Source organism: Burkholderia sp. PvR073, assembly GCF_054055695.1.
The window spans coordinates 1,319,969-1,549,077 of record NZ_JBSRXO010000001.1 but is presented as its reverse complement, the minus strand read 5'-3'; the positions used below and the strand labels follow the sequence as shown (position 1 = coordinate 1,549,077).

Annotated in this window: 200 protein-coding genes (1 of these 200 cut by a window edge); 98 read left to right on the top strand and 102 right to left on the bottom strand. The window is 66.9% G+C overall.

From position 1 onward, the window contains the following. Positions 1-87 precede the first annotated feature (87 nt). From opcM to ACVK00_RS06855, 4 genes are read right to left on the bottom strand one after another with little or no spacing between them, the layout of a single operon-like run. Positions 88-1,629: a multidrug efflux transporter outer membrane subunit OpcM gene (gene opcM, locus ACVK00_RS06870; RefSeq protein ID WP_284894245.1), complete on the bottom strand. Its 1,542-nt coding sequence runs from the start codon at positions 1,627-1,629 to the stop codon at positions 88-90. A gap of 10 nt (positions 1,630-1,639) precedes the next feature. Then, positions 1,640-4,870 (bottom strand): multidrug efflux RND transporter permease subunit CeoB, encoded by a 3,231-nt coding sequence (gene ceoB / locus ACVK00_RS06865; protein ID WP_228908461.1) that lies wholly within the window; start codon positions 4,868-4,870, stop codon positions 1,640-1,642. 45 nt (positions 4,871-4,915) lie between these two features. After that, entirely contained in the window at positions 4,916-6,133 is a 1,218-nt protein-coding gene (ceoA, locus tag ACVK00_RS06860) for a multidrug efflux RND transporter periplasmic adaptor subunit CeoA (RefSeq protein WP_006750354.1), read from the bottom strand. A gap of 31 nt (positions 6,134-6,164) precedes the next feature. Beyond that, the gene (locus tag ACVK00_RS06855) at positions 6,165-7,025 is read right to left on the bottom strand and encodes an alpha/beta hydrolase (protein ID WP_166721242.1); all 861 of its coding nucleotides are present in this window, start codon (positions 7,023-7,025) and stop codon (positions 6,165-6,167) included. A 174-nt stretch (positions 7,026-7,199) separates the two neighbouring features. Here ACVK00_RS06855 and ceoR point away from each other — a divergent pair, with 174 nt between their 5' ends. Beyond that, entirely contained in the window at positions 7,200-8,204 is a 1,005-nt protein-coding gene (ceoR, locus tag ACVK00_RS06850) for a putative multidrug efflux transcriptional regulator CeoR (protein ID WP_284894243.1), read from the top strand. Between the two features lie 41 nt (positions 8,205-8,245). On the opposite strand, the gene ACVK00_RS06845 is transcribed toward ceoR, so the two are convergent. Further along, positions 8,246-9,202: a hypothetical protein gene (locus ACVK00_RS06845; RefSeq protein ID WP_284894242.1), complete on the bottom strand. Its 957-nt coding sequence runs from the start codon at positions 9,200-9,202 to the stop codon at positions 8,246-8,248. After that, positions 9,174-9,491 carry an H-NS histone family protein gene (locus ACVK00_RS06840; RefSeq protein WP_228908464.1) on the bottom strand — a complete coding sequence of 106 codons (318 nt, stop codon included), beginning with the start codon at positions 9,489-9,491 and terminating at the stop codon, positions 9,174-9,176. Before ACVK00_RS06840 ends, ACVK00_RS06845 begins: the two co-directional genes overlap by 29 nt. 133 nt (positions 9,492-9,624) lie before the next feature. On the opposite strand from ACVK00_RS06840, the gene ACVK00_RS06835 reads away from it, so the two are divergent. Both ACVK00_RS06835 and ACVK00_RS06830 read left to right on the top strand, forming a co-directional pair. Beyond that, positions 9,625-10,431, top strand: a complete 807-nt coding sequence (locus tag ACVK00_RS06835) for a response regulator transcription factor (protein ID WP_456826944.1) — start codon at positions 9,625-9,627, stop codon at positions 10,429-10,431. 321 nt (positions 10,432-10,752) lie between these two features. Beyond that, on the top strand, positions 10,753-11,049 hold the full coding sequence (locus ACVK00_RS06830; RefSeq protein WP_166721244.1) for a DUF4148 domain-containing protein: 297 nt from the start codon (positions 10,753-10,755) through the stop codon (positions 11,047-11,049). Positions 11,050-11,281: 232 nt separating this feature from the next. Here ACVK00_RS06830 and ACVK00_RS06825 read toward each other — a convergent pair whose 3' ends face one another. Both ACVK00_RS06825 and selD read right to left on the bottom strand, forming a co-directional pair. After that, the gene (locus ACVK00_RS06825; RefSeq protein ID WP_228908466.1) at positions 11,282-12,361 is read right to left on the bottom strand and encodes a purine-nucleoside phosphorylase; all 1,080 of its coding nucleotides are present in this window, start codon (positions 12,359-12,361) and stop codon (positions 11,282-11,284) included. Between the two features lie 397 nt (positions 12,362-12,758). Then, on the bottom strand, positions 12,759-13,823 hold the full coding sequence (selD, locus tag ACVK00_RS06820; RefSeq protein WP_012366916.1) for a selenide, water dikinase SelD: 1,065 nt from the start codon (positions 13,821-13,823) through the stop codon (positions 12,759-12,761). A 108-nt stretch (positions 13,824-13,931) separates the two neighbouring features. Here selD and ACVK00_RS06815 point away from each other — a divergent pair, with 108 nt between their 5' ends. Further along, entirely contained in the window at positions 13,932-14,768 is an 837-nt protein-coding gene (locus ACVK00_RS06815; RefSeq protein WP_284894238.1) for a DMT family transporter, read from the top strand. 88 nt (positions 14,769-14,856) lie between these two features. Here the strand turns inward: ACVK00_RS06815 and pdxR are convergent, their stop codons facing one another. Next, positions 14,857-16,365 (bottom strand): MocR-like pyridoxine biosynthesis transcription factor PdxR, encoded by a 1,509-nt coding sequence (pdxR, locus tag ACVK00_RS06810; protein WP_284894237.1) that lies wholly within the window; start codon positions 16,363-16,365, stop codon positions 14,857-14,859. Positions 16,366-16,484: 119 nt separating this feature from the next. On the opposite strand from pdxR, the gene ACVK00_RS06805 reads away from it, so the two are divergent. The 3 genes from ACVK00_RS06805 to ACVK00_RS06795 all read left to right on the top strand — a co-directional run bounded on the left by ACVK00_RS06805 (position 16,485) and on the right by ACVK00_RS06795 (position 20,621). Further along, entirely contained in the window at positions 16,485-17,774 is a 1,290-nt protein-coding gene (locus ACVK00_RS06805) for a 4-aminobutyrate--2-oxoglutarate transaminase (RefSeq protein WP_284894236.1), read from the top strand. Between the two features lie 90 nt (positions 17,775-17,864). Further along, positions 17,865-19,334 carry an NADP-dependent succinate-semialdehyde dehydrogenase gene (gene gabD / locus ACVK00_RS06800; protein WP_166721251.1) on the top strand — a complete coding sequence of 490 codons (1,470 nt, stop codon included), beginning with the start codon at positions 17,865-17,867 and terminating at the stop codon, positions 19,332-19,334. A gap of 354 nt (positions 19,335-19,688) precedes the next feature. Next, positions 19,689-20,621: a hypothetical protein gene (locus tag ACVK00_RS06795; RefSeq protein ID WP_284894235.1), complete on the top strand. Its 933-nt coding sequence runs from the start codon at positions 19,689-19,691 to the stop codon at positions 20,619-20,621. 60 nt (positions 20,622-20,681) lie between these two features. Here the strand turns inward: ACVK00_RS06795 and ACVK00_RS06790 are convergent, their stop codons facing one another. Continuing rightward, positions 20,682-22,226: a methyl-accepting chemotaxis protein gene (locus ACVK00_RS06790; protein WP_284894233.1), complete on the bottom strand. Its 1,545-nt coding sequence runs from the start codon at positions 22,224-22,226 to the stop codon at positions 20,682-20,684. Positions 22,227-22,499: 273 nt separating this feature from the next. Continuing rightward, a complete protein-coding gene (locus ACVK00_RS06785; protein ID WP_284894232.1) occupies positions 22,500-24,044 on the bottom strand; it encodes a methyl-accepting chemotaxis protein in 1,545 nt (514 codons plus the stop codon). A gap of 428 nt (positions 24,045-24,472) precedes the next feature. Here ACVK00_RS06785 and ACVK00_RS06780 point away from each other — a divergent pair, with 428 nt between their 5' ends. After that, positions 24,473-24,952 (top strand): DUF523 domain-containing protein, encoded by a 480-nt coding sequence (locus ACVK00_RS06780; RefSeq protein ID WP_435521283.1) that lies wholly within the window; start codon positions 24,473-24,475, stop codon positions 24,950-24,952. 99 nt (positions 24,953-25,051) lie between these two features. On the opposite strand, the gene pcaF is transcribed toward ACVK00_RS06780, so the two are convergent. Continuing rightward, complete coding sequence (pcaF, locus tag ACVK00_RS06775; protein ID WP_284894230.1) at positions 25,052-26,254, bottom strand: 3-oxoadipyl-CoA thiolase; 1,203 nt, start codon at positions 26,252-26,254, stop codon at positions 25,052-25,054. Positions 26,255-26,481: 227 nt separating this feature from the next. Here pcaF and ACVK00_RS06770 point away from each other — a divergent pair, with 227 nt between their 5' ends. Further along, complete coding sequence (locus ACVK00_RS06770) at positions 26,482-27,270, top strand: IclR family transcriptional regulator (protein WP_006750374.1); 789 nt, start codon at positions 26,482-26,484, stop codon at positions 27,268-27,270. 279 nt (positions 27,271-27,549) lie between these two features. Here the strand turns inward: ACVK00_RS06770 and ACVK00_RS06765 are convergent, their stop codons facing one another. The 5 genes from ACVK00_RS06765 to ACVK00_RS06745 form a co-directional block, all read right to left on the bottom strand. Next, positions 27,550-28,665: a succinylglutamate desuccinylase/aspartoacylase family protein gene (locus ACVK00_RS06765; RefSeq protein WP_284894229.1), complete on the bottom strand. Its 1,116-nt coding sequence runs from the start codon at positions 28,663-28,665 to the stop codon at positions 27,550-27,552. Between the two features lie 185 nt (positions 28,666-28,850). Continuing rightward, the gene (locus ACVK00_RS06760; RefSeq protein WP_284894227.1) at positions 28,851-30,182 is read right to left on the bottom strand and encodes an MFS transporter; all 1,332 of its coding nucleotides are present in this window, start codon (positions 30,180-30,182) and stop codon (positions 28,851-28,853) included. Between the two features lie 56 nt (positions 30,183-30,238). Further along, entirely contained in the window at positions 30,239-31,429 is a 1,191-nt protein-coding gene (locus ACVK00_RS06755) for a M20 aminoacylase family protein (RefSeq protein WP_284894226.1), read from the bottom strand. A gap of 557 nt (positions 31,430-31,986) precedes the next feature. After that, positions 31,987-34,323 carry a WD40/YVTN/BNR-like repeat-containing protein gene (locus ACVK00_RS06750; RefSeq protein WP_284894225.1) on the bottom strand — a complete coding sequence of 779 codons (2,337 nt, stop codon included), beginning with the start codon at positions 34,321-34,323 and terminating at the stop codon, positions 31,987-31,989. A 59-nt stretch (positions 34,324-34,382) separates the two neighbouring features. After that, entirely contained in the window at positions 34,383-36,656 is a 2,274-nt protein-coding gene (locus ACVK00_RS06745) for a LamG-like jellyroll fold domain-containing protein (protein WP_284894224.1), read from the bottom strand. 1,530 nt (positions 36,657-38,186) lie between these two features. Here ACVK00_RS06745 and ACVK00_RS06740 point away from each other — a divergent pair. The 4 genes from ACVK00_RS06740 to ACVK00_RS06725 are packed head-to-tail and all read left to right on the top strand — an operon-like array spanning position 38,187 to position 43,770. Further along, complete coding sequence (locus ACVK00_RS06740; protein ID WP_284894223.1) at positions 38,187-39,803, top strand: tryptophan halogenase family protein; 1,617 nt, start codon at positions 38,187-38,189, stop codon at positions 39,801-39,803. Next, positions 39,803-40,888, top strand: a complete 1,086-nt coding sequence (locus ACVK00_RS06735; protein WP_354123239.1) for a monodechloroaminopyrrolnitrin synthase PrnB family protein — start codon at positions 39,803-39,805, stop codon at positions 40,886-40,888. The genes ACVK00_RS06740 and ACVK00_RS06735 overlap by 1 nt, the downstream gene beginning before the upstream one ends. Before the next feature lie 44 nt (positions 40,889-40,932). Next, positions 40,933-42,633 carry an NAD(P)/FAD-dependent oxidoreductase gene (locus ACVK00_RS06730; RefSeq protein ID WP_284894221.1) on the top strand — a complete coding sequence of 567 codons (1,701 nt, stop codon included), beginning with the start codon at positions 40,933-40,935 and terminating at the stop codon, positions 42,631-42,633. Between the two features lie 24 nt (positions 42,634-42,657). Next, positions 42,658-43,770, top strand: a complete 1,113-nt coding sequence (locus tag ACVK00_RS06725) for a Rieske 2Fe-2S domain-containing protein (protein WP_284894220.1) — start codon at positions 42,658-42,660, stop codon at positions 43,768-43,770. Positions 43,771-43,873: 103 nt separating this feature from the next. On the opposite strand, the gene ACVK00_RS06720 is transcribed toward ACVK00_RS06725, so the two are convergent. The 7 genes from ACVK00_RS06720 to ACVK00_RS06690 form a co-directional block, all read right to left on the bottom strand. Then, positions 43,874-44,875 carry an NADP-dependent oxidoreductase gene (locus ACVK00_RS06720; protein WP_284894219.1) on the bottom strand — a complete coding sequence of 334 codons (1,002 nt, stop codon included), beginning with the start codon at positions 44,873-44,875 and terminating at the stop codon, positions 43,874-43,876. Between the two features lie 66 nt (positions 44,876-44,941). Continuing rightward, positions 44,942-45,805 carry an alpha/beta fold hydrolase gene (locus ACVK00_RS06715; RefSeq protein WP_284894218.1) on the bottom strand — a complete coding sequence of 288 codons (864 nt, stop codon included), beginning with the start codon at positions 45,803-45,805 and terminating at the stop codon, positions 44,942-44,944. Positions 45,806-46,054: 249 nt separating this feature from the next. Beyond that, the gene (locus ACVK00_RS06710; RefSeq protein WP_284894217.1) at positions 46,055-47,305 is read right to left on the bottom strand and encodes an NADH:flavin oxidoreductase/NADH oxidase family protein; all 1,251 of its coding nucleotides are present in this window, start codon (positions 47,303-47,305) and stop codon (positions 46,055-46,057) included. 6 nt (positions 47,306-47,311) lie between these two features. After that, positions 47,312-47,710, bottom strand: coding sequence for a helicase (locus tag ACVK00_RS06705; RefSeq protein ID WP_175746531.1), 399 nt, complete (start codon positions 47,708-47,710; stop codon positions 47,312-47,314). Positions 47,711-47,765: 55 nt separating this feature from the next. Then, positions 47,766-48,611 (bottom strand): alpha/beta fold hydrolase, encoded by an 846-nt coding sequence (locus tag ACVK00_RS06700; RefSeq protein ID WP_228908487.1) that lies wholly within the window; start codon positions 48,609-48,611, stop codon positions 47,766-47,768. Positions 48,612-48,651: 40 nt separating this feature from the next. Then, positions 48,652-49,440, bottom strand: a complete 789-nt coding sequence (locus ACVK00_RS06695; protein WP_284894215.1) for an SDR family NAD(P)-dependent oxidoreductase — start codon at positions 49,438-49,440, stop codon at positions 48,652-48,654. 57 nt (positions 49,441-49,497) lie between these two features. Next, positions 49,498-50,580, bottom strand: coding sequence for an alkene reductase (locus ACVK00_RS06690; protein WP_284894214.1), 1,083 nt, complete (start codon positions 50,578-50,580; stop codon positions 49,498-49,500). A gap of 132 nt (positions 50,581-50,712) precedes the next feature. On the opposite strand from ACVK00_RS06690, the gene ACVK00_RS06685 reads away from it, so the two are divergent. Further along, positions 50,713-51,342: a TetR/AcrR family transcriptional regulator gene (locus tag ACVK00_RS06685; protein WP_284894213.1), complete on the top strand. Its 630-nt coding sequence runs from the start codon at positions 50,713-50,715 to the stop codon at positions 51,340-51,342. Between the two features lie 51 nt (positions 51,343-51,393). Here ACVK00_RS06685 and ACVK00_RS06680 read toward each other — a convergent pair whose 3' ends face one another. Next, a complete protein-coding gene (locus ACVK00_RS06680) occupies positions 51,394-52,119 on the bottom strand; it encodes a TetR/AcrR family transcriptional regulator (protein ID WP_284894212.1) in 726 nt (241 codons plus the stop codon). A 416-nt stretch (positions 52,120-52,535) separates the two neighbouring features. Here ACVK00_RS06680 and ACVK00_RS06675 point away from each other — a divergent pair, with 416 nt between their 5' ends. The 7 genes from ACVK00_RS06675 (at position 52,536) to ACVK00_RS06645 (ending at position 62,853) form a co-directional block, all read left to right on the top strand. Further along, the gene (locus ACVK00_RS06675) at positions 52,536-53,669 is read left to right on the top strand and encodes an efflux RND transporter periplasmic adaptor subunit (RefSeq protein WP_284894284.1); all 1,134 of its coding nucleotides are present in this window, start codon (positions 52,536-52,538) and stop codon (positions 53,667-53,669) included. Continuing rightward, positions 53,666-56,827 carry an efflux RND transporter permease subunit gene (locus tag ACVK00_RS06670; RefSeq protein WP_284894211.1) on the top strand — a complete coding sequence of 1,054 codons (3,162 nt, stop codon included), beginning with the start codon at positions 53,666-53,668 and terminating at the stop codon, positions 56,825-56,827. The genes ACVK00_RS06675 and ACVK00_RS06670 overlap by 4 nt, the downstream gene beginning before the upstream one ends. Continuing rightward, positions 56,824-58,290: an efflux transporter outer membrane subunit gene (locus tag ACVK00_RS06665; RefSeq protein ID WP_284894210.1), complete on the top strand. Its 1,467-nt coding sequence runs from the start codon at positions 56,824-56,826 to the stop codon at positions 58,288-58,290. The genes ACVK00_RS06670 and ACVK00_RS06665 overlap by 4 nt, the downstream gene beginning before the upstream one ends. Before the next feature lie 122 nt (positions 58,291-58,412). Continuing rightward, positions 58,413-59,786, top strand: coding sequence for a paraquat-inducible protein A (locus tag ACVK00_RS06660; protein ID WP_284894209.1), 1,374 nt, complete (start codon positions 58,413-58,415; stop codon positions 59,784-59,786). Between the two features lie 40 nt (positions 59,787-59,826). After that, the gene (locus ACVK00_RS06655) at positions 59,827-61,422 is read left to right on the top strand and encodes a PqiB family protein (RefSeq protein ID WP_284894208.1); all 1,596 of its coding nucleotides are present in this window, start codon (positions 59,827-59,829) and stop codon (positions 61,420-61,422) included. Then, entirely contained in the window at positions 61,419-62,120 is a 702-nt protein-coding gene (locus ACVK00_RS06650) for a PqiC family protein (protein WP_284894207.1), read from the top strand. The genes ACVK00_RS06655 and ACVK00_RS06650 overlap by 4 nt, the downstream gene beginning before the upstream one ends. Before the next feature lie 205 nt (positions 62,121-62,325). Continuing rightward, a complete protein-coding gene (locus tag ACVK00_RS06645; RefSeq protein ID WP_284894205.1) occupies positions 62,326-62,853 on the top strand; it encodes a TetR/AcrR family transcriptional regulator in 528 nt (175 codons plus the stop codon). A 123-nt stretch (positions 62,854-62,976) separates the two neighbouring features. On the opposite strand, the gene ACVK00_RS06640 is transcribed toward ACVK00_RS06645, so the two are convergent. Beyond that, positions 62,977-63,750: a TetR/AcrR family transcriptional regulator gene (locus ACVK00_RS06640; RefSeq protein ID WP_284894204.1), complete on the bottom strand. Its 774-nt coding sequence runs from the start codon at positions 63,748-63,750 to the stop codon at positions 62,977-62,979. Positions 63,751-64,220: 470 nt separating this feature from the next. Between ACVK00_RS06640 and ACVK00_RS06635 the strand changes: the two genes are divergently transcribed. From ACVK00_RS06635 to ACVK00_RS06610, 6 genes are all read left to right on the top strand, one after another. Next, positions 64,221-65,291 carry a VOC family protein gene (locus ACVK00_RS06635; RefSeq protein WP_284894203.1) on the top strand — a complete coding sequence of 357 codons (1,071 nt, stop codon included), beginning with the start codon at positions 64,221-64,223 and terminating at the stop codon, positions 65,289-65,291. A gap of 36 nt (positions 65,292-65,327) precedes the next feature. Then, entirely contained in the window at positions 65,328-66,284 is a 957-nt protein-coding gene (locus tag ACVK00_RS06630) for a fumarylacetoacetate hydrolase family protein (protein WP_228908500.1), read from the top strand. After that, complete coding sequence (locus tag ACVK00_RS06625; RefSeq protein ID WP_284894202.1) at positions 66,281-68,251, top strand: acyl-CoA synthetase; 1,971 nt, start codon at positions 66,281-66,283, stop codon at positions 68,249-68,251. Before ACVK00_RS06630 ends, ACVK00_RS06625 begins: the two co-directional genes overlap by 4 nt. Before the next feature lie 140 nt (positions 68,252-68,391). Beyond that, on the top strand, positions 68,392-69,129 hold the full coding sequence (locus tag ACVK00_RS06620) for an OmpW/AlkL family protein (RefSeq protein ID WP_284894201.1): 738 nt from the start codon (positions 68,392-68,394) through the stop codon (positions 69,127-69,129). A 57-nt stretch (positions 69,130-69,186) separates the two neighbouring features. Continuing rightward, positions 69,187-72,165, top strand: a complete 2,979-nt coding sequence (locus ACVK00_RS06615; RefSeq protein WP_354123235.1) for a molybdopterin-dependent oxidoreductase — start codon at positions 69,187-69,189, stop codon at positions 72,163-72,165. Between the two features lie 10 nt (positions 72,166-72,175). Further along, positions 72,176-73,045 (top strand): 4Fe-4S dicluster domain-containing protein, encoded by an 870-nt coding sequence (locus ACVK00_RS06610; protein ID WP_284894199.1) that lies wholly within the window; start codon positions 72,176-72,178, stop codon positions 73,043-73,045. 90 nt (positions 73,046-73,135) lie between these two features. Here ACVK00_RS06610 and ACVK00_RS06605 read toward each other — a convergent pair whose 3' ends face one another. Continuing rightward, positions 73,136-74,056: a LysR substrate-binding domain-containing protein gene (locus ACVK00_RS06605; protein WP_435521282.1), complete on the bottom strand. Its 921-nt coding sequence runs from the start codon at positions 74,054-74,056 to the stop codon at positions 73,136-73,138. Positions 74,057-74,166: 110 nt separating this feature from the next. Between ACVK00_RS06605 and ACVK00_RS06600 the strand changes: the two genes are divergently transcribed. The 6 genes from ACVK00_RS06600 (at position 74,167) to ACVK00_RS06575 (ending at position 79,813) form a co-directional block, all read left to right on the top strand. Beyond that, entirely contained in the window at positions 74,167-74,904 is a 738-nt protein-coding gene (locus tag ACVK00_RS06600) for an SDR family oxidoreductase (protein WP_284894196.1), read from the top strand. A gap of 57 nt (positions 74,905-74,961) precedes the next feature. Further along, entirely contained in the window at positions 74,962-76,044 is a 1,083-nt protein-coding gene (locus ACVK00_RS06595) for an alkene reductase (RefSeq protein WP_284894195.1), read from the top strand. A 374-nt stretch (positions 76,045-76,418) separates the two neighbouring features. Beyond that, a complete protein-coding gene (locus ACVK00_RS06590) occupies positions 76,419-77,255 on the top strand; it encodes an alpha/beta fold hydrolase (protein WP_284894194.1) in 837 nt (278 codons plus the stop codon). Between the two features lie 232 nt (positions 77,256-77,487). Further along, the gene (acuR, locus tag ACVK00_RS06585; protein WP_284894193.1) at positions 77,488-78,126 is read left to right on the top strand and encodes an acrylate utilization transcriptional regulator AcuR; all 639 of its coding nucleotides are present in this window, start codon (positions 77,488-77,490) and stop codon (positions 78,124-78,126) included. Positions 78,127-78,171: 45 nt separating this feature from the next. Beyond that, positions 78,172-79,155 carry an acrylyl-CoA reductase (NADPH) gene (acuI, locus tag ACVK00_RS06580; protein WP_284894192.1) on the top strand — a complete coding sequence of 328 codons (984 nt, stop codon included), beginning with the start codon at positions 78,172-78,174 and terminating at the stop codon, positions 79,153-79,155. Positions 79,156-79,234: 79 nt separating this feature from the next. Next, the gene (locus ACVK00_RS06575; protein WP_284894190.1) at positions 79,235-79,813 is read left to right on the top strand and encodes a peroxidase-related enzyme; all 579 of its coding nucleotides are present in this window, start codon (positions 79,235-79,237) and stop codon (positions 79,811-79,813) included. Between the two features lie 111 nt (positions 79,814-79,924). On the opposite strand, the gene ACVK00_RS06570 is transcribed toward ACVK00_RS06575, so the two are convergent. Both ACVK00_RS06570 and ACVK00_RS06565 read right to left on the bottom strand, forming a co-directional pair. After that, positions 79,925-80,806 (bottom strand): SDR family NAD(P)-dependent oxidoreductase, encoded by an 882-nt coding sequence (locus tag ACVK00_RS06570; RefSeq protein WP_228908508.1) that lies wholly within the window; start codon positions 80,804-80,806, stop codon positions 79,925-79,927. Between the two features lie 173 nt (positions 80,807-80,979). Further along, the gene (locus ACVK00_RS06565) at positions 80,980-81,558 is read right to left on the bottom strand and encodes a TetR/AcrR family transcriptional regulator (RefSeq protein WP_228908509.1); all 579 of its coding nucleotides are present in this window, start codon (positions 81,556-81,558) and stop codon (positions 80,980-80,982) included. Positions 81,559-81,762: 204 nt separating this feature from the next. Between ACVK00_RS06565 and zwf the strand changes: the two genes are divergently transcribed. Continuing rightward, complete coding sequence (zwf, locus tag ACVK00_RS06560) at positions 81,763-83,238, top strand: glucose-6-phosphate dehydrogenase (RefSeq protein ID WP_126226152.1); 1,476 nt, start codon at positions 81,763-81,765, stop codon at positions 83,236-83,238. A 120-nt stretch (positions 83,239-83,358) separates the two neighbouring features. Here the strand turns inward: zwf and ACVK00_RS06555 are convergent, their stop codons facing one another. Beyond that, the gene (locus ACVK00_RS06555) at positions 83,359-84,303 is read right to left on the bottom strand and encodes a LysR family transcriptional regulator (protein ID WP_284894189.1); all 945 of its coding nucleotides are present in this window, start codon (positions 84,301-84,303) and stop codon (positions 83,359-83,361) included. A gap of 110 nt (positions 84,304-84,413) precedes the next feature. On the opposite strand from ACVK00_RS06555, the gene ACVK00_RS06550 reads away from it, so the two are divergent. From ACVK00_RS06550 to ACVK00_RS06520, 7 genes are all read left to right on the top strand, one after another. Continuing rightward, entirely contained in the window at positions 84,414-85,616 is a 1,203-nt protein-coding gene (locus tag ACVK00_RS06550) for an MFS transporter (RefSeq protein ID WP_228908511.1), read from the top strand. 29 nt (positions 85,617-85,645) lie between these two features. Next, positions 85,646-85,969 carry a MoaF-related domain-containing protein gene (locus ACVK00_RS06545; RefSeq protein ID WP_228908512.1) on the top strand — a complete coding sequence of 108 codons (324 nt, stop codon included), beginning with the start codon at positions 85,646-85,648 and terminating at the stop codon, positions 85,967-85,969. Between the two features lie 16 nt (positions 85,970-85,985). Then, a complete protein-coding gene (locus tag ACVK00_RS06540; RefSeq protein WP_284894187.1) occupies positions 85,986-86,936 on the top strand; it encodes an LLM class oxidoreductase in 951 nt (316 codons plus the stop codon). A 151-nt stretch (positions 86,937-87,087) separates the two neighbouring features. After that, positions 87,088-87,894 carry a 2,5-didehydrogluconate reductase DkgB gene (dkgB, locus tag ACVK00_RS06535; RefSeq protein ID WP_284894186.1) on the top strand — a complete coding sequence of 269 codons (807 nt, stop codon included), beginning with the start codon at positions 87,088-87,090 and terminating at the stop codon, positions 87,892-87,894. Positions 87,895-87,958: 64 nt separating this feature from the next. Further along, on the top strand, positions 87,959-89,074 hold the full coding sequence (locus ACVK00_RS06530) for an alkene reductase (RefSeq protein WP_284894185.1): 1,116 nt from the start codon (positions 87,959-87,961) through the stop codon (positions 89,072-89,074). A gap of 31 nt (positions 89,075-89,105) precedes the next feature. Beyond that, positions 89,106-90,110 carry an aldo/keto reductase gene (locus ACVK00_RS06525; protein ID WP_228908514.1) on the top strand — a complete coding sequence of 335 codons (1,005 nt, stop codon included), beginning with the start codon at positions 89,106-89,108 and terminating at the stop codon, positions 90,108-90,110. Between the two features lie 169 nt (positions 90,111-90,279). Then, on the top strand, positions 90,280-90,816 hold the full coding sequence (locus ACVK00_RS06520) for a DUF3455 domain-containing protein (protein ID WP_284894184.1): 537 nt from the start codon (positions 90,280-90,282) through the stop codon (positions 90,814-90,816). A gap of 106 nt (positions 90,817-90,922) precedes the next feature. On the opposite strand, the gene ACVK00_RS06515 is transcribed toward ACVK00_RS06520, so the two are convergent. Beyond that, entirely contained in the window at positions 90,923-91,588 is a 666-nt protein-coding gene (locus ACVK00_RS06515) for an O-methyltransferase (protein WP_284894183.1), read from the bottom strand. A 48-nt stretch (positions 91,589-91,636) separates the two neighbouring features. Between ACVK00_RS06515 and ACVK00_RS06510 the strand changes: the two genes are divergently transcribed. Both ACVK00_RS06510 and ACVK00_RS06505 read left to right on the top strand, forming a co-directional pair. After that, positions 91,637-92,314: a TetR family transcriptional regulator gene (locus ACVK00_RS06510; protein WP_284894182.1), complete on the top strand. Its 678-nt coding sequence runs from the start codon at positions 91,637-91,639 to the stop codon at positions 92,312-92,314. A 506-nt stretch (positions 92,315-92,820) separates the two neighbouring features. Further along, on the top strand, positions 92,821-94,209 hold the full coding sequence (locus ACVK00_RS06505) for an NCS2 family permease (protein WP_284894181.1): 1,389 nt from the start codon (positions 92,821-92,823) through the stop codon (positions 94,207-94,209). Positions 94,210-94,464: 255 nt separating this feature from the next. Here ACVK00_RS06505 and ACVK00_RS06500 read toward each other — a convergent pair whose 3' ends face one another. Then, complete coding sequence (locus ACVK00_RS06500) at positions 94,465-95,517, bottom strand: RNA-guided endonuclease InsQ/TnpB family protein (RefSeq protein WP_354123233.1); 1,053 nt, start codon at positions 95,515-95,517, stop codon at positions 94,465-94,467. Positions 95,518-95,636: 119 nt separating this feature from the next. On the opposite strand from ACVK00_RS06500, the gene ACVK00_RS06495 reads away from it, so the two are divergent. Continuing rightward, positions 95,637-96,230: a hypothetical protein gene (locus ACVK00_RS06495; protein WP_354123232.1), complete on the top strand. Its 594-nt coding sequence runs from the start codon at positions 95,637-95,639 to the stop codon at positions 96,228-96,230. Between the two features lie 10 nt (positions 96,231-96,240). Here the strand turns inward: ACVK00_RS06495 and ACVK00_RS06490 are convergent, their stop codons facing one another. Both ACVK00_RS06490 and ACVK00_RS06485 read right to left on the bottom strand, forming a co-directional pair. After that, complete coding sequence (locus ACVK00_RS06490) at positions 96,241-96,642, bottom strand: CopD family protein (protein ID WP_228908518.1); 402 nt, start codon at positions 96,640-96,642, stop codon at positions 96,241-96,243. After that, on the bottom strand, positions 96,639-96,947 hold the full coding sequence (locus ACVK00_RS06485; RefSeq protein WP_228908519.1) for a DUF3817 domain-containing protein: 309 nt from the start codon (positions 96,945-96,947) through the stop codon (positions 96,639-96,641). The genes ACVK00_RS06490 and ACVK00_RS06485 overlap by 4 nt, the downstream gene beginning before the upstream one ends. A 108-nt stretch (positions 96,948-97,055) precedes the next feature. Here ACVK00_RS06485 and ACVK00_RS06480 point away from each other — a divergent pair, with 108 nt between their 5' ends. The 4 genes from ACVK00_RS06480 to ACVK00_RS06465 all read left to right on the top strand — a co-directional run bounded on the left by ACVK00_RS06480 (position 97,056) and on the right by ACVK00_RS06465 (position 101,365). Beyond that, a complete protein-coding gene (locus ACVK00_RS06480; protein ID WP_284893639.1) occupies positions 97,056-98,003 on the top strand; it encodes a GlxA family transcriptional regulator in 948 nt (315 codons plus the stop codon). Positions 98,004-98,060: 57 nt separating this feature from the next. Continuing rightward, positions 98,061-98,981 carry a LysR family transcriptional regulator gene (locus tag ACVK00_RS06475; protein ID WP_228908521.1) on the top strand — a complete coding sequence of 307 codons (921 nt, stop codon included), beginning with the start codon at positions 98,061-98,063 and terminating at the stop codon, positions 98,979-98,981. 226 nt (positions 98,982-99,207) lie between these two features. After that, on the top strand, positions 99,208-99,990 hold the full coding sequence (locus ACVK00_RS06470; protein ID WP_228908522.1) for an ABC transporter substrate-binding protein: 783 nt from the start codon (positions 99,208-99,210) through the stop codon (positions 99,988-99,990). A gap of 259 nt (positions 99,991-100,249) precedes the next feature. Further along, the gene (locus ACVK00_RS06465; RefSeq protein ID WP_006754280.1) at positions 100,250-101,365 is read left to right on the top strand and encodes a succinylglutamate desuccinylase/aspartoacylase family protein; all 1,116 of its coding nucleotides are present in this window, start codon (positions 100,250-100,252) and stop codon (positions 101,363-101,365) included. Positions 101,366-101,525: 160 nt separating this feature from the next. Here ACVK00_RS06465 and ACVK00_RS06460 read toward each other — a convergent pair whose 3' ends face one another. Beyond that, on the bottom strand, positions 101,526-102,332 hold the full coding sequence (locus ACVK00_RS06460) for a MetQ/NlpA family ABC transporter substrate-binding protein (RefSeq protein WP_284893632.1): 807 nt from the start codon (positions 102,330-102,332) through the stop codon (positions 101,526-101,528). A gap of 307 nt (positions 102,333-102,639) precedes the next feature. Here ACVK00_RS06460 and ACVK00_RS06455 point away from each other — a divergent pair, with 307 nt between their 5' ends. The 10 genes from ACVK00_RS06455 (at position 102,640) to ACVK00_RS06410 (ending at position 112,090) form a co-directional block, all read left to right on the top strand. Further along, a complete protein-coding gene (locus ACVK00_RS06455) occupies positions 102,640-103,794 on the top strand; it encodes a porin (protein WP_228908524.1) in 1,155 nt (384 codons plus the stop codon). 208 nt (positions 103,795-104,002) lie between these two features. Then, the gene (locus tag ACVK00_RS06450; RefSeq protein ID WP_228908525.1) at positions 104,003-104,263 is read left to right on the top strand and encodes a DUF2866 domain-containing protein; all 261 of its coding nucleotides are present in this window, start codon (positions 104,003-104,005) and stop codon (positions 104,261-104,263) included. A 124-nt stretch (positions 104,264-104,387) separates the two neighbouring features. Next, a complete protein-coding gene (locus ACVK00_RS06445; protein ID WP_228908526.1) occupies positions 104,388-104,771 on the top strand; it encodes a DUF6232 family protein in 384 nt (127 codons plus the stop codon). A gap of 71 nt (positions 104,772-104,842) precedes the next feature. Continuing rightward, positions 104,843-105,070 (top strand): hypothetical protein, encoded by a 228-nt coding sequence (locus ACVK00_RS06440; RefSeq protein WP_006754285.1) that lies wholly within the window; start codon positions 104,843-104,845, stop codon positions 105,068-105,070. Between the two features lie 238 nt (positions 105,071-105,308). Then, positions 105,309-107,609: a TonB-dependent hemoglobin/transferrin/lactoferrin family receptor gene (locus ACVK00_RS06435; RefSeq protein ID WP_284893625.1), complete on the top strand. Its 2,301-nt coding sequence runs from the start codon at positions 105,309-105,311 to the stop codon at positions 107,607-107,609. 49 nt (positions 107,610-107,658) lie between these two features. Further along, positions 107,659-108,750 (top strand): hemin-degrading factor, encoded by a 1,092-nt coding sequence (locus ACVK00_RS06430; protein ID WP_284893622.1) that lies wholly within the window; start codon positions 107,659-107,661, stop codon positions 108,748-108,750. Next, on the top strand, positions 108,747-109,655 hold the full coding sequence (locus ACVK00_RS06425) for a heme/hemin ABC transporter substrate-binding protein (protein ID WP_284893619.1): 909 nt from the start codon (positions 108,747-108,749) through the stop codon (positions 109,653-109,655). The genes ACVK00_RS06430 and ACVK00_RS06425 overlap by 4 nt, the downstream gene beginning before the upstream one ends. A gap of 15 nt (positions 109,656-109,670) precedes the next feature. Beyond that, complete coding sequence (locus tag ACVK00_RS06420) at positions 109,671-110,768, top strand: FecCD family ABC transporter permease (protein WP_284893617.1); 1,098 nt, start codon at positions 109,671-109,673, stop codon at positions 110,766-110,768. A 19-nt stretch (positions 110,769-110,787) separates the two neighbouring features. Beyond that, positions 110,788-111,609, top strand: coding sequence for a heme ABC transporter ATP-binding protein (locus ACVK00_RS06415; RefSeq protein WP_284893614.1), 822 nt, complete (start codon positions 110,788-110,790; stop codon positions 111,607-111,609). Positions 111,610-111,706: 97 nt separating this feature from the next. Continuing rightward, positions 111,707-112,090 carry a VOC family protein gene (locus ACVK00_RS06410; protein ID WP_284893611.1) on the top strand — a complete coding sequence of 128 codons (384 nt, stop codon included), beginning with the start codon at positions 111,707-111,709 and terminating at the stop codon, positions 112,088-112,090. Between the two features lie 31 nt (positions 112,091-112,121). Here ACVK00_RS06410 and ACVK00_RS06405 read toward each other — a convergent pair whose 3' ends face one another. Next, a complete protein-coding gene (locus ACVK00_RS06405; RefSeq protein ID WP_284893608.1) occupies positions 112,122-112,733 on the bottom strand; it encodes a trimeric intracellular cation channel family protein in 612 nt (203 codons plus the stop codon). Positions 112,734-112,741: 8 nt separating this feature from the next. After that, positions 112,742-114,856, bottom strand: a complete 2,115-nt coding sequence (locus ACVK00_RS06400) for a penicillin-binding protein 1A (protein ID WP_284893605.1) — start codon at positions 114,854-114,856, stop codon at positions 112,742-112,744. 215 nt (positions 114,857-115,071) lie between these two features. Between ACVK00_RS06400 and ACVK00_RS06395 the strand changes: the two genes are divergently transcribed. After that, positions 115,072-115,866, top strand: coding sequence for an aminoglycoside phosphotransferase family protein (locus tag ACVK00_RS06395; RefSeq protein WP_284893602.1), 795 nt, complete (start codon positions 115,072-115,074; stop codon positions 115,864-115,866). A 186-nt stretch (positions 115,867-116,052) separates the two neighbouring features. On the opposite strand, the gene ACVK00_RS06390 is transcribed toward ACVK00_RS06395, so the two are convergent. The 7 genes from ACVK00_RS06390 to ACVK00_RS06360 form a co-directional block, all read right to left on the bottom strand. Beyond that, positions 116,053-116,661 (bottom strand): HEPN domain-containing protein, encoded by a 609-nt coding sequence (locus ACVK00_RS06390; RefSeq protein ID WP_284893599.1) that lies wholly within the window; start codon positions 116,659-116,661, stop codon positions 116,053-116,055. A gap of 3 nt (positions 116,662-116,664) precedes the next feature. Then, complete coding sequence (locus ACVK00_RS06385) at positions 116,665-117,693, bottom strand: ParA family protein (protein WP_284893596.1); 1,029 nt, start codon at positions 117,691-117,693, stop codon at positions 116,665-116,667. A 344-nt stretch (positions 117,694-118,037) separates the two neighbouring features. Continuing rightward, entirely contained in the window at positions 118,038-118,874 is an 837-nt protein-coding gene (locus ACVK00_RS06380) for a bifunctional allantoicase/(S)-ureidoglycine aminohydrolase (protein WP_175660039.1), read from the bottom strand. Between the two features lie 699 nt (positions 118,875-119,573). Beyond that, positions 119,574-120,011 carry a hypothetical protein gene (locus tag ACVK00_RS06375; protein ID WP_011659738.1) on the bottom strand — a complete coding sequence of 146 codons (438 nt, stop codon included), beginning with the start codon at positions 120,009-120,011 and terminating at the stop codon, positions 119,574-119,576. Positions 120,012-120,379: 368 nt separating this feature from the next. Beyond that, entirely contained in the window at positions 120,380-121,039 is a 660-nt protein-coding gene (locus ACVK00_RS06370) for a methyltransferase family protein (protein WP_284893586.1), read from the bottom strand. A 175-nt stretch (positions 121,040-121,214) separates the two neighbouring features. Next, the gene (locus ACVK00_RS06365) at positions 121,215-121,379 is read right to left on the bottom strand and encodes a hypothetical protein (protein WP_175727549.1); all 165 of its coding nucleotides are present in this window, start codon (positions 121,377-121,379) and stop codon (positions 121,215-121,217) included. Between the two features lie 232 nt (positions 121,380-121,611). Then, the gene (locus ACVK00_RS06360; protein ID WP_166726493.1) at positions 121,612-122,031 is read right to left on the bottom strand and encodes an HIT family protein; all 420 of its coding nucleotides are present in this window, start codon (positions 122,029-122,031) and stop codon (positions 121,612-121,614) included. 288 nt (positions 122,032-122,319) lie between these two features. Here ACVK00_RS06360 and ACVK00_RS06355 point away from each other — a divergent pair, with 288 nt between their 5' ends. Together ACVK00_RS06355 and ACVK00_RS06350 are read left to right on the top strand one after the other, a co-directional pair. Beyond that, complete coding sequence (locus ACVK00_RS06355; RefSeq protein WP_228908539.1) at positions 122,320-123,498, top strand: YncE family protein; 1,179 nt, start codon at positions 122,320-122,322, stop codon at positions 123,496-123,498. Positions 123,499-123,692: 194 nt separating this feature from the next. Next, positions 123,693-125,096, top strand: a complete 1,404-nt coding sequence (locus ACVK00_RS06350; protein WP_284893576.1) for a serine hydrolase domain-containing protein — start codon at positions 123,693-123,695, stop codon at positions 125,094-125,096. A gap of 64 nt (positions 125,097-125,160) precedes the next feature. On the opposite strand, the gene ACVK00_RS06345 is transcribed toward ACVK00_RS06350, so the two are convergent. The 4 genes from ACVK00_RS06345 to ACVK00_RS06330 all read right to left on the bottom strand — a co-directional run bounded on the left by ACVK00_RS06345 (position 125,161) and on the right by ACVK00_RS06330 (position 128,321). Beyond that, positions 125,161-125,784 (bottom strand): glutathione S-transferase family protein, encoded by a 624-nt coding sequence (locus tag ACVK00_RS06345; protein WP_284893573.1) that lies wholly within the window; start codon positions 125,782-125,784, stop codon positions 125,161-125,163. Between the two features lie 141 nt (positions 125,785-125,925). After that, the gene (locus ACVK00_RS06340) at positions 125,926-126,396 is read right to left on the bottom strand and encodes a DUF2269 family protein (protein WP_006750625.1); all 471 of its coding nucleotides are present in this window, start codon (positions 126,394-126,396) and stop codon (positions 125,926-125,928) included. Further along, positions 126,393-127,646 carry an SDR family oxidoreductase gene (locus ACVK00_RS06335; protein ID WP_284893569.1) on the bottom strand — a complete coding sequence of 418 codons (1,254 nt, stop codon included), beginning with the start codon at positions 127,644-127,646 and terminating at the stop codon, positions 126,393-126,395. Before ACVK00_RS06335 ends, ACVK00_RS06340 begins: the two co-directional genes overlap by 4 nt. A 141-nt stretch (positions 127,647-127,787) precedes the next feature. Beyond that, positions 127,788-128,321 (bottom strand): GbsR/MarR family transcriptional regulator, encoded by a 534-nt coding sequence (locus ACVK00_RS06330; protein ID WP_059448975.1) that lies wholly within the window; start codon positions 128,319-128,321, stop codon positions 127,788-127,790. 205 nt (positions 128,322-128,526) lie between these two features. On the opposite strand from ACVK00_RS06330, the gene fabV reads away from it, so the two are divergent. Further along, positions 128,527-129,729 carry an enoyl-ACP reductase FabV gene (fabV, locus tag ACVK00_RS06325; protein WP_284893545.1) on the top strand — a complete coding sequence of 401 codons (1,203 nt, stop codon included), beginning with the start codon at positions 128,527-128,529 and terminating at the stop codon, positions 129,727-129,729. A gap of 55 nt (positions 129,730-129,784) precedes the next feature. Here the strand turns inward: fabV and ACVK00_RS06320 are convergent, their stop codons facing one another. Continuing rightward, positions 129,785-130,489 carry an SDR family oxidoreductase gene (locus tag ACVK00_RS06320; RefSeq protein ID WP_175656731.1) on the bottom strand — a complete coding sequence of 235 codons (705 nt, stop codon included), beginning with the start codon at positions 130,487-130,489 and terminating at the stop codon, positions 129,785-129,787. A 299-nt stretch (positions 130,490-130,788) separates the two neighbouring features. Between ACVK00_RS06320 and ACVK00_RS06315 the strand changes: the two genes are divergently transcribed. Further along, positions 130,789-131,376 carry a TetR/AcrR family transcriptional regulator gene (locus ACVK00_RS06315; protein ID WP_354123231.1) on the top strand — a complete coding sequence of 196 codons (588 nt, stop codon included), beginning with the start codon at positions 130,789-130,791 and terminating at the stop codon, positions 131,374-131,376. Positions 131,377-131,407: 31 nt separating this feature from the next. Here ACVK00_RS06315 and ACVK00_RS06310 read toward each other — a convergent pair whose 3' ends face one another. Together ACVK00_RS06310 and ACVK00_RS06305 are read right to left on the bottom strand one after the other, a co-directional pair. Continuing rightward, the gene (locus ACVK00_RS06310) at positions 131,408-131,989 is read right to left on the bottom strand and encodes a hypothetical protein (protein ID WP_284893539.1); all 582 of its coding nucleotides are present in this window, start codon (positions 131,987-131,989) and stop codon (positions 131,408-131,410) included. Between the two features lie 165 nt (positions 131,990-132,154). Further along, positions 132,155-132,685 (bottom strand): GNAT family N-acetyltransferase, encoded by a 531-nt coding sequence (locus ACVK00_RS06305; protein WP_284893535.1) that lies wholly within the window; start codon positions 132,683-132,685, stop codon positions 132,155-132,157. 189 nt (positions 132,686-132,874) lie between these two features. Here ACVK00_RS06305 and ACVK00_RS06300 point away from each other — a divergent pair, with 189 nt between their 5' ends. From ACVK00_RS06300 to ACVK00_RS06290, 3 genes are all read left to right on the top strand, one after another. Then, positions 132,875-133,252, top strand: coding sequence for an ArsR/SmtB family transcription factor (locus tag ACVK00_RS06300; protein WP_228910025.1), 378 nt, complete (start codon positions 132,875-132,877; stop codon positions 133,250-133,252). Next, on the top strand, positions 133,215-133,700 hold the full coding sequence (locus ACVK00_RS06295) for an SRPBCC family protein (RefSeq protein WP_228908546.1): 486 nt from the start codon (positions 133,215-133,217) through the stop codon (positions 133,698-133,700). Before ACVK00_RS06300 ends, ACVK00_RS06295 begins: the two co-directional genes overlap by 38 nt. 121 nt (positions 133,701-133,821) lie before the next feature. Further along, complete coding sequence (locus ACVK00_RS06290; RefSeq protein ID WP_011659750.1) at positions 133,822-134,298, top strand: SRPBCC family protein; 477 nt, start codon at positions 133,822-133,824, stop codon at positions 134,296-134,298. Between the two features lie 27 nt (positions 134,299-134,325). On the opposite strand, the gene ACVK00_RS06285 is transcribed toward ACVK00_RS06290, so the two are convergent. From ACVK00_RS06285 to ACVK00_RS06270, 4 genes are all read right to left on the bottom strand, one after another. After that, positions 134,326-135,450, bottom strand: coding sequence for an amidohydrolase family protein (locus ACVK00_RS06285; RefSeq protein ID WP_284893530.1), 1,125 nt, complete (start codon positions 135,448-135,450; stop codon positions 134,326-134,328). Position 135,451: 1 nt separating this feature from the next. Then, positions 135,452-136,759: an MFS transporter gene (locus ACVK00_RS06280; RefSeq protein WP_284893527.1), complete on the bottom strand. Its 1,308-nt coding sequence runs from the start codon at positions 136,757-136,759 to the stop codon at positions 135,452-135,454. A gap of 86 nt (positions 136,760-136,845) precedes the next feature. Beyond that, the gene (locus ACVK00_RS06275; RefSeq protein ID WP_284893525.1) at positions 136,846-138,159 is read right to left on the bottom strand and encodes a CaiB/BaiF CoA transferase family protein; all 1,314 of its coding nucleotides are present in this window, start codon (positions 138,157-138,159) and stop codon (positions 136,846-136,848) included. Next, a complete protein-coding gene (locus ACVK00_RS06270; protein ID WP_284893523.1) occupies positions 138,156-139,142 on the bottom strand; it encodes a hydroxymethylglutaryl-CoA lyase in 987 nt (328 codons plus the stop codon). Before ACVK00_RS06270 ends, ACVK00_RS06275 begins: the two co-directional genes overlap by 4 nt. 174 nt (positions 139,143-139,316) lie before the next feature. Here ACVK00_RS06270 and ACVK00_RS06265 point away from each other — a divergent pair, with 174 nt between their 5' ends. Both ACVK00_RS06265 and ACVK00_RS06260 read left to right on the top strand, forming a co-directional pair. Next, positions 139,317-140,141: an IclR family transcriptional regulator gene (locus ACVK00_RS06265; protein ID WP_284893520.1), complete on the top strand. Its 825-nt coding sequence runs from the start codon at positions 139,317-139,319 to the stop codon at positions 140,139-140,141. Between the two features lie 152 nt (positions 140,142-140,293). Further along, positions 140,294-140,932, top strand: coding sequence for a 2-hydroxychromene-2-carboxylate isomerase (locus ACVK00_RS06260; RefSeq protein WP_284893517.1), 639 nt, complete (start codon positions 140,294-140,296; stop codon positions 140,930-140,932). Positions 140,933-140,950: 18 nt separating this feature from the next. Here the strand turns inward: ACVK00_RS06260 and ACVK00_RS06255 are convergent, their stop codons facing one another. Beyond that, a complete protein-coding gene (locus tag ACVK00_RS06255; RefSeq protein WP_284893514.1) occupies positions 140,951-141,934 on the bottom strand; it encodes a LysR family transcriptional regulator in 984 nt (327 codons plus the stop codon). A 100-nt stretch (positions 141,935-142,034) separates the two neighbouring features. Between ACVK00_RS06255 and ACVK00_RS06250 the strand changes: the two genes are divergently transcribed. Next, a complete protein-coding gene (locus ACVK00_RS06250) occupies positions 142,035-143,267 on the top strand; it encodes an MFS transporter (protein WP_228908553.1) in 1,233 nt (410 codons plus the stop codon). Positions 143,268-143,692: 425 nt separating this feature from the next. After that, on the top strand, positions 143,693-144,388 hold the full coding sequence (locus tag ACVK00_RS06245; protein WP_284893511.1) for a phosphatase PAP2 family protein: 696 nt from the start codon (positions 143,693-143,695) through the stop codon (positions 144,386-144,388). Positions 144,389-144,524: 136 nt separating this feature from the next. Here ACVK00_RS06245 and ACVK00_RS06240 read toward each other — a convergent pair whose 3' ends face one another. The 4 genes from ACVK00_RS06240 to ACVK00_RS06225 form a co-directional block, all read right to left on the bottom strand. Continuing rightward, entirely contained in the window at positions 144,525-145,184 is a 660-nt protein-coding gene (locus ACVK00_RS06240; protein WP_284893508.1) for a glutathione S-transferase family protein, read from the bottom strand. A gap of 128 nt (positions 145,185-145,312) precedes the next feature. After that, on the bottom strand, positions 145,313-146,383 hold the full coding sequence (locus ACVK00_RS06235; RefSeq protein WP_284893504.1) for an MBL fold metallo-hydrolase: 1,071 nt from the start codon (positions 146,381-146,383) through the stop codon (positions 145,313-145,315). A gap of 108 nt (positions 146,384-146,491) precedes the next feature. After that, complete coding sequence (locus tag ACVK00_RS06230; RefSeq protein ID WP_228908557.1) at positions 146,492-147,145, bottom strand: peroxiredoxin; 654 nt, start codon at positions 147,143-147,145, stop codon at positions 146,492-146,494. Positions 147,146-147,515: 370 nt separating this feature from the next. Then, positions 147,516-147,719: a transposase gene (locus tag ACVK00_RS06225; protein WP_435521265.1), complete on the bottom strand. Its 204-nt coding sequence runs from the start codon at positions 147,717-147,719 to the stop codon at positions 147,516-147,518. A 220-nt stretch (positions 147,720-147,939) separates the two neighbouring features. On the opposite strand from ACVK00_RS06225, the gene ACVK00_RS06220 reads away from it, so the two are divergent. The 3 genes from ACVK00_RS06220 (at position 147,940) to ACVK00_RS06210 (ending at position 150,391) form a co-directional block, all read left to right on the top strand. Further along, the gene (locus tag ACVK00_RS06220) at positions 147,940-148,908 is read left to right on the top strand and encodes a YopT-type cysteine protease domain-containing protein (RefSeq protein WP_284893499.1); all 969 of its coding nucleotides are present in this window, start codon (positions 147,940-147,942) and stop codon (positions 148,906-148,908) included. Positions 148,909-149,113: 205 nt separating this feature from the next. Beyond that, the gene (locus tag ACVK00_RS06215) at positions 149,114-150,019 is read left to right on the top strand and encodes an HTH-type transcriptional regulator ArgP (RefSeq protein WP_228908559.1); all 906 of its coding nucleotides are present in this window, start codon (positions 149,114-149,116) and stop codon (positions 150,017-150,019) included. Positions 150,020-150,178: 159 nt separating this feature from the next. Next, the gene (locus ACVK00_RS06210) at positions 150,179-150,391 is read left to right on the top strand and encodes a DUF1059 domain-containing protein (RefSeq protein ID WP_228908560.1); all 213 of its coding nucleotides are present in this window, start codon (positions 150,179-150,181) and stop codon (positions 150,389-150,391) included. Positions 150,392-150,493: 102 nt separating this feature from the next. Here ACVK00_RS06210 and ltaE read toward each other — a convergent pair whose 3' ends face one another. Further along, positions 150,494-151,507 (bottom strand): low-specificity L-threonine aldolase, encoded by a 1,014-nt coding sequence (gene ltaE, locus ACVK00_RS06205; RefSeq protein WP_284893493.1) that lies wholly within the window; start codon positions 151,505-151,507, stop codon positions 150,494-150,496. A gap of 383 nt (positions 151,508-151,890) precedes the next feature. On the opposite strand from ltaE, the gene ACVK00_RS06200 reads away from it, so the two are divergent. The 3 genes from ACVK00_RS06200 to ACVK00_RS06190 are packed head-to-tail and all read left to right on the top strand — an operon-like array spanning position 151,891 to position 154,500. After that, positions 151,891-153,312, top strand: coding sequence for a cytochrome ubiquinol oxidase subunit I (locus ACVK00_RS06200; protein WP_284893490.1), 1,422 nt, complete (start codon positions 151,891-151,893; stop codon positions 153,310-153,312). Positions 153,313-153,341: 29 nt separating this feature from the next. Continuing rightward, the gene (gene cydB / locus ACVK00_RS06195; protein ID WP_006750654.1) at positions 153,342-154,349 is read left to right on the top strand and encodes a cytochrome d ubiquinol oxidase subunit II; all 1,008 of its coding nucleotides are present in this window, start codon (positions 153,342-153,344) and stop codon (positions 154,347-154,349) included. After that, the gene (locus tag ACVK00_RS06190) at positions 154,321-154,500 is read left to right on the top strand and encodes a hypothetical protein (RefSeq protein ID WP_011659766.1); all 180 of its coding nucleotides are present in this window, start codon (positions 154,321-154,323) and stop codon (positions 154,498-154,500) included. Before cydB ends, ACVK00_RS06190 begins: the two co-directional genes overlap by 29 nt. 127 nt (positions 154,501-154,627) lie before the next feature. On the opposite strand, the gene ACVK00_RS06185 is transcribed toward ACVK00_RS06190, so the two are convergent. The 6 genes from ACVK00_RS06185 to ACVK00_RS06160 form a co-directional block, all read right to left on the bottom strand. Then, positions 154,628-154,822 carry a YqaE/Pmp3 family membrane protein gene (locus ACVK00_RS06185; protein WP_175708444.1) on the bottom strand — a complete coding sequence of 65 codons (195 nt, stop codon included), beginning with the start codon at positions 154,820-154,822 and terminating at the stop codon, positions 154,628-154,630. A gap of 129 nt (positions 154,823-154,951) precedes the next feature. Next, entirely contained in the window at positions 154,952-155,407 is a 456-nt protein-coding gene (locus ACVK00_RS06180) for a TIGR00725 family protein (protein WP_416378692.1), read from the bottom strand. A gap of 70 nt (positions 155,408-155,477) precedes the next feature. After that, positions 155,478-156,308 (bottom strand): ABC transporter permease, encoded by an 831-nt coding sequence (locus ACVK00_RS06175; protein ID WP_284893481.1) that lies wholly within the window; start codon positions 156,306-156,308, stop codon positions 155,478-155,480. Positions 156,309-156,318: 10 nt separating this feature from the next. Next, on the bottom strand, positions 156,319-157,407 hold the full coding sequence (locus ACVK00_RS06170) for an extracellular solute-binding protein (protein WP_284893478.1): 1,089 nt from the start codon (positions 157,405-157,407) through the stop codon (positions 156,319-156,321). A 26-nt stretch (positions 157,408-157,433) separates the two neighbouring features. Further along, a complete protein-coding gene (locus tag ACVK00_RS06165; protein ID WP_284893476.1) occupies positions 157,434-158,477 on the bottom strand; it encodes an ABC transporter ATP-binding protein in 1,044 nt (347 codons plus the stop codon). A 7-nt stretch (positions 158,478-158,484) separates the two neighbouring features. Beyond that, a complete protein-coding gene (locus ACVK00_RS06160; RefSeq protein ID WP_284893473.1) occupies positions 158,485-159,336 on the bottom strand; it encodes an ABC transporter permease in 852 nt (283 codons plus the stop codon). A 162-nt stretch (positions 159,337-159,498) separates the two neighbouring features. Between ACVK00_RS06160 and ACVK00_RS06155 the strand changes: the two genes are divergently transcribed. After that, positions 159,499-160,395 (top strand): LysR substrate-binding domain-containing protein, encoded by an 897-nt coding sequence (locus ACVK00_RS06155; protein WP_284893470.1) that lies wholly within the window; start codon positions 159,499-159,501, stop codon positions 160,393-160,395. 110 nt (positions 160,396-160,505) lie between these two features. On the opposite strand, the gene ACVK00_RS06150 is transcribed toward ACVK00_RS06155, so the two are convergent. After that, a complete protein-coding gene (locus tag ACVK00_RS06150; RefSeq protein WP_284893468.1) occupies positions 160,506-162,182 on the bottom strand; it encodes an alkaline phosphatase family protein in 1,677 nt (558 codons plus the stop codon). 250 nt (positions 162,183-162,432) lie between these two features. Between ACVK00_RS06150 and ACVK00_RS06145 the strand changes: the two genes are divergently transcribed. Next, positions 162,433-162,654, top strand: a complete 222-nt coding sequence (locus tag ACVK00_RS06145; protein WP_175708443.1) for a hypothetical protein — start codon at positions 162,433-162,435, stop codon at positions 162,652-162,654. 68 nt (positions 162,655-162,722) lie between these two features. Here the strand turns inward: ACVK00_RS06145 and ACVK00_RS06140 are convergent, their stop codons facing one another. After that, on the bottom strand, positions 162,723-166,517 hold the full coding sequence (locus tag ACVK00_RS06140; protein ID WP_284893463.1) for a DUF748 domain-containing protein: 3,795 nt from the start codon (positions 166,515-166,517) through the stop codon (positions 162,723-162,725). 152 nt (positions 166,518-166,669) lie between these two features. Then, positions 166,670-168,109 (bottom strand): DUF1254 domain-containing protein, encoded by a 1,440-nt coding sequence (locus tag ACVK00_RS06135; protein ID WP_284893459.1) that lies wholly within the window; start codon positions 168,107-168,109, stop codon positions 166,670-166,672. Between the two features lie 393 nt (positions 168,110-168,502). Between ACVK00_RS06135 and ACVK00_RS06130 the strand changes: the two genes are divergently transcribed. Beyond that, entirely contained in the window at positions 168,503-171,313 is a 2,811-nt protein-coding gene (locus tag ACVK00_RS06130; RefSeq protein WP_284893457.1) for a heavy metal translocating P-type ATPase, read from the top strand. A 54-nt stretch (positions 171,314-171,367) separates the two neighbouring features. Here the strand turns inward: ACVK00_RS06130 and ACVK00_RS06125 are convergent, their stop codons facing one another. The 5 genes from ACVK00_RS06125 to ACVK00_RS06105 form a co-directional block, all read right to left on the bottom strand. Beyond that, positions 171,368-171,604, bottom strand: a complete 237-nt coding sequence (locus ACVK00_RS06125; RefSeq protein ID WP_228908572.1) for a hypothetical protein — start codon at positions 171,602-171,604, stop codon at positions 171,368-171,370. 263 nt (positions 171,605-171,867) lie between these two features. Then, positions 171,868-172,347, bottom strand: coding sequence for a GNAT family N-acetyltransferase (locus ACVK00_RS06120; protein WP_284893453.1), 480 nt, complete (start codon positions 172,345-172,347; stop codon positions 171,868-171,870). 150 nt (positions 172,348-172,497) lie between these two features. Then, complete coding sequence (locus tag ACVK00_RS06115; RefSeq protein ID WP_166726631.1) at positions 172,498-172,653, bottom strand: hypothetical protein; 156 nt, start codon at positions 172,651-172,653, stop codon at positions 172,498-172,500. 161 nt (positions 172,654-172,814) lie between these two features. Further along, a complete protein-coding gene (locus ACVK00_RS06110) occupies positions 172,815-174,245 on the bottom strand; it encodes a flagellar hook-length control protein FliK (RefSeq protein ID WP_284893449.1) in 1,431 nt (476 codons plus the stop codon). Positions 174,246-174,348: 103 nt separating this feature from the next. After that, positions 174,349-175,047, bottom strand: a complete 699-nt coding sequence (locus ACVK00_RS06105) for an MgtC/SapB family protein (RefSeq protein WP_284893447.1) — start codon at positions 175,045-175,047, stop codon at positions 174,349-174,351. Between the two features lie 111 nt (positions 175,048-175,158). Here ACVK00_RS06105 and ACVK00_RS06100 point away from each other — a divergent pair, with 111 nt between their 5' ends. Further along, positions 175,159-176,268 (top strand): AGE family epimerase/isomerase, encoded by a 1,110-nt coding sequence (locus tag ACVK00_RS06100; protein WP_166725737.1) that lies wholly within the window; start codon positions 175,159-175,161, stop codon positions 176,266-176,268. Here the strand turns inward: ACVK00_RS06100 and ACVK00_RS06095 are convergent. Then, a complete protein-coding gene (locus ACVK00_RS06095; RefSeq protein ID WP_284893443.1) occupies positions 176,241-177,866 on the bottom strand; it encodes a methyl-accepting chemotaxis protein in 1,626 nt (541 codons plus the stop codon). The genes ACVK00_RS06100 and ACVK00_RS06095 overlap by 28 nt on opposite strands. Positions 177,867-178,126: 260 nt before the next feature. On the opposite strand from ACVK00_RS06095, the gene ACVK00_RS06090 reads away from it, so the two are divergent. Next, positions 178,127-178,570 carry a PaaI family thioesterase gene (locus ACVK00_RS06090; protein ID WP_228908576.1) on the top strand — a complete coding sequence of 148 codons (444 nt, stop codon included), beginning with the start codon at positions 178,127-178,129 and terminating at the stop codon, positions 178,568-178,570. 32 nt (positions 178,571-178,602) lie between these two features. On the opposite strand, the gene ACVK00_RS06085 is transcribed toward ACVK00_RS06090, so the two are convergent. The 6 genes from ACVK00_RS06085 to ACVK00_RS06060 form a co-directional block, all read right to left on the bottom strand. Next, on the bottom strand, positions 178,603-179,307 hold the full coding sequence (locus tag ACVK00_RS06085) for a hypothetical protein (protein WP_228908577.1): 705 nt from the start codon (positions 179,305-179,307) through the stop codon (positions 178,603-178,605). Continuing rightward, entirely contained in the window at positions 179,304-179,918 is a 615-nt protein-coding gene (locus tag ACVK00_RS06080) for a hypothetical protein (protein ID WP_284893438.1), read from the bottom strand. The genes ACVK00_RS06085 and ACVK00_RS06080 overlap by 4 nt, the downstream gene beginning before the upstream one ends. Further along, positions 179,915-180,475, bottom strand: coding sequence for a PAAR domain-containing protein (locus tag ACVK00_RS06075; RefSeq protein WP_228908579.1), 561 nt, complete (start codon positions 180,473-180,475; stop codon positions 179,915-179,917). Before ACVK00_RS06075 ends, ACVK00_RS06080 begins: the two co-directional genes overlap by 4 nt. Further along, the gene (locus tag ACVK00_RS06070; RefSeq protein WP_284893436.1) at positions 180,472-181,149 is read right to left on the bottom strand and encodes a PAAR domain-containing protein; all 678 of its coding nucleotides are present in this window, start codon (positions 181,147-181,149) and stop codon (positions 180,472-180,474) included. Before ACVK00_RS06070 ends, ACVK00_RS06075 begins: the two co-directional genes overlap by 4 nt. Before the next feature lie 267 nt (positions 181,150-181,416). Continuing rightward, positions 181,417-182,466 carry a CaiB/BaiF CoA transferase family protein gene (locus ACVK00_RS06065; RefSeq protein WP_284893433.1) on the bottom strand — a complete coding sequence of 350 codons (1,050 nt, stop codon included), beginning with the start codon at positions 182,464-182,466 and terminating at the stop codon, positions 181,417-181,419. Positions 182,467-182,655: 189 nt separating this feature from the next. Continuing rightward, complete coding sequence (locus tag ACVK00_RS06060) at positions 182,656-183,420, bottom strand: IclR family transcriptional regulator (protein ID WP_228908582.1); 765 nt, start codon at positions 183,418-183,420, stop codon at positions 182,656-182,658. A 135-nt stretch (positions 183,421-183,555) separates the two neighbouring features. Between ACVK00_RS06060 and ACVK00_RS06055 the strand changes: the two genes are divergently transcribed. The 7 genes from ACVK00_RS06055 (at position 183,556) to ACVK00_RS06025 (ending at position 191,048) form a co-directional block, all read left to right on the top strand. After that, positions 183,556-184,338, top strand: a complete 783-nt coding sequence (locus ACVK00_RS06055; RefSeq protein WP_284893428.1) for a crotonase/enoyl-CoA hydratase family protein — start codon at positions 183,556-183,558, stop codon at positions 184,336-184,338. A gap of 70 nt (positions 184,339-184,408) precedes the next feature. Beyond that, positions 184,409-185,629, top strand: coding sequence for a CaiB/BaiF CoA transferase family protein (locus ACVK00_RS06050; protein WP_284893425.1), 1,221 nt, complete (start codon positions 184,409-184,411; stop codon positions 185,627-185,629). Next, a complete protein-coding gene (locus ACVK00_RS06045; RefSeq protein WP_228908585.1) occupies positions 185,626-186,426 on the top strand; it encodes an enoyl-CoA hydratase/isomerase family protein in 801 nt (266 codons plus the stop codon). The genes ACVK00_RS06050 and ACVK00_RS06045 overlap by 4 nt, the downstream gene beginning before the upstream one ends. Before the next feature lie 58 nt (positions 186,427-186,484). After that, a complete protein-coding gene (locus ACVK00_RS06040; protein WP_284893422.1) occupies positions 186,485-187,537 on the top strand; it encodes a porin in 1,053 nt (350 codons plus the stop codon). 10 nt (positions 187,538-187,547) lie between these two features. Then, positions 187,548-188,870, top strand: a complete 1,323-nt coding sequence (locus ACVK00_RS06035; protein WP_284893419.1) for an MFS transporter — start codon at positions 187,548-187,550, stop codon at positions 188,868-188,870. 37 nt (positions 188,871-188,907) lie between these two features. Beyond that, positions 188,908-190,062, top strand: a complete 1,155-nt coding sequence (locus tag ACVK00_RS06030; protein WP_284893416.1) for an acyl-CoA dehydrogenase family protein — start codon at positions 188,908-188,910, stop codon at positions 190,060-190,062. 47 nt (positions 190,063-190,109) lie between these two features. Next, a complete protein-coding gene (locus ACVK00_RS06025) occupies positions 190,110-191,048 on the top strand; it encodes an alpha/beta hydrolase (protein WP_284893413.1) in 939 nt (312 codons plus the stop codon). Between the two features lie 66 nt (positions 191,049-191,114). Here the strand turns inward: ACVK00_RS06025 and prpF are convergent, their stop codons facing one another. From prpF to prpB, 4 genes are all read right to left on the bottom strand, one after another. Then, positions 191,115-192,305: a 2-methylaconitate cis-trans isomerase PrpF gene (prpF, locus tag ACVK00_RS06020; protein ID WP_175677683.1), complete on the bottom strand. Its 1,191-nt coding sequence runs from the start codon at positions 192,303-192,305 to the stop codon at positions 191,115-191,117. 26 nt (positions 192,306-192,331) lie between these two features. Then, entirely contained in the window at positions 192,332-194,926 is a 2,595-nt protein-coding gene (gene acnD, locus ACVK00_RS06015) for a Fe/S-dependent 2-methylisocitrate dehydratase AcnD (RefSeq protein WP_228910027.1), read from the bottom strand. A 79-nt stretch (positions 194,927-195,005) separates the two neighbouring features. Then, positions 195,006-196,178 (bottom strand): bifunctional 2-methylcitrate synthase/citrate synthase, encoded by a 1,173-nt coding sequence (gene prpC, locus ACVK00_RS06010; protein ID WP_166725730.1) that lies wholly within the window; start codon positions 196,176-196,178, stop codon positions 195,006-195,008. A gap of 199 nt (positions 196,179-196,377) precedes the next feature. Continuing rightward, the gene (gene prpB, locus ACVK00_RS06005; protein WP_228908590.1) at positions 196,378-197,271 is read right to left on the bottom strand and encodes a methylisocitrate lyase; all 894 of its coding nucleotides are present in this window, start codon (positions 197,269-197,271) and stop codon (positions 196,378-196,380) included. Between the two features lie 170 nt (positions 197,272-197,441). Between prpB and prpR the strand changes: the two genes are divergently transcribed. Further along, the gene (gene prpR, locus ACVK00_RS06000; protein ID WP_284893406.1) at positions 197,442-199,424 is read left to right on the top strand and encodes a propionate catabolism operon regulatory protein PrpR; all 1,983 of its coding nucleotides are present in this window, start codon (positions 197,442-197,444) and stop codon (positions 199,422-199,424) included. 87 nt (positions 199,425-199,511) lie between these two features. Here the strand turns inward: prpR and ACVK00_RS05995 are convergent, their stop codons facing one another. After that, on the bottom strand, positions 199,512-200,168 hold the full coding sequence (locus tag ACVK00_RS05995) for a CGNR zinc finger domain-containing protein (protein ID WP_284893403.1): 657 nt from the start codon (positions 200,166-200,168) through the stop codon (positions 199,512-199,514). 99 nt (positions 200,169-200,267) lie between these two features. Between ACVK00_RS05995 and ACVK00_RS05990 the strand changes: the two genes are divergently transcribed. After that, on the top strand, positions 200,268-200,651 hold the full coding sequence (locus ACVK00_RS05990; protein WP_166725800.1) for a VOC family protein: 384 nt from the start codon (positions 200,268-200,270) through the stop codon (positions 200,649-200,651). Between the two features lie 192 nt (positions 200,652-200,843). Here ACVK00_RS05990 and ACVK00_RS05985 read toward each other — a convergent pair whose 3' ends face one another. Then, on the bottom strand, positions 200,844-201,692 hold the full coding sequence (locus ACVK00_RS05985; protein ID WP_284893398.1) for an ureidoglycolate lyase: 849 nt from the start codon (positions 201,690-201,692) through the stop codon (positions 200,844-200,846). 657 nt (positions 201,693-202,349) lie between these two features. Between ACVK00_RS05985 and ACVK00_RS05980 the strand changes: the two genes are divergently transcribed. Next, positions 202,350-203,174 carry an IclR family transcriptional regulator gene (locus ACVK00_RS05980; protein ID WP_228908594.1) on the top strand — a complete coding sequence of 275 codons (825 nt, stop codon included), beginning with the start codon at positions 202,350-202,352 and terminating at the stop codon, positions 203,172-203,174. An 88-nt stretch (positions 203,175-203,262) separates the two neighbouring features. Beyond that, a complete protein-coding gene (locus ACVK00_RS05975) occupies positions 203,263-203,814 on the top strand; it encodes a hypothetical protein (protein ID WP_006754155.1) in 552 nt (183 codons plus the stop codon). A 684-nt stretch (positions 203,815-204,498) separates the two neighbouring features. Here the strand turns inward: ACVK00_RS05975 and ACVK00_RS05970 are convergent. From ACVK00_RS05970 to ACVK00_RS05950, 5 genes are all read right to left on the bottom strand, one after another. Then, positions 204,499-206,856, bottom strand: a complete 2,358-nt coding sequence (locus tag ACVK00_RS05970; RefSeq protein WP_354123229.1) for a GNAT family N-acetyltransferase — start codon at positions 206,854-206,856, stop codon at positions 204,499-204,501. Between the two features lie 571 nt (positions 206,857-207,427). Next, on the bottom strand, positions 207,428-207,724 hold the full coding sequence (locus tag ACVK00_RS05965; RefSeq protein ID WP_166725803.1) for an H-NS histone family protein: 297 nt from the start codon (positions 207,722-207,724) through the stop codon (positions 207,428-207,430). Positions 207,725-207,827: 103 nt separating this feature from the next. Then, complete coding sequence (locus ACVK00_RS05960) at positions 207,828-208,112, bottom strand: hypothetical protein (protein WP_012367057.1); 285 nt, start codon at positions 208,110-208,112, stop codon at positions 207,828-207,830. A gap of 61 nt (positions 208,113-208,173) precedes the next feature. Next, positions 208,174-208,701, bottom strand: a complete 528-nt coding sequence (locus ACVK00_RS05955) for a BON domain-containing protein (RefSeq protein WP_284893389.1) — start codon at positions 208,699-208,701, stop codon at positions 208,174-208,176. 21 nt (positions 208,702-208,722) lie between these two features. Continuing rightward, complete coding sequence (locus ACVK00_RS05950) at positions 208,723-210,255, bottom strand: sigma-54 interaction domain-containing protein (RefSeq protein WP_284893386.1); 1,533 nt, start codon at positions 210,253-210,255, stop codon at positions 208,723-208,725. A gap of 326 nt (positions 210,256-210,581) precedes the next feature. On the opposite strand from ACVK00_RS05950, the gene ACVK00_RS05945 reads away from it, so the two are divergent. After that, the gene (locus ACVK00_RS05945; RefSeq protein ID WP_011659798.1) at positions 210,582-211,985 is read left to right on the top strand and encodes a GntP family permease; all 1,404 of its coding nucleotides are present in this window, start codon (positions 210,582-210,584) and stop codon (positions 211,983-211,985) included. A 252-nt stretch (positions 211,986-212,237) separates the two neighbouring features. Next, a complete protein-coding gene (locus ACVK00_RS05940) occupies positions 212,238-212,489 on the top strand; it encodes a DUF4148 domain-containing protein (protein WP_006760818.1) in 252 nt (83 codons plus the stop codon). A gap of 48 nt (positions 212,490-212,537) precedes the next feature. On the opposite strand, the gene ACVK00_RS05935 is transcribed toward ACVK00_RS05940, so the two are convergent. Both ACVK00_RS05935 and ACVK00_RS05930 read right to left on the bottom strand, forming a co-directional pair. Continuing rightward, positions 212,538-214,136, bottom strand: a complete 1,599-nt coding sequence (locus tag ACVK00_RS05935) for a thioredoxin family protein (RefSeq protein ID WP_284893379.1) — start codon at positions 214,134-214,136, stop codon at positions 212,538-212,540. A 351-nt stretch (positions 214,137-214,487) separates the two neighbouring features. Then, positions 214,488-214,988, bottom strand: coding sequence for a GNAT family N-acetyltransferase (locus ACVK00_RS05930; protein ID WP_105784677.1), 501 nt, complete (start codon positions 214,986-214,988; stop codon positions 214,488-214,490). Between the two features lie 527 nt (positions 214,989-215,515). On the opposite strand from ACVK00_RS05930, the gene ACVK00_RS05925 reads away from it, so the two are divergent. The 3 genes from ACVK00_RS05925 to ACVK00_RS05915 all read left to right on the top strand — a co-directional run bounded on the left by ACVK00_RS05925 (position 215,516) and on the right by ACVK00_RS05915 (position 219,524). Continuing rightward, complete coding sequence (locus tag ACVK00_RS05925; RefSeq protein WP_284893372.1) at positions 215,516-217,861, top strand: phosphocholine-specific phospholipase C; 2,346 nt, start codon at positions 215,516-215,518, stop codon at positions 217,859-217,861. 237 nt (positions 217,862-218,098) lie between these two features. Beyond that, positions 218,099-218,368 carry a hypothetical protein gene (locus ACVK00_RS05920; protein ID WP_040138862.1) on the top strand — a complete coding sequence of 90 codons (270 nt, stop codon included), beginning with the start codon at positions 218,099-218,101 and terminating at the stop codon, positions 218,366-218,368. 163 nt (positions 218,369-218,531) lie between these two features. Next, positions 218,532-219,524 carry a DedA family protein/thiosulfate sulfurtransferase GlpE gene (locus ACVK00_RS05915; protein ID WP_228908602.1) on the top strand — a complete coding sequence of 331 codons (993 nt, stop codon included), beginning with the start codon at positions 218,532-218,534 and terminating at the stop codon, positions 219,522-219,524. A 67-nt stretch (positions 219,525-219,591) separates the two neighbouring features. Here ACVK00_RS05915 and ACVK00_RS05910 read toward each other — a convergent pair whose 3' ends face one another. From ACVK00_RS05910 to ACVK00_RS05880, 7 genes are all read right to left on the bottom strand, one after another. Beyond that, the gene (locus ACVK00_RS05910; RefSeq protein ID WP_166725267.1) at positions 219,592-221,064 is read right to left on the bottom strand and encodes an OprD family outer membrane porin; all 1,473 of its coding nucleotides are present in this window, start codon (positions 221,062-221,064) and stop codon (positions 219,592-219,594) included. A 160-nt stretch (positions 221,065-221,224) separates the two neighbouring features. Next, positions 221,225-222,247: an ABC transporter ATP-binding protein gene (locus ACVK00_RS05905; RefSeq protein WP_284893345.1), complete on the bottom strand. Its 1,023-nt coding sequence runs from the start codon at positions 222,245-222,247 to the stop codon at positions 221,225-221,227. Then, a complete protein-coding gene (locus ACVK00_RS05900; protein ID WP_228908604.1) occupies positions 222,244-223,236 on the bottom strand; it encodes an ABC transporter ATP-binding protein in 993 nt (330 codons plus the stop codon). Before ACVK00_RS05900 ends, ACVK00_RS05905 begins: the two co-directional genes overlap by 4 nt. Before the next feature lie 133 nt (positions 223,237-223,369). Further along, on the bottom strand, positions 223,370-224,272 hold the full coding sequence (locus ACVK00_RS05895) for an ABC transporter permease (RefSeq protein ID WP_284893341.1): 903 nt from the start codon (positions 224,270-224,272) through the stop codon (positions 223,370-223,372). Positions 224,273-224,285: 13 nt separating this feature from the next. Next, on the bottom strand, positions 224,286-225,224 hold the full coding sequence (locus ACVK00_RS05890; RefSeq protein ID WP_166725271.1) for an ABC transporter permease subunit: 939 nt from the start codon (positions 225,222-225,224) through the stop codon (positions 224,286-224,288). An 11-nt stretch (positions 225,225-225,235) separates the two neighbouring features. Further along, positions 225,236-226,849, bottom strand: a complete 1,614-nt coding sequence (locus ACVK00_RS05885) for a peptide ABC transporter substrate-binding protein (protein ID WP_228908606.1) — start codon at positions 226,847-226,849, stop codon at positions 225,236-225,238. Positions 226,850-227,026: 177 nt separating this feature from the next. Then, complete coding sequence (locus tag ACVK00_RS05880) at positions 227,027-227,605, bottom strand: cupin domain-containing protein (protein WP_006753630.1); 579 nt, start codon at positions 227,603-227,605, stop codon at positions 227,027-227,029. A gap of 498 nt (positions 227,606-228,103) precedes the next feature. On the opposite strand from ACVK00_RS05880, the gene ACVK00_RS05875 reads away from it, so the two are divergent. After that, positions 228,104-229,109, top strand: the 5' portion of a protein-coding gene (locus ACVK00_RS05875; RefSeq protein ID WP_284893334.1) for a peptide MFS transporter. The gene runs 518 nt beyond the window's last position; only the first 1,006 of its 1,524 coding nucleotides appear in the window; it begins with the start codon at positions 228,104-228,106; its stop codon lies beyond the right edge, outside the window.

Below are 229,109 nucleotides of genomic sequence, written 5' to 3'. Positions count from 1 at the left end.
CGCGTCACCGCGAATCGGGCTCTTGCTTCGACCATGCCGCTGCTTCGGCGCGCATGAAAATCACCCATGCGCGCCCGCGTGCCACGTTCAACGCACGGCGACTTCCTGCTTCCCCGTCGCCGCATCGCCCACCGCCGTCGGCGCCGGTGCATTCCCCCACCCGCCACCCAGCGCGCGAATCAGGTTCACGGTCGACACGGCCTGCGCACCGGTCAGCTGGTTCGCCTGCAATTGCGACTGCAGCACCGACCGCTCGCTGTCGATCACGTCGAGATAGGCGACTTCGCCTTCCTGATACTGCGTCCGCGACAGCGTCGCCGCACGGCGCGACGCGTTGACGGCCGCATCCTGCGCGCGAATCTGGTCGTCGAGCAGACGCAGATCGGCGAGATTGTCCTCGACCTCGCGGAACGCGACGAGCACCTGCTGCCGGTAGTTCGCGACCTGCTCGTCGTATTGCGCGCGCGCCTGCTGCACGCCGGCCGCACGCCGCCCGCCGTCGAACAGCGGCAGCGTCAGCGCGGTACCGGCGAACGGTCCGAGCAGGAACGTGCGGCTCGACCACAGGAACAGGTTGCCGAGCGTCGACGCCTCATACCCGAACGCGCCCGTGATATCGAGCTTCGGGAAATACGCCGACTTCGCCAGGCCGATCCGCGCATTCGCCGCCGCCATCGCGCGCTCGGCCGCCGACACGTCCGGGCGCCGTTCGAGCAGCGCGGACGGCAGTCCCGCCGGGACCTTCACCGCGATCGGCACGATCGGCGTTTCCTTGAACGCGAAGTCCGCGGGCGCCTTGCCGAGCAGGATCGCGAGCGCATGCTCGGACGCCGCACGCCGGCGCGCGACGCCGACCGCATCGGCCTGCGCGGTCGCCAGTTCGTTCTTCGCACGCGACACGTCGAGCTCGCTGATGTCGCCTTCGTTGAAGCGACGCTGCACGAGCTTCAGCGCCTGGTCGCGCAGCTCGACCGTGCGGCGGTACAGGTCCTGGTCCGAGTCGAGCTGGCGCAGTTCGAAGTAGTTCTGCGCGACGTCCGCCTGCAGCGCGAGCTGCACCGAGCGGAACAGCGCTTCGCTCTGCGCCTGGTCGGCGCGCGACGCCTCGACGTTGCGGCTCACGCGGCCGAACAGGTCGGCCTCGTAGGACACCGTGCCCTGTGCGCGCCACAGCGTCGCGTTGGTCGGGCCCGTGCCCTGCGGCTGGAGCTGCGATGCCGACGACAGCCCCTCGCGCGTCGGCCCGAACCCGGCGCCGACCTGCGGGAACCACTGCGAGCGCGCGGTGCGGGTCGCCGCACGCGCTTCCTCGACGCGCGCCGCCGCGGCCTTCAGGTTCTGGTTCGCGGCGAGCGCCTGCGACTCGAGCGAGTCGAGCACCGGATCGCCGAACACCTTCCACCATTCGCCGCGATGCTCGCCGTCCGCCGGTTCGGCGGTCTTCCACGTGCCGGCCTGTTCGCCGGCCGCGAGCGTCGGCGCTTCCTTGAACGCCGCGGGCGTCGACACGTCCGGGCGCTTGTAGTCCGGGCCCACCGCGCACGCGGCGAGCAGCGTCGCGAGCAGGGTGCTCGCGGCCGCCACCTTCGCGAAGCGCATCAGGCCATTCGAGTTGTACATGTTATCCATCTTGTTGTCCTCAAGCATCCGTAGCCGGCACGCCCGTAGCCGGCACGCCCGAACCCGACGCGCCCGACGGCGACACGCCATAGCCGGCCGAGTCCTTGCCGGCGACGTGGATCTTGCCGCCCGCGAGCGTGCGCAGCACCACGTAGAACACCGGCGTCAGCATCAGGCCGAACAGCGTCACGCCGAGCATCCCGAAGAACACCGCGATACCCATCGCATGCCGCATCTCCGAGCCCGCACCCGTCGACGTGACGAGCGGCACGACGCCCATGATGAATGCGATCGACGTCATCAGGATCGGGCGCAGCCGCAGCCGGCTCGCCTCGATCGCGGCCTCGAGCGGCGTCCTGCCGTCATGCTCCAGTTCGCGTGCGAATTCGACGATCAGGATCGCGTTCTTCGCCGACAGCCCCACCAGCACCATCAAGCCGATCTGCGTGAAGATGTTGTTGTCGCCCTGCGTGAGCCACACGCCCGTGAGTGCCGACAGAATGCTCATCGGCACGATCAGGATCACCGCGAGCGGCAGCGTCAGGCTTTCATACAGCGCGGCGAGCACCAGGAAAACGAGCAGCACGCTGATCGGGAACACCCACATCGCCGAATCGCCCGCAAGAATCTGCTGGTACGTGAGGTCGGTCCACTCGAACCGCACGCCGCGCGGCAGCGTTTCATGCGCGATGCGCTCGACCGCGGCCTGCGCCTGACCCGACGAGAAGCCCGGCGCCGGGCCGCCGTTGATGTCGGCTGCCGTGTAGCCGTTGTAGCGCACGACCATTTCCGGGCCGAACGTCGGCGTCACCGTGACGAGCGACGACAGCGGCACCATCTCGCCCTTGTCGTTGCGCGTCTTCAGCTGCAGGATGTCGTCCGCGCGCTGACGGAACGGCGCATCGGCCTGCACGCGCACCTGGTACACGCGCCCGAAGCGGTTGAAGTCGTTCACGTACAGCGAGCCGAGATACACCTGCATCGTGTTGAACACGTCGGTGACCGGCACGCCGAGCTGCTTCGCCTTCACGCGGTCGAGATCGACGTTGAGCTGCGGCACGTTGATCTGGTAGCTCGTAAACAACGGGCCCAGTTCCGGCGCCTGCTGCGCGCGCTTGATGAAGTCGTTGGTCGCGTCCGACAGCTTCGCGTAGCCAACTGCCCCACGATCCTCGATCTGCATCTTGAACCCGCCGAGCGTACCGAGGCCGAGCACCGGCGGCGGCGGGAACACCGCAACGAACGAGTCTTTCATCGCGCTGTATTGCTGGTTCAGCGCCCCCGCGATCGCGCCGGCCGACAGCGCCTTGCCGTGCCGTTCCGAGAACGGCTTGAGCGTGACGAACACGATGCCCGCGCTCGAGCTGTTCGTGAAGCCGTTCACCGACAGCCCCGGGAACGCGACCGCGCTCTCGACGCCCGGCTGCTTCAGCGCGATCGAACCCATGTCGCGGATCACCTTCTCGGTGCGGTCGAGCGACGCGCCGTTCGGCAGCTGCGCGAACGCGATCAGGTATTCCTTGTCCTGCGCGGGCACGAAACCGCCCGGCACGATCTTCGACACCAGCACGGTCGCGCCCACCAGCACGAGGTACACGCCGAGCATCAGCGTCTTGCGCGACAGCACGCCGCGCACGCCGCGGCCGTAGTTCTCCGCGCCGCGATGGAACACCTTGTTGAAGCGCTTGAAGAAACCGCCGAGCACGCGGTTCATCACGCGCGTGAGCCAGTCCTCCTTGTCGCCATGCCCCTTCAGCAGGATCGCGGACAGCGCCGGCGACAGCGTCAGCGAGTTGAACGCCGAGATCACCGTCGAGATCGCGATCGTCATCGCGAACTGCTTGTAGAACTGACCGGTCAGGCCCGACATGAACGCGAGCGGCACGAACACGGCGACGAGCGTCAGCGCGATCGCGATGATCGGCCCGCTCACTTCCTGCATCGCCTTGTAGGTCGCCTGCCGCGCGTTCATCCCGCTTTCGATGTTGCGCTCGACGTTCTCGACCACCACGATCGCATCGTCGACCACGATACCGATCGCGAGCACCATCCCGAACAACGACAACGCGTTGATCGAATAGCCGAAGCCGAGCAGCAGCGAGAACGTACCGATGATCGACACCGGCACCGCGATCAGCGGAATCAGCGACGCGCGCCAGGTCTGCAGGAACACGATCACGACGATCACGACCAGCGCGATCGCTTCGAGCAGCGTATGCACGACGGCCTTGATCGACGAACGCACGAACTGCGTCGGGTCATAGACGATCTTGTAGTCGATGCCGGCCGGCATGTCCTGCTTCAGCTCGGCCATCGTCTTGCGCACTTCGTCGGAGATCTGCAGCGAGTTCGCGCCCGGCGACTGATTGATCGCCATCGCGACGGCCGGCTTGTTGTCGAGCAGCGAGCGCAGCCCGTACTCGGACGCGTCGAGTTCGATTCGCGCGATGTCGCGCAGGTGCGTGACGCCGCCGTCCGGCGTCGTCTTCACGACGATGTCGCCGAACTCGTCTTCCGTCTGCAGACGGCCGCGCGCGTTCACCGATAGCTGCAGCGGCGTGCCCGGCAACGACGGCGACGCGCCGATCACGCCGGCCGCGACCTGCACGTTCTGCTCGCGGATCGACTGCACGACGTCCTCGGCGGACAGCCCGCGCTGCGCGACCTTCTGCGGATCGAGCCACACGCGCATCGCGTAGTCGCCCGAACCCCACAGCTGCACCTGGCCGACGCCCTGGATCCGCGACAGGCGATCCTTCACGTTGATCAGCGCGTAGTTGCGCAGGTAGGTCATGTCATAGCGGTTGTCCGGCGAGATCAGGTGGACCACCATGGTCAACGTCGGCGAGCTCTTCACCGTGGTGATGCCGAGCCGCTGCACGTCTTCCGGCAGGCGCGGCAGCGCCTGGTTCACGCGGTTCTGCACGAGCTGCGTGGCCTTGTCCGGATCGGTGCCGAGCTTGAACGTGACGGTGATCGTCATGTTGCCGTCGCTGTTCGCCTGCGACTGCATGTAGAGCATGTCCTCGACGCCGTTGATCTGCTCTTCCAGCGGCGACGCGACCGTCTCGGCGATCACTTTCGGGTTCGCGCCCGGGTATTGCGCCTTCACGATCACGGAAGGCGGCACGACTTCCGGATATTCCGAAATCGGCAGCAGGAACATCGCGATCACCCCGCCGAGCAGGATGATCACCGATAGGACTCCTGCAAAGATCGGCCGGTCGATAAAGAATTTGGAAATGTTCATGGGTTGCTCTGTCTGGTTGAACGCGGAAACGAAGCGGCGGGCCGCTTACGAATCCGCCTTCGCCGGTGCGGCCGGCTTCGCGGTGCTCGCGAGCGGCGCGGACGGCGCATCGCCGCCCGTCATCGGGACCATGTGCGGCTTCACCTGCTCGCCGGGTCGGACACGCTGCGTGCCGTTCACGACCACGCGGTCGCCGGCGGAAAGTCCGCTCACGATGACGCGACGATTGCCGTGCTGCATCCCTTGCTGCACTTCGCGATACGACACGCGGCCCTGCTGGTCGACGACGAACACGAACTTCTTGTCCTGGTCCGTGTTGATCGCCGCGTCGTCCACGAGCAGTGCCTGGTGCGGCGCGCTACCGCCCACCTTCACGCGCGCGTAAAGGCCTGGCACGAGTGCGCCGTCCGCATTGTCGAAGCGTGCGCGCACGCGGATCGTCCCGGACGACGTGTCGAGCCGGTTGTCGACCGAATCGATCTCGCCGCTGCGCGAGTAGCCGGTTTCGTTCGCGAGACCGAGCTCGACCGGCACCTTGCGGCCGTTACGCGCGCCGTTGATGTATTGCAGGTAGGTCTGCTCGTCCGCGTCGAATGATGCGTAGATCGGCGACACCGACACCAGCGTCGTCAGCGGGGCGGCCGACGCGCCGGCCGACACGACGTTGCCGAGCGTGATTTCCGCGCGCGACACGCGGCCCGAGACCGGCGCCGTGATCCGCGTATAGCCGAGGTTGATGCGTGCCGTTTCCAGCGCGGCTTCGGCGGCCTTCAGGTTCGCGCTCGCCTCGCGCGCGGCGTTCTGCTTCTCGTCGTAGTCGCGCTTGGCGATCGCGTTGTCGCCGATCAGCCGTTGCGCGCGCTGCCAGTCGCTCTGCGCGTAGCCGTTGCGTGCCTGCGCGCCGGCGAGCTGCGCCGCGGCACGATCGACTTCCGCCTGGTACGGACGCGGATCGATCACGAACAGCACGTCGCCTTTCTTCACGAGCGCGCCGTCCTTGAAGTTCACCGCGACGATCGTGCCCGACACCTGCGGGCGCACGTCGACTTTCTCGACCGCCTCGAGGCGGCCCGAATAGCTTTGCCAGTCGGTGACGGTCTGCGGCACGACGGTCGCGACGTCGACTTCGGGCAGCGGCGCCGCCGCTTTTTCGGGCGCGTTCGCGCTCACGCGCATCGCGCCGAACGTGCCGAGGCCGACGACGGCGAGCGTCACGATCGCCGCGGTGGCGATTCGGGAACGGGAGGTGCGTAGGATGGCCATGTGGATCTCCAGTAAGCGTGGATTGGTCTGGTTATTCGGAACGGTTCGGCTGGCGCGCCTGGAAGCGGCACTGGAAGAAGCGCACGGCTTCCTCGAGCGCGGCTTCGTGCGTCGCGAGCGCCGCGTGCGTGACGTCCGGGTAGCGGATCACCTGCGTGAGCACGCCCGATGAAATCAGGCAGCCCGCATATTTCTCCGCTTCGACGTGCAGCACGTCGTTCTGCGCGGTGACGACGAGCGTCGGCGGCAGGCCCGCGAGGCGCACCGATTCGAGCGGCGCCGCATACGGGTGCATGCGCTGCGCCGCCTGCGGCAGATAGGCGCGATAACAGGCCGCGCATTCGCGCGCGGTGATGTCGGATGACAGGCGTTCGGCGTCGCCGATGCGCGTCATGCTCGGGTCGAGCATCGGCCCGAACAGCGCCTGCGCGGCGATCGACACTTCGCCGCGATCGCGCGCGATGAACGCGAGACAGTTCGCGAGCTGGCCGCCCGCGTCGTGCCCCGCGACGCCGATCTTCTTCGGATTGCCGCCGAACGCGCGGGCGCGCGTCGCGGCCCACACGGCGGCGCGATACGCATCCTCCGGCGCGGCCGGAAAAGGAAAGGCCGGCGCGAGCGAATAATCGACCGACACTACGAGAGCTGGTAAGCGTTCTGCTAAAAAGCGCGCGGCGAAGTCGGCGTCGTCGAGCGAGCCGCGCACGAAACCGCCGCCGTGGAAGTAAAGCACTACCGGCAGTCCGGTCTTGTCCGCGCGCCGATAGAGGCGCAGCACGATGTCCTGCGCGTAGCCGGGGATTTCCACCTCCGCGACCGTCAGTGCCGCGCCGGCTCTGGCTTCGGCGGGCAATGCGGCTTTCAGGAATTTGCTGAATTCAGAAGCGTCCATGACGATGCAGGATCCATTTCGAGATGGAACGAATTCTGGGTCCGGCAGACATTGGGATAAATGCCTATAATCCGGCAACACAATTCAACACCCCCGAACAATCCTAGGCTGCGTTTACCCACGAGGTAGCGCAGCCTTGTTGTTCCGGTGGCTCATTAGATTGCGGAGGTTGTGATGGACCGGCTTCAGGCCATGCAGGTGTTTACTCGCGTCGTCGATACAAGCAGCTTCACCAAGGCAGCAGAAACGCTCAGCCTGCCGCGGGCGTCCGTCACGACGATCATCCAGAATCTCGAAGCATTCCTCGGCGTGCGCCTGATGCACCGGACCACACGCCGGCTGTCGCTCACGCCGGACGGCGCCGCGTACTACGAACGGTGCGTGCGGATCCTCGCCGATGTCGAGGAAACCGAAGCAAGCTTCCAGGCGAACAACCGCAAGCCGCACGGAAAGTTGCGTATCGACATGCCGGGCTCGATCGGGCGGCTGCTCGTGATCCCGTCACTGTGCGAATTCCATACGCGCTACCCGGACATCGATCTGCAGCTCGGCCTGTCCGACCGGCCGGTCGACCTGCTGCAGGAAGGCGTCGACTGCGTGATCCGCGTCGGTGCGCTGCAGGACTCGTCGCTCGTCGCGCGCCGCGTCGGCCTGTTCGAATGCGTTTCGGTCGCGGCACCCGCGTATCTGGAGAAGTACGGCGAACCACAGACGATCGAGGACCTGAGCGATCACAAGGCCGTCAATTACTTCTCGAGCCGCACGGGCCGCACGATCGACTGGACGTTCCTGACCGACGGCAAGGAAGTCGAGGTCAAGATGAACGCGATCGTGTCGGTCAACGACGCCGACGCGTACGTGACGTGCGGGCTCGAAGGCTTCGGGCTGGTCCAGCCGCCGCTGTTCATGGTGCTGCCGCACCTGCGCGACGGCCGGCTCAAGGAAGTGCTGCCCGGCCTGAAGCCGCTGCCGATGCCGATCTCGGTCGTGTATCCGCACAGCCGGCACCTGTCGCCGAAGGTGCGCGTATTCGTCGACTGGATCGCCGAAGTGTTCGACCGCTGCCCGCTGCTGAGCGGCAAGGGCAGCCTCGACGCGACGTGCAGCAAGCGCACGTTCGAGGAAGCCGAGCGCGCGCCGGTGCTCGACACGCCGGTCATCAACGAGTGGGTCGCGTAAAGGGCAACGGCGGGGCAAGCGCTCCGCTCGCCCGTGACGCTTCATCCGCACGCTCCCCGGCCTGACGAGCGCGCGGCGCGGCCGGAGCGCCTCACCACCCGCGCGAGCGCCCTCGCCGCGCCGACGCGTTGCCCGCGCACCTGCCGTCCACAGTGACGTTCGACCACGCCGATCTGGTTGCTGAGGAACGCAATGGTCTGCTCGATCCCGCCGCGTACGCTCGGGTGGCATCGAGCCAGAAGCTGGTATTCCGCCATCAGCGTGCGCGCGAGTTGCCGCCGGCGCTGCACCAGCGCCTGGACATGCTGCAGTTGCGGATCGGCAAGCGGCTCGGCAAACCGGGCGCTCGACGGCGCGTCATCGAGTATGCACGCCAGTTCCGTCATCATTCGCGCATGGGCCCCTTTCCCCTCGAGCGGCAAGTCGAGCGATCGCGCGATGAACGCGCGGGCCTGATGCAGATGGACGACCGCCACGGGCAAGCGTGCCGCCAGCAGCGCGCACGCCGCTGCGCACTCGTAGCCACCGGCCGATTCCACCACCACGAGCGCCGGTGACCACTCGGCAATCGCATCGGTCAACGATTCGATGCCGAACGTCTCGTTCCGGTAGCCGAAGACGAGTCGCATCGACGAAGCACACACTTCGATGATCTCGCGCGTCACGCCGACGCCGACGCAAATGCGCTCGGGCACGAGGTCCCCGCCGTCCGGCTGGTTCACGTCCCCGATCATGGACGCCCCCTTCCTGAACGCCACGAGCGGCAGATCGGGGAACCGTTGCGAGAACTGATATAATGAAATTGTAATCTCGAATGGAACCGGTTCCATTTTCGGCCAGGTTCCGCCGATCGTGCGGCCGATCTCCGCCCCCGGGCGTTGAATTGCCAACGATTTTCGGCCGCATCGAAACGGCACGCGGCGGGGGCACCCTCGATGGCAATTCGACGATTTTTTATCGACTTCACGATCAGGATTCCTCATCTTCAGGTTGTTCATGCGATTCCGCGTCGATCAGAAACCGGTCTCGATCCTGCCCCCGCAACCATACCGGTTCCCGCCCCACTCCCGACCAGGCCTGCCCCGTTTCCGGGTTGAAGTATTTCACCCGTCGCCGCTTCCCCGACGCACCGCCATGGGCGGGAAACACGTCCTTGACGCCGAATCCGAATTCCTCGATGCACTGCCGGATTTCGAGCAACACCATGGTCGCAATCGCGAGTCGCTCCCGAACCAGTTGCTCCTCGAGCAGCGCCTTCTTTTCCATGAACGACTTGTACACCAGCATGACTTTCCTCCCCGAGCACTTCCTCCAAAATCCCATTGATTTGGATTACTAAAATGCTACGACACTCAATCCGCAGCTTCCATGTTCATGGCTGCCGCGTTCAGAATTGTTGACAATTTCCCGAATGGGACCCATGCGAACATGCGCCGCGGATCGCCGGCCGACATCCGGCGCCAAGCTGGGCGCGAATTCCGCCTTATCCGCGTTGCGTCCGGCTCGATATCACCACACGCGACAAATAGGTGCACCCACCATGCACGTTCTATATCTCGAGGACGACACGACGTATGTCGAACTCATCAATTCGATACTGGGAGAGGCGGGACACAGCGTGCATTCCGTCGGCAACGGTCATGAGGCGATCCGCCATCTCGAGCGCACGGTCGTCGATCTGCTGATCCTGGACTGGGAGGTACCGGGCCTGTCCGGCTTCGAAGTGCTCAAATGGGCACGCGAACGGATCGGCGGCACGCTACCGATCCTGTTCCTGACGATCCGCGCGCACGAAAACGAGATTTTTTCCGCAATCAATGCGGGCGCCGACGACTACATGATCAAGCCGATCAATCATTTCGAATTGCTGGCGCGCATCAACGCATTGCTGCGCCGGGCCTATCAGGGCCGCGATATCCAGCAGGACGTGCTGGACATCGGCATCTACCGGATCGATACGAAGGCGCGTGAGATATGGGTGCACGGCACCCCGGTCAAGCTGACGCCGCGCGAATTCGAACTCGCCGTCCTGCTGTTTCGCCATTTCGGCCGCATCATGCCGCGCGAAGCGCTGATCCGTTCGCTATGGGGACGCGACATGGCCGGCGCGTCCCGCAGCCTCGACACGCACATCTACCGACTGCGCACGAAACTCACGCTTCAGCCGTCGAACGGCGTGCGTCTCAGTGCCGTCTACACGCTCGGCTACCGGATCGAAGCGGTCTGACGGGCGAGCCATTCGATGCGCGGCGCAGAAGAGACCTTTGCGCCGGCGAAGACAATCGCATCAGCCAACGCGCGATACGCGTCGCGCCGCTGTCGCCCTTGCGGCATGGGGGCGCGGCGCGGTTCGCCACCCTGACGGTCGTGTGGAATGCGATTGTTCCGCGCTGACGACAATTCAATTCGCGGCAGTGCCATTTATCGCAGCCGGGCGGGCACCTAGAGTAAACCCTGTCGCGCACCTCGTTGCGCATCGAACAGCCCCGTTTGACGGGACCGGAGCCAGCGCTCACGCGCCAACTCCGACCAACACAGGAGTTACGTCATGAACCGCCGCCACCTTCTCTCCGCCGTCGCCCTCGCACTCGCCGTGTCCGCACCGGCCTTCGCCGATACGAACACCCCGCAAGCCGGCGACTACGGCAACGCGTCGTGGTACACGCAACACAACAACGGTCCGCGCACCCGCGCCGAAGTCAGCGCGGAAGTCGCGCAGGCCCGCCGCGACGGCACGCTGGCCTGGCTGCGCAAGGCGAATTCGTATCCGCAAGGGCTCGAACTCGCGCAAGGCCCGTATCGCTCCATGCCGGAAAGCAACCAGCTCGCAGGCGGGGGCCGGTAAACGTGCAACGCCGCGCAGCGGATGATCCGGTGCGCGGCGTCGTGACATCGCTGTCGAACACGCGATGAGTCAGTCAGTTAGTTAGTTGCAGGAGCCTGTGATGAACGATCAACTTCCTTCGCCGCTCGATCATTGGGACGACACCACGCCGGTCTGGACACCGTTCCGTTCGGCGCCGCAGTCGTCGCACTGACCACCACGTCGACGTCCCGCTGATGCCGTCGTACTGCCGTCAACGGCGCGGCACGCCGTCACGCCACTCGCCCCAGTGCGTGACGATATCCTGGACGAGCGGATTGCCCGCGCGGTACAGGTTCTCGGTCGCCGGGGCGAAGCCGCCCTGGTCCGCGTAGTTCAGCAGGTTGTCCGCGCTCGTCTGCCCCGCATACGGCCGGTCGAAGTCGGACCCCGTGCGCAGCACCGCGACGCGCGACAGGTCGACCCGCTTCACGCTCGCCGCGCGCTTGAGCGCTTCATACGTCGCGTTGTCTTCCTGCGCGGTCATGCAGTAGGTGCCCTTGCCGTCGGTCAGAATCTTCGTCCACTGGCGCGCGCGCTCGCCGATCAGCGTGCCCGAGAACCACGTGTTGCCCGATGACGTGTCGCACTGGATCACCGTCGGCGGCCGGTTCGCCGGCGCATACGTGAACTTCGCGCGCGCGGCCTGGGCCTGCGCGCTGTCGGCGAGCACGACGTTGCGCGACAGCGCATACGCGGCGTCGGTCAGCTGCGGGTTGAGCTGGAACACTTCGGTGCGGTAGTCGAGCGGCGGCTTGTCGTTCGGACTCTTCGTGTTGATGCCGAGAAAGCCCGTGTTCCAGCCGGCCGGAATCTCACGCGCATCGAGCTCCCACTGCAAGCTGAAATCCACCAGGTACTTCGACCATGCGGCGGAGCCGACCGTGCCTTGCGCGGGGTCGACGCCCGCGATGCCCGAGATCAGGAAATACGTGTGGCGCAGGTCGAAGCGCTGCGAGAACGTGAGCGCCATGATCGTCGCCGACGCGTTCGCATAGCCCATGCCGGTCGTGACCACGCACACGTCCTGCTTGTTGCAGTGGACGTTCGGGTAGTCGGGCGACAGGCCCGGCACGGCGATGTCGCGCCATGGGCCGATACGGTCGAGCCACGCCTGGCCCTCCGGACCGAACATCGTGATGATCATGACCTTGACCGGGCGGCCCTGTGCACCGGTCTCGGCGAATGCGGCGTTGCCCGCGTTGTTGCCCTGGTTGTCCTGCGCGATCGACGGCGCGGTCGCACAGGCCGCGAGCGAGAATGCGGCGGCGGAAAGGATGGAGCGAGTCAGCATCGGCGTTCCTTGTTTCGGGGATGTTGGGTGAGAACGGCTCTCGGAGACTGCGCGAGGGAGTATAGAACGCGCCTGCGCGATGCGGAACCCGACTACGAAACGGCGGGCGGTGCTGCGGTGTCGGTGCGATGCGCGTGCAACGCATGACGGCATCGTCGGAATTCGCGCGCAATTGCGCTGCAATCGGCGTCCGCTACACGAAAGAACATCAGGAATACTATGCGGTTTATCGACACGCTGGCCGTGCTCGCACAACCGCCACGCCAAGCAGCGCAACGGGCCCGACCGACAACGCGATCGTCAGCCCGAACAGGAAGTCGTTCACCGGTCCTCGATGCCTTCGACGGAAGGCATCGATTCTAACCACGTCAAAATGATCCGCGGTATGAATGCGGCGTCAGGCAACGTCGACGCGCGAAGGCCCGTCCACCATCTCGCCGATCACGGCCGCGCGGTCGAAACCGTCGGCGCGGAAGCAGGCGAGCACGTCGTCGACCGCTTCCGGCGCACACGCGACCAGCAGCCCGCCCGACGTCTGCGGATCGGTCAGCAGCGCCTGCGCGACGGGCGGCAGCCCGTCGGCGAGCCGGACGTCGGTGCCGTACGCGGCCCAGTTGCGGCCCGACGCACCGGTAAACACGCCGTCGGCGACGAACGCCTCGACGCCCGCGAGCCACGGCAGCGACGCGTAATGCACGCGGGCGGTGAGGTTCGCGCCGCGCGCGAGCTCCAGCGTGTGGCCGAGCAGCCCGAAGCCCGTGACGTCGGTCAGCGCATGCACGCCGGGCAGCGCGGCGAGCTCGGCGCCCGGCCGGTTCAGCTTGGTGGTCGTCGCGACCATCTGCGCGTAGCCCGCGGCATCGAGCTGGTTCTTCTTCAGCGCGGCCGACAGCACGCCGACGCCGAGCGGCTTGCCGAGCACGAGCACGTCGCCCGCGCGCGCGGCCGCGTTGCGCTTCACGCGCGACGGATGCACGACGCCGATCGCCGCGAGTCCGTAGATCGGCTCGACCGAATCGATCGAATGGCCGCCCGCGACCGGAATGCCGGCCTCCGCGCACACCGATTCACCGCCGCGCAGGATCGCCGCGATCGTCTCGTGCGGCAGCACGTTGATCGGCATCCCGACCAGCGCGAGCGCGAGAATCGGCTTGCCGCCCATCGCGTAGACGTCCGACAGCGCGTTGGTCGCCGCGATGCGGCCGAAGTCGAACGGATCGTCGACGATCGGCATGAAGAAGTCGGTCGTCGCGACGATCGCCTGCTCGTCGTTCAGCCGGTAGACGGCCGCGTCGTCGGAGGTCTCGGTGCCGACCAGCAGATCCGGGAACAACGCCGGCGGCGTCGCCCGCTTCAGCAGCTCGGACAGCACGCCCGGCGCGATCTTGCAGCCGCAGCCGCCCCCGTGCGACAGGCTCGTGAGGCGCGGAACGGCGGGCGGGGTAAGGGTGGCTTCGGTCATCGTCGGCATCCGGTGAATAACAACGTTCCATTATCGACAATTCCGCGCGAGCGCGCCCGATACCCACATAATTGACGGCGCCCACCGCTCCCGCCCCTATCTTCGCTCATGGATCACCTCTTCATCGGCCTCGTGCTGTGCTCCGCGCTGCTGCACGCCATCTGGAATGCCTTCCTCCATGTCAGCGAGGACCGGCTCGTGCAGCTCGGCACGATGTCGTTGCCGTATCTCGCATTCGGCGCGGCCGGCGCCGCGCTGCTGCCCGCGCCGGCGCCGGCCGCGTGGCCGTACATCGCCGCGTCAGCCGCGCTCGAGGTCGCCTACTGTTTCACGCTCGCGCGTGCGTACCGCCACGGCGAGTTCGGCCAGATCTATCCGATCGCGCGCGGGATCTCGCCGCTGCTCGTGTCGATGCTCGCGCTGGCGGCGCTGCACGAGCAACCAACCCCGTTCGGCTTCGCGGGTATCGCGCTGGTGTCGTTCGGCATCATGTCGCTCGCGCTGCGGCGCGGCTTCAGGTTCTCCGGGGAAGGCGTGCCGTATGCGCTGCTCACCGGCGTGTTCATTGCCGCGTATTCGATCTGCGACGGGATCGGTTCGCGCGTGTCCGGCAGCGCGCTCGGCTACATCGCGTGGGTGTACCTGCTGTGGAGCGTGCCGCAGCTCGTGCTGGTCTGCGCGCTGCGCGGCGGCCCGCGCGCGGTGCTCGGTTCGCGCACCGCGCTCACGCAGGGTGCGATCGCCGGCACGATCTCGCTCGCCGCGTACGGAATCGTGATCCTCGCGTACCGGCACCTGCCGGTCGCGACGGTTTCGGCGCTGCGCGAGACGAGCTCGATCTTCGCGGTCGCGATCGGCTGGTTCGTGATGCGCGAGCGGCCCGGCGCGCAGCGGCTCGCCGCATGCGCGCTGGTGGTCGCGGGCGCGGCGCTGATCCGGCTTTGAGCCAGCGGAGGCGCGCCGCGCGGCGCAGGCGCCGGCCTCGCCTCGACAACCCGCACCACGCCGCGACAGTGCCGTCGCAACGCCCCCGTCAAGCCGGCGCAACGATCTCGCCGAACGCCCGCTCGTCGATCGCCTCGGCGAGCGTCGCGAACGCCGTCGCGATTTCGTCTTCCGGCACGCACGCATAGCCGAGCAGCAACCCCGACGCCGCACGTTCGCGCTCCGCGTAGTAGCCGGACAGCGGCCGCACGACGATATTGCGTTCGAGCGCGGCCTGCGCGACCGCGCGATCGTCGACCCCGTCCGGCAGCCGCGTGACGAGATGCAGCCCGGCGTCGCTGCCGAGTGCGTGCAGCGTATCGCCGTAGCGGCGCGCGACCGCATCGAGCAGCACCTCGCGGCGCTGCCCGTACAGCGTGCGCATCTTGCGGATATGCGACACGAAGTGCCCTTCCGCGATGAACTCGGCGAGCACGGCCTGCTGCAGCAGCTGACCCTCGCGGTACAACTCGGCGCTCGCGGTCGCGAAGCTTTCCGCGAGCGGCTCCGGCGCGACCAGATAGCCGACCCGCAGCCCCGGGAACAGCGTCTTGCCGAAACTGCCGACGTAGATCACCTGCCCGGCCGTATCGAGCCCCTGCAGCGACGCGAGCGGCCGGCTGCCGTAGCGGAATTCGCTGTCGTAGTCGTCCTCGATGATCCAGCAACCGTGCTGGCGCGCGTATTCGAGCAGCATCCGCCGCCGCGCGAGGCTCATCACCATCCCGAGCGGATACTGGTGCGACGGCGTGACGAGCATCAGCTTCGGCGGCTCGGCAAGATCGGCGGCCGATGGCGCGATCCCCTCGTCGTCGACCGGAATCGGCCGCGTGGTCAGCCCCGACACGTTCAGCACGCTGCGCACGCCCCAGTAGCACGGATCCTCGGTCCAGATGGCGTCGCCCGGATCGGTCAGGAGCCGCACCGCGAGGTCGATCGACTGGTGGATGCCGGTCGTGATCACGATCTGCTCGGGCGTGCAGCGCACCGAGCGCGACGTACGCAGGTAGTCGGCCAGCGCCTCGCGCAACAGCGCGAGCCCGCCGCCCGGCGCGTAGGTCAGCAGGTCCGGGCGCAGGCGCCGCCAGTACTTGTTGTGCAGCCGCGTCCACACGCGCGCCGGAAAGCGCGACACATCGGGCACGCCCGGCATGAACGCGCCGCCCTGTCGTTTCGACACGCCCGCGCCTTCGACGAGCCGCGTGCCGCGCACGGACAGCCGCCGCGCCGGCGATGGCACCACCGCCGGGCCGGCGGCCGGATCGGGCGGTGCGCCGACGATCTCGTCCGGCGCACTGTCGGCGACGAAGGTGCCGCGCCCCGTGGCCGAGTTCACATAGCCTTCGAGCGCAAGCTGTTCGTAAACCTGCGTGACCGTGTTGCGGGCGATCCCGAGCTCGGCCGCGAGCAGCCGCGACGACGGCACGCGCGTGCCGGCCGGCAGTTCGCGCGACAGGATCGCCTGCTGCAGCAGCCGATGCAGCTGTCGGTAGATCGGCTGTTCGCCGCCGCGCACGAGGCGCTGCGCCAGCCAGTCCGACAACACGCTTGCGCGCATGATTGGCTCCTGATTATTTATTGAAATGGCTCTGATTGTCAGAGCCAAATGTGATTATAGTCGCCTCCATGGGCTGCCAACGCGGCCGATTTTTATCCCACCGGACAGACATCAAGGAGATGACCGTGAAGAATGCCGACCTGCAGGCCCGCAAGAACGCCGCCACCCCGCGCGGCGTCGGCGTGATGTGTGATTTCTACGCAGCCCGCGCCGAGAATGCGGAGCTGTGGGATGTCGAAGGCCGCCGCTTCATCGATTTCGCCGCCGGCATCGCGGTGCTGAACACGGGCCATCGCCACCCGAAGATCGTCAAGGCGATCGCGGAGCAACTGAACAGCTTCACGCACACCGCTTACCAGATCGTCCCGTACGCGTCGTACGTCGAGCTGGCCGAGAAGATCAACGAACGCGCGCCGGGCGACTTCCAGAAAAAGACCGCCTTCTTCACGACCGGCGCCGAAGCCGTCGAGAACGCGATCAAGATCGCACGCGCCGCGACCGGCCGTCCGGGTGTCATCGCGTTCTCGGGCGGCTTCCACGGCCGCACGATGATGGGCATGGCGCTGACCGGCAAGGTCGCCCCGTACAAGCTGAACTTCGGCCCGTTCCCGGGCGACGTGTTCCACGCCCCGTACCCGAACACGCTGCACGGCGTGACGACGGCCGACTCGATCAAGGCGATCGAGATGCTGTTCAAGGCCGACATCGATCCGAAGCGCGTCGCCGCGATCATCTTCGAACCGGTCCAGGGCGAAGGCGGCTTCTACGCGGCGCCGGCCGAGTTCGTGCGCGCGCTGCGCAAGATCTGTAACGAACACGGCATCCTGCTGATCGCCGACGAAGTGCAAACGGGCTTCGCCCGCACCGGCAAGCTGTTCGCGATGCAGCACTACGACGTGCTGGCCGACCTGATCACGATGGCGAAGAGCCTCGCGGGCGGCATGCCGCTGTCGGGCGTCGTCGGCCGTGCCGACGTGATGGATGCGGCGGCTCCCGGCGGCCTCGGCGGCACCTACGCGGGCAACCCGCTGGCGGTCGCGTCGGCGCACGCGGTGCTCGAGATCATCGACGAAGAGCAGCTGTGCGAGCGTGCGACGCAACTCGGCGACGTGCTGAAGGCGAAGCTGAATTCGCTGCAGGCCGACGTGCCGCAGATCGCCGACGTGCGCGGCCCGGGCGCGATGATCGCGGTCGAGTTCCTGAAGCCGGGTTCGGGCGAGCCGGACGCCGACTTCACGAAGCGCGTGCAGGCGCGTGCGCTCGAGCGCGGGCTGCTGCTGCTCGTGTGCGGCGTGTACTCGAACGTCGTGCGCTTCCTGTTCCCGCTGACGATTCCGCAGGCCGTGTTCGACGAAGCGCTCGTGATCCTCGAGGAAGTGCTGAAGGAGACGGTCGGCGTGCCGGCCTGAGTTCCCGCCGACTTCAACTGATTGCGCCGCCGCCGTCTTCACGACGGCGGCGGCCGTTTCATCCGTCCTTTTTCAAAGCAGGCTATTCATATGAGCACGGTTCAGGAAACCCTGGCACTGAAAGACCCGTCGCTGTTCCGCCAGCAGGCGTACGTCAACGGCGAATGGCAAGGCGCGGCGAACGGCGAGTCGTTCGAAGTCCGCAACCCGGCGACCGGCGGCCTGCTCGGCACCGTGCCGGCGATGGGCACGGCCGAGACGCGTCATGCGATCGAAGCCGCGAACGCCGCATGGCCGGCGTGGCGCAAGAAGACCGCGAAGGAGCGCGCGGCGATCCTGCGCAAGTGGCATGACCTGATGATGGAAAACGCCGACGACCTCGCGCTGATCCTGACCACCGAGCAGGGCAAGTCGCTGGCCGAGGCGAAGGGCGAGATCGGCTATGCGGCATCGTTCCTCGAGTGGTTCGCGGAAGAAGGCAAGCGCGTGTACGGCGACACGATCCCGACGCCGGCGAGCGACAAGCGCATCGTCGTGACGAAGGAAGCGATCGGCGTGTGCGCGGCGATCACGCCGTGGAACTTCCCGGCGGCGATGATCACCCGCAAGGTCGGCCCCGCGCTCGCGGCAGGCTGCCCGATCGTCGTGAAGCCGGCCGAAGCGACGCCGTTCTCCGCGCTCGCGATGGCCGTGCTGGCCGAGCGCGCGGGCGTGCCGGCCGGCGTGTTCAGCGTCGTCACGGGCGACCCGAAGGCGATCGGCGGCGAGCTGACGTCGAACCCGATCGTGCGCAAGCTGTCGTTCACCGGCTCGACGCCGGTCGGCCGCCTGCTGATGGCGCAATGCGCGGCGACGGTCAAGAAGGTGTCGCTGGAGCTCGGCGGCAACGCACCGTTCATCGTGTTCGACGATGCCGATCTCGATGCGGCCGTGCAGGGCGCGATCGCATCGAAGTACCGCAACAGCGGCCAGACGTGCGTGTGCACGAACCGCTTCTACGTGCACGAAGCCGTGTACGACCAGTTCGCGCAGAAGCTCGCGGCGGCGGTCGGCCAGCTGAAGGTCGGTCGCGGCACGGAGCCGGGCGTCACGCAGGGTCCGCTGATCAACGAAGCGGCCGTGCTGAAGGTCGAGGCGCACATCGAGGACGCGCTCGCGAAGGGCGCGACCGTCGTGACGGGCGGCAAGCGCCATGCGCTCGGCCACGGCTTCTTCGAGCCGACCGTGCTGACGGGCGTCACGCCGGCGATGAAGGTCGCGAAGGAAGAGACGTTCGGGCCGCTCGCGCCGCTGTTCAAGTTCAGCAGCGACGACGAGGTGATCCGCCTCGCGAACGACACCGAGTTCGGCCTGGCCGCCTACTTCTTCAGTCGCGACATCGGCCGCGTGTGGAAGGTCGCCGAAGCGCTCGAATACGGGATGGTCGGCGTGAACACGGGCCTGATCTCGAACGAAGTCGCGCCGTTCGGCGGCGTCAAGCAGTCGGGCCTCGGCCGCGAAGGCTCGCACTACGGCATCGACGACTACGTCGTGATCAAGTACCTCTGCCTGGCCGTCTGATGGTTCGAGGCCTGCCGCGTTCGTGACAGGCCCTGACCGCCCGGCCGGAACCGGGCGGTCACGACGCGGGCCGGTGCCCCTCTCCGCCGTGTCCGCGTCGCCTCCTTCCCGCGTGCGATGTCGGCATGCTTCATGTGCGCGATGTCGATCCCGCGTCGGCCGAACGTCATACCGTTCGGCAATTTCGTCCCAGTCTGATTTCTCGTTGCGCTGCCACCCGCTAGATTGAGCGTTCCACCCCGCTCCGGTTTGCCCGCGCATGAACCCTTCTCCCGTCCGCCCGACCCGCGCCCTCCCCGCACTGCGTCCTCCCGCTCGCCCGGGCGTCGCTCCTTGCATGCAAGGAGCCCGCGCATGATCGCGAGAACATCGGGTTCGACGGGAAAGCCCGGCGGCACGAGCAATCACCAGCCGTTCAACATCGTCTACGACGGGCCCGCGCTCGGCGAGCACCGGATGGACGTGCGCGACCTCGCGCCGGTGCTGCTCGCGATCGCCGACCTGTTCTCGTGCGCGAACAAGGAACTCAATGGCGAGCACTCCGAGGTGCGTCTCGAGGTCAGGGGCAGCTTCAAGGCCGGCTCGTTCCACGCCGAACTGATCTTCGTCCAGTCGCTCGCGAGCCAGATCCGCGATCTGTTCGCGGGGCCGAACGCCAATGCGTTCAGCAACGCGCTGGCGATCCTCGCCGCACTGGGGATCGTCGGAGGCGGCGGCCTGATCGGCCTCATCCGCACGCTGCGCGGACGCAAACCGCATCGCACCGAGCCGGAGGGGACGAACGTCCGGATCTGGATCTCGGAGCACGAATGCTTCGTCGTCGATGAACCCATCGTCCGGCTGTACCGGAACCGGGCCATTCGCGTGAACCTGCAGAAAGTGCTGTCGCCGCTCGAACGCGACGGCATCGACCGCTTCGGCATCGTGCGCGACGACACCGTCGAACTCTCGATCGAGTGCGACGAACTCGATACGTTCGCGAGCAGCGACGATCCCGGCGAAGTAGTCACCGACACGATCGCGCTCAAGATGCTGAAGCTCGAATCCGTCGTGTTCAAGGACGGCAACACATGGCGCGTGCACGACGGCACGTCGGCGTTCTTTGCCGCACTGGACGACGAACAGTTCATCGCGAAGGTCGATGCCGGCGAGCGCTTCGGAAAGGGCGACGTGCTGATCGTCGATCTGCGTCAGACGCAGATCATCACCGACGAAGGGCTTCGCAACGAATACCGGATCGTCAAGGTTCGCGAGCACCGGGCGCCGCTGCAACCGGCGCTGATTTGATCCTTGCCGTGGTAGGAGGCGATGCGCGGGCAGCTCCTGCGACGAGCCCGCGCCCCGCTTTCAACGAAACACGTTCACCGCATCCACCAGCCGCGTCGCCTGCTGCTTGAGGCTTTCCGACGCCGCCGTGCTTTGCTCGACCAGCGCCGCGTTCTGCTGCGTGATGTTGTCCAGATGCACGACCGCCTGATCGACCTGCGCGACGCCGGTGCTCTGCTCGGCCGTCGACGAGCTGATTTCCGCGATCAGGTCCGACACCCGCTTCACCTGCGTGACGATGTCCTCCATCGTCTTGCCGGCGCCATCAACGATGCGTGCGCCGGATTCGACCCGGTCGACGCTCGCGCCGATCAACGTCTTGATTTCCTTCGCCGCGTTCGCGCTGCGCTGCGCGAGCGCCCGTACCTCGCCCGCGACCACCGCGAAACCGCGCCCCTGATCGCCCGCGCGCGCCGCTTCGACCGCCGCGTTCAGCGCGAGAATGTTGGTCTGGAACGCGATCCCGTCGATCACGCCGATGATGTCGGAAATCTTGCGCGAGCTCGCCGTGATGTCGTTCATCGTCGCGACGACTTCGCTCACCGCCTGCCCGCCGCGCTCGGCTGCATCGCTCGCGGACACCGACAACTGGTTCGCCTGCAGCGCCGTCTCCGCATTGCTCGACACCGTGGCCGTCATCTCGGCCATCGACGCGGCCGTCTGCTGCACGCTGGTCGACGCCTGTTCGGTACGCGCGCTCAGGTCGTTGTTGCCTTGCGCGATCTCGTTGCTCGCGCGCTGCACGTTGTGCACCTGCTCGCTGACGTCGTCGACGAGCCAGCGGAACATCAGCCCGAGCTGGTTGATCGTGCGCAGCGTCATGCCGATCTCGTCGACGCGGTTCATCGCGACGCCGGTGCGGCTCTCGCCGGTCGCGACGCGCAACGCCTGATCGCGCAACTGCATCAGCGGTCGCGCGATCTGCGCGTCGAGCCACATTCCGGCCGCAACCGATACGCCGGCCGTCGCCGCCGCAAACACGGCCAGCCCGCCGCCAGTCAGCCCGCAGGCCCAGCCCGCGCCGACGACGGCCGGCGCGAGCATGCACAGCGTCGAATGCAGTCGCGCCCGTACCGACATCGTCTGGAACAGCGACGCGACGCGCATCAGCCCGGTCCGGACGATCAGCCCCTTGTGGAAACGGCGGTTGCCGGCCTTGCCTTCGCGGAACGCGCGATACAGCGCGTCGGCCGCCGCGATCTCGTCGCGCGACGCCTTCGTGCGCACCGACATGTAACCCGTCGGCTGCCCGTTGCGCATCACCGGCACCGTATTCGAGCGCACCCAGTAGTGATCGCCGTTCTTGCGGCGGTTCTTCACGAGTGCGGTCCACGGTTCACCGTTCTTCAGCGTCGCCCACATGTCGGCGAACGCCTCCTTCGGCATGTCCGGGTGCCGCACGACGTTGTGCGGCTGACCTTCGATCTCCTCCGGGGAAAATCCGCTGACCTGGATGAACGCGGCATTCGCGTACTTGATGTAACTGTCCGCGTCGGTGGTCGACATCAGCGTCGCGTCGTCGGGAAATTCGAATTCGCGTTGCGTGACAGGCTGGTTATTGCGCATGGTGTGGAGTTCCGGGTTGCGGATCTTGCGTCCGCTTGTGGATGGGATCGAGACCGTACGCAGCGCGGTCGGCCCGCATGCGTTCGATCACACTCCTGCGCTTTCGGCAAATCTGACGAAAACATTATGCCGGGCACGGGTAAATATGTATTAGATTTGCATCATCTTGATTCAGCCGAACACTTTGTTTATACGTGAATCAAAAAATCCATTTTTATCCGATACCCATTCGAATCTCGTCAAATCGGAAACCCGGAGATTCGCCGCCGACGATTACCGAAACACGTTCACCGCATCCACCAGCCGCGTCGCCTGTTGCTTGAGGCTTTCCGACGCCGCCGCGCTTTGTTCGACGAGTGCCGCGTTCTGCTGGGTGATGTTGTCCAGATGCACGACCGCCTGGTCGACCTGCGCGACGCCGGTGCTCTGCTCGGCCGTCGACGAACTGATTTCCGCGATCAGATCCGACACCCGCTTCACCTGCGTGACGATGTCCTCCATCGTCCTGCCCGCATCGTCGACCCGCCGGGCACCCGACTCGACCCGGTCGACGCTCGCGCCGATCAACGTCTTGATTTCCTTCGCCGCGTTCGCGCTGCGCTGCGCGAGCGCCCTCACCTCGCCGGCAACCACCGCGAAACCGCGCCCCTGTTCGCCCGCGCGTGCCGCTTCGACTGCCGCGTTCAGCGCGAGGATGTTGGTCTGGAACGCGATCCCGTCGATCACGCCGATGATGTCGGCGATCTTGCGCGAGCTGTCGGTGATGTCGCGCATCGTCGTGACGACCTCGCTCACCGCCTGCCCGCCGCGCTCGGCCGCGTCGCTCGCCGACACCGCAAAGCGGTTCGCCTGCAGCGCGGTCTCCGCATTGCTGTCGACGGTGGCCGTCATCTCGGCCATCGATGCGGCCGTCTCCTGCACGCTCGACGCGGCCTGTTCGGTGCGCGCGCTCAGGTCGTTGTTGCCCTGGGCGATCTCGTTGCTCGCGCGCTGCACGTTGTGCACCTGCTCGCTGACGTCGTCGACGAGCCAGCGGAACATCAGCCCGAGCTGGTTGATCGTGCGTAGCGTCATGCCGATCTCGTCGACCCGGTTCATCCGCACGCCGCGCCGGCTTTCGCCGGTCGCCACGTTCAGCGCCTGGTCGTGCAGTTGCTTCAGCGGACGCACGATCTGCGCATCGAGCCACAACCCGGCCGCCACCGACACGCCGGCCGTCGCGGCCGCAAACGCCGCGAGGCCGCCACCGGTCAGCCCACAGGCCCAGGCCGCACCGACGACAGCCGGAGCCAGCACGCACAGCGCCGCATGAACGCGTGCGCGCACCGACATCGTCTGCGGCAGCGACGCGATGCGCAGCAGCCCGGTCCGGACGACCAAGCCCTTGTGGAAACGGCGCTGGCCCGCCTTGCCTTCGCGGAACGCGCGATACAGCGCATCGGCCGCCGCGATCTCGTCGCGCGGCGCCCGGGTGCGCACCGACATATAGCCATGCGGCGCGCCGTTGCGCATCACGGGCACCGCGTTCGCGCGCACCCAGTAGTGGTCGCCGTTCTTGCGGCGGTTCTTCACGAGTGCCGTCCACGGTTCGCCGTTCTTCAGCGTCGCCCACATGTCGGCGAACGCCTCCTTCGGCATGTCCGGGTGCCGCACGACGTTGTGCGGCTGGCCGACGAGTTCGTCGGTCGAGAAGCCGCTCACATGCGCGAACGTGGTGTTCGCGTACGTGATGATGCTGTCGGCATCGGTGGTCGACATCAGCGTGACGTCGTCGGGGAATTCGAATTCTTGTTGGGTGACAGGCTGGTTGTTGCGCATGCAGGGCTCCGAAAAGCGGATCCGGACGCAGGACCCGCGCGGCGCGAAAATCACGCTCAGTAGCCGAAAAACGGTTTATCGCTTCACGACGGTCTCGATCTAACTGTCGGCAATTTCCGGAAAAACCTTAATCTGGATGCGCGTAAAATATCGAATTCGGTCTTCAGGATGATTTCGATCAAATAATCCCGCGAAATCCCGCGATAATCGCGTCCGGCGCTTGGCGGATGCAGTCCGACTGCGTTACGCGATAACGTCAAGCGACGCACCAATCCAGACGGCCGTTGCACGCAGCAAAACGATTCAGCCTGATCGGCTTCATTCAACCGGCATTCGAACGTATTTCCGTTCGCTCAACACCGCCAACACGGAGAACGACATTGCAGAACGCGCCGCAGCCGCCGGCCACGCCGAAGATCCTCGTCAGCATGTGCGTGCTCGGACACCCCGTCCGATACAACGGCTCGGCGAAGACCGCCGCGCACGAAACGCTCGCACGGTGGCAGCGCGAAGGGCGTCTGGTGCCCGTGTGTCCGGAACTCGCAGGGGGCATGAGCGTGCCGCGTCCGCCCGCCGAAATCGCGAACGGCGAATCGGGGCAACGCGTTCTGGCAGGTGCCGCGCGCATCGTCGACGTGCACGGTACCGACGTGACAGCGCAGTTCGTCGACGGTGCGCAGACCGCGCTCGCGCTGGCACGCGCGCACGATTGCCGCTTCGCGATCCTGGCGGACGGGAGTCCGTCGTGCGGAAGCAGTTTCATTTACGACGGGAGTTTTGCGGGTCGGCGGCATGCCGGCGCCGGCGTGACGGCGGCGCTGCTGCGCCAGCATGGCGTCGAGGTATTCGCGGACACCGAGATCGACGCGCTCGCCGCGCGCCTCGCGCGACAATCGCCCGCTGAATGACGATGTGGCCGGCACGAAGATCGCGCGCGGCCACATCATCCGAAAAGGGAGTACGGTGAAGCGGCGCGCATGCCGCGCGCGCTTCACCGCATCACGCGATCACACGCGTTCGATCGCGATCGCGATGCCCTGGCCGACGCCGATGCACATCGTGCACAGCGCGAAGCGGCCGTTGGTGCGATGCAGCTGGTACATCGCGGTCGTGACCAGACGCGCGCCCGACGCGCCGAGCGGATGGCCGAGCGCGATCGCGCCGCCGTTGGGGTTCACGCGAGGATCGTCGTCGGCGACGCCGAGCATGCGCAGCACCGCAAGACCCTGCGATGCGAACGCTTCGTTCAGCTCGATCACGTCGAACTGGTCGATCGTCATCCCGAGCCGCGCGAGCAGCTTCTGCGTGGCCGGCGCGGGGCCGATGCCCATCACGCGCGGCGCGACGCCGGCCGTCGCGATGCCGAGCACGCGGGCGCGCGGCGTCAGGCCGAAGCGCTTCGCGGTAGCCTCGTTCGCAAGCAGCAGCGCAGCGGCGCCGTCGTTGACGCCCGACGCGTTGCCGGCCGTCACCGAGCCGTCCGGACGCACGACGCCCTTCAGCTTCGCGAGCGTCTCGAGCGACGTTTCGCGCGGATGCTCGTCACGCGAAAAGACAACCGGATCGCCCTTCTTCTGCGGAATCGTGACCGACACGATTTCCTCGGCGAGCGTGCCGTCCTGCTGCGCACGCGCGGCCTTCTGCTGGCTGCGCAGCGCGAACAGATCCTGATCGGCGCGGCTGATGTTGTAGTCGACCGCGACGTTCTCGGCCGTCTCCGGCATCGAATCCACGCCATGCAGCTGTTTCATCAGCGGATTGACGAAACGCCAGCCGATCGTCGTGTCGTAGATGTCGGCCTGGCGCGCGAACGCGCTGGCGGCCTTGCCCATCACGAACGGCGCGCGCGTCATGCTTTCGACACCGCCGGCCACCATCAGCGCGGCCTCGCCCGACTTGATCGCGCGTGCTGCCACGCCGACCGCGTCCATCCCGGAACCGCACAGGCGGTTGATCGTCGAACCCGGCACGCCCTCCGGCAGGCCCGCGAGCAGCGCCGACATGCGCGCGACGTTGCGGTTGTCCTCGCCGGCCTGGTTCGCGCAGCCGTAGATCACGTCGTCGATCGCCGTCCAGTCGACGTCGCGGTTGCGCTCGACGAGCGCCTTGAGCGGCACCGCGCCGAGGTCGTCGGCGCGCACGCCGGACAGCGCACCGCCGTAACGGCCGATCGGGGTACGAATCGCATCACACAGAAAAGCTTCGGTCATCAGTGTCTCCGGTCTCATGCAAGGCTGGGAAGTGAAGAAAACGCGCCCCTTGCATTGCCCGCCGGGATGCGCTTAAATGTTCTATATACGAACATAAGATCGTGTATCGAACGTTCAACGCATCATAGGGAGTGCGGGGACGACCTGTCAAGCGCCCGGTCAGCGGGGCGGTTGGCGTGTCAGGCCCCATGCGCTATCTTCTCGGCTGCACGACAATCCGACCGTTCATGACAACCGAAGACATCCAGACGAAACCCGGCGACTCCTATGTGCAGTCGTTCGCGCGCGGCCTCGCGGTGATCCGCGCGTTCGACGCCCAGCGCCCGGAGCAGACGCTCACCGAGGTCGCCTCGGCCACCGGGCTCACCCGCGCGGGCGCGCGCCGGATCCTGCTGACGCTGCAAACGCTCGGCTACGTCGAGGCCGATGGCCGGCTGTTCCGGCTCACGCCGAAGATCCTCGAGCTCGGCTTCGCGTATCTCACGTCGATGCCGTTCTGGAATCTCGCCGATCCGGTGATGGAGCAATTGTCCGCGCAGATCCACGAAAGCTGCTCGGCCGCCGTGCTCGACCGCACCGAGATCGTCTACGTGCTGCGCGTGCCGACCCGCAAGATCATGACGATCAACCTGTCGATCGGCAGCCGCCTGCCCGCGTACTGCACGTCGATGGGCCGCGTGCTGCTGTCCGCGCTCGACGACGCGACGCTCGACGAAACGCTCGCGCAGAGCAACATCCGTGCGCACACGCCCCGCACGATCACCGACATCGGCGAGTTGAAGGCGACGATCGCGCAGGCGCGCCAGCAAGGCTGGGCCGTGGTCGACCAGGAACTGGAAGTGGGCCTGATGTCGATTTCCGCGCCGATCCGCAACCGGCGCGGGCAGGTGATCGCCGCGATGAACATCAGCGGCAACGCGCAGCGGCATACCGCGAAGCAGATGGTGAAGGAGTTTCTCGGGCCGCTGCAGCAGGCCGCGCAGACGGTGTCGGAGCTGGTGGCACGGCGCGGGTGAGCGGGCCCGGCGGACCGGCAGGCGCGTGCGGGACGTTTCCCCCGCAGCCGGGGCGCCGCGGTGTGCTGCCTCGATTGTCGTGTCGGCGATACGACAATTCGCACATAAAAAGACGGGCGGCATACGCCGCCCGCTCAACTCTCTGACTCTATTGCAACATCCTTCTCACGGAGGGCGGAGCGAACTCCGCACCGCCAATTTAGTGACGCGGCAAAGCCGGGTCAATTTGACGAGAACGAAATTGCGCGGCGCCTCTCGGTCACCGTGCCGCCCGGCCAGTCACGCGCCCAGCAACATCCCCTTGCGCACCGGCACCACCCCCGTCACGCGGCCGAGCGGCGCGCCGGCCGTCACGAAGCGGATCGCGCGCCGCATGTAGAACACGCCGTCGGTGCTGCTCGATACCGTCGTGATCGCGTCGGTCAGCGGATCGACGATGTCGAACAGCGGATCGCCCGCGCGAATCGTCGCGCCGATCGCCGCGCGGTGCACGAGAATTCCGCTCACCGGCGCGTAGAACTGCTCGCTGCCCGCGAGCGGCGTGGCCGGCGCGGCGAGCGGCGGCAGCGGCGCGCGCTCGCCGCGCACGGCGCCGCACCACACCAGATAGTCGACGAGCGCGTCGGCGTCGCGCGCCGCGTATTCATACGTCACGTCGCGCTGGCCGCGGCATTCGACGGTCACGGCCACCGCGCCCGCCGCCATCGGCGTGCGCGCCGGCAGGTGCTGCCGCAACTGCGACCACAGCAGGTGATGCGCATCGTCGAACGCGTGGCCGCCCGAGTCCTCGGCCAGCAGCGACACCGCCGCGCCGAGATAGCGCGCGAGCGGCTCGACCTGCGGCCACGCGGTGTCGCTCGTGTACACGTGCATCACGGCTTCGAGCGAGCAATGCAGGTCGATCACGACATCGGCGTCATGCGACAGCTTCAGCAACGCCAGCTGCAACGCGTCGAATTCAGTGCGTGGCACGATCTCGTCGAGCGCCGCGCCGACGCATTCGCGCACGATCGCGCGATTGCGTTCGGGATCCATGCCGAGCCGGTCGCGCGCCCTTGCGGCGATGTCCGCGAGCGGCAGGAAACCGCGATTGAAGTTGCGCCCGCTCGCGAGATCGAACCGGCCGATGAATTGCCCGAGCAGATGCTGATTGAGCCCGACCGGGTTCGCGACCGGCACCAGCACGATCTCGGCCGCGAGCCGGCTGTCGGCGTCGAGCTGCGCGACACGCTGCTTGAGCGCGACCGCGGCGAGCATCGCGGGCGTTTCGTCCGCGTGCAGCGCGGCCTGCAGGTAGATCTTGCGGTCGGCGTCGGCCGGCCCGAAATGAAAGCTCGTCAGCGTGCGCTGCGTGCCGATCGAAGGCGACAGGAGCGGCGTGTTGCGAATCTGCATCGAGGGTCTCGAATGAAAAATGCGGGGAAAACGGCGCGCGGGGGTCAGTCGCCGTACCGGTAGAAATCGAAGTACATCTTCCCAATCCGGTCGCACGTGCCGTCCTAAAGCCTCGGCGACCGCGCCGGCGAACGCGAAATCCTCGCCCTTCGGCTGGCCCGGCTCACCGCCCGCGGCACGGCACGTCAGTCCATCGACTCGCGCGCGGTCTCGCGCAGCATCGCGACCGCGATCAGCGACAGCACCACGCATGCGGCCACATAGCCGGCCGGCGCGAGCGTGCTGCCGGTCGTCTTCACGAGCCAGGTCGCGATCAGCTGCGCGGTGCCGCCGAAAATCGTCACCGCGAGCGCATATGCGATCGAGATCCCCGTCGCGCGCACATGGCGCGGCAGCGATTCGCACATCAGCGCCATTTCGGATGCCGACCCGAGCGAATAGAACAGCAGCATCAGCGCGGTCAGCGGCAGGATCACGGACAGCGTCGGATGATGGTTCATCAGCCAGAACGCCGGGAACAGCAGCAGGACGAGCACGCCGCGGCCGACGAAGATCGGCATGCGCCGGCTGCCGAGACGGTCCGACAGCCAGCCGAACAGCGGACACGTCACCAGCATCACGCAGCCCGACGCGACGCCGACGAACATCGACAGCTTCATCGGCAGCCCGAGCGTATGGATCGCGTAGGTCGGCATGTAGAAGGTCAGGATGTAGGTCGACACCGTGCCGCCCATCACCGTCAGCATCAACAGCAGCACCGTGCGCGTGTGCTGCGAGAACAGCTCGCGCAGCACGCCGCGTTCGATTCCGTGGTGGCTGTCGCCGGGCGCATCGTCCGCGAGCCGGCGGCGCAGATACATGCCGACCGGTGCGATCAGCACGCCCACGAAGAACGGCAGGCGCCAGCCCCAGCCCTCGAGCGCATCCTTCGTCAGCGTGTTCGACAGCAGCGCCGCGAAACCCGAACCCATCAGCGCGGCACCGCCCTGCGTCGCGAGCTGCCAGCTCGCGCGGAACGCCCGGTGCGACGTGCCGCCCTGCTCGATCAGCGTGGACGTCGCGGCACCGAACTCGCCGCCCTGCGAGAAGCCCTGCATCAGCCGCGCGCAGACGACCAGCAGCGGCGCGGCCACGCCGGCCTGTGCGTAGGTCGGCGCGATCGCGATCAGGCCGGTGCCGAGCGCCATCAGCATGATCGTCAGGTTCAGCGCGGCCTTGCGGCCCTTGCGGTCCGCATAGACGCCGAGCACGACGCTGCCGAGCGGCCGCGTGAAGAAGCCGGCGGCAAACGTCGCGACCGACAGCAGCAGCGACGTGGTCGGGTCGCTCGACGGGAAGAACAGCTTGCCGATCAGGACTGCGAAAAAGCCGTACACGGTGAAATCGAAGAACTCCAGCCAGTTGCCGATCACGGCCGCCGCGATCGCGCCGCGTTTCGTGACAGCCGGAGCGCCGCGCGTATCGGTTGCGGCGGCGCCCGTCGACGCGGGGTGCAGCGCGAGATGGTCTTTCTGCATCGTTCGTCTCTCCTCTCAATGCGGCCGGAAGCGCCGGCCACGCGCCGCCGCCGGGATTACTGCCCGAGGTAACGCTCCACGAGGCGCGTCCAGAACGCCGCGCCGATCGGCAGATTGCGATCGTTGAAGTCGTACTTCGGGTTGTGCACCATGCAGCCGTCTTCCCCTTCGCCGTTGCCGAGCCGCACGAACGAGCCGGGCCGCTGCTGCAGCATGAACGCGAAATCCTCGCTGCCCATCAGCAGGTCGGCCTGCTCGACGACGTGCGCGTCGCCGACCAGCTCGCGCGCGACCTGCGCGGCGAAATCCGTTTCGGCATCCGTATTGACGACGACCGGATAGCCTTCGATGTACTCGACGTGCGCGATCGCGCCGTAGCTCGCGGCCTGCGATTCGGCGAGCTCGACGATGCGGCGCTTCAGCAGCGCGCGCACTGCGGGGCTGAACGAACGCACGCTGAGTTCGAGACGCGCGCCGTTCGGGATCACATTGTTCGCGGTGCCCGCGTGCATCGAGCCGACCGTGACGACCGCCGGCTGCGACGGGTCGACGTTACGCGCGACGATCGTCTGCAGCGCCATCACGATGCTCGCCGCGACGACCACCGGGTCGACCGTCAGGTGCGGCCGCGCCGCATGGCCGCCGACACCCTCGATCGAGATGATCGCCTTGTCGCCGGCCGACATGAACGGGCCGCGCCGCGTGAGGAACACGCCGGGCGCCGCGCCCGGATGGTTGTGCATGCCGAACACCGCATCGCACGGAAAGCGCTCGAACAGGCCGTCGTCGATCATCTTCTTCGCGCCGCTGTCGACGCCGTGCTCTTCGGCCGGCTGAAAATACAGGTGCACGGTGCCGGAGAAGTTGCGCGTCTTCGCGAGGTGCTGCGCGGCGCCGAGCAGCATCGTCGTGTGGCCGTCGTGGCCGCACGCGTGCATCTTGCCGTGCGTGCCGCTCGCATACGGCAAGCCGGTCGCCTCGAGGATCGGCAGCGCATCCATGTCCGCGCGGATGCCGATGCTGCGCGTGCCGTCGCCGACCCGCAGCGTGCCGACCACCCCCGTCTGCCCGACCCCGCGCGTCACCTGCCAGCCCCATTGCTCGAGCTTGTCCGCGACGAGCGCGGCCGTCTCGTGCTCTTCGTAGGCGAGTTCCGGGTGATGGTGAATGTGATGGCGGATCTCGCGCAGCCCGCCGGCGGCGGGCATGAGATCGTCGATTTCGGTGAATCGGGCGTCGGTGGTCATCAAGCGGCTCCTGCTGATGGGAAAGCGAGCCACTATATCGAGCCGATATCCGCTCAATAAGATGCGGAATTTTTCACCGCGATAAGATTTTTTAATCAGGGTTAATGCGGATGCGGGGCGCTACTTGTAGCCTTCGATTAGATGTGGACACGGGCGCGGGGAGAATCGCTGGGCTGCCCGCTTGCAGATAGCGCCAGATCCGGTCATGCGTTCACCTGGCGAAATCCATGTGCGGCAGTTCGAATTATTCGAACCGCCCCGTGTCGAATGACGTCGCTCGTCGCGGCGACTCAGAAGGTACACGTCGCGAATCAAAGCTGGCACTGACCATAGCCTTGCGAAGACCAGCGTCAACTCCCGAGCAGCGCCGGCAGCCCCTGTCGCGCGTTGTACGAAACCAGAGTTTGAGCAGGCGATCGTACCGTAGTGGTAAAAGATCGACTCAGAGTCTTTGTCGGCCATAGGTGCCCACCTTCCCAATCGGTGGACACCTATGCGCCTCGGTCAGAGCGCCGTGACGTAGACGTCGAGAATGGACCCCTTACGGTCGATCAACCTCAATTGCTATAGATCAGACCGCGAGCGGCGCCGTTGACGTAAATCCTGCCATACGTGTTCCAGTCGCCGGCCATCACGCCGGAGTCGCCGAATTGGTGCGCGTCATCGTTGAAGCGCGCCCACGTTGCACCACCGTCGTCGGAATGGTAAATGCCCCAGACGCCGTTCAATGTGCCTTCCACGTAGACCGCGGCCGAGTACGACGAACCGGTCGGTGCCCTGCCCAACGCGATCACGGTGGCGCCCGGTGTATCGTTGGTCGACGCAAAGACGCTGAGCTTCGTCCAGGTTGCCCCCGAGTCCACCGAGTGGTACACGGCCGTGCCGTCGGCCAGCCAGAGGTCACCCTCGGCGTTCGGATTGACCGCCATCGACGTATCCCGCCACGAATTCCAGGCCAGGTTCGCGTTCACGGAGCCCTGGCTCAGCGCGAACGTGTGGCCGCCGTCGTTCGAGACGTAGATCTTGCCGCGCTGCCAGCTCCACGGTGCGCCGCCGGAGTCGTAGGCATAGACCTTGTTCGGGTTCTTGCGGTCCGCGGCCAGGCGGTAGGCGCGCGGGAAGCCGTTCCATTTGGCACTGAACGCCGGCAGGTTGGTCGCCGTCCAGCTGGCGCCATTGTTTGTCGTATACGACGGCACCGAGTCCGGCGGTGCCCACGTCACGTTGTTGCGGGACGGGACGACCAGGTTGCCCACGTTGCTCTGGCTTGCCGCGGCGCCGTTGGGCAGCGACGCGAACGTCGCCCAGGTATTGCCGCTGTCGCCCGACCAGAAGCCCTTGGTGGCATGGCCGTTGGCGTTGTCGACGCCCGCGGCGGCGATGTACGTCGGATCGGACCACGACATATCGGCCGAATTGCCGCTGCTCCACGTGTTCAACGGGCCTTTCGTCGGCCTCGTCGAGAGGTCCGTATTGACCCATGTGCCGATGTCGCCGGCGCTGTTGATGAAGTTGTACGACGCGCCGGGCGGCGCCGTGACGAGCGCCAGCGTCACGGTTTCCTCGAGGTTGTCGACCTTGGGGCTCCAGGTTGGCGTGGGCGACGAGGCGTTCATGGTTTCGCAGATGCCGCCGCCGTGGACGTGCATGACGTGATCGCGATTGGCTGGGTCGATGGTGACGCCCTCGACCCAGCCGGCGCAGCCACCCGAGGCAGTGCCGGTATGCGGCATGCCGGCCTCGATTTCGCGCCACGTACTGCCGCCGTCGTCGGATAGCTGGATGGTCTTGCTGGTGTCGCTCCAGCCGGTCATGCCCAGTGCGATGCGGGCGGACGAGCCCAGACCTGAGACGGACAGGCCGCCAAAGCCGTTGCTGTTGGAGCTGTTGAGCAGCGTCCAGTTGCCGTTGTTACTTCCGCCGAACTTGTAGAGATAGCTCGGTCCGCCGATGCCCTGGCCGACGCCCGCGTTGAACACCACGTAGAAGTTGCCGTCGGACGTGCGCACGACGTGCGGGATGTAGTAGCCGGACACCGTCGGCGGGACGGGCACCGGCGTCCACGAGAAGCCGCCGTTGGTGGACTTGTACAGGGTCGACGTCAGGCCCGCCGCGTTAGCGTAATCCGGGGCGACGGTGGCCCACATGATCCAGGTCGGCTGGCCGCCGCCCGTGCCCGACGTGTCGAAGATGACCTGCTCGACGCCCAGCGGGGAGCCGCCGCCGCTGATCGTAGTGGAGGACAGACCCGTGACCTGCGTCCAGGTACGGCCGGAATCGGCACTCTTCCACAGGCCGGCCGTGCGCGATCCGTAGAACAGCGTCGAGGGATTGTTGGGGTCGACCTGCAGGCGCTCGCCCGTGGCCCGGCCGTTGTCGTTGCCGCCCACCGGGAACGGCAGGTCGTAGTGCGTCCAGGTGTTGCCACGGTCACTCGAGATGTAGATGCGGCCGTTGTGACCCTGCGTCACGGTAATGCCGGTCATCATGTAGACGAGCTGATCGTTGTTCGGGTCGAGCGCGAAGCTTTCGACGCCGTGGAAATCGCCCTCGCCTGCACCGAAACCGATGCCGTCGGTGATAGGCGTCCACGTCGAGTTGGTCGCGTTCCAGCGGTACGCGCCGCCAACGTCGGTGCGTGCGTACAGCAGGCTCGGGTTGGCTGGATGGTAGATGAGGCCGGTGACATAGCCGCCCCCGCCCCACTTGACACTGGTCCAACTGGCCGCCGGCAGGTTGCTGCCGCTGCCATTTCCGCCGATCTGACTACGATTAGCGGCTACATTGGCACCCGCATTGGTCACACCTGTCGCGCTATCGGATCCGCCGCCACAGCCCCATAACGCACACGCCATCGCCGCAGCGGCAATCCATCGTTGAGAAAACGCTGTCATCGAAGAAATCCTTAAAGGAAGAGGGTCCATCGCAGGGCCCGCCATCGAGCCCCGCGCAATCAATTCGCCAAGAGCGATGCGATCTGCGCAGCGCTGAGCGCACCGCGATAGATGCGGAAATCGTCGATCAGGCCGTTGAACGTGGCGTCGGCACTGTATTGCGATTTGCCCAGCCAGTTCTGCGTGGTGCTGCCCAAGCGGAACGGCGCCTGGAACATCGCCGTGTTGGTGCTGACGGGCATGCCGTCCACGTACATCGTGCCGGTCGAACCCGATAGCGTGACGGCCACATGCACCCATCGCTTGCTCGGCAGCTCGGTGGGGGCGTCGATGATCTGTTCCGGAGGGCCGTCGCCGGGGCCATTGGCCGTCATGGCGAAGCGCATGCCGGCCCAGCCGTTGCGCAACTGCCCGCGCGGCGTGAACATCATGTAGCGGTGGAAGCCCGTGCCGAAGTCGAACAGGCGTGCCCACGTTTGCGCGCCGTTCCAGAACACCCAGCTGGCGATGGTGAAGTCCGACACATCGGCCAGCAGATCGTCGGGCAACGCCACATACGCGCCCGAACCGTTGAGCAAGACCGCGTTGCCGCTGTGCCCCGCTGCCCACGTTGCGCCGTTGAGCGTGCCATTGCGCCTGTTGCCCGAGCTATCGGCGGCCGTGATGCCGCTGCCTTCATCAAACGTGAGGTGCGCGAGCAGCTGCTGCGCCGTGATCACTTTCACTTCGTTGGAGGGCGCCGATTCGCCCGCAATCGTTTGCGCTGTCACGACATAAAAATACGTGCCGGCAGCGGCTGGCATATCGGTATAGGTCAGCAGATCGGTGATACCGCTCTGGATGGTGCTGTACGGTCCGCCGGCAATGGTGGCGCGCTTGACGTTGTAGCTGACGGCGTTGCTGCTGCCCCACCACGACAGCACCACCTTGCCCGCGCTGGCGTAGCCGGTCAGGCCGGTCGGCGTTGCGGCAGGGGTGCCGGGGTCGAGCGTGCAGGTGAGCGTGCCGTAGCCAAGCTGGTCGAAGCCGCCACTGTTGGGGCCGTAGTTGCCGCCGCCGCCTTCCGGTGCCACAAGCTCGGCAGCGCGCTGGGTGTAAGGCGCCGCCAGACCTTTGCGGTTGATGTAATGGTTGGCCACCAGCGCCCAGCAGGGCCGCCCCAGGGCGTCGCCTTGCCCGCCGGCGGCGAACTGCGTCTGGATGACGCCGGCGCTGTTCTGGTACGTGACGAAAGGCACCGTGTAGAACGCGCCGCCTGCCTGCTTCAGGTTGGCCTTGGCCACGTATTCCGCGCCCGCCAGGAAGCGATTGTTGTCATAGCCGTACAGGTCGATGCCCTGATTCCACGCCATCTCGCAAATGGCACCCGTCAATGCGATGCCGAGCGTGCTGTGGCCCTGGTCCCGGCCGGCTTCCTGCCATTGCCCGAGGTTGCCGGGGTGCAGGTAGTACACGGCTTGCCGGATACAGCCGTTACTGCCACCGGTCTTGAAATGGGTGATGGCCTCGTTGACGAGCTCGGCATCGTCGCACAACACGCCAATGGCCAGGACGCACGCGATATTGGCCAGGCCCCAGTTGGCCCAGTAGTGCGTGTCCATCGCGGTGTCGATACGGGTCAGGAAAGCGTGACTGACCGGGTAGAAGACATTGCGCATCATCGCCTGGAATGCGGCGAGTCCGGCCGGACTCCAGCCGCTGTAGCCGCGCATGATTTCGGCTGCGTTGGCGAACTCGTAGCCGTAGATGCCGGCGGCGAGCGCCACGTCACTGCCGCCAAGCGTCGTCAGCGTCGAGGCCCATTGGTCCAGATACTCCACGGCTTTGTCGGCATAGCGTTTGTCGTCCGACACCTTCCAGCGCAGCGCGTCGCCATAGGCGGCGGCGATGTCGTTGTAGAGAGCGCCGTAGTTCTGACCATGCGTGGGATCATTGCCGCGATAGATGCCGACCTGCGGGTTCGGCTTGTTCGTGAGGCGCGTGTGACCGTTGGCGACCAGCACGTTCCAGCTATCGATCCACGGGGAAGCGTGCGCGCCGACTTTGGCGCGCATGCGTTCGAAATCCGCCTCGGTATGCAGCAAGCCAGGATGCGCGAAGGCGCGGGTTTGGGCAGTGCCTGCCGACATCGCCCCTGCGTCGATACCGTCCGAAGCTGGAGCAACTCCGGACGCCTGGCCGGTGCCGTTTGCCGATGTACGCTCACCGCCTGTAACCGCGTTGCTTCCGTCGCCGCCGCATCCGGCCAGAAGCGTTGCACCGAGCCCCATCACGAAATGGCGTCGTGCAATACTTTCGATGTCGCCGAGTGGGACGATTTCCTCGGGTAGCATCGTCGGTGCTCCGTTGTCTCGCATGTCTGGATCCCCAGTTTTTTAGCTATAGTCGAAGCGACAAAAATGTACGAACCGTTCCGTATTCATCAGGAACGCGTAGCATTCTATCCAGTGCGACAGGGATTCAATCAAGCGAAAAAAAACAAATTCACCAATGACACGCACTTGTCACATCGGTGATGCAGGGATTGAGGAATGCGCGAAGCGGCTGGGCACCGCCGTAGAACAAAACAGAGTTGAGCTTGGGCATGATCTGTTGTCCGTAGCGCGCTCACTGCGGAGCACGCCATCTCGAATCCGACGACCAACCTGCCAATAGAAGTTCGGCGTTGACGGCTGCGGCCGCCCGTGCACGCGCCGGATCAATCATCCGGCAGATGTCGGCCAATCGGATACGGGACAAGTTCGGTCATCTGGTCCGGATAGCAGAAATCGGCAGCGCTGCGTGCCCGCACGGGCCACGTTACCGGAATCTCGGCAACGGCGAAACCACGGCGACCACCCAATTTTCCCCGCACCGCGGAGAGAATTCAGCCTTCCGCTCGCCTCTCCCCGTGGAAAGTGTGGGCGCTCGCAACTGAGCTTCCGCACCCCTGAGACGAAGTTGGCTCGATCCGCAGTGCCGGCGGATCGAAGAACCTCCAGGCCCGTCTGTGACGCAATGCCCAATTAACCCGCCCACCGGCGTCGCCAGCGCTAGAAATGCAGGGGTGCCGAAACGGTGACGGTCCCGCTTCTCGCTTGGCGCGGGGCGGGAGTGCTCAATTCCCCTCTGCAGGGTGCCGCACACACGGGGGCTTCGCTTGTGTCCCGAAATGAATGGGAACAAAGCCCTTACTGTGTTCCCCTTCAATTTATTCGATTCAATGCTGCGGGATGGCACGGGAACAAGGGCTCGCCAGCCCTCCGAATTTCTCCACTTTTAAACCGGACTATTTCTTGGGCCAGGGCCAATTGACACCTTTGTTTCGCAAATGGCGACGCCGTTATTTCCCCTCGTCAATTAAGACTTTAATTTCGCATTTTTATACAATAAATCCGCTGGCGCACACACCATCAACGAAAAAGTAAATTTCTACTTTTTAAAAAATTAAATCGTTTGTTATCGGATACTTCGCCGATATTGAGTATTTCTCTGGATTAACCGAGATTGATACGAAATTTTGCGAGACGTGCCATCGTGAACACTGCTATGGTGCGTCGGTGCGGCTACGCGCATGATCCGGCGAGCCTCGACAAGCCCTTGCGCGGTGTGCCGCCGCTGCAATGGGCGCCTAGCATTATTCGATTGTGCTTCTCTATTTGAATTGAGAGCGGAACAGCCTCAGATCACACTCTGAGACTGCAGCCAAGGATGTCCGGATATTGCGCGGAGGGACGTCCTTTGCTGCGATTCACTACGCCTTCCCGGTGTCATTTATCGGTAATGAGCCACACACGTTATGACGCGTTACCGGACGAGTTGCGCGTTCAACTCGATAAGGCGTCACTATCCATTGAGGTTTTAAATCCTATGGGAAAGGTGGCATGAGCAATCCGATCAAGAATATCGTTATCGTGGGCGGCGGCACCGCGGGGTGGATGACCGCCTCGTACCTCGTCCGGGCGCTCCAGCAGCAGGCGACCATTACGCTGATCGAGTCTGCGGCGATCCCCCGGATCGGCGTGGGCGAGGCAACCATCCCGAGTTTGCAGAAGGTGTTCTTCGACTTCCTCGGGATACCCGAGCGGGAGTGGATGCCCCAGGTGAACGGCGCGTTCAAGTCCGCCATCAAGTTCGTGAACTGGAGGAAGTCTCCCGACCCCTCGCGCGAAGACTACTTCTACCATTTGTTCGGCAACGTGCCGAACTGCGACGGCGTGCCGCTTACCCACTACTGGCTGCGCAAGCGCGAACAGGGCTTCCAGCAGCCGATGGCGTACGCCTGCTACCCGCAGCCCGGGGCGCTCGACAGCAAGCTGGCACCGTGCCTGGCCGACGGCACGCGCCAGATGTCCCACGCGTGGCACTTCGACGCGCACCTGGTGGCCGACTTCCTGAAGCGCTGGGCCGTCGAACGCGGGGTGAAGCGCGTGGTCGACGAGGTCGTGGACGTTCACCTGAACGACCGCGGCTACATCTCCAGCCTGTCCACCAAGGAGGGACGGACGCTGGAGGCGGACCTGTTCATCGATTGCTCCGGCATGCGGGGGCTCCTGATCAACCAGGCCCTGAAGGAACCCTTCATTGACATGTCCGACTACCTGCTGTGCGACAGCGCGGTCGCCAGCGCCGTGTCCCACGACGACGCGCGCGAAGGGATCGAGCCGTACACCTCCGCGATCGCCATGAACTCGGGATGGACCTGGAAGATTCCGATGCTGGGCCGGTTCGGCAGCGGCTACGTCTTCTCGAGCAAGTTCACCTCGCGCGACCAGGCCACCGCCGACTTCCTCAACCTCTGGGGCCTCTCGGACAATCAGCCGCTCAACCAGATCAAGTTCCGGGTCGGGCGCAACAAGCGGGCGTGGGTCAACAACTGCGTGTCGATCGGGCTGTCGTCGTGCTTTCTGGAGCCGCTGGAATCGACGGGAATCTACTTCATCTACGCGGCGCTTTACCAGCTCGTGAAGCACTTTCCCGATACCTCGTTCGACCCGCGGCTGAGCGACGCCTTCAACGCCGAGATCGTCTACATGTTCGACGACTGCCGGGATTTCGTCCAGGCGCACTACTTCACCACGTCGCGCGAAGACACGCCGTTCTGGCTCGCGAACCGGCACGACCTGCGGCTCTCGGACGCGATCAAAGAGAAGGTTCAGCGCTACAAGGCGGGGCTGCCGCTGACCACCACGTCGTTCGACGATTCGACGTACTACGAAACCTTCGACTACGAATTCAAGAACTTCTGGTTGAACGGCAACTACTACTGCATCTTTGCCGGCTTGGGGCTGCTGCCCGACCGGTCGCTACCGCTCTTGCAGCACCGACCGGAGTCGATCGAGAAGGCCGAGGCAATGTTCGCCAGCATCCGGCGCGAGGCCGAGCGTCTGCGCACGAGCCTGCCGACGAACTACGACTACCTGCGGTCGCTGCGTGACGGCGACGCGGGGGTGTCTCGCAGCCAGCGCGGGTCGACGCTGGCGGCGCAGGAAATCCTGTAGTGGAGCGCACCCTGGACCAGGTAGGCGCATTCGCGGCCACGCACGCCGCCGTGGCGGCCTGCGATCCGCTGCAGGCGCGCGCGCTCGTTCTGCAGTTGCCGGGCCTGAACCGTAAAAAGGACGTGCCCGGCATCGTCGGCCTGTTGCGCGCGTTCCTCCCGGCGCGCGGCGTGCCCGCCGGCTGGGGCTTCGTCGAAGCCGCCGCCGCGATGCGGGACATCGGCTTCTTCCTGGGGTCGCTCAAGCGGCACGGACACGAGCCCGCGGACGCGGTGCCCGGGCTCGAGCCGGTGCTGCTCGACCTGGCGCGCGCGACCGACCTGCCGCCGCGCGAGACGCTCCTGCATGTGACGGTCTGGAACCCCGCGGCGGCCGACGCGCAGCGCAGCTACACCGGGCTCCCCGACGAAGCGCACCTGCTCGAGAGCGTGCGCATCTCGATGGCGGCGCTCGAGGCGGCCATCGCGGTGACCGTCGAGCTGTCCGACGTGTCCCTGCGCTCACCCGCGTTCGCGCAAGGGTGCGACGAGCTGGCCGCCTATCTGCAGAAAATGGTCGAATCGATCGTGTACGCGTACCGCTTCATCTCGCTGCAGGTCTTCTACGACGAGCTGCGCCCCTTCTACGAACCGATTCGAATCGGAGGCCAGAGCTACCTCGGCCCCGGTGCCGTGGAAATGCCCCTCTTCGTGCTGGAGCACGTGCTGTGGGGCTCGCAATCGGACCACCAGGCCTATCGAGAATTCAAGGAGACGTACCTGCCCTACGTGCTTCCCGCATTCAGGGCGGTCTACGCGCGGTTCGCCGGCGAGCCTGCGCTCGTCGACCGCGCGCTCGGCGAGGCGCACGCGATCGGCACGCGGGGCGAGCCCGTCCGGGCCGGGCTGGCGGCCCTCGACCGGGTCTTCGAGGTCCTGCTGCGCTTCCGGGCGCCTCACGTCAAATTGGCCGAGCGGGCGTACGAAGTCGGTCGAAGCGGCCCAAGCATCGGCAGCGGGGGGTACGCGCCCAGCATGCTCGGCGATCTACTCACGCTCACGCGCGCCGCGCGGTCCCGCATCCGCGCCGCGCTCGACGAATCCTGACGCACGCGGCGATGTGTTCCATCTCACAAGGAGAGTTTGCCCCCATGACTCAGATGAGCCCCGCGAACGGGCGCGATAGCAACCACTTCGACGTGATCATCCTCGGCTCGGGCATGTCCGGCACCCAGATGGGCGCCATCCTGGCCAAACAACAGTTTCGGGTGCTGATCATCGAGGAGTCGTCGCACCCGCGGTTCACGATCGGCGAATCGTCGATTCCCGAGACGTCTCTCATGAACCGGATCATCGCCGATCGCTACGGCATTCCGGAGCTCGACCACATCACGTCGTTCTACTCGACGCAGCGTTACGTCGCGTCGAGCACGGGCATCAAGCGCAACTTCGGCTTCGTGTTCCACAAGCCCGGCCAGGAGCACGACCCGAAGGAGTTCACGCAGTGCGTGATTCCCGAGCTGCCGTGGGGTCCGGAGAGCCATTATTACCGGCAAGACGTCGACGCCTACCTGTTGCAAGCCGCCATCAAATACGGCTGCACGGTCCGCCAGAAGACGAGCGTGACCGAATACCACGCCGACAAGGACGGCGTCGCGGTGACCACCGCCCAGGGCGACCGGTTCACCGGCCGGTACATGATCGACTGCGGCGGGCCCCGCGCGCCGCTCGCGACCAAGTTCGGGCTCCGCGAAGAACCGTGTCGCTTCAAGACGCACTCGCGCAGCCTCTACACGCACATGCTCGGCGTCAAGCCGTTCGACGACATCTTCAAGGTCAAGGGGCAGCGCTGGCGCTGGCACGAGGGGACCTTGCACCACATGTTCGAGGGCGGCTGGCTGTGGGTGATTCCGTTCAACAACCACCCGCGGTCGACCAACAACCTGGTGAGCGTCGGCCTGCAGCTCGACCCGCGCGTCTACCCGAAAACGGACATCCCCGCGCAGCAGGAATTCGACGAGTTCCTCGCGCGGTTCCCGAGCATCGGCGCGCAGTTCCGGGACGCCGTGCCGGTGCGCGACTGGGTCAAGACCGACCGCCTGCAATTCTCGTCGAGCGCCTGCGTCGGCGACCGCTACTGCCTGATGCTGCACGCGAACGGGTTCATCGACCCGCTCTTCTCCCGCGGGCTCGAGAACACCGCGGTGACCATCCACGCGCTCGCGGCGCGCCTCATCAAGGCGCTGCGCGACGACGACTTCTCCCCCGAGCGCTTCGAGTACATCGAGCGCCTGCAGCAGAAGCTCCTGGACCACAACGACGACTTCGTCAGCTGCTGCTACACGGCGTTCAAGGACTTCCGGCTGTGGGACGCGTTCCACAGGCTGTGGGCGGTCGGCACGATTCTCGGGCAGTTCCGGCTCGTGCAAGCCCACGCGAGGTTCCGCGCGTCGCGCGACGAGGGCGATCTCGATCACCTCGACAACGACCCGCCATACCTCGGCTACCTGTGCGCGGACATGGAGGAGTACTACCAGTTGTTCAACGACGCCAAAGCCGAGGTCGAGGCCGTGAGCGCCGGGCGCAAGCCGGCCGAGGAAGCCGCGGCGCGGATTCACGCCCTCATCGACGAACGAGAGTTCGCCAAGCCGATGTTCGGCTTCGGGTATTGCATCACGGGGGACAAGCCGCAGCTCAACAACTCGAAGTACAGCCTGCTGCCGGCGATGAAGCTGATGTACTGGACGCAAACCAGCGCGCCGGCAGAGGTGAAAAAGTACTTCGACTACAACCCGATGTTCGCGCTGCTCAGGGCGTACATCACGACCCGCATCGGCCTGGCGCTGAAGTAATCGACCAACGACGACACAAAAACGATGGACGACATTCAATTCGATGAAGCGAGCGTCAAGGCGCAACCCCAGGCGGCGTACGACGCGACCACGCGCGTGGCCGCGAGCTGGTACGTCGCGATGCGCTCGGACGACCTCAAGGACAAGCCGACGGAGTTGACGCTCTTCGGCCGTCCGTGCGTGGCGTGGCGCGGCACGACGGGGCGGGCCGTGGTGATGGACCGCCACTGCGCGCACCTCGGCGCGAACCTGGCCGACGGGCAGATCAAGGACGGGTGCATCCAGTGCCCGTTTCACCACTGGCGCTATGACGAGCAGGGCCAGTGCGTTCACATCCCCGGCCACAGCCAGACGGTGAGCCGGCTGGAGCCCGTCCCGCGCGGGGCGCGCCAGCCGACGTTGGTCACCGCCGAGCGATACGGCTACGTGTGGGTCTGGTACGGCTCCCCGCAGCCGCTGCACCCGCTGCCCGAAATCGCCGCGGCCGACGTCGACAACAGCGACTTCATGCATGTGCACTTCGCGTTCGAGACGAAGACGGCGGTGTTGCGGATCGTCGAGAACTTCTACGACGCGCAGCACGCGACACCCGTGCACGCGCTCCCGATCTCGGCCTTCGAGCTCAAGATCTTCGACGATTGGCGCCCGTGGCCGGAGGTCGAGTCACTGGCCCGGGCAGGCGCGTGGTTCGGTGCCGGGATCGACTTCACCGTGAACCGGTACTTCGGGCCCCTCGGCATGCTGTCGCGCGCGCTCGGCATGGACATGTCGCAGATGAACCTGCACTTCGATGGCTACCCCGGCGGGTGCGTCATGACGGTCGCGCTGGACGGCGACGTCAAATACAAGCTGCTCCAGTGTGTGACGCCGGTGAGCGACGGCAAGAACATCATGCACATGCTCATCTCGATCAAGAAGGTGGGCGGCCTCCTGCGCCGCGCGACCGACTTCGTGCTGTTCGGGCTGCAGACCAAGCAGGCCGCGGGGTACGACGTCAAGATCTGGAACGGGATGAAGGCGGACGGCGGCGGTGCGTACAGCAAGTACGACAAGCTCGTGCTCAAGTACCGCACGTTCTACCGGGGCTGGGTCGACCGCGTCGCCGAGCCGACCGCTCGACCGCGCCGCCGCGAGTGAGCGGCGATGCGTGAGTCAGTCGTTGGGGCCCGGCACGCTTCTCCACCGATGAACGCCGAGACATGCGCCGTTCGAGGCCTTGGGCGGCGTTCCTCGCGATCCTTCACTTGATCCTGACGACGACCTTGCCCTTGGCGCGTCCTTGGGCCAGGTATTCAAGTGCATCCTTTGCTTGGTCAAACGGAAATACCTTGTCAATCACAGGATGGATACGTTCGGATTCGAGCAGTTTGCCGATCTCGGCGAGTTGAGCACCGTCGGGGCGTACGAAGAGAAATGAGTAGGTGACGCCTCGCTTTTTCGCAAGACGCATGATCTTGCGGCTCATCAGGCTGAATACGAACTTCAGGACGAAGTTCAGACCGCGAGCACGGGCGAACGCTGCGTCCAGCGGCCCGATAAGAGAGACGATCTTCCCTCCTCGCTTCAGGATTCCTACCGACTTTTCAACCGCGTCGCCCCTGATCGTGCCAAGCACCACATCGTAGTCGCGCAGCACTTTCTCGAACGCTTGCTGCTTGTAGTCGATTACTTCGTCGGCGCCGAGGCTTTTCACCAACGGGATATTGCCCGTGCTGGTATTGGTTCCCACCTTGGCGCCAAAATATTGGGCCAGTTGGATCGCGAATGTTCCAATACCGCCGGACCCCGCGGGAATGAACACCTTCTGACCGGGCTCAAGATTGGCACGCTCCTTCAGTGCTTGCCATGAAGTGAGCCCGACCATTGGAACCGAGGCGGCCTGCACGAAGTCCAGATTAACCGGTTTCGGGGCTGCAGCGCTCTCCGGTACCACGGCATATTCGGCGATAGATCCTCTTCCAAGGTCGAACAGACTTGCAAAGATGGCGTCGCCTTTCTTGAAGCGAGTGACGCGGCTGCCAACATCGATCACGATGCCGGCCAGATCGCTACCCATGATCGCGGGCAGTTGGACCTTCAAGACGGGTTTGAACATTCCCGTTGGAATCATGTTGTCGATCGGGTTCACCCCCGCGGCATGCACCTCAACCAGCAGTTCGTCGGGCTTGAGCGTGGGGCGCGGCACTTCGGCAAACCCGATCTCGGGTGATTTGCCATAGCGTTTGAATGTGAGTGCTTTCATGTTGCGCTTACTCCGATGCTGCGTTGTATTCGCGAGAATACTTCATACGCCTAGTCCACAAAGTATTCATTGCGATAGAAATTCCAGTGCCGTGGGTACGAAGTTGGCGTAATGCTGGAAGATTCCACCGTGGCCAGCGTCCTGATAAATGACGAGTTGCGCCTGGGGGATGCGGCGGGCCATCTCGTGGCTGAGTGCGGTGGGCACCATGATGTCGTTATCCCCATTGGCGATCAGGACGGGCATGGGCAGACTCGCGAGGTCCTGCGGCGCCTGCTGGCCCCAAGCCTTGATCGCCTTGAGTTGACGAAGGAAGGCGCGAGGTGTCGGCCCCTTGTCGCGGCCAGCCTTACGTTCCTTCAACCGTTTCAAGAAGGCGCTTGCCGCCTGCTGGCCGTTGGTTGTCGAGGTGAAGAATAGATACGCCTTCGGATCGCGCAGCGTTAGCAGGCCTTTGAGCATCAGTGGCCAGGACACGACACCCACTCGATCGATACCGTGACCGCCGGCGGGGCCCGTGCCAGTGAGGATGAGCTTGCGCACCAGGCCTGGCGCCTTGAGCGCCACGTCCTGCGCCACGAAGCCGCCAAGCGAGAAGCCGAGCAGATCGACTTGATCGAAACCCATTGCGCGAATCAGCGCGATGGTGTCGCGCGCCATCGCGTCCACGGTCACGGGCGCGATGCCACCGGATAAGCCAATGCCTCGATAGTCGATGGCGATAACGCGATTTTTTTGCGCCAAGCCATCGACGACGCGCGGGTCGAAGTTGTCCAGCACCGCGCCCCAATGGTTCAGCAAAACCAAAGGAATGCCGCCGTGCGGCCCCAGTTCACGGTAGGCGAAGCGGGTTCCTGCCGCGTTGACGAACTTGTTCGGTGCCCGTGCATACGACGTCGTCGATTGGGTGTCCGGGTTGATGCTCTGCATCATTGACTCCTTGGGTGCTACTTTCACATGCCGAGCATCATGCTGACGGGGAAAAAGGTAGGACTTCAATCCGCGCCGCAAACCAGATGCTCGAGTGTGGTCTCAAGCATCGATTCGGACAACGGCGCTTCGTCGATTGCGCGCGCGGGCGTCGACGATACGCTCGTGCGTGGCTTCCCTGGATCGGGTAGTGGACCGTTTCATATGACGTTCATCAGCGGTGAATTTCTGATCGCAAGCCCTCGGCACTCAATTACGCGCCCGTAGACGCCGCGTGCGAAACGTTCCCCAGCCGCTGCTGAAAGCAGACTTCAGGAATGCTGCAAGTCCGCCCTCGTCAGGGCGCGGTTCTCTACCTCTCGCAATACGCTTGAGCTGGCGCGTGTACCACAGCACCTCCATGATTCCGAGGCGATCGACCGCCTTCAGGCCGGTACTGATTGGTTGCACCTGCTGCGGGCTGTCGCGCCCTTGAAGCAAGGCGGCGGGGGCATCGGGATCGATCGCGAGCAGCCGCGCCAGGCCCACCACATCCAGCGCGCTGGAGTGCAGCGCCGCGTTCATGCCGGCGGCGGTGCGAAAACCACCGGTCACCATGAGCGGCACTTTGACTGCCGCGCGCACCTTGTGGGCAAAATCAAGGAAGTAGGCTTCCCGGGCCGCGGTGGATGCCTTCTTCGGTTCTTGCATCGCCCCGCTCATGGCAGGCGCCTCATACGTACCGCCGGAGATCTCGATCAGGTCGATCCCCGCATCGCTCAACGCGCGGATTGTCTCGATCGATTCTTCTTCCGTAAAACCACCGCGCTGGAAGTCGGCCGAATTGAGCTTGATTCCCACCGGGAAGTCCGGGCCGACTTGCCGGCGAATTTCCGCATAGACGGCCAGTACGAAGCGGCGCCGCTTCTCGGGACTGCCGCCCCATTCGTCGCTGCGGCGGTTGTGGTGCGGAGAAAGAAATTGGCTGATCAGATAACCATGTGCGCCATGGATCTCGACGCCACTGAACCCGGCCTTCTTGCAAATAGCCGCGCTGCGCCCGAAGCGTTCGATGATGTCCTGAATCTCGGACGTGGTCGCTTCGCGCGGTGTCTCGAAGAATGCCGCCATGTCCTCGCGGAAAGGAACCGCGGAGGGCGCCAGGTTGAAGGCGTTCAAACCCTTGGTCGATTGCTTTCCAGGATGGTTGAGCTGCACCCAGATCGACGCCCCTTGCGCGGTTGCAGCCTCCGCCCACTGGCGCAGCACGGGCAAGTCTGCGTCGTCTTCGATCACGACATTCCCGGGCTCGCCCAACGCGCGGCGGTCGATCATCACGTTCCCTGTCATGATCAGTCCGAGCCCCGACGCGGCCCAGCGTCGGTACAACTGCACCAGGTCCGGTGTCGGGCGATTATCGTAGGTGCCCAGGGTCTCGCTCATGGCGGCCTTGGCGAGCCGGTTACGCAGAGCGCTGCCATTGGGCAGGTGCAGTGGCTGGTTCAGCAGATCGGGTTTCATGGCAACTCAGAAGACGGTGCGGTCGTAAGGCGAGACGATTTTCGGAGGCTGCAGGAACGCCGTCAGGCCCTGGAACCACAACACTTCCCGGAAGTCGCCACTGATGGTTAAGTCTTTACTGCCCACCCCCCTGAGGAAAGCCGCCTGGGCATCCTTGGCCGACAGAATCTCGAAGCCTTTGGCGGCACTCGTAAAGGTGAGCGTGAATCGAGGCGTCGCTGTCAGTCCTGCAAACGATCGGACGGTGCCATCTTTGATCACAAAGTAGCGCCCGGCACCCGAAACCGTACGAATCTGGCATACCAGGTTCTTGGACGCAACGTAGCGCGCGGCGTTGGCGTCGCGCCGGATCTTGCGTCTCAGCAGCTGGGCGAATGCCCACAACAGGAACTTGAACTTAAGCATTTCGGGCATCCTTTTGACCTGAGAAAAGTGCGTTCGGACCATGACGACCGTCGCGTCACTCGCTCAGGAACTGAACTGCGTGACCCAGGAAGCGTTGCGGGTACTGAAACTGCGCGGCGTGGCCGGCATCCGGGTAAATGAACAACTGCGCATTGGGCAGATTGCGAGCCATGTAGAAGGAGTTAACCGTCGGGACCATCACGTCGTTCACGCCATTGAGGATGAACGTAGGCTGCCGGATACCGCGCAGATACGCGAAAGGATCGTCTTCCGAGAGCCTCGGCATATACAGCACGTTGGCCTCGATCTGTGCGATCGAGACCTCCGGCGAGGATGGCGGATCCTGGTCGGCTCGCATATGGCGCCGCTCCCAGAACGCCCTTGCCGCCTGCTCGGCTTCTGCTGATCGTCCGAAGAACAGGTAGAGGAAGTCTTCGAACGCCGGGACCGGATTGACCGCGGTGGTCAATACGCGCTGCTCCATTTCCGGACTCCCCCCGCGCGGCCCGGTGCCCAGCAGCATCAGCTTGCGCACGAGCTCGGGATGGCGCCAGGTCAGGTCCAGCGCCTGAAACCCGCCCAGCGAAAAACCCAGAACGTCGATTTGCTGCAAGCCGAGTGCGCGAACGAAGGCCGCTGCGTCATCGGCCATGTCCTCAATGCGAGTTCGTGGTTGCCCGCCGGAGGAAGCGACACCGCGACCGTTGTAGAGAATGACTTCGCGGCTTTGTGCAAGCCCATCCGTCATCAGTGGATCCCAGTTGTCCATGCCGCCGCGGAAGTGCTGCAGGAACAGTAACGGCGGCTGCGAAGAATCTGCGTTACCCCAGCGGCGGTAGGCGAATCGGGTACCGTGGACATCCACGAAGCGCGTGGGTGTAGTGATATGGTTGTCGGTCATCGTGGTATCCATCGTTCCGCCGTTTGCTGCAATTGAATAGTCAGGCGTTGAGCTGATAACGCTCGGCCGCGTGTGCTTGTCGAATGTCCGACAACAGTCCCTGGCGAGCGCCATCCAGCGCGTCCCACCGCCCGGCTACGTGCAGCGGCGGGATCGTGACCAGTTCGCGACGGTCGAACCCGATCAGTGCCGCATCGACCAACTCCCCTACTTCCATCACCTCGGGCAGCGTGTTCACGTCGACGCCGGCGCGCTCCCAGATCTCCGTGCGCGTCGCCGCCGGCAATACCGCTTGCACGTAGACGCCCTTGGGCGACAACTCGAGATTCAGGCCCTGCGACAGGAACAGCACGAATGCCTTGGTCGCGCCGTAGATCGACATGCCGAACTCGGGCGCGAAACCCACCACCGAGCCAATGTTGACGATCGAGCCATTACCGGACTGCACGAAGCGTGGCGCGACCGCGGCTGCAAGCCTCGTCAGCGCCGTCGTGTTGAGCGTGATCAGGCGTTCGATGCTGTCAGGGGTTTGCTGCAGGAAGCTGCCCGACTGAGCTACGCCGGCATTGTTGATCAGAATTCCTATTCGATTGTCATCGCGCAGACGGGCCTCGAGCGCGGACAGATCGGTGGGCTGGGTCAGGTCGGACGGCAGCACTTCCACGGCCACCCCGCTTTCCTCACGCAGGCGCGCTGCCAGGGCATCGAGTCGCGCCTTGTCACGGGCGACAAGGACGAGGTCATGGCCACGCCGAGCGAAGCGCTCGGCGTAGGTGGCACCGATGCCGCTGGAGGCGCCGGTGATGAGGACGGTCGGAAGCGTGGTCATGGGTACTTTCCTTTGCAAGGGTTCTTCTGGCGGAGGCTCAACCAAGGGCACGAAGCCTTAGCCGGAAATCGTCGGGTAATCGATGTAGCCCACCGCGCCGCCGCCATAGAGCGTCGCCGGGTTGATTTGCGTCAGGGGCGCGCCATGCTTCAGGCGTTCGACCAGGTCCGGGTTGCTGATGAACGGACGGCCGAACGCGAACAAGTCGGCTCTGCCCTCATTGAGTTGAGTGGTGGCGAATTCCACGTCGTAGCCGTTGTTCGCCAGATAGGTCTGCTTGAAACGGCGGCGCAGCGCGTCGTAGTCGAACGCGGCGACATCGCGTGGGCCGCCAGTCGCACCTTCGACCACGTGCAGATAGACGACGCCCTGCGCGTTGAGCTGTTCGGCGATGTAGTCGTACTGCGCTTGCGGATCGCTGCAGGAAATGCCGTTTGCCGGCGAAACCGGCGAGATGCGCACGCCCGTGCGCTCTGCGCCGATTTCCTTGACCACTGCGGCGACGACTTCGAGCAGCAGCCGCGCACGGTTCTCGATCGAGCCGCCGTAGTCGTCGGTGCGCTGGTTGGCTCCGTCCTTGATGAACTGCTCCAGCAGATATCCGTTCGCGCCGTGAATTTCCACGCCGTCGAAACCGGCGGCAATCGCGTTGGCCGCAGCCTGTCGAAAGTCGTTCACGATGCCCGGCAGCTCGGCGAGTTCCAGCGCGCGCGGCTCGGACACGTCGGCAAATCCGTTGTTGACGAAGGTTTTCGTCTCGGCGCGGATGGCGGAAGGCGCGACCGGCGCCGTACCGCCAGGTTGCAGGTCGGTGTGCGAGACGCGGCCCACATGCCAGAGCTGCACGAAGATGCGTCCGCCCTTGGCGTGGACGGCGTCCGTGACCTTCCGCCAGCCGGCGATCTGCTCGGGCGTGTACAGGCCGGGCGTGTCCTGATAGCCCTGGGCCTGGGCCGAAACCTGAGTGGCCTCGGTGATGATCAGGCCGGCCGACGCGCGCTGGGCGTAGTAGGTCGCGGCAAGCTCGCTGGGCACCAGCCCGGCGCCGGCACGGTTGCGGGTCAGCGGTGCCATGACGATGCGATTGGTGAGCGTCAGGTCACCGAGGGCGTACGGCTCGAAAAGCGTTTTCTCTGACATGTCGTTCCAGCGTCGGGTGGTGGGAATGGCTTAATGATGACGATCATAATCTAACATGTCAATACTTTGATGATGACCAACATCAATGTATAGTCAGGCCATCAGACAGGAACGCGCCCACGGAGAGGAAAAGTGAAAGTCACCAAGGCACAGGCCCAGGCCAATCGGGCCCACGTTGTTGAGACAGCGTCGACGCTGTTCAGGGAGCGCGGTTTTGATGGGGTCGGAGTTGCTGATCTGATGAGCGCAGCGGGGTTCACCCACGGCGGCTTCTACAAGCACTTCCGCTCGAAGGCCGATCTGATGGCGGAATCGGCGGCCTGCGGCATGGCGCAGACCGTTGCGCTGTCGGCTGGGGTGGACGCAGCGGAGTTCGTGCGACAGTATCTCGCGCGCGAGCACCGCGACGCGCGCGCAACCGGCTGCACGATGGCCGCGCTGGGTGGGGATGCCGCGCGTCAACCCGAAGCGGTCCGGGCCACCTTCGCGGACGGCATCGAAAGACTGCTGGCGGCGTTAGTCCAAGAACGTGATTCGTCAGACGGTGCAGACTCGGCGGAGGCGCGAGCCGACTGCCTCGACATCATGGCGCATGCGGTCGGCGCCGTTGTGTTGTCGCGCGCGTGCCCGGATGATTCTCCACTGGCCGACGAAATCCTGACGGTATGCCGCGACAAGATTCTCGCGACACTGGGCCCGTCGGCGACGGCGCGCGAACCGGGTCGCAATCATCGTAACGACAGCTCCGCTAAGTCGAAGTGACGCCGGGCGGCGATGGCCGCCTGGAAGGGGTCGACGACGATCGCTGCCCCCTCAATCCCCACCCGTGACAGTGAAATCGCCCGGCGGTAGCGGGCGATTCGCGATGGCGTGCGCCTCGGCGCGCGCAATGCCGAGCGTCTGCAGCACGGTCGCGGCGGTCCGTTCCGGGAAACTGCCGACGCCGACCGCCCGTCGCCTCGTCCCGCCCTCGACCGTCCTGGCGATGTGAAGCTGCGCGGCGATTGCCGCGAGAATCGTCCCTGTCGACGCCAGCACGCTGACGAACGGATCGCTGACGACGAAGCGGCGCGCTGCGATGCCGCGCGCGCTGTCCCGCCGCAAGCGCTGCCCGAGCCCGCGGTCGAGCGCGCGCACTGAAACACCTTCGCGCATCAAGAACTGACCCCACATCCACTCCCGATGCGCCTGCATCAGCGTATGGCGCACGCAGACCGACACGACCTCCGCCGGATCTGACAAACCGCCGGTCACGCGCTCGAGCCGATCCGCGAAATCGTCGAACACCCACTCGATCAACGCGGCAAAGAGCCCGTCTTTCGATGCGAAGTGGTTGTAGAACGAGCCGAACCCGACGTCGGCCGCCTCGGTGATCTCGCTGATCGCCACGTTGTCCATCCCCTTTTCCGCCATCAGCATGAACGCCGCCCGCAGCAGACGCATGCGCGTCGCCTGCTTGCGCCGCGCGCCCCGCGGCAGCCGGTGCTCGGTCGCGACGGCGGCCCCGATGGGCCGCGGCGGCTCGGACGTTTGTTCCATGACAGCGTCTCCACTTTCGAAAATTTCTGCATTTCCGCAATTCTAGATTATTGGCTCATACTTGACAATCTTATCAGTTATGAGTCTAATCTCGGAAATCGCTGCGCCGAGCGTGTCTGCCGGAGGGGTCCTCGACGTGCGGTAACGGCCAGCACGGGCATTCGATGCCCGTGCGGTAGCCCGCCCCGCCGCTCCGTGCGGCGGGCGCAGGCTTCGTGATCTAGCGTGCCGGCATAGGACGCTGCCACGCAAACATCGGAGTACTGATTTAACACGTGGATGCGCCGTCGGCAGCGAAGCCGGATCGCGCCCCGCCCCAGTCGGCCGGCCCGCCGAGGTCGCCGGATTTTTTTAGTTGGCCCTTCATTCGTCTTGGAAACATCGTGAAATCACCAAGTCTTGATGCGCGCACTTCGATGCGCCGGCTCCTGACACGCATCGCGCCGCCGGTTCAGCGGGCGCCGATCGCGCTCGCATGCTGTGCAGTTCTTCTGACGGCTTGTCATTCGCATGAGGCCCCCGCGCCCGAACTGCGGTCGGTGGTCGCGCTGCCGGCTCACGCAGACAGTGGCGCATCGCAGCGCGTGCTGCCGGCGCAGGTCCAGGCGCGCTATTCGACGGCGCTGTCGTTCCGGGTCGGCGGCAAGATCGTCGAGCGGCGCGTGCGCATCGGCGACACCGTGAAGGCCGGACAGACGCTTGCGGCCCTGGATCCCGCCGATCTGCACAACACGCTGCTCAATGCCCGCGCACAGCTCGACGCCGCCGAGCATCGGGTCGTCTACGCGAAGCAGCAGCTGGAGCGCGATCGCGCGCAGGCACAGGCGGCGCTGATCGCCCCCGCGCAGCTCGAGACAACGCAGGATGCCTACACGTCGGCGGTCGCGCAGCGCGATGCCGCCCTCGCGCAGACGGCGCTCGCCGGAGATCACCTGCGCTACGCGACGCTCGTCGCGGATCACGACGGCGTCGTGACGTCCGAGGATGCCGATACCGGGCAGAACGTCGAGGCCGGGCAGGCGGTGTTTCATCTGGACTGGAGCGGCGAGCTCGACATCGTGTGCGACGCCTCGGAGCGCGACCTGCGCGATCTCGCGATCGGCCGCGGCGCGCGCGTCAGCCTGACGGCGCTGCCGGGCAAAGTGTTCGATGCGCGCGTGCGCGAGGTCGCCGCCGCCGCGGATCCGCAAAGCCGCACGTGGCGGGTAAAACTGACGCTGATCGCGCCGAGCCCGGACGTGCGCTCCGGGATGACGGCCAACGTCGCGTTCGACGGCAGCACCGACGCCGCCGCGGACCATACGATCACGCTGCCGGCCACCGCGCTCTTTCACCGCGGCGAAGCGCCGGCGGTCTGGGTCGTCCGCAAGGGCAGCGACACGCTGGAACTGCGCACGGTGTCGATCGGACGCTACGACGAACGTACGGTGTCCATCACGTCGGGGCTCGCGAGCGACGAGCGCGTCGTGATTCAAGGTGTCCATACCGTCACCGCCGGCGAACGCGTGCGCGTCGTGCCGCCGCTGCATCCGGAGGACTTCCCGTCATGAACGCCCCCGAACATCATCTGCCGGACGGCGCGCGAACCGACACCGGCCCGGCCGACGACCGTCGCTTCAATCTGTCCTCATGGGCGCTCAAGCATCAGCAACTGGTGATCTTCCTGATCGGCCTTGCGACGATCTTCGGCGTGATCGGCTATACGCGCCTCGCGCAATCCGAGGATCCGCCGTTCACGTTCCGCACGATGGTGATCCAGACCTACTGGCCGGGCGCCACCGCCCGCGAAGTCCAGGAGCAGGTCACCGACCGGATCGGCCGCCAGCTTCAGGCCGCGCCGTACGTCGACAACATCAAGAGCTACTCTCGCCCCGGCGAGTCGATGATCTTCTTCGCGATGAAGGATTCGGCGCCCGTCAATCAGGTGCCGGAAACCTGGTATCAGGTGCGCAAGAAGGTCGGCGACATCCGCGCGACGCTGCCGAAGGGCACGGTCGGCCCGTTCTTCAACGACGAATTCGGCGACGTCTATACGAACATTTATGCGCTCGAAGGCGACGGCTACTCGCCCGCGCAACTGCACGATTACGCGGACAAGCTGCGCGCGGTGCTGCTGCGCGTGCCCGGCGTCGCCAAGGTCGACTACTTCGGCGACCCCGATCAGCACGTGTTCGTCGAGATCTCGAACGCGCAACTGACCCGGCTCGCGATCACGCCGCAACAGCTCGCGCAGGCGATCGACGCGCAGAATGCCGTCGCGCCGGTCGGCACGATCACGACGGCGGACGATCGCGTGTTCGTGCGTCCCACCGGCGCGTTCAAGGACATGCAGGCGCTTGCGGACATGCCGATCACCGTGAACAACCGCACGTTCCGGCTCGGCGACGTCGCAAAGATCACCCGCGGCTACGACGATCCGCCGGTCACGCAGATGCGGACGAATGGCCACGCCGTGCTCGGCATCGGCGTGACGATGCAAAAAGGCGGCGACGTGATCGATCTCGGCAAGGCGCTCGACGCCAGGACCACCGAACTCCAGGCAGGCCTGCCGGCCGGCGTGAAGCTGAGCGCGGTGTCGAGCATGCCGCACGCGGTCAAGCACTCGGTGGACGACTTCGTCGAGGCGGTGGGCGAAGCTGTCGCCATCGTGCTCGTGGTCAGCCTCGTGTCGCTCGGCTTGCGCACCGGGATGGTGGTCGTCATCACGATTCCGATCGTGCTGGCCGTGACCGCGCTGTGCATGCATGTGTTCGGCATCGGGCTCGACAAGGTGTCGCTGGGCACGCTGGTGCTCGCGCTCGGGCTGCTGGTGGACGACGCGATCATCGCCGTCGAAATGATGGCGGTGAAGCTCGAGCAAGGCTGGACGCGAACGCGTGCGGCGGCGTTCGCGTACACGAGCACCGCGTTCCCGATGCTCACGGGAACGCTCGTGACGGTATCGGGCTTCCTGCCGATCGCGCTCGCGAAGTCGAGCACCGGCGAATACACGCGCTCGATCTTCGAGGTGTCGGCCATTTCGCTGATCGTGTCGTGGTTTGCCGCCGTCGTGCTGGTGCCGCTGCTCGGCTACCACATGCTGCCCGAGCTCAAGCACCACGACGGGCATGCGCACGGGCAGGACGTGTACGACACGGGCTTCTACCGGCGCCTGTCCGGCTGGATCTCGGCCTGCATCGAACGCCGCTGGGTCGTGCTCGGCGTGACCGCGGTGCTGTTCGCGATCGCGATGGCCGCCTTCACGCGCGTGCCGCAGCAGTTCTTCCCGAACTCGGAGCGCCCCGAATTGCTGGTCGACTTGCGCTTGCCGGAAGGCGCGTCGTTCGACGCGACGCTGCGCGAGGCCACGCAGCTCGAGAAGACGCTCGCTGGCCGCCCCGAAATCGATCACGTCGTCGACTTCGTCGGCACCGGTGCGCCGCGCTTCTATCTGCCGCTCGATCAACAGCTTCAGCAGCCGAACTTCGCACAGTTCGTCATCGCGGCGAAGGACGTCGAAGCGCGCGACCGGCTGTCGCACTGGTTGGAGTCGACGCTCGCAACCCGTTTCCCGACCGTGCGCACGCGTGTGGCGCGGCTTGAAAACGGGCCGCCGGTCGGCTTCCCGATCAAGTTCCGCGTGAGCGGCGACGACATCGCGACCGCGCGCGCCATCGCCGAGAAGGTGGCGGACAAGGTGCGCGCCGACCCGCGCACGCGCAACGTGCAGTTCGACTGGGACGAGCCGGCCGAGCGCTCGGTGTCGTTCGAAATCGATCAACTCAAGGCGCGCCAGCTCGGCGTCACGTCGGAAGACGTGTCGGGCTTCCTCGCGATGACGCTGTCGGGCTATACGGTCACGCAATATCGCGAGCGCGACAAGCTGATCAACGTCGACCTGCGCGCGCCGAAGAGCGAGCGCGTCGACCCGTCGAAGCTCGCCGGCATCGCGATTCCGACGCCGCACGGCCCGGTGCCGCTCGGCGCGATCGGCCACGTGCGCGACACGCTCGAATACGGCGTGATCTGGGAACGCGACCGCCAGCCGACGATCACCGTGCAGGCCGACGTGCGCGGCGACGCAGCGAGCATCGGCGTCACGCGCGACATCGACGGTGCGCTGGCGACGCTGCGCGCGACGCTCCCCACCGGCTACCGGATCGACATCGGCGGCGCGGCGGAGGAAAGCATGAAGGGCCAGACGTCCATCAACGCACAGATGCCGCTGATGATCATCGCGGTGCTGACGCTGCTGATGATTCAGCTCAAGCGCTTCTCGCGCACCTTCATCGTCGTGCTGACCGCGCCGCTCGGCCTGATCGGCGTGGTCGCCGCGCTGCTGCTGTTCGGCAAGCCGTTCGGCTTCGTCGCGCTGCTCGGCGTGATCGCGATGTTCGGGATCATCATGCGCAACTCCGTGATCCTGGTCGATCAGATCGACCAGGACATCGCAGCCGGACAGCCGCGCTTCACGGCGATCGTCAGCGCGACGGTGCGGCGCTTCCGGCCGATCATGCTGACCGCCGCCGCCGCCGTGCTCGCACTGATCCCGCTGCTGCGCTCGGGCTTCTTCGGCCCGATGGCAACGGCGCTGATGGGCGGCATCACGATCGCGACGGGACTGACCATCTTCTTCCTGCCCGCCCTTTATGCGACGTGCTTCAAGGTGCGAGGCGACGAACGCGAGTCGACCGCCACGGCCGTCGCGTCCCCGGAGACATGTCAATGAAACTTACCCGTATGACCGCGGCGCTCGCCGCGAGCGCGGCGCTCGGCCTGTCCGGCTGCGCGATGGCCCCGAGCAGCACGCCGCCCGCGATGCCGTCGCCGGCTCACTACGGCGAAACGCCGCAGCCGCCGCGGACCGCCGAAGCGGCGGGCGTCACGCAGCAATTCGACGTCGGCGCCGCGCCGGTGCCGCAGTGGTGGCGGCTCTATCGCTCCGGCGCGCTCGACGCACTGGTCGACGAAGGGCTGAGCGCGAATCCGACGCTTGCCGCGACCGAAAAGACGCTTGCCGCCGCGCAGCAGGAACTGCGCGCGCAGGTCGGCGCATCGACGCTGCCGTCGCTCGACGCGAATGCGCAGGTGGCCCGCACCCGCACGCCGGACATCTCCGGCACGGGCGCGCAGACCCTGCGCTACAACGTGTTCGTCGGTCAGTTGCAGGCGCATTACACGTTCGATCTGTTCGGCGCCACGCGCTATGCGAACGCGGCAAGCGCCGCGCGCGTCGACGTGCGCGCTTGCGAGCTCGAGGCGGCGCGGCGCGCGCTGGCAGCCAACATCGTCGGCACCGCCCTCTCCGCTGCGGCGCTCGACCGACAGATCCTGCTGACCGAGCGGCTCGTCACCATCGCGGCATCGTCCGCGCACGACGATGCGCAGCGCTACGCGCTCGGCGCGATCTCGCACGCGCAGGCGCTGGCGTCGACGCAGAATGCGGCATCGCTCGCCGCGACGCTGCCGGCGCTACGTCAGCAGCGCGCGACAACCGTTCACGCGCTCGCGATCCTGCTCGGCCGCACGCCCGACGCCGTGCCGCCGATCCCCACATTCGACAGCCTGTCGCTGCCGGAGCACGTGCCCGTCGTCGTGCCGTCCGACCTGCTGAAGGCGCGCCCCGACATCCGCGCGGCCGAAGCCGCGGTAAAAGCCGCCGCGGCGGATGCGGGCGAAGCGACCGCGCAGTTGTTCCCGAGTTTGTCGCTCACGGCGACGTTGGGACGCGGCGGCTTCAGCTGGCCGGCGCTGTTGTCGGGGGCGGGCGGGCTGTGGGCAGTCGGCGCAGGCCTGTCGCAGCCGCTCTTCCATGGCGGCGCGCTGCTGGCCCACCGGCATGCGACGCTCGATTCGTACGACGCAGCGGTGCTTCAGTACAAGTCGGCGGTGCTGTCCGCGTTCGGTGACGTCGCGGATTCGCTCGCCGCGCTGGACAACGACGCGCAGACGCTGGCCGCGAACGAAATCGCGGCGCGGGCGGCGGGCGCGGCCTTCGACGAAACGGCGCAGCGCCGCACGCTGGGCGCCGTTCCGGTGTCCGCGCAGCAGGCGAGCGAGCGGCAATATCTGACCGCGGAGCTCGACGCGGTCCGTGCCGCGAGCCGGCGGATGACCGATACGGCGGCACTCCTGCAGGCAATGGGCGAGTTGCCGCCCGACGCCCGTACGGCAGTCGCGGCCCGGCAATAACGGCTGCTTGCGTCGACGGGCCGGCTGCGCGTGCGGCCGGCCCGGGCCTCGACGCCCGACGCCCGGCGCACCGCGACTACCGCGGCGCCGAGCACTCCTTTACTCCGCATGATCGATTCCCGATGAAACCCGAAAACCTGGTCGCCTGCCACGAATGCGACCTGCTGTTTTGGCGGCCGCCGCGCCTGCGCGCGCTGGCTGCGCACTGCCCGAGGTGCCGTGCCCGCGTGGGCGGCAGCGCGCACGGCCGTCGGGCGCTGGACCGGCGGTGCGCGATCGCGCTTGCCGCGCTGTTCACGTTGTTCATCGCGCAGGCCTTTCCCATCGTCGCGCTCGACGCCGCCGGCATCGCATCGCACGCGACGCTGGCCGACGCGGTGGCCGCGTTGCGCTTGCACGGGCAACCGGTCGTGGCGGCGATCGTGTTCTGCACGACAATGTTGTTCCCGCTGCTGGAACTCACCGCGTGGCTGTACGTGCTCGTGCCGTTGCGCGCGGGCCGTGTACCGCCCTGCTTCGCGCCGGTCCTGCGCAACATGCAGCGGCTGCGTCCGTGGAGCATGGTCGAGGTGTTCCTGCTCGGCATCCTGGTCACGATCGTCAAGATGACGAGCGTCGCGCACGTGATACCGGGCCCCGCGCTGTTTGCGTTCGGCGCCCTCACCGTGATGCTGGGCGTTCTCGCGTCGTTCGACCCGGGCGGCCTGTGGGAAGCGCGCGACGAAATCATCGCGCTGCGCGACGGCGGTATGCCTGCCGCGGTGTCGCGCCGGCGGCGCACGCCGCGACGCGCTGCACCGGTGGCGCCCGACACAGCAGACGCAATGGACGCTACGGACGCGACCGGGCCCCACCGCCCGGCAAGCGTCACAGCCCGCGCCGCGGGGCTGCTCGCATGTCATACCTGCGGACGCGTGCAGCACCCGCATACCGAGGCCGCCGACGCGCGCTGCACGCGCTGCGGGTCGACGCTGCACGAACGCCGCCCGCGCAGCGCCGCACGCACGGGCGCGCTCGTGATCGCGGCCGCGCTGCTCTACATTCCGGCGAACCTGCTGCCCATCATGCACGCGACCTCGCTCGGCCGCGCCGAGGACGACACCATTCTCGCCGGCGTCGCGTACTTCTGGACGTCCGGCGACTGGCCGCTCGCCGTCGTCGTGTTCGTCGCGAGCGTGCTCGTGCCGATGCTCAAGCTCGCGATTCTTGCGTTGCAGGCCATTGCCGCGCATCGCGGCACGCCATGGCGCCCGCTGGAACGCACGCGGCTCCATCGACTGGTGGAACGCGTGGGCCGCTGGTCGATGCTCGACGTGTTCGTCGTCGCGCTGACGATCGCGCTCGTGCATTTCGGTTCGTTCGCCGAGATCACGCCCGGCCCCGGCGCGCTGGCGTTCGGTGCCGTGGTCGTACTCACCATGTGCGCGTCGATGCAGTTCGATCCGCGACTCATCTGGGACGGCGTGCACCGCTCCGCCGCCAGCCCTCGATCCTGAACGAGCGCAAGCCCGTCGCAACGCTACGACTATTCATACGATGCTTCCCCTCGATTTGCCTGAACCCGAGATCCGGCCGCGCAGCCGCTGGATCCCGTCCCTCGTCTGGATCGTTCCGCTCGTGTGCGCGTTGATCGGGCTGTCGCTCGTGTACCGCAGCATTGCCGCGACCGGCCCGACGATCACCGTCACGTTCGCGAACGCAGAAGGCCTCGAAGCCGGAAAGACCAAGGTCCGTTACAAGGACGTCGATATCGGCTCGGTGCAGGCCATCACGCTCACGCCCGACTTCAAGCGCGTGGTCGTGCGCATCCAGCTCACCAAGGAAGCTGCGCGGTTCGCGAACCGCGATACGCGATTCTGGTTCGTTCGGCCGCGTGTCGGCGCCACCGGAATCTCCGGGCTCGGCACGCTGCTCTCCGGCGCGTACATCGGCGCGGACCTCGGCCGCTCGCCGCACGAGCAGAGCGACTTCGCCGGCCTCGAGACGCCACCCGCCGTCACCGCGGACCAACAAGGCCGCCGCTACCTGCTGCACGGCGATTCGCTCGGCTCGATCGACATCGGCTCGCCGGTGTTCTACCGGCACCTGCAGGTCGGCCAGGTGGTCGGCTTCTCGCTCGACAAGGATGGCGCGGGCGTCGACGTGCAGGCGTTCGTGAAGGCGCCATACGACAAATACGTCGGCACCAACACGCGCTGGTGGCACGCAAGCGGCGTGGATCTGCGGCTCGATTCGAACTGCCTGAAGCTGAACACGCAGTCGCTCGCGACGGTGGTCGTCGGCGGTCTCGCGTTTCAGTCGCCGCCCGAGCAAGCCGATGCCCCGCCGGCGGCCGACAACGCGTCGTTCCGGCTCGCGCCGGACCAAGCCGAGGCGATGCGCGACCCCGACGGCACGCCGCTGATGGTCGTCATGCGCTTCGACCAGTCGCTGCGCGGACTGTCCGTCGGCGCGCCGGTCGATTTGCGCGGCATCGCGCTCGGTCAGGTCACGAACATCGGGATCGAGTACAACGAGCACTCGCGCACGTTCAGCATGAAGGTCACGATGGCACTGTATCCGTCGAGACTGAGCCGGCGCAGCGACACCGCGCTACCGGCGCCCGATACGGCCGGCGGCCACGACCTCCTCGAGCACCTGGTGCTGCAGGGGCTGCGCGGGCAGCTGCGCACCGGCAGCCTGCTCACGGGCCAGTTGTACGTGGCGCTCGACATGTTCCCGAAGGCGCCGCGCGCCAGCGTGGATGTGCGCCGCACGCCGGTCGAGCTGCCGACCGTTCCGAACACGCTCGACGAACTGCAGGTTCAGCTCGCCGACATCGCACGGAAGCTCGACAAGGTTCCATTCGACCAGATCGGCAACAGTCTGAACGGTGCGCTCGAGCATGCGAACCAGCTGTTCGGACACCTCGACGAGCAGGTCGTGCCGCAGGCGCGCGACACGCTGGCGGCGGCGCAACGCACGTTCGACGCCGCGCAGGCGACGCTGCGGCAGGATTCGCCGATGCAATCGGACGTTCATGACGCGATGCAATCGCTCACGCATACGCTCCAGTCGCTCAATACGCTGGCCGACTATCTCGAGCGGCATCCGGAAGCGCTGCTCTTCGGCAAGAAAGGAGAACCGAAATGACGCCGCATTCGTTTCGCACGATCCGGATACCGATCCGTATCGCAACGTGCGTCGCGCTGGCCGTGCTCAGCGCCTGTGCGTCGCCGCCCGTACGATTCCATACGCTCGGGATGGCGGATGGCGCGGGCGGCGACACCGGCGCGTCACGTCCCGCATGGCTGATCGACATGCAGCGCGTGCACGTCGCGGCGCCGGCGGACGGCAACCGGCTCGCGGTGCAGCGCGGCCCCGAACGGGTCGACATTCTGGAACAGGAGCGCTGGGTTTCGCCGCTCGGCGACGAGATGCGCGGCGGACTGTCGACGCGCGTCACGTCCCGGCTGAACACGATCGACGTTCACCGCGTCGCCCATCCGGATGGCACGCCGGTTTATCGGGTCGCCGTGGACGTCCAGCGTGTCGAATCGTGGCCGGCGTCGCACGTGCTGCTCGATGCGACATGGACCGTGGACGCCGGCTCCGGACAGCCGGCACTGACGTGCCGCAGCATCGTTCGGGCCGGTGCGTCGGCGGGCTACGACGCGCTCGTCGACGCGCATCGCCATGCGCTCGACACGCTCGCGCTCGGCATCGCCGCGGGCATTCGCGCGGCGGCCACGCACGCGCCGCCGCCCGCCGGATGCCGCGCGGGAACACTCGACCGACGGATCGCGCCACCCGTCGCCGAGCGCGGCGCGCCGGATCCGCTCGACGACTGAATCGGACCGCGAACACGCGCCCGGTCGGGTCGGGTTGGGCGATCGGCATCGCGCCGGTGCCCTGCACGATCAAGCGACATCGTCAGGCGAAATCATCCCGGCGAAAAAGCGAATCGGCGCTGCGCCGTTCCCGCGTCGATCCGGCGTTTCGTGCGGCGCGGTGTGGCGCCACTTCGATCATTTCCACCTGCATGGACAACCCAGGATGAAACCCGCCCGACTCACGCGCGAGCAACGCAGGCTCGACACCCGCGAACGGCTCATCGCCACCGCTCGCGCGCTATTCATCGCAAAAGGCTTTGCCGATACGAGCGTCGAACATATCGCCGAGGGCGCCGGGTACACGCGCGGCGCGTTCTATGCGCACTTCGAACACAAGCGCGAGCTGTTGATCGAGATCCTTCGCCGCGACCATGATCGAATGATCACGAAAGTTCGGCTGGCGGCGCCGGAGAGCGGCGGCGCCTGCAGCGCAGCCGACTACGCGGACATTGCCGCCGGCTGGGAATGTTTCCCGCTGTGGGTCGAGGTTCATCTGTACGCGCTGCGCGATGCCGCGTTTCGGCACATCGTCGACGGCCTGCACACCGAACCGGCTGCGCTACCGGAGACGGCCAGCGGCGCGGCGGGCGCCGCCGATCGGATGCCGTCCGCGACCGGCTGGGCGGCTGCGCTCGGCGTCGCGCTGCTGAGTGTCAGCGCGCGGGATGCGCGGCGCGACGATCCCGCGTAGCGCAAGAAAGGGCCACCCGGCCGGGATTCGCCAAACATCCTCCACATCTCGGCCCAAGCCGCCGTGTCGCCGCTCATCCCCAATTGACCCACCCGAGGCCTGGCAGCGGGCGACGGCGCTACATCACTGCGCCGTCTCGGCCGCTTCCACCACCGGCAGCGGCCGGCTCGCGATCTTCTCGGCTTCCGCGCGCTTGAGCCCCAGCGTATGCAGCAGCGTTGCCGCCGTGCGTTCCGGGAAATGCTCTCCGCTGAAGCCGAGTTCCTTCAGCACACCGGCCGCCGGCGCGCCCGGCGCGACGAAGTTGAGCTCGGCCGCAATTGAGGTCAGCACCGTACCGCCTACCGAAAGGAAGCCGATGAACGGGTCGGCGACCGCGAAGCGTTTTTCGGCGATGCCGCGCTCGATGTCCCGCAGCAGGCGCTGGCCCAGGCCAAGCGTCAGGACCCGCGCCGAAAAACCCTCGCGTATCAGGAAGTGTCCCCACACCGGCTCGCGCCGCGCGCGCATCAGCGTATGCCGCACCGACACGGAAATGATTTCCGCCGGGTCGGACAGGCCGCTGGCCAGGCGATCGAGCGAATCCGCGAACTCCTCGAATACTGATTCCACGAGGGTCGCGTAGATCGCCTCCTTCGATTCGAAGTGGTTGTAGAACGAGCCGAAGCCGACGTCGGCGGCCTCGGTGATCTCGTTGATGGCGACGCCTTCCATGCCCTTTTCCGCCATCAGCCTGAGCGCGGCGTCCAGCAGGCGGGCACGGGTCTCGCGCTTGCGGCGCGCGCCGCGCGGCTCGCGCTCTTCGGCGACCGCGACCGCGGGATTGGCTGCTTCCGGCGCGTTGGCGGCTTCCGGAGCGGAGCGCTTCGGTGTCCGGCGATTCGGTGTATTCGGCATGACGTTTCCGATCCTTGTTCGTGCCCAAGTATAGATTCAAATGTCTACATTGACAAAGTTATCATTCATGACTTTAATGTCACAAAAGGCGGCTGAACGAGGCCTCGGGAACCGATCGACAAACGAATGGAGAAACGGTGGAGACACATCTGCACACGGGCGCCAGCGCGTCCATCCACATCAATTCGCGCTCCTCGCCGGTGGGCGGGTTGCCGGCGACGCACGATGGACTGATCGAAGAATTCGGGCCAGTCGGCGCCGCAACGGGCCCTGTGCCGGCCAGTCACGGTAGCCGCGACGACGCGCCTCGCCCCCCTGCGCAATCGACGATCGACCTCGCGACATTCACGTGCCGACCAGACATGTCGCGCGACGGTGCGATTGCGTGCCTGCCGTTGCGCGGACAGCCCCTCGATGCGACGGCGCCTGCCTTCGCGATTACCGTTCGACCTGCCTGACTGCCATCCGCCATGAAACTGACCACCACCCAGCCGGCCCGACACCCCCACCCCACGACGAAGGCATCGGCGCTCGCCTATCTGATCTTCGATCGTCCGGACCTCGACGAGGCCGAGCACTTTCTCAACGACTTCGGTCTTCAAACGGTGCGGCGGGACGACACGCAACTGCTGTTGCGCGGAACGGGCACGGCACACTTCTGTTATGTCGTTCGCCAGGCGCCGAAGGCTCGCTTCGTCGGCTTCGGCTTGCGCGTCGACAGTCGGGCCGATCTGGAGGCGCTCGCCAGCGTCCCCGGCGCGTCGAAGGTCGAGGCATCGGATTGGCCCGGTGGCGGCCAGCGGGTGCGCCTCACCGATCCGTCAGGTTTTCAGGTCGACGCGATTGCGGGCCAGACACGGGCCAACACGCTGCCGCATCGCGCTGCGCTCCCGTTCAACTCGGTCGACGCGCCCGTGCGAATCAACGAGACGCAGCGGCCGCCGGCGAGCACCCCTGAAGTCATTCGGCTCGGGCACGTCGTGCTCGAGCTGGCCGACTTCCAGGAAACCTGCGCGTGGTACACGCAGCATTTCGGGTTCATCCCCAGCGATGTCCAGGTGCTGCCGGACGGCTCCCCCGCGGTGGCATTCATGCGGCTCGATCTGGGCGACAGGCCGGCCGATCACCATACGCTCGCGCTCGCCCAGGGGTTCCTGCCGACGTATAGCCATAGCGCGTACGAGCTGGTCGACGCCGATGCCGTCGGCATGGGCCAGCGCATGCTCCGCGACAGCGGGTGGACGCATGCGTGGGGCATCGGCCGACACATTCTCGGCAGCCAGATCTTCGACTACTGGCAGGACCCTTGGGGCGACAAGCACGAACACTATTGCGACGGCGACTTGTTCACGGCTAACGAGCCGACAGGCGTGCACCCGGTCAGCCGCGAAGCGATGGCGCAGTGGGGCCCGACGATGCCGCGCAGCTTCACGAAGCCCCGGTTCACGCCGTCGAGCCTCGCGGCGCTGCTTCGCAACCTGCGCCGCAGCCCCGATCTGACGCTGAGCAAGCTGCTGACCTTGGCGAAGCTGTTCGCCTGACCCCGACCGCCCATTCGACTCACGAGAGATCCATCCATGTCACTGCTTGTCCTGCACTTCCGGCACAACGGCCGCGCCCAATGGGGGGTGGCCGCCAACGGCGCCGTCACGCCGATTCCCGGCGACTTCGAAACCACCGCGAGCTTTCTCGCGGCGAATCCGGTCGAACGACTCGCCGCGCTCGACGGATCGACGATCCCCGAGACAGAGGTGGAGTGGCTGCCCCCGGTGACAGCCAACCAGCAATTCGTTTGCCAGGGCGCGAATTATCGTCAGCACATGATCGAATCCGGCATGGATCCGGACGCGAAAAAGTTCAACATGATCTTCACGAAGGCGACGAGTTGCATCGTCGCCGCCGACTCACCGGTGGTGAAACCGCGACACGTCCGGTTTCTCGACTACGAAATCGAGCTCGGCCTCATCCTCAAACGCGACATCACGTCCCACCGGCAGATCACGGACGAGAACCTGCACGACTACGTCGCCGGCACCGTGATCGTCAACGACTATTCCGCGCGCGATGTCCAGATCCCGCAGATGCAGTTCTACAAGGGCAAGAGTTTCCGGACGTTTGGCCCGGTCGGCCCGTATCTGTGCCTGCTCGAGCGGCGTGACTTCCCGAAGCTGAAGGCGCTCGACCTGACGTTGACCGTCAACGGCGCGGTGCGTCAGCGGGACTCGACCTCGAACCTCGTCTATGGTCCGGCCGAAACACTGACCGAGTTGTCGGGCGTGCACGACCTTCGCGCCGGCGACCTGCTCGCGACCGGCACGCCGGCCGGCTGCGCACTCAGCATCCCGTCGCCGCTCAAGCAGCGGGCCGTGGCGCTATTTCCCGAATCCGTCAAATGGAAGATGTTCATGAAGGTGCAGGCGGGACGCGCGCAGTACCTGAAGGCCGGAGACATCGTCGAAGCCCGGATCGCGAGCCGCGACGGAACGATCGATCTGGGCGTGCAGCGTAACAAGATCGTGGACGAAGCAGCATGAACGGCATCGCGACCCGGTACGACGTGCTGGCGATCGAAGCGCAGGGCCTTCCGCCGGACCTCCCTGCCAGCACCTACGAGATGATTTGCGCCGGCGCGGCCATCGATCCGTCCGCCCCCGCGCTGTCCTTTTTCCTGACCGCCGACGCGCACCGCGACGCCGAGCGCTGGACCTATCGCGAGCTGGTTCGTGACATCACGCGCACGGCCAACCTGTTCACGCGCCTCGGCGTGAACTCGCGTTCGGTGATCGCTTATGTGCTGCCCAATCTTCCCGAAACCCATTTCGTGATCTGGGGCGGGCAGGCGGCCGGCATCGTATGTGCGATCAATCCGCTGCTCGAAGGCGAAGCGATCGGCAATCTGCTCAAATCGGCCGGCGCCAGCGTACTCGTGACGCTCGCGCCATTTCCCGGCACCGATCTCTGGCAGAAAGTCGCGGAGATCCTTCACCAGGTCGAGTCGCTGCAGCATCTCGTGCTGGTCGATCCGGCCGATCGTGTGCGGGGCACCGCGCAAGCAGCGGCCCGCATGCTCCAGCGTGACGCGTGCCATAAGCTGCACGGCGACGATGGTTTGCGCGGCGTGGTGCCCGCGCCTATCCAGATCCACGACTTCGGTACGGAAATGGCGCGGGAATCCGGTACGGCGCTCGACAACGTGCGCCGCATTCAACCGGGCGACATGTCCTCATTCTTCTGTACCGGGGGAACCACCGGGTTGCCGAAAATCGCGATGCGCAGCCACGGCAACGAAGTGGCGAATGCATGGAGCGCCGGCCGGTTCTTCGGCGACAGCATCGGCCCCGGCAAAACGACTTTCTGCGGATTGCCGCTCTTTCACGTCAATGCCGCGATGGTGACCGGCCTGCTGCCTTTTTCCCGCGGCGCCCATGTCGTGCTCGGCACACCGCAAGGCTACCGAGGTGACGGTGTCGTCAAACGCTTCTGGGAAATCGTCGAACATCATCACATCAATTTCTTCAGTGGCGTCCCGACACTCTACGCGTCGCTGCTCGACATTCCTGTCGACGGTCATGCTATCGACTCGCTCGAATACGGCCTGTGCGGTGCGGCGCCGATGCCGGTCGGCGTCTTCAGGGCCTTCCAGGAAAAAACCGGCATCCGGATTCTCGAAGGCTACGGTCTGACCGAGGGAACCTGCGTGAGCAGCGTCAACCCGCCGACCGGCGAGCGCCGGCTCGGATCGATCGGGCTTCGCATCCCCTTCCAGGCGATGAAAGCTGTCGCCGTGGACGACGCGGGACGGTATCTGCGCGATTGCGCGGTGAACGAAGAGGGGCTGCTCGTCATCTCCGGGCCGAACGTTTTCACCGGCTACCTGCGTGCCGATCAGAACAGGGCGCTGTGGCTCGATCTCGGCGACGGCACGCGCTGGCTCAACACCGGCGACCTCGGCCGCTGCGACGTCGACGGTTACTTTTGGCTGACCGGCCGCAAGAAGGAACTGATCATTCGGGGCGGGCACAACATCGACCCTGCTGCGATCGAGGAACCGCTTCATCGACATCCGGCGGTCCAGCTCGCCGCGGCAATCGGGCGTCCCGATGCGCATGCCGGTGAGCTGCCGGTCGCATATGTTCAGCTCAAGCCGGGGATGAGCGCGACCGAGCACGATCTGACGGCATTCATGCAACAGGAGATCGCTGAACGCGCCGCGCTGCCCAAGCACGTCCGAATCGTGGAAGCGATCCCGCTCACGGGCGTCGGCAAGATCTTCAAACCGGAACTCAAGCGCCGCGAGACGCGCGACGCGCTGCGCGCGGCATTGGCCCAGGGCGGCGCCCCCGGTGCATCGATCGACGTCACGACCGATCAATCGGGCGGAATGTCCGTGTCGGTCGAGCTGAGCGACCCCGGGCTCGAGCCTGCGGCGCGCGTGGTGCTGGGGCGTTTTCCGTTTGCGTTCTCGATCTCGATCGCCGCGCAGCCGACACGGTCATCGTGACCGACAGCAACAGATCCGCGGCGATGGAGGAGCGCGGCTAGCCTGGATAGCACCAACATCGGAAGCAGATCGCCGCACTCAATAAGGTATCCAAATTAGTTGTTATTCATAGAGACGGATCGAGACAGAGGAGACACAAGATGAATTTCAGGCGGACGACGCGTTTCGCAGGCGTGGCGGTTTGTATCGGCTCGGCTTTGCTTGCCGACGATGTGCAGGCACAGACGGCCGGAAGCATTACGACATCGGTAGGATGGCTACACATTTCCCCTCAGGGCAGCGCAACGCCCCTGACCGTGCAAAGTGTCGGCGGCGTAACGGTGAATCACGAACTGACCGGTAGCAGCGCACATGCCAGTTCGACGGATACGCTCGGCATTACCAACGAGTACTACGTCACCGACCACTTCGGCGTCGCGATGCTTTTTGGAATGCCGCTGAAAGTCAATCTGATTGGCGACGGGACGTTGCAGAAGTACGGCACGCTCGGCACGACAAGGCCGATGCCGCCCGCGATCGAACTTCGATACCACCTGTTTTCTGCCACATCGAAATTCCGGCCGTACCTGGGCATTGGCGCGAACTATACGTGGTTCACCCAGGTTCGAGCCACCAACAGCCGGTTCGTCTCCGACAGCTTCGGGCCGGGCGGCTCGGCGCGCGCGACGCTCAGCGCTTCGTGGAACCCCGTGTTCGAGATCGGGGCGAATTACGCGGTGACCAGACACTGGTCTGTCGGAACCTCCGTCAACTACATGCCGGTGAAGACCCACCTCACGTTATACGGACAGACCGCGACGGGGACGCAGATCGTTTCCAAATCGACGCTCCGGCTCAATCCCGTCAGCGTTTTCCTGAACGTCGCCTATACGTTCTGACGAGCACGCCGGATGCCAGCCCCCCCCCCGCATCGAAGCAACACATAGGATCGAACGATGAAACGACAGGTTCTCAAGACCATTCTGTTTGCATTGCCCAAGGTTCTGGACCTGACGGCGCGCCGCTTCCCCGCCTACCGGGAACGTCTCAAGGAGCGCAATCTCGTCGCGTGGATCGGGCTCATGGATCAAAGCATGGGTCGCGTCATCGAGTTCAAGAATGGCCGCATTCGGTCGCGCGCCGGCAAGCACCCGCGGCCCGACGTGCGCATGGCCTTCAAGGATGTCGCCACCGCCCTGAAGTTTCTTTCCCCCAGCCCGGACCAGAGCGAAATCATCCACGCCGCCAAGAACTTCAAGGTCGTCACGGAGGGCGAGGACGAACTGCTGGTTTGGCTCATGCAAACGCTGAGCATGATGCGCACCGTCGGCCTGCCGATGGGCACGCCCATGCGCGATGGCACCCGGCGCTACACCACCTGTACCAATGGCGGGCCGCTGTTCGTCTACGTCAAGGATGATCGCATCGTCCGCGTGACCCCGATCGAGCTGGACGATACGGATGCGTCGAGCTGGGTAATCGACGCACGTGGACGCCGCTTCAGCCCGCCACGGCGTGGCTTGGTCGCGCCGCACGCGTTGACCCTCAAGTCGTTGGTCTACTCCGACAAGCGCATCCTTCACCCGATGAAACGGGTCGACTTCGACCCTGACGGCGAGCGCAATCCCCAGAACCGCGGCAAGTCCGGCTATGTGCGTATCAGCTGGGACGAGGCCCTGGACATCGTCGCCAAGGAGATCAACCGGCAGAAGCGCGTTCACGGCCCCGGTTCCATCACCTTCCCGATGTCGTCTCACCATCAGTGGGGCAACGTGGGCTACTACCTCAGCGCGCTGACGCGCTTCGCCAACCTGATCGGCTTCACGCGAGTCGCCGCGAATCCGGACAGCTGGGAAGGCTGGTACTGGGGCGCCATGCACCATTTCGGCAACTCGATGCGCGTCGGCGTGCCCTCCGGCTATGGCGGCCTCGAGGACGCGCTCAAGGAAGCCGAAATGATCGTCTTCTGGTCCTGCGACCCCGAAAGTACCAACGGCGCCTACGCGGGATTCGAGGGAACGCCGCGCCGTCTGTGGGCCAAGGAGCTCGGCATCGAGTTCGTTCATATCGACCCGCACTGCAATCCGACCGCACAGCTGCTGGGCGGCCGCTGGATCCCGGTCCGGCCGCAAACCGATGCCACGCTGGCTACCGCGATCATGTACGTATGGGCCGTGGAGGGCCTGTACGACAAGGACTACGTCGCGGCGCGCACGACCGGTTTTGACGATTGGAAGGCCTACTTGCTGGGCGAAACCGACGGTACGCCCAAGACGCCCGAGTGGCAGGAGAGCGAGACCGGCGTGCCGGCCAAGGACGTCCGCGCGCTGGCGCGCCTGTGGGGAAACAAGAAGGTTCATCTCGCCGTCGGGATGACCGGCGCGGGATTCGGTGGCGCGGGCCGCGGGGCGACCGGCGCGCAATGGGCGCGTTGCATGATCATGATGATGGCCATGCAGGGCTGGGGCAAGCCGGGGGTGAATTTCGGCTGCCTCGAAATCGGCGTCCCGCACGATCTCCAGTTCTACTTCCCCGGCTACGCGGACGGCGGCATTTCAGGCGACCTGGCGTGGACCGCCAACGCGGTGGACAACTACCAGCGCATGCCGCACATCCTCACCATGAATCCGGTCAAGCAGATGGTGCCGCGCCAGCAGCTGCCCGATGCGATTCTCAACGGTCACGCCACCGGTTATCTGTGGGACGGCATGTCCCAGGAAGCGCAGTTCGCGCCGTTCACCTACCCGATGCCCGGCTATTCGCCGATCCACATGATCTATCGCTATGGCGGATCGTCGTTCAGTACCGTGACGAATTCCGGACGCTGGACCGAGGCCTACCGGCACTCGAGTATCGAGTTCGTGGTCAATCAGTCGATCTGGATGGAAGGCGAGGCACAGTTCGCCGACATCATCCTGCCCGCGTGCACGTCGCTGGAGCGTTGGGACATCGGGGAATGGGCGAATTCGGGCGGCTACGCGCACCACGGGTATGGCACGGTCAACCATCGCATGCTGACCATGCAGCACAAGTGCATCGAGCCTTTGGGCGAGTCCCGCTCCGACTACGACATCTTCACCGCCATCCTGATCCGGTTGGGCCTCGGTGGCATCTTCACCGAAGGCTGCAGCGATCTCGACTGGGTCAAGCGCGTCTTCGACTCGTCGGATCTGCCCGATCACATTTCGTGGCGCGAATTCTGCCGCAAGGGCTACTTCGTCGTGCCGCCCGAAAAGCCCGAGCTTCGCCATCCCGTGGACATGCGTTGGTATGCGGAAGACCGGAAGAAGGACCTGCCAGAGCCTCATCCGCTGCCGTCACAGTTCTCGGAAAAGTTCGGCAAGGGCCTGCAGACGCCAAGCGGCAAGCTGGAGTTCGTGCCCGAGTTGCTGAAGCGGCACACGGCGGACAACCCCGAGCGGCCGCCGCTCAACCGATATATCCCCTCCTGGGAGGGTCTGCGCTCGGACCTGGCGCGGCGCTATCCGCTGCAATTGATCGCCACCCACAGCCGCTACAGCTTTCATACCCATTGTGACGGCAAGAACTCCGCGGTGAACGGCATCGACGATCACCGCGCGCTGATCGCGGGGCACCGCTTCTGGCTGCTGAGGCTCAATCCGGCCGACGCCGCCGCTCGACGCATTGCCCATCGCGATCTCGTCAAGGTGCACAACGACCGCGGCGCCGTGATCTGTGCGGCCGATGTCTCGCCGCTCGTGAACGCCGGCGTGGTGAAGTCCTACGAGGCGAGCGCCGAATTTCAGTTGATCGAAATCGACGGCGAGCAAGTCGAGATTGGCGGTTGCATGAACATGCTCACCCCTGACCGGCCGCAGACCGCCGGCACCAGCAGCATGAGCCCGAATTCCTGCCTGGTGCAGGTCGAGAAATGGCGCGGTGCCGAGGCGTTCATGCTCGGTCGCGCAGCGTGAGGAATGTCAAATGAGCAAGTGGAACCTGATTATCAAGGTCGGGCGTTGCGAGAACTGCCAGAACTGCGTGATCGCCGCACGGGACGAACACGTTGGCAACGACTTTCCCGGCTACGCCGCGCCCGCCTCGGCCAACGCCGAGAGCCCCATCCGCATCCTGCGCCGCGTACAGGGTGCCTCGCATATGGTCCAGACCACTTATTTGCCGGTGATGTGCAATCACTGTGACGACGCGCCCTGCATGCGTGTCGGCGGCGGCGCCATTCGCAAGCGTGCCGACGGCATCGTCATCATCGATCCGGACAAGGCACGAGGCCGCAAGGACATCGTCAAGGCCTGCCCTTACAAGGCAATCGTCTGGAACGAAGCGCTGCAACTGCCCCAGATCTGGATCTTCGATGCGCATTTGCTCGACCAGGGTTGGCCGCGCCCGCGTTGTCAGCAGTCGTGCCCCACCGATGTCTTCGAGACGGTCAAGCTCGACGATACGGCGATGGCCGAGAAGGCCCGACGGGAGGGACTCAAGGTATTGCGACCCGACCTGAGCACGAAGCCCCGCGTGTGGTACAGCGGCCTCGAGCGCTGGGAAACGTGCTTCGTCGGCGGAAGTGTCAGTGTCCAGGCAGGAGACGTGGTCGAGTGCGTCACGGACGCGGTCGTCGCGTTGTACGTCGGGAATATGCAGGTCGCCGAGACGGTCTCGAACGGTTTCGGTGATTTCCGGTTCGATGGCCTGGCCAAGGGCAGCGGCACCTACCGAGTCAAAATCCGACATGCCCTCGGCAACGCCTGGCGCGAGTGCGAATTGGGCGACAGCGTCTACCTGGGAGAAATCAGGCTCAGCCGGTCGAAAAATGCCGTGGCGATCGAATGTTCATGATCGGGGGAAGGCTGAACGCCGCGGTACTCGCACCGATTTCCCGCGCGCCGCCTTACCGCGGCGAGCCACCTGAACATCATCGGACCGGCGTCACTTATCGGCCGCATACGAAGCAAACACCTTCGTCAGGTGTGCGACGAATGCTTTGACATTCGGGCTGCTGCGCCGGCTCTCCGGCCACAGCGCCGTGATCGTGGAGCGCGGTTCGACGAACTCGGTGAGGAGCGGCACAAGCTCCCCGCGCTTGACGTAGGAATCGGCCACATAGGCGGGTGTAATGCCGACGCCTCCTCCGGCGGCCATCACGGCGGCGACGGCATCGCTGGTATCGACCACGATGCCGGCGTCCGGTATCAGGTCGAGCGATCCTTCACTGGTGACAAAATTCCAGCGGAAGACCTGTCCTGAACTCTGAAAGCGGAAATTCACACAATCGTGATCCACGAGGTCGTCGGGGTGTTTGGGGACACCGCGACGGGCCAGATAGTCCGGGGATGCATAGGCGCCGATATGGTGAGGGGAAAGCTGGCGCGAGATCAAGCGGGAACCGGTTAGATCTCCTACGCGAATGGCTACATCAACCCCTTCGCCGACCAGATCGACGAAATGGTCGCCCAGGCGCAGGTCGACGGACAGCTTGGGAAACCGCTTTCGAAACGCAGGTAGCGCAGGCGCGATCAGATGAATCCCGATCGGGAGCGGCGCGGTCACCTTCAGGATGCCGGCCGGCTCGGATCGTGCCGAGACCGCGGCCTGCTCGATGGCCTCCATTTCCGCAAGCAGGCGCAACGTGCGTTCATGCAGCTCGCGCCCCTCCTGGGTCAGCGTCAATGATCGGGTGGTCCGGTTGAACAGCTTGAGCTCGAAGTGCTGCTCGAGACGCTGGATGCTCTTGCTCACGGCCGACGGTGTGACGCCAAGCGCCCGAGCGGCGGCCGAATAACTCCCTAACGAGGCCGCACGGCTGAATGCAATGAGACCCGTCAGGCGGTCCAGGCTGATTTGTTCCATGGCGGAATGATTGAAGCGAGTTTGGCGCTGATTATCAATATCAATTGGCAAGTATAGAGTGCTGTCCAAGACGCCGCATCGGGTTGCGTCAGCCGACAGGACCTACTTTCATGACCACCAATTTCGCCGCCCATTCACTCGAGAATCAGTCCGTCCTCATCATCGGCGGAACCTCCGGCATTGGCCTTTCCGCGGCCAAACAAGCGAAGGCCGCCGGGGCGAACGTCACCGTGATCGGGTTCAACGCGGAGGGCGCTGAACGCGTCGCCGCCGAGCATGGTTTTGCGGGTTGGCGCGCCGCCGACGTGACCAAGCCGGAGACCCTCACCTCGGCGCTGGCCGACATCGCACACGTCGACCATCTCGTCCTCCTCGCAGGGACCTTCGTGGCAGGCAAGGTGCTGGAAGCGGATGTCGACTATCTGCGTCGTGCGTTCGACGAACGTGTGTGGGCAGCCGTGCACACGTTGCGCACGCTCGGTGATCGCCTGGCCGCCGATGGCTCCATCACCTTCATTTCAGGCGTGCTGGCCGACCGACCCAACGCCTACGGCACGGCCATTCTTGCGTCGGCGTCCGCCGCGATGGAAGCCCTGGCGCGGGGTTTGGTGCTTGAACTGGCGCCGCGCCGCGTCAACACCGTCTCGCCCGGCACCACCGACACGCCGCTGCTTGCTCGCACGCTCGGCGACGGTCGCGACGCGTACGTGAACGCATTGAAAGAAAAACTGCCGCTGCGTCGTTTGGGTACCGCTGACGAAGTGGGCGCCGCGGTGGTGTTCCTCATGAGCAACGGTTTCATGAACGGCGAGACGATCCACATCGACGGCGGCGCCCGTCTCGTGTGATGTGGCCTGAAAGGCTCGCGGTATTGCCACGCTGACAAGGAACAAGAAGGAGGTTTGGTGCCTACGCTGTTTGATCCCATTCGACTGGGCGCGATCGAAGCGCCCAACCGTATCCTGATGGCGCCCATGACACGTGCCCGGGGAACCCGCGAGCACGTACCCACCGCGATGATGGCCGACTATTACAGTCAGCGCGCATCCGCGGGTCTCATCATCTCGGAGGCCATCGGCATTTCCCGGCAGGGGCTGGGTTGGCCCTACGCCACCGGACTGTGGACGCCTGCCCAGGTTGCCGGCTGGCGAAAAGTGACCGACGCCGTGCACGAAGCGGGTGGTCGCATCGTGGCCCAGCTCTGGCATATGGGCCGCGTGGTGCATCCGAGCTTTCTCGATGGCGCGCAGCCTGTCTCGTCGTCCATCACGACCGCACCGGGCCATGCTCATACCTATGAAGGAAAGCAGTCCTACACGCCGGCGCGCGCACTGGCGACGCACGAAATTCCCGCCGTGATCGAACAGTTCGCCGCCGCTGCACGTAACTCACTGCAGGCCGGCTTCGACGGCGTGCAGTTGCATGCTTCGAACGGCTATCTGATCGATCAATTCCTGCGAGATAGCGCCAACTTCCGCGGCGACGCGTATGGCGGCTCGATCTCCAATCGGCTCCGGCTTCTGATCGAAGTAACCGAGGCTGTCGCGGATGTCGTGGGCGCCGACCGCACCAGCGTTCGCCTGTCTCCCAACGGCGAAACCCTGGGCGTGCGTGATAGCGATCCGTTGCCGCTGTTTATCGCGGCCGCCGAGGCGCTATCCACGGTCGGGATCGCGTTCCTGGAACTGCGTGAACCGCCACTGAACGGCAGTTTCGGCGTCGGCTATCTCGATCCGCTCGCGGCGCGGATCCGCCCGGCTTTCAAAGGACCGCTGGTGCTCAACTCGGATTTCGACGCGGCCCGAGCCCAGGCTGAACTCGACGCCGGGATTGGCGATGCCGTTGCGTTCGGGCGCCCTTTCATCGCGAATCCGGATTACCCCCGCCGTCTGGCCGACGCGATTCCGCTTGCGTCGGACGACCCGACCACGTGGTTCACGCAAGGCGCGGAGGGTTACGTCGATTACCCGGGCGCGGCGTCGGCTTGACGACACGCTGCGCGACGGGGCTCGTGGTCGGACGGCGCCATCGGCAACGACGCACTTGCCGATCCGGTCGCGTTCGTTGATGGTCGCTCGCTGACGCGGAATCTCACCCTCGCGGTGGTATCCGCGGCAATCGTGCCGCACATGTCGACATGCACCTCGTCGGTGTCACCGTGCGAAAGCCGTGGCCTCGATCGCATTTGCTTTTGACGCCACCAATCGCGAAGCCCAACTGCCGAGCGTGCCCATCACGCGGGGGTTCTTTTCGCCTGCATCCCGCGTTCCTGACGCATCGACCGCTTGAGGCCGCGCTGGCCGCTACGGCTACATTTGCGGCAACCGTTATTTCCCTGCAAACGTACGAAAGGAAAACCATCATGTCATTCGTTACCACGCAAGACGGCGTCCAGATTTTTTACAAGGACTGGGGTCCCAAGGACGCTCAGCCGATCGTCTTCCATCACGGCTGGCCGCTCTCCTCGGATGACTGGGATGCCCAAATGTTGTTTTTCCTGTCGAACGGGTATCGCGTCATTGCCCACGACCGGCGAGGACATGGGCGCTCCGCGCAAGTCGCCGAAGGTCACGACATGAACCATTACGCGGCCGATGCGTTCGCCGTGGCCGAAGCACTGGATCTCCGGCATGCAGTGCATATCGGCCACTCCACCGGCGGCGGCGAAGTCGCCCGCTATGTCGCAAGGCACGGCGAACCCGCCGGGCGTGTCGCCAAGGCGATACTGGTCAGCGCGGTGACACCGCTGATGCTGAAGACGCAGGCCAACCCCGACGGGGTGCCGATCGAGGTGTTCGACGGGTTGCGTGCCGGCACGGCGGCCAATCGCGCCCAGTTCTTTCTCGATGTGCCGAGCGGCCCGTTTTACGGATTCAATCGAACCGGCGCGAAGATCGATCAAGGCGTCATTCGGAACTGGTGGCGCCAAGCCATGATGGGCAGCGCCAACGCGCATTACGAGGGCATCAAGGCGTTCTCCGAGACCGACCAGACCGACGATCTCAAGGCGATCAGCGTGCCGACGCTTGTGCTGCATGGCGAAGACGACCAGATCGTCCCCTATGAGAATGCTGCGCTGAAGGCAATCAAACTGCTCGAGAACGGCACATTGAAGACCTATCCGGGCTACGGCCACGGCATGCTGACGGTCAATGCCGATGTGCTCAATGCGGATCTGCTGACCTTCGTGAAGGCTTGAAGATTCTCAAATCGATTCGTCATCCGATGTTTCAGCGTGACGAGGCCGGGGAAGCGCATTCCGGATGACGGGTCGCTTCCCGGTCAATCGATGACTGACAGCCACGCGTTCGGGAAAGCGGTCGGCTACCAGGACCGCGGCCTGGTGACATCCAGTCGACGATCCGGCACGTTATCGGCCATGTCGTCGAGCGAGCTATTGATTTTTGAGACGAACGGTCTATTATTCGCCCATGGACGTTCGAACTGATCCGCCTCGCCGCCGCGGCAGGCCACCGAAGCAGCACGAAGACCTTGTCGCGACGCGCGACATGCTGTTGCGCACCGGGCTGGAAGTGCTCACCGAGAAGGGCTTTTCGGCCACCGGGCTCGACGAGATCCTTGGGCGCGCCGGCGTGCCCAAGGGCTCGTTCTATCACTACTTCGACAGCAAGGAGGCGTTCGGCCTCGAACTGATCGATCGCTACGCGGACTTCTTCGCCCGCAAGCTGGACCGTCATTTCAGCCAGCCCGAGCCGTCGCCGCTGGCTCGCGTGCGCGCGTTCGTCGACGATGCACGCGACGGCATGGCGCGCCATGAATACAGCCGCGGCTGCCTGATCGGCAACCTCGGCCAGGAAATGGGCGCACTGCCGGAGAGTTTCCGTGCGCGTCTGCGCGCGACGTTCGAGGACTGGCAACGCCGGCTGGCCGCCTGCCTGACCGCGGCCCAGCAAGCCGGCGAGCTCGCCGATTCGGCAGACCCCGCCGAGCTGGCCGCGTGCTTCTGGATCGGCTGGGAAGGCGCCGTGCTGCGCGCGAAGCTCGAACGCAGCGACGTGCCGCTTGCGCTGTTCGCGCAGTTTTTCTTCAATGCATTACCTCGCCGCTGAATTTTTTTGCCATTAACTAGACGATCGGTCTAAAAAGGAGGACGCATGTTCCAGGGCATCGTGATCGACAAGGACGAAACCGGCCAGCACGCGCGGCTGCAGACGCTGGACGACGCGCAGTTGCCTGCGGGCAACGTGACGATCCGGGTCGGCTATTCGACGTTGAACTACAAGGACGGGCTGGCGATCACCGGCAAGAGCCCGGTGGTCCGCAAATTCCCGATGGTGCCGGGCATCGATCTGGTCGGCGAAGTCGAGCACAGCACGCATCCGGATTACCGCGCGGGCGATCGCGTCGTGCTCAACGGCTGGGGCGTCGGCGAAACGCACTGGGGCGGCCTGGCCCAGAAGGCACGCGTCGACGGCGACTGGCTGGTGCCGCTGCCGTCCGCGTTTTCGCCGCAACAGGCGATGGCCATCGGCACGGCGGGCTACACCGCGATGCTGTGCGTGATGGCGCTGGAGCGGCATGGCGTGCGCCCGGACGATGGCGAGATCGTCGTGACCGGCGCGGCAGGTGGCGTCGGCAGCGTCGCCATCGCCCTGCTCGCGCGGCTCGGCTATCGCGTCGTCGCCGTGACCGGCCGCCCGGCCGATGCCGACTACCTGCGGCAGCTCGGCGCGTCGGAGATCCTCGACCGGTCGCAATTCGGCGCACCGGGCAAGCCGCTCGGCAAGGAACGCTGGGCCGGCGCGGTCGACGTCGCGGGCAGTCACGTGCTCGCCAACGTGTGCGCGACCACGCGCTATCGTGGCGTGGTGACGGCCTGCGGCCTCGCCGCCGGCATGGACTTTCCTGCCACCGTCGCGCCGTTCATCCTGCGCGGCGTGACGCTCGTCGGCATCGACAGCGTGATGTGCCCGCGCGCCGAGCGGCTGGAGGCATGGCGCCGGCTCGCGTCCGATCTCGATGTCGAGAAGCTGGGCGCGATCGGTCATCAGGTCAGCCTGGGCAACGCCATACCGCTTGCCGAGGAACTGATCGCCGGCAAGATACGCGGCCGCATCGTCGTGGACGTCAACGCATGACGCCGGCAACCCGTCGTTTCATGTCCGGCCCGCGGCTCGCGCGTCGCGTTCGCCCGTGCCACTTTATCCAGGAGACCTCATGACCGCTGCCAACCACGCGCCCGTCAGCCGCTTTCCGGTGCCGGCGCTCGACGACCTGCCCGACGACATTCGCGCACGGATCGCTGCCGTCCAGGAAAAGTCGGGCTTCATCCCGAACGTATTCCTCACGCTCGCGCATCGCCCGGACGAGTTTCGCGCGTTCATGGCGTACCACGACGCGCTGATGGACAAGCCGGGCAACCTCACCAAGGCCGAACGGGAAATGATCGTCGTGGCCACCAGCGCCGTGAACCAGTGCCAGTACTGCGTCATCGCGCACGGCGCGATCCTGCGCATTCGCGCGAAGGATCCGCTGATCGCCGACCAGGTCGCGACCAACTACCGCAAGGCCGACCTCACCGTCCGGCAGAAGGCGATGCTCGACTTCGCGATGAAGGTGTCGCAAAGCGCACACCTGGTGGGCGAAGCGGACTTCGACACGCTGAAATCGCATGGCTTCACCGAAGAGGACGTCTGGGACATCGCGGCGATCTCGGCGTTCTTCGGCATGTCGAATCGCATCGCGAACGTGACGAACATGCGGCCCAACGCGGAGTTCTACACGCTGGGGCGCTGAGCGCGCGCCGGCCTCGGTCGGCGCGCTCCGCCGAGCCGGACGCTGGAACAGCGCGACACCGAACTGGATGTCGCGGTTCCGACGGGCCGGCTCACGGCAAGCAGGAGCCGGTCAGCGCTCGGTCCACTCCTTCAACGCGTCCAACCCGTCCGGCAGCGTCGCGTCCGGGAACATCGTCGACAGCGTCGCGTCCCGCCACCGTGCCGCCTCCTCCGCGCGCTGCGTTTCCGCCTGCTCGCACACGAACAGCGCATCGCTGCCGAGCAGCAGGCGCATCGGCACGTCGTCGCGACGCGACAGCTCGACGATCAGCGCCGCGATCCGTGCGGGATCGCCGACCTCGTGGCCGCCATACGCACCGAGCAGTTCGAGAATCTTCCCGACCGACGGCTGGTAGTCGGGCAGCAGGCCGTCGACGTGGCGCTTCGCCTGCGCGGCCCATTCGGTGCGCATCCCGCCCGGCTCGAGCGTGCACACGCGCACGCCGAACGGCGCGACTTCCTTCGACAGCACGTCGCTGAACCCGCCGACCGCCCACTTCGCGGCCTGATACGCGGACAGGCCGGCCGTCGCCGTGCGCCCGCCGACCGACGACACCTGGAAGATGTGGCCCGCGCGTTGCGCTCGCATCGTCGGCAGCACCGCGCGCGTCAGGTTGACCACGCCGAACAGGTTCGTTTCGATCTGGTCGCGGAAGTCATCGGCGCCCATCTGCTCGAACGGCGCCGTATGACCGTAGCCCGCGTTGTTCACCAGCACGTCGATGCGTCCGAACGCGTCGCGGGCGGCGGCCACGGCATGCGCGGCCGCCGCTGCGTCGGTCACGTCGAGCTCCATCGGCAGCAGCCGGTCGCCGTACCGCGCTTCCAAATCCGCGAGCCGCGCCGGATCGCGCGCGCCAGCCACCAGCCGGTCGCCCGCCGCCAGCACCGCTTCCGAGATTGCACGCCCCAGGCCGCGTGCGGCCCCTGTCACCAACCAGACTTTCGACATTTCCATTCCTCGACAAAGTTGAAATCACTAAAATGAATGATTACTCACTCATTAATATGGGCGCTGAACCGGTCGTTTTCACCGTGCGTCGCCCTGCCTGAAACCGCCTTCCATCGTCGCGGCCACGCGCGAACCGAACGCGCCGCCGCTCATCCCTCTACAACTTTCCGCTATCACACCGCGTGCAGCACGGCCCACAGCGCGCGAAACCCGGCTTCCCGGTACGCATCGGCCCGCGCCGGATCGCGTGCGATCGACTCCATCGCCGTTTCCGCGATCGACGTGAACAGCGCCGTGCAGAACGCATGCGCGTCGTCGGCGTCGAGCCCGCCCGCGGCGGCACTCTGCGCGCGCAGCAGCGCGGTGATCGCGCCGAAGCCCTCGGTGCCGGCCGCGCGATGCGCGTCGTCGATGCGGCCGCTCACGTCGAGCTGCCGCAGCGCGCGCTGCCCGTGCGGATCCGCGATACCCCACGACACATAGCTGTTCCACACATGCCGCATGGCCTGCTCGGCCGGCGCGTGCTCCGGAAACCCGGTGATCATCGCGTCGCGCAGGTCGGCCTTCAGGCTCAGGTACAGCGCGTTCAGCAGCGCATCCTTGGTCTCGAAATAGGTGAACACCGTGCCTTCCGCGACACCGGCGAGCCGCGCGATGCGCGCGGTGGTCGCACTCGCGCCGTCCTCCGCGAGCGCCCGGGCGGCCGCGGCGAGGATGGCGTCGTGCTTGTCGGGACTGCGCGGTCGGGCCACGTTCGATTCCTTTAATGAGTGAGCGCTCAATCATAATCGCGCCGACGGCTGGACGGCAAGCCCTGTTACAGATGGGGGGAACCGATCCGCAATCGGTCAAAAGCGTGCACTATTAGCGTTTCCACGTACTGGCACGCCAACACACCGGCGGCCGGCGCTTTGACGTTCGTTCCACGCTCACCCGTTTCAGACCGCGAACCACTCATGACGAATCAGCCCAACCAGACCGAAGCCGACCAGCCCGTCGACATGATCATCTTCGGCGGCGGCGGCGACCTGGCCGCCCGCAAGCTGTTGCCCGCGCTGTACATGGCGCACCTGCACTGCAACCTGCCGCCGCAGACGCGCATCATCGCGGTCGGCCGGCGCGACTGGGGCATCGACGGCTACCGCAAGTTCATGGACGAGCAGTCGCGCCCGTTCATCGACGAGAAGGCGTTCGACGCCGACGCGTGGGCCCGTTTCCTCGACCTGTTCAAGTACGTGCTGATCGACGTGAACGCGCCGGAAGACTATGCGCGGCTCGCCGAAGCGGCGCGCCCCGACGCGATCCACGTGTTCTACCTGTCGACGTCGCCGGAGCTGTTCACGACGATCTGCGACAACCTGTCGGCCGCGCACCTCGTCGATGCGCGCTCGCGCGTCGTGCTCGAAAAGCCGCTCGGCCACGATCTCGCGTCGGCGCAGGCGATCAACAATGCGGTCGGCCGGCATTTCGCGGAATCGCAGATCTACCGGATCGACCATTACCTCGGCAAGGAAACCGTGCAGAACCTGATGGTGCTGCGCTTCGGCAACCCGATCTTCGGGCCGCTGTGGCAGGCGCCGAGCATCCGCAGCGTGCAGATCACGGTGGCGGAGACGGTCGGCGTCGGCAGCCGCGCGGGCTTCTACGACCATACCGGCGCGCTGCGCGACATGGTGCAGAACCACCTGCTGCAACTGCTGTGCATCGTCGCGATGGAGCCGCCGGTGTCGCTCGACCCGGACGCGGTGCGCGACGAGAAGCTGAAGGTGCTGCGCTCGCTGCGACCGATGGCGCTGTCGGACGTCGCGCGCGATACCGTGCGCGGCCAGTACACGGCCGGCGCGGTCGACGGCCAGCCGGTCAAGGGTTATCTCGAGGAAGACAACGTGCCGGCGGACAGCCACGCGGAAACCTTCGTCGCGCTGCGCGCGCACATCAACAACTGGCGCTGGGCGAACGTGCCGTTCTTCCTGCGCACCGGCAAGCGGCTGCAGCGCCGCCAGTCGGAAATCGTGATCGAGTTCGCGGACATGCCGTTCTCGATCATCCCGACCGGCCCGCGCCACTACAGCAACCGCCTCGTGATCCAGTTGCAGCCGGAAGAATCGATCCAGCTGCAGATGCTCGCGAAGGAGCCGGGCAGCGGGATGAAGATGGTGCCCGTGAGCCTGAACCTCGACCTGCAGCAGGCGATTCCGGAACGGCGCGCGGAAGCCTACGAGCGGCTGCTGATCGATGTGATCCGCGGGCGTCTCACGCACTTCATGCGCCGCGACGAGCTCGAAGCCGCGTGGTCGTGGGTCGAGCCGATCCTCAACGGCTGGAAGCAGCTGGGCGACCGTCCGCGCCTCTACACGGCCGGCACGTTCGGGCCGGCGGCCTCGTCGGCGCTGCTGGCGCGCGACAACATGTCGTGGTCCGAGGAAGCCTGACCACGGCATGACGGCAGGCCCGCGGCGCACGCGGCGTGCGGCACGCCGGATCACACCGGGCACCCGATCGGGTGCCCGCCGCCAGCCCCCGCCGCCTATCGTCCTTCCAACGCTCCGCCGTTACAGCGGCTCCAGCCACGCAGCCTTGCGCCGCGCCGGCGCCCCGCTGCCGCCGCTGCCGCCGCCCAGCACCTCGACCACGTAATCGACGAACGACGCGATCCGCGACGAAATCGCGGTGTTCCGGTAATACACCGCGTTGATCGGCTGTTCGACGTCGAGCGTCTGCCGCGCGAGCACCTGCACGAGCCGGCCGGCCTCGCGATCCTGCGCGGTCATGAAATCCGACAGGCACACGACGCCCGCGCCCTCCAGCGCAAGCTGCCGCAGCGTCTCGCCGCTCGACGACCAGATGCCGGGCTCGATGCGGCACGGCTCGCCGTCCGCGCCGAGGATCGGCCAGACGTTCAGCAATTCGGGCTGCGTGAAGCCGAGCAGTGTGTGCCTGGCGAGATCCTCGACCTTGCGCGGCTGGCCGTGCGCTTCGATGTATGCAGGGCTCGCGAGGATGCGCAGGCGGCTGTTGCCGATGCGCCGGCTGTGCAGCGTCGAATCCTTGAGCCGGCCGATGCGGATCGCGACGTCGGTGCGCCGCTCCAGCAGGTCGATGATCCCCTCGTTGCTGTTCAGCTCCAGTTCGACCTTCGGGAACCGTTCGCGGTAGCCGTGCACGAGCGGCACGATCACGTGCAGCATGAACGGCGTCGCGGCATCGACGCGCAAGCGCCCCGACGGCATCTCGCGCCGCGCGAGCATCTGCTCCTCGGCGTTCTCGACCGATTCGATGATGGCCCGCGCATCCTGCAGGAACGCACGTCCTTCCTCGGTCAATTCAAGCCGGCGCGTGGTCCGGCGCAGCAGCGTGGTCTTCAGCTTCTCCTCGAGCCGCGCGAGCGTGCGGCTCGTGGCCGACACGGTGAGGTCGAGCTGCTGCGCGGCAGCGGTGATCGAACCGGAGTCGACCACGGCGGCAAAGGCCTGGAGTTCGTCGAGCGTGATCTTCATGGCTGGATTATTGATCCAAAATCAAAACAATTTGGTTTATAGACCCATTTTTCCGCAAAAGTAAAGACGGCACACTGCGCTCCATCGTCACCGGACCCTGGAGCACCGTCATGCCACTTGCCCTGCTTGCGCTGACCATCAGCGCGTTTGCCATCGGCACCACCGAATTCGTGATCGTCGGGCTGATCCCGACGATCGGCGCCGACCTCGGCGTCAGCCTGCCGTCGGCCGGCCTGCTCGTCAGCCTCTATGCACTGAGCGTCGCGATCGGCGCGCCGCTCCTCACCGCGCTCACCGGCCGCGTGCCGCGCAAGACGCTGCTCGCCGCGCTGATGGCGCTGTTCACCGTCGGCAACCTCGTGGCCTGGCAGGCGCCGGGCTACGAATCGCTGATCGTCGCGCGCGTGCTCACCGGCCTCGCCCACGGCGTGTTCTTCTCGGTCGGCTCGATCATCGCAACCACGCTCGTGCCGAAGGACAAGGCTGCCAGCGCGATCGCCACGATGTTCAGCGGGATGACCGTCGCGTTCGTCGCCGGCATTCCGCTCGGCACCTTCATCGGCCAGCACTTCGGCTGGCGCGCGACGTTCCTGGTCGTCGCGCTGTTCGGCCTCGTCGCATTCGTCGGCGCGGTCGCGTTCGTGCCGCGCGGCCTCCCGCGGACGCCGCCGGCGCCGCTCGCCCGCCAGTTCCGCGTGCTCGCCCAGCCGCGCCTGCTGCTCGTCTATGCGATGACGGCGGTCGGCTACGGCGGCTCGCTGATCGCGTTCACCTACATGGCGCCGCTGCTCGAACAGATCGCCGGCTTCACGCCGTCGCAGGTCAGTCTCGTGCTGGTCGGCTACGGCGTGTCGGTCGCGTTCGGCAACGTGTGGGGCGGCAAGCTCGCGGATGCCGTCGGCCCGGTCAAGGCGCTCAAGCGGATCTTCCTGTTGCTCGCGATCGTGCTGCTCGCGCTGACCTTCACGGTGCACGTGAAGTGGCTTGCGGTGCTGACGATGCTCGCATGGGGCGCCGTCGCATTCGGCAACGTGCCGGGCCTGCAGGTGTACGTCGTCAAGCAGGCGCGCCACTTCGCGCCGGACGCCACCGACGTCGCGTCGGGCTTCAACATCGCCGCGTTCAACCTCGGCGTCGCGGGCGGCTCGTCGCTCGGCGGCCTGATCGTCGCGAACGTCGGCCTCGGCCATACGCCGTGGATCGGCGCCGCCGTCACGCTCGGCGCATTCGCGCTGACCGCATTGAGCGGCCGCCTCGACCGCGGCCAGGGCCTGCCCGAACGCACGGCCGAACCCGTCGAACTCGCCCATTGAACGTCACTTTCCCGCAGGAGCGCATCAGCATGAACGCATCGACCCAACGTCCGCCGTTCGCCGGCAGGACTTTCGAAGTCCGTTACGACGGCCTCACCGCCCTGAACGCGTATGACGAGGACGGCCTCCACATGCGCTACGAGATCACCGAAGGCGCATACGCCGGCGCGAAGGGCGAAGTCGCGTACACGTGGCGTCACGTCGCCGGCGAGACCTACGCGATCTCGTGGCAGGAAGCCGACCGCGCGACGGTCGTGCACATCGACGATTTCGCCGCCGGCACGTCGCGCGCGTTCTTCACCGCGGCTTCGCTCGACTTCCACCGGCTCGAAGGCAGCCTGCGCGCGCGCTGAACGGAGCGACCCGACCATGCCCACTTCACTCGACAAGCTCGCCAGCGGCGGCTTCAGCATCGGCATCGAACTGCCGCTCGACAACGACTGGTCGCTGGCCGGCGCCGCGAAGCGCCAGCATGACGGCCGCCGCCCCGGCGTGCCCGACCTCGAACTTCATGCGACGCTCGCGCGACTGGCCGACACGCTCGGCTTCCGCGCGCTCTGGGTGCGCGACGTGCCGGTGTACGACCCGTCGTTCGGCGATGCCGCGCAAGTGTTCGAGACCTTCTCGTATCTCGGCTACCTCGCCGGCATCACGCGCGACATCCTACTCGGCACGGCGGCCGTCGTGCTGCCGCTGCGCGAACCGCTGCTGACGCTGAAATCGGCCGCGACGATCCAGGAGCTGAGCCACGGACGCCTGCTGCTCGGCGTCGCGAGCGGCGACCGGCCGGTCGAATATCCGCTGTTCGGCCGCGACTTCGCGTCACGCGGCGCGAATTTCCGCGACCAGATCGCGCTGCTGCGCGACGGCGCGCGCGGGCACCTGCCGCCGGGCCTGGACGTGTTGCCGGCCGCGCGTTCGCCGGTGCCGCTGCTCGTCGCGGGCCTCGCGCAGCAGACGCCCGCATGGATCGGCGAACACATGGACGGCTGCCTCGCCTATCCGGGCACGCCGGCCGATCACCTGCAGCGCGCCGCGAACTGGCGCGCGGTGGCCGGCGACAAGCCGTACGTGAGCTTCATCCACCTCGACCTCGCGGACGATCCGCACGAACCGCTTCAACGGCACCGCTTCGGCGCGCGCGCCGGGCGCGTCGCGCTGACGGAAGAGCTCGCGGCGATGCGCGACGCGGGCGTGCAGCACATCGGCCTGCATTTGCGCCGCAATCGCCGGCCGCTCGACGAGACGATGGCCGAGATTGCCGCGGACGTGCTGCCGGCGTTCCATCCGGCTCGCAACCCGCACACGTGCGTCGCATGAGGCCGGCCACGGCCCGTCGCGCGCCACGGCGGGCAACCGATCCTTGAATTTGAATCAAATATTTTTGACCTCTGAAGGCGTTTATCTCATCAGTCCCGAACGCCAGAATGACTTCCATACCGAACCCGTTCCACTTTCCCAGGAGCCCACGATGAGCAACGTTCCCGCATTCGGCCTCGGCACCTTCCGCCTGCAGGGCCAGGTCGTCATCGACTCGGTCCGCAATGGCCTCGACGTCGGCTACCGCGCGATCGACACCGCGCAGATCTACGGCAACGAAGCCGAAGTCGGCGAAGCGATCGCCGCATCGGGCGTGCGCCGCGAAGACCTGTTCCTCACGACCAAGATCTGGGTCGACAACTACGCGCCGGAAAAACTGGCAGCCAGCCTCGAGGAAAGCCTGCGCAAGCTGCGCACCGACACCGTCGACCTGACGCTGATCCACTGGCCGGCGCCGGGCAACGGCGTGTCGATCCAGGCGTTCATGACCGCGCTCGCCGACGCGAAGGCGAATGGCCTCACGCGCCAGATCGGCATCTCGAACTTCAACATCGAACTGACCAAGGAAGCGATCGCGGCCGTCGGCAAGGATGCGATCGCGACCAACCAGATCGAACTGAGCCCGTACCTGCAGAACCGCAAGCTGGTCGAGTTCCTGAACGGCGAAGGCATCCACGTGACGTCGTACATGACGCTCGCCTACGGCAAGGTGCTCGGCGACCCGGTGATCGGCGCGATCGCGCAACGTCACGACGCGACGCCGGCGCAAGTCGCGCTCGCGTGGGCGCTGCAGCTCGGCTACTCGGTGATCCCGTCGTCGACGAAGCGCGAGAACCTCGCGAGCAACCTGCTCGCGCAGACGCTGCGCCTGACCGACGAAGACATGGCGCAGATCGCCGCGCTCGAGCGCAACGGCCGCGAAGTCGACCCGGCCGGCCTCGCGCCGAAGTGGGACTGAACGCGCCGCACCCGTAATCGATTCGTCCGCGGCCAGCCGGCCGCGGCACCGACAGGACCTCACCATGACCCACGACCCGCTTTTTCAACCGTTGCGATTCGGCGCGCTGACGCTGCCGAACCGTATCGTGATGCCGCCGATGACGCGTTCGCGCGCGAGCCAGCCCGGCGACGAAGCCAACGAACTGATGGCCGCGTATTACGCGCAGCGCGCGAGCGCCGGCCTGATCGTCAGCGAAGGCACCTACATCGCGCCGCTCGGCAAGGGCTACGCGTGGACGCCCGGCATCCACACGCCGTCGCAGGTCGCCGGCTGGCGCCGGGTGACGGACGCCGTGCACGCGGCGCACGGCCGCATCTTCGCGCAGCTGTGGCACGTCGGCCGGCTCAGCCATACGAGCCTGCTCGGCGGCGAGCAACCGGTGTCGTCGTCGCCGATCCAGGCGAAAGGCGTGAACGTGTTCATCGCCGGTGAGGACGGCAGCACGCCGGGCTTCGTGCAGGCGTCCGAGCCGCGCGCGCTGTCCGTCGACGAGATCCGCGAGATCGTCGATCAATACCGCGCCGCCGCCCGCCACGCGATCGAGGCCGGCTTCGACGGCGTCGAGCTGCACGGCGCGAACGGCTATCTCGTGAACCAGTTCATCGATTCGAACGCGAACACGCGCACCGACGCCTACGGCGGCTCGCTGGAAAACCGGCTGCGCTTCCTGCGCGAAGTCGCGCAGGCGCTGATCGAAGGCACCGGCGACGCGTCGCGCGTCGGCGTGCGCCTCGCGCCGCTGACCACGCTGAACGGCTGCGTCGACGACGATCCGGAAACGACCTACCTCGCCGCCGCGAAGCTGCTCGGCGAACTCGGCATCGGCTACCTGCACATCGCGGAAGCCGACTGGGACGACGCGCCACTGATGCCGGTCGAATTCAAGCGGCAACTGCGCGCCGTGTTCCCGGGCGTGCTGATCTACGCCGGCGCGTACACGGCCGAACGCGCGCGCGAAGCGATCGCCGCCGGCTGGGCCGACCTGATCGCATTCGGCCGCCCGTTCGTCGCGAACCCCGACCTGCCCGAGCGTCTGCGCACCGGCGCCGTGCTCGCGCCGCACGATCGCAACACGCTGTTCGGCGGCGGTGCGAAAGGCCTGACCGACTATCCGACGCTCACGCAGGCCGCGGCCTGAGCGGGCGGCCGCAACGACTCCGAGACTGCTCATGAGAATCACGCTTCCTTCCCGCCTGGGTTTCGGCACCGCGCCGCTGGGCAACATGTACCGGGACATCCCGCACGACGAAGCGCTGGCCACCGTCGATGCGGCGTGGCGTGGCGGCATCCGCTACTTCGACGCCGCGCCGCTGTATGGCGCCGGCCTCGCCGAGCTGCGTCTCGGTGAAGCGCTCGCCGGACGGCCGCGCGACGAATATTCGCTCGGCACGAAGGTCGGCCGGCTCGTCCTCGACGAACACGAGGACGCGTCGCAACGCGATCTCGGCGAAAAAGGCGGGCTGTTCCGTCACGGCCTGCCGAACCGGATCGTCTACGACTACACCGCGGACGGCACGCTGCGATCGATCGAGGCCAGCCTCGCACGGCTGCGCACCGACCGGCTCGACACCGTGTGGATTCATGATCCGGCCGTCGATTTTCACGGCGACGCATGGCGCGACGTGTTCGACGTCGCGATGTCGGGCGCGGCGAAGGCGCTCACGCGGCTGCGCGACGAGAAGGTCATCAAGGGCTGGGGGCTCGGCGTGAACCGCGTCGAGCCGTGCGAACTCGCACTCGAGCGTTCGGATCCCGACGGCTTCCTGCTCGCCGGGCGCTATACGCTGCTCGATCACGCGGGCGCGCTCGAACGGCTGATGCCGGAAAGCGCCGCGCGCGGGCTCGGGATCATCGTCGGCGGCCCGTACAACTCGGGCGTGCTGGCGGGCGGCACGCATTTCGAGTACCAGCCGGCCACGCAGGCGATGCTCGAGCGCGTCGCGCGGATCCGCGGGCTCTGCGAACGGTTCGGTGTCGACGTTCGCGCGGTGGCCTTGCAGTTCTCGCTCGCCCATCCGGCCGTCGCGGCCGCGATCCCGGGCGCGAGCCGGCCCGAGCGCATCGACGAGAACCTGCGTCTCGCGGCGGCGCCGATCCCGGCGGCACTGTGGGCGGCGCTGAAGGCCGAGCGCCTGATCGCCGAGCACGCACCGACGCCGGCCGGCGCGGTTTGAAGCGGCAGACGCGGCCGCTGCGGCGCGCGGCCGTGGCGTTCGCGCGCCGGCAATCGCGGCGGTTATCGTCGCGATTGCCATTTCCGATTTGCAGCCTGCGCAATCGGCGTCTAGCGTTTACGGGTTCGACTCCGCACGATCGTCACCCGACCTGAAAGGACGCGCCGCCATGCCAAGCCCCTCCCTGACACGCGACATGTTGCTGGCCTTCGCGGCCGGTCTTTCATTCGCGGCCTGCGCCGCGCCGGCCTACGCCGAAGATGCAGCCGGCCTCGCGCCGCCCGCCCCCGCGACACCCGTGCTGTCGACGACCGCGACCGGCGTGCAGATCTACGCATGCGAATACGATGCCGACCACCGGCTCGCGTGGGCATTCCAGCGCCCGGAAGCGATGCTGTTCGATGCCGGCGGCACGCTCGTCGTGCGGCACGGCACGGGGCCGTCGTGGGAAGCGCTCGATGGCAGCCGCATTACCGGCAAGAAGCTCGCGGAAGCGCCGAGCGCGCGCGCCGGAAGCGTTGCGCAATTGCTGCTCGCCGCGACGCCGGCCGCAACGAGCACGAAGGCCACGACCGGCACGCTCGCCGGCGTGCGCTTCGTGCAGCGGCTCGACACCGCGGGCGGCACGCCGCCGGAGCCCGCGTGTTCGACCGAGCATGCGGTCGGCCGCTTTCCGTATTTCGCGCGCTACGTGTTCCTGAAGTAACGCACGACGGCGGCCGCCCGAACCCAGGGCCCCGCCGCCACATCCACTTGATCAGTTATCCTGCATTTTTACGATATCGCTCCGGCTGCCGCGCGATGACTCGGCCTCAGCGAATCCGCATCGACAGTTCGACATCGCCGCCGAACGGCACCGACAGATAGCCGTTCCGCGGCGCACGCACGTAGGCGAGATAGTCGGGGCTGTATTCGGCATTGTCGGCGACGACGAACGCGCCGGCCCGCAGCCGCGGCTCGACCCGTTCGAGAATCTCCGGATACAACGCCTTCGCACCGTCGAGCAGCAGCAGGTCGACCGTATCCGGCAGATCGCTGGCCAGCGTGCGCAACGCATCGCCTTCCCGAATCTCCACCAGATCGGCCAGCCCGGCCGCCGCCAGATTGGCGCGCGCCCGCGCGACCTTCGACGCTTCGAACTCGCTCGTGATCACCCGGCCGCCGCCGTTGTCGCGCAGCGCGGCCGCCAGGTGCAGCGTCGAGATGCCGAACGACGTGCCGAACTCGACGATCGAACGTGCACCGCAGCCGCGCGCGAGCATGTACAGCAGCGTGCCCGTCTCGCGCGACACCGCGAGCGGATAGTCCTTCAGGCGTGCATAGAAGTCCGCGTAATCGGTCTTGCTGCGCATCAGCCGCATTTGCTCGTCGTGCGACACGTCGGCGAAGTCCGGGTTCGATGCGGGCGACGAGGCGTCGGCTTCGTCGAACAGGCGCGCGAGCAGCGACGCCAACGGGTCGTGAATCAGGGTGGTCATGCGAATCTCCGGTGTCAGGTTGAGTGCGTCAGTACGCCCGACTAGAATATGACGAATCATTCAGGTTTTACTATTCGCATTGGCAGACCCGTCATGACCGACCGCCGCAACGCCCCGATCGCCTCGCGCAAACAGCCTAAGCAGGCCCGCTCGGCCCGTCTCGTCGACGACGTGCTGCAGGCTGCTATTCAGGTTTTGGCGACCGAAGGCGCGCAGCGCTTCACGATGGCGCGCGTGGCCGAGCGCGCCGGCGTGAGTGTCGGCTCGCTGTACCAGTACTTCCCGAACAAGGCGGCCGTGCTGTTCCGGCTCCAGCACGACGAATGGCGGCAGACCTCCGAGATGCTGTGCGGGATGCTGCAGGACACGCGCAAGACGCCGCCCGAGCGGCTGCGCACTGCCGTCCATGCGTTCATCCGTTCGGAGTGCGACGAGGCATCCATGCGCATCGCACTCGACGACGCCGCGCCCCTCTATCGCGACGCCCCCGAGGCGCGGGAAGTGAAGGCCGAAGGCAACCGGGTCTTCAGCGCGTTCATGCGCGAAGTGCTGCCCAACGTGCCCGACGCCACGCATGCGCTCGCCTGCGAGCTGATCAAGACGACGCTCACGACGGGCGGCAAGGCGTTCTCCGAAACCGAGCGCACGCCCGCGGAAATCGACGCCTATTCGAACGCGATGGCCGACATGTTCTGTGTGTACCTCGCGCATCTCGCGCAGGATTGACGGACAACGGGCCAGGACCCGCGCCAGCGCGGCATGCGCTCGGCACCGGTATCATCCGGATGCAGGTTGCGCGCGGCCGCTTTTACGCGCGTGCCCGGCCTCAACGAAAGACATCCGTAAGCCTCGATGCATCACCCGTCCCGCCGCCCCCGCATTCAAATAATCGCCTTAACGGATTCGAACTAGGCGTATACACGCGTTCCGCGACGACGAAGCCCCGTTGCACGCCGATATAAGCGCTGCGACATGCGCTGCATGCTCTTCCCCCAATGGGACGTGATGGGCCGTTCGCCTAACCTTCGCTACGGCAAAGCACACGTGACGGGGTCGACCACACCACGCGTCGTACGACGCGACACACTCGCGCTCGCTTCGAAGCGCGTACGACGACACGGCTCACGCGTCATGCGTCCCCACGACGTTGCCGACAATTTCAACCAGATACGAGACACCCTGACGACGGTCCGCTACAGGCCGTTTCAGCATGCTGATAAAGGAGCAAGCTCATGAGTGATACCCCGGTGCAGCCGACGGTCGGCGTCGGTGCGGAAGAAACGGACTTCGGCACCAAGGGAGTCATCGACCGGTACTTCGACATTTCGTCGCGCGGCAGCACGCAGCGTCGCGAAATCGTCGCGGGCGTGACCACCTTCCTCGCGATGGTCTATTCCGTGTTCGTCGTGCCCGGGATGTTCGGCAAGGCCGGCTTCGACACCAGCGCGGTATTCGTCGCGGTCTGTCTCACCACCGCCTTCGGTTCGCTGCTGATGGGCCTGTGGGCGAAGCTGCCGATCGCGATCGGCTGCGCGATTTCGCTGACGGCGTTCACCGCGTTCGGTCTCGTGCTCGGCAAGGGCCTGCCCCCCACCGTCGCGCTCGGCGCCGTGTTCCTGATGGGCCTCGTGTTCACGGGCATCTCGGTCACCGGCGTGCGTTCGTGGATCCTGCGCAACCTGCCCGCGGGCGTCGCGCACGGCACCGGGATCGGCATCGGCCTGTTCCTGCTGCTGATCGCGTCGAACGACGTCGGCCTCGTGATCAAGAACCCGGGCGCCGGCCTGCCGGTCTCGCTCGGCCAGATCACCGCGTTTCCGGTGATCATGTCGGTCGTCGGCCTCGCCGCGATCTTCGGGCTCGAGAAGCGCCGCGTGCCGGGCGGCATCCTGCTCGTCGTGGTCGCGATCTCGCTGATCGGCCTCGTGTTCGACCCGACCGTGAAATACCGCGGCGTCTTTGCGCTGCCGTCGCTGAGCGCGCCGGGCCACGCCTCGCTGATCGGCGCGATGGACATCAAGGGCGCGCTGTCGATGGCCGTGCTGCCGAGCGTGCTGGCGCTCGTGATGACCGCCGTGTTCGACGCGACCGGCACGATCCGCGCGGTCGCCGGCCAGGCGGGCCAGCTCGACGAGAACGGCCGCATCATCAACGGCGGCCGCGCGCTGACCGCCGATTCGCTCAGCTCGATCTTCTCCGGCTTCCTCGGCGGTGCGCCGGCCGCGGCCTACATCGAGTCGAGCGTGGGCGTGGCCGCCGGCGCGAAGACGGGCCTCGCGGCCGCCGTGGTCGGCCTGCTGTTCCTGGTCGTGATGTTCTTCTCGCCGCTCGCGGGCCTCGTGCCGTCGTACGCCACCGCACCCGCGCTGATGTACGTCGGCCTGCTGATGCTCGGGAGCGTGAGCAAGCTGCACATGGACGACATGGTCGACGCGATGTCGGGCCTCGTGTGCGCGGTGTTCATCGTGCTGACCGCGAACATCGTGACGGGCATCATGCTCGGCTTCTCGACGCTCGTGATCGGCCGCATCGCCAGCGGCGAATTCCGCAAGCTCAACGTCGGCACCGTGCTCATCGCGGCCGTGCTCGTCACGTTCTATCTCGGCGGCTGGGCGATCTGAGCGCGGCTCATGCGCGACGTCGCTTGCGAAAAGGGCGGCGCGCAGCGGGACGACACCGTCTCCTCCCACCATCGTCGTTGATGGTCTCCCGGCCTGGAAACACATGTTTCCAGGTTTTTTTTGCGGGTGAGCCACGGGGCTCCGGCGCCCCGCTCGGCCGGCACGGGGCGGCATGCGTCGCGTCCGTTCACGAATCCGCACGCGGTGCTACGATCGCGCTTTGTCCTCCGGAACCGTCTTGACGTCCTCACCCGCCTAAAGGCAGGTGATTCCCACACCTGGCGATGCACGTCCGCATCGGAGAATGTTCAGCGCAGCGTTGATATCTCGATCATGCTCGACACCACATTCACTACAGGCCCACTCTCTCATTCGCAGTCCCGCGATACCTTTCGGCCGCGTCGTGCTGTCTTTCGATCCGCACGACGAACAGGACTGGGTAGAACCGCTTTCGTCGACTTCCTCGAACGTGGCCCCGTGCGCCATCGCCTTGTAACGGAGCTTGTTTCGGAAGGACGACCAGTATGCGTCGTAGACGCTTTTCGCCATCCTGGTTCTGGCGAGCTTCGCGGCCGACACGTTGCCGACCGCGAGGTAATCGAAGCGCCGCACCAGATCGAGCGCGAGCTTGTGCTGAAAATCGGCACGGGTATTCGCGACCTTGGCGTGCAACTTCGCGATATGCCGCTTGTGCTTTCGCGCCCGTTGAGCCTTCGCCAGTTTCTCCGCCGCGCGTCGGCCGAATCGGTCATTGGGCAGCTTCTCGCCCGTCGAAAGTGTGGCGAAGTCTTTCAGGCCGAGATCGATGCCAACACCGGAACGGACCGGGCGGGCCTGAACATCGGGCATCTCGATCACGATGTTCAGAAACCAGTTGCCACGTGCATCCTGCGCAAAGGTGGCCCCATCCTTGATCTTGCCTTCGGGAAGCGCCCGGCTGTGGAATACCCGAAACGTGTTGCCGGCGAAACGGAATGCGTCACCCTCGCGCTTCAGGTCACGCCCCTTCAGCGGCACCCAGCCCAGCGATTTCCTGCCGCGATAGCGCCGGTAGGGCCGACGGTGCTGGCTGCGCGACTTCGCATATTGCTCGCACGTTGCATTGACCGTGCCGGAGTGAATGCCGAGCGCCTTGCTGCTGCCGGTCGTCAGCACGTTCAGATCGAATCCCGTCGGCCACTTCTTGCTCCACTTGAGCGCGTGCTTCTGCGTGTCATTGCAGAAGTTCCAGACGTAGTTCACCGCACGGCTCTGCTTGTTGAGCAGTCCGTTGAGCGACTTCACGCGATAGCGGTAGACAAGGATCATGCCGGTGATCCTAACCCGTGGAAGAAGCTGCCTGTCAACCGCACTCCTTTCCTTCCCGCCATCCGCCCCGAAGGAAGTCCCCTTGGGGGAAATGGCGGGGTTTCTCGGAGCAAATTCTGATGAATCCGTTCGGCATCGTCTCCGAATCAGACACGCGGACCGCGGCGCACAAGCCGCCGTTCATCCCGTCGTTCGGCTTCGTCGAGGTTCATGAATCGCGGCCGATCGACGCGCCGCCGTCGCGCATCATCGACGCCGTGGCCACGCTCGACATGCGGGCCGATCCGGTCATCGACGCGCTGCTGGCCGTGCGCGAAACGCCGGCGGCCGTCGCCCGCGTGCTGCGCAATCGTCCGCCACAAGCCGCGCGCGAGCGCTTCGGCTTCGACTCCTTCACCCTGCTGCATCGCGACGACACGTCGCTGTCGCTCGGCCTCGTCGGGCGCTTCTGGCACCCGACGCCCGACGTGCGAACGATCGCCGAGGCCGCGGCCTTCGTGCGGCACGACGATCCGCACGACGCCAAGCTGGTGCTGCGCTTCGAGGTGATCGGACTGCGCTCCGGCATGCGCCTGCTGCGCACCGAAACCTTCGTGCATTGTCCGAGCGCGCGCACGCGGCTGCTGTTCCTGCCCTACTGGCTCGCGATCCGGCTGGGGAGCGGCTGGATCCGGCGGCGCACGCTGGCGGCGGTCGAGATGGCGCTGGCGTAGACCCGACGCGTCAGAACGGCTTGATCACGACCAGCCCGACGACGATCCCCGCGGCGACCACGACCGCGCCCGCCGCCTGCCCGAGCCATCGCGCGGGCGCGACGACGAGATCGTCGCGCTCCATGCGCCGCAGCGTGCCGGCCAGAATCCCGTGCAGCGCCGACAGCGCGGTGACGACGACCAGTTTCACCGACAGCCACGCGGCGCCGAACCAGTGACCGTTCAGCGCGATCGCGATCCCCGTGATCCAGACGAGCGCGAGCGCGGGTGCCGTCACCGTACGATCCCAGCGCCGCACCGCACGATGCACGGCCAGGTTGGCGATACGAACGCCGACGGACAGCATCAGCAGCCCGCCGACGAACGTGACGACGGCGGCGACATGCACGGCCTTCAGCACCAGGTAGATCATTGCGCATGCCTCCTGCGCGCGATCCATCCGGCGCTCGCCAGCCCCGCAAACGGCACGACGGCCGACAGCACGAGCCGCGCGACCTCGCCCTTGCTCCACAGCCCGGTCGACGCGGTGCCGACGACCGCCCACACGTACATCGCGAACGCGATGCCGTGAACCGGGCCCATGACCGATACCGCGACCGGATACCCGGCCAGATGCTTGAGCGGCACGGCCACGCATACCAGCACGACGAGCGTGGTCGCTTCCAGCAACGACAGGTATTGCAGGTTGCGCAACGCGTTGCGATCGTCTTGTTTCATCGACAGGCCTCCAGGTTGGTCCGCCGCGATTGTCGCGCGTGGCGCGGGTTCGAGCCATTGGCTAGAATGACATCTTTCAACGGATTCTGGCCACGGGCCGCGAACGCCATGCATACGCTCGCCGTGCTCGCTTTGCCCGATGTCGTCCCGTTCGATCTGGGCGTGGCATGCGACACGTTCGCGCGCGTGCGCTCGCCCGACGTCGCGCAGGCATACCGCGTGCGCGTGTGCAGCGAGCATCCGCGCGTCGCGGGCGATCTGTTCGAACTGCGCCCGCCGTTTCGTCTCGACGCGCTTGCCGATGCCGACACGATCGTCGTCCCCGGCACGTCCGTGCCGCTCGCGCCCACGTCGCGCCGCGCGATCGCGGCACTGCGCGCGGCCGCCGCGCGCGGTTGCCGGATCGCGTCGATCTGCAGCGGCGCGTTCGTGCTCGCGGAAGCCGGGCTGCTCGACGGCCTGCGCGCGACGACGCACTGGCTCGCGGCCGCCGAACTCGCGCGCCGCTACCCGAACGTCGAGGTCGACCCGAACGTGCTGTTCGTCGACAACGGGCAGATCCTGACGTCGGCAGGCGCCGCGGCCGGCCTCGATCTGTGCCTGCACATGATCCAGGCCGACTACGGCGCGGCGGTCGCCGTCGATGCCGCGCGCTGCGCGGTGGCGCCGCGCGTGCGCGAAGGCGGGCAGGCGCAGTTCATCGCGCCCGAATGGCCGGCCGGCAGCGACGGGCTGCAGGGCCTGATGGACTGGCTGCAGGCGAACCTGCGCAAGCCGCTGACGCTCGACGCGATGGCCCGCCAGGCATCGACGAGCGTGCGCACGCTGACGCGGCGCTTTCAGGCGCACACGGGCACGTCGCCGCGGCAATGGCTGCAGACCGCACGCGTCAGGCATGCGCAGCAGTTGCTGGAGATGACGGAGCTGTCGATCGAGCACGTGGCGACGGAAGCCGGGTTCGGTTCGGTCACCGCGTTTCGCGAGCGCTTCGCCCGCATCGTCGGCACGTCGCCGCAGCGCTATCGGCAGGCGTTCCGCGCGCGCACCGGCGCGTGACGTTCATCAGGAACGCGACCTGACGCCGCCCCCTTTCGCGCCAACCGGACCCGCTCGATGACCCGCATCCGCAACCACCTGAACACCGCGCAGCTCCACGCGTTCGTCTCCGCCGCGCATCACAAGAGCCTGCGCGCCGCCGCGCGCGAGCTCGGCGTCACGCAGCCCGCGATCACGCATACGATCCGCGAACTCGAAACGGCGCTGAACGCGGAACTGCTCGTGCGCAGCGTGCGCGGCGTCGAGCTGACCGCGTGCGGCCAAGCGCTGCTGCCGCGTGCCGAGCAGTTGCTCGGCGACATGCGCCGCACCGTCGAGGCCGTCGAGCAGGTGAAAGGGGAAATGTCCGGGCGCGTCGCGGTCGGCACGATGCCGTCGATCGCACTGACCGCGCTGCCGCACGCGGTCACCGCATTCCGCCAGTCGATGCCGAACGTCAGCCTGCATCTCGAGGAAGTGACGGTGCCCGACGCGCTCGCGCAGCTGCGCAACGGCACGCTCGACATCGCTGCGATGCACCATGTGCCCGCGCTCGACCGCGATTTCACGCAGGTGCCGCTGCTGTCGACCGAATTCACCGTCGTGATGCGCGAAGGCCACCCGCTCGCGCACGCGCGCCGGTTAGAGGAATTGCTCGACGCCGAGTGGATCGTCACGGTCGGCGCCGAGCAGTTCCCGCACAGCGTGATGAGCGCGATGTTCGACGCGCGCGGGCTGCCGCTGCCGAAGCGCCTGCTGCGCTCGCCGATGTCGTTCGCGGTGACGCTCGGGCTGGTCGCGCGCTCCGACGTGATCGGCTGTTTCACGCGCCCGCTGGCCGCAATGGTGGCGCCGCTCGGCATCCGCACGGCCGAACTCGACGAAAGCATGCCGCGCTTCGACCTGTCGATCATCGCGCGCCGCGACCTGCTGCCGACGCCCGCCGTCTCGGAATTCGTCAGTTGCCTGCAGCGCGCGGTCAACGAAACGCTCGGTTGAACCGTTCCTTGGTCTGAAACGGTCGCGCGCCGCATGCGCGGGCGTCGGGTCCGGTATCGGGGCTTGTCCTAGGCGCCCTCCGGGTATTTTGTCTTGATAATCTTGCGCACGTCGCGCGCCCGCATCGGGCAGGCGAAACGGACAGTCCGATGCGAAACCGCGCCGGACCGAAGGCTTACTGCGCGGCACAACCGCGCACCCATCGAACAAAACGAGGAGTGACCGAGTGAAAAAGATTCTTGCGGCTGTGACCGTGGCCGTGCTCGCCGTTTCGGCCGGCACTGCATACGCGAAGGACTGGACGACCGTGCGCTTCGGCGTCGACGCAAGCTACCCGCCTTTCGAATCGAAAGACGCGAGCGGCAAGGTGGTCGGTTTCGACGTCGATCTCGGCAACGAGATCTGCCGCCGCATGAACGCGAAGTGCGTGTGGATCGAAAACGACTTCGACGGGATGATCCCGGCACTGAAGGCACGCAAGTTCGACGGCGTCCTGTCGTCGATGTCGATGACGCCGGCGCGCCAGGAACAGATCGCGTTCTCCGAGAAGCTGTTCAACACGCCGACGCGCCTCGTCACGAAGAAGGGCTCGGGCCTGATGCCGACCGCCGAATCGCTGAAGGGCAAGTCGGTCGGCGTCGAGCAGGGCACGATCCAGGAAACCTATGCGAAGACGTACTGGGCCGCGAAGGGCGTGAACGTCGTGCCTTACCAGAACCAGGACCAGGTCTACGCCGACCTGATCGCGGGCCGTCTGGACGGCGCGCTGCAGGACGCGGTGCAGGCCGAGATCGGCTTCCTGAAGACGCCGCGCGGCGCGAACTTCGATTTCGCCGGCAAGGACATCGACGATCCGAAGACGCTCGGCAACGGCGCGGGTATCGGCCTGCGCAAGGAAGACACCGACCTGAAGGCGAAGATCGACGGCGCGATCACCGGCATGCGCAAGGACGGCACGTACCAGAAGATCGCGAAGAAGTACTTCGATTTCGACGTGTACGGCAAGTAATACCGCGTAAAAGCGCGCTTCTCATCCGCGCAGACGGGCTCCGCAAGGGGCCCGTTTTTTTTGCGCGCGTGCGATCAAACGCTGCGGACAATGCGGGCGCGCAGGGCCGCCGGACCGTTATTTTTTTACGCGCCAACCCGCTGATTCGCAAAGGGAAACGACGCGCCGGGCGCGTGGTTTGATAGGTTCGCGGAAGGCAACGTACAATCGATCTTCCACGCATACGGATCACTCGCGGCTGCGCCGCCCTCCCCTCATCATGCAAACGCAGACCCATCCGCTGATTTCCCCCGCCGTCGGCACCGAGCGCCAGATCACGAGCTTCCACTACGGCCCGCGCGGCGGCAAGAAGGTCTACATCCAGTCGTCGCTGCACGCGGACGAACTGCCCGGCATGCTGGTCGCCGCGCTGCTGCGCCGCAAGATCGCCGCGCTCGAGACGGCCGGCAAGCTGCGCGGCGAAGTGGTCATCGTCCCGGTGCCGAACCCGATCGGCCTGTCGCAGCACGTGTTCGGCGATCACCTCGGCCGCTTCGAGCTCGGCTCGATGCAGAACTTCAACCGCAATTTCTACGATCTCGCGGCGCTCGTGCTGCCGCGCATCGAAGGCCGCCTGACGAACGACGCGCAGCGCAACCTCGCCGCGGTACGCGCCGCGATGCGCGAGGCGCTCGACGAGCAGAAGCCGCGCACCGAGCTGGACTCGCAGCGCCTCGCGCTGCAGAAGCTGTCGTTCGACGCCGACATCGTGCTCGACCTGCATTGCGACAGCGACGCGGTGCTGCACCTCTACACGAACCCCGATCTGTGGGAAGACGTCGAGCCGCTGGCGCGCTATCTGGATGCGCAGGCGTCGCTGCTCGCACTGAATTCGGTCGGCAATCCGTTCGACGAGATCCACAGCTTCTGCTGGTCGGATCTGCGCAACCGCTTCGGCGATCGCTTCCCGATCCCGAACGGCGCGATTTCCGTCACGGTCGAACTGCGCAGCGAGCGCGACGTGTCGTACGAGTTCGCCGAGAAGGACGCGCAGGGGATCGTCGAATACCTGACGGAACGCGGCGTCATCGACGGCACGCCCGCGCCGCTGCCACCGCTCTCGCATCCGGCCACGCCGCTCGCGGGCACCGATCCGCTCGTCGCGCCGGTATCGGGCGTGATCGTATTCCGCACGCCGGTCGGCGCGTGGATCGAGGCCGGCCAGGAAGTGGCCGACATCGTCGATCCGCTGACCGATCGCGTGATCACGCTGAAGAGCAGCGTGTCGGGCGTGCTGTACGCGCGCCAGATCGTGCGCTTCGCGACGGCCGGGATGGAAGTCGCGCGCATCGCCGGCGCGACGCCGATCCGCACCGGGTCGCTGCTGTCGGCCTGAGCGGCCTGGGCCGCGAGCCCGCGCGCCGCCTCGCGGCGCGCGCCAACGACATCGCCCGCTTACGCGGGCGATGTGCTTTTCGGCCCGGCGGGAGGCCTGGCGGGAGGCCTGGCGGGAGGCCCGGCGCAGCAGCCGGGCCGCGGCTTGCTCGCGTCGGCGTTCAGAACGCCGGTACGATCGCGCCGCCGAACTTCTGGTCGATGAACTTGCGCACGTCGTCCGACTCATAGGCCGCGACGAGCTTCTTCACCCACGGCTTGTCCTTGTCCTGCGCGCGCACCGCGATCAGGTTCGCGTACGGCCCGCGCAGATCCTCGATCGCGATCGCATCCTTCGCCGGCGTGAGCCCGGCCTTCACCGCGTAGTCGGTGTTGATCGACGCGACGTCGAGGTCGGGCAGCGCGCGCGGCAGTTGCGCGGCGTCGAGCTCGACGATCCTGATCTTCTTCGGATTCTCCGCGACGTCGAGCGGCGTCGCGTTCACGCCGTTCGTGCCGGCGCCCGCCTTCAGCTTGATCACCCCGTATTTCTGCAGCAGCAGCAGCGCGCGGTTGCCGTTCGACGGATCGTTCTGGATCCCGACCTTCGCGCCGACCGGCAAGTCCTTCAGCGACTTGAGCTTCTTCGAATAGAAGCCCATCGGCGCCGTGTAGGTCAGCCCGACATTGACGATCCGGTAGCCGCGCTGCTTGATCTGGCTGTCGAGAAACGGCTGGTGCTGAAAGCCGTTCGCATCGAGGTCGCCCGCGTCGAGCGCCGCGTTCGGCTGCACGTAATCGTTGAATTCGATGACCTTGATCGCGAGGCCTTCGCGTGCGGCGACTTTCGTCACCTCGGTCCAGATCTGCGCGTCGGGGCCGCTCATCGTGCCGATCTTCAGCGTCTGCGGGTCGGCGTGCGCGCCGGGCGCGGCAAAGGCCAGCGCGGCGGCAAGCGCGCCGAGGCTGGTCAGGATCGAACGTCGCATGGTGTCCTCTTGTCCCGTGTGGTTGTTGAAGCGCGCATCGTGGCACGGGGCCGGAACAGCACCAACCAAGCTTATTTCATGTGCATATTCCGGATCCCGAGGGAATCTCAGGCGGAATCGGTATAACTCCCTGCTGTACAACCGGGCAGAATCCAGTGTCGCATCGGCACCACACATTGGTCATATGACAGTCGCTGTCATATTCATTACGTGGCCCGCCGATAAAGTTGCCGCCGGTCCGTGAAAGCGCCCGCAGAGAGCGCCGGAACCGCAACTGGACACGCCATTCATTCGCTCGGAGAATCCTTTGAACAAGAAACTGTTGACCATCGCCATCCTCGCAGCAACGGCCGGCACGGCACACGCGCAAAGCAGCGTGACCCTGTACGGCGTGATCGACGCCGGTATCAGCTATGTGAACCACAGCAAGACCGCAAACGGCGGCAGCGGCAAGCTGTTCAAGTACGACGACGGCGTGGCCCAGGGCAGCCGTTGGGGCCTGCGTGGCACCGAAGATCTCGGTGGCGGCCTGAAGGCGATCTTCGTGCTCGAAAACGGCTTCAACAGCGGCAACGGCTCGATCGGCCAGGGTGGCGCGATCTTCGGCCGCCAGGCTTACGTCGGCCTGAGCCAGTCGCAATTCGGCACGGTGACGCTGGGTCGTCAGTACTCGTTCTCGACCGACATCCTCGGTTCGAACTACTCGACGGGCGGCAACACGGTCGCGGGCAACTACGCGTACCACGTGAACGACGTCGACCAGCTCACGTCGAGCCGCATCAACAACGCAGTGAAGTTCCAGAGCGCGAACTACGCCGGCTTCACGTTCGGCGCGTTGTACGGCTTCTCGAACTCGACCGACTTCGCTGGCACCGCGGGCACGGGCACCACGAACACGGGCGGCTCGTCGCGTGCATACAGCTTCGGCGTGAACTACGCGAACGGCCCGTTCGCACTCGGCGCGGCCTACACGGACATCCGCTTCCCGAGCCAGTCGTCGCCGGCATTCTCGACGACGATCGCGAACATCAGCACGGGTAACATCCGCGACCTGCGCACGTACGGCGTCGGCGGCCGCTACATCTTCGGCCCGGCAACGGCATGGGCCCTGTGGACGCGCACGCAGTTCACCCCGGTCGCGGCCGGCGCATCGGGCACGTTCTACAACGCATACGAAGCTGGCCTGAAGTACGCGTTCACGCCGGCCCTGTCGGCAGCAGCGGGCTATACGTACACGAACGCCACGCAAAACGGCGGCTCGGCACACTGGAACCAGGGCAACCTGGGGCTGGACTACGCGCTCAGCAAGCGTACGGACGTGTACGGCCTGGTCGTCTACCAGAAGGCGTCGGGCAACAACGTGCAAGCGCAGATCGGCTCGAGCACGAGCTACTTCAACACGTCGGGCACGGGTGCGTCGAACCAGCTGGCCGCTCGCGTCGGTATCCGTCACAAGTTCTAAAGCATCCGCTTAACTCGCGGATCACCACGGCAAGAAGCGCCCCGCTCCAAGCGGGGCGCTTTTTTATGGGCTTTTAAGTTTCGCTTAATTCTGGGCTGAGAGGATGCTTCCACCCCCCCTGTTGGCCGCCTGAGCATCGGCGGCTTTTTTTTTGAGAACCGCTACGGCACCGCCATCAACTGCCCACAAGACAGGATCGGAGGCCAAGATGATCGAAGATACCGTTTACTGCCATCTGCACGCGATTCTGACGCGCCAGCATTCGCTACCGGTTCAGAGCTGCCGCGTGTCGGTGGAAATGCAGCGCCCGTGGGGCCGCCCGTACCGGCTCGTCGAATGGACGATGCATCTCGACGCGCCCGCGCGGCGCCAGATCGTGCCGGCCGAATCGACCGACGAAGAGATCGCCGAGGTCGTCGCGTCGCACGTGCCGGGCCGCCTGTACGGCGACGGCCGCCTGCAGTTCTGATTCCCTCTCTACGCGCGTCGCTGCCCGCGTCGCAACCGGCCCGCACGCATCGTGCGGCACTCGGTCTCGTTTGACGCGGCAACGAAGTCTGCTACGCTGCGCGTTTTCGTCCACGCAACACACGATGGAAAACGCATTCAACGAACGCGGCGTGACGATCACGCGCAACGGCCTGTCGGCCGCCGGGCAAGTCTTTCCGCTGCGTGACATCCGCAACGTCGACGTCGTCAAGATCCCGAAGAATCGCCTCGTGCCGTGGCTGATCTCGCTGATCGGCGTGGCCGCCGCCATCGCCGGCGGCATCGGCGGATCGAGCGGCGCGCTGGTCGTCGGCGTGATGCTCGCCGTCGTCGGCTATCTCGCCTGGACCACGCAGGACATCACGTACCGGTTGATGGTCGAGATGCCCGACGGCAAGCGCGAAGCGCTGTCGAGCGTCGACCCCGAGTTCGTCGAGCGCGTCGCGCAGATCGTGCGCGATGCACGCGCTGCGACGGCCGCCGGCTGATTTCCGCTGCGCGCGCCCACCACCTACTATGAAATGAGCGGCACGCCGCCGCATCGTTCGAGGAGGTGGGCATGAACCCCCAATCGCTGTCCGGCATGCTGCGCGCGCAGGAGTTGCTGCTCGTCTCGATGATTCGCACGCTGCCGCCCGACACACGCCGCGCACTCGTCGACCTCTACGCCGAACAGCTCGCGTTCGCCGAACAAACCGGCTTCGAAGGCCACGGCGATCGCGCGACGCACGATGCGTTCATTGCGCATGCGCGCAACCTGCTGATTCGCATCGAAGCGCTGGCCTAGAGCCGGCCCGTCTTTCCCGAATTTATCCCCGCGCGGCTCGCCCGACCCGCGCCGACGGCGCGTGTCCGCACTCGCCGTTTTCCGTTCTTGTATTGATAATGATTCTCATTTACACTGCCAGAATCATCAGTTTTCGTTCAATTCGCCGTTCGCCGCCTGTCGCGCACGAACGGGCCAGCCAGGTGAACGCGTCACCCAGCCAGCCTTCGGGCTCGTTATCGTCAATGGGAGACCACCTGTGCATTGCTATCCGCTGGCGCGGCGGCCGATTTGTGCCGCGCTGTTCGGCGTGTTCGGCCTGTCCGCCGCCCCCGCTTACGCCACTTCCGCCACTTCCGCCACTTCCGCCGATTCGTCGCCGCAAGGTGCCAACCCGCCACCTGTCGCCCGCGTCGCCGCATCCACGCGCGGCGATGCGGCGCTGCTCGACCCCGTCACCGTCACGGCCACCCGTACCGCCACCGCCGAAAGCCGCACGGCCGCGTCCGTGTCGGTAATCACCGACGACGATCTCGAGGAACAGCAGGCCACCAACATCAAGGACGCGCTGCGCTACGAGCCGGGCGTCACGGTGCGTCGCACCGCGTATCGCCCCGGCAGCGCCGCGCTCGGCGGCGGCCGCGACGGCGATTCCAGCATCAACATCCGCGGCCTCGAAGGCAATCGCGTGCTGCTGATGGAAGACGGCATCCGCCTGCCGAACGCGTTCTCGTTCGGGCCGCTCGAAGCCGGGCGCGGCGACTACGCGGATCTCGACACGCTCAAGCGCATCGAGATCCTGCGCGGGCCGGCGTCGGCGCTGTACGGCAGCGACGGGCTGACCGGCGCGGTGAACTTCATCACAAAGGATCCGCGCGACCTGCTGTCGATCTACGGCAAGCCCACCTACTTCTCGTTCCGGCCGAGCTACGACTCGGCCGATCGCAGCATCGGCGCGACGGTGTCGGCCGCGGGCGGCAACGACCGCGTGCAGGGGATGATCATCGCCGACGGCCGGCGCGGCCACGAAGTCGACACGCGCGGCAGCAACAATTCGGCGAGCACGCTGCGCACGACGTCGAACCCGCAGGACGTCTATTCGGAATCGCTGCTCGGCAAGCTGACGCTGACGCCCACCACGCGCGACACGATCAAGTTCACCGCCGAGACGGTGCAGCGGCGCGTGAGCACCGACGTGCTGTCCGCGATCAACCCGCCGACCACGCTCGGCCTCACGACGAACGACCGGCTCGAACGCAACCGCTTCAGCGTCGACTACGACTTCCGCGACGATGCGTTCCGCTGGTTCCAGACCGCGCACGTGCAGTTCTACTACCAGGACGCGAAGCAGGACCAGTACGCGTTCGAGACGCGTGGCAGGACGCCTTCGCGTTCGCGGGACAACCAGTACAAGGAGCGCACGTTCGGCGGCTCCGCGTTCGCCGAAAGCGGCTTCGCGACCGGCCCGTTCGCGCACAAGCTGCTGTATGGCGTCGACGGCAGCCTGTCGCGCGTGACGAACCTGCGCGACGGCACGGTGCCCGGCGTCGGCGAAGCATTCCCGAACAAGGCATTTCCCGACACCGACTACACGCTGTTCGGCGCGTTCGTGCAGGACCGGATCGGCTACGGCCGCCTGCTCGTCACGCCGGGCCTGCGCTTCGACACGTACCGGCTGAGCCCGACCGAAAACGACCCGCTGTTCACCGGCAAGGCCGTGTCGACGAGCGCGAACGAACTGTCGCCGCGCGTCACCGTGCTCTACGAAATCGCACCCGCGGCCATTCCGTACGTGCAGTACGCGCACGGCTTCCGCGCGCCGACGCCCGACCAGGTGAACAGCAGCTTCTCGAACCCGGTGTACGGCTACACATCGATCGGCAACCCGAACCTGAAGCCCGAAACCAGCGACACGTTCGAAGCGGGCCTGCGCGGCAAGGCTGGCACCGGCTACGGCGTCGTGCGCTACAGCGCGGCCGCGTTCACCGGCCGCTACCGCAACTTCATCTCGCGCACGACGATCGCGGGCAGCGGCCGGCCGGCCGACCCGTTCGTGTTCCAGTACGTGAACTTCGCCGACGCGCGCATCCACGGCCTCGAAGGCCGCGCCGAATGGGCGATGCCGAACGGCATCACGCTGAAGACGGCGATGGCGTTCACGAAGGGCTCGACGCAGAACAACGGCGCGGCCAGTCAGCCGCTCGATACGGTCACCCCGTTCTCGGCCGTGTTCGGTGTGCGCTACGAACCGGGCGAGCGCTGGTTCGTGCAGACCGACCTGCTGTTCCAGGCCGCGAAGCGCGACAAGGACATCCCGGCAGATGCGTGCCCGGGGGCCAGAACGTCGTGCTTCGCGCCGCCGTCGTCGTTCGTCGTCGACCTGCGCGGCGGCTACCGCTTCAACAAGCACGTGAGCGCCACCATCGGCATTCGCAACCTGTTCGACCGCAAGTACTGGAACTGGTCGGACGTGCGCGGCCTCGCGTCCGATGCGCAGGTGCTCGACGCGTACACGTCGTCCGGGCGCACCGTCGCCGTCAGCATGAAGGTGGATTTCTGAAGCGCGCCACCGCGCGTTCCTACCCAACCGTTACTTGAAGGAGTCCGACATGATGCATTCCGCCCTTCCCGGTCAGCCGGCCACGCCGGCCCGCGCGGTCGCCGCATTGCGCGATGCGTTCGTCAAGCTCAAGACCGAGCGCCAGCTGCGCAACCGCGACGTCGCACAGGCGCTCGGCGTCAGCGAAGGCGAGGCGCTCGCCGCGTTCGTCGGCGAGCACGTGGTGCGGCTCGACGCGCGTTTTCCGGCGATGTTCGAGGAAATGCCGCGCCTCGGCCGCGTGATGGCGCTCACGCGCAACGACACGGCCGTCCACGAGAAGGACGGCGAATATGCGCAGATGAGCCACGACGGCCCGGTCGGACTCGCGCTCGGCGACATCGACCTGCGCATCTTCTACCGTCACTGGGCGTCGGCGTTCGCGGTGCGCGACCAGACCGCGCACGGTCCGCTGAAGAGCCTGCAGTTCTTCGACGCGCAAGGTCACGCGATTCACAAGGTCTACCTGCGCGCGCACAGCGATCACGCGGCGTACGACGCGTTCGTCGAACGCTGGCGCGCGGCGACGCAGGAGCCGGGGCTCGACGTCGTACCCGCCGTGCCGAAAATGCCCGAGCGCGCCGACACCGAGATCGACGTCGCGGGTTTTCGCGCCGCGTGGGACGCGATGACCGACACGCACCAGTTCTTCGGCATCACGCAGCGCTTCGGTGTGAGTCGCATGCAGGCGCTGCGTCTCGCCGATCCGCACTACGCGTATCCGGTCGAAACGGAGCGCGCGCTGCGTCACGTGCTCGAACGGGCCGCGCTGAGCGGTCAGCCGATCATGGTGTTCGTCGGCAATGCGGGAATGATCCAGATCCACACGGGCCCCATCGCGAACGTGCGCGAGGTCGGCGCGTGGATCAACGTGCTCGACCCGAGCTTCAACCTGCACGTGCGCGAGCGGCTGATCGCCGCCGCCTGGGTCGTGAAGAAGCCGACGAGCGACGGCATCGTCACGTCGCTCGAGCTGTTCGACCGGCAGGGCGACCACGTCGCGCTGCTGTTCGGCGAGCGCAAGCCCGGCAAGGTCGAACGCGACGACTGGCGCACGCTCGTCGCGACGCTGCCGTCGGCGGCGCGCGGGGACGCGCGGTGAGCGCGCGAGCCTTCTTGCCGCGACGTCGCATCGTGCTCGCGAGCGCGGTTGCCGGCGCGCTCGCGGGCGCGCTGCCCGGCCGCGCGCTGCCGCAGGCCGCGCAGAAGCGCGTCGTCGTGATCGGCGGCGCGCTCGCGGAAACCGCATTCGCGCTCGGCGGCGCCGACGCGCGCGGCTACCAGCTCGTCGGCGCCGACACGACCTGCACGTACCCGGACGCCGCGAAGCGCCTGCCGAAGGTCGGCTATCAGCGCGCGCTGTCGGCCGAGGGGCTGCTGTCGCTGCGCCCCGATCTCGTGCTCGCGTCGGCGGAAGCCGGCCCGCCCACCGCGATCGCGCAGGTGAAAAGCGCGGGCGTCGCGGTGACAACGTTCGACGAGCGCCACGACGTCGACTCGGTACGCGCGAAGATCACCGGCGTCGCGCAAGCGCTCGGCGTGCGCGATGCGGGCAGCACGCTGCTGCAACGCTTCGATCGCGACTGGCAGGCCGCGCGCGATGCAGTCTCTGCGCGCGTGCCCGGCGGCGCGCAGCCGCCGCGCGTGCTGTTCGTGCTGAACCACACCGGCAACCAGGCGCTCGCCGCCGGCCAGCGCACGGCCGCCGACGCGATGATCCGCTACGCGGGCGCACGCAATGCCATGCAGGGCTTCGATCACTACAAGCCGCTGACGAGCGAAGCGCTCGCCGCCGCCGCACCCGACATCGTGCTGATCTCCGACGAAGGGCTCACGGCCGTCGGCGGCCGCGCCGCGCTGCTTGCCGCGCCCGGCTTCGGCGCGACGCCGGCCGGCCGCGCACAGCGCGTCGTGTCGCTCGATACGCTGTTCCTGCTCGGCTTCGGCCCGCGCCTGCCGCTCGCCGTTACGACCCTGCACCGACGCCTGTCGGATGCGCTCGCCTGATTCCGGATCGTCCCGATGCCCGTTCATGCTTCGCCTTTCCCCGCGCGGTCACCCACCTCGCCCACCTCGCGCTCCGGCGCCGCGCGCGTCGGCACGTCGCGCCGCTTCGCGCCGTTCGCGCTGGCCGCGCTCGCTTGTCTCGTGTGCGCGATGTCCGTCGTCGCGCTGTGCGTCGGCGCCTATCGCATTCCGCTCGCGGAAGCATGGGCCGCGCTGACCGGCGATGCAGCCGCGCAGCAGGCGCGCGCGGTGCTGTTCGACATCCGCGCGCCGCGCGTCGTGCTCGCGCTGCTGGTCGGCGGCGGCTTCGGTGCAGCCGGCGCCGCTATGCAGGCGCTGTTCCGCAATCCGCTCGCCGATCCGGGCCTCGTCGGCGTGTCGAGCGGCGCGGCGCTCGGCGCGACGACGACGATCGTCCTCGGCCCCGCGCTGTTCGCCGCGCACGCGAGCGCCACCGTGCTGCCCGTCGCCGCGTTCGCGGGCGCGCTTGCCGTCGCGGCGCTCGTCTACCGGCTCGCCGCGTCGCGCGGCCGGCTCGCGCTGCCGCTGTTGCTGCTCGCGGGCATCGCGATCAACGCGCTGGTCGGCGCGGCGATCGGGCTGCTCACGTTCGTCGCCGACGATGCGCAATTGCGCTCGCTGACGTTCTGGAGCCTCGGCAGCCTCGGCGGCGCGCAATGGTCCGCGCTGGCGGCTGTCACGCCGTGCGTCGCAATCGGCTGCGTGCTGCTCGCGCGCGAACGCGATGCGCTCAACGCATTACAGCTCGGCGAAACCGAGGCGCTGCATCTCGGCGTGCCGGTGCAGCGGCTGAAACGGCGCGTGCTCGTCGCGGTCGCGCTCGCGGTCGGCGCCCTCGTGTCGTGCGCGGGCATCATCGGCTTCATCGGGCTCGTCGCGCCGCATTGCGTGCGCCTCGCGTGCGGCCCCGACCAGCGCGTCGTGCTGCCCGGCGCCGCGCTGCTCGGCGCATTGCTGACGCTCGCCGCCGATCTTGCCGCACGCACGATCGCCGCGCCCGCTGAAATTCCGCTCGGCGTGCTGACTGCGCTGCTCGGCGCGCCGTTCTTCCTCGTACTGCTGTGGAAGAACCGCGGTGCGCTCGGCGGGTAATCCTTTCTTCACGACGACCATGCTGACTGCCCACCACCTCGACGTCGCCAGCCGACACAACGTCATTCTGCGCGACCTGTCGCTGTCGATCGAACCCGGCCGCGTGACCGCGCTGCTCGGCCGCAACGGCGCGGGCAAGAGCACGCTGCTGAAAACTTTCGCCGGCGAACTGACCGGCAGTGTCGCGCCGAACGGCGTGCGCGTGACCGGCGACATCACGCTGAACGGCGAACCGCTTGCGCGCATCGACGCGCCGCGTCTCGCGTGCCTGCGCGCGGTGCTGCCGCAGGCTGCGCAGCCGGCGTTTCCGTTCAGCGTCAACGAGATCGTGTTGCTCGGCCGCTATCCGCATGCGCGGCGCGGCGGCGCAACGTCGCATCGTGATCGCGACATCGCGTGGCAGGCGCTCGAACGCGCGGGCGCCGATGCGCTCGTCGGTCGCGACGTCACGACCTTGTCCGGAGGCGAACTTGCCCGCGTGCAGTTCGCGCGCGTGCTCGCGCAGCTGTGGCCGGACGACGACGCGACGGACAGCGGCCCGCGCTACCTGCTGCTCGACGAGCCGACTGCCGCACTCGACCTCGCGCATCAGCACCGACTGCTCGATACCGTGCGCGCGGTCACGCGCGAATGGCAACTCGGCGTGCTCGCGATCGTGCACGATCCAAATCTCGCCGCGCGGCACGCGGATACGATCGCACTGCTCGCCGACGGAACGATCGTCGCGCATGGCGCACCGCGTGACGTGATGACACCCGCCCATATCGCGCAGTGCTACGGATTCGCGGTGAAGATGGTGGAAACCGGCGACGGGTCGCCGCCGGTGATGGTGCCCGCGTAGCGCAGGCGCTTGCCGCATCGATGTCCCGCCTCGCCGATAGCCATACGTTTCACATCGCATCATTCGCGCTTCGCTCATCCCCTTCGAGGAGACTCACATGCCGCTTCCGATGACCCGCGTCATCCTGTACGTCCGCGACGTCGCGTTGCTGAAGGCGTTCTATCAGCGGTATTTCGCGTTGCCCGTCGTCGAGGAAATCGACTGCGAATGGGTCGTGCTCGACGCGGGCGCCGTCGAACTGGCGCTGCATCTGGCCGGCCCGACGTTCCGCCGCGCGGCCGCTCCCGCGAGCGCGAAAGCGGACTCAAGCACGGTGAAGTTCGTCTTCCGGATCGACGCTGATATCGACGCGCATCGCGACCGGCTCGCCCGCGACGACGTGACCGTGCGCGATCTCAAGCGCTACGACGGCTATCCGTACCGGATGTACGACGGCATCGATCCGGAAGGCAATGTCTTTCAGGTGATGCAGCCGGAATGAACGCCCGCGCGGCGAAGCGGGAAGGCCGCGCTCAATGCCCGACGTCCGCCGCGCCGAAGGTCCGCATCTTCCATCCGAGCCGCACGGCAAGCATCCGCATCGAGAATCCGGCCGCCAGCGCGACCACCGTCGCGAAGCCCGCATCGATGCCGAGATACTGCATCCCGACATACAGCGTGCCCGTGAAGAACGCGACGCTCGCATACAGCTCCTCGCGCAAAATCAGCGGCATCTCGTTGCACAGCAGGTCGCGCAGCATCCCGCCGCACACGCCGGTAATTGCACCGGCCAGCACGACGATGATCGGCGCGGTGCCCGTCGATGCGCCGATGTCGCAGCCGATGATCGTGAACGCCGCGAGGCCGATCGCGTCGACGGTGACGAACAGCGCCTTCATGCGCGCGACGTGCCGCGCGGCCCACGACGCGACGGTCGCCGCGGCGAGCGTGATCACGAGGTACTCGGGATGCGCGATCCAGCCGAGCGGATAGTGGCCGAGCAGCACGTCGCGCACGGTGCCGCCGCCGAGCGCGGTCACCGCGCCGACGAGCGCGAGCCCGAAGCGGTCCATCCCGCGGCGCATCCCCATCAGCGCGCCCGACATCGCTTCCGCAACGATCGCAATCAGATAAAGCGTATGCATCGCGCGCCTCAGTCCTCGGTACGGAACAGGTCGAGCACGCGTTCGCGCTCGGCCGCATCGATGGCCGCAGGCATCGGCTCGTCGCGCTCGCCGTGCGCGTCCGGCGCATCGGATGCCGGCGCGCCGCCGCACGCGAAGCGGCTGCGAATGTACGGCGGCACGTCGGCGGTGCAGGTGCCGCGCGTGTATTCGGCGTACACGAAATCGCCGTCGACGAGCGCGAGGTCCTGCGGCGGCGTGGCGTCGACCGGCGTACGTCCGGCAACCGCCGTCTTCATGTAGTCGAGCCAGACCGGCAGCGCGAGCGTCGCGCCGGTCGCGCGCCCCATCGGCCGCGGGGTGTCGTAGCCGAGCCACGCGACCGCGACGATGCCCGACGAATAGCCCGCGAACCACACGTCCTTCGAGCCGTTCGACGTACCGGTCTTGCCGGCCGCGTCGTCGCGGCGCAGCGCGAGCGCGCCGCGCGCGGTGCCGGCCCGCACGACGTCGCGCAGCATGCTGTCCATCACGAACGCATTACGCGCCGACACGACGCGCGTGCCGTCCGGCGCCGGCGCGTCGTACAGCGCGCCGCCGTGACGCTGCTTCACCGACAGGATCAGCCGCGGCACCATCCGCCTCCCGCCGTTCGCGAACACGCCGTACGCGCTCGCGAGTTCGAGCGGCGTCACGGCGCCCGCGCCGAGCGCGAGCGGCAGCGACGCCGGATTGCGCTGCGCGTCGAAACCGAAGCCCACCGCGTGCTGCTGCACGTAGCGCGCGTCGGCGGCCTGCATCAGGTTGACCGCGACGAGGTTCTTCGAGCGCACGAGCCCGCGCCGCACCGGGATGAAGCCCTCGTAGCGGTTGCCGAAATTGCGCGGACGCCAGGGCCGCGCGCCGGTTTCCGCATGCGTGAGCGTGCGCTGCGTATCGTCGACCAGCACGCCCGGGAAATAGCCCTTCTCCAGCGCCGCCGAATAGACGAACGGCTTGAAGCTCGACCCCGGCTGCCGATACGCCTGCAATGCGTGATCGAACACGTTGCCGTTGAAATCCGCGCCGCCGACGAGCGCCAGCATGTCGCCCGTCGCCGTATCCAGCGATACGAGCGCGCCCTCGAGCCCGTTGCGCGCCTCGCGCTTGCCGGGCTGGCGGCGCAGCGTGCGCGCGAGTGCGGCTTCGGCCGCGCGCTGATCGCCCATCGAGATCGTCGTGGTCACATCGAGGCCGAGCGTGTAAGCATCGTCGTGAAAGCGCTCGACCATCATCCGGCGCGCGCGCTCCGCGACGTACGGCGCCGCGATGATGCCGGGCGGCGGCGTGGTCGCGAGCGCGATCGGCGCGGCGAGCGCCGCGCGGTAGGTCGCATCGTCGAGCTCGCCGAGCGCATGCATGCGGCCGAGCACGTAGTTGCGCCGCGCGGTCGCGCGTGCCGGATTGACGACCGGGTTGAACGCGGACGGCGCCTTCGGCAGCCCGGCGAGCACGGCCGCCTCGCCCGCGTTCAGCGCGTCGAGCGGCTTGCCGAAATAGACGTTCGCGGCCGCCGCGAAACCGTACGCGCGCTCGCCGAGATAGATCTGGTTCATGTACAGCTCGAGCAGCTTGTCCTTGCCGTATTCGCGCTCGAGCTTGATCGCCATCAGGATCTCGGCGAGCTTGCGGCTCAGCACCTTGTCGCGCGTCAGGTAGAAGTTGCGCGCGACCTGCATCGTGATCGTGCTGCCGCCCTGCCCCGGCTGCCCCGTCACGAGGTTCGCGAACGTCGCGCGCGCGAGGCCGCCGACATCGATCGCGCCGTGCTGATAGAACTTCGCGTCCTCAGCCGCGAGCAGCGCGTGCCGCATCAGCGGCGGAATGCGCTCGAGCGGCACGAACTCGCGGCGCTCGACGCCGTACTCGGCCAGCAGCTCGCCATCACGCGAGAAAATCCGCAGCGGCAGCGCGGGACGGTAGGCGGCCAGATGTTCGACGGACGGCAATTGCGTCCAGATGCGGTCGATCGTCCATGCGCCGATGCCCGCGCATGCGAGCGTCAGGCCGAGCAGCGCGCCTGCGAGGATGCGCCATGCACGGCGGCGCGGCGATGCAGGAGGCGGCGCCGGTGGCGGCGGAGGGTTGGCGGTGTGGTCGGTCATGCGGGCTCCTTCTTCGATGCGGCGACCGCGGGCGCTCGAGTGGCGCCCGTCGGTCACGGAAGGCGCGCATTGTCGAAGGGAAGCCGGAATACCGGAACATTCTTTAGCCAAAGTTTGGCTGGCTAAATTTTATTTAGGAAAGGATGCGCATGGCCGGTGGCGGCGTCGGGCGAACCCCGCTGCGGATGAGCCGGTTCGCCTGTACCATCGTCCGCATGTTCGACACGTACCTGCGCCTGTGGGATCTCGTTCCCGACGGCGGCCCGATCCTGACCGCGAGCGGCGGCGTGCTGCCCGTCGTCTGGCACGCGCGGCCCGCGATGCTGAAAGTCGCCACCTGCGACGAAGAGCGCCGCGGCAATGCGCTGATGACCTGGTGGAACGGGGACGGCGCTGCGCGCGTGTGGCTGCACGACAGCAACGCGGTGCTGCTCGAGCGCGCGCAGCCGGCGCCGACGCTCGCCGGCCTGTCCGCCGCGGGCCACGACGACGATGCGATCCGGATCGCGTGCGCCGCCGTCGCGCGGCTGCATGCGCATCGCGCACCGGCGCCGCCCGCGGTCGTGCCGCTGCACGACTGGTTCTACGCGCTGCTGTCGCACGACACGGACGACGACGTGCTGCGCCGTTCGGCCGCGGCGGCGCATCGGCTGCTGGCCGTGCAATCCGCCGACGAAGTCGTGCTGCACGGCGACATCCATCACGGCAACGTGCTGCACTTCGGCGATCGCGGCTGGCTCGCGATCGACCCGAAGGGTTTGCGCGGCGATCGCGCGTTCGACTACGCGAACCTGTTCTGCAATCCCGCGCACGACATCGCGGTCGATCCCGCGCGCTTCGCGCGGCGCGTCATGCTCGTCGCTGAAGTGGCGCGGATCGACCGGCGCTGGCTGCTGCAATGGATCCTCGCATGGGCCGCCTTGTCGGCAGTCTGGATGATGGAAGATGCGCTGCCGCCCGATACGCGGCTGCAGGTTGCGAGGCTGGCGGCGGCCGGGCTCGACCGATAGCAATATCGCATCGGCCATAAGAATGGGTTCGTCGTGAATTTGTGGCGAGCGCGGTGAAGACTGGCGGCTCGCGGCCAGGAGGCAACACTCGGCGCAACAGGGCGCGCAACCGCTTCAGGTTGAAAAGGGCCATCGATGTCTAGAGCTAGGCTCGACTACCGCTTAGACCGTTTGTTAGCGTGTGGGTCACACAACTAAGTCGCAGATTCGATTGCCAAGAGCCAGAAGAAAATTGGCAATGTCCGTCGTTTCTGCTCGGGTGATGGATTGCTTTTGGTTGCTCACTGGATCGAGATCGGCCTCGTGCACTATCGCGTTTCGACGTGTAACGATCAGCTTCTGCTTAGTTTTGGCGTCGCCGTCGGACATTCCGAGGCCAAGAGCAATTTGCTGCCATTTTTGTTTCTCAGTCCAAATGTAGCTCAGGCCATCGGCGATCTTCGTCGGATCCTGAAACGACAATGTACTAAGCTTTTCGCGGACGATTTGCTCGAAGCGAACAGCTGGTGGCGGAACTGCGCTGGCCGTCAGCGAAGGCAGATGCTGGATAGCTATTGCCTCGCTCATGTACTTGCCCGTGGGTGGCCTTTGGTTCTCGAATATCTTCACCATGCCGATGCGGATCAAGTCATGCATCAGCTTGTCGAACGCGCTGACCGCGTTGACGATCTGCGAGCGTAGAAGATCATCAAACTGTTCGGGAATGTTGACCACGTTGTTCAAGTGGTCGTAGACAGCCCCGAGTTCATTGGCCTGCTGGATGTTTTTATGAAAGACCCCCTTCGCATTTAGCATGGCTCAGCCCATGAGGCCCCGAAGCGCGACGGCGACATCATCGAACAGCCCCCGAATTTGCTCACGCTTCTCGATCGCGTTGGCCAACACAGGGCCAGTGTAGCCGACAAAGTCCGCGTCCTGGAGCGCGAACACAGGCACGCCGGCTTCGTGGGAGCGCGGCAGCAGGGCACCGAAGTCTGGAATCTCCTCCAAGCAAAAGCCCGCCTCAGACAGCGCGACCGGATAGTTGTTTTCGGGTAGCGTGAGCCCGGCAGTCTGGAGTGCGGGGTACAGGTGGTCCTTGGTGATCGCCTTGATCTCGCCAATGTTGTCGCGGTACGGAGCTGCCGCGCGGCCTTTGCGCACGTTGAAGCGCTGGATCACTGTGCCGGCAAATTTCGGTAAGCCCGGTCGCAGCGGATAGGCTGAGTCCTGGAACACTGCCTCGTTGGCCACTTTCCAGTTCGCCCAGCGCGGCAGGATGGATTCCAGGGTCTCCAGCGCCATGATGGAAAACGGATCTGGATTGGTTGGAATTAGGAAGAAATCCGAGTTCAAGAACAGATTCTGATTGATCGCGCTCAGCCCAGGGTTGAGGTCGATGATGGTGTATTCGATCTGATTGGCCTCCTCAACTTGGCGAATCAGTTCGTCGAACGCACCGGGTAGGTTTTGCAGAGTCGCTAGCGCATTGGAGTTCTGCGCGAAGGTCAACGACGCGTCGTATTCAGAAAGCGTAGCGTGGCCAGCTAGCAGATGCACACGAGGCTGAGCGGCAGGGGACTCGCAGGTGACAGGCTGGATGGGACTAGGCTTGCCCTTGAAGGCCGCCGCGACACCGTCTTTGATGTTTTGAAGTCGCGTCGCGTCCTCAAGATAGTATGCGTCGAAGCCGTCTCCGAGTATCAAGCTGGAGAGATTGCATTGCGGGTCAGCGTCGACCAGCAGGACCCGGTGTCCTTGCTCGGCGAGCATCCATCCTAAGTTGTAGACGGTCGTGGTTTTGCTGACGCCACCCTTATGGTTGAACAAGACTAAGCGCTTTGCCATTCTGAATTCCTATGAATATAAATCGTATTAGCCGTCAATATCGAGATGCCTGCTACCTCTATCACGCGTCGGATACTGGGCTGGAAATCCTGAGGTAGTTGACGGGCTGCCGCGACAATTCGAACGCCGATTTGCTGGGTTCGCTCGGTTCCGACTGGCGCCATCTGTGACTGTGACGGGACAGCGACCGACTGTAACCGCCACATGAGCAGTCTGTCACTATATACGAGTGAAGGACCGCTCAGGGTCTACAAGCAACCTCCCCGGAAATCCACAAACACCTGAAATAAAAAAAACCCGCCGGCTTCCACCGGCGGGCTTTCCTATCCGACTTTGCGCGACGTTCAGCGCGCCGGATTCAGCGTCAGGTTCATGTGACGGTTCACATCCTTGTACAGCAGATATCGGAAGCGCCCAGGGCCACCCGAATAGCACGCCTGCGGGCAGAACGCGCGCAGCCACATGAAGTCGCCCGCTTCCACCTCGACCCAGTCCTGGTTCAGGCGATAGACGGCCTTGCCTTCGAGCACGTACAGGCCGTGCTCCATCACGTGCGTCTCGGCGAACGGAATCACGCCGCCCGGCTCGAACGTCACGATGTTCACGTGCATGTCGTGACGCATGTCGCTCATGTCGACGAAGCGCGTCGTCACCCATGCGCCGTTGGTGCCCGGCATCGGGATCGGCTCGACGTCCTGCTCGTTGGTCACGAACGCGTCGGGCAGCGCAATGCCGTCGACGGCCTGGTAGTGCTTGCGCACCCAGTGGAAACGCACGGCGGCATCGCTGACGTTGTGCAGCGTCCAGTCGGCGCCCGGCGGAATGAACGCGTAGCCGCCCGGCTTCAGCGTGTGCTTAGTGCCCTGCAACGTCAGCTCCGCCTCGCCTTCGACGACGAACAGCACGGCTTCGGCATTCTTGTCCTGCTCGGGCTTGTCGCTGCCGCCGCCCGGGTTCACTTCGACGATGTACTGCGAGAAGGTTTCGGCGAAACCCGACAGCGGACGCGCGATCACCCACAGGCGCGTGTTCGTCCAGAACGGCAGCCAGCTCGTGACGATGTCGCGCATCACTCCCTTCGGAATGACCGCGTACGCCTCGGTGAACATCGCGCGATCGGTCAGCAGATCGGTCTGCGGCGGATGGCCGCCATGCGGCGCGTAATACGTTGTCTTAGACATAAAGCATCCAGGCAATGGGTTGGTCCGGCCCCGGGTCGCAACGGCCAAGCGCGGCACGCGCGTGGGGCACGCATGCGGCGGCGGGACATCGTTGCCGGGGTGGCTTGAAAGCGCGGGCGCCTTCGTTCGGTCGGCCAGGCTTCGCGACGGGTCCTTCCGGTTCAGCGGGCGGGGCGACCCATGCTTGTGGGTCCGGCGGCCGGGCCGCGGACACTCGGGGTCATGCGGCGGGGCACGGGGGACGGCACGGTTCGATTCCGTACGCGGGCAGCGTTGACGATAGCGAAGTCGATTCCGATCGACCAATTAAATGTTGCGATGACATCCATTCGATTTCGCACTACCCGCCAGCGCCCGCAAGGGCCGGTGCACGCGTGTCGCGCACGTTCGGTGCGTCAGGGAAATCCTGACGACGGACGGCAACGCGTCGATCAGCGCTATCGAATGACGTTGGCCGAACCTGGCCGGTTGCATGTCAATGCAATTGGCGAGGTCGTCTATCAGCGGGAAAGGTACAGCGGGAGGGAATGTGCCAACCCGTCGAGCGGGGCTGGGCATGAACTGCGGAGGGGATGAAGGCCGCCGGTCTTGCCGGCGACTGCGGCCCGGCTGAGGCCGCCGGGCCGGCTTGTCGGATCGGGTGCCGACGCGACGGGCGTGCCGGTGCGCAAGCTGCGCACCGTGCCGCGCCCGCGGCGATCAGTCCCAGTCGCGGTGATGGCGATGCTTGCGGTGACGATAGCCGCGATCGCCGTGATCGCGCTCGTACGAGCTGCGCGACATGTTGCCGCCCAGCGCCGCGCCCGCGCCACCGCCGACGGCCGCGCCCAGCAGGCCGCCCGTGCGGCCGCCCATTGCGTTGCCGGCTGCGGTACCTGCGCCGCCGCCGAGGGCGCCGCCGATGATCGCGCCGGTGCGCTCGCGACGGTTCGACGTCACTGCGCCGCCTGCGCCGCCGCCGATCGCGCCGCCGATGACGGAGCCGGTGCTGCCACCGACCGCGCCGCCGACCGCTGCGCCGGCAACCCCGCCGAGCGCGCCGCCAAGCGCATTGTTCAGGTCACCGGCCATTGCCGGCAATGCGGTCGCGCCGGTCAGCACGGCGACGACGAGAGTGGGGGCAATTTTCTTCCACATTCCCGTATTCTTCCTTGTTCGCAATCTGGTTATTGAAGGTCCGCTCGATACGACGATCTGAATCGATCGACGTCGAGACCGGCATTGTGCCGAATCTCGGACCAATTCATTTCAATGAGCTTGCGGCGAAGAATAGCACCGCTCGTGCCCCGTTGCAGTCGACATTCTGGTAACAAGTTGTTTACCGAAACAGGACTCGGAAAGGCTTGCCGAAATCCCCGGCAAGGCCCGCCAGCAAAGGCTCCGACGAGGCTCCGCCGGCCGGGGTGACGGCGCGGGAAGCGTCGGCGTCGCGGGTTCGGACACAGGTGGCAACACATCGGCGAGCGCCGGGGGCCGCGGACCGGCTTTCCGCGGGCGAACGAGGGTCAATACACACCCGGAAGCAGCCGCCAGGTATGCGCGCAGTACGCGTCGTATTCGGCGCCGAACTGCGCGCGCAGCAGCGCTTCCTCGGAACGGATGCGCGCGACGAGCGGCACCATCGTGAGCGCGACGAGCAGCAGCCCGACGCCCGAGCGGAACGCGAATGCCCAGCCGAGCGCATTGACGAGCAGGCCGAGATAGCTTGGGTTGCGGATCCTGCGATAGATGCCGTCCGTGACCAGCGTATGGCCCGGCTGGATCGCGACGAGCCCGCTGAAGCGCTTGCCGAGCACGAACACGGGCCAGATGCGCAGCACGCCGCCCGCGACATACAGCACGACGCCGATCCAGCGCACCGTGTCGCCGCCGAAGGTCCACACGTCGAGCCGGTCGGTCAGTGCGGGCAGATAGGCAAGCAGGAACCCGCTGGCCGCGAAGGCCGGAAGCACCCAGCGGTTGTCGCGGTCCTCGCGTTCGCCAGTGCTCAGGTTGCCTTCGGTCAACAATGCGGCGACGGCCAGCGCGAGCGTCGCGACGGCGATGACGGTCAGTTGCGGATGCGAAAAGAAGGCGGCGAACCCGCCGATGCCGAGCACGGCGAGCCCAAGGTAGACGAGCGTGGAGACGCTCGACACGATTGCGACCTTGCGCGTGACGGCCATGGCTGCCTCGCCGGAGTGGGTTTTCCTGTGAAGTATAGGAACCCGGGCGGCCGATGCGCACGCGCGCCGTCGTGCGGCGCGCGGAGCGTTGTTGCGAGAAGCGGCGGCGCGGCGTCGACCGACGCGGTCGATCGACGTGATCGACGCGCGGGGCAGCCCCGCGCCCGCCGGCTGGTCAGCGAATGCGGAAGTGGCCGCCGATCCCGACACTGACCGGCGGTGCGTAATACGCCGGCGCATAGCCGTAATAGGCCGGCGCGGGTGCGTAGCCGTAAGGCGGCGCGACGTAGCAGCCGGACAGGCCGCCGATCAGCGCAAACGTGATGAGAACTTTGTACATGGCTCGATTCCCGGCGAAGAGGACACATTGCATCTCGCGACGGCCGGCACGACGGCGCGATCCGACCTTCCTGTCGCTCGATGCGGCAATGCGCGGAGTCTAGCGCCGGAGCCGGCGGGACGAGTTTCGCGAGCGGTTACACGTGTTACGTCGCGTGACCGCTGAAACAGGGGCGTGCGGCGCGACAGCGCACCGGCGCTGGCGCCGCCCCGCATGACGAGCCGGGCACGCGTTACACGAAACGTGCGCGGATGCGCTGCGCGACCGATTCGAGCGCGGCCGCGTCAGCGATGTCGCGCGCGTGCAGCCGCAACTCGACGCCTTCCCAGCGCGGGATCACGTGGAAATGCACGTGCGGGACCGTCTGGCCCGCCGCCGCGCCGTTGAACTGGCCGATGAACACGCCGTCCGGCCCGAGCGCCGCGCGCACGGCCGCCGCGACGCGCTGCGTCATGCGGATGCCGGCCGCGGCCGCATCGCCGGACAGCTCGAAGATCTGCGCGGCCGGCTCCTTCGGGATCACGAGCACGTGACCGTCGGCCTGCGGCATGAGATCCATGATCGCGAGGGTCGCGTCGTCTTCGGCGACCTTCACGCACGGCAGTTCGCCGCGCAGGATCCTGGCGAACGGGTTGTTGTTGTCGTAGGACACGGCGTTTTCCGATTTTTCGATGGGCGGTTTGACTGGGAACGATGCCGGACGATTATCGGCCGACGGGCGGTCGGATTTCAACTTGTTGGCACGTGTCGCCATGGCGGTGAACAATGCACGCCGGCGCGCATGCGATGTCCGTCGACGAATGGAATATCCGCCCGGCGCGATTCGTTTACTCCGCGCGCGGGTTCGGGTTGCAAACACCGCGAACTTGCGCCGGACATCCGCAGGCTGCGCAGGCCGGCAGCCGGGATGACTGCTCGCGCTCATCAACCGGAGCATGCCATGGACCCTCTCCCCTCCTGTCGTTCGCCCGCCCCGCCCGTCCTTGCCCTTCACCCGCCCCGCCTTGCCCACGCCCGTCGCACGTTGGCGCGCAGGCTATGCCAGGTGGCTTGCGGCGCCGGGCTGGTCGCCTTGTCGTCGGCGTTCGCGTGGGCCGGCGGCAACGACATCATCCTGCCGGTCGTCTCGTCGGTCACCGCGTCGACCGTGCCCGCCAACGGCGACCTCAATCCGTACGGCATCGCGTTCGTGCCGCGCGGCGTGCCGAGCTGGAGCACGCTGAAACCGGGCGACGTCGTCGTGTCCAACTTCAACGCGGCGTCGAACACGCAAGGCACCGGCACGACGATCGTGAAGCTGTCGCCCGGCAAAACGCCGGCGACATTCTTCCAGGGCAGCAATCTCGGCCTGACGACCGCGCTCACGGTACTGCGCAGCGGCTTCGTGCTGGTCGGCAACGTCCCCGCGCCGGACGGCAAGAACGTGGTCGCACCGGGCTCGCTGCTCGTCATCGGCCCGCAAGGCAATCTCGTCAAACAACTGGTCAGCGCCACGCTGCTCGACGGGCCGTGGGACATGACCGTGATCGATCGCGGCGCGCGCGTGACCGCGTTCGTGTCGAACGTGCTGAACGGGACGGTCGCACGGATCGACCTGACGATCGGCGCCGACGGCGTCGCGATGCTGCCGAGCTCGCGCATCATCGCGTCGGGCTACGTGAACCGGACCGATCCCAATGCGCTCGTCGTCGGCCCGACCGGCCTGGCTTACGATCCTGACGTCGACGTCCTTTATGTCGCCTCCACCGGCGACAACGCGGTGTTCGCGATCCAGAACGCCGCGTCGACGAACCGCAACGGCGGTGTCGGACGGATGATCTACTTCGACGCGGCGCACCTGCACGGCCCGCTCGCCCTGGCGCTCGCGCCGAACGGCCATCTCGTGACCGCGAACGGCGACGCGGTCAATCCTGACCCACAGCAACCGAGCGAAATCGTCGAATTCACTGTGCACGGGCGCTTCGTCGCGCAGATGCAGGTCGATACCGTGCCGGGTGCGGCCTTTGGCCTCGCGTTCGGGCGAGGCAGCAAGGGTCAGCCGCAATTCGCGGCCGTCGACGACAACACGAATACCGCGACGATCTGGACACTGCGCTCGGACAACGACAACGCACAATGACGCACCGCGTGAACGGGCCGCATCCGGCCCGTTCGAACCCGCGCGATCGACACATGCGATTCGCACACGCCGGGCAGCATGTCGCCTGAGCGACGCCGCCCGGCGTCGTCACTTCCCGCGATTGCCACCGCTTGCCCGAACCTGCGACACTGCCGGATCGTTGCCGGCCGGCACGCCACCGAGGACGCTCGCGCATGACGATCCCCTTCAAATCGCTGATCCTGCGCGGCGTCGCGGTCGCACTCGTCGCCGCGCTCGGCTACACCGGCTACATGCTGTCGCGGCTCGCCCCGATCGCGACGGGCTATGCCGCGAAGGCGCTGTGTTCCGGCGTGTTCGTGTCAGGCCGTCCGGCCGCGTCGGTGATCGACGTCGACATCATGGCCGGCGTGCATCCGCTGCTGAAACTGGTGCGCCCGTCGCTCGATCCCGAGCATCATCGCGCGGTCGCGACGTTCGCCGGTTTCGCGCGACGCGAGGCGGATTTCCGGCCCGGGCTCGGCTGCACGCTCGCGCTCGGGCCGTCGCCCGGCATGCTGCCGGCCGCGCTGCCGCCCGTCGCCGATCCACCGCCCGCGAACGATGCGGCGGCGCCCGCACCGCCCGCCGGCATCGACTCACGCAAGCTGCACATCGCGCTCGACCGCGCGTTCGACGAACCCGATCCGGCGCGGCCGCGGCGCACCCGTGCGGTTGTCGTGATGTGGCGCGGCCACGTGATCGCCGAACGCTATGCGCCCGGCTTCACGGCCGACACGCCGCTGCCCGGCTGGTCGATGACGAAGACCGTGACGGCCGCGCTGGCCGGCGTGCTGGTCGCGCAGCACAAGCTGTCGCCGGATGCGTCGGCGCTGCTGCCCGAATGGCGTGCCAGCGGCGATCCACGCGCGGCGATCACGCTCGACGAACTGCTGCGGATGACGAGCGGCCTGCAATTCAACGAGGACTACGACGACCCGCTGTCCGACGTCGCCGTGATGCTGTTCACGCAGCCCGACACCGCGCGCTTCGCGTCGGCCAAGCCGCTCGCCGCGCAGCCCGGCACCCAGTGGTACTACTCGAGCGGCACGAGCGCGATCGTCGCGCGCGTGATGCGCGAAGCGCTGGGCGGCACCGAGGCCGACTACCTCGCGTTTCCGCGCCGTGCGCTGTTCGAGCCGCTCGGGATGCGCAGCGCCGTGTTCGAGCCCGATGCGGCCGGCACGCTCGGCAGCCCGTCTTACCTGTATGCGAGTGCGCACGACTGGGCGCGCTTCGGGCAGCTTCTGCTGCAGGACGGGGTGTGGAACGGGCAGCGGCTGCTGCCGGAAGGCTGGGTGCGCTACCTGACGCGAGCGACGCCGCAATCGACGCACCAGGAATTCGGCGCGCATCTGTGGGTCAAGGTGCCGGAGCCGTTCAACGATCGCGATCCGCATGCGAGCGCGATGCCCGCCGACGCGTTTCATGCGGTCGGTCATGAAGGCCAGTTCGTGAGCGTGGTGCCGAGCCGCGAGCTGGTGGTCGTGCGGCTCGGGTTGTCGCGGCCGGAATCCGCGTGGAACCACGAGGCGTTTCTCGCGCGCGTGCTCGACGCCGTACCGGCATCCGGCACGTGACGTGCCTCGGCGCGGCGGCGGCAGTCGCACCGCCACGCCCGCTCCACGCGCGACTTGCGATGCGTTACGGGTTCGCGCTGCCCGCGTACTGCTTGAAGCCGTCGCGCGTCGCCAGACGCTCGATGTAGCGCTTCGCCGCCGGGAAGTCCGGATGCTCGAACGGCGTGCCGAACCAGCGGTTCACCGACAGGCCGATCGGAATATCGGCGAGCGTGAAGTGGTCGCCGGCCACGAACGCGCCGGTCGCTTCGAGCTGCGCGTTCAGCACCTGCATATGCTTCGTCCAGCCCGCGATCGACTGCGCGATCGCCGCCGGGTCCTGGTGATCGGGCGACTTGCGCACGAGGCCGAGGAACGCGCCGACCCACGAACGGTTCAGGTCCGAGCCCTGCCAGTCGATCCACTGATCGACCCGCGCGCGCGCCTGCGGCTCGGCCGGATAGAGCGCGTCGCCGCCGTAGCGGTTCGCGAGATAGCGGATGATCGTGTTCGACTCCCACAGCACGAAGTCGTCGTCCTTGATGATGGGCACGAGGCCGTTCGGATTCAGCGCGAGATAGGTCGGGTCGTTGGTCGTGCGAAAGCCCGCGCCCCAGTCTTCCTGCTCGAACGGCAGGTTGAGTTCGGTGCACAGCCACAGCACCTTGCGCACGTTGATGGACGGAATCTTGCCGAGGATGTGCAGCATGCAGGCTCCTTGTGAGGTCGGATGCGAAGCGTTCGGGATGCCCGAAACGGCCTGAACGCGCTCCCGTCGAATTTATACACGAGCGCGTGGAAATCGACAGGGCCCGCACGCGAAATCGGCGTTTGCGGCCCGCCGCCCCGCTTACATCGGCTTGAGCACCATCAGGAAATAGACCGTCAGCATCGCGAAGAACGCCGGGTAGCCGAGCAGCTCCCAGCGCTTCGCATAGCGCCAGTAGCGCGCCGGCAGCGTGGCCTCGCCGTTCGCATGCGCGAGGTTCGCCAACGCGGCCAGCTCGATCTGCAGCCACACGACCGGCAGCCAGCACGCGCCCGCGATCGCATACAGCACGATCGACGCGACGAGCCACGGCGTATGCCACGGCCAACCGGCCGTATGCGCGAGCCACAGCCCGGACGCCGGCTGGAAGATCACGGCCGGTGTCGTGAACCACCAGTCCGCGCGCACCACGAGCCGCGACACGGCCGCGATCGCGGGCACCGACCGCGTGCGGTTCGCGAAGAACAGGTAAAACGCGGTGCCGAAGCCCGTGCCGACCATCAGCACCGAGGACAGGATGTGAAGCGCCTTGATGACGAGATAGGTATTCATGGTTGTTCTTCTTCTGAAAACAGGATCAACAGGATCGCGAGAATCGGTACGTTCTTGAGCACGGGGCCGAACGGTTCGGCCAGCAGGCCAGGCATCGTGACCGCGATGACGGCCGAATACGCGACGATCAGCACGGCTTGCGCAGCCCACAGACGGCGGGACGGCGCGGCGACGGTCGCCACCCCTAGCGCGAAGTCCAGCGCGCAGGCGGCGTAGAGGGCGATCAGCGCGGGCAGCCCGGTCAGGTGTGCGCGGGCGAGCATCGCAAGGCTGTCGCTCTGCGGGTGGACGAAAGCGCTCACGATGGCCGTCCAGAGCCAGACGATCGCAAGCGCGCCGAGCAGCAGCGGCCGCCGCCACATCGCGAGCGCGTCGCGGCGCAGCGCGAGCGCGTCGGCGCCGATGAAACTGCGCAGCCCGCGCGGCGGCCGGCCGAGCACGGCCGCCAACGCCGCGGGATCGCCGGTGTTGCCGCCGCGCAGCATCGTCCACGTATCGCGGGTCAGCATCGCGCCCGGCAGCGTGCCGAACAGCGCGGCCGCCGCACCGACCAGCGGGCCCGGCAGCACAATGCGGGCTGCCGGCGGGAAGCCCAGCGCGGCGCGATAGCCGCTCAGCATCTCGCGGTATTCGACTTCATCACCGCCGACCGCGTCGATGACCGAATTGCCGGCCGCCGGCGAAACGACGAGCCGCACGACGAGTTCGGCGAGATCGTCGACGTGCACCGGGCGCAGCCGTTGATGGCCGCCCTCCGGCAACGCGTGCACGGGCAGGCTCGCGAGCATCCGGAAGAACCGTGCCGACGTGCCGGCCGCGCCGTAGACGAGCGCGGGCCGCACGATACGGTAATCGAGCGGCAGCGTCTGCAGGAAGGTGTCGGCTGCGTACTTGCTGGCGAAATACGGCGTGTCGCCACGCTCGACGCCCAACGCCGAGATCTGGATCACGCGTCGCACGCGGGCGCGGCAGCATGCGGTGAAGAGCGCACAGGGCGCCGCGCAATGCACGGTGTCGAGCGTCGCATCGCGCCGGTCGGTGAGGATCCCGACCGCGTTGATCACGACGTCGACGCCCGCCAGTCGGGCCAGCCACGCGTCGGGATCGATATCCGTCGCGAAATCGATCGCGACATCGTGCGGGCCGACCGCATGCCGCACACCGTGCAGCACGCGATGGCCGCCGGCTTCCAGCCGCGCGCACAACGCCCGCCCGATGAACCCGTTCGCGCCGCAGACGAGGATGTTCATGTCGCACTCCGCGGTGCGGCATGCGGGCAGATCGACAGCAGGGCCTCGTTCATTTTCATCCTCTATTTACAGTTATTTCTGTAATGACAGAAATATTGACTTCGAAAAAAGCGGGCTGCGCGCCCGCACTTCCGATGCCGCTTACTTCGACGACTTGCGCCTGACCGTCTGGCTGATCTTCGCGCCGATCCCGAGCGCCTTCATCAGCGTGTCGGGCTTGAGCCGCAGCATCTCGTCCGACCAGGTCGTGAGCGTCTCGACAAACTGCAGCGTGTCGCGGATGCGCTGTTCGGTCTCGCGGCTTTCGTCGGCGATCTCGGGACTCGTCAGGCAATCGCGCAGCACCGTGAGCGTCGGTTCGATCTCGCGCTGCCGCCGCCCTTCGACGATCAGCTTGAACAGTTCCCAGATGTCGGTCGACGTCTCGAAATGGTCGCGGCGATCGCCCAGCACGTGCACGACCTTCGCGAGCCGCCACGCCTGCAGTTCCTTCAGGCTCGTGCTGACGTTGGAGCGCGCGACGTTGAGCGTCTCGGCGATCTCGTCGGCGGCGACCGGCCGCCCGGCCAGGTACAGCAGCGCGTGAATCTGCGAGACGGTGCGGTTGACGCCCCATCGCGAGCCCATTTCGCCCCAGTGGAGAATGAATCGTTCGGCAATCGGTGTGAGTTTCATGTCGGGAAATTTAGTTTTTTCAGTTATTTCTGTCAAGAGAGAAATAACAGGCGGCAACGCGAATCGCCGTGCCGGCGGCTCGCCCGCCGGACGATCGCGACTGCCGTCACCGCCCGCCTTTCCCGCCGTGCCCGCCCGCTTCCATTACAATGCGCGGGATTTTTCCGATTTCAGGCCGTCCGCGCCTTTCTGACTAGAGGTTCCCATGATCATCAAACCGCGCGTGCGTGGCTTCATCTGCGTGACGACTCATCCGGTCGGCTGCGAAGCCAACGTCAAGGAACAGATCGACTACGTGACTTCGCATGGCCCGATCGCCAACGGCCCGAAGAAGGTGCTCGTGATCGGCGCGTCGACCGGCTACGGCCTCGCCGCCCGGATCTCGGCCGCATTCGGCTCGGGCGCGGACACGCTGGGCGTGTTCTTCGAGCGCGCCGGCAGCGAAACGAAGCCGGGCACCGCCGGCTGGTACAACAGCGCCGCGTTCGAGAAATTCGCCGCAGAAAAGGGGCTTTATGCCCGCAGCATCAACGGCGACGCCTTCTCCGACAAGGTGAAGCAGGTCACGATCGACACCATCAAGCAGGATCTCGGCAAGGTCGACCTGGTCGTCTACAGCCTCGCGGCGCCGCGCCGCACGCATCCGAAGACGGGCGAGACGATCAGCTCAACGCTGAAGCCGGTCGGCAAAGCGGTCACGTTCCGCGGCCTCGACACCGACAAGGAAGTGATCCGCGAAGTCTCGCTCGAGCCGGCGACGCAGGAAGAGATCGACGGCACCGTCGCCGTGATGGGCGGCGAGGACTGGCAGATGTGGATCGACGCGCTCGATGAGGCCGGCGTGCTGGCCGACGGCGCGAAGACGACCGCGTTCACGTATCTCGGCGAACAGATCACGCACGACATCTACTGGAACGGCTCGATCGGCGAAGCGAAGAAGGATCTCGACAAGAAGGTGCTGTCGATCCGCGACAAGCTGGCCGCGCACGGCGGCGACGCGCGCGTGTCGGTGCTGAAGGCCGTCGTCACGCAGGCGAGCTCGGCGATTCCGATGATGCCGCTCTACCTGTCGCTGCTGTTCAAGGTGATGAAGGAACAGGGCACGCACGAAGGCTGCATCGAGCAGGTGTACGGGCTCCTGAAGGACAGCCTGTACGGCGCGACGCCGCACGTCGACGAAGAAGGCCGTCTGCGCGCGGACTACAAGGAGCTCGATCCGCAAGTGCAGGGCAAGGTCGTCGCGATGTGGGACAAGGTCACGAACGACAACCTGTACGAGATGACCGACTTCGCCGGCTACAAGACCGAATTCCTGCGTCTGTTCGGCTTCGAGATCGCCGGCGTCGACTACGACGCGGACGTGAACCCGGACGTGAAGATCCCCGGCATCATCGACACCACGGTCTGACGACCGCGCCCGCCGCGCGCATGGGCGCACGGCGGGCTGTCTTTTACAGGCGACGTCAGACCGGCGTCGCCTCGTCCAGATAAACACCGGCCGACAGCGTGGCCTTCACCTGCCGCGTGAAGTCGTCGGTGGCCACCTCCTCCGCTCCGGATTCGATCGCGTCGTATGCTTGGCGCACGACGTCGGCCGGTGTCGCCTTCGGCACGTCGAGGCCGCGTGTCAGGTCCGTATCGATGAAGCCGGCATGCAGCCCCACCACCTGCGTGCGCTGCTCGCGCAGCGAATGCCGCAGCCCGTTGGTCACCGCCCACGCAGCCGACTTCGACACGCCGTAGCCCGACAGGATCGGCCGGTTCACCCAGCTCGCGACGGACAGCACGTTCAGGATCGCGCCGCCGCCATGGCCGGCGAGCGTGGCCGCGAATGCGCGCGACATCGCCAGCATCCCGAACACGTTGGTTTCGAGGTGGTCGCGCAACGCGTCGACCGCGCCGTCGTCGGTCAGGCTGCCGAGCCGCGCGATGCCCGCATTGTTGATCAGCAGCGTGACGTCGCGCGCGGCGTCGGCGGCCGCGGCGACCGCCGCCGGATCGGTCACGTCGAGCTTCACAGGCACCACGCCCGGCAGCGTCACGCTGGCCGGATCGCGCGCGCCCGCATAGACCTTCCGCGCCCCGCGTTCGAGCGCCTGCTTCGCGAATTCGAGCCCAAGCCCACGGTTCGCGCCCGTGACGAAAACGACTGCACCTTCGATCTTCATGACCCTTCCTTTCATCGTGTGAATGAAACCATGCCGCCATCGCGTACCGAGCCGTTGCACGGCCGGTACTGGATCGCAGGCTCGTCCCGCTACCCGCGCCCGCTGCACCCAGACCCGGACCGACCTCCATCCGTGCCGCGCGAGGCGCTTCGCTTCATTTGCGAAGTCGGCTACACTGGATGTCAATGTCGATCACCATTGTCTTTGCGATGCAGTCTGCCAGCACGCCTTGGTCACGTCAATGGTGATCACCATTGTGTTTTTCAATCGACGCAATTGCCGGAATGAGGGAGGGATCGATGGGCGTCTCGAGACAACAGGCTGCCGACAACCGCAACGCGATCGTCGCGGCCGCCGAGCGGCTGTTCCGGGTGCGCGGTGTCGACGCGGTCGGTTTGACGGAACTGATGAAGGAAGCCGGTTTCACGCAGGGCGGCTTCTACAACCACTTCAAATCGAAGGATGCGCTGGTCGCCGCGGTGATGGAAAAGGCCATGCAGGACGGCGCGGAGTCGCCGCGCGCCGGCAGCGTCGCGCAACAGGTGACGTCGTACCTGTCGACCGCGCATCGCGACAACGTCGAAGCCGGTTGCCCGCTGTCCGGCTTCGCGGGCGACGCGCCACGCCTGACCGACGCGGCACGCGCCTGCTACGCGCACGGCGTCGCCGGCTATCTCGACCGGCTGGAACGGATGGTCGCTATCGAAGGCGCGGCTGCGGCGGACACGCGCCGCGGCGCGATCGCGGTGTTCAGCCAGATGGTCGGCGCGCTCGTGCTGTCGCGCGCAGTCGCCGGCACCGATCCGGCGCTGGCCGATGAAATCCTCGACGCGGGGCGGCGCACGCTCGCCGGCCAGCCCGACGATCCGGCCGTGCCGGCCGCGTAGCGGCACGACGAGCGCGAGCCGCGCGCAATCGCTATTCTACGGCCCGTGCGGCGGCGTCCCACAGCGGCTGCCCGCCCAGCGCAGCATGCCACGCAGCGAATCGCGTGCGCCACGACTCGAACGGCTCCTTCAGCGGATGACGCGGATCGTCACTGAGTGCATACGCCATCCCTTCGATCAGCCAGCGCGGCTTGGTCACGACCGCGAGGTTGCCGAGCACTTCGGCCTGCCGGTGGTGGATCAGTTCATGCGCGAGAAAGTAGGTCTGCCAGCCGCGCGGCGCGACGACCACGCCGAAATCCCCGAGCGTCAGGGCCGCGCGTTCGCCGAGGCCGAACTTGTCCGCACATTCGCGCGTCGAGCAGAACACGACGCGCGGTGCGTCGCGAAACGGCCCCACGGCCGCCGCCGCGCGCACGTAGCCGTCGCGATAGAGCTGCTTCGCGGCGCCGAGCTGCGCGGCATCGTCCGTGCAGATGTCCGCGCTCGGGCATGACACGCCGGGAAGCAGCGCCGGCGCGACGACGCGCAGCGGCTTGACGAGCGCGTAGGCGGCGATCGGCAGCGCGACGAGCAGGCCCGTGAGGGTGAAGGCGACGTGGGAGCGTTTCATCGAGGCGACGATTCCGTGGATGTGCTGGTGGGTTTTCCTGCACGAATATATCGGAGCCGCGACGCCGCCGGCCGGCTTTTCCGTTCCGCCCGGCGTCCGGCCCACGGCCGCGTGCCGTCGCACGCACGTCGATCGCGAACCTCGCCGCGATTGCATCCCGCCCCGTTACACGAGCTGCTTGTGAAAATACGTCGTCGCGCACAACGCGCCGTCGGGCATCAGCGCATAGTTCGGCACGACGCCGACGCGCTGCCAGCCGGCCCGCTCGTACAAGCGCTCGGCGTCGCCGCCCGTCACGGTGTCGAGCACGAGCACGGTCTTGCCGGCGTCGCGCGCGGCTTCGTCGGCGGCCGCCATCAACCGCGCGGCGACACCCTGCCGGCGTGCATGCCGAGACACCAGCATCTTCGCGACGTCCGCGCGATGCGGCTGGTTCTCCGGCTGCGCGGTCACAAGCTGCACGGTGCCGACGATCCGGCCGGCGGCGTCCTCGGCGACGAGCAGGATGCGCTCGCCGTTCGCGACGCCATCGGCGACGCGCGTCCAGAACGCGACGGCCGTCGAGCGCCCGATCGGTAACATGAAGCTGACGGACGCGCCGCCTTCGACGCAATCGATCAGCACGTCGGCGAGCGCGTCGACGCAGGCACGCGCTTCGCTCGCATCGACGCGGCGAACGGTAACGGATTCGGTCATACCCTCTCCGGCAATCGGGCACGCGACACGCATTCGGCGGCATGCGCCCGGATCCAAAGGAACGCCGGCATACGCCCGATGCGTGTGCAACGGCGGCCGGTGCCCGGCAACACGGCGCGGGGGGCGCGTGTTACCGCCCCATCATGCTAAGCGATGCAAATTCCCGTTGCATCGCTTATGCTTAGCCACATGGCTAACTTTCAACCCGGTATCAGCGACGTATTCCACGCACTCGCCGATCCGACGCGCTGCGCGATCGTCAGCGCGCTCGGGGACGGCGGGCGAACCGTTTCGGAACTGGCCGCGCCGTTCGACATGGCGCTGCCGTCGTTCATGAAGCATGTCGCGGTGCTCGAGCGTAGCGGCCTCGTCCAGACCCGGAAAGCCGGCCGCTCACGCACCTGCGAGCTGGTCGGCAGCCGGCTGGCGGAAGCCGAGCAGTGGCTCGCCGCGCAGCGCGCGCTGTGGGAAGCGCGCTCCGATCGTCTCGTGGAATTCGTCGAACGCCGCCACCAGGAGGAGCAAGCGCATGTCAACCAGCCCCGTCGACCCCGCCGAAACCCTTGACCTCGTCATCACCCGCACGCTGCGCGCGCCGCGCCAGGCGCTCTGGCGCGCCTGGACCGACCCCGAACTGCTGAAGGAGTGGTGGTGCCCGAAACCGTGGACCACCGAAGTGCGCGCGTTCGACCTGCGCCCGGGCGGCGCCTTCCACACGTTCATGCGCGGCCCCGACGGCGGCACGAGCGACAACCCCGGCTGCTTCCTCGAAATCGTGCCGGAAGCGCGGATCGCGTTCACGTCGATGCTCGCCGGCGGCTGGCGGCCGCAGGTGCCGTGGCTGGGCTTCACGGCCATCATCACGATGGCCGACGACGACGCCGGCTGCCGCTACGAGGCGCGCGTGATGCATCCCGACGCCGCGACGCGCGAGCGCCACGAGGCGCTCGGGTTCTTCGAAGGCTGGAACATCTGCATCACGCAGCTCGACGAATTCGCGGCCGCGTTGCGCTGAATGCGGGTGAGCGTACGGTCCGATTGCATGCCGTCGCGCGCGCGCCTAGGATTCCTGAAGGAAGCATGACGACACGCCGGCATCCGGCGTGCACCGTCGCGCGCATTCCGCGGGAGGCGACATGCTGCACATGCACACGCATTCGACCCGGGTCAGCCGGCACCTGAACGCACCGCGCGGGCGCGTCTACCGCGCGCTGCTCGACCCGCACGCGGTCGAACAATGGAAGGTGCCCGACGGCATGACATGCCGCGTCCACGCCTATGACGCACGCGAAGGCGGCGCGCTGCGCGTGTCGCTGAGCTACGACGAACCATCGGACAGCCCCGGCAAGACCACCGCGCACACCGACACCTATCACGGCCGCTTCGTGACGCTCGTGCCCGACGAGCGGATCGTCGAAATCGATGTGTTCGAAACCGACGATCCGATGCTGCGCGGCGCCATGACGATCACGATCACGCTGTCCGACGAAGCAGGCGGCACGCGCGTCGAGGCAGTGCACGACGGTGTGCCGCCCGGTGTGCCAGTCACCGACAACGAAGCCGGCTGGCGCATGGCGCTCGCCCGGCTCGCGGCGCTGGTCGAGACGGGCTGAGCGCCAAGGCGGCGCGCGCGAGACGCGTCAGCCGAGCCGGTAGACGTGCGAAACGGTCCCGCGGAACAGCGCGTCGCGCTCGTTCGGGCTCGCGTGCGCGGTCAGCCGCTTGAACGCATTCCAGCCGTTCACGTAGGAATACGAGCCCTTGTCGACCGGGAAATTGCTCTCGAACATGCAGCGCTCGGCGCCGAACGCTTCGATGCAGGTGAGCATCCACGGCTTCCAGGCATCCGCGAGCTGTTCGGACGACGGCGGCCGCGCACCCTTTTCGAAATCGAAACCGTTGATCCGCATCCCGAGGCCACCCACCTTCACGAATACGTTCGGCAACCGCGCGAGTTCGCGCATCGACGCCGACCAGCGCTGGAAGACTTCCGGCCGCTTGTCCGCATAGCTCGCGATCCGCACGACGCCGCCGCAGTGATTGACGATGATGCGCGTGTCGGGATTCGCCTTCGCCAGATCGAACAGCTCGGGCAATTGAGGAAAGAACAGCCACGCGTCGTACGACAGCCCGAGCGGCGCGAGCTGCGCGACGCCGGCCCGGTACGCGGGATCGAGCAGCAACCCGCGCGGCACCGCCGACAACGGGTTCGCGAGCGATGGATCGGCATCCCAGGTGCTCAGGTGTCGAACGCCGCGAAAGCGTCCGCGCCCCGCGTCGAGATGCGCGTCGAGCACGTCGCGCACGCGCTCGCCGAGCCGCAGGTCCGCATGCCCGACGATGCCCTTCGCGACGGCCGGGCCGCTTCGCTGACGCGGCTCGGTCACGCCGGCGATGTAAGCCGTCTCGCCGACAGGCTTCAGTTCGACCGGCCCCGCATCGCGATAGCGCGTCAGCGCCTGCATGTAGACGGATGCCTGGATGTTGTGGCCGGAGCGCGCATCCTGCAGATAGTCGTCGAGCATATAGATCCAGCCCGGCCGCTCGTAGAAGTGGTGATGCGCATCGACGATCGGCAGATCCGGTTCGAGTGCGGGTTCGAGCGCGGATGCGAGCCAGTCGTTTCGCACCGCGAGATAGTTGCCTTGCGTCGTCATGCGGGGAGCTCCGTTTTCAGCCGGCGTGCGCGTATCGGCCCATGCAGGGACGGCGAGCGAGGCAGCAGCCGCGCCGAGCAGCCGGCGTCGTTTGATCGAAAGGGTCATGTCATTCGCTCCGGTCGAACGCGTACAGCGACAGCGTCAGCAGCGTCGTGATCGCCAGGACGATCGCGAGGCCGAGCATCCCGGCCGTGAAGGTGCCGAAGCTGTCCTTCAGGTAGCCGACGAGATACGGGCCCGCGAATCCGCCGAGCGCGCCGATCGAATTGATCAGCGCCAGGCCGCCGGCCGCCGCCTGGCCGGACAGGAAGCGCGAAGGCAGCGTATAGAAGATCGTGCGTCCGGCAATCGTGCCGATCAGCGCAAGCGTGATGCCGACGAGCGCGGGCCCGAGTGTCAGGAAATGGGTCGACACGCCAAGCGCCACCGTGCCGATGAACAGCCCGATCGCGAGGTTCGCGACCGGTGCGCCGCGCCGGTCCACCCGCTTCGCCCACCACAGCAGCGCGATCGTCGCGAAGAAGTACGGCAGCGCGGACAGCCAGCCGGTCTGCATCGTCGACATCCCGTGCGCCTTCAGCATTTGCGGCAGCCAGATGCCGATTCCGTACGAGCCCATCGTGAAGCCGAACGAGATCAGCGCGAGCAGGTACACGCGCACGTCGCGCAGCGCGACGCCGAAGCCCTTCTTGCGGCCGGCGGCGGCGCCTTCGCGCTCGAACGCGCGCTGCAGCGCGGTACGCTCGTCGTCCGACAGCCACGCTGCCGTGGCCGGGGAGTCGGACAGACGCTTCAGGACGAGAAAGCCGAGCGCGCACGCGGGCAGCCCTTCGACGATGAACATCCACTTCCAGCCGGCCAGGCCGAGCGCGCCGTCGAGCTGCAGCAGCCACGTCGACAGCGGACCGCCGATCAGCGACGACAGCGGTGTCGACACGGTGAACCAGGCGAGCACCCGCGTGCGGTAGCTCGCGGGAAACCACACGGCGAGGAAGAAGATCACGCCGGGGAAAAAGCCGGCTTCGCCGATGCCGAGCAGCAGCCGGATCGCATAGAAGCTGGTCGGCCCCGTCGCGAGGGCGGTCGCCGCCGCCATGAGCCCCCACGTGATCATGATGCGCGCGAGCCAGCGCCGCGCACCGAAGCGGTACAGCGCGAGATTGCTCGGCACTTCGAACACGCAATAGCCCGCGAACATGATCCCCGCGCCCCAGCCGAACTGCGTCGCGGTCAGGCCGAGATCGCGGTTCATCGTCAGCGCCGCGAACCCGACGCTCGTGCGGTCGAGATAGTTGAAGAAGTACGCGAGCGCGAGCAGCGGAATGAAGCGCCATGCTGCCTTGCGCACGGCCCGTTGCTCGATCGACGCGTCGGTCTCGCGATCGGCGGCCAGCGCCGGGGAAGCGGATGTCATGGTTGTCTCCGTGGATGCGGCGGTCCGCGCCCGCGCGAGCGCGCGGCCGGGATGCCCTTTTGTTGGTTCGATGGATCGCGGCGGCGCTACGCGCTCGCCGCTTCGTTCGGCGAACGCATATCGCTCGGTACGCTTGGTCCGCTCGGTACGTCCGGCGGCAGCCCGTTCGCACCGTGCCCGTGCCGCCCCGCGACGACACCCGCGTCGATCAGCGCGCGCGCCTCGTCCGGCGTATAACCCAGCTCGCCGAGCAGCACGCACGTGTCCTGGCCGAGCGCGGGCGGCGCCGAGCGCAGCCGCAGGCGCTCGCCCGCGAGCGTGAGCGGCAGCAGCGCGGTGCGCGTGTCGACCGGCCGGCCGGCGCTGCTCGCGTCGGCCGGCAGCGTCACGGCTTCGAGGCCCCCGGTCGCGAGCAGATGCGGATCGTCGAACAGGTCCTGCGGCTTCGTAATCGGCGCATACGGCAGGCCGATCGATTCGAAGATCGCGCCGATCTCCGCGGCCGAATGCGCGGCGAGCCGCGCACGCAGCTCGGGCAGCAGCCACTCGCGGGCCTGCACGCGGAGGTTGTTCGTCGCAAGGCGCGCATCGTCCTTCAGCGCGGCCAGGCCGAACGCGTCGCAGAACAGCGCCCACTGCGTGTCCGACACGACCGCGAGAAAGATCTGCTCGCCGTCCCGCACCGAAAACACGTCGTAGACCGCCCATGCGGAAATGCGACTCGGCATCGGCGACGCGGCCTGCCCCGTCACCGCGAACTGCATCATGTGCTGCGCGACCAGGAACACGTTGTTCTCGAACAGCGAGCTCTGCACCTGCTGGCCGCGCCCGGTGCGTTCGCGCTGCGCGAGCGCGGCCATGGCGCCGATCGCGCCGAACATCCCGCCCATGATGTCGTTGACGCTCGAGCCCGCGCGCAACGGCCGGCCTTCGGGGCCCGTCATGTACGCGAGGCCGCCCATCATCTGCACGACTTCGTCGAGCGCGGTGCGATGTTCGTACGGCCCCGGCAGGAAGCCCTTGTGCGACACGTACACCAGGCGGGGATTCAGCGAGGACAGCGCGGCATGACCGAGGCCGAGCCGGTCCATCGTGCCGCTCTTGAAGTTCTCGCTGAACACATCCGCCGTCGCGACGAGCCGCCGCACGATCTCGAGCCCGCGCGGATCCTTCACGTCGACCGCCAGGCTCTTCTTGTTGCGGTTGAACATCCCGAAGAAGCCCGCGCCGGAACCGCGCAGCGCACGCGTGCTGTCACCCGCGATCGGTTCGATCTTGATGACTTCCGCACCGAGATCCGCGAGCAGCATCCCGCAGGTCGGGCCCATGACCATGTGCGTCATCTCGATCACGCGCACGCCTTCGTACGGCAGCGCCGAAGCTGGTTGGCGATCGTTCATTGCGCGACTCCCGTCAGGCATCCTTCCGGCTGGGTCGCGCTCGGCGCGCGGCCGTCCGCGTACCGAAACCCCTTCGGCAGCCCCGCGTCCGGCACGTGGCCGTACAGCGCCTCGGCAGGCAGTGCCGCATGCAGGATCGCGCGCGCGGCGAGCAGCGCGTCCACGTCGACGCCCGTGTCGTACCCCATCGCCTCCAGCAGGAAGACGAGATCCTCGGTGACGATGTTGCCGGTCGCACCCGGCGCGTACGGGCAGCCGCCCAGGCCGCCCTGGCTCGCATCGAGCGTCGTCACGCCGGCGTCGAGCGCCGCGACGACGTTGGCGAGCCCCTGCCCGCGCGTGTTGTGGAAGTGCGCGCCGCCGGCCTTGTCGCCGACTTCGCGCCGCAGGCGCATGAACAGCCGGCGCACCTGCGCCGGGTTCGCGTAGCCGCTCGTATCGGAGAGCCCGATCTCGTCGACGCCGCATTCGGACATCGCGGCCGCCATCGCGATCGTCTCGTCGTCGGAGACCGCGCCGGCGAGCGTGCAACCGAACGCCACCGAGACGCCCGCCTCGATCTGCACCGACGGAAACCGCGCATCGCGCAGCGCGACGATCGCGCGCACCTCGTCGATCATCTGCGCCGGCGTCTTGCGGATGTTCGCCAGCGAGTGCGCTTCGGTCACCGACACCGGCAACGTCAGCTTGTGGACGCCCGCCTCGAACGCGCTTTCGGCGCCGCGCAGGTTCGGCGCAAGCGCGGCGACGTGCAGCCCCGGAATCGCCAGCGCATGCGCGACGACTTCCCGGACGTCGGCCATCTGCGGCAACAGCCGCGCGGGCACGAACGATCCGACCTCGATTTCGCGCAGGCCGGCCGCGGCGAGCGCGGTGATCCAGCGCAACTTGTCGGCCGTCGCCATCACGGCCTTGATGCTCTGCAGGCCGTCACGCGGCCCGACCTCGCTCACCAGCACCTGCGGATCTTCGGAAACACTCATTCGACACCTCAAAGTTCTATCTGAAAGAACATCGTTCTGTTTGACGGAACTTTAGAGGCGCACCGAATCGGCTGTAAGCGGGGTATACCCGAGAAAATGCAATTTTTTGGAACTTGAGTTCTGTCAGACAGAACGCTATAGTCGATCGATCGTCACCCAAAGGAACAGCAAGCCGTGCCCCCGACCTCGACTCCCGCAGACCCCACCGGCGACGCGCCTGATGCGTCGGCCGAAGCCTCCAGCGGCGTCGCCGTCCTCGATCGCGCGTTCGCGATCCTCCACGCGTTCGGACCCACCGACGACCGGCTGTCGCTCGCGGAACTGTCGCGCCGCACCGGGCTGTACAAGAGCACGATCCTGCGCCTGCTCGCCGCGCTCGAGCACGGCGGCTTCGTGCGCAAGCTCGACGACGGCCAGTACGCGGTCGGACACGAGCCGTTGCGGCTGGCCGCGCTGTATCAACGCTCGTTCCGGGTCGGTCCGGTCGTCGAACCGTTGCTCGAGACGCTGAGCCGCGAACTCGGTGAAACGGCATCGTTCTACGTGCGGCATGGCGACATGCGCTCGGTGCTCTACCGCGTCGAACCGGCGCGCACGGTGCGTGTGTCGATCCGGGTCGGCGAGGAGTTTCCGGTTCGCCAGGGGGCGTCCGGGAAAGTGCTGCTCGCGTTCACCGACCCGCACGATGCACAGTGGAACGACGTGCGCGAACAGTTGTGGGCCGCGTCGTACGGCGAGCGCGACCCGGAGACGGCGTCGGCATCCGTGCCGGTATTCGGCGCGGCCGGCGATTGCGTCGGCGCGCTGACGGTGTCCGGTCCGAAATCGCGGCTTGCCGCCGCGCCGGCCATGGCCGGGGCGCTCGCGATGTTGTTGCCGCTCGCGCAGAAGGCGACCGTCGCGCTCGGCGGCGCAGGCGCGCGCTACGACGCGCAAACCGTGCGCGACAGTCTCGCGCGGTTCGCGGCGGCGGCGGCGCACGACACCGCGCAGCCGTAGCCGTAGCCGCGGCTGTAGCGGGCCACGCGTGTGCACCGCCGCGACTGCGCAAACGGCGGCCGCATGCGACACTGGCCGCCCACCCATGCACCGCGTCGGCCATCGGCGCGATGCACGCAACTGCCGTCCGGACACGTACAAGGGCCCTCACCATGAACGCCGCGCGCACCGCCACCTGGTATTTCGATTTCGTTTCGCCGTTCGCGTACCTGCAGCAGGAACGGTTCGACCAACTGCCGCCTGCCGCCGCATACGAGCCGAAGCCGATCGTGCTCGGCGCGCTGCTCGCGTACTGGGGCCAGAAAGCGCCGGCCGAGATCGCGGCGAAGCGCATCTTCACCTATCGCCACGCGCAATACCGCGCGGACAAGCTCGGCATTCCGTTCCGGATGCCGCCCGCGCATCCGTTCAACCCGATCCGGCCGCTGCGTCTCGCGATCGCGATGGGCAATTCGCCCGATGCGATCCGGCGGATCTTCCGGCACATCTGGCGCGACGGCCAGGACGTGTCGACGCCCGAGGGCTTCGCCGCGCTGTGCGAGGCGGTCGGCTTTCCCGAAGGCGTGACGGCCGTCGACGCGCAACCGGTGAAGGACGCCCTGCGCGCGAACACCGATCAAGCGATCGCGCACGGCGTGTTCGGCGTGCCGACCTTCGAACTCGACGGCGACCTGTTCTGGGGCGAGGATGCGACCGACATGTTCGTCGACTGCGCGACGTCCCGCGCATGGCTCGACTCGCCCGAAGTGCGCCGCATCAGCGCGCTGCCCGAAGGCATCCGGCGCGGCTGACGGCACGCGCGACGGCGTCTACCCGTCGCGCCCTTCGACGAGCAGCGGCACGGCCTCGCGCATCATCGCGACGAAGCGCACGAGCCGCGACGGATAGAACTGCGCGTGCGGGTAGGTCATGTAGACCGGCAACGGCGCGGCGTACCAGTCGGGCGCGAGATGCACGAGCTCGCCGCGCGCGAGATGGTCCGCGAGCATCCAGGAGGAACCGACGCACGCGCCGACACCGAGCAGCGCCGCGCTGCGCAGCGCGTAGAGGTTCGCGGTCGTGATGCGCGGGCGCATCGCGATGCGGCGCGTGTCGCCCGTGACGGTGTGCGTCAGCGTCAGCTCGGTCCGGTAATACGTGCGCAGCGCGAGCCACGGCAACGCGGCGAGCGCGTCGGGATCGGCGGGCACGTCGGCGCCGTTCAGCACGGACGGCGCGGCCACCACGAAGCGCGGCACCTTGCTCAGCCGGATCGCGACGACGGACGGATCGGTCGGCTCGCCGACCTGGATCGCGCAGTCGATCCCGCTGCCGACAAAATCGCGCACCTCGTCCTGCAGCAGCCATTCCACCGAGACACGCGGGTAGTCACGCAGGAACCGCGCGAGCGGCTCGACGAAGCGCTCCTGTCCGAACGCATGCGGGACCGCGACCCGCAGCAGGCCGTCGGGCTCCTCCTGCGCGCCGCGCAGGTCGGCCTCGAACGCCGCCCAGCTCGTCAGCAGCTCCTTCGCGCGCGTGAAGCAGCGCTCGCCGTCGACGGTCAGCCGCATCGCATGGGTCGTCCGCTGCAGCAGCCGCATCCCGAGCGAGCGTTCGAGCGCCTGCAGCCGCCGGCTGATGGTCGGCTGCGTCGTGTGGAGTTGCGCGGCGGCGGCCGACAGGCTGCCGGCCTCGACTATGCGCACGAAGGTTTCCATCAGCTCGAAACGATAGCCGGCACCGTCGACGGGCACGACCTGAATGCGCGCAGACCCACCTGTGGCGGGCAAATCGGGGATTTTGTCGGTCATTCGTCAAGCGTATAACAAATCTGCGCCGGACGGCACTACCGTGGCCGGCCTCCGGCCGGCACACTCGCGTCCATCCGATACCCGAACAAGGATGTACGCGATGTCCACTCCGACCCGTCTCGACGCCGTGCCCCGCGCGGCGCATGCATCGGCCCCCGCGGCCGCCTCCTCGACGCTCGATCGCCGGCTCGTGCTGCTGCTGGCCGCGGCCGCCGGCCTCGGCGTCGCGCCGCTCTACTATGCGCAGCCGATGCTCGCCGCGCTGGGGCCCGATCTCGGCGCGTCGGCACGCGCGATCGGCTTCGTGCCGACGCTCACGCAGCTCGGCTATGCGCTCGGCATCCTGCTGCTCGCGCCGCTCGGCGACCGCTTCGATCGGCGCCGCGTGATCGTCACGAAAGCCGCCGCGCTGGTCGTCGCACTGCTGCTCGCGGCGGTCGCGCCGTCGCTCGGGCTGCTGCTGGCCGCGAGCTTCGCGATCGGCCTGACCGCGACGATGGCGCAGGACGTCGTGCCGGCCGCCGCGACGCTCGCGCACGACGCGCATCGCGGCCGCATCGTCGGCACGGTGATGACGGGGCTGCTGCTCGGCATCCTGCTGTCGCGCGTCGTCGCCGGCTTCGTGGCGGAAACGGCCGGCTGGCGCGCGATGTTCGCGCTCGCGGCCGCCAGCGTCGCCGCCATCGGCATCGTGGCCGCACGCGGGCTGCCGCGCTTCGAACCCACCACGCAGCTGTCGTACCGCGCGCTGATCGGGTCGCTCGGCGAACTGTGGCGCCGTCATCCCGCGCTGCGTCGCGCCGCGCTCGCGCAAGGGCTGCTGGCCGTCGGGTTCAGCGCGTTCTGGTCGACGCTCGCGGTGATGCTGCACGGCGCGCCGTTCCATCTCGGCAGCGCAGCCGCCGGCGCATTCGGCCTCGCGGGCGCCGCCGGCGCGCTGGCTGCGCCCGTGGCCGGACGCCTGGCCGATCACCACGGTCCCGAGCGTGTCACGCGGCTCGGCATCGGGATCGCGACCGTGTCGTTCGCCGCGATGGCCGCCGCGCCGCTGCTGACGCCGCATGCGCAACTGGCGCTGCTCGCCGCCGCGACGATCGGCTTCGATCTCGGCGTGCAGGCCACGCTGATCGCGCACCAGTCAATCGTCTACCGAATCGACCCGGCGTCGCGCAGCCGTCTCAACGCGGTGCTGTTCGTCGGCATGTTCATCGGGATGGCGACCGGTGCCGCGCTCGGCAGTTCGTTGCTCGCGCAACTGGGCTGGAATGCGGTGATCGTGCTGGCCGTGGCGACGTCGCTGGCTGCGCTGGCCGTGCGCATGTGGCGCCGGTAATCCCGGTGTCGTGAATGGGGGACGGGCACGCCGCAGGGCTTGCCCGTCTTTTCTTTTATTTTCTTTCGGTGCTGCGCGGCCGGGCACCGGGCGGTAGATCCGCGATGGAGGCGGAACGCTTTCGGTCATCCCGTGCAAGGTCCGCGACAGCTCACCGAATTGTCCAGTTCAACCGATTATTTTTCGCAAGCCCCCAGGGATCCGCGCGCAACCGTCAGATGATTCTGCATCACCGCGCCGCACGGCCCGCTCCAATCCGGCCCCACCCGGAATTCGCGTTTTCTCAGGGGATTCCCGGTATTTTTTCCCATTTTCTTCGAAATTACCGATGACATACTTGCCCCCCGTTGCGCTCCGGTGCGAGCGCGCTTCCTGATCCTGCCGGCCGCCCGTCATGTGTCGTGCGTCCGCCGGGGCCGCAGAACATGAACAATTTCGACACCACGATCCAGACCTTCCTCACCCACATTACGTTCGGACCGCTGATGAACCACGCGATCCGCGTGATCGCCGGCCTCTATACGTTCAAGGGCTTCGTGCTCATCCCCGTGCTGTGCTGGCTATGGTTCCAGCCGGGCCCCCAACGCGAACGGCAACGCGAGCTGGTCATCGCGACCGTCACGAGCGGGCTCGTCGCGCTCGCGTTCGGCCGATTGCTCGCGAAAACCCTGCCGTTCCGCGTGCGACCGATCTACAACCCCGACCTGCACCTGCACTTCCCGTCAGAGGAACTGCGCGCGACCACGCTGCAGGCATGGAGCTCGTTTCCGAGCGACCACGCGATGTTGTGGATGGCGATCGCGACCGGGATCTTCATCATCGCGCGCCGCGTCGGCGTGCTCGCGCTGCTGTATGCGGTCGTGTTCATCTGCGTGCCGCGTGCGTATCTCGGCTTTCACTACCCGACCGACCTGATCGCCGGCGCGGCGATCGGCATCGCGATCGCGTGGCTGCTGACGCGCGACGCGATTCGAGCGCGCTTCGCGCCGCAGGTGCTGGAGGCGATCCGGCGCTTCCCCGCGCCGGCCTATACGCTCGCGTTCCTGCTGTGCTTCGAGCTGATCACGCAGTTCGACGAACTGCTGACGCTCGCGCAGTCGGTCAAGCATACGACGATGTAACGGGACGGCGCCGCGATGCATCCGCTGCTGTCGTCACGACGTCCGGGCACGCGCTGCCGGCCCTGCGCGGTGGCATCGCGTCGTGCGCATGCCGCCGCCCGCGTCACCTCCGCCGCAGCGATCGCCGCCGCGAACGTCAGTCGCGGCCGGGTGCGCCGAGCGGGAAGAACGGGCGGTACGGCCGCGCTTCGTCGACCGCACGCGCGAACGATGGCCGCGCCAGCAGCCGCTTGCGATACGCGATCACGTTCGCGAACGACGGATCGATCCGGTGCGTCCAGTCCGCGTAGAACAGGAACGGCGCCGCGCCGCAGTCGGCGAGGCTGAAGCGGTCGCCGGCCGCCCATTCGCGATCGGCCATCGTGCGATCCAGCCACGCGTACGACGTTTCGAGCATCGCGCGCGCATCGGCGACACCCCGTGCATCGCGCTCGTGCTCCGGCCGCAGCGCGTCGTACACGACCTTCTGCTGCGGCGTCGATACATAGTTGTCGAAGAAACGATCCATCGTCCGCACTTCCAGCGCCGCGCGCCGGTCGTCGGGCACCAGCCGCACGGGGCCCGGATGGTAGAGGTCGAGGTACTCGATGATGATCGTTGCCTCGATCACGGTGCGGCCCGCGTCCACGAGCACCGGGAACCGCTTCAGCGGCCACAGCGCAGCCAGTTCCTGCATCGGCTTCGGATCGTCGTGCGCGAGCACGCGATAGTCGAACGGCGTGCCGTTCTCGTACAGCGCGGTCAGCACCTTCTGGCAGTAGGACGAAAAGGGATGGGCGTAAAGCGTCGGTGTCATCGCAGGGTCTCTCAGGATGTCGGCGCCGCGTCATGCGGCGCCACGGGATCGGATAACTGGACGACGAACGGCGCCACGCCGATTCGACATCGACCCGAACATTTTTTTCGTTGCGCGGCTTCGCGCCGCTACGACCGGCCGTCCATCACGACGCGGCCTTCGCCCCGCCAGCGCAGCATCCCGCCGCCGAGGTTCGCGACAGCGTCGAACCCGGCCTTCAGCAGAATCACGGTCGCCTGCGCGGAGCGGCCGCCGGCGCGGCACACGGTCACGATCGGCCGGTCGCGCGTGAGTTCGCCGGTGCGCGCGGCCAGTTCGCCGAGCGGGATCGGGGTCGCGCCGGGCAGGTGGCCGAGCGGGCCGGTGAATTCGTCGGGCTCGCGCACGTCGACGACCTGCACCGCCGGCAGGTGATCCTCGAGCCACTGCGGATCGATTTCCCAGAAACCGGCGAACGTGTAGACGAGCGGCGCCCAGTCGGCCGCCGCCAGCGCGTCGGGCGCGTTGGCGGCGACGCCGCACTGCAGGTTCGCGGGCACCGCGACGTCGATCTGGCGCGGGTGGGCGAGCCCGAGGTTGCGCATGTAGCCGGCGAAATCGTCTTCGCTGAGATCGCCGCCGAGGCGTGGATTGAAGCGCCGCTCCTCGCCGACGCTCGTCACCGTCAGCCCGCGATAGTCGTGCGCGGGATACAGCAGGCATGCGGCCGGCAGCGTGAAGAGCCGGCCGTGCACCGCGCGATACAACGCGCGCGGGTCGCCTTGCTGGAAGTCGGTGCGGCCGGTGCCGCGAATCAGCAGGCAGTCGCCGGTGAACGCCATCGTTTCGTCGTCGAGCACGAGGCTGATGCAGCCGCTCGTATGGCCCGGCGTCGCGCGCACGGTCAAGTAGCGCGTGCCGAATGCGCAGCGGTCGCCGTCGTTCAGGTAGCGGTCGGCGCCTTGCGCACCGCTCGCGGCCGAAATCGCGATCGTGCTGCCGGTGCGCTGCTTCAACAGCCATGCGCCCGTCACGTGATCGGCGTGCACGTGGGTGTCGACGGTCGCGACGAGCCGCAGCCCGAGCTCGTCGAGCAGCGCGGCATCGCGGCGCACCTGCTCGAACACGGGATCGATCAGCAGCGCTTCGCGCGACGCGGGATCGGCGAGCAGATAGGTGTAGGTCGACGATTGCGGGTCGAAAAGTTGCCGGAAGATCATTGCGAAGTCGCTCCGTCGCGTAGTCATGCCTATTGTTGTTCGGCCCGCGCACCGCGCGTCGCCGGCGCGCGGGCGTGCGGGTCGCCCCGTTGCATGCGTGCCGAGCCGTCAGTGCGGCTGCGGCACGAACCGCAGGTACGGCTTCAGCGTCCGAAAGCCCTGCGGATATTTTTGCTTCGCCGCATCGTCCGACACCGAGGTCGGAATGATGACATCGTCGCCCGGCTTCCAGTTGACCGGCGTCGCCACCGTATGTCGCGCGTTGAGCTGCAGCGCGTCGAGCAGGCGCAGGACCTCGTCGAAGTTGCGGCCGGCGCTCATCGGATAGACGAGCATTGCCTTGACCTTCTTGTCCGGCCCGATGACGAACACCGAGCGCACGGTCGCATTGTCGACCGCGGTGCGCGGGCCACCGCTCGCGCTCGGATGGATCATGTCGTACAGCTTCGCGACCTTCAGTTCGTCGTCGCCGATCAGCGGATAGTTGACCGCATGGCCCTGCGTTTCCGCGATGTCCGCCACCCACTTCCGGTGGTCGCTGACGGGATCGATCGACAGCCCGATGATCTTCGTGTCGCGCTTGTCGAATTCCGGCTTGAGCCTGGCCATGTAGCCGAGTTCGGTCGTGCATACCGGCGTGAAATCCTTAGGATGGGAAAACAGGATCGCCCAGTGATCGCCGATCCACTCATGAAAACGGATCGTGCCCTCGGTGGTCTCCGCGGTGAAATCGGGCGCGTCCTCGCCTAGTCGAATCGACATGTTCGTCCTCCGTCAAATGGGAATCGTCACAACGCCCGCGCCGCGGCATCCGCGCGGCGCACGATCGTCAGCACGCGGCAAGCCGGCCCGGCACCAGACGGGCGCCGCGTTTCTATAGGGTAGGTCAAAATGCGCGCGGCACCGGTGGACGGCAGGATGATTGGCCGGGCCGGCGGCGCATGCTGCCTCACACTACGACCTCTCGTCTTACGTTCACAGGAATGCCATCGATATATCGACGTGGGAAACAGCGCGCAAGCCTTGGTCGGGCTCGCGCAATGGCGGTCACGTAACTCGTCAACCAGCATGCGCTCGCGGGAAGGCTTCGGAGCTTTTTTGACGGCACGTCCCGCATATGGTCTTGTCGAGGCTAAGGCCCACCATCAGTCGCCGAGCTTCGCGTTCTCTTCCTCGAGTTGCCGCATCCGACGCAGGTCCGAAGAGCCGTCTTCCGGTTGTGGAACGCCGCTTTGCTGATGCCAAGCGTGCGGCACACCACTTCGACCTTTGCGCCCGGCTCCGCTTGCTTGAGCGCGAACGCTGTCTGCGCTTCGGTGAACTCGCTTGCCTTCATCCCATGTCTTCCACTTCAAATGGGAAGTCCCGCTTCGCGCCTCATCGCGTTTTTTCGTATTTCGCCGTTCACGGTCGGTGGCAGTTCGCTAATTTCGAATTCATTCTCCCAATCAGCATCTGCCGTGAAATCCATATCATCCAACCCTCCCGCAATCGACAGCAAAATACCGCCGCCAAGGGCAACCGAGGCTGCGGCCAAAACCGTCTAAGGGACATCCATGTCGAAGGTCATTAGCAACGGCGAAGCATCGGCACCCATAGCAGAATTTTCTCAGCCGAGGCCGGAAGCCCAGAAACCAAACGTTCGCTCCAAAAGGGTCGGTTCGTCAGGGATGCTGTCTGAATTGGAGAACATCACACAGGGCCGCGAGACCGACCGGACTGGCACGCGCCCTCGAAAAATGTTTTCCTCGCTTAAAGAATTTGGAGACAAAACGTTTAAGTTTCAGCAAAGAAAATCCATCTCCGCATTGTCACGTTCCAATTTTTCGAAAATTGGCTTGTCAATTGATGAAAAAGAGTTGGAATCCCTTAAAGAGGGTACGTGTGAGTCACTCGCGTTGGGCTGGCTTGCGAGCAAGCTGCAGGCCGGTCATGGCCTTAGCGATAAATTGCAATCATGGGCGCCGCATCATCACGGTGTACCGAGCCAAACCGGGAATGCATCTCCACCGAATTCTGACGCCAACATCCACGTTATAAACGGGGGAATTCAATTGGAAATGGCTCGCGCGGAGATCGAAAGTAGCCGAAACGACACTTCCACGCATGAGTATTTTGACAGCATCAAACTCACGGGACTTGCAGGGGCCGATTTCCTGAAGCCGAAAATCGGGATTATAGAAGTAAAGCACGGCGGGCCCGACGAGAAACAGATTCAGGCGCATACCGCATTGGAACTAGCATGCGCCCAGCTTCCTCCCGGAACGGGTTTCAACATCAATTTCAGCATTCTTGATATTAATAAAAATTTCGACTTGGCAGGACGACATAGCATCTCGATTTATCGCGACAGCGACTCAAATATTCATTTCTTTGACCCCAATATAGGAGAATATAAAGTCAAAGATCCGAAATCGTTTTTTGAATCATGGGAAAACGCCACCGCCAACGGGAGAGGATGGAGGCTGGAAATTTTAACTGATGGAACTTATCCCGATGATATCAAGATGTTCGCCAGGAAATAATCAACGGGCGGGCGCTAAAGAGTCACGCAGGACACACGCATCAACTCGGGCTGCCATTCCTGCCGCGCGGGATGGCGGGTCATACGGCGTCGAAGTCGAAGACAAAAATTTTGCTGTTGTTGTTCTGAGGGAACCGCTGCTATATCCCACCCGCTGATGCTGAGGCAAACTACTACATTACAACTTGGCTCGATCCATCCGATACATGTCTCTGACGATCGATCCGAAGCAAGCCGCCGCGCTGCTGGCCGTCGCCGACACCGGCAGCTTCGAGCAGGCCGCCGTGCGCCTGCACGTGACCGCGTCCGCCGTCACGCAGCGGGTCCGCGCGCTGGAGGCGAGCCTCGGCACGCCGCTCGTGCTGCGCACGCGGCCGTGCCGGCCGACGGTGGCCGGGCAGCGCGTGCTGCAGCACCTGCGCCGCGTCGCGCTGCTGCAGGCCGACCTGCAAAGCACGCTCGCGGCCGAGCGCGAATCGCCGATCTCCGTCACGATCGCGCTGAACTCCGACAGCCTCGGCACCTGGTTCCTCCCCGCACTGACTTCGGTGCTCGCGGGTGAGCGCATCCTGTTCGAGCTGATCGTCGAGGACCAGGACCACACGTTCGCGCTGCTCGAAAGCGGGATGGCCGTCGGCTGCGTGACGACCGAGCCGAAGCCGATGCGCGGCTGCGTCGCGACGCCGCTCGGCACGATGCGCTACCGGCTGCTCGCGGCCGCCGCGTTCGCGGGGCGCTGGTTTCCGCGCGGCCTGAACCGCACGAGCGCGCGCGATGCGCCGGTCGTCGCGTATTCGCGCCGCGACACGCTGCAGTCCACGTTCCTGAAGGAGAAGTTCGGGCTGCCCGAAGGCGCGTATCCGTGCCATTACGTGCCGGGCACGCACGCGCATTTCGCGGCGGTGCGGCACGGGCTCGGCTACGCGATGGTGCCGGAGCCGCTGATCGGCGGCGCACCGCTCGACGCACAGGGGCTCGTCGATCTCGCGCCCGTGCATCCGACCGACGTCACGCTGTACTGGCACGCATGGACGGTGCAGTCGCCGACGATGGCGTCGCTGTCCGCACGGGTGGTCGAAGCGGCGCGCCGGTTGCTCGCGCCGCTGCCGTGACGAGCGGGTCATCGACAGCATCGGCGCGGGCCGTGGTGCGGGACACACGGCGGCGAGGAACCCCGCCGCGCCGCCTATACTTTTTCCATCGGCCTCGCGAACGCGCCGCGCGGCCGATCAGGCCAATCCGGCCGCTCGCTTTCCCGTGAGGAGAACATCATGTCCCGCCGCTATATCGATTGCCGCGACTTTCCCAGCGCGATGAACTGCTCGGTCGCGATTTCCGCCGACTCCGACAACGAACTGCTGGAGGCCGCCGTCCAACATGCGGTCTCGGTGCACCAGCACACCGACAGCGCCGAACTGCGCACGCAGTTGAAAGCGCTATTCCGCGACGGCACGCCGCCCGTCGATGCGCCCCGGCACGCATAATCCGCCGGCACGACGCATTCGACAGACGGGTCGCAGCGTCACCCTCCCCCCTGCTTCGCGCCACATCGCGCCGGCGCTCCCCGCCGGCCGGCGCATTCCGCTTTACGCGCGACGCTGCGCGAAATACGCGCCAACCGTGTCGATGAAGGTGTCGATATCCGCGCGCGACACGTCGCGGTGCGTGACGAAGCGTGACGCATACAGCATCTGCGTGAGGATCCCGCGCGCCTTGAGCCACGCCTCGAGCGGCGCGCAATCGGCTTCGGGAAATTGCGCGAACACCATGTTCGTCGCGTGCGACAGCACCTTCACCGGCTCGATGCGCGCGAGACCGGCCGCGAGATACGCGGCGTTCGCGTGATCGTCGGCCAGCCGTTCGACGTTGTGCTCGAGCGCATACAGGCAGGCCGCCGCGAGGATGCCCGACTGCCGCATCCCGCCACCGAGCACCTTGCGCCAGCGCTGCGCGCGCTCGATCAGCGCGCGATTGCCGACCAGCACCGAACCGACCGGCGCGCCGAGCCCTTTCGAGAAGCAGATCGACACGGTATCGAACGGCGCGCACAGTTCCGCGATCGGACGACCCGATGCGACGGCGGCATTGCACACTCGCGCACCGTCGAGGTGCGCGGCCAGCCCGCGGCTGCGCGCGAACGCGACGGCTTCCTGGACATAGCCTTCCGGCAACACGAGGCCGCCGATCGTGTTTTCGAGCGCGAGCAAGCGCGTGCGGGCGAAGTGATTGTCGAGCGGCTTGATCGCCGCGGCGATCTTCGCGAGCGGCAGCGTGCCGTCCGGTGCGTTCTCGATCGGCTGCGGCTGGATGCTGCCGAGCACGGCCGCGCCGCCGCCTTCGTACTTGTAGGTGTGCGCGAGCTGGCCGACGATGTATTCGTCGCCGCGTTCGCAATGGGCCATCAGCGCGGCAAGGTTGCTCTGCGTGCCGCTCGGGAAGAACAGGCCGGCTTCCTTGCCGGCCCGCTCGGCCGTGACCGCCTGCAGGCGCAGCACGGTCGGGTCGTCGCCCCATACGTCATCGCCCACTTCGGCGGCAGTCATCGCGGCCAGCATCGCCTGGCTCGGACGTGTCACGGTATCGCTGCGTAAATCGATCATCTTCGTGCCCTAGTGAACGCGGACCGGAACCGATGCGTCCGGCCTGCCGAAACGAGACTCAGAGTGTACGCAATTCACGCAGCGGCTGCCGACGGCAAGCGCACCGCGATCCCGCATGCACGCAGTCGTTCCGATGATGCGACGCGCCATATTGACGCACGTGCGGCAGACCGCCACGCCGCGACCGCCCGCGGTGCGAACGACGTTCTTGATACGAATCAACGATTTATGCCGAATTCGCGCGCGGCGGGCTGGACATCTGCGACGAGTTGGCACATTTCGCGGCGCAACATCGCGATCCATACTCCAGCCAACCCCGACGCCGGTTCGGCCGGGGTCCGCCGGCACCCGCCGGCGGGTATCGTCAGCCTCGGTCAACTGGTATGGACACCGCTCTTTCGGCCCTCGATCTGGCCCGCCTGCAATTCGCGTTCACCGTCTCCTTTCACATCGTCTTCCCGGCGCTGAGCATCGGCCTCGCCAGCTTCATCGCCGTGCTCGAATATCGCTGGCTCAGGACCGGCAAGCAGTACTACAAGACACTCTGCCTGTTCTGGTCGAAGATCTTCGCGGTCGCGTTCGGGATGGGCGTCGTCTCCGGCGTCGTCATGAGCTATCAGTTCGGCACCAACTGGTCGGGCTTCTCGAGCTTCGCCGGCGCCGTCACCGGCCCGCTGCTGATGTACGAGGTGATGACCGCGTTCTTCCTCGAAGCCGGCTTCCTCGGCATCATGCTGTTCGGCTGGAATCGCGTGAGCCCGCGCGCGCACTTCGGCGCGACGCTGATGGTCGCGATCGGCACGCTGATCTCGACGTTCTGGATCCTCGCGTCGAACAGCTGGATGCAGACGCCGCAGGGCTTCGAGATCGTCGACGGCCGCGTCGTGCCGACCGACTGGTTCGCGATCATCTTCAACCCGTCGTTCCCGTACCGCCTGTTCCACATGGCGATCGCCGCGTTCATCGTCGCCGCGCTGGTCGTCGCCGCGACGGGTGCATGGCACCTGCTGAAGGGCCGACGCGACAAGGGCGTGAAGAAGATGTTCTCGATGGCGCTGTGGCTGCTGCTGGTGCTCGCGCCGCTGCAGGCCGTGATCGGCGACCAGCACGGCATCAACACGCTGAAGCACCAGCCCGCGAAGATCGCCGCGATCGAAGGGCTGTGGGATACCGAAAAGGGCGGCACCGCGCTCAACCTGTTCGGCATTCCGGACATGAAGGCCGAAACGACCCGCTACGCGGTGAAGGTGCCGCACCTCGGCAGCCTGATCCTCACGCACAGCTGGGACGGCGAGATCCGCGGGCTGAAGGACTTCCCGCCTGAAGACCGCCCGAATTCGACGGTCGTGTTCTGGAGCTTCCGGATCATGGTCGGCCTGGGCTTCGCGATGATCGGCCTCGCCGCGCTCGCGTGGCTGCTGCGCCGCCGCGGCAACCTGTATGAATCGAAGTGGTTCCAGCGCTTCGCACTCGTGATGGGCCCGACCGGTTTCGTGTCGCTGCTCGCGGGCTGGGTGACGACCGAAGCCGGCCGCCAGCCGTGGGTCGTGTATGGCGTGATGCGCACCGCGAAGGCCGTGTCGCCGCTGTCGGTGCAGCAGGTCAGCCTGTCGATGATGACGTTCGTGATCGTGTACTTCCTCGTGTTCGGCACCGGCGTGTACTACATGCTGAAGCTGATGAAGGCCGGCCCCGCGCTGCCCGACGCCCCGCACGACGCGGATCACGACAGGCCCGACACGCGCCTCGATCACACCGCGCGCCGCCCGATGTCGGCTGTCGACGAGCTGATCGAGACCGTCTGAGCCCACCCATTTCGCAAACGAGAAAACCTATGGACGTCACCGTAATCTGGGCCGCGATCATCGCGTTGGGGCTCTTCATGTACGTCGTGCTCGACGGCTTCGACCTCGGCATCGGCATCGTCTTCCCGTTCTTCCCGGACGAGAAGGAACGCGACCTGATGATGAACACCGTCGCGCCCGTGTGGGACGGCAACGAGACGTGGCTCGTGCTCGGCGGCGCCGGGCTGTTCGCGGTGTTTCCGATCGTCTATTCGACGGTGCTGTCGGCGCTGTACCTGCCGCTGATCTTCATGCTGGTGTGCCTGATCTTCCGCGGCGTGTCGTTCGAGATCCGCGCGAAGGCGCGGCGCACGAAGCAGCTGTGGGATCTCGCGTTCATCGGCGGCTCGGCCGGCGCGACGCTGTTCCAGGGGATCGCGCTCGGCGCGTTCCTGCAGGGCATCAACGTGAAGGACGGCGTGTTCGCGGGCGACGCATTCGACTGGCTCACGCCGTTCAGCCTGCTGACGGGCCTCGGCCTGATCGTGACGTACGCGCTGCTCGGCTGCTGCTGGCTCGTCGCGAAAACGGAGGGCGATCTGCAACGGCGCCTGCATCGCGTCGTGTGGCCGCTGACCGTCGTGCTGCTCGGCTTCATCGCCGTTGTCAGCCTGTGGACGCCGCTGCAGGATCCGGCCATCGCGCAGCGCTGGTTCGATTCGGGGCTGTTCTGGCGCCTGCTGCCGGTGCCGTTCCTGGTCGCCGGGTGCGCGGTGTGGATGCGTCGCGCGGTGCGCGCGCGGCACGACATGACGCCGTTCATGCTCGCGCTGGCGCTCGTGCTGCTCGGCTATGTCGGCCTGCTCGTCACGATGTTCCCGTATGCGATTCCTCAGACAATGACGATTTGGGAAGCGGCCGCGCCGCGTTCGAGCCAGACCTTCACGCTGGTCGGCGCAGCGGTTATCCTCCCGATCATCATCGCCTACACGACGATGGGTTATTGGGTATTCCGAGGCAAGGTGCGCCATGAAGACCAGCATTACTACCACCACTGATTCCGCCGCTCGCCAGCCCGACGCGCCGCGTCCGCGGATGCGCGGCTGGATGTGGTTCGTCGTTCTGTGGGCGGGCGGCGTGATCGGCGCCGTCACGCTCGGCTATGCGTTCAAGATCTTCATGAACCTGACGCTGTTTGCGGTGAAGTAGGCCGGCCGCTTCGATCGAACGATGATCGAGGCGGCCGTTTTCATTTCGTCGGCCGATTTGCCGATTTGCCGACCCGTCCGATTTCGCCGCATCCGCCCGGCATGCGGCGCCGCGGCCCTCCCCCGGCCTACCGCCGCTCGCCCAACGCCGCTTCGATCTTGCGGTCGGTCTTGTACTGGCTCAACGCATACACCGACCAGATCGCGGCGGGCAGCCAGCCGATGATCGTGATCTGCAGAAGGAGACAGATGATCCCGGCGATCGGGCGGCCGATCGTGAAGAACTGGAACCACGGCAACAGCAGGGCAAGCAAAAGGCGCATCGGGAATCCTCCGGGGGCGTCGTTGAAAGTTCAGGCGCAGACAATATGACGGGCCGCGCGCCCCATTTCAAGTCCGAACCGGCACTCGCCTGCCGACGCAGCCGGCGATCGGTGCGCGCGCCATGCGACCTACGCCGCGTCGGCCAGCCACCCCGCAACCCGCGCGACGAGCCGGTCCGTTTCATCGAAGCACTCGACGCCCGCCACCGGCGGCGCGCCGCACATCGTGAACACCGGTTTGCCCCACTGCAGCCCGAGCGCGATCTCGGACAGCGTGCCGAGCCCGCCGCCCACCGCGACCAGGCACAGCGACGCACGCGCGATCAGCGCGTTGCGCGTGATGCCGAGCCCGGTCGGCAGCGCGACCGTCAGATACGCGTTCGCTTCGCGCGCGTCGTCCTCGGGCAACAGCCCGATCGCGCACCCGCCCGCCGCGTGCGCGCCGCGCGCGGCCGCCTCCATCACGCCCTGCTTGCCGCCGCCGACGATGGCGATGCCCGCCGCCGCCAGGGCATGCGCGATCCGCTCGGCAGCCCGCATCTGTTCATCCGTCGCGTCGCGCGGGCCGATCACGCCGACCGGCATCCGGTGCCGGCGCGCGCCGCGTTGCCGTTGCGCGAGTTGCGCGAGCGCGTCGTGCGCCGCTTCCGACCAATCAATGACGTCGTTGCCGAACAAGGCCTTCCCCCAATGCAAGAACGCAGGTGCAGATCGCCGTCAGCACGATCGACAGCACGGCCGCCTGCGAGAAATCGGTTTGCCCGTCCGACAGCTTCAGATACATCAGCAGCGGCAGGATGTTGATCTGCGTGCCGGCCAGCGCGAGCGCGGTGCCGTACGTACCGAGCGCGATCGCGGTCACGAGGCACCACGCGGACGCGACCGACGGCCACAGTTCGCGCCATGCGACGTCGAGCCACGCGCGCCAGGGCCGTGCGCCGAGCGTCAGCGCCGCCTCGAGCGGTCGCCGGTCGAGGTTCGCGAGCGCCGGATAGATCATCAGCGCGACCCGCGGGATCAGGTAATACGCATACGCGACCGCCAGCCCCGGCATCGTGTAGATCGCGCCGCCGAGCACGTTGGGGTCGGCGCCCAGCGACGCCGCCAGCGTGGTGACGAAGCCGGCGCGGCCGAACGCGAGGATGAAGCCGTACGCGATCACCAGCCCGGAGAACGCGAGCGGCACGCCGAGCAGCGCCAGCGTCCAGTGGCGGCGGGTGGGCGACTGCCCGGCCAGCGCGAACGCGACGGGCACGCCCACGCCGACCGACAGCGTGCCGGCGCCGACCGCCAGCGCCAGCGACCGCGCGATGGCATCGGCGACGAGCGGATCGCGCAGCACCGCGGCGAACGCGCGGCCGCCGTCCGTGAATGCCGAGCCGACGAGCGCGGCGAGCGGCAACACGAAGCACACGGCCAGCAGGAGCGCCGCCGGAACCGCGCCGAAGCGGCGCAGCGCGCCGCGTTCGGCCAGGGAGGTCTGCATCGCGCGCTCCTTACTGGCCGAGCGTCGCCTGCGACCAGAGCTGGTCGACCTCGGCCTTGCGCGTCGCCGCCTTCGCCACGTCCAGCGGGCGCACCTGCGGCGCCTTCGGCAGCTTCGCCGCGACGTCCGGTGCAACTGGCGTGCCGGGCACGGCCGGCCGCACGAAGCCCTGCGCGAACAGCGCCTGCCCGACGTCGCTCATCACCAGGTTCAGCCAGAGCTGCGCGGCGGCAGGGTTCGGGCCGTTCTTCACGAGGCTCATCGCATACGGCGCCGACACGCTGCCGTCCTGCGGAATCACGACGTCGGCCGCGTCTCCCATGCCGTCGACGTACTTCGCCTTCAGGCCGTCGTTCTCATAGCCGATCAGGATCGGAATCTCGCCCTTCACGAACTTCGCATACGGCGTCGTGCCCTCGACGCGCAGCACGTTGCCCGCACTCTTCAGCTTGCCGAAGAATTCCGCGCCCGGCTTCGGATTCTCGACGCTCCCGCCGTTCGCATACGCGGCCGCGAACACGGCGACCTGCCCCTGTCCGGTCGAACGCGGGTCGAGGTAGACGACCGCATTGCGATATTCCGGCTTCAGCAGGTCGGACCACCGCTGCGGCACGTTCTTCACGAGCTTCCGGTTGACGAGGAACGCGATGTTCAGCGAGTGCACCGCGAACCAGCGGCCGTCCGCCGCGCGGAACACGTTCGGCAGCTTGTCGAAGTTGACCGGCCTGAACGGCGCGACGACGTCCTTGCTCTCGGCATCGAGCGCCGACGCGGCGAAGTAGTACGCGGTATCGGCCTGCGGACGGCGGCGCGACTTGTCGAGCGCGACGACGGTCGCCGCCGAGCCGATGTCGTTGTAGGTGATCTCGACCTTCGGATAGCGCTTGCGGAACTCGGCGAACAGCGCCTTCCAGTTCGCCCATTCAGGGCCGGTGTCGAACGACACGACGAGCCCTTCGTCGGCGGCCTTTGCGTACAGCGCGTCTTCGCCCGGATACAGCGGCGCGGCATGCGCCGCGGCGCAGGAAAGCGCCGCGAGCGCACACAGCGCCAGCACGCGGTTGCGCATGGCTTTCATGACAGGGGAGCCTGCAAGCATCGTGAATCTCCGTTGAACGAAAGGGGTCATCGCGCGTCCGGCGACGCCGGCAGCACGAGCAGATGGCGCGGCTCGACGGCGATACTGCGTGCGGCGGGCTCGCGCCCCTCGCACAGCAGCGCGTCGGCCGAGCCGTCCGGAATGAAGTCGTAGCGCTGCGTCGCGCCGAAGTAACGCACTTCCCCGCGACGGCCTTCGATGCGATTCATGCTGTGCGCCGGCGGGTCGGCCTGCACATGCTCGGGCCGTACCAGCACGTCGATCTCGCTGCCCGGCCGGTGCCCGTCGGTCGCGACGTTCAGCGTCGCGAAACGCACGTCGACCGTGCCGTGCGCGAGCACGCGCCCGCGCAGCAGCGTCGAGTGCCCGACGAAGCGCGCGACCTGCGCGCTGGCCGGACGCTCGTACAGCTCGCGCGGCGTGCCCACCTGCAGCACGCGCCCCGCGTCGACGATCGCGACGCGATCGGCCATGCTCAGCGCCTCGTCCTGGTCGTGCGTGACGAGCAGCGTCGTCGCACCGCATGCGCGCTGCAGCGCACGGATCTCGTCGCGCAGCTGATGGCGGATGCCGGCATCGAGCGCCGCCAGCGGCTCGTCGAGCAGCAGCAGCCTGGGCTCGATCACGAGCGCGCGCGCCAGCGCGACACGCTGCTGCTGCCCGCCGGACAGCATCGCGATGCCACGCTCCGCATGCGCCGCCAGCCCGACGCGCTCGAGCATCGCGTGCGCGCGCTGCCGTCTCGCGCCGGTCGCGACGCCGCGCATCCGCAGCCCGTACCCGACGTTGTCGGCCACCGACAGGTTCGGAAACAGCGCGTAGTGCTGGAACACCATGCCCACCTCGCGCCGCCACACGGGCACGCCCGCCATGTCGTCGCCGCCGATCGCGATACGGCCGCTGCCGCCTTCGAGCAGGCCGGCCGCGAGCCGCAGCAGCGTGGACTTGCCGGACCCGCTGCGCCCCATCACCGCAAGCAGTTCGCCTTGCGCGGCGGCCAGCGTGACGTCGTCGACGCCATGCCGCGCGCCGGGATACTGGAAACTGACGTGTTCGAACTCGAGGCTCATGACGGACTCATTTCATGCGTTGTACGGTGCCGACCGACACGAGCGTCGCGAGCACGGCGAGGACGAGCAGCACGACGGTGGCCGCGCACGCCATCCCCGACGCGCCGTAGAACGCCTGCAGCAGCACGATCGGATAGTTGCGGTAGCGAAAGCCGGCGATCAGGTTCGAAATCTGGAATTCGCCGATCGACAGCGCGGCCACCATCACGAGCCCGGAAAACAGGCTGTGCCGCAGGTTCGGCAGCACGATCGTGAAGAACTGGCGCAGCGGCGTCGCGCCGAGCGTCGCCGCGCAGGCCTCGAGACGCGCGAGGCCGAGGTGGCGCAGATCGCTGAGCAGCGTCTGCAGCAGGTAGGGCAGCGTCAGCACCGCGTGCGCCGCGATCATCAGCGGCAGCGTGCCGAGCCACGGCAGCGTATCGCCGCTGAAGATCGCGATGTAGCCGAAGCCGAGCGTCAGCGCGGGCACGCCGACCGGCATCAGCATCACGATGCGCGTCGCCATCCCGCGCCCGGCCTGTGCGCGGTGATGCAGCGCATAGGCGAGCGGCAGGCCGACCACCGCGTTGAGCGCGCAGCACGCCAGCGCGACCGTCAGGCTCACGCCGAATGCGCGGGTGAAGCTGCGGTTCTCGGCCAGGTCGGCGAACCAGTGCCCGGTGAAGCCGGTGGGCAGCAGCGTGTTCGTCCACGACTGGCCCACCGAACCGATCAGCAGCAGTGCGATCGGCAACAGCAGATAGAGTCCGAACACGGCCACGAGCGCGTGCAGCAGCAGGCGTCCGGCGCTCGGACGCACGGGCCGGTTACGCGGAACCGGAACACCATCGGCCAGTGCCGGGGCAGGAGACGCAGGCATGGAAAGACTCGCGGGCAAGAGACAAGGACACCGCACGACGCCCGCCGGGCGGGGCTGTCACGCGTTTTCCGAACGGCTGCAGTGTGCGGCGCCGACATGGCATCGTCATGAAAAAAACGTACAAAGCGCGCATCGATCTGTGCAAGGACGGAACAGCCGCCGATGAAACACCTGTATCCGAACGTGGCGGAGCTGCACGCGTTCGCCACTTCCGCGAAATACCTGAACTTCTCCTACGCGGCCCGGGAACTGGGCCTGACACCGAGCGCGGTCAGCCGGCAGATCGCGAACCTCGAGGCATTGTTCGGCGTGAAGCTGTTCGTGCGCGAGGGGCGCGGCCTCGCGCTCACCCGCGCGGGCCAGGTGTACCACGCCCGCGTCGTCGGGCCGCTGCGCGAAATCGGCAACGCGTCGATCGAACTGCTGAGCGCGCGCGAGAACAGCGACCTGCTGACGATCGCGAGCGTGCCGACGTTCACGACCAAGTGGCTCTTGCCGCGGCTCACGCGCTTTCTCGCCACCGCGCCGAGCGTCACGCTGAGCTTTCGCCGCCATCTCGCGCCCGGCGACGTGTTTCCGTTCGGACTCGACGCGGCGATCCGCTACGGCGACGGCGCATGGGAAGGCGTACGAAGCGACTATCTGGGCGGGCGGACCTTCGTGCCGGTCTGCTCGCGCGAATTCGCCGATCGGCATGCGCTGCACGTGGCCGCCGACGCGGTGGCGGCGCCGCGTCTCGTGCACGAGCAGGCCGAGATTGCGTGGTCCGAATGGGCCGAGCGGTATCGCGCGACGCAGATGAACGCGCTGGCCGGACCGCGCTTCGAACAGTATTCGGTGCTGATTCAGGCGGCGCAGGCCGGGCTCGGGATCGCCCTCGTGCCGCGTTTCCTGATTCTCGACAATCTCGCGGCCGGCACGCTGATCGAGCCGTTCGACGCACCGGTCGACGTGCACGTGCAGGGCCACTACCTGTGCTACGCGCCGGAGCGCCTCGACACGAGCGATGCGTTGCGGCGCTTCAGGGAATGGATGCTGGACGAATCCGCGCGCGGGTGATGCGGGCCCGCGGCTACGCGCATCGACATGGGAAAGGCGCCGCGCGCGACCGCACGGCGGCGCGCGCCCCGCGCCGGACGCCGCCCGCCGGCGGCATCCGGCACGCAGCATCAACGCCCGATACCGAGCCCCGGCAGCACGTGCGTGTTCTCGGCCACGACTGCGTTCAGCAGACGCGGTTCGGCGCCGAGCAGCCCGAGGATCGTCGGCGCGACCTGCTTCGTGCCGACGAGATCGCTCACGGTGCGCGCGCGATGGAGGCCCGGATACGACACGAGCAGGCCGAGGTGGCTGTCGTCCGGCGCGTTGCCGCCGTGCTCCTCGTCCTTCTTCGTGCTCGACGTGTAGATCACGCCCGGATTCGGCTGGACGATGATGTCCGGCGTACGGCCGTTGGCCGGATCGCCGAAGCGCTCGGCCAGCGCCGCGCCGTACAGGATGTAGGCCTGCGAGCCGTCCGCGCAGATCCCCGGCGCGTTGCAGCCGAGGTTCGCCTTCAGCGTCTGCACCACGGCCGTGCGCTGGCTGCGGTCGCGCAGCCAGATCAGGCCGACGTCGTCGGTCTGCACCAGGCCCGTGCCGACCAGGCCCGAACCGTCGTTCAGGTTGCCCGTCGTCGTGTTGTTCTGGCCGAAGTTGCCGTTCGGGTCGATGTAGTTGTTCGCTTCGAGCAGCTTCGTCAGCGTGTCGCCGTTCTTCACGAGCTTGGTGTGATCGGTCGGCGACTGGCCGTGCTTCGCCGTGACGATCACCGCCGTCGACGAATACAGGTTGGCCTGCTTCAGCGCCGCGACGATATGGCCGATCGAGTTGTCGACGTACGTGATGGCGTTCGCGACCTGCCCGTTCGGCGTGAAGTTCGCATCGAGGTAGCCGCCGCCCTTCGTCACCGGTGCCTTCTGCGCGACGCTCAGCGTCTGGAAGTCGGCGCCGAACAGCGTCGGCACCGGCGCGCTCTTCGTGCCCGTCGAGTCACGGCCGTTGATCTGGTTGATCAGCGCCTGCACGTGCAGGTTGTCGAATTGCGCGGTATGCGAATAGACGTCCGTATAGGCCGTTTGCGTCGCCGGATCGATCGAGTTGATCTCGGTGCGCATCAGATCGTCCACGCCCTTGCCCGACGGGCCGTTCACCCAGTCGTAGCCCCACGCATGCTTGTCGGCCCACGCGGTGTACGCGTTCGGCACGCCAGCCTTCACGGCTTCGAACACCGTGTTGGTCTTCACGTAGTTGTGCGGGTACACCGGCACGCACTTGCCGTTGACCTTCGCATTCGGGATCGCCTGCGGGTTGAACGCGCCGCCGCCGTCGAGGTGCACGAGCGCGCCGCCGTTGAATGCATCGATGCCGGTCGTCTCGTCGAACACGACGTTCCAGCCCTGCTTGCCCGAGCAGGTCGTGTCGCTCGGCGCGTACAGGTTGCGGTCGTACGACACGTCGTAGAACAGGCCGGCCGTCTTCGGCGAGCCGCCCGTCACGAGCGCCGCGAGGCCCGGGAACGAGTCCGACAGGCCCGGCGTATACGCGTTCGTGTACGTGACGCCGCTTTGCGCGAGCACCGCGATGTTCGGGCACGTATTCGCGCCGACGCAGCGCGCGAGATCCTGCTCGTGCAGGCCGTCGACGCTGATCAGCAGCACGTGCTTCACGACACGGTGAGCGTTGCCGCCGTTCTCGCCCTGGCTGTTGCCGTCCTGCTGCGCCGCGTAGGCGCCCGCGCTTGCGAGCGCCAGCGCGCCCGCCACCATCACCGCCATTTTTCGTTGCTTAGCGAACCTGGAAATCATCACCCCACCTCATCGATTGACGTTGAACCGCATGACTTGCCAACAGGCGCGCCAAATATCGGCGCGTCGTGCGGCGGTCGCATGAAGCGGGGCTTTCTGTTTTCTATCAAACGTAACCAATCGCAATTGACATCGCGCAGTCGCAATGCGATGCGTGCCCGGCGGGGCCACGTGGACCGTATTTTTTTCCCGGTTGGCGCAGGACTATTGGCGTGCGATAAAGGGTTTTCCCCTAGCCCGGAGCACGCGTATGTCGACCCTGGAAGCTCTCCGGTTCGTGCTGGACGATGCACGTACCCCCGAAATCATTCGCCACCACGTCGTCGATGCGCTGCAGTACGCGCTGCGCAACTACGGACAGGTGTTCACCGCGAAGGAAATCGAATGGCTCACGCAATGGGACGATGCCCGCCTGCCGCTGGCCGCGAAGAAGGAACTGGACAAGCGCGAACCGGCGATCGCCGTGCGCTGACGGGAAGCGCGCCGCCGCGCCCGATTGCCGGTCGGACGCGGCGGCGGCGGATGAGGGAATAACGCGCGTTACTGCAGGCCGAAGTCGACGCGCGTCGTCGCGCCCTTGTCCTCGATGCCCTTCGCATCAAGCTTCGACGCCACGACGAACATCCGGCTCGAATCGATCTTGCCGTCGAGATACTGGCGCACGGCCTGCGCGCGCTGCTGCGCGAGCGCACGCAGCGCGTTGTCGTCGGCCGGCGCATGATCGGCCAGCGCCTGCTTCATGTCCGCCTCGGGCAGCGTCTTCTGCAGGCCGACCAGGTTGCGCGGCTTCTTGAAGTCGGCGGCCTTGTACGCACGCGTCAGGTACTTCTCGTACTCGGCCGGGTCGACCTTCACCGACATCGGATCGACGCTCTCGCCCTGGCCGATCACGTCCTTCAGCTTCTGCTGGCGCACCAGCCGGTCGACGTACGCGTCGCGCAGCCCCGGCGTGTCCTTCGCCGGATCGACGCGGCCGATCAGGTCGAGGCGGATCGACGGCTTCTCGGTCAGCATCTTCACGACGGTGTCGAGCTTCTTCTGCTGCGCGTCGGTCAGCTGGTACGAGCCCGGCGCGAACTCGACGTAGCCGAGATCCTCGCCGCTGCCGCCGAACGCATTCGCCAGCAGCGAGAACGGCGACGTGACGGCCTTCGCGATCAGGTTCAGCACCGCGCGCCAGATCAGCCCGCCGACGCTGAATTCCGGATTCGACAGCGAGCCCGACACCGGCAGGTTCACGTCGATCTGGCCGCGCGTGTTCTTCAGGAGCGAGATCGCGAGCTTCACCGGCAGCTTCGTCGCCGTGTCGTTGTCGACGTGGTCGCCGAACGTGAGCTGGTCGATGAAGATGTGGTTGTTCGCCTGCAGCTGGTCGTTCGCGAGCTGGTAGTGCAGATCGACGTTGAGCTTGCCCTTCGTGATCGGATAGCCCGCGTACTTCGCGGAATACGGCGTCAGGTTGGTCAGCTCGATGTCGTGCGCGGTCGCCGTCAGGTCCAGCGCCGGCTTCTCGATCAGCGGATTCACCGAACCCTTGATCGAGATCGGCCCGTTGCCTTCGAGGTTCGCGGCGACGTCGACCGGTGCGGACGTCGTCGAATCCGTGCCGAACGCGCCGACCGTGCCCTTGATCGCGACGAGGTGCGCCGTGTAGTTCGGCTTGATGAAATTGTCCGTGTACGTGACGCGGCCGTTCTGCAGCAGCAGCTCGCCGAAATGCATCCGCACCGGGTTCTGCGGCGGCGGCGCGGCCTTCACGACGACCGTCGCCGATGCGGCGGCCGGCGCGGACGCCGGCTGCGCGACCGCGGCCGATGCGGCCGGTGCGGCGCCCGGCGACAGCGGCACGGGCTCGCCCTTGCTCGCGTCGCGCGTGAGCGATTGCGCGGGGCCCGTCTCCTTCGCGACGACGTCCTTCAGGTTCAGCCGCCCCTGCGCATCGAGCAGCACGCGACCGTAGAAGTTCGAGAACGTCACGCGCGCGGCGTCGACGTCGGTGCCCTTCTCGTCGTAGTTCACCTTCAGGTTCGACAACGCGAGCGAGCGCCAGCCCGCGAACGGATCGGACGTCGCCTTGTCGAGCATCCGCACGTCGACCAGCGCGGCATCGCCGCGATAGGTCGCGCGCGGCGCGTCCTTCACCTGCGCGAACGTCAGGTTGCCTTGCGCGTTGAGCAGCGCGCTCGCGATGGTCGCGTTCAGCGCGCTGCCGAAGTACGGCTCGAACGCGGCCGCGTCGAGGCGGTTGCCGTTGATCTTCAGGCCGAGCTTCAGCGGCTGCGCGGTCACGTCGCCCGACACGCTCAGCGCGCCCTTGCGGTTCAGCGTCGCCTTCAGCTGCACCGGCAGCGGCTTCGTCATGTCGTCGCTGATCTTCTGCACCGACAGGTCGAGCGGCTTGATCGCGAGCTTCACCGGGCGCGGCGTCGACAGGTCCGTGAAGTTGGCGGCGGAGTCCTTCACGTTCAGCGCGTCGATCCGGTAATGCCACGACGGCGCGGCCGCCTCGGCCTTGCGCGCGACCGTGCGCTTGGGCACCGCCGCCTGCGCGGGTTCGGCCAGCGCGGCGAGGTCGATCTTGCCGTCCTTCAGGCGTTTCACGTCGAGCGCGAGCCCGGTCGCGTCGACGCTCGCGATTTCCGCGGTGCGTGCGGCGACATCGACCTTCGCGATCTTCGCGCTTGCGTCGGGCAACACGATCGCGGGCGCCTTCGCGTCCGGCGTCGCGAGCTTCAGCGACTTCAGGCTCACCGTGCTGTCGGCGATCTGCGCATCGAGCGGCGTCTTGCCCCAGTCGGCCTTCGCGTTGACGGTCGCGCCGAGCGTGCCGTCGAGCACGCGCGCACGGGTCGCCTCGCCGAGATACGGCTGCAGCGCCGGCAGCGCGAGCGCGTCGACCGTCAGCTTCGTGTCGGCCTGCTTCGCCGCGACGCTGAACGCGCCCTCGGCCTTCACGTCGCCGCCGCGCGACAGCGACGTCGACAGCGTGTACTTTGCCGGCGTCTTGCCCTGCAGCGTGAAGCCGTCGAGCGTCGCGGCGAGCTTCGTCAGCGACATCGCGGTCGGCGTCGCCGGCACGCGGTCGTCGACGTTGATCGTGCCGCCGTCGATCGCGAAATGACGGATCGTCAGGTCGAGCGGCGGTGCTTCCTTCGCGGCGGCTTCGGCCTTTGCACCGCTCGCGGCGGTGGCGGCGGTGGCGGTGGCCGTCGATGCGGCGGCGCCCGACGCGGCCGGCTTGCCCGCGGCAGCCTTCGGCGCGGCGGCCGGCTGGCCGGCGAGCTTCTCGACGTTCAGCACGCCCTGCTTGTCGCGCGCCAGGTCGACGACCGGCTGGTCGAGCCGGATCTCGTCGAAATGCAGCACGTTGCGCAGCGGCTCGAGGCCGGCGGCCGCCACATGCACGCCGCGCGCGGCGAACAGCGGCTCGGACGCGCGGCCGGTGACCTTCGCGTCGTTCAGGTCGACGCTACCCGACACGCGCAGCGTGGGCGTGTCGCCGCTCATCACGAAGTTCAGCGTGAGGTCGCTGCTCAACAGGCCGCTCGTGACGATCACCGGCAGCTTCGCCGGCGCGTACGAAATCAGCTTCGGCACGTCGAGCCGGTCGAACTTCAGCGCGACTTCCGACTCACGCGACTGCGCGAACGGCTTCGTCTTGCCGTCGATCGCGATCGGGCTGCCGTCGAACCGCGCGCGCAGCGTCGGCTGCACGAAGATGTCGGTCTTCGACGCCAGCGTCGCGATGAACGGAATGCCGAGCGTCCAGTTGTCGACCACGTGCTTTTCGTTCAGCAGGCGGTCGTCGAAGTCGATCCGGCCGCCGTTGACCTGGATGTTCGACACCGAGAACTGCGTCGGCTTGCTTTCGGGCTTGGGCGACGGCTTCGAGAACTTCTCGATCAGGTCGGTGAAGTTGAAGCGCTGCGCGTCGTAGCGGACGATATGGAAGCGCGGCGAGTCGACGCGCACTTCGTTGACGATCGGCGCGCCGCGAAACAGCGACGACCACGACGGTCGCACGACGAGCTTGTCGATATCGATGAAGTCGCCCTGGCCGCCGCGCTCGCCGACGTGCACGCCGTCGGCTTCGAGATTCAGCGTGTACGGGTTCAGCGCGATGCGCTGGATCGTGGACGGCCGGTCGAGCTGCTGGCTCAGTTGCTGTTCGGCGATGTGGCGGATCAGCGGCGGCGCCGCGAAGAACCCGAGCAGTCCGAACAAAACGATGAAGATCAGCACGCCGAGGCCGATACGCCGGGTCCGGCGCGAGCGTGCAACGCCGCCGAGGGTATGAAGGGTGGAGGATAGGGTTTGTTTCTCTGCGCTTGCCATGCTTGAATGCCTCGGAATGGGATGCCGGGCCGCGCCGGAAAACCGGCACGGCCGTGCACGCTATCCCGAAAGTATAGGCTCAGGAGGTGACGGAACGGCGTTCGGGCGCGAGCGCCGCGCCCGCGGATCGGACAGCGGCGGCGCCTATCCGTTCATTTCCGGACGACGACGGGCGGCATCCACGAGCCATCGGCCGCTTGCGGCTTCGGTGCGTAGAGGCGCAACGCGAGCGCGAAATCGGTACGCGGCGCCGGCAGCCAGTTGGCCGCATGCGCGCCGCCCGACGACGCCGACACGACCACGTCGATCGAGCCGTCGTGATTGCGGCGCAGCCGGTCGCGGTCGCCGAGCGAGCGGCGCGCCGAGCCGACGTCGGGCAGCGCGCCGTTGGTCGCGTACGGTGTCAGCGTCCAGAATCCGCGCACCGGCGGCAGCGCGCCCGGCGCGAAGTGCAGCACGTAGCGGTTCGCGCCGTTCAGCGGATGGCCGTCGCTGTCGACGCGCACGAGCGCGAGCGTCTCGTCGTCGCGCGTCGCGGTGCCGAACTGCGTGTAGGCCGCGTACGCGCGCAGCGCGTAGTCCTGGCCGTACTTGCCGGCCGCGTCGCCGATCCAGCTCCAGCCGTTCGCGTTCAGCAGGTTCGGCGGCGGCGCCGCGAGCCGCGCGCGCGCTTCGGCGACGCCGGCCGTCGCGGCGCTCAGGCGATCGCCCGTCCACGGCACCGGGTAGCCGGCCGACACGCCGATGTCGTTCAGGAGTTCCTGCGCGTGCGCATCGTCGGCGGGTGCCGGGTTGTCCTGCAGCGCCTGCGCGAAACGCGTGAAGAACGCCTTCGGGTCGAGCGCCGCGACCTGCTCGGCCGGCGTGCCGCCGCTCGCCGCTTCCGACGGCGCGCTGCCCGCATGGACCGCGACCGACGCGCCGCGCGCGCTGCCGGTATAGACGGACAGCGGCACCACGCGGATCGCCCGCTGCAGTTTCTTCACGTTCGTGAGGTCGCGCCCGCCGCTCGTCTGCAACCGCACTTCGAGCCAGGCGTTGGCCGACGGCACGTCGATACGCAATGCGCCCTTCGGCAGTGTGCCTTGCCAGTCCTTCGCGGCAAAGGCAATCGTTTGCGATCGCGCGGCGCCGCGTGCGCCACGCGCCGCGACACTCGACGACGACCACAGCACGTTCGTCCACATGTCGAGCGCGCGGGCATCCCAGTAGCGGCCGCGGGTGTCGGGCAGCGTGACGATCACCGGCTCGGCGCCGACGTCGAGCCAGCCGGTCGAGTCGAGCGTGTCGACGCCCGGCAGCGGCGGGTTGAGCGCGCCGACGGGCGGCAGCGCCTGCGCGTGACGCAGCGTGTTGAGCGGCGCCTGGCCCGGCTGCGCGCCGTCGCCGCCCGTCGCGGCTTCCTTCGCGACGTCCATCAGCACGAGCGGATACGCATACACATAGGAATCGGCCACTTCGGCGCGCAGCCAGCCGGTTTTCCGCTGGATCGCGTCCGGTTGCGACGCGCATCCCGCCAGCAGCGCCGCCAGGGCCAGCGACGCGCCTGCCGCGCGCCGCAGCGAAATTGATTCTCGTAGGTTTTCAATCATTGTGTACTGGCCGAATATCGTTCTTGTCAGTCAACGCCTTGTTCGACTCACGATCGGCGAAAGCAAGGCACCCCAGCCTGCCCGGTCGCCGCTTCGCTAGGCGGGCGCTGATGTCAGGCCGGTATCATAGCGCCTAAGGGCATCCCCCAATATGCCGAATAACGGGCGGAGCGGTAGTTGCCGCATCGACAGTCCCCAGGCGGCGGAAGGCAACGCCGTCCGGACGCAATGCATTGGCTGCCCCGGGCTCCGGCAAATAGAGGGACGCATCAGCAGCCCCGAGCCGGTATACACATCCGTGCATTGCATCGTCGCCCCCCTTGACCTTCCCATCATGGGAATGTTGATACTGGGATCATTCGCGGCACGAACCGCGCTTTTGGGGAATCCGACATGACTGAACCACTCGCCTCCGCGGGCTTGCAAACGATCGAACTGACCGTCGACGGCATGCATTGCGGCGGCTGCACGGGCCGCGTGCAGCGTGCACTCGCCGCCGTGCCGGGCGTCGTCGACGCCGCGGTCGATCTCGACGCGCAGGCGGCGACGGTGACCGCGCAGGACACGGTCGAGCCCGTGCAGCTCGTCGATGCGATCAGCGCGGCGGGCTATCGCGCGACCGTGCGCGAAGCGGCGTTCGAAGCCGTTGCTGCCGCGCAGGCGCAGCACGCGCCACGCGCCGAAGCGCTGCCCGCCACGCCGGCGGCACCGCCCGCGACCGCGGCCGCGATCGAACTCGATATCGACGGCATGACCTGCGCGTCGTGCGTGTCGCGCGTCGAAAAGGCGCTGGCGAAGGTGCCGGGCGTCACGCGTGCGTCGGTCAACCTCGCCACCGAGCGCGCGACCATCGACGCGGCACCGGACGTTTCCGCGTCGCGACTGGCCGAAGCCGTGCAGCAGGCCGGCTACGGCGCGACAGCGGTCGCCGCGACGCCGCCGGCCGCTTCCCGCGATCTCGAATTCGACATCGGCGGCATGACGTGCGCATCCTGCGCCGGCCGCGTCGAAAAAGCGCTGGCCGCGGTGCCGGGCGTCGCGCGCGCGTCGGTCAATCTCGCGACCGAGCGCGCGTCGGTGCATGGCGGCGGCGCGCTCGACGTCGCCGCGCTGATCGCGGCGGTCACGACCGCCGGCTACCGCGCATCGCTCGCCGCCGCGCCGGACGCCGCCACCGGCGGCGCAGCCGAAGTCCCCGCCGGCGACCCGGCGCAAGCCCCCGAGGCCCGCAAGCGCCGCGAAGCGATCCGCGAACGCAATCTGGTGATCGGCTCGGCCGTGCTGAGCGCACCGCTCATCGTGCCGATGCTCGTCGCGCCGTTCGGCATCGACGCGATGCTGCCCGGCTGGCTGCAGCTCGTGCTCGCGTCGATCGTCCAGTTCGGCTTCGGCGCGCGCTTCTACCGCGCCGCCTGGCACGCCGTGAAGGCGCGCACCGGCAACATGGACCTGCTCGTCGCGCTCGGTACCTCGGCCGCGTTCGGCCTGAGCCTGTGGATGCTGGTGCGCGACCCCGTCGACCCGGGCCACCTGTATTTCGAGGCATCGGCCGTCATCGTCACGCTGGTGCGCTTCGGCAAATGGCTCGAAGCCCGCGCGAAACGCCAGACGAGCGAGGCGATCCGCGCGCTGAACGCGCTGCGCCCCGACCGCGCGCGCGTCGTCGAGCACGGCGTCGAACGCGACGTGCCGCTGGCGCAGGTGCGCGTCGGCACGACCGTCAGCATCCGTCCCGGCGAGCGCGTGCCCGTCGACGGACGCATCGTGTCGGGCCGTTCGCACGTCGACGAATCGCTGATCACCGGCGAAAGCCTGCCGGTGCCGAAGGACGACGGCGATCCGGTCACGGCCGGCTCGATCAACGGCGAAGGCGCGCTCGTCGTCGAAACCACGGCGATCGGCGCGGAGACGACGCTCGCGCGCATCATCCGCCTCGTCGAATCCGCGCAGGCGGAAAAGGCGCCGATCCAGCGGCTCGTCGATCGCGTGAGCGAAGTGTTCGTGCCGGCGATCCTCGGCATCGCCGTGCTGACGCTGATCGGCTGGCTGATCGCCGGCGCCGGCACCGAAACGGCGATCCTCAATGCCGTCGCGGTGCTCGTCATCGCGTGCCCGTGCGCGCTCGGTCTCGCGACGCCCGCGGCGATCATGGCCGGCACCGGCGTCGCGGCGCGCCACGGCGTGTTGATCAAGGACGCGCAGGCGCTCGAACTCGCGCAGCGCACGACCGTGATCGCGTTCGACAAGACCGGCACGCTGACCGAAGGCAAGCCGTCCGTGACCGCGTTCGACGCGGTCGGCATCCCACGTGAGCAAGCGCTCGCTCTCGCGGCCGCGGTCCAGCGGCAAAGCGATCATCCGCTTGCGCGCGCTGTGGTCGCCGCGCACGAAGCGGATGTTGCGGCCCGCGGCGTCGCCGCAGGTTCGGCCGATATCGTCGCGGCGGATGCGCGCGCGGTGGCCGGCCGCGGCGTTCAAGCGCACGTCGACGGGCAGCTTCTCGCGCTCGGCAGCACCCGCTGGCGCGATGAACTCGGCATCGTCGTGCCGCCGGAGCTCGACGCGCGTGCCGCGGAACTCGAACACGCGGGCAACACGATTTCCTGGCTGATGCGCGCCGATGCGCCGCGCGCGTTGCTCGCGCTGATCGCGTTCGGCGACATCGTGAAGCCCGGCGCGCGCGACGCGATCGCGGCACTGTCGGCGCGGGGCGTCGCGAGCGTGCTCGTGACGGGCGACAACCGCGGCAGCGCGGCGGCCGTCGCGGCAGCGCTCGGGATCAGCGAAGTGCATGCGCAGGTGCTGCCCGACGACAAGGCGCGCGTGGTGGCCGAACTGAAGCGCACGCACGGCGGGATCGTCGCGATGGTCGGCGACGGGATCAACGACGCGCCCGCGCTCGCCGCGGCCGACGTCGGCATCGCGATGGCGACCGGCACCGACGTCGCCATGCATACGGCCGGCATCACGCTGATGCGCGGCGATCCGGCGCTCGTCGCCGATGCGATCGACATCTCGAAGCGGACGTACCGGAAGATCCAGCAGAACCTGTTCTGGGCGTTCGTCTACAACCTGATCGGCGTGCCGCTCGCGGCGCTCGGCTGGCTGAATCCGGTGATTGCGGGGGCGGCGATGGCGTTCTCCAGCGTCAGCGTCGTGACGAACGCGTTGCTGCTGCGCAGATGGAAAGGCCGGGCAAGGTGACGAGAGGAGGCACGAATACGGGCGGAACGGCAGTCTGCCCGCTGTTTGGAGGTTTTATCGGCTTCGACGGATCCACAAGCAATACGCACCGATCGCGACCAACATCGCTCCGTCGATGACACCGAGAAACGGAAGCGGGCTCGTCCATTTGTCCATATTGGTCGTGCGGGAGTAGTAGGGTGGACCGTCGCCGTATGCCTCGTTCAGATTGATCGCGTTGAACGCCACAACGAACAGAATTGACATCAGCAGTGCCGCACTGATCACTATGCGCAACAGGCGTTTTCGCATGTCAGTATTGAACCGTCGGTGGAACGTAACACTCGGGCATGCCCTTCGTTGCGGCTTCGATTTGAGTACGCCAGACTTATCGGCCACCCATCATAAAAGGACAACGCTGGATTTCAGTCGCGGCACGGAATGGCGTACACCGTGTTCAATGAGTCAAATGGGGCTGAGGGGCCACTCCAGAGCGCCTCGCGACTCGCGCGCGCTCCCATGTGAAAACATGTCGAACCGCAAACAGTGAGCGTCCGATACTTGAATCTTCGCGGCTAGCCCGGGACGACCGGCTTGATCAGCGTCGTCGTGATCGGCGCGAAACCGCACGCCCGATAGAGCGCACGTGCGGCCGTGTTGTGATTAAACACCGACAGCCCGATTTCGGTGACGCCGTGGCGGCGTGCCTCGGCCTCGAGTGCATCGAGCGTGCGCGTGGCCCAGCCCTGGCGGCGCCGGGACGGGACGATGTCGAGGTCGTAGATGAACAGCGTGCGGTTCGGCCCTTCGGGCACGATCGCGTACCAGAGGTCGCCGACCGTGTCGCAGCTGGCGGCGTCGATCAGCTGGACGAGTGTCTGGCCGGAGGTGAGCAGGCCGTCGGGCAGCAGCGTATCGAAGCAGGCGCGGGCGCGGCCCGCCGCGTCTTCACTCGCGTTCTGCCCGGATGACACGAGATCGCGCGCGTAGCCGTCGATGGCGCGCGTGCGGTATGCGTGGAATTCGCCGGCCGTCATCGGCCGCATCTGCAGCATGGCCCGGGTGTCGCGAAGGAAGTCGAACTTCCAGTTTAGCGGGACGGTCGCACCGGCGCGCGATGCGGCGGTGAAAACGGGCAGGCAATGGCGGCGAGCGCCGCGCCGAATCAGCGAATCAGCGAATCAGCGAATCAGCGAATCAGCGAATCAGCGACGGTACACGACGATCGGCACGAAGTTCGCACGACGCATACGATCGGCTTCGGCGCTACGCGCAGCGTACGAGTATTCCGCGTCGAGCGGCAGGTGCGGGGAGACGAACAGATCGTCGATCTTTTGCAGCAGGGCAAGAATGAAGCTCATGTGAGACTCCTGAGATAGCTCTAGGGTTTTCCCTTAGATTGGCTCCATTCTAAGGGTTTTCCCTGAACTCTGCCAGCTCACCGCATCAGTTTGCCGCACCCGTGCCACGCGCCGCCCCGCCCGCCCCGTCGGGCCGAGGGTTGCAGGTAGGGTCAGAATATTTAGTGCGTTCGACGCGCGCGCTTCGCGGCCGCCGCCTCACGGTTCGCATTGCGCTGAAGCCGGTCGACCTGCGACAGCATGGCTTCGTGGTGTTCCGCGAGTGTCATCAGCGTTGCCTGCTGCGTCGACAGATCGGCAGCCAGCCGGTCGATCCGCTGTTGCCGGGCTTCCAGATCCTGTTTCAGGTGCGCGATCTGCCGCGTTTGCAGCACCAGCGCGACGAGCCCAGCGAACACGACGACCGCCAGCGCCAGCAGCAGCCGGTTGACGCGGCGCATCTCACGATCGGCCGCCTGCTTCAAGCCGGCCGTCTCGGCCTGCAGCGTGGCAAGCCGGTCCGACAGCGGGCGCAGATGAGTGTCGGGATCGAAGTCCGACGCGCCCGGTTGCGCGCGATCCGCCGACGGCTTCGTCACGAACGACGCGGCGGACGCCACCGGCTGCACGACCGGCGAGGCCGGCGCTGCGGTTGCTCGCGCAGCGTCGCGGGGGCTCGCGGCAATCGCGGCCACCGCGGCAATTGCGGGCTCGGCCGGTTCTGCCGTCGCCGGCGGTTCGGCAGAGCGCGCGGCGTGCGCCGGCGTCGATTCCGGCTCCGCGCCGACAGCCGCCGCTTCGCGCGCGCCGCGCACCGCTGCCGTGTCGCGTCTGCCGGCGGCCGCACGTCGCCTGCCGCCGGAGGATACGCGGCGCCCCTTCGTGGTCTCGCCGGGCGTGCGCGCGGCTTCATCGTGCGTGACCGGCGCAGCGGCACCTTCCGCGTCGCCGTCCGCTTTCACGGGACGGTCGCCGAGCACCGCGTCGAGCGCACCACCCACCGCCGCGGCATTCGCCGTCGCACGATCCGCGTTCGTCCCGGCCGCGTCGCCAGCTTCCGACACGCTGCCGGCCTTCGCCTGGCCGTCGCCAGTTACCGGCTCACCGGCCGCAGCCGCTGCGACGCCATCGGCGTGCCGCGCATCGGCGCGCTTCGTTGCGTCGGCATCGGCATCGGCCGTGCGCGCGGCATCGGCCACATCACCGTTTCCACGCGTCGATGCCGACGCTGCCGTCGTCGCGACGTCGGCAGCCTGCTCCAGCGCATCGACAGCGTCGCCGTCCGCATCCGCAGCGCGGCCAGGCGCGGCGAATCCGTCCAGCAGCGCCTGGCGACCGGCGTCCTCGCCGGCCGCAACAGCGTCCGTCTCGGCGTCCGCCATCGCGTCATCGCGCGCGACGACCGGCGCACGCGCCGCCGGCTCGAGCACCGGATCGCCAAACAGGTCGAGCGTGCGTTCGTCCCGCGGCGCATCGCCGCCCGCCGCGTGACCGGACCGCGCGGTGGCCTTGGCGGCGCTGTCTGCCGCGGCCGCGACGGAGCGCGGGCGCGAACGGGCCGACGAGCGGTCGGAGCGGGAACGGGAGCGAGGCTGGGAAACGGATTCGGTCATGGAGTCGGATTACAAGCCCGCGAACGCGGAATCGGAGGTCGAACGGAATCAGCGACGGCCATTGTCGCATGACCGATCGCCGATCCGGCCGATCGGATGCCGTCTATTCGTCGCCCGACAACCCGTTGCCTTCGTCGAATCGCGTCACGCACGACAGCGCGCGCAGCTTGTCGCAGATCGCGCGGTATTCGAGATCCGACACGCGGCCGAGCGCGATGCGCACCTCGTCGTGCTCGCCGGTGTCGTCGGCGCGCTGCACGATGAATTGCTTCACGCGCGCGCTGTCGGGGCCGAGCGCCGCGTGCAGCGAATCGAACGTCAGCGCGCCGCTCACCACCGTCAGCGCGAACTGGCGGCGCTGCCGCACGGTGAAGTAGCGCCGCTCCAGCGGCTTGATGCCGGCCAGGATGATCAGGATGATGATCGTCGCGGAGATCGACGCGACGTACAGGCCGCCGCCCACCGCGAGGCCGATCGCGGCGACCGACCACAGGCTCGCGGCTGTCGTCAGCCCGCGCACGATCTCGCCGCGCAGCAGGATCGAGCCCGCGCCGAGGAAACCGATGCCCGACACCACCTGCGCGGCGATCCGCGACGGGTCGAGCACGATGTGGTCGCTGGTGCCAAGCACGTCGGCGAAACCGAACGCCGACACGATCATGATGAGCGTCGAGCCAACACAGACGAGCATGTGCGTGCGCAGGCCAGCCGCCCACGAAAGGCGCTCACGCTCGAAGCCGATGACGCTGCCGAGCGCCGCCGCGAGAACCAGCCGCATCACGAGTTCCAGGTTGCCGAGCATCCGATTTATCTCCTTTTTTGGGGGCGGCCGCGCGGAATGGTTTATCCTTGGGCCCGGCCGCGCCGCTCCGGGCCGCGCCGACTCGATTCGATCCAAGCGCTCAATCCCGCCATGTCCGTTCCCGATTCCGCTTCCGCCCAGACCGCCCGATTGCGCGACCATTTTGCGCACGTCATCTTGCCGATCTGGCAGGGTTCAGGGTTCGACCACACGTTGCGGCTGCCGTTCGAGGCCGTCGATCCGGCCACCCATGCCCCGCTGCCCGCCACCCGTTATCGCGCAATGGCATGTGCGCGGCAACTGTTCGTGTTCGCGCAGGCCGGCAACACCGCGCACGCGGCCACGCTGTTCGACTCGCTGTGCAGCCGCTTCCGCGACCCGCGCCACGGCGGCTGGTTCTACAGCGTCGACGCGCAAGGCGCGCCGCTCGACACGACCAAGGACCTCTATACGCACGCGTTCGTCGTGTTCGCGTGCGCCGCATGGCATGCGGCGTCGGGCGACGCCGCGGCGCGCACGGTCGCCGAGGACACCGCCGCATTGATCCAGGACCGCTTCGCGCCGCAGCCAGGCGACGCGCTGCTCGACGCCGCGCGCCACGCCGATTTCTCGTCATCGGGCGGCGGCGCGCTGCAGAACCCGCTGATGCACCTGACCGAAGCATGGCTCGCGGCCGCCGATGCGTTCGGCGACGCGGCGTTCAACGATGCGCTCGCACGCACCGCGCAGGCCGTCGAGCGCACGTTCGTCGATCCGGCCACCGGCTGCGTCGCCGAGCTGCCGCTCGGGGCGCCCGACAACCGCTTCGAGCCCGGCCACCAGTTCGAATGGTTCTATCTGGTCGATGCAGCCGGCGCTCGGCTCGCGCAGACCGGGCTTCCCGACGCACTCGCGCGCGCGTTCGCGTTCGCCGAGCAGCACGGAATCGATCCGCAGACGGGCGCCGTGTGCGCGGCCGTCGACGCGCAAGGCGCGTGCATCGACGGCACGCAGCGAATCTGGGCGCAGACCGAGTACCTGCGCGCGCTCGCGACGCACGGCGGCACGCCGGCCTCCGCGCCGCTCGCGCAGCAGATCGAGCGCTTCGCCGCGCGCTTCCTGCATCCGCGCGGCTGGTTCGAGTGCAAGACGGCCGACGGGCAGGTGTCGCGCGCCGACATGCCGTCGACGACGCCCTACCACCTCGCGACCGCTTACGCGGCGCTGCCCGCCGCTTCGTAACCGGCGTCGGCAAACGACGACGCGCGCTCATCGCGAACCCCGCGAGTCGCGCGCGCGTCGCCCAGCTCGAACACCGACACCGCCTGCATCAGGTGCGCGGTCTGCTCGTTCAGCGACGCGGCCGCCGCCGCGACTTCCTCCACCAGTGCCGCGTTTTGCTGCGTCAACTGGTCCATCTGCGTGACGGCCTGGTTCACCTGCTCGATGCCGACGCTCTGCTCGACCGACGCGGCCGTGATCTCCGACATCGTCTGCACGACGCGCGTGATCGACGCCGATACCGTCCGCATCGCGTCACCGGCACGCTCGACGAGTTCCGAGCCGCCGTCGATCTGCGCGACCGACTCCTCGATCAGCGCCTTGATCTCCTTCGCCGATTGCGCGCTGCGCTGCGCGAGCGAGCGCACTTCGCCCGCGACCACCGCGAAGCCGCGGCCCTGCTCGCCCGCACGGGCGGCCTCGACCGCCGCGTTCAGCGCGAGGATGTTGGTCTGGAACGCGATGCCGTCGATCACCGAAATGATCTCCGCGATCCGCCCCGAGCTCTGCGCGATGCCGCGCATCCGGTCGATCACGCTGTCGACCACGCCGCCGCCGTGGCGCGTCGCGTCGAGCGCCGCGTCGGCCAGTGCGCTGGCCGCACGCGCACTGTCGGTGTTCTGGCGGACGGTCGCGGTCAGTTCCTCCATGCTCGCGGCGGTTTCCTCGAGCGACGCGGCCTGCGTGCCCGTGCGCGCGGACAGGTCCGCGTTGCCGCCGGCGATCTCGCCCGCGCCGAGGTGGATCGCGTCGGACGCGTGACGCACGGTGCGCACGGTGTCCGCGATGCTCGCCTGCATCGCGGCGAGGCCGCGCAGCATCCGGTCGATCTCGAACACGCCCGCCACCCGCACGGCTTCGTCGAGCCGGCCCTGCGCGATCCGCTCGAAATGGCGGCCGGCTTCGTCCAGCGGCGCGACCACCGCGCGCCGCGCGCCCGCGTAAATGGCCGCGCTCGCCGCGAGCATCGCCACCAGCAACACGATGCCGACCCACTTGAACCACTGCATCCCGCTGTCGATCGTGTCGAGCGCGGCACGGCTCGACGCGCCGCCGTAGTCGGCGAAGCGGTGCAGTTCGGCGAGATACGCGTCCTGGAAGCGTTGCGTCGGCTGATCGAGGAACGCCTGGATGTTGTCGGCGTCGAGGAACTGCACGAGTTCGCCCAGCGCGCCACGCAGCGCGCGATAGCGCTCGGCGAGCGCCGTGACGTGCGCGCGGTTCGTTGCGTCGACGGCCTGCGCGGCCGTCAGCGCGGCGAACGCCTTGTCCGCTTCAGCGAGCGAAGCGCTCGCATGGCGGATGATGTCGTCGGGTTTCGGGCCGCCGCGCACCATCCGCGTGCCGGCACGCGACAGGTTCACGCGCGCGTCGAGCAGGCGCTCGGTCGCCTGACTGGCCGCGTCGACCTGCGCGATCGCGACGTTCGACAGATCGTCGACGCCGCTGCGCGTCGACGCGAGCGCCCAGAAGCCGAGCGCCTCGATTGCGACGAGAAAGAGGCAAAACACGGTCAACACGCCGAGCAGACCCGACGCGAGCTTGATTTTTCCGAACATGGGGGGAGATTCCTGGAGAGCCGACGATGGAGCAATGCCCCGGCATTAGCGGCATTTCTTCGTCGGACTTTAGGCTCCCGGCCCGGCGATCTCCGTCATTCCCGCCGAATCGCCGGCAAACGAGCATGACTCGCGCGTTCGACGCAATAATCCCGGCGCATCGCGCCGGTAATCGCAAGAAACGTGGACGAATTTCCTTGCTTATCCGCAGCCCCCTTCCTAGAGTTCAGCGCAAGCGGACACGGATTGCGAGGAAGTCGATGACGGACATCACGGACCACGCGCGCGGCGCATTGCGCGCGCAACCGTTCAGCATGCTGCTGGGCACGGAGCTGATGCATATCGGCGACAACGAGGTGTCGCTGTGCCTGCCCGTGCGGGAAGAACTGCGCCAGCAGCACGGCTTCGTGCACGGCGGCGTGATCGGCTATCTCGCCGACAACGCGCTGACGTTCGCCGGCGCGCTCGTGCTCGGCCCGCGCGTGATCACCGCCGAATACAAGATCAACTACCTGCGGCCGGCCGTGAACGGCACGCTCGTCGCGCGCGCGAAGGTCGTCTACGCGGGCCGGCACCAGGCGACCTGCCAGTGTCACGTCTTCGTCATCGACGGCGATCACGAGCGGCTCGTCGCGATCGCGCAAGGCACGATCAACCGCGTCGGTGACGGCAAGATGTCGGATTCGCCGGAGGAAACGGCGTGAGTCTGGTTCGCCGCTGAGTTGTTTCGGCGAGACTATTCCGCGCCCTGAACCGAAAATTGAAAAGGAACGTCGGGACGCACAAATCGAAGCCGAATGTCGTTCAGCGCGGGGACAAAACGTCTCTTTTCAAACACGTAGTACGACATTAAAAGACCAATACGAGACTCCTGCGCACCATCGAACAGATAGCTGTTCTTCGGAAATGCAAGCTTCCCGTCCTGTGTCGCCAATACGGCCCGACAGGACGAAAGCAGGCTGGGCAAATGAAGAAACGTCACGTCTCTTTTCGGTGCAAGCGGATCGATCAGCAGATAAATTTGCCGGTGGCGGTTAGCTTCACCTGACCCGCTGCCATCTCCTTCCACGCACAGAGCGGACGGATGATGGTGCATTCGCTTGGCAAAAAACACGCGAGCGCTGTCAGGGTAAATTTCAATCGGGCGCTCACCCGGGAAAGCCGTCGCTTTCGAAAAGCGATAGATTCGGCCGCCAATCGTCAGGCGGTTCCCCGCTACTTCGACGTGTACCGTCTTCCCGCCCAACTCGACGCCGAAATCTCGGTAAACATCCCCGCCGCGGTAGGAATATAGAGCGCTTGCGTCGTGCTCGATCGGGTCGCCAAAAGCTGCGCTCGATTGGACCGCATAAAACTCGTCATAGCCACTGTAGGTGGTCGAGCCACGGGCGCCGCTTGCGAAGGCTGCCAAGATTGCCGCCACCATTACTGCAGATTTCATCGGTATGCTTTTCCCCCGCTCGCTTTCAGGTAGTCAGGATTGTGCTGCCAAAACACCGTACTACCGTGCGCGGCCGTCGACACCCATACCGAGTCGTAGCGCCCTCGTTCACCACCGTCTACGATTTTCCCGGTTCTCTTATGACGGATTTTCCAACGAACGATGACCTCACGCCGCTTCTCCGGCACGCCGAAAATGTTGTTTGATTGCGAGCCCCATTTGAACCCGTCACGAACCTTGGGATGATTGCCGTAATTGGTTTTGAAGTCCAGGCCATCCCACCAGAATGCCCCGTTTGAAGGATCGGGGCGCTCATCGAGTAATGCTTTTCTGGCCCAGTCAACGGCAAGCGCCATCGCCGGGTTCAATGCAATTTCACTGTCGGGGGCGCGCATCAGTTTGTTGAATCTCGCGTTGGAGCCGTCCCACGCATACGAATAATTCGGATCTGCTGTACGTAGTTCGGAGACCGTCTTTCTCCCCCACGCGCGGCATCGATTTGCAACGGCAAACGCAATCCCGCCGATTTCCTCCGAGTCATTCGCCGTGGACGCCTCCCCATAGGCAATTGCGGCAAGCAATCGCATGTCTCGATCGATCGCGCTACTCATCGCACATCTCCCTCACGCCATGTCACGAAGACGAGATTCGGATGCTCCTTCAACGAAAACGCGCGAGTCTTCCCTCCTCTTAGTGCCGCGCCGTGGACGAGAAATTGCTCGTCGCTTGACAGCGTGTATATCATGCCCTCGACCGGAGAACCGGTCACCGCATCACAGATTTCGAAGTAGCGCTCGAGATCCTCATCTACACCTACATTGGCGGGACCACGCGTGTCAGCGTACGGCGCAACGAGCGTTGCCGCTTCCATGGCCGTAAATGACATGCTCATGCCGCGCTCCGCATAAAAAACGGGTGGCGGATTACAACCACAGACATTGATGTCGCCGCTCAGCGCCCAAGGTTTGCCATTCGGACCGGTACCAGGCCAGCGCGGACCTCGCGGCGCGATAAACCCTTCCTGCTTACAGGCCTCGCAATAGGTTTTCATGTAGAGCGTTGCGATATGCACGCGCGGTGGAGGATTGGAACACGTAACGTGTTCCAATCCTTCCGTGATCGTCGCGCTACCACCCCGATCGCCCTTCGCAAGAAAAAAACGGATCATGCGACATCGCCTTGGCGCGCCATGGTCGAACGCTTCACCGGCGTGAAGGTACAGGCGGATGCGAGACCCTCGCGTTCCGGGCTATCCGTAATGGTGTCGCCGTTATCGAGTTCGCTTCCAACGAAGGCCAGCGGTTCGAAATCACGGTTATCCACCAGCGTGAGGCCGCTGACGATTCGCGCGGTCGAACCATCTGCATAGTGGACCTGGTTGCCAACGACACCAGCGTTGCCAAGCCGGATACCGGTATCCCATGCTCCGGTAACATTTCGCAGTACGCCACCTCGCGCAGTCGTTGCTCCTCGCACTGCGAGCCGGTAGCGTGACGGCGCAGGCGGAGGCACGTAAGCCGGATCGAACAATCCGTCGACTGTCTCGCCCGCGAGGACATGAATGCCCCACAACAGCTGAAGCGTTTCGACGATACGATCGCCGTTACTCAACCGGCTACCGACAAGTGCAAATGGCTTGTCACGGCAGACCGCATAATTGCCCGCACCATCGGTAATGACGGCCTCACTGCCATCATCGTATGTCACGACATCGCCAACACGGGCAACAGCAAGGCCGGCGACGGCCAGACTGCTGGTCGCTTGGGTCACACGACCGCCGCGCTCGGTGAGCGCGCCGATAGTGGCGAAAAGATGAGTCGGCTCGCTCTGCTCGTTCTTCATCCGAATTTCCTTTCTCGACAATTGAATAAGGATTGCTCAGCACATAATGTGCGTAGCCGAGAAAGGAAAAACAATCAGACGAATTCGAAATCACTATCAATAGTGAGAATTACTTTCTCTGTCTTTATATCGCGATTCGGCCGACAGCCGTCATCTTGTCCGTCGACGGCATGCTCGGGCTTGGGCGCGCGTCCGGTTCCGCGCGCCGCCGATTCGAGATAAGCCTAGCGTACATGCTCCGGAGACACATCCGACTTCGGAATGCGCCTAGGCTTCGTCGCCCATCAGCGGCAAAAATCGCGGCGCCACGCGTGCCCGAACATTGCCGTTCCCGTCGACGCGATAAATCCCGCGCGCCGCATTGTGCGGGTGCGCCACCGCTTCGGCCACGCTCAGCACCGGCGCAAAGCATGCGTCGCTGCCTTCGAGCAACGCGCGCCAGTGCGCGGACGGCTGCTGCGCGAATACCTCGGCGAAACGCGCCTTCAGCGCCGGCCAGCGCGCGCGGTCGTACTGCGACGCCGGATCGACGTCGGCCAGCCCGAGCCGCTCGACCAGCAGCGCATAGAACGGCGGCTCGAGCGCGCCGATCGTCACGCATTCGCCGTCCGCGCAGCGATATACGTCGTAGAACGGCGCGTCATGGAAGAGGCTTGGCTGCGCACCGTCGAGCTGGCCGTTCGCGCGCGCCCACAGCGCGAGCGAACCGAGCATCGACACGATATCGACGATCGCACCGTCGACCACGCGCCCCGGGCCGCCGCCGCGCACGTCGAACAGTGCGCAGACGATCCCGAACGCGAGCCCGAGCGCGCCGCCCGCATCGCCGACGACGGTCGGCGGCACCCCGGGCCGGCCGTCACGCGGCGCGGACAGCGACAGCAGCCCCGTCAGCGCGACGTAGTTCAGGTCGTGCCCGGCGGCCGTCGCGAGCGGCCCGTCCTGGCCCCAGCCCGTCATCCGTCCGTACACGAGCTTCGGATTGCGGCGTGCACAAGCGTCCGGCCCGAGGCCGAGACGCTCCATCACGCCCGGTCGCAGCCCCTCGATCAGCGCATCGGCCTGAGCGATCAGCGCGAGCGCCGCATCGCGGCCGTCCGGTGTCTTCAGATCGAGCGCGACGATCGTCTTGCCTTCGCGCAGCAGGTCGCCGTCGCGACCCTGCAACGCGTCCGGCGCACTCGTGCGGCCGGCCGGGCGCGCGATCAGCGTGATGCGCGCGCCCATTCCGGCGAGCATCCAGCCCGCGAGCGGGCCGGGGCCGAGACCTTCGAATTCGACGATATGGACGCCGGAAAGCGGCGCGTTCAATGACATGGCGACCTCGCTGGAATGCAACCGGACAGGAGCGAAACAACGCTCCGATTCTATGCGAACGTGCGCGCCGTTCGCGCCGCCGATGGCGAGCCGGGCGAGACGCGAAGGTTGCGTCGGCACGGATGAAAACCCGGCATCCTCCGCCGGATGCCGGCAGAAGCCGTCGCATGCGGACACGCCGCCAAACGACTAGCCGCCCGCCTCATCCATGCGCCCGGCGAGCGCGTCGCGCATCGCGAGCACGATCGCGTCGCGATGTTCGTCGATTCGCTCGACCGGTCCGGCGACGCCGATCGCAAGCGGCATGCCGTTCCAGCCGTCGGCGATCACCATCGAGATCATCGCTGCACCCTGCGTTACCGTATGCGCCGAATACGAATAGCCGAGCCGACGCGTCTCCTCGACCTTGTCCAGCACGACGTCCTCATCGATCGTCCTGCCCGACTTCCCGAGCCGCCGGATGCTGCGCGACACGAGCCGGCGAATCGTGCTGTCCGGCTGAAGACTCAGCAACGCCCAGCCGAGCCCCGACATGCAGATCTCGCGGCGCGTGCCGATCGGCGCATAGAACTGGATCGGAATCCGGTGGGCACCCGCGACGGCGTCGATGTACTGCACGTACAGGTCGCTCTGCACCGCGATCACAACAGCCTCCTGCGTGCCGGCCGCCAGCCGTTTCGCTACCGTGTGCCAGTACCGGCGGCTGCCCGCCGCAGAATCGACGAGTGCCTCGCCGAGATTGACGAGCCGCGCCGTCGGCGCATACGCGTGCGTCCGCTCGTCGTACGCCAGGTAGCCGAGCATCTTCATGCTGGTCAGCAACGCCGCCGCGCTGGAACCGGGATAGCGGCAGCGCGTGGCGATCTCGCGCACGCTCAGTGGCCGCTGCAACTCGCTGAACAGCTCCAGCACCTCGAACACGCGCGCCGCGCTCTTGACCACGTTTCCGCTCATCCCGCCCTCTCCGCACCCGTCGCGGCAGGCCCTTCCACATATGTGGAACAGGATTTCCCGCCGCCGACCGTCGTGACGATACTAGGCTTCGGCCCGCGGCGTGAAGTCCCGCGGTAGAAAACATACGGAGACACCATGTCAGCCTTTCTGATCCGTGAACGGCAGGGAGCGATCCTGACCGTCACGATGAACCGTCCCGAAACGCGCAACGCCATTTCGGATAACGATGCGATCGACGCACTGGTCGCCTGCTGCGACGAAGCGAACCGCGACGAATCGATCCGCGTGCTGGTCCTGACGGGTGCCGGCGCCGTGTTCTCGTCGGGCGGTAACGTGAAAGCGATGCGCGCGCTCGCCGAGTCGGACCTGCACGACCTCGCGGCGATCCGGACCAGCTATCGCCGCGGCATCCAGCGCCTCGCGCATGCGTTCCAGCAACTCGAAGTACCGGCCATCGCGGCAATCAACGGGCCGGCCATTGGCGCCGGTACCGACCTCGCGTGCATGTGCGACATCCGCATCGCCGCCGACGGCGCGCGCTTCGCGGAAAGCTTCATCACGCTCGGCCTCGTGCCGGGCGACGGCGGTGCGTGGTTCCTGCCGCAGATCGTCGGCGCGGCCTTCGCGGCCGAGATGTCGTTCACGGGCGACCCGGTCGATGCGCAAACGGCGCTGCGTCACGGGCTGGTGTCGCGCGTCGTCCCCGACGGCGAACTGCTTGCGCACGCGCACGCGCTCGCCGGGCGCATCGCGCGCCATCCGGGCACCGCGCTGCGCCTGACCAAGCGACTGCTGCGCGAAGGCCGGCACGCGAGCCTCGACACGCTGCTCGACCTGTCCGCGTCGTACCAGGCATTCGCGCACGCGACGCCCGACCACCGCGCGGCGGTCGCGGCGCTGTTCGCCGCACGCGACTGAACCCGCCGAGCCTCGCCCGGCACTCGGCCGGCGAACGCCGACATCACCGACCATCGAAGGAAACATCGTCATGATCATCAACAGCGAAGGTGCGCTCGCGGGCGTACGCGTGGTGGACCTCAGCCGCGTCTATGCCGGCCCGTTCTGCGCGCAGACGCTCGCCGACCACGGTGCGGACGTCATCAAGATCGAACCGCCGCAAGGCGACGAAACCCGCGACTGGGGCCCCGCGATGCCGGGCGGCATCTCCAGCTACTACTGGGGGCTCAACCGCAACAAGCGCAACCTCGCGCTCGACCTGTCGCATCCCGACGGACGCGACGTGCTGTTCCGCCTGCTCGAGACGGCCGACGTGCTGGTCGACAACTTCAAGCAGGGGACGCTCGAACGTTGGGGCATCGGTTACGACGACTGCCTGCGCGAACGGTTTCCGCGCCTCGTCCACTGCTCGATCTCCGGCTACGGCACCGACGGCCCGCTCGCGCGGTTTCCGGGCTACGACGCCGTCGCGCAAGGGCTGGCCGGTTTCATGTCGATCAACGGCGAACCGGGCGGCATGCCGCTGAAGGTACCGTTTCCGGTCGTCGATCACGCAGCCGGGCTGAATGCGGTGTCGAGCATCCTGCTCGCGCTGGTGGAGCGCACGCGCTCCGGCCTCGGGCAGCACGTCGACATCGACCTGTTCAGCACCGCGCTGTCGATGCTGCATCCGCTCAGCACGAGCTGGATGGCGACCGGCGACGTGCCTGTTGCAACGGGCAACGTCTACGCCGCGATCGCGCCGTACGGCGTCTATCCGTGCAAGGACAAGCCGGTGGCAACGGGCGCGGGCAACAACCGCACGTTCGCGAAGATGGTCGAAGCGCTCGGCGTGCCCGAGCTTGCGCGCGATCCGCGCTTCGCGACAAACGCGCAGCGTGTCGCGCACCGCGACGCGCTCGATACGCTGATCGGGCAATTGACTGGCGAGCGGCTCGCCGACGATGTCGTCGACCGGCTGATGCGGGCCGGCGTCGCGACGGGGCCCGTCAATACCATCGCGGACGGGTTCGGCCATCCGCAGGCGGCCCGCAACGGGATGCTCGTCAAAACAGACACCTATACCGGCGCGGGAATCCCGGCCAGGCTGTCGCGCACGCCCGGCTCGATCCGCCGGCCGCCGCGGCCATTCGCGGCCGACACCGATGCCTTGCTCGACGCGCTCGGCCTCGACGCGGCCCGCCGCGATGCGCTGCGGCAGGCCGGCGTCGTCCACGACGAGCGCGCAGGCACCACCGGGAGCGCGTCATGACCGCGCCGCGCACGTTCTCCTCCCTGACCGGCGACGACGCCCCGTCGGTCCTGCGCACCGACGACGACGGCATCGCGTGGCTGACGATCCATCGCCCGCATGTCGCCAATACGCTGTCCGCCGACGCGATCCGGCGGCTGTGCGACGAACTCGTCACGCTCGACGACAACCCCGCGGTTCACGCGATCGTGATCCGCGGCGCGGGCGACCGGGCTTTCAGCGCGGGCGTCGATCTCGGCGATCCCGAGATCCGCGGCATGCGGCCGATGCGCGGGCTTGCACGCAATGTGCACGAGCTGATCCTCGAACTGCGCAAGCCGACCATCGCGGCGATCAACGGCTACGCGATCGGCGGCGGCTTCGAAATCGCGCTTGCATGCGACCTGCGGATCGCCGCCGAGCACGCGTATTTCGCGCTGCCCGAATCACGCGTCGGAATGGGCGCGAACTTCGCGAGCGTGCTGCTGCCGCGCATGCTGCCACGCGCGGTTGCGATGGAGTTGCTGTTCACGGGCCGCCGCATCGACGCGGACGAAGCACGGCGCATCGGGCTGCTGAACCACATCGTCCCCGGCGCCGCGCTCGACGACACCGTGCGCGAACTGGCGCGGTCGATCGCCGCGAACGCGCCGCTGACGATCCGCCGCATCAAGGAGACGGCAACGCGCAGTTGGGGCCTGCCGGTTGCTGCGGCGCTGCGGCTCGACGTCGGCCCCGACGTCTACGCGAGCGAAGACCGGGTCGAAGGCGCGCGCGCATTTCTCGAGAAACGCAAGCCGGTGTTCAAGGGACGCTGAGCCCCGCTGCCCCGAACGCGGGCGCGACACATAAAAAACATGGAACGGAGACACATTCATGCAACGGAAAGCACTCCTGATCGGTGCGTGCGTGCTGAGCACGACGCATGCGCACGGGTCGTCGGTCACGCTGTACGGGATCGTCGACAGCTACGTCGAGTTCGATCGCATCGGCAGCCTGTCGAGCTTCCGGCAGAGCGGCGGCGGCGGATCGACGAGCCGCATCGGGCTGACCGGCGTCGAGGATCTCGGCGGCGGGACCTCGACGAAGTTCGTGCTGGAAAGCGGCTTCTCGCCGGCCGACGGATCGTTCCAGGGCGGCACGCTGTTCTACCGGCAGGCTTACGTGGCGCTGCAGGACACGCGCTACGGCGACCTGCGGCTCGGCCGGCAATACACACCGGCGTTCTACATCGTGTACGACGGCGATCCGTTCGGCCTGAACGAGCGCATGTCGCCGCTCGCGCTGCTCGCGACGTCGACGGACACGATCACGACGAACACGACGCCGCCGATTGCGCGCTTCAACCAGGCGGCGTCGTATCTCGGTCCGGACTGGAACGGCCTGCGCATGATGGCTACCTACGGCTTTCCGACGCCGAACGCGCTGTCCACGCAGGCCGGCCGCAACTACGGCGCGGGACTCCAGTACCGGATCGGCGGCCTTTATGTCGGCGCGGGTTTTCAGGGCGACGTATCGACCGGCAACCTTGCCCCCGTCGTTCAACCGACGACCACCCACCACTACGTGTTCGGCGCCAATTACGCATTCGCGCGGGTCAAGCTGTACGGCGCATTCCTCTACGGCGCCAGCACGGCGCACGGCCTGCCCGCGTTCTCGACGGCGAGCGTCGGTGCGGCGATCAACGTCGGCGCGCTCGACCGTGTGCTGGTGTCGATCGTGCGCCGTGACGTGAAGGGCTCGGCGAACGACGCGACCGCCTTCGGCGTCGGCTACGACCACCCGCTGTCGAAGCGCACCTCCGTGTACGCCCGCTATCTGTACCTGAAGAACGGCGGCGACGCACGCAACACGGTGGTCGCCGGCGTGCAACCGCAACCGGGCGGCACCGAGCAGGTGCTGGCGCTCGGCATCACTCACCGCTTCTGACGGAGTGCTCATGACCCCGACCCTGTCCACCCCGGCCGGCGTTCGCGACGACGCGATGCCGGCGCTCTATCGCCGGATCTCGCGGCGCCTGCTGCCGTTCCTGATCCTCTGCTACACGCTATCGTTCATCGACCGGATCAACATCGGCTTCGCGCACGCGCAGATGGCCGCCGAGCTGCGCTTCTCCGACGCCGTCTACGGGCTCGGCGCGGGCATCTTCTTCATCGGATACATGGCCCTCGAGATTCCGAGCAATGCGCTGCTCGCGCGGATCGGCGCGCGCCGGACGATCGCGCGAATCATGGTGCTGTGGGGGCTCGGCTCGGCCGCGACGATGTTCGTCGCGACACCCGCGCAGTTCTACGTGTGCCGATTCCTGCTCGGCGTGTTCGAGGCCGGCTTCTTCCCCGGCATCCTGTTCTATCTCGGCGCGTGGTATCCACCCAGGCAGCGCGCGAAGGCGTTCGCGCTCTTCATGACCGCGCTGTATCTCGCGGGGCTGATCGCCGGCCCGGTGTCGGGCGCGATCCTCACGTACTTCGACGGGGTCGCCGGCCTGAGCGGCTGGCAATGGCTGTTCGTCGTCGAAGGGCTGCCGAGCAGCGCGCTCGGCTTCGTCGCGCTGCGGTTTCTCGACGATCGGCCGGACGACGCACGCTGGCTGTCGGACGCCGACAAGGCCGCGCTGCGCGATGCACACGCGCTTGCCGATGCCGGCGCCGACAACGGCGCGACCCCGACACGACCGTTGCTCGCCCACCGCGACTTCTGGCTGCTGTGCGCGGCCAATTTCGCGATCGCCGCAGCCGGCTACGCGCTCGTGTTCTGGATGCCCGTGATCCTGCACCGCGGCGGCCTGCACGGCGCGATGCAGATCGGCCTGCTGTCCGCGCTGCCCTACCTGTGCGGCCTCGTCGGCATGCTCGGGATGGGCTGGTACGCCGAACGCCGGCAGGCATGGCGCGAACACGGCTCGACCGCGATGCTCGCGTGCGCGGCAGCGCTCGTCGTGCTGGGGTGCGTCGACGGCACCGTGAACCTGACGATCGCGCTCTGCGTCGCGGTCGCCGCGCACGCGGCGGCACTGCCCGCGTTCTGGGTGCTGCCGGGGCTCGCGCTGCCGAAGCGTTCGATGGCGGTCGCGATCGCGGCGATCACGATGTCCGGCGCGATCGGCGGATTTGCGAGCCCGTTCCTGATGGGCGTGTTGAACACCGCCACCGGCTCGATGCGCGGCGGCCTCTATTTCAACGCCGCGCTGCTCGCGGCCGGCTGCGTGGCGCTCCTCGGCACGCTGCGGGCCCGGTCGGCATCCCCGGCGCGCGCGGTCTGAGCGCGCGCCTTCCCTTCACACCTTCATCGACAGACTCATGAATTTCGAACTCGATCTCGACCACCGGATGATCAAGGATCTCGTCGCACGCTTCGTGACGGACGAACTGATGCCGCTTGAAGCGGCCGTGATGGCGCGCGAGGCTGACGGCCAGCGCTTCACGCTGCTCCCCGACGAACGCGCGCGGCTCGACGAGCGCTCGCGGCAACTCGGTCTATGGGGACTCGACGCGCCCGTCGATGCCGGGGGCTCGGACCTGCCGGCCGTCGCGATGGTCGGCGTGAACGAAGCGATCGGCACGACCGTGACACCGTACATCCTGCCGCCCGATTCACCGAACCTGCGAATGCTGTGCGACGCGGCCGACGATGCGCAGCGCACACGCTACCTGGAACCGTACGCACGCGGCGTCACGCGCTCCGCGATGGCGATTTCCGAGCCGGGTGCCGGTTCGGATCCAGGCGCGTTGTCGACGACGGCCGTCCGCGACGGCGGCGCATGGGTGCTGAACGGCCGGAAAATCTGGATCAGCCATGCACGCGAAGCCGACTGGACGATCGTGATGGCACTGACCGACCGGAACAAGGGCAAGCGCGGCGGCATATCGGCGTTCATCGTGGAGCGCGACACGCCGGGTTTCGTCATCGAACGCCGCATTCCGATGATCGGCGGACTGTCGACCTACGAAATCGTGCTGGAGAATTGCCGCATCCCTGCCTCACAACTGCTGGGCCGGGAAGGCGCCGGTTTTGCGCCGATGCAGGCGCGCCTCTCGAACCGGCGGCTGGAGATGGCCGCATGGTGCATCGGCCGCGCCGAACGCGCGGTCGCGCTGCTGTGCAACCATGCGAAACAGCGCAAGACCTTCGGCGTGCCGCTCGCCGAACGCCAGGCGATCCAGTGGTGGGTCGCCGACGCGCTGACGCAGATCCACGCGTGCCGGCTGATGACCTACGAAGCGGCCGCGCGGGTCGATGCCGGACAGGATGCGCGCACGCAGATCTCGATGGTCAAGGTGTTCGCGACCGAGATGGCGTGGAGCGTCATCGATCATGCGATGCAGACGCTCGGCGCGATGGGCATGACGAAGGAGCTGCCGCTGCATCAGATGGCGAACGAAGCGCGGCTGATGCGCATTTTCGAAGGCCCGAGCGAGGTGCATCGATGGGTCGTCGCGCGCAGCGCGCTGTGACGCCATGGTCGGCGCGCGTTGCGCCGTTTTCACCACGGAGCCGCATCTTGGATACACGTCATCTCGTCGATCCCGACATCCGTCCCTGGCTGGACATCTGGCCCACCGTCACGCTCGGCGCCGACAACCTCGCACGGCATCGCGAACGCAATCTTCCGCTGCCGCCGATCGACACGGTCGGCAATACGCTCCAGCATCGGCGCGTGCCACGCCCCGGCGGCACACCCGACGTGCCGGTTCGCGTGTACCTGCCCGACGACGCGACGCGCCCGCTGCCGGCGATCGCGCACATGCACGGCGGCGGCTACGTGCGTGGGGCCGCGAAGGATCTCGAAGCCGTGCATCGCCCGCTGGTGAAGGCGCTCGAGTGCGCGCTGGTCTCGATCGACTACCGCCTCGCGCCCGAGACACCGTTTCCCGGCGCGATCGACGACTGCTACGCGGCGCTTGCCTGGACCTTCCGCCACGCAGACGCGCTCGGCATCGATCCGGCGCGCATCGGCGTGATGGGCGAAAGCGCGGGCGGCGGTCTAGCGGCCGCGCTGGCGCTGCTGGCGCGCGACCGCGACGAATACCCGCTGGCCTTCCAGCACCTGATGTATCCGATGCTCGACGACCGAACCTGCGTGCGAGCGCCGCATCCGCATGCCGGCGAATTCGTCTGGCATGCGGCCAACAACCGCTTCGCATGGACGTCGCTGCTCGGCCACGCGCCGGGCAGCGACGACGTGTCGCCCTATGCGGCCGCCGCCCGCGCGGAACGAATGGAAGGGTTGCCGCCTGCGTTCATCGCGGTCGGCGCGGTCGACCTGTTCGTCGACGAGAACATCGACTACGCGCAGCGGCTCATCCGCGCCGGCGTGCCGACCGAACTGCACGTCTTCGCGGGCGGCGTGCACGGCTTCGACATCGTGCCCGATGCGCGCGTGTCGACCGCCGCACGCCGCATCAGCCACGAAGCGCTGCAGCGCTTCCTGCACGGCTGAGCCGAACCGAAACGACAAGGGCGGCCGAAGCCGCCCTTGCTGCCGTCGGAACGACGACCGGTACGATCAGAACGCGTCGCCCGGCACCCTCACCCAGCCTTCCATCAGCACGCGCGCGCTGCGGCTCATGATCGCCTTCGTGACGGTCCACTCGCCGTTTTCGAGCTGCGCTTCCGCGCCGACGCGCAGCGTGCCCGACGGATGCCCGAAGCGCACCGCGTTGCGCGCACCGCCGCCCGCCGCGAGATTCACCAGCGTGCCGGGAATCGCCGCGGCCGTGCCGATCGCGACCGCCGCCGTGCCCATCATCGCGTGGTGCAGCTTGCCCATCGACATCGCCCGCACCAGCAGGTCGACGTCGCCCGCATTCACGCGCTTGCCGCTCGACGCGACATAGTCGGCCGGCTTCGCGACGAACGCGACCTTCGGCGTGTGCTGGCGCGTCGCGATCTCGTCGAGCGTGTCGATCAGGCCCATGCGCAACGCGCCGTGCGCGCGGATCGTCTCGAACTTCTCGAGCGCCTTCGGGTCGCCATTGATCGCGTCCTGCAGCTCCGTGCCCGTATAGCCGATCGCTTCGGCCTCGACGAAGATGGTCGGAATCCCCGCGTTGATCATCGTCGCCCTCAGCGTGCCGATGCCCGGCACGGCCAGGTCGTCGACGAGGTTGCCGGTCGGGAACATCGAGCCGCCCGCGCCTTCTTCCTCGGCGGCCGGGTTCATGAACTCGAGCTGCACTTCGGCGGCCGGGAAGGTGACGCCGTCCAGCTCGAAGTCGCCCGTCTCCTGCACCGCGCCGTTCGTGATCGGCACGTGCGCAACGATCGTCTTGCCGATGTTCGCCTGCCAGATCCGCACGGTCGCGACGCCGTCGCGCGGCACGCGCGATGCATCGACGAGGCCGCCGCCGATCGCGAACGGGCCGACCGCCGCCGACAGGTTGCCGCAGTTGCCGGTCCAGTCGACGAACGCCTTGTCGATCGCGACCTGCCCGAACAGGTAGTCGACGTCGTGACCGGGCCGCGTGCTCTTCGACACGATCACCGTCTTGCTGGTGGACGACGTCGCGCCGCCCATCCCGTCGATCTGCTTGCCGTACGGATCGGGGCTGCCGATCACGCGCAGCAGCAGCGCGTCGCGCGCGGCGCCCGGCGTCTGCGCGGCATCCGGCAGATCCTGCAGCCGGAAGAACACGCCCTTGCTGGTGCCGCCGCGGATATAGGTCGCCGGAATCCTGATTTGCGGAATGTGAGCCATGTTTGCGTTATCCCTGTGTGATCCGGTCAAGCCGCCTGCGACGATTCGAGGAAGTCCTGCGCGAAGCGCTGCAGCACGCCGCCCGCGTCGTAGATCGACACTTCCTCGGCCGTGTCGAGCCGGCACGTCACCGGCACCTCGACACGCTCGCCGTTCTTGCGGTGGATCACGAGCGTGAGATCGGCGCGCGGCGTGCGCTTGCCGATCACGTCGAAGGTCTCGGTGCCGTCGATGCCGAGCGTGGTGCGGTTCGTGCCCGGCTTGAACTCGAGCGGCAGCACGCCCATCCCGATCAGGTTGGTGCGGTGGATCCGCTCGAACCCTTCGGCGACGATCACCTCGACGCCCGCGAGCCGCACGCCCTTCGCGGCCCAGTCGCGCGATGAGCCCTGGCCGTAGTCGGCGCCGGCGATCACGATCAGCGGCTGCTTGCGATTCATGTACGTCTCGATCGCCTCCCACATGCGCATGACCTTGCCTTCCGGCTCGACGCGCGCGAGCGAGCCCTTCTTCACCGCGCCGTCGACGACCGCCATCTCGTTGATCAGCGTCGGGTTCGCGAAGGTCGCGCGCTGCGCGGTGAGGTGGTCTCCCCGGTGCGTCGCGTACGAGTTGAAGTCTTCTTCCGGCAGGCCCATCTTCGCGAGGTATTCGCCAGCCGCGCTGTCCAGCAGGATCGCGTTCGACGGCGACAGGTGGTCGGTCGTGATGTTGTCGCCGAGCACCGCGAGCGGACGCATGCCCTTGAGCGTGCGTTCGCCGGCCAACGCGCCTTCCCAGTACGGCGGGCGACGGATATACGTGCTCTGCGCACGCCAGTCGTACAGCGGCGCCGCACGCTCGCCCGCATCGGCCGTGCGCGCGAACATCGGTTCGTAGACCTTGCGGAACTGCTCGGGCTTCACGCTCGACGCGACGATCGCGTCGATCTCCTCGTCGGTCGGCCAGATGTCCTTCAGCGTGACGGGCTTGCCGTCCCGGTCATGGCCCAGCACGTCCTTCTCGATGTCGAAGCGGATCGTGCCGGCGATCGCATACGCGACGACGAGCGGCGGCGACGCGAGGAACGCCTGCTTCGCATACGGGTGGATGCGGCCGTCGAAGTTGCGGTTGCCGGACAGCACGGCCGTCGCGTACAGGTCGCGATCGACGATTTCCTGCTGGATCTTCGGATCGAGCGCGCCCGACATCCCGTTGCAGGTCGTGCACGCGAACGCGACGATGCCGAAGCCGAGCTTTTCCAGCTCCGGCAGCAGGTTCGCTTCTTCCAGATACAGCTCGACCGCCTTCGAGCCCGGCGCGAGCGAGCTCTTCACCCACGGCTTGCGCGTGAGGCCCTTCGCGTTCGCGTTGCGCGCGAGCAGCGCCGCGGCAATCACGTTGCGCGGGTTGCTGGTGTTCGTGCAGCTGGTGATCGCGGCGATGATCACCGCGCCGTCGGGCATCTCGCCCGCCTTTTCTTCCCACTGACCGGCGATCCCGCGTGCGGCGAGATCGGACGTCGGCAGCCGCTTGTGCGGGTTCGACGGGCCGGCCATGTTGCGCACCACGCTCGACAGGTCGAACGTCAACGTGCGCTCGTATTGCACGTTGCCCAGCGTATCGGCCCACAGGCCCGCCGTCTTCGCGTAGGTCTCGACCAGCTTCACCTGCTCGTCGCTGCGGCCGGTGAGGCGCAGGTAGTCGGTCGTCTGGCCGTCGATGAAGAACATCGCGGCCGTCGCGCCATATTCGGGCGCCATGTTCGAGATCGTCGCGCGGTCGCCGAGCGTGAGGCTCGCGGCGCCTTCGCCGCGGAATTCCAGATACGCGCCGACCACCTTTTCCTTGCGCAGGAACTCGGTCAGCGCGAGCACGACGTCGGTTGCGGTGATGCCGGGCTGGCGCTTGCCGGTCAGCTCGACGCCGACGATGTCGGGCAGGCGCATCCACGATGCGCGACCGAGCATCACGTTTTCCGCCTCCAGACCGCCGACGCCGATCGCGATCACACCCAGCGCATCGACGTGCGGCGTGTGGCTGTCGGTGCCGACGCAGGTGTCCGGATACGCGACGCCGTCCTGCGCCTGGATCACCGGCGACATTTTCTCGAGGTTGATCTGGTGCATGATGCCGTTGCCCGGCGGGATCACGTCGACGTTCTCGAACGCCTTCTTCGTCCACTCGATGAAGTGGAAGCGATCCTCGTTGCGGCGATCCTCGATCGCGCGGTTCTTCGCGAACGCGTCCGGATCGAAGCCGCCGCACTCGACGGCGAGCGAGTGGTCGACGATCAGCTGCACGGGCACGACCGGGTTCACCTTCGCGGGGTCGCCGCCGCCGTCGGCGATCGCATCGCGCAGGCCGGCGAGATCGACGAGCGCCGTCTGCCCGAGGATGTCGTGGCACACCACGCGCGCCGGGAACCACGGGAAATCGCGGTCGCGCGTGCGCTCGATGAGCTGCTTCAGCGAATCGGCAAGGATCGCCGGATCGCAGCGGCGCACGAGGTTTTCGGCGAGCACGCGCGACGTATACGGCAGCGTGTCGTAGGCGCCGGGCGCGATCGCTTCGACCGCGGCACGCGCGTCGAAATAGTCCAGCGACGTGCCGGGCAGGGGTTTGCGGTAGGCAGTATTCATCATGTGGGGCGGGAAATCGGGGTATGACGTCCGGCGCGCGCCGGCGCCCGTCTCGCGGGGCCGGCGCGCGGCTTGCGGATCAGCGCTTCTCGATCGGCACGAACTGCAGGTCTTCCGGCCCCGTGTAGTTCGCGCTCGGACGGATGATCTTGTTGTCGACGCGCTGCTCGATGATGTGCGCGCTCCAGCCGGACGTGCGCGAGATCACGAACAGCGGCGTGAACATCGCGGTCGGCACGCCCATCATGTGATACGACACGGCGCTGAACCAGTCGAGGTTCGGGAACATCTTCTTCGCGTCCCACATCACCGATTCGAGGCGCTCGGCGATGCTGTACAGCTTCAGGTCGCCCGCTTCCTTCGACAGCTTGTGCGCGACGCCCTTGATCACCTTGTTGCGCGGATCGGAGATCGTGTAGACCGGGTGGCCGAAGCCGATCACGACTTCCTTGTTCTCGACGCGGCGGCGGATGTCGGCTTCGGCATCGTCCGGCGAGCTGTAGCGGCTCTGGATTTCGTACGCGACTTCGTTCGCGCCGCCATGCTTCGGCCCGCGCAGCGCGCCGATCGCGCCGGTGATCGCCGAGTAGATGTCCGAGCCCGTGCCCGCGATCACGCGGCCGGTAAACGTCGATGCGTTGAACTCGTGCTCCGCGTACAGGATCAGCGACGTGTGCATCGCGTCGACCCACGACTTCGACGGCGTCTTGCCGTGGAGCAGGTGCAGGAAGTGGCCGCCGATCGAGTCGTCGTCGGTTTCCGTCTCGATGCGCTTGCCGTTGTGCGAGAAGTGATACCAGTACAGCAGCATCGAGCCGAGCGACGCCATCAGGCGGTCGGCGATGTCGCGCGCGCCCGGCAGGTTGTGGTCTTCCTTCTCCGGCAGCACGGTGCCGAGCACCGACACGCCGGTACGCATCACGTCCATCGGGTGGGCCGATGCCGGGATCTGCTCGAGCACGGCCTTCAGCGCGTTCGGCAGGCCGCGCATCGCGCGCAGCCGGGTCTTGTACGCGGCCAGTTCGGTCAGGTTCGGCAGCGTGCCGTGCACGAGCAGGTGCGCGATTTCCTCGAACTCGCACGACTCGGCGACGTCGAGAATGTCGTAGCCGCGGTAGTGCAGGTCGTTGCCGGTCTTGCCGACCGTGCACAGCGCCGTGTTGCCGGCCGTCACGCCCGACAGCGCCACCGACTTCTTCGGCTTGAATGCGCCTGCGGCGGCCGGTGCTGCTGCGTCTTTCGTCTCGCTCATGTTTCCGTTCTCCAATAGGTATCTGGGTATCTTGTCGACCGCACTTGGCGCTTCAGCGCTTAGTGCGGTCCCATGCAAAGCGGTCGACCGCACTTGGCGCTTCAGCGCCTGGCGGCTCGGCCGGGCCGCAGGTGCTTTTCCGCGTGGCCCGATCTCGTGCAAAGCGTTCCGGGAACCGTGTCCCGGTGCGCGGGCCGCGTTACTTCTTGCCCTGCGCGAACAGTTCGTCGAGCTTCTGCTCGTATTCGTGATAGCCGAGGAAGTCGTACAGCTCCGCGCGGGTCTGCATGGTCGGCACGGCGGCCTTCTGCGTGCCGTCGCGGCGCAGCGTCTCGTAGAAGTTCAGCGCGGCCTTGTTCATCGCGCGATACGCGCCGCAGCAGTACAGCGCGATGTCGACGTTCGCCTCGCGCAGTTCGTCGAGCGTGAACAGCGGCGTCGAGCCGAATTCGGTCAGGTTCGCGAGGATCGGCACCTTCACGGCTGCCTTGAAGCGACGGTAATCGTCGAGCGTCTTCATCGCTTCCGGGAAGATCATGTCGGCGCCGGCTTCCACGTAGGCAATCGCGCGCTCGATCGCGGCGTCGATCCCTTCGGCGGCGGCCGCGTCGGTGCGGGCCATGATCACGAACTGGTCGTCGGTGCGTGCATCGACCGCGGCCTTCACGCGATCGACCATTTCCTCGATCGGCACGACTTCCTTGCCCGGACGATGGCCGCAGCGCTTCTGGCCCACCTGGTCTTCGAGGTGAACCGCAGCGACACCGGCCTTGATGAACGAGCGGACCGTGCGCGCGATGTTGAACGCGCCGCCCCAGCCCGTATCGATGTCGACCAGCAGCGGCAGGTCGGTCGCATTGGTGATCCGGTTCGCGTCGATCAGCACGTCTTCCATCGTGCTGATGCCGAGATCGGGAATCCCGAGCGAATTCGCGGCGACGCCGCCGCCCGACAGGTAGACGGCCTTGAAGCCGACGGCCTGCGCCATCTTGGCTGCGTACGCGGTGATCGCGCCGACCACTTGCAGCGGCTGCTCGGCCGCGACTGCCGCGCGGAATTTCGCGCCGGCGCTCTGAAGATGCGTGTTGCTCATGAACGGCCTCCTGAAGGAATGACCATTAACAGCAAGGACCGGGCCAGCTCGCGAAATACCGCTAACCCACTGATTCTTAAGCAACCGGCACGAGCGCTGAATCGTCCGGTGATTTCAGTTTGGCAATTTCAGGTTTCAAAAATGAAATCGCGCGCGCATAATCGGTCGCCATGGACCTCTCCTCGACCAAGCCCGTCGGCCCGGCCGACCGCACGGTACGCCCGCGCATCTGGGCGATGGGCATCAGCCGCCTGCGCGACCTGTTTCGCGAGATCGCCGGCGAATTCGACGAACGCGCCGACGTGCGCATCGTCACGCGGGCCTACGAAGACGCGCTGAGCGCGATCGCGGAAGCCGGCACCGCGCGGCCCGACGTGATCGTCGCGGCCGGCTCGAACGGCGGCTTCCTGAAAACGCGCGCGCAGGTGCCGGTCGTGGTCGTGTCGCCGACCGGCTTCGACGTGATGCAGGCGCTCGCGCGCGCACGGCGCGACGCATCGCGGATCGCACTCGTCAGCGCCGGCGAGACGCCGCCGGAGGTGCGCCGCTTCGTCGCCGCCTACGGCCTCGACGTGCAGTTTGCGTCATATCAGTCCGCGCAGGAAGCGGAAGCCTGCGTGCACGACCTGCACGACCGCGGCATCGAGACGATCGTCGGCCCCGGCCTCGTCACCGATCTCGCGGCAAGTGCCGGCATGGGCGCGGTGTTCCTGTATTCGCACGCGTCGGTGCGCAAGGCGGTCGAAACGGCGCTCGAAGTCGCGTACGCGACCCACGCCGAGGCGTTTCGCCGTCAGCGCCTCGACAACCTGTTGCAGCACCTGCGCGACGGCGTGGTCGCGCTCGACGCGCGCGGTCGCGTCGAGGCGATCAACGAGCGGCTCGCGTCGGCGCTCGGGGTCGAACCCGCGGCGGCCGTCGGCCGCGCGCTCGTCGACCTGCGACCCGAGCTGCGCACGCTGCGCGGCGAGGACGGCGACGCGCTCGCGACGGTACGCGGCGTGCGCTACGTCGTGCATCGCGGGCCGCTCGTCGATCGCGGCGTCACGTCGGGCAGCGTGCTGACCTTCCAGGAATCGCGCGCGGTCGAGCGGCTCGACCGCGCGCTGCGTTCGCAGCCGAACACGCAGCAGTTCGCGGCGCGCTACGCGCTCGACGACGTGGTCGGCGCATCCGCGCCGATGGCGCGCGTGCGCGACCTCGTGCGCCGCTACGCGAAATCCGACGCCACCGTGCTCGTGCTCGGCGAGAGCGGCACCGGCAAGGAGATGATCGCGCAGAGCCTGCACGCGCTGTCCGTGCGGCGCAGCTATCCGTTCGTCGCGATCAACTGCGGCGCGTTTCCGGAAGCGCTGCTCGAGAGCGAGCTGTTCGGTTACGAGGAAGGTGCGTTCACCGGCGCGCGGCGCGGCGGCAAGACCGGGCTGTTCGAAGCCGCCCACCGCGGCACGCTGTTTCTCGACGAGATCGGCGAGATGCCGCCGTCGCTGCAAAGCCGGCTGCTGCGCGTGCTGCAGGAGCGCGAGGTGATCCGCCTCGGTTCGACCGAGCCGATCCGCATCGACGTGCGCGTGATCGCCGCGACGCACCGGCCGCTGCTCGCGGCCGTCGAAGCCGGCACGTTCCGCGCGGACCTGTATTACCGGCTCAACATCCTGAACATCGGCCTGCCGCCGCTGCGCGAGCGCGCGGCCGACATTCCGGCGCTCGCGGCCACGCTGCTCGTGCAGGCCGCGCGGCGCGAGCCGCGGCTGGCCGAACGCGTGCGCGAGGTCGGCGATGCGATGCGCGTGCTTGGCGCGACGCAGACGACGCTCGCCCGCTACCGCTGGCCCGGCAACGTGCGGGAGCTGCAGAACGTGGTCGAGCGGATCACGGTGGAACTGGCCGAGGAAGTCGACGAGCAGGACCCGGGCGCCCCGTGCGCCGCGCTCGTGCCCGAGGCGCTGCAGGCGATCGCGCCGGAGTTGTTCGCGACACCGCCCGACGCGGCCGATGCCGACGATGCGCAAACGCTGCAAGCACGCCGCCGCCGCGCGGAAGCCGACGAGATCCGCGCGGTGCTCGACGCGTGCGGCGGCGACCGCGATCGCGCGTGCGCGATGCTCGGCATCAGCAAGACGACGCTGTGGCGCAAGCTGTCGGCGAAATAGGTTCGGGCGCGATGCGGGGGATGCGCGGGATGCGCGGGATGCGCGGATTGCGCGTCGCAGGCAGGACGCGCTGGACGCGCGCCGCCGTCAATCGGCCTTGTGATAGTGACGGTATGCCTTCGCGCGATTGCCGCACGACGACATCGAGCACCAGCGGCGGCTGCCGTTCTTGCTGTCGTCGATGAACAGCCACTGGCATGCGTCGTTCGCACAACGCTTGACCTTCGCGAGCCGCGCGCTGCCCAGCAGGTCGGTCGCCGACCACAGCACCGGGCTCAACAGCCCCGCGAGCGTCGCGCCCGCGCCGGCGCCCCCCCCGATCCGCCACGCATAGCCGCCGTCGATCCGCGCGAGCGCGACGCGCGGCGCCGCTTCCGCCAGAAAACCGCCCAGCAGCGCGAGATCGTCGGCGTGCGGCTCGCGCCGCTCCGCTTGCGCGTGAAAGAGCCGGTACAGCGCCTCGCGCAACGCGAGCGCGCGCGCCAGCATCGCTGGCTCGTCATCCTGTTTCTTCTCTTGTGCGCGACATGCGTCGGCCAGCTCGGCCGGCACGCCCGCCTGCTCGCGGCACCACGCGAACAGGTCGTCCAGCGTGCCGAAGGTTTCGGTCGGCGCGTCGGCGCCGCGCCAGTACAGCGTGTTCGCGAAATCGATGCTCAACGTGTCGGACGGCGCCGGAATCAGGCAGTCCGTCGTGACGGAAGGTTGCGTCTTGTCCATGCCGCGATCGTATCTAACCACCATACCGGTTGACAAGCGCGGAGGCGCTTTCTAACATAACCAGCATGGTGGTTAAAACAGCTTTGCCGCACTGATGTCCCCCTTCAGTTCAAGGAGCCAAAGATGATCGATCACCTTTCGTTCGGCGTTGCCCACATCGACCGCAGCCGCGCGTTCTACGACAGCACGCTCGGCGCGCTCGGCTACAAGCGGCTGTATAGCGACGATGGATCCCTCGGCTATGGCACCACCGAACCGGTGTTGTGGTTGCAGCACGCGGCGCGCCCCGTCGTCGCCGATCCCGAGTCGGGGTTGCATGTGTCGTTCCGCGCAGCGTCGCCGGTGGAAGTCGATGCGTTCTACCGAGCCGCGCTGCAGCACGGCGGGCACGACAACGGCGGGCCGGGCAAACGCGAACGCTACGGCCCCGGCTATTACGCGGCGTTCGTCGTCGATCCCGACGGGTATCGGCTCGAAGCCCATTGCGAGCTCGACAACGTCGTCTGAGCCGCTTCGTACGGACGCGGATGAACGACAAGGGCCCGATTCCGCATCGCGCGGAATCGGGCCCTTGTCTTTGCTGCATCGGGGTTCGGTTCGCGACGGTCGGCGCCGGCGATTAAGCGATGCGATCGGACGGCGCAGCGGGTGGCGACGCGTGGCGGCCGGTTGCACCCGCCATTCGACCCGCGCGAGCGCTTACTGCGCGTTGCGCGCGCTCTGCAGCTGCTCGCCGAGCCCGTCGATCCCGAGGCGCACCGTCTGGCCGGCCTTCAGGAACACCGGTGACGGCTTGATCCCCATCCCGACGCCCGGCGGCGTACCGGTCGTGATCACGTCGCCCGGTTGCAGCGTCATGCAGGTCGACAGGTAGGCGACCAGTTGCGCGACGGTGAATACCATCGTGCGCGTGTTGCCGTTCTGATAGCGGTGGCCGTCGATCTCGAGCCACAGGTCGAGGCGCTGCGGATCGGGCACCTCGTCGCGCGTGACGAGCCACGGGCCGATCGGGCCGAACGTGTCGAAGCCCTTGCCCTTGTCCCACTGGCCGCCACGCTCGATCTGCCACTCGCGCTCGGACACGTCGTTGACGACGCAGTAGCCGGCGACGTAATCGAGCGCGCGCGCTTCGTCGACGTCCTTGCACGTCGCGCCGATCACGACACCGAGCTCGACTTCCCAGTCCGTCTTCACGGAACCCTTCGGAATGTCGATGCCGTCGTTCGGACCGCAGATCGAACTCGTCCACTTGCCGAATACCACCGGTTCCTTCGGCACCGGCATGCCGGCTTCGGCTGCGTGATCGGCATAGTTCAGACCAATGCCGATGAATTTGCCGACGCGCCCGACGCACGCGCCGATACGCGGCTCGCCGGAGACGAGCGGCAGCGTGGCCGGGTCGATCGCGCGCAGGCGCGCGAGACCGGCGTCGGACAGCGCGTCGCCGGCAAGATCCGGCACGTGCGCGGACAGGTCGCGAATCCGGCCATTTGCGTCGAGAATGCCGGGCTTTTCCTGGCCGGACGGGCCATAGCGAAGCAGTTTCATCGTGCTCAACCTCTGTTGTCGAATGGGACAGGATACCGGCCGACGCAGCCGCTTGCGGCCACGCGCCGGACTGAATGTCGATCGTCGATGACGCGCGTCGGCGCCGTATCCGGCACGCCATTCGACACGCGAGGCTCGCGCGGGCGCAGCGATCGCGGCGTCACACCGAAGTGCGACGCGCATCGAACGGGCGGCCGCCGGTCTGCGCATCGGCGACGACGGCCCGGTATCCGCGCCATGTGCCGGCCTGTGCCGGCCGGCTTCACGCGCGGCCGCGCCGTCGCTGGCCCGCCGCTCTTTGTACCATCGGCGGCCCGCCGTGAAATGGCGCGCGACGGATACCGACTATTGGTGCGCCTGCGGGTGGTGCATCGCAGCATCCGGGACGCCTGTGCAACGACACGGTGTCGAATGGCGCCTTGCGTTGCCATCGGACCACGAATACACAATATTTGTTGCGACCCTGTCATCGGAAACTGCAGTTGATCCGTTCTTGTTCGGTAACGATCGGCAAAAACACGCTGCATTGCACACTGAAAGTTTGTTGTTAAGCTCGCGCGGACGGCGGTCAGAACCGCATGCGGCCTTCCCGAATCCGCGTGCAAAGCCGGCCAGCGTGCGTCGCCCACCGATTGGCAACTCCCGGACTTCCTACTCATGATGCAAACGACCAATGATCCGCTCCCCGGCAGCGACGCACGGGAGTCGATGGGTGCAGCCGACCGCTATCGCGCGCCCGCGCTCGACAAGGGTCTCGACATTCTCGAACTGCTGTCGGAACAAAAGGAAGGGCTCACCCGCACCGAAATCACGAAGGAGCTCGGACGCAACGCGAGCGAGATCTACCGGATGCTCGAACGTCTCGTTGCGCGCCGCTATGTGATGCGCTCGAGCGGCGGCGACCGCTACACGCTCAGCCTGAAACTGTTCGCGCTCGCGCACCGGCATCCGCCAATGAACCGGCTGATCGCCGAAGCCTTGCCGCTGATGCAGCGCTTCGCCGACGCCGCCGAGCAGTCGTGCCATTTGACCGTCTACGATCGCGGCAACCTGCTCGTGATCGCGCAGGTCGACGGGCCTGGCCCGTGGGGTGTGTCGGTGCGGCTCGGCTCGCGCGTCGGACTCGCCGACACGGCGTCGGGGCGGGTGATGCTGTCGTTCCAGGGTTCCGAGCAGCGTGCGCACATGCTGGCCGAGCACCGCAAGGTCAAGGGCGAAACGCCGATCAACGAGCAGGAACTCGCGTATGCGTGCCAGTCGATCCGGCAGGCCGGCTACGTGCGCCAGGACAGCCGCCAGGCATACGGCGTCACCGACCTGAGCGCGCCGATCCTCGGGCCCTCCGGCCATGCGATCGCGGTACTGACCTGCCCGTACATGCGCCGGATCGACGCGCACATGGCGCCGTCCGTCGAGGTAGTCGTCGCAGGGCTGCGCGATACGGCCGGTCAGTTGTCGATGTGCCGCGTGGAAACTTGCTGAATGTGCGAGCGCCGCGCGCCCGGCGCTACGCTAGAATAGCGGCCCTCTCAAAAACTACGGCGGCCGGCTGTCACGGCCGTCGTGTCCGATGGATGTCATGGCCAAACTTCTGAACGATCAAGAATTCCAGCGTTTCTCCGAACTTCAGCAGAAGCAGGCGAGCTTCACGATCACCCCCGAGGAAGCGGACGAGCTGCGCGACATCGTCGCGCGCGCACAGAAGAAGCGCGACGATCGTGCCGCAGCAATGCTGGCGATCGAGAACTACATCGAGCAGTTCGGCATCACGCCCGACGAACTCTTCTCGCCCGAGCAGATCGGCGACGCCGCGCGCACCTACGGCCTCATCACGGCCACCAAGAAGGAACGCACGCTGCCGCCGTCGATCACGTTCAACGGCAAGCCGTACCAATGGACCAAGACGCTTCCGGACGACGTGCGCGGCGCGCTGTTCGACGCGTTTACGTCCGGCGAATCGGTCAAGCGCTTCATCGCGATGCCGAAGGACACCGCGCGTTGCGCGCTGACCATCGCCCGCCTCGAGCGCGAAACCGGTGGCGTTTATGCGGACGCGCACCTCGAGGAACTCGCGATTTCGCGTGACCAGGTGAACGACGCGGCGTCGAAACTCGCCGCGTAAACGCTGTCGCGGGCACGGTTCATGCGTGCCCGCACCGGCGCGGACGTCGGCAAAGGCTGGCGCCGCGCCTGGCGGAACACTGCGTCCGCAGGCTCCCGAAAAGTCTCACCGAAGCGTCCCGTAAGCGCTCACCCAAGCATCCCGTAAAAGCTCACCCAACGCTCCCGGAGAGGCTCACCGGCCCCTCCCGAACGTCCTCACCGACGCCTCCCGCAGACGCTCACCGCCCGTTCCCGGAAAGGCTCACCGGGGCTTCCCGCAAGGGCTCACCGGCCGTTCCCGGGAAGGCTCACCGAATGCTCCCGTATCGGCTCACCCAGCCGCTCCCGGAAAAGCTCACTCGCGGCTCCCGAAAAATCTCACCTTCGTGCTGTTTCCGATGCTGCGGGTGCGAATGCGGGTGTCAGCACGCCGCGATACGCCACCCGAATCGGCGAAATGCAAAGGCCGTCGACGCACGCAACTCGCCTGCCCGCCGCGGATGCAGTGACTCGACGCGAGCGCCTTTCCCCACTGGTCACGGAGCGTCGCATCGCTTCGCAGATTCGATCGGACACGCCGAATGGTCTGCATTGCGAACCATGAAGAATCCGCGCAACCGTGGCCGGGCGTCACGCCACATCATGCGTTCCGCGTCGACAGCGCGCGATACGGCCGCAGGTTCACGCGCCCTCGCCCATGCGACTACGATTGCAGCTTCATCCTGAACCCAACCACGCCGGGTTCCTCCGTCGTCGACACCGCGAAACCGCATGACTTCGCCAGCGAAATCATCGCGGTGTTCTCGCGCAGCGCCTCGCCGATCATCCATGCGGTGCCGCGCGATCGCGCGTAGTCGATGATGCGGGTCATCATCAGCCGCCCGAGCCCCTTGCCCTTCTGATCGGGCCGCACGGCAATCGCAAACTCCGCCGTCTCGTTGTCGGGATCGGCGACCGCGCGCGCCACCGCGAGCGTGTGCGACCGGCCCGACACGTCGGTAAACGACACGATGAAGGCCATCTCGCGGTCGTAGTCGATCTGCGTCATGCGCGCGACTTGCGAATGATCGAAGCTGCGCACCGCACCGAAGAACCGCATTCGCAGATCGTCCGGCGTCATCGCGCCGAGCAACTCGTTGTGCGCCTCCTCGTCTTCCGGACGGATCGGACGGATCGTCACGGTCTCGCCGCGCCATTCGAGCGTCTGCTCGAGATGACGCGGATACGGCATGATCGCGAGCCGGCTGCGCCCCGCCGCCAGCGTGAGGCGCGGCGCGATGACGTATACACGGTCGGACAACACGCGCAGCGTGATCGACATCGCGACGACTTCGCGCACGTCGCAAACGACCTGCGACAGCGCCGTCAACGCATCGAGCGTGGGCTCGACGGGCGCACGACGCGCGTAGGGCGAGCGCTCCATGACCGCACGGGCGAGCACCGTATTCAGCGGCGGCAGCCCGTACACGATGAACGGCGCAGATACGCCGTCCGCCGGCGGCACGGCATAGCGGAACACCGGACCGAAGTTCGAATCGTCGTACATGTCAACCGTGACATCGACGACTCGGGCGGCCGCCGACGCGTCGGCCGGCTCACCGTGCATCCCGAAGTGAGCGAGCCAGCGCAACGCTGCTTCGCCGGCCAGTTCATGCTCGCCGGCCTCGACCATCCGGCGGGCCTCGGCCTGTGCGGACGCGACGCACTCGACCGGCTGCAGCGGCGTGCCCTCCGGCGTCTGCATCAGCAACTGCCGGCCGAGGTTGTAGTCAACCAGCCGCGCGTATGCGCGCGCAAGCCGCTGCGGCGTGGTGTACACGGGGATCCCGTTCGCGTGCAGGGCGTCGCGCGTCGCCGCGTCAACTGCACCGAAGAAGCACGCGAGGATGCCGCGGTATGCGTATTGCCGCGATTCGATCAGCGTGCGCGCGACCGCATCGGCCGGCGCGCTGTGGGACGTCGAATGCACGACGAATAGCGTGCCCGTTTGCGGAAACGGCGCGAGCGCCTTGACGGCAGCGCCGAAATGCTCGGGACGCGCATCGTCGCCGAGCGTCAGCGGATTGCCGGGCCCGGCGAGATGCGGCAGCGCGGCCGCTACCGCCGACGTTGCCGCCGCCGGCCAGTCGGCCAGCACGTCGCGTACCTCCGCGACCGCATCGCCCGCAAGCTTCGCGACGCCCGCGTCGCTCGTCACGAGCGTCGCCGCGCCACGCGCGGTGACGCGACCGACGCCGAGCGTCTCGATCTCGTCGAGCAGATCGTCGAGGGCATCGACGCGCACCATCCCCGCACGCTGGAACGCCGCCGTGTAAAGCGCATCGCCGGGATCGGCGCGCCCGGTGCGCAGCGCGAGCACCGGCTTGTTGCGCGCCGCCGCGCGCGCTGCCGACATGAACTTGCGCGCGGCGCATACGGTGTCGAGCTCGAGCAGGATCGCGCGCGTGCCGGGATCGCTGGCGAGGTAGTCGAGAACATCGCCCGCATCGACGTCGGACTCGCTGCCCAGCGCGACGACGTGCGAAAAGCCGAGGCCTCGCGCATTGGCCCAGCCCAGTACCGCGTTCGTCAGCGCGTTCGATTGTGACACCCAGGCGACGCCGCCCGATCGCGCCGTATAGGCCGGCGCGCCGAAATGCGCATGCCGCGCGGGCGACAGCACGCCGAGACTGCCGGGCCCGACGATACGGAGCACGAACGGCTTCGCGGCCTTGAGCGTGCGATCGAGTGCCGCGCGATCGGCGTCGGTGCGCGCTTCGCCGACGATCACCGCGACGCGCGTGCCGAGCTCGCCGAGCTTGCGCGCGATGCCGGCCCACGTGGCAGGCGGCGTGCAGATCACGGCGACCGATGGCGGCGCGGGAAGGCGATCGACATCGGCCACGACCGCATGCCCGTTCAGTTCACTGTACTTCGGATTGACGGGCCACACGGGCCCGTCGAACGCACCGTCGAGCACGCGCGCCCACACCATCGCACCGATACTGCCGGCGCGCGACGATGCACCGACGACGGCAACGGACCTGGGCTGGAACAATGCATCGAGATGGCGGACGGTCACATCGGCTCCCTACGGTAACGAAAGACGATCCGACCGGCACACGGACCAGATAGCCACGTGCCGGCCGACGCGAACTCCAAGCATAGGCGAACCCGATGCGGCTGCCTATATGCCGAACGGCCGACTGTGCGACGCGCATCAATGACCGCAACATGAGCCGGTAACCGACGCCTTCGCACGATGCAACGGGCGAAGGCGACACGATGCGGTCATCCGGTCGCCACTTCAAAGGTGAGGATTTACAGGAGCCATGGTGAGCAAGTTCGGGAATAGCACGGCGCAGCGTGTAAATACGCGAGAGGTGACGGCAATCGGCCGTACGTCAGCACCGCCAAGATCGAGCATGCCAATGCGCGCATGCCGCGTCATTGCGGGGTTGTTTACCGGAATTCGCGGTGATATCCGGGCGATTCGCAGCGAATTCGCAAAAAGGTATCCGTTAATCGCGTGGCATTGCCGTTCAATTCGTGGCCTCGAATCGCATTGCCGCTGCCCAAAAACAAAACGGTGCGACGGCCGCATGGCCGTTCGCACCGTCAGTCAGCGCACGAAAGGTGAGGATTTTCGGGAGTCAGTCCTTGATCAGGAAACGCGCCCGGTTCTTGCCGAGCCACGCCGGCGCACGCCCGCGGCCGCTCCACGTTTCGCCCGTCTTCGGATTCAGGTACTTCGGCGGCAACGGACGCTTCGGCTTCGCGGCAGCGGCGGTGCCCATCGGAAGAAAACCGAGCTCCTCGGCCGTAATGTCGAATTCCTCGATTTTCGCCCGAATGGCGGCAATCGCATCGGTAATCGCCTTTTCGCGTTCCTTGTCGATCTTTTGCTGAAGTCTTTCGAGCTGCGCGGTCAGTTGCCTGTAGGTCGCCATATGGATGGGACTCCGTGAGTGTTATTCATGAAAAATAGCCGACTCCAAGCGAATAGAAAAGCGCTTCACCCGATCATGGTCTCCTCAGCCGGTCATGACGGGATCAATAACCGCTTTTCTTCTTGCATGCGAAGAGAAGATTTCGCACGGCGTCATCGGTCGATCGCTGGATGACATCGAATTCCCCATTGCAGAGGGCTCGGGCGTTGTCCGTGCAATTGCTCCAGTCACCGCCGGTGCACTGCACCTGCGTAGTGGGGCGTCCGTCCGAAGTGAACAGTGGCGCCCCGCCGCCGCACCCGCCGAGCCCCGCAACCAGGGCCAACAATCCGGCCCGACACCAATGCGTTCGAGGCCACCGACAGACCGCCGCAAGCATGTGTTTCATTGTTGTTTCCGTCAACCTATTTTTGAATGTCGCGAGTATGCCATGCACTGTCGCCCCGCGTTCAGTCGGGTGTCCGGTCGGGGCGTCCGCGCGTCTTGTACGGCACGGCACGGCGCGGATCGTCGGTGATGCGAACGAATACCTGCTCGACGTCGGGAAGCGCGCCGAGTTCACGCGCGAGCGCCTGCCGGTCGAATGCCGGATCGGCACACCCTTCGACGTAAATGAAGCGCCGCTGCACGGTGATCCACAGGCTCGTGCCGTGCAGACGATCGGTGCCCGCGAAATGCGCTTTGGCCGCCGCGGCGATCGGCGCGTCATACATATAGGAATTCGGTTTCGTGCAGCGATGGGCGAGCCAGCAGGTGGTCCCGCGCTCGACCCGGTAGTGCGCGTCGTCCTCCATCTCGGCGCGCGTCATCCACGGGCCGAGCGGCAGCGGGCATTCGGCGAAATCCCGCGACAGCACGACGAACGGATCGTTGTACCAGTTGCGCCGTGCCGCAGGTACATCCGCGTCACTCGATTGCGCGAACGAGGACGTCGTCACCAGTACGGCCAGCCATCCGACGATGCCGATTCGCTTCATCGTTGTCTCCTGTCGGGCACTTCACCGGTGCCGTTCCTCATGTCCGCGCGCATCCGCCGCCGCTGGCCACCGGTCGATTCCCAGCGCCGCCAGCTTCTTGTAAAGCGTCGCCCGACCGATGCCGATGCGCGCGGCCGCTTCCACCACCTTGCCGTCGCAAGCGGCCAGCGCATCGATCAGGAACTGGCGCTCCCACGCGGCCAATGCATCGGTATACGAAACGACCGGCGCACCAGGCCCAGCCGATGCGTCGCCGGCGTCCCGGCCGGCCGGCGACGGCGCAACCCGCGCGCCCGCCGGCACGCTGTCGGGCGCCACGCGCATCGGCCCGAGGAACGGTGCGAGCGCACGCGCGTCGATCACCGAGCGATCCGACAGCATCAGCGCACGCTCGAGCGTGTTGCGCAGCTCGCGTACATTGCCCGGCCACGGGTACGCGCACAGCACCCGGAGCGCATCGTCGGTCAGTTCGCAGTGCGCGGCGCGGCCGTGCTGCGCGGCCAGTTCTTCCAGCGTCGCGTAGACGAGCGCCGCGATGTCGGACGCGCGCTCGCGCAGCGGCGGCGCGTGAATCGTCAACACGTTGAGCCGGTAATAGAGATCCGCGCGAAAGCGGCCGGCCTCGACCAGCGCGGGCAGGTCGGCCGACGTCGCGGCGATGATCCGCACATCCGCGCGCACGATCCGGTTCGAGCCGAGCGGTTCGAATTCCTTGTCCTGCAACACGCGCAGCAGCTTGCCCTGCAGCGGCAGCGGCATGTCGCCGATCTCGTCGAGAAACAGCGTGCCGCGATCGGCCAGCTCGAACTTGCCGACGCGCCCCTTGCGGTCGGCACCGGTATACGCACCCGGCGCCGCGCCGAAGAATTCGGTTTCGAGCAGCGTGTCGGGAATCGCCGCGACGTTGACGGTCACGAGCGGCTGGAGCGCGCGCGCCGACGCCGCGTGGATCGCATGCGCGAGCAGTTCCTTGCCGGTGCCCGTCTCGCCGAGCAGCAGCACCGGCGAATCGACCTGCGCCGCGCGCCGCGCCTGCCGCTTGGTTTCGAGGCTCGCGGCGCTCGTGCCGACGAAGCTCGCGAACGTGTATTTCGCTCGGCGCGCCTGCGCGAGCGAACGCTGCGTCGCGATCAGCTGCTGCTGAAGCTGCGCGTAGCGGGAAAAGATCGGCGTGAGCGTCTTCAACTGGTCGAACAGCGCGAAGCCGATCGCGCCGACCGTCTCGCCCACCTCGTTCTTCAACGGCAGGCGCGTGACGACCAGCGGCTCGCGGCCCGTCTCCATGATGTCGAGCAGGATCGGCTGTCCGGTCGACACGACCTCGCGCATCAGGCTGTTCGGAATCACCGCCTCGCAGTCGAGGCCGACTGCCTGCTGCGGATCGGCGAACCCGAAACGCGCCGCATAACGCTCGTTCATCCACACGACGCGCGCGTCGCGATCGACGACCACCGTGCCCGCACTCGAATCCTCGAACGTACGAAACAGCGACTCGGCAGCGCGCCGCAGCACGTCGCCGTAATTGACGGGCAGGCGGGCCCAGTCGTTCATCATCGTGTCGTCGTCTCCGCATATGCTTGGCCGGATGTCTCCGGAAGGAGACGAATTATCTCATTTCGGAGACACGCCGGAATGCCTTGTCAGGGAAAGTCCTGGCCGATTCGACGGGTTGTCCGGACGGCCAAATCGTCTCCGGACGGAGACGATTTATGTAGAATCTTCAGACATTGGCCGGCGCGGGCCCGCCGGCCTGCGCCGGACCCATGTCCGGCGGCGCAATCCGGCCGATGGCACGAAACCTGCACGAACCCGTCCCGGTCCGCGGCGCGTCCCGCGATCGAACAACAACCAAAGCCATTCCAAGCAATTAGGAGACTCCCTTGTCTTTCGTGATCGTCCTCGCCGCGCTGGCGTTTCTAATGTTCGCCGCGTATCGCGGCTACAGCGTGATCCTGTTCGCGCCGATCGCCGCGCTCGGCGCGGTCCTGCTGACCGACCCCGCCGCCGTCGCACCGGTCTTCTCCGGCATCTTCATGGAGAAGATGGTCGGCTTCGTCAAACTCTATTTCCCGGTGTTCATGCTCGGTGCCGTGTTCGGCAAGGTGATCGAACTGTCCGGGTTCTCCGAGTCGATCGTCCATGCGGCGATCCGCTACATCGGCCGCTCGCGTGCGAATGCGGTGATCGTCGCGGTGTGCGCGCTGCTCACCTATGGCGGCGTGTCGCTCTTCGTGGTGGTGTTCGCGGTGTATCCGTTCGCGGCCGAACTCTATCGCCAGAGCAACATTCCGAAACGGCTGATGCCTGGCGCGATCGCGCTCGGCGCGTTCTCGTTCACGATGGACTCGCTGCCCGGCACGCCGCAGATCCAGAACATCATCCCGACCACGTTCTTCAAGACGACTGCCTGGGCCGCGCCCGTGCTCGGCACGATCGGCTCGCTGTTCATCGTCGTCGTCGGCCTCACGTACCTGGAATGGCGCCGCCGTTCGGCGATGGCGAAGGGCGAAGGCTACGGCACGTCGCTCGTCAACGAACCGGAACGCGTCGAAGCGAAGTCCCTCCCGCATCCGGCGCTGGCGATCCTGCCGCTGATCCTCGTCGGCGTGTCAAACTTCGCGTTCACGAAGCTGATCCCGCAGTGGTACGGCGCCGCGTCGTACACGGTCGCGCCGGACGTGCTGCCCGGCGTGCACGCGCCGGTCACGACGTCGATCAAGACCGTCGTCGCGATCTGGTCGGTCGAGGCCGCGCTGCTGCTCGGCATCGTGCTGGTCATCCTGACCGCGTTCAAACGCGTGAGCGGCCGCTTCGCGGACGGCTCGAAGGCCGCCGTCGCCGGCGCACTGCTCGCCGCGATGAACACCGCGTCGGAATACGGTTTCGGCGGCGTGATCGCCGCGCTGCCGGGCTTCCTCGTCGTCAGCGATGCGCTGAAGAGCATTCCGAACCCGCTCGTGAACGCGGCCGTATCGGTCAGCTCGCTCGCCGGCATTACCGGTTCGGCGTCGGGCGGCATGAGCATCGCGCTCGCCGCGATGTCGGACCTGTTCATCAAGGGCGCGCAGGCGGCCAACATTCCGCTGGACGTGCTGCACCGGGTCGTCGCGATGGCCAGCGGCGGCATGGACACGCTGCCGCACAACGGCGCGGTCATCACGCTGCTCGCGGTCACGGGCCTCACGCACCGCCAGTCGTATCGCGACATCTTCGCGGTCACCATCATCAAGACGCTTGCGGTGTTCTTCGTGATCGCCGTGTACTACACGACGGGCCTCGTGTAACGCTGTGCATCGGGCGGCGTTCCGCACGCCGCCCCACCTCGGTCGGCCGCATCGACGCGGCCGACGCTCAGCACCCGCCACGCGCCACCATCCGGCACCGCCCTTCCCACTCCCATTGTTACCAGCAGCAGAACACTGCGTTGGGAGCGATCGCATTTTTCCCGCGCGTGGCCGGGCCTACACTGTTTTCAACCGCAGCCGCTTCGTCGAACGAAGGCCGGCCGCCCAGTCGGAAACATGGAGGTCTCGATCATGAAGCGCCTGATTCATGCAGTTGCCATCGCCCTGGCCGTATCCGCCCCGCTCGCCGCGCACGCGCAGTCGAACCCGCCGCTCACGCGCGCGCAGGTCCACGCCGAAGTGAAAGCGCTCAAGCAAGCCGGCTTCCAGCCGAGCGACTGGTTCTATCCGGCCAGCATCGTTTCCGCCGAAGCGAAGATCGCCCGCGAGCAGAGTGCCGGGTATGGCAGCGATCGCGGCGCGTCGTCGGAGTCGAGCCAGTAATCGCGGCCTCCGCTCCCCCAGCCCGCCCGACCGTACCCGTTTCCGCCGTTACGCCTTCACCGGTTGAATCAATTTCGCGCATGCCGCTGCCTGCGGATCACCCGCCGGCAGCTTCGCGCATACCCCGTCGAACTGCTTCACGACCGACCTGACCGACGCCTCGTGCGCGCCGCCGCCGCCGCGCCAGCGGTTCAGTTGCGTGACGACCTTGGTCAGCGCGCGCAGGTTCGCCCCATAAAACGCATCCCTGGTCTTCCCGGCCTGCGCGAGCACGCTCGCGGCGATCGCCTCGATCCGCGCCGAATCGTCCGGCGCCAGCGCGACCGCATTCGCGAAGTAGGTCGCACCCCAGCGCAGTTTCGTCGCCGGTCCGCTCGCCGCGTCGTACGCCTTCCGGTACCAGTCGAGCGCCGCGGCCTTGTCGCCGCGCGCCTTCGCATTCGCGGCCAGTCCGGACATGAAGTAGTACGGCGTCGCCGAACGCGCCAACTCGGCCTTCAGCAAGACATCGGATTCGTCGTACAGCCCTGCGTCGGTCAGCGTGTCCGCCGCTTCGCTGACGAGCGCCTGCCGCTCGTACGGATTCGCGGCGCCCTGCACCGATGCCGCGATCTGCTTGCGTGCGGCATCGACCAGCGCCGGCGCGGCGAGCGGCGCGCCGTCGTGCGCGTCGCCACGCGCGAGCAGCACGCGGCCGTGCAGCGCCATCAGGCGGTCGATCGACGACAGTGTCGTGTCGGTCGACAGCCGCGCGAGCGCCGCGTCGTACGCGCCGCGCAGCTTCGCGCGCTGCGCGGCATCGCCGCCGAGGTAGGCAACCACGCGCGCGGGCGCCGCGACGAGCACATCCGAATCGGCCCGCGCCAGCGCCGGCTCGCGCAGCACCGCGCGGAGCGCATCGGCGAGCGCGGCCTTGTCGAGCGCGCCAGCCTGCGCGGGATCGTCCGAGGCCGCGACCACCGCCGACTTCAGCGCGAACCGCGCGGCGTCCGCCTTCGCGCCGGCTGCCCGCGCACGCTGCGACAGCGTCTGCAGCGTCACCGCGACCCGATCGGGCGGCACCGGCAGCGCGCCGTCGGTGTCCCATGAATAGTCGGCGAGCAGATGCCATTCGTCCGGCGTCAGCGACGCGCCGTTGTTCAGCGCGGTCGCGAGCGTCTGCCGCACCGGGTGCGTGGCCGTCATCCCGAGCGACAGCGCCTGCATGTAGCGATCGAGATCGGCTTCGCCCGGCAGCCGCGTCACTTCGGTGCCGTCCGGGCGGAACAGGATCATCGTCGGATAGCCGTGCACCTTGAAGCGCTCGCCGAGCTTCTGCGCGCTCTCGGTATCACCGTCCAGATACACCGGCACGAAGAACGACGAGCGGGTCTTGAACGCCTGCTGGCTGAAGATCGTCGACTTCACCTGGTTGCACGACGGGCACCACACCGCGCCCCAGTACAGCAGCAGCGGCTTGCCGGTGCGCTTCGCCAGCGCGAACGCGGCATCGACGTCGCCCTGCTGCCACGCGATACCGGGCGGCAGATGCGCGCCGTCGCCCGAAGGACTCGACACGGCAGCGCCCTGCGGCGCGGGGGTGGCGAACGCCGCACCCGCGGCGGCGAACAGGCAGGCGGCAGTCAGGTTCCGGAGAACGGTTTTCATCGAGGCGGGTTCCGTTGAAAGAGACGGTTGCGGGAAGCGGCGTCGCGCGACGGTCGGAGCCGGCATGTCAGCGACGGCCGGCCCATGCGTGCGAAGCGGCAAGGCGAAAACACGGCGAAACGAAGAAACAACGAAGGGCGTCGACGGATGGCGCCGCGCATGCCGGAACCGGCCGTGCGCGTCGTGCGGGCATCGACGCAGAAAGCCGCGACCGGCAAATCGCTCGACGATACGATTCACGCGGCCGGTTGAAAAGGAACGAATTCTCGAATGGATATGACGTGCGGCATCGCCGACGTGCGCTCATGCGCCGTGAGCGCAACGACGCATCGCGCTGCATGCAGCCTTCCATTACTGCCGCCCCTTGATCCGCGCCATCTGATACACCGACGCATACGCGCCGTCGCGCAGCGCATAGTCCGGCGCCTCTCCCTCGATCCGGAAACCGTGCTTTTCATACAGCGCGATGGCCGCCGGGTTGTCGACGAATACGGTCAATTCAAGGCGCGTGACGTTCAGCCAGTTTTCGGCGAGTTCGATGGCGGCGGCCAGGAGCCGGCCGCCGATGCCGCGACCATGATGCGACGCATCGACCATCATCCCGAGCGACGCCGCATGACGCCGGCGCGGGTTCTGCTCCGGATGCAGCGCGAGATGGCCGACCACCGCGCCGTCGAGCTCGGCGACGAGGCTCACGCCCTGTTCGTGCAGGCGTTCGAGTCGCTGCTGCCATTTCTCGTGCGACGGAAACGGTTGCTGGAGCGTGTTCATGTACACCGCGGGATGCGCGACGATTTGCCGGATCGCGTCGACGTCGTGCGTCTCGCTGTGCCGGATCGTGATATCGGTCATGACTGGGTAGAGTCGAAAGTATCGGGCCGGGGCACGTTGCCGCGCGAACGCAACAACGCATCGAGCTTATCCGATTTCACACGAATGAAACATGGTCACAGCGCAACGTGATTCCGTTGCACGCACAACCACCACGCATCACACCGGCTTCACGTAATCGGTAATTTATGACCACCCCTGCCACGGAAATCGGTAATTTCCGACCACTCCGGCATCTTCGCGGCGCGTCGCCGATTAGTTGCGCTCGCAACGTCACCGCCACCGGCACCGCACGTCATCGCGTGTCATTTCCGCATCACGTCGACGTCATCTGCGCTCCCTAGACTGGGCGCCGCCCCGCCCGGCACGCGCCGGGCACGCGTGGGCCGACATCCTGCCCCGCGCATCACGAGCGTGCGGCACGCAGAAGCGCGACAACGGCCGACGCGCCGAAACGCACACGCATCGCCGACCGTCCCAGGGGGACGATGCACGGGTGAAACCAGACGAAGTCACGAACGCTCCCATCATCACAGGATCAGAACGCCATGACGTCACGCCGCAAATTCCTTCAGCAAACCGCGACTTCCGGCCTCGCCGCCGCCGCGCTGTCCGCGTTTCCGCCGAGCATCCGCCGCGCGCTCGCGATTCCCGCGTTTCACGAAACGGGGACCATCAAGGACGTGAAGCACGTCGTGCTGCTGATGATGGAAAACCGCGGGTTCGACGGCTACTTCGGCACCTTCAAGGGCGTGCGCGGTTACGGCGATCGCTTCGCGGTGCCGTCGCCGAACGGCCGCGACGTATTCCACCAGACCTACACGAAAGCGACGCCCGCGACGACCATCACGCCGTACCACCTCGACGCGAGCCAGGGCAACGCGCAGCGCGCGGGCGGCACGCCGCATACGTGGGCCGACGCGCAGGCCGCGTGGGACCATGGCCGGATGAACCGCTGGCCCGACGCGAAGACGCCGCTGTCGATGGGCTATTACGACGCGGCCGAAGTGCCGTTCCAGCGCGCGCTCGCCGACGCGTTCACGCTGTGCGACCACTACCACTGCGGGATGCACACGGGCACGATCGCGAACCGGCTGTTCTACTGGAGCGGCACCAACGGCCCGAACGGCATCAGCCCGGCCGACGGCAGCCGCGTGAAGCTCGCCGCGCTGAACAACCAGTTCAACGGTGGCAACGACATCGGCCCGTCGAGCCAGGGCTGGACGTGGACGACCTACGCGGACCGGCTGCAGCAGGCCGGCGTGAACTGGAAGGTCTACCAGAGCCTGATCGACAACTTCGGCTGCAACGAGATGATGAGCTTTCGCCACTGGCGCGCGGCCATCGAGCAGATGCCGGCCGCACGCCGGCCGGCGTATGTCGCGTCGACAGATATCACGCAGCCGGTGACGGCGGCCGGCGCGTTCTACGATCCGGCGATCGACGATCCGTTGAGCCCGCTCGCGAAGGGTTTCGGCAACACGATGCCGTACGGCTTCCTCGAAACGTTCCGTGACGACATCCGCAACGGCACGCTGCCCGAGGTGTCGTGGATCATCCCGCCGTCCGTGTACAGCGAACATCCGGGGCCGTCGAGCCCCGCGCAGGGCGCGTGGTACGTGCAGGCGGTGCTCGACGCGCTGACCGCGAACCCGGACGTGTGGAGCAAGACCGTGCTGCTGATCAACTACGACGAGAACGACGGCTTCTTCGACCACATGCCGTCGCCGGCCGTGCCGTCGCGCAACGCGGACGGCTCGCTCGCGGGCGGCCATACGCTCGCGGCTGCCGACGTCGCCGTCGAGTATCACGACTTCGCGCCGGCCACGTCGAGCCAGCCCGCGGCCGACGGCCGTCCGTACGGTCCTGGCCCGCGCGTGCCGATGTGGGTCGTGTCGCCGTGGAGCCGCGGCGGCTGGGTCAACTCGCAGGTGTTCGACCATACGTCGACGCTGCTTTTCCTCGAGAAGCGCTTCGGCGTGGTCGAGCCGCAGATCGGCGCGTATCGTCGCGCGGTGTGCGGCGACCTGACGAGCGCGTTCAACTTCCGCGCGCCGAACAACGAACCGCTGCCGACGCTCGCGGGCCGCACGACGAAAAGCCAGGTCGACGCACTGAGCGCCGCGCAACAGGCCGCGCCGAAGATCACGCCGCCGGCCACGCCGTCGCTGCCCGCGCAGGCCACCGGCGTGCGCCCGTCGCGTGCGCTGCCGTACGAGCTGCATGCGAGCGCGCAGGTCGATGCCGGCAAGGGCACCGTCACGCTGAAGTTCGCGAACACCGGTCGCGCGGCGGCGGTGTTCCACGTCTACGACAAACTGCACCTCGACCGCGTGCCGCGCCGCTACATCGTCGAGCCGGGCAAGGCGCTGCGCGGCGACTGGGCCGCGCTGGCGGACGACAGCGGCAAATATGACCTGTGGGTGCTCGGCCCGAACGGCTATCACCGCCGCTTCACCGGCGACCTGGCCCGGCTGGCCGGCGGGCGGGCACCGCACCCGGAGATCCGGGTCGGCTATGCGGGCGCGAGCGGCAACCTGCATCTGCGGCTGCGCAACGACGGCGGCAGCCCCGTGCGCTTCACGGTGAAGTCGAACGAGGTGTACGGCGCACTGTCCGGTCGCGGCACGAACGACGATCGCGGCCACGGCAACGAGGACGGCAATAGCCAGGGTCACGGGCACGGCAACGACACCGGTACGACGTGGACCGTCACGGTGCGCGCCGGCGGCCAGTCGGAACTGCACTGGAAGCTCGACTCGACCGGCCACTGGTACGACTTCGTCGTCACCGCCGACAGCGACGCGAGCTTCTCGCGCCGCGTGGCCGGCCGCGTCGAAACGGGCCGCCACTCGGTCAGCGACCCGGCGATGGGGCTCGCCGACCGCTTCTGACGGCACCCGCGCCCGCCCGGCCCGATCACTGGCCGGGCGGCGGTCGCGGCATGGCCCGATCCGGCTGAAACGCCCGCCCGGCGCGGCTCAAACATCAGAAGGATCGGTGGTACAGCCCTCTTTTCGGGGCCACCGAAAATGCTCCGTGTTGCGGCCCGTTCGCGTTAAACTTCGTCAAGCTGCATTCAACAACGACATCTTCGCCAATCTGGCACACACGACACGAGGATAGGTTCGATGCGCACTACCGGCTCATCCGGGGCAATGACCCTGCTCACCGAACACGACCCGGCCGACGGCCGCGAATTGCGCTCGCTCCGGCTCGAATCGACCGGCGACGGCAAGAGCGTGCTGCTGATCGAGATCGACGAACGCAAGCCCGGCATTCACCGCGAGGTCCGCTACGAGATCACGCCGGCCGAACTGATCGCGGCGATCCGCTCGCACGGCGCCGAGCTGCCCGGCGAAAACCACGGCGCCGCATCGCTCGCCCGCACCCCTTCCTGAAGTCGAACGGTGAGCCGCGCGCAACGCCTCGGCTCACCGTTCTGCCCGCATCCCCCTGCCGCCGTCAGGCGCTTTCCGTCATTCCCCGACGCACGGTTGAAAATGGCCGATAATCGGCCCATCTGTGTGGTCTCCTCACGCGCTTCCTTTTCGGCCAGCCGTCATGCTCCGTGACCTCGTCGCCCAATACGGGCCGCTTCTCGTCTTCGCCAACGTACTTGCGGCGGCCATCGGCCTGCCCGTGCCGGCGATGCCGACGCTCGTGCTGTTCGGCGCGATGGCCGCGATGCATCCGGCGATGATCGGCTCGCAGCTCGTGACGGTGCTGGCGCTGTCGGTGCTCGGCGCGCTGATCGGCGACACCGTGTGGTACGTCGCCGGGCGGCGCTACGGCGGCACGACGCTGAAGACGATCTGCCGGCTGTCGCTGTCGCGCGATACCTGCGTGAAGAAGACCGAACGTTTCTTCGGCCGCTACGGCGTGCGCGTGCTCGCGGTCGCCCGCTTCATTCCGGGGCTGTCGCTCGTGTCGGTGCCGATGGCCGGCGCGCTCGGCACGCGCTATCGCACGTTCGCCGGCTACGATGCGCTCGGCGCCGCGCTGTGGACGATCGTCGGGCTCGTCTCGGGGGTCGTGTTCTATCGGCAGATCGACTGGCTGTTCGCCGGCGCGAGCCGGCTCGGCCGCGCGGTACTGCTGGTGATCGTCGCGCTGCTGGCGATCTATGCGGCCGTGCGCTGGATGCGCCGCCGCGCGCTGATCCGCCAGCTCGCGACCGCGCGCATCGGCGTCGACGAACTCGATCGCCTGCTGGCCGATGCGTCGGCGCCCGTGGTGCTCGACGTGCGTTCGCCCGAGCATCGCAAGCTCGACCCGTTCACGATTCCCGGCGCGCAGTTCGCGGACGAGCGGCGCATCGCCGACATCGTCGCGCGCTATCCGCTCACGCAGAAGTTCGTCGTGTATTGCTCGTGCCCGAACGAAGTGACGGCCGCGCTGATGGCCAAGCGCCTGCTCGACGCGGGCTTCACCGATGCGCTGCCGCTGCGCGGCGGCCTCGATGCCTGGCGCGACACCGGCCGCCAGCTCACGTCGCTGGTGGAAGAGATCCCCGCCGCGAACGATCCGGTGGCGGGCCTGCACAAGCCGGCCTGATCGAACTGACGGCAGGCCGGCCGCGCAAGACGGGAAATACTGCGGGGGACGTTGCATCCCCCTTCGATCAGAACGCGTGCAACGGCAGGTTCACGACCAGGCGATACTCGCGGTTCGTCGCGTCCGAAGAGTGCATGGAACCGTTGTGCCACATCGCGATGAACGTGACCTTCGTGTCCTTCAGCTTGCCGCTCTGGAACGTGTACGACGGGATGAAGCCGAACTCGTGGTGACGGCCCTGCACCGGCGCGCCGTTGCTCCAGTAGATGCTCGACTTGCTCGGATCGTTCGCCGCACCCGCGCTGCCGTCCGCACCCCAGCCCGTCACGCCCCACACCATCGCCTTGAAGCCCGGCAGGCCCGCTTCCTTGCCGTAGAACGTGTAACGCAGCTGCAGCGACTTTTCGTGCGGCGCGTTGTAGTCGACGTCCATCGAGTTGGTCAGGAAGATGCCGTTGGTTTCGTTCAGGTAGTCGAAGAACTGGTCGCCGAGCACCTGCTGGAAGCCGAGCAGCAGCTCGTGCGGACCGTGCTGCGCGGCCAGCGACAGGCTGTATGCGTTGTTGTCGATCTTGCCCTGCAGCGCGTCGCCGGTGTCGTGCGTCGAGTAGACGTTGCCGAAGCCCGTCCACTTGATCGTCTGCGTGCTGCCGATGCTGTGCTTCACCGACGCGTAGTACTGGTGCCACACGTCGTCGGCCTGGTTCGCGTACAGCGCGACTTCGCCGTTCGGCGAGTAGTCCCACGTGCCGCCGACATACGTCAGGCGGTTGATACGCGTGCCGCCGTATTGCGTCGTCAGGTTCGTGAGCGTCGTGTGGCCGCGCGCGTCGGTCTTCGTGAAGCTGCCGGCCTCGAGCATCACGTTCTTGAATTCGTTGCTGACGATCGTCGCGCCGAGGAACGTCGGCGGCAGCGCGCGGTTGTCGTGCTGCTCCATGAACGGGTTGTCGACGGCCTGCAGACCGTACTTGACCACCGTGTTCGAGATGCGCGCCTTGATGTCGTAGATGCCCGGGTAGGCCCACGCGAGCTGGTTGCCGCCACCGCCGCCCTTCGCGATGTGCACCATGCTGCCGGCGCCCTGGCCGCCGTCGAGCTTCAGCGCCGCATACAGCGACGCGTCGAAGCCGATCCCGATCAAGCCCGTCGTAAAGCCCGACTCGAAGTTCGCCATCGCGCCCTGGACCCACGCGTGGCGATGCGGTCCGCCCTTGCTGTCGAGCACGTCCGCATAGTTGCGGAACAGGAAGTCGAGATGGCTGTCGGCAATGAAGCCCTTCGACTTCGACTGGGCCGACGGCTCGTCGGGCGGCGTGACGGCCTGGGTCGCTTCGGCGTTGATAATGGCGTTCGGGGTCGTTGCCTGCGCAACGGTCGTGCTCGCGCCGGCGGACGGCGCAGCCTGCGCAACCGTCAGCGGTGCGGGGGCCGCGTCGTCGGCGTGCGCGACGCCGGTCAGCGACACGCCCGCGAGCGCCGGCAAGCCCCATGCAAGCAGCATCTTCGATGCCGTCCCGATCGTCTTTTGCTTTTTCATCGTCATTCTCGTCTTGTGTTGATGTCGTCCACGCCGGTTGCGATCCGCTTCCAGCCCCCCGGCGAGCCCGGTTAAGGACGCGCCTTTACCCGCGGCGCGAAGGTTGTTCGCGCCGCACCCTACCCCTGTTGACCTGCCTGGTTATATTTGCTGCGTCACTTCACGCCGCCGCGCCCGCCCGGATGCACGCGACACGCGCCGCCGAGCCCTGCCGCACTTCCGGCAGCGGCACGTCCTGCGCGCACGCGTCGATCGCGACCGGGCAGCGCGTGCGAAACGCACAGCCGGACGGCGGGTTGAGCGGCGACGGCATCTCGCCCGCCAGCAGCATCGGACGGCGAGCACGCTCGCGCGCCGGCTCCGGCGTCGGCGCCGCATCGAGCAGCGCCTTCGTGTACGGGTGCTGCGGCACGCCATACACGTCATGCCGCGTGCCGAACTCCATCACGCGGCCGAGATACATCACGAGCACGCGCTGGCTGATGGCCTTCACCACCGCCAGATCGTGCGCGACGAACAGATAGGACAACGACAGGTCGCGCTGCAGATCGCGCAGCAGGTTCACGATCTGCGCCTGGATCGACACGTCGAGCGCCGAGACGGGTTCGTCGCAGATCACGAGCTTCGGCTCGCTGATCAGCGCACGCGCGATCCCGACGCGCTGGCACTGCCCGCCGGAAAATTCGTGGGGATAGCGCAGCAAGTGATGCGCATTCAGGCCGACACGCTCGAGCATCGTGATCACGCGGCGGCGCACTTCGGTGCGGCCGAGGCCCGCGTGGTGCGTGACGAGCGGCTCCGCGACGATCTGTTCGATCGTCATGCGCGGATCGAGCGACGCGAGCGGATCCTGGAAGATCATCTGGACTTCGCGGCGCATCGCGGTGCCGCGCAGGTGATCCGGCGCGACGGCATCGCCGCGCCAGCTAACCGTGCCGGCCGTCATCGGCACGAGGCCGATCAGCGCGCGCGCGAGCGTCGACTTCCCGCAGCCCGACTCGCCGACGAGCCCGACCGTCTCGCCGCGCTTCACGTCGAACGACACGCCGTCGACCGCGCGCAACGTGCCCTTCGGCGACCACGGATAGCCGCCGAGCGGCACGCGGAAATGCACCTTCAGATCCTCGACGGACAGCAGCGTGTCGCCCGTCGCGCCGGCATTGCGGCGTGCTTCGACGCTCATCGCAGACCTCCCGTCAGATCGGCCAGCGGCCGGTGGCATGCGCGCACCGCGCCCACCGCGCCATAGGTTTCGAGCACGGGGCGCGCTGCACCGCAGCGCTCCTCCGCATACGTGCAGCGTTTCGCGAACGCGCAGCCGGCCGGCGCGGTGCCGGGCATCGGCGGATTGCCGGGAATCGCGACGAGCGGCGCATCGTCCGCGTCGGTCAGGCGCGGCAGCGCGTTGAGCAGGCCGATCGTGTACGGATGCGACGGCGCCGCGAAGATCGAATCGGCCGGCGCGTATTCGACGGTGCGGCCCGCATACATGACCATCACGTCGTCCGCGAGGCCCGCGACCACGCCCATGTCGTGCGTGATCAGCACGATCGCGGTGCCGCGCTCGCGATTCAGCTCGCGCAGCAGGTCGATGATCTGTGCCTGCACGGTCACGTCGAGCGCGGTGGTCGGCTCGTCGGCGATCAGGATTTCCGGCTCGGACAGCAGCGCCATCGCGATCATCACGCGCTGCCGCATGCCGCCGGAGAACTCGTGCGGATACATGCGGATGCGGCGTGCCGCATCGGGAATGCGCACCGACTCGAGCGCCTCGATCGCGCGCCGGGTCGCGTCCTTGCGCGACAGCTTGCGATGCAGCTGCAACGTCTCGGTCATCTGCCGCTCGATCGTCAGGAACGGATTGAGCGACGTCATCGGATCCTGGAAGATCATCGCGATCCGGTCGCCGCGCACCGCGTTCAGCGCGCGCGTATCCATCTCGAGCAGGTTGTCGCCGCGATAGCGGGCCGTGCCCGTCGTCGCGCCGTTGCCGGCCAGCAGGCCGAGCAGCGCCATCACGGTCTGGCTCTTGCCCGAGCCCGATTCGCCGACGATGCCGAGCGTCTTGCCGGCCTCGAGCGAGAACGACACGCCGCTCACGGCGTCGATCGGCGGTGCATCCTTGCGCGTGAAGCGCACGCCGAGGTTGTCGACTTCAAGTAGTGCTGTCATGCCAGCCTCCGCCGGGCCGCCCCAAGGAGGCTGGCCGCCCCCTCGGGGGGAGCCGTGCATGGGACCGGAGTAAGCGCTGAAGCGCTAACTCCGGTCGACAGCGAATAAAATGAGCGTGGGGGTCGTTTCATTCTCAGCGATCCTTCGGGTCGAGCGCGTCACGCAGGCCGTCGCCAACGAAGTTCACGCAGTAAAGCGTCACGCACAGCATGACGGCCGGTGCCAGCAGGAGCCACGGCATCGATTCCAGTTTCTGCGCGCCGTCCTGAATCAGCACGCCCCAGCTCGTCATCGGTTCCTGCACGCCGAGGCCGAGGAACGACAGTACCGATTCGGTCAGCACGATGTTCGGCACCGAGACCGTCGCGTACACGACGACCACGCCGAGCAGGTTCGGCACGATGTGGCGCAGCACGATCGATGCCGGCGATACGCCGATCGCGCGCGCCGCATCGACGAACTCGCGGTTGCGCAGCGACAGCGTCTGGCCGCGCACGACGCGCGCCATGTCGATCCACGAGAACGCGCTGATGGTCAGCACGACCAGCATGAACGAGCGGCCGAACAGGGTCATCATCAGGATCGCGATCAGCAGGTACGGGATCGCGTACATCATGTCGACGATGCGCATCATCACGGAGTCGACCCGGCCGCCCGCGAAGCCGGCGGTCGCGCCCCACGCGACGCCGAACAGGCCGGACACCAGCGTGCCGAGCAGGCCGACCTCGATCGACACGCGCCCGCCAATCAGCGTGCGCACGAGCAGGTCGCGGCCGAGTTCGTCGGTGCCGAACCAGTGCTGGTTCGCGAGCGTCGGCGGCAAGCTGATCGAGCCCCAGTCGCTCGCCGCGGGATCGGCGGCGAGCAGCCACGGGCCGGCGAAACACGCGAGCGTGATCAGCGCGAGCAGCACGAGGCTGAACACGGCCGCGCGGTTGTGAAGGAAGCGCGCGAACGCGAGCGCGAGCGGCGAGCGCGAACGCGGCGGCGAGTCGGTCTGCACGGGCAGACTGACGACGGGAGTAGTCGGAGTCATCGCAGTGCCTCGCTCAATAACGGATGCGCGGATCGAGCCACGCGTACGCGAGGTCGACCAGCAGGTTGAACAGCACTGCAAACACGGTCGTCAGCACGACGAGGCCGAGCACCAGCGTGTAGTCGCGGTTGATCGCGCCGTTCACGACGAGCTGCCCGAGCCCCGGCAGCGCGAACACCGATTCGGTGACAACAGCCGCCGTGATCGACGTGATGCAGACCGTGCCGAACAGCGACACGACCGGCATCAGCGCGGGCTTGAGCGCGTGGCGCAGCACGATCGTCGAGCCCGGCAGGCCCTTCGCGCGCGCGGTGCGGATGTAGTTGCTCGACAGCGTCTCGATCATCGAGCCGCGCATCACGCGTGCGAGCAGCGACACGTTGATGAAGGTCAGCAGCACGATCGGCAGCAGCCGGTACTGCCAGCCGCCATCGCCCCAGCCGCCGGCCGGCAGCCAGCCGTTGCCGGCCGACGTCTTCAGCAGGATCGCGAAGATCCACACCAGCACCGGGCCGAGCACGAACGGCGGCACGACGTTGCCGAAGTTGCCGAGCAGCATCACGAAGCGGTCGATCAGGCTGTCGCGGCGCACGGCCGCGACGGTACCGAGCAGCACGCCGAACACGATCGAGATCGGGATCGACACGCCGCCCACGCCGAGACTCACGGGCAGCGCCTTCTTCACGAGATCGTTCACCGACCAGTCGACGTAGCGGAACGACGGGCCGAGATCGCCGCGCAGCAGCGAACCGAGATACAGCAGGTACTGCTTCCACAGCGGCTCGTCGAGGTGATACTTCGCGTTCAGGTTCGCGAGCGTCGCCACGGACAGCTGCTTCTCCGTATCGAACGGACCGCCGGGCGTGAAATGCAGCAGCAGGTAGCAGACGGTGATGACGGCGAGAATCGTCGGCACCGCCCACAACGTGCGTCTCAATGCGTAGGCCAGCATGATCGCTCCGCTCAGTGCTTGATCAGGTACATGTCCTGCGACGCACGCATGTCGATCACGTTCTTCAGCGAGTAGCCGCCCACGTAGGGCTTCACGAGACGGTCGGCCGAGTACTGGAACAGCGGCACCATCGGCGTGTCGTTCATCGCCGTGTCGTGCGCCTGCGTGAGCAGCGCGGTGCGCGCCTTGTCGTCGAGCTTCTGGTTGCCTTCGTCGACGAGCGAGTCCATCTGCTTGTTGCAGTAGCCAACGGTGTTCTGCGAGCTGCCGCAGCGGATCAGGTCGAAGAAGGTCATCGCGTCGTTGTAGTCGGCGAACCAGCCGTCGCGCGCGATCTGCACCTTGCCGTCATGCCGCTCCTTCATCAGCACCTTGAACTCGACGTTCTCGAGCTTCGTGTTGATGCCGAGCTTCGTGCGCCATTCCGATGCGGTGAACAGCGCGACCTTCTTGTGCAGGTCATTGGTGTTGTACGTGAGCGTGAACGACAGCGGCTTCGCGTCCGAATAGCCGGCCTGCTTGAGCAGATCCTTCGCGGTCGCGACACGCTTGGCCATCGGCCACGCCGTCCATTCCGGCGTGAACGGCTGCGCGCCCTTCGTGCCGTTCGGCATCAGGCCGTACATCGGCTTCTCGCCGGCCTGCGTGAGCTTCGACGTCAGCACCTCGCGATCGATCACCATCGACAGCGCCTGGCGCACGCGCTTGTCCTTGAGCGCCGGGTCGCTGTTGTTCAGGTAGTAGTAGTAGGTCGCGAGCTGCAGGCCCGGGCGCAGTTCGCCGCCGAACTGCTTGCTGACCTGCTGGAAGATGCCCGACGGGATCGAGTAGCTGTAGTCGATCTGGCCGGCCTGGTACATGCGCATCGCGGTTTCGTCGCTTTCGATCGGCAGGTACGTGACCTTGTTGATCACGACCTTCGACGCGTTCCAGTACTTCGCATCCTTCGTCGCCACGATGCGGTTGTTCGGCTGCCAGTCGACGAGCTGGTACGCGCCGTTGCTGACGATGTTGCCGGGGCGCGTCCATGCGTCGCCGAACTTCGCGACGGTGTCCTTGTTCACCGGTGCGAGCGGCGCCATCGCGGTCAGCTCGGGGAAGAACGCGACGGGCACGTCGGTCGTCACTTCGAGCGTGTACGGGTCGACGGCGCGCACGCCGAGCGTCGTCGGCGCGGCCTTGCCGGCGATGATGTCCTTCGAGTTCTTGATGAACTCGACGAGGATCGTGTACTTCGAGCCCGTCTTCGGATCGACGAGACGCTGCCACGAGTAGACGAAATCGGCGGCCGTCACGGGCTGGCCGTTGCTCCACTTCGCATCGTGGCGCAGCTTGAAGATCCACGTCTGCGGCGTCTTGCGCTCCCACGACTGCGCGACGCCCGGCACGACCTGGCCGGCCGCATCGATGCGGGCGAGCCCTTCGAACAGATCGAGGCCGATCGTGTTGCCCGTCCACGATTCGATGTGCGCCGGGTCGAGCGACTCGACTTCGGCGGGCACCTGGCGCGTCAGGTCCTGTTGAGGAGCGAGCGCGACGTTCGACGGAACGGTCACGGCGTGAGCGGCGGGCGTCGTCAGGGCGAGCGCGGCCAGCACGGCCGACATGGCATGCAAGGATTTCATCGTGGCAGTCTTGAGAAGGTTGTTCGGTGAGCGTCGCGCGGCGAATGCCGCGGTTACGCTTGAGACGCTGACGGGTGCAGCGATTGGGGAGGCCCGTGGTTCTCGTATTGCATCTTAGTATTCCTTACGTTTCTTTCGACAGGCATTCCGTCTCTGAAACGAAGGAATACCTGTGCGTTAGAACAGCCTCGGTGTACCGACCCAGACCACCACCGATTCGATCTTCGCGGTGTTGACCCAGCTGTGCGGGACCGTCGACTGATAGTGCGAGCTGTCGCCGGCCTGCAGGACGAACGTCTTGCCTTCCAGCGTCAGCGACACTTCCCCTTCAATCACATACAGGAATTCCTCTCCTGCATGCGTCGTTACTTCCGACCGCTTCTGCCCCGGCGGCAACCGCACGAGGATCGCCTCGAGCTGACGCCCTTCGGACACGTTCGTCAGCCTCGCGAACAAATTCGCCGAATCGGCGAACCCGAAGAAGCGCAACTGCTCGCCTCTGCAGACCGAGCGTTCCTCGCTCGGTGTGTCCACGAAGTACTGCACCGTCACGCCGAGCGCCTGTGCGATACCGGCCAGCGACGTCAGCGACGGCGACGCGAGCCCGCGCTCGACTTGAGACAGAAACGGCTTCGAAATACCCGCGGCGGTAGCGGTGTCGTCGAGCGTGCGCTTGAGTCGTTGGCGCAACGCGCGAATCTTGCTGCCCAGAGCGGCAGCGTCTGCCGATCGCGAGTTTTCAGTGGGGGAAACCATAGCAGGCCGAAAAGTGGTCGTCAAAAAATGTTTGATGGAAAGTAACTAAGTTAAATCGAGATGCCTTAATCTTCAGGTTCGCACACGTCTTCGGTGTCGAGCCCGGTGCACTAAACAGGGCACGAAGCGTGCGAAACGACGCGCTATCTTGCCAGACTCGCCGGCTTCACAGGCAAGCTGCAAGCGGCTCTCCGGGAATTTGCGGAGAACGGGCGCAGAGCTTACAAGTAAATGACGAGACAAATGTTCCTGAAAGCTGCTGCCATATTGGGAGTTTCCCTGAGTGGCGCGGACCCGACGCACCGGACCGGCAAACGTTACCATTCGCGCGCCGGTCGGGGCCGCGCGCCGCCTTATCTGGCGGAGTCCGACCCCGGCCCGGGCTAACCCGCCCGACTGCTCCATCGCCGACGCAAAGCCTACCCGGCCCCCGTGCTACGGCGCCAGTTCGACCCCAAGGCGACGCGCGATCCGCGCCGTCCGTTTGAAACGAGATTGATGATGCACGCACCTGTTTCACAAACCCGATCGTTTACGACGGTCTTCCTCATCGAAATGTGGGAGCGCTTCGGCTACTACGGCATGGCCGCGCTTCTGGTCCTCTTCATGGTCGACCGGCTCGGTTTCACCGACAGCCATGCGAACCTGACCTGGGGCGCGTTTACCGCGCTCGTCTACGCGTCGCCGTCGATCGGCGGCTGGATCGGCGACAAGGTGCTCGGCGCCCGTCGCACGATGATCATCGGCGCGGCCGTGCTGTGCGCCGGCTACCTGATGCTGGCGGTTCCGAACGACGCGCTGGCGTACATGTACGCATCGCTCGGCGTGATCGTCGTCGGCAACGGCCTGTTCAAGGCCAACGCCGCGAACCTCGTGCGCCGCATCTACGAAGGCGACGATGCACGCATCGACAGCGCGTTCACGATCTACTACATGGCGGTCAACATCGGCTCGACCGTGTCGATGCTCGCGACGCCGTGGATCAAGGATCACTGGGGCTGGCACACCGCGTTCGCGGTCTGCTGCGCCGGCATGCTGCTCGCGATCCTGAACTTCATGCTGATGCACCGCACGCTCGCGCACATCGGCTCGCAGCCCGACGACGAACCGATCCGCTGGAAGCGCCTCGGCGGCGTGGCGGCCGGCGGCGTCGCGCTCGCGCTGATCACGCTGTACGTGCTGCAGCACAAGCAGCTCGCGGTCGCGAGCGTATGGACGGCCGCGTTCGCGATCCTGGCGATCTTCGCGTACATGATCGCGAAGTCGGAACGTTCGGAGCGGGCGGGCCTGATCGCGGCGCTGGTGCTGATCGGCCAGGTGATCCTGTTCTTCATCTTCTACGTGCAGATGTCGACGTCGCTGACGCTGTTCGCGCTGCGCAACGTCGATCCGCGCTTCATCCTGTTCGGCACGACGCTGTTCACGTGGAGCGCCGCGCAGTTCCAGGCACTGAACCCGATCTGGATCATGATGCTGAGCCCGCTGCTCGTGTGGATCTACAACG

Excerpts from the sequence above, each read along its gene's own strand:
- ACVK00_RS05975 (WP_006754155.1), top strand. The coding sequence starts at position 203,263 with ATGGATGTCATGGCCAAACTTCTGAACGATCAAGAATTCCAGCGTTTC.
- ACVK00_RS06050 (WP_284893425.1), top strand. The coding sequence starts at position 184,409 with ATGATCATCAACAGCGAAGGTGCGCTCGCGGGCGTACGCGTGGTGGAC.
- ACVK00_RS06830 (WP_166721244.1), top strand. The coding sequence starts at position 10,753 with ATGAACCGCCGCCACCTTCTCTCCGCCGTCGCCCTCGCACTCGCCGTG.
- ACVK00_RS06750 (WP_284894225.1), bottom strand. The coding sequence starts at position 34,323 with ATGACAGCGTTTTCTCAACGATGGATTGCCGCTGCGGCGATGGCGTGT.
- ACVK00_RS06125 (WP_228908572.1), bottom strand. The coding sequence starts at position 171,604 with ATGCGAAAACGCCTGTTGCGCATAGTGATCAGTGCGGCACTGCTGATG.
- ACVK00_RS06720 (WP_284894219.1), bottom strand. The coding sequence starts at position 44,875 with ATGAAAGCACTCACATTCAAACGCTATGGCAAATCACCCGAGATCGGG.
- ACVK00_RS05905 (WP_284893345.1), bottom strand. The coding sequence starts at position 222,247 with ATGAGCGTCGAAGCACGCCGCAATGCCGGCGCGACGGGCGACACGCTG.
- ACVK00_RS06160 (WP_284893473.1), bottom strand. The coding sequence starts at position 159,336 with ATGCCTGCGTCTCCTGCCCCGGCACTGGCCGATGGTGTTCCGGTTCCG.
- ACVK00_RS06605 (WP_435521282.1), bottom strand. The coding sequence starts at position 74,056 with ATGGAACAAATCAGCCTGGACCGCCTGACGGGTCTCATTGCATTCAGC.
- ACVK00_RS06675 (WP_284894284.1), top strand. The coding sequence starts at position 52,536 with ATGCGCCGGCTCCTGACACGCATCGCGCCGCCGGTTCAGCGGGCGCCG.
- acuI (WP_284894192.1), top strand. The coding sequence starts at position 78,172 with ATGTTCCAGGGCATCGTGATCGACAAGGACGAAACCGGCCAGCACGCG.
- ACVK00_RS06065 (WP_284893433.1), bottom strand. The coding sequence starts at position 182,466 with ATGTCATTGAACGCGCCGCTTTCCGGCGTCCATATCGTCGAATTCGAA.
- ACVK00_RS06280 (WP_284893527.1), bottom strand. The coding sequence starts at position 136,759 with ATGACATCCGCTTCCCCGGCGCTGGCCGCCGATCGCGAGACCGACGCG.
- ACVK00_RS05960 (WP_012367057.1), bottom strand. The coding sequence starts at position 208,112 with ATGAAACACATGCTTGCGGCGGTCTGTCGGTGGCCTCGAACGCATTGG.
- ACVK00_RS06690 (WP_284894214.1), bottom strand. The coding sequence starts at position 50,580 with ATGTCAGAGAAAACGCTTTTCGAGCCGTACGCCCTCGGTGACCTGACG.
- ACVK00_RS06755 (WP_284894226.1), bottom strand. The coding sequence starts at position 31,429 with ATGACCACCGACGCCCGATTCACCGAAATCGACGATCTCATGCCCGCC.
- selD (WP_012366916.1), bottom strand. The coding sequence starts at position 13,823 with ATGACCGAAGCCACCCTTACCCCGCCCGCCGTTCCGCGCCTCACGAGC.
- ACVK00_RS06485 (WP_228908519.1), bottom strand. The coding sequence starts at position 96,947 with ATGAAACAAGACGATCGCAACGCGTTGCGCAACCTGCAATACCTGTCG.
- ACVK00_RS06185 (WP_175708444.1), bottom strand. The coding sequence starts at position 154,822 with ATGCGCCTTTTGCTTGCCCTGCTGTTGCCGTGGTTCCAGTTCTTCACG.
- ACVK00_RS06495 (WP_354123232.1), top strand. The coding sequence starts at position 95,637 with ATGAATCCGTTCGGCATCGTCTCCGAATCAGACACGCGGACCGCGGCG.
- ACVK00_RS06845 (WP_284894242.1), bottom strand. The coding sequence starts at position 9,202 with ATGAACAACCTGAAGATGAGGAATCCTGATCGTGAAGTCGATAAAAAA.
- ACVK00_RS06200 (WP_284893490.1), top strand. The coding sequence starts at position 151,891 with ATGGACACCGCTCTTTCGGCCCTCGATCTGGCCCGCCTGCAATTCGCG.
- ACVK00_RS06445 (WP_228908526.1), top strand. The coding sequence starts at position 104,388 with ATGGAAAACGCATTCAACGAACGCGGCGTGACGATCACGCGCAACGGC.
- ACVK00_RS06240 (WP_284893508.1), bottom strand. The coding sequence starts at position 145,184 with ATGACACCGACGCTTTACGCCCATCCCTTTTCGTCCTACTGCCAGAAG.
- ACVK00_RS05880 (WP_006753630.1), bottom strand. The coding sequence starts at position 227,605 with ATGGTTTCCCCCACTGAAAACTCGCGATCGGCAGACGCTGCCGCTCTG.
- ACVK00_RS06380 (WP_175660039.1), bottom strand. The coding sequence starts at position 118,874 with ATGTCTAAGACAACGTATTACGCGCCGCATGGCGGCCATCCGCCGCAG.
- ACVK00_RS06075 (WP_228908579.1), bottom strand. The coding sequence starts at position 180,475 with ATGATCCGTTTTTTTCTTGCGAAGGGCGATCGGGGTGGTAGCGCGACG.
- ACVK00_RS06040 (WP_284893422.1), top strand. The coding sequence starts at position 186,485 with ATGCAACGGAAAGCACTCCTGATCGGTGCGTGCGTGCTGAGCACGACG.
- ACVK00_RS06180 (WP_416378692.1), bottom strand. The coding sequence starts at position 155,407 with ATGCCGGTCGGCGTGATCGGCCCGCGCGACGCGACGGATGAACAGATG.
- ACVK00_RS06030 (WP_284893416.1), top strand. The coding sequence starts at position 188,908 with ATGAATTTCGAACTCGATCTCGACCACCGGATGATCAAGGATCTCGTC.
- ACVK00_RS06285 (WP_284893530.1), bottom strand. The coding sequence starts at position 135,450 with ATGACCCTTTCGATCAAACGACGCCGGCTGCTCGGCGCGGCTGCTGCC.
- ACVK00_RS06520 (WP_284894184.1), top strand. The coding sequence starts at position 90,280 with ATGCCAAGCCCCTCCCTGACACGCGACATGTTGCTGGCCTTCGCGGCC.
- pcaF (WP_284894230.1), bottom strand. The coding sequence starts at position 26,254 with ATGACCGAAGCTTTTCTGTGTGATGCGATTCGTACCCCGATCGGCCGT.
- ltaE (WP_284893493.1), bottom strand. The coding sequence starts at position 151,507 with ATGATCGATTTACGCAGCGATACCGTGACACGTCCGAGCCAGGCGATG.
- ACVK00_RS06480 (WP_284893639.1), top strand. The coding sequence starts at position 97,056 with ATGCATACGCTCGCCGTGCTCGCTTTGCCCGATGTCGTCCCGTTCGAT.
- ACVK00_RS06230 (WP_228908557.1), bottom strand. The coding sequence starts at position 147,145 with ATGTCGATTCGACTAGGCGAGGACGCGCCCGATTTCACCGCGGAGACC.
- ACVK00_RS06335 (WP_284893569.1), bottom strand. The coding sequence starts at position 127,646 with ATGAACATCCTCGTCTGCGGCGCGAACGGGTTCATCGGGCGGGCGTTG.
- acuR (WP_284894193.1), top strand. The coding sequence starts at position 77,488 with ATGGACGTTCGAACTGATCCGCCTCGCCGCCGCGGCAGGCCACCGAAG.
- ACVK00_RS05915 (WP_228908602.1), top strand. The coding sequence starts at position 218,532 with ATGCTCCGTGACCTCGTCGCCCAATACGGGCCGCTTCTCGTCTTCGCC.
- ACVK00_RS06760 (WP_284894227.1), bottom strand. The coding sequence starts at position 30,182 with ATGCAGAAAGACCATCTCGCGCTGCACCCCGCGTCGACGGGCGCCGCC.
- ACVK00_RS06410 (WP_284893611.1), top strand. The coding sequence starts at position 111,707 with ATGCCGCTTCCGATGACCCGCGTCATCCTGTACGTCCGCGACGTCGCG.
- ACVK00_RS06350 (WP_284893576.1), top strand. The coding sequence starts at position 123,693 with ATGACGATCCCCTTCAAATCGCTGATCCTGCGCGGCGTCGCGGTCGCA.
- ACVK00_RS06145 (WP_175708443.1), top strand. The coding sequence starts at position 162,433 with ATGTCGACCCTGGAAGCTCTCCGGTTCGTGCTGGACGATGCACGTACC.
- ACVK00_RS06035 (WP_284893419.1), top strand. The coding sequence starts at position 187,548 with ATGACCCCGACCCTGTCCACCCCGGCCGGCGTTCGCGACGACGCGATG.
- ACVK00_RS06770 (WP_006750374.1), top strand. The coding sequence starts at position 26,482 with ATGACAACCGAAGACATCCAGACGAAACCCGGCGACTCCTATGTGCAG.
- pdxR (WP_284894237.1), bottom strand. The coding sequence starts at position 16,365 with ATGCGCGCAAGCGTGTTGTCGGACTGGCTGGCGCAGCGCCTCGTGCGC.
- ACVK00_RS06365 (WP_175727549.1), bottom strand. The coding sequence starts at position 121,379 with ATGTACAAAGTTCTCATCACGTTTGCGCTGATCGGCGGCCTGTCCGGC.
- ACVK00_RS06130 (WP_284893457.1), top strand. The coding sequence starts at position 168,503 with ATGACTGAACCACTCGCCTCCGCGGGCTTGCAAACGATCGAACTGACC.
- ACVK00_RS06515 (WP_284894183.1), bottom strand. The coding sequence starts at position 91,588 with ATGACCACCCTGATTCACGACCCGTTGGCGTCGCTGCTCGCGCGCCTG.
- ACVK00_RS06105 (WP_284893447.1), bottom strand. The coding sequence starts at position 175,047 with ATGCTCGGCAACCTGGAACTCGTGATGCGGCTGGTTCTCGCGGCGGCG.
- ACVK00_RS06780 (WP_435521283.1), top strand. The coding sequence starts at position 24,473 with ATGTGCGTGCTCGGACACCCCGTCCGATACAACGGCTCGGCGAAGACC.
- ACVK00_RS06390 (WP_284893599.1), bottom strand. The coding sequence starts at position 116,661 with ATGCTAAATGCGAAGGGGGTCTTTCATAAAAACATCCAGCAGGCCAAT.
- ACVK00_RS06120 (WP_284893453.1), bottom strand. The coding sequence starts at position 172,347 with ATGCTGCAGATGCGGCCGATGACGGCCGGCGAATTCCACGCATACCGC.
- ACVK00_RS06700 (WP_228908487.1), bottom strand. The coding sequence starts at position 48,611 with ATGACCGACAACCATATCACTACACCCACGCGCTTCGTGGATGTCCAC.
- ACVK00_RS06165 (WP_284893476.1), bottom strand. The coding sequence starts at position 158,477 with ATGAGCCTCGAGTTCGAACACGTCAGTTTCCAGTATCCCGGCGCGCGG.
- ACVK00_RS05965 (WP_166725803.1), bottom strand. The coding sequence starts at position 207,724 with ATGGCGACCTACAGGCAACTGACCGCGCAGCTCGAAAGACTTCAGCAA.
- prpR (WP_284893406.1), top strand. The coding sequence starts at position 197,442 with ATGGACCTCTCCTCGACCAAGCCCGTCGGCCCGGCCGACCGCACGGTA.
- ACVK00_RS05920 (WP_040138862.1), top strand. The coding sequence starts at position 218,099 with ATGCGCACTACCGGCTCATCCGGGGCAATGACCCTGCTCACCGAACAC.
- ACVK00_RS06330 (WP_059448975.1), bottom strand. The coding sequence starts at position 128,321 with ATGAAACTCACACCGATTGCCGAACGATTCATTCTCCACTGGGGCGAA.
- ACVK00_RS06140 (WP_284893463.1), bottom strand. The coding sequence starts at position 166,517 with ATGGCAAGCGCAGAGAAACAAACCCTATCCTCCACCCTTCATACCCTC.
- ACVK00_RS06060 (WP_228908582.1), bottom strand. The coding sequence starts at position 183,420 with ATGAGCGGAAACGTGGTCAAGAGCGCGGCGCGCGTGTTCGAGGTGCTG.
- ACVK00_RS05885 (WP_228908606.1), bottom strand. The coding sequence starts at position 226,849 with ATGAAATCCTTGCATGCCATGTCGGCCGTGCTGGCCGCGCTCGCCCTG.
- ACVK00_RS06370 (WP_284893586.1), bottom strand. The coding sequence starts at position 121,039 with ATGGCCGTCACGCGCAAGGTCGCAATCGTGTCGAGCGTCTCCACGCTC.
- ACVK00_RS06855 (WP_166721242.1), bottom strand. The coding sequence starts at position 7,025 with ATGGACGCTTCTGAATTCAGCAAATTCCTGAAAGCCGCATTGCCCGCC.
- ACVK00_RS06395 (WP_284893602.1), top strand. The coding sequence starts at position 115,072 with ATGTTCGACACGTACCTGCGCCTGTGGGATCTCGTTCCCGACGGCGGC.
- ACVK00_RS06725 (WP_284894220.1), top strand. The coding sequence starts at position 42,658 with ATGGACGACATTCAATTCGATGAAGCGAGCGTCAAGGCGCAACCCCAG.
- ACVK00_RS06045 (WP_228908585.1), top strand. The coding sequence starts at position 185,626 with ATGACCGCGCCGCGCACGTTCTCCTCCCTGACCGGCGACGACGCCCCG.
- ACVK00_RS06315 (WP_354123231.1), top strand. The coding sequence starts at position 130,789 with ATGGGCGTCTCGAGACAACAGGCTGCCGACAACCGCAACGCGATCGTC.
- opcM (WP_284894245.1), bottom strand. The coding sequence starts at position 1,629 with ATGGATAACATGTACAACTCGAATGGCCTGATGCGCTTCGCGAAGGTG.
- ACVK00_RS06115 (WP_166726631.1), bottom strand. The coding sequence starts at position 172,653 with ATGAGCTTCATTCTTGCCCTGCTGCAAAAGATCGACGATCTGTTCGTC.
- ACVK00_RS06570 (WP_228908508.1), bottom strand. The coding sequence starts at position 80,806 with ATGTCGAAAGTCTGGTTGGTGACAGGGGCCGCACGCGGCCTGGGGCGT.
- prpB (WP_228908590.1), bottom strand. The coding sequence starts at position 197,271 with ATGAGCAACACGCATCTTCAGAGCGCCGGCGCGAAATTCCGCGCGGCA.
- ACVK00_RS06715 (WP_284894218.1), bottom strand. The coding sequence starts at position 45,805 with ATGCAGAGCATCAACCCGGACACCCAATCGACGACGTCGTATGCACGG.
- ACVK00_RS05890 (WP_166725271.1), bottom strand. The coding sequence starts at position 225,224 with ATGCTGGCCTACGCATTGAGACGCACGTTGTGGGCGGTGCCGACGATT.
- prpC (WP_166725730.1), bottom strand. The coding sequence starts at position 196,178 with ATGAGCGAGACGAAAGACGCAGCAGCACCGGCCGCCGCAGGCGCATTC.
- ACVK00_RS06525 (WP_228908514.1), top strand. The coding sequence starts at position 89,106 with ATGAGAATCACGCTTCCTTCCCGCCTGGGTTTCGGCACCGCGCCGCTG.
- ACVK00_RS06500 (WP_354123233.1), bottom strand. The coding sequence starts at position 95,517 with ATGATCCTTGTCTACCGCTATCGCGTGAAGTCGCTCAACGGACTGCTC.
- ACVK00_RS05955 (WP_284893389.1), bottom strand. The coding sequence starts at position 208,701 with ATGAAGCGAATCGGCATCGTCGGATGGCTGGCCGTACTGGTGACGACG.
- ACVK00_RS05900 (WP_228908604.1), bottom strand. The coding sequence starts at position 223,236 with ATGACAGCACTACTTGAAGTCGACAACCTCGGCGTGCGCTTCACGCGC.
- ACVK00_RS06795 (WP_284894235.1), top strand. The coding sequence starts at position 19,689 with ATGATCGCGAGAACATCGGGTTCGACGGGAAAGCCCGGCGGCACGAGC.
- ACVK00_RS06660 (WP_284894209.1), top strand. The coding sequence starts at position 58,413 with ATGAAACCCGAAAACCTGGTCGCCTGCCACGAATGCGACCTGCTGTTT.
- ACVK00_RS06235 (WP_284893504.1), bottom strand. The coding sequence starts at position 146,383 with ATGATCTTCCGGCAACTTTTCGACCCGCAATCGTCGACCTACACCTAT.
- ACVK00_RS06740 (WP_284894223.1), top strand. The coding sequence starts at position 38,187 with ATGAGCAATCCGATCAAGAATATCGTTATCGTGGGCGGCGGCACCGCG.
- ACVK00_RS06765 (WP_284894229.1), bottom strand. The coding sequence starts at position 28,665 with ATGCAGATTCGCAACACGCCGCTCCTGTCGCCTTCGATCGGCACGCAG.
- zwf (WP_126226152.1), top strand. The coding sequence starts at position 81,763 with ATGACGAATCAGCCCAACCAGACCGAAGCCGACCAGCCCGTCGACATG.
- ACVK00_RS06835 (WP_456826944.1), top strand. The coding sequence starts at position 9,625 with ATGCGAACATGCGCCGCGGATCGCCGGCCGACATCCGGCGCCAAGCTG.
- ACVK00_RS06650 (WP_284894207.1), top strand. The coding sequence starts at position 61,419 with ATGACGCCGCATTCGTTTCGCACGATCCGGATACCGATCCGTATCGCA.
- ACVK00_RS06545 (WP_228908512.1), top strand. The coding sequence starts at position 85,646 with ATGAACGCATCGACCCAACGTCCGCCGTTCGCCGGCAGGACTTTCGAA.
- ACVK00_RS05995 (WP_284893403.1), bottom strand. The coding sequence starts at position 200,168 with ATGGTGGTTAGATACGATCGCGGCATGGACAAGACGCAACCTTCCGTC.
- ACVK00_RS06790 (WP_284894233.1), bottom strand. The coding sequence starts at position 22,226 with ATGCGCAATAACCAGCCTGTCACGCAACGCGAATTCGAATTTCCCGAC.
- ACVK00_RS06250 (WP_228908553.1), top strand. The coding sequence starts at position 142,035 with ATGTCCACTCCGACCCGTCTCGACGCCGTGCCCCGCGCGGCGCATGCA.
- ACVK00_RS06645 (WP_284894205.1), top strand. The coding sequence starts at position 62,326 with ATGAAACCCGCCCGACTCACGCGCGAGCAACGCAGGCTCGACACCCGC.
- ACVK00_RS06815 (WP_284894238.1), top strand. The coding sequence starts at position 13,932 with ATGGATCACCTCTTCATCGGCCTCGTGCTGTGCTCCGCGCTGCTGCAC.
- ACVK00_RS06825 (WP_228908466.1), bottom strand. The coding sequence starts at position 12,361 with ATGCTGACTCGCTCCATCCTTTCCGCCGCCGCATTCTCGCTCGCGGCC.
- dkgB (WP_284894186.1), top strand. The coding sequence starts at position 87,088 with ATGAGCAACGTTCCCGCATTCGGCCTCGGCACCTTCCGCCTGCAGGGC.
- ACVK00_RS06590 (WP_284894194.1), top strand. The coding sequence starts at position 76,419 with ATGTCATTCGTTACCACGCAAGACGGCGTCCAGATTTTTTACAAGGAC.
- ACVK00_RS06530 (WP_284894185.1), top strand. The coding sequence starts at position 87,959 with ATGACCCACGACCCGCTTTTTCAACCGTTGCGATTCGGCGCGCTGACG.
- ACVK00_RS06070 (WP_284893436.1), bottom strand. The coding sequence starts at position 181,149 with ATGAAGAACGAGCAGAGCGAGCCGACTCATCTTTTCGCCACTATCGGC.
- ACVK00_RS06170 (WP_284893478.1), bottom strand. The coding sequence starts at position 157,407 with ATGCTTGCAGGCTCCCCTGTCATGAAAGCCATGCGCAACCGCGTGCTG.
- ACVK00_RS05940 (WP_006760818.1), top strand. The coding sequence starts at position 212,238 with ATGAAGCGCCTGATTCATGCAGTTGCCATCGCCCTGGCCGTATCCGCC.
- ACVK00_RS06615 (WP_354123235.1), top strand. The coding sequence starts at position 69,187 with ATGAAACGACAGGTTCTCAAGACCATTCTGTTTGCATTGCCCAAGGTT.
- ACVK00_RS06420 (WP_284893617.1), top strand. The coding sequence starts at position 109,671 with ATGCCCGTTCATGCTTCGCCTTTCCCCGCGCGGTCACCCACCTCGCCC.
- acnD (WP_228910027.1), bottom strand. The coding sequence starts at position 194,926 with ATGAATACTGCCTACCGCAAACCCCTGCCCGGCACGTCGCTGGACTAT.
- ACVK00_RS06670 (WP_284894211.1), top strand. The coding sequence starts at position 53,666 with ATGAACGCCCCCGAACATCATCTGCCGGACGGCGCGCGAACCGACACC.
- ACVK00_RS06150 (WP_284893468.1), bottom strand. The coding sequence starts at position 162,182 with ATGATTTCCAGGTTCGCTAAGCAACGAAAAATGGCGGTGATGGTGGCG.
- ceoA (WP_006750354.1), bottom strand. The coding sequence starts at position 6,133 with ATGGCCATCCTACGCACCTCCCGTTCCCGAATCGCCACCGCGGCGATC.
- ACVK00_RS05930 (WP_105784677.1), bottom strand. The coding sequence starts at position 214,988 with ATGACCGATATCACGATCCGGCACAGCGAGACGCACGACGTCGACGCG.
- ACVK00_RS06745 (WP_284894224.1), bottom strand. The coding sequence starts at position 36,656 with ATGCTACCCGAGGAAATCGTCCCACTCGGCGACATCGAAAGTATTGCA.
- ACVK00_RS06575 (WP_284894190.1), top strand. The coding sequence starts at position 79,235 with ATGACCGCTGCCAACCACGCGCCCGTCAGCCGCTTTCCGGTGCCGGCG.
- ACVK00_RS06210 (WP_228908560.1), top strand. The coding sequence starts at position 150,179 with ATGTCCCGCCGCTATATCGATTGCCGCGACTTTCCCAGCGCGATGAAC.
- ACVK00_RS06665 (WP_284894210.1), top strand. The coding sequence starts at position 56,824 with ATGAAACTTACCCGTATGACCGCGGCGCTCGCCGCGAGCGCGGCGCTC.
- ACVK00_RS06090 (WP_228908576.1), top strand. The coding sequence starts at position 178,127 with ATGACGGACATCACGGACCACGCGCGCGGCGCATTGCGCGCGCAACCG.
- ACVK00_RS05925 (WP_284893372.1), top strand. The coding sequence starts at position 215,516 with ATGACGTCACGCCGCAAATTCCTTCAGCAAACCGCGACTTCCGGCCTC.
- ACVK00_RS06680 (WP_284894212.1), bottom strand. The coding sequence starts at position 52,119 with ATGGAACAAACGTCCGAGCCGCCGCGGCCCATCGGGGCCGCCGTCGCG.
- ACVK00_RS06310 (WP_284893539.1), bottom strand. The coding sequence starts at position 131,989 with ATGAAACGCTCCCACGTCGCCTTCACCCTCACGGGCCTGCTCGTCGCG.
- ACVK00_RS06135 (WP_284893459.1), bottom strand. The coding sequence starts at position 168,109 with ATGATTGAAAACCTACGAGAATCAATTTCGCTGCGGCGCGCGGCAGGC.
- ACVK00_RS06245 (WP_284893511.1), top strand. The coding sequence starts at position 143,693 with ATGAACAATTTCGACACCACGATCCAGACCTTCCTCACCCACATTACG.
- ACVK00_RS05985 (WP_284893398.1), bottom strand. The coding sequence starts at position 201,692 with ATGAAACTGCTTCGCTATGGCCCGTCCGGCCAGGAAAAGCCCGGCATT.
- ACVK00_RS06785 (WP_284894232.1), bottom strand. The coding sequence starts at position 24,044 with ATGCGCAACAACCAGCCTGTCACCCAACAAGAATTCGAATTCCCCGAC.
- ACVK00_RS06405 (WP_284893608.1), bottom strand. The coding sequence starts at position 112,733 with ATGCATACGCTTTATCTGATTGCGATCGTTGCGGAAGCGATGTCGGGC.
- ACVK00_RS06490 (WP_228908518.1), bottom strand. The coding sequence starts at position 96,642 with ATGATCTACCTGGTGCTGAAGGCCGTGCATGTCGCCGCCGTCGTCACG.
- ACVK00_RS06190 (WP_011659766.1), top strand. The coding sequence starts at position 154,321 with ATGAAGACCAGCATTACTACCACCACTGATTCCGCCGCTCGCCAGCCC.
- ACVK00_RS06505 (WP_284894181.1), top strand. The coding sequence starts at position 92,821 with ATGAGTGATACCCCGGTGCAGCCGACGGTCGGCGTCGGTGCGGAAGAA.
- fabV (WP_284893545.1), top strand. The coding sequence starts at position 128,527 with ATGATCATCAAACCGCGCGTGCGTGGCTTCATCTGCGTGACGACTCAT.
- ACVK00_RS06220 (WP_284893499.1), top strand. The coding sequence starts at position 147,940 with ATGTCGAAGGTCATTAGCAACGGCGAAGCATCGGCACCCATAGCAGAA.
- gabD (WP_166721251.1), top strand. The coding sequence starts at position 17,865 with ATGAGCACGGTTCAGGAAACCCTGGCACTGAAAGACCCGTCGCTGTTC.
- ACVK00_RS06215 (WP_228908559.1), top strand. The coding sequence starts at position 149,114 with ATGTCTCTGACGATCGATCCGAAGCAAGCCGCCGCGCTGCTGGCCGTC.
- ACVK00_RS06510 (WP_284894182.1), top strand. The coding sequence starts at position 91,637 with ATGACGAATCATTCAGGTTTTACTATTCGCATTGGCAGACCCGTCATG.
- ACVK00_RS06385 (WP_284893596.1), bottom strand. The coding sequence starts at position 117,693 with ATGGCAAAGCGCTTAGTCTTGTTCAACCATAAGGGTGGCGTCAGCAAA.
- ACVK00_RS06730 (WP_284894221.1), top strand. The coding sequence starts at position 40,933 with ATGACTCAGATGAGCCCCGCGAACGGGCGCGATAGCAACCACTTCGAC.
- ACVK00_RS06450 (WP_228908525.1), top strand. The coding sequence starts at position 104,003 with ATGATCGAAGATACCGTTTACTGCCATCTGCACGCGATTCTGACGCGC.
- ACVK00_RS06705 (WP_175746531.1), bottom strand. The coding sequence starts at position 47,710 with ATGCTTAAGTTCAAGTTCCTGTTGTGGGCATTCGCCCAGCTGCTGAGA.
- ACVK00_RS06255 (WP_284893514.1), bottom strand. The coding sequence starts at position 141,934 with ATGACCGACAAAATCCCCGATTTGCCCGCCACAGGTGGGTCTGCGCGC.
- ACVK00_RS06620 (WP_284894201.1), top strand. The coding sequence starts at position 68,392 with ATGAATTTCAGGCGGACGACGCGTTTCGCAGGCGTGGCGGTTTGTATC.
- ACVK00_RS06460 (WP_284893632.1), bottom strand. The coding sequence starts at position 102,332 with ATGCGACGTTCGATCCTGACCAGCCTCGGCGCGCTTGCCGCCGCGCTG.
- ACVK00_RS06270 (WP_284893523.1), bottom strand. The coding sequence starts at position 139,142 with ATGAGTGTTTCCGAAGATCCGCAGGTGCTGGTGAGCGAGGTCGGGCCG.
- ACVK00_RS06055 (WP_284893428.1), top strand. The coding sequence starts at position 183,556 with ATGTCAGCCTTTCTGATCCGTGAACGGCAGGGAGCGATCCTGACCGTC.
- ACVK00_RS06080 (WP_284893438.1), bottom strand. The coding sequence starts at position 179,918 with ATGAGTAGCGCGATCGATCGAGACATGCGATTGCTTGCCGCAATTGCC.
- ACVK00_RS06475 (WP_228908521.1), top strand. The coding sequence starts at position 98,061 with ATGACCCGCATCCGCAACCACCTGAACACCGCGCAGCTCCACGCGTTC.
- ACVK00_RS06320 (WP_175656731.1), bottom strand. The coding sequence starts at position 130,489 with ATGAAGATCGAAGGTGCAGTCGTTTTCGTCACGGGCGCGAACCGTGGG.
- ACVK00_RS06635 (WP_284894203.1), top strand. The coding sequence starts at position 64,221 with ATGAAACTGACCACCACCCAGCCGGCCCGACACCCCCACCCCACGACG.
- ACVK00_RS05910 (WP_166725267.1), bottom strand. The coding sequence starts at position 221,064 with ATGAAAAAGCAAAAGACGATCGGGACGGCATCGAAGATGCTGCTTGCA.
- ceoB (WP_228908461.1), bottom strand. The coding sequence starts at position 4,870 with ATGAACATTTCCAAATTCTTTATCGACCGGCCGATCTTTGCAGGAGTC.
- ACVK00_RS06375 (WP_011659738.1), bottom strand. The coding sequence starts at position 120,011 with ATGTGGAAGAAAATTGCCCCCACTCTCGTCGTCGCCGTGCTGACCGGC.
- prpF (WP_175677683.1), bottom strand. The coding sequence starts at position 192,305 with ATGGCTCACATTCCGCAAATCAGGATTCCGGCGACCTATATCCGCGGC.
- ACVK00_RS06630 (WP_228908500.1), top strand. The coding sequence starts at position 65,328 with ATGTCACTGCTTGTCCTGCACTTCCGGCACAACGGCCGCGCCCAATGG.
- ACVK00_RS06175 (WP_284893481.1), bottom strand. The coding sequence starts at position 156,308 with ATGCAGACCTCCCTGGCCGAACGCGGCGCGCTGCGCCGCTTCGGCGCG.
- ACVK00_RS05980 (WP_228908594.1), top strand. The coding sequence starts at position 202,350 with ATGATGCAAACGACCAATGATCCGCTCCCCGGCAGCGACGCACGGGAG.
- ACVK00_RS06555 (WP_284894189.1), bottom strand. The coding sequence starts at position 84,303 with ATGAAGATCACGCTCGACGAACTCCAGGCCTTTGCCGCCGTGGTCGAC.
- ACVK00_RS06640 (WP_284894204.1), bottom strand. The coding sequence starts at position 63,750 with ATGCCGAATACACCGAATCGCCGGACACCGAAGCGCTCCGCTCCGGAA.
- ceoR (WP_284894243.1), top strand. The coding sequence starts at position 7,200 with ATGGACCGGCTTCAGGCCATGCAGGTGTTTACTCGCGTCGTCGATACA.
- ACVK00_RS06600 (WP_284894196.1), top strand. The coding sequence starts at position 74,167 with ATGACCACCAATTTCGCCGCCCATTCACTCGAGAATCAGTCCGTCCTC.
- ACVK00_RS06710 (WP_284894217.1), bottom strand. The coding sequence starts at position 47,305 with ATGAAACCCGATCTGCTGAACCAGCCACTGCACCTGCCCAATGGCAGC.
- cydB (WP_006750654.1), top strand. The coding sequence starts at position 153,342 with ATGGACGTCACCGTAATCTGGGCCGCGATCATCGCGTTGGGGCTCTTC.
- ACVK00_RS06155 (WP_284893470.1), top strand. The coding sequence starts at position 159,499 with ATGAAACACCTGTATCCGAACGTGGCGGAGCTGCACGCGTTCGCCACT.
- ACVK00_RS05895 (WP_284893341.1), bottom strand. The coding sequence starts at position 224,272 with ATGACTCCGACTACTCCCGTCGTCAGTCTGCCCGTGCAGACCGACTCG.
- ACVK00_RS06305 (WP_284893535.1), bottom strand. The coding sequence starts at position 132,685 with ATGACCGAATCCGTTACCGTTCGCCGCGTCGATGCGAGCGAAGCGCGT.
- ACVK00_RS06300 (WP_228910025.1), top strand. The coding sequence starts at position 132,875 with ATGGCTAACTTTCAACCCGGTATCAGCGACGTATTCCACGCACTCGCC.
- ACVK00_RS06540 (WP_284894187.1), top strand. The coding sequence starts at position 85,986 with ATGCCCACTTCACTCGACAAGCTCGCCAGCGGCGGCTTCAGCATCGGC.
- ACVK00_RS06355 (WP_228908539.1), top strand. The coding sequence starts at position 122,320 with ATGGACCCTCTCCCCTCCTGTCGTTCGCCCGCCCCGCCCGTCCTTGCC.
- ACVK00_RS06805 (WP_284894236.1), top strand. The coding sequence starts at position 16,485 with ATGACCGTGAAGAATGCCGACCTGCAGGCCCGCAAGAACGCCGCCACC.
- ACVK00_RS05950 (WP_284893386.1), bottom strand. The coding sequence starts at position 210,255 with ATGATGAACGACTGGGCCCGCCTGCCCGTCAATTACGGCGACGTGCTG.
- ACVK00_RS06110 (WP_284893449.1), bottom strand. The coding sequence starts at position 174,245 with ATGACCGAATCCGTTTCCCAGCCTCGCTCCCGTTCCCGCTCCGACCGC.
- ACVK00_RS06340 (WP_006750625.1), bottom strand. The coding sequence starts at position 126,396 with ATGAATACCTATCTCGTCATCAAGGCGCTTCACATCCTGTCCTCGGTG.
- ACVK00_RS06695 (WP_284894215.1), bottom strand. The coding sequence starts at position 49,440 with ATGACCACGCTTCCGACCGTCCTCATCACCGGCGCCTCCAGCGGCATC.
- ACVK00_RS05990 (WP_166725800.1), top strand. The coding sequence starts at position 200,268 with ATGATCGATCACCTTTCGTTCGGCGTTGCCCACATCGACCGCAGCCGC.
- ACVK00_RS06625 (WP_284894202.1), top strand. The coding sequence starts at position 66,281 with ATGAACGGCATCGCGACCCGGTACGACGTGCTGGCGATCGAAGCGCAG.
- ACVK00_RS06290 (WP_011659750.1), top strand. The coding sequence starts at position 133,822 with ATGCTGCACATGCACACGCATTCGACCCGGGTCAGCCGGCACCTGAAC.
- ACVK00_RS06345 (WP_284893573.1), bottom strand. The coding sequence starts at position 125,784 with ATGCTGCACATCCTCGGCAAGATTCCGTCCATCAACGTGCGCAAGGTG.
- ACVK00_RS06610 (WP_284894199.1), top strand. The coding sequence starts at position 72,176 with ATGAGCAAGTGGAACCTGATTATCAAGGTCGGGCGTTGCGAGAACTGC.
- ACVK00_RS06465 (WP_006754280.1), top strand. The coding sequence starts at position 100,250 with ATGCAAACGCAGACCCATCCGCTGATTTCCCCCGCCGTCGGCACCGAG.
- ACVK00_RS06260 (WP_284893517.1), top strand. The coding sequence starts at position 140,294 with ATGAACGCCGCGCGCACCGCCACCTGGTATTTCGATTTCGTTTCGCCG.
- ACVK00_RS06225 (WP_435521265.1), bottom strand. The coding sequence starts at position 147,719 with ATGAAGGCAAGCGAGTTCACCGAAGCGCAGACAGCGTTCGCGCTCAAG.
- ACVK00_RS06085 (WP_228908577.1), bottom strand. The coding sequence starts at position 179,307 with ATGAAATCTGCAGTAATGGTGGCGGCAATCTTGGCAGCCTTCGCAAGC.
- ACVK00_RS06275 (WP_284893525.1), bottom strand. The coding sequence starts at position 138,159 with ATGAACGATCGCCAACCAGCTTCGGCGCTGCCGTACGAAGGCGTGCGC.
- ACVK00_RS06655 (WP_284894208.1), top strand. The coding sequence starts at position 59,827 with ATGCTTCCCCTCGATTTGCCTGAACCCGAGATCCGGCCGCGCAGCCGC.
- ACVK00_RS06430 (WP_284893622.1), top strand. The coding sequence starts at position 107,659 with ATGATGCATTCCGCCCTTCCCGGTCAGCCGGCCACGCCGGCCCGCGCG.
- ACVK00_RS06095 (WP_284893443.1), bottom strand. The coding sequence starts at position 177,866 with ATGTTCGGAAAAATCAAGCTCGCGTCGGGTCTGCTCGGCGTGTTGACC.
- ACVK00_RS06400 (WP_284893605.1), bottom strand. The coding sequence starts at position 114,856 with ATGACCGACCACACCGCCAACCCTCCGCCGCCACCGGCGCCGCCTCCT.
- ACVK00_RS06100 (WP_166725737.1), top strand. The coding sequence starts at position 175,159 with ATGTCCGTTCCCGATTCCGCTTCCGCCCAGACCGCCCGATTGCGCGAC.
- ACVK00_RS06440 (WP_006754285.1), top strand. The coding sequence starts at position 104,843 with ATGAACCCCCAATCGCTGTCCGGCATGCTGCGCGCGCAGGAGTTGCTG.
- ACVK00_RS06840 (WP_228908464.1), bottom strand. The coding sequence starts at position 9,491 with ATGCTGGTGTACAAGTCGTTCATGGAAAAGAAGGCGCTGCTCGAGGAG.
- ACVK00_RS06550 (WP_228908511.1), top strand. The coding sequence starts at position 84,414 with ATGCCACTTGCCCTGCTTGCGCTGACCATCAGCGCGTTTGCCATCGGC.
- ACVK00_RS06415 (WP_284893614.1), top strand. The coding sequence starts at position 110,788 with ATGCTGACTGCCCACCACCTCGACGTCGCCAGCCGACACAACGTCATT.
- ACVK00_RS05935 (WP_284893379.1), bottom strand. The coding sequence starts at position 214,136 with ATGAAAACCGTTCTCCGGAACCTGACTGCCGCCTGCCTGTTCGCCGCC.
- ACVK00_RS06295 (WP_228908546.1), top strand. The coding sequence starts at position 133,215 with ATGTCAACCAGCCCCGTCGACCCCGCCGAAACCCTTGACCTCGTCATC.